Here is a 230686-nt window from a genome sequence, read left to right on the forward strand (position 1 = left end):
CGACAAATATGTTTTCAAAGTGAAATACGATGGTACGACATATGAGTCAGATGAATTCGAAATTACGAAAAACGGCTCCAGCTCAAGCAGTGCTTCCGACAGCTTCACGGTTAATCTGTCCGATCCAGGTGCAGGAGCTCGCACTAGCTACACGTTTGATGCTGACTTCGGCAGCAAAGAGTTGAAAGAAGATGGAGAACTGATTCTTGAGTTCCCGTCCTCTGATATGGTACCGGGCATTTTGACAGCATCAGACTTTTTACTCAATGGGAAAGCAGCGAAGAAAGCTAGTGCACTCGGAAACAAAGTTGCCTTGGTTGCACCAACCGGCTTCAAAGCGACTAGCAAAGTGAAGGTTGAAGTTACTTTCGGAGCGTGGATTTCGAATCCAAAAACGGCTGGCAACTACACGTTGAAGGCTACTGTATCCGGAAGAACTCTGGAATCCAAAGCCTTTAGCATCGGTGGCTCTTCGGTGAACCCGACGCCAACTAACCCAACCAACCCGACCAATCCAGTTCCTGTACCAAATACAAATACGAACAACAGCACTGCAACTATCGCATTGACACAAAATGCACTTGGCAAGCAGACGGGTGTGAACGTGGCAATTAAAGGATTGGGTGTTGGTCTGCAAAAGCAACGCGATTTCATCGAGATCGTATTCCCGGTAGGCTACAAGGTACCGGCTTACATCGCGCCAGCTAACATCTCTGTGAATGGTGTAGGTGCGAATTTCGTTGCAGTTCGTGGACAAAACGTTCTGATTTATCCGTCTCAGGATATTCCTGCGGCAACAAATGCTAATGTCGTGATCAATCCAGCGGCGAACATCGTAAATCCTGCTGTGAAAAACACATATAGCATCAGCGTATTTACTTCCGAAGAAAGAGGTTTGCTGTTTGCTCGTGCTGTTGGTGTAGGGATGCCTTCCCCGGCTCAACCAAAGCCTGCAACGCCAACACCGCAACAACCGTCGACAGCAATTCCAGCAAACGCGGCTTCCTTTAAAGTAAATACAGCAAGCTTCACCCTGCAAGGCAAAACGTATCCTCTCTCTGTAGCTCCTTACATTGAAGCAAATACGACCATGGTTCCAGCCCAATTCTTTAAAGAAGCAATGGCACTGACTACGCAATGGAACAATACAAGTGTTGCTGTTATCAGTGGAACCAAAGTCGTGAAGTTTACAGTTGGGTCGAAAAAAGCAAAAGTAGGCAATACGGAAATTCAACTGCCAACACCTGTTGTTCTCAAAAACGGTATGCCAATGATTCCAATCCGTACCGTTACGGATAATCTTGGTTACAAAGTCGGCTGGGCTGCTCCAAGCGTATACGTATACAAATAAAAACAAGCTGGGACAAACGAAAAACCCCTTTCCGCTTTTCGGTCGGAAAGGGGTTTTTACTTGTTTATCATCCCTCGTTTATTGAAAGTAAAAAAACGTGGGAACGATGAGTGAGAGTATTAGAATACCGATCAGGATTTTGGCAAAGAGCGATTGATGTCTCATTCTAATCAAACCTCCTTTCAAGGTAAAGAGGAAATTATCAGGTGATTCTGTAAGTGGCTGTGCTAGAATGAAGAAAAGGATATCATTGGCTTTCTTTTTTCGTCCATGCTGAAATTGTACCGAATTGTAGCCAATGAGACAACCACTTACAAAAGGATGATGATTCATGAGCGCACCGAAAAAAATTGCCCATATTGGCATTGCGGTAAAAAGCTTGGAAAAGACGCTTCCCTTTTATACCGAGCAATTGGGATTGGAGTTGGTTGGAACCGAAATCGTGGAGAGCGAACAAGTACAAGTGGCATTTTTAAAGGTCGGGGAAAGTCATATTGAATTACTAGAGCCGTTGAGTGATGAGAGTCCGATAGCAAAGTTTATGGAAAAACGAGGAGAAGGCATCCACCACATTGCTTTTGATGTAGACGACGTTACTGGTCGTTTAGCCACATTAAAAGAGCAAGGTGTACCTCTTATTCACGAGATCCCCAAAGCGGGTGCGCACGATGCGTTGATTGGATTTTTGCATCCGAAAGCAGCGAATGGCGTTTTGTATGAGCTGTGCCAATATCCGAAAGAATCATAGGCGTTTACGTAGTAGAAAAAATTTTTTTGCGGTATACTGGAACTTGTGAATATGTACCAAAATCGGGCAGTACGATCAGGAGGTAACGAGTGTGAGTACGATCAACCAAGAGCGTTTGTTAAATGAATTTTTAGAGCTCGTCCAGATTGACAGTGAAACGAAGAACGAAGCAGAGATCAACAAGGTGCTCAAAGAAAAACTGATTGCGATGGGCTTTACCGTAGAAGAGGATGACGCAGCAGCGAAAACCGGACATGGTGCCAACAATCTGATTGCAACCTTGGAGGGAACTGGAAAAGGTCCAACCATCCTGTTTAGCAGCCATATGGATACGGTTGTACCAGGAAACGGAATCAAGCCTCAAATTCGCGATGGCTACATTTATTCTGACGGAACGACGATCCTTGGTGCCGATGACAAAGCAGGAATCGCGGCGATCTTTGAAGGGATCCGCAGCATGAAAGAGCAAAACTTGCCTCATCCAACGATCCAAGTCGTATTGACTGTAGGAGAAGAGTCCGGACTTGTAGGCTCCCGTGCAATGGATTCCAGCCTGCTGAAAGCAGAAATGGGCTTCATTCTCGATTCGGAAGGTCCGGTTGGAAAAATTACAGTAGCTGGTGCTGGTCAATACCGCATCGTAACTAAAATCCACGGCAAAGCAGCGCATGCAGGTGTGAATCCTGAGGATGGCATCAGTGCTATAACGGTTGCTAGTAAAGCAATTTCCCGTATGCCACTGGGCCGTATTGATGCAGACACAACTGCAAACATCGGTCGCTTTGAAGGTGGTAAAGCGTACAATATCGTAACCGATTATGTAGAAATTTGGTCCGAGGCTCGCAGCTTGGTTATGGACAAGCTGGAAGCTCAAGTGAAGAAAATGACGACAGCATTTGAAGAAGTGGCAGCCGAGATGGGGGCGACTTGTGAAAATGAGGTTATTTTTATGTACCACGGCTACAAATTCAATGAAGAAACGCCTGTTGTACAAAAAGCGATTGCAGCGGTTAAACGTGTAGACCGCAATCCGGAGCTGGTTGCAAGCGGCGGCGGAAGCGACGGTAACGTATTTAACGGCTACAACGTGCCAAGCGTAAACTTTGCCATCGGCTATGAAGAAATCCATACAAAAAACGAGCGCATGCCAATCGCAGAACTGAACAAAGCGGCTGAGTTGGTGCTTGCTGTTATTGCAGAAGTGCAAGAGTAACCAAAAGACAGGTCGGAATCTCTGAGAGGGGGTTCCGGCCTTTTTGTTTGTTCGCTTACTTGTTTGCATGATTGAGACAACCACTGTTCATCATAGACTGAATAGAAAGCTCGAGGACGAGGCAGGAAAGAAAGGGGGAAGCTGAGTGCTCCGTTTGGCGGTGGGGACGGTCCAAAAAGTTCTGGAAAAGCAAACAGGGATACAGATACTCGAAGTCCGGACAGAATCGGTTGCTGGATACAAAGTGGAGAGAGTGCTGTCTTTTTTACAGGAGGATTACAACAGTGGCGATTTGCTTTTGATGAATACAACAGCTGTTCATCTTGAATTGGGGACAGGCGGGTATCACTTTGTCGTAGGGAAGGTTTCCCAACCGGAAGAAACTGATGTCCTTCCGAATGAGTGGGGGCATGTCATGAAAATGCGCTATTCGCCATGGCAGCTCGCGGTTGATTCGGTAGAAGAACAGGCCAGCCCATATCACCCCTTGTTTGTACAAGAAGATTTATCCCTGGAAGGTACTCCTGTTTTGATCAGCGAGCTACACAGTCTTCTACCTGTTGCTGTCCTTGCTTTGCATAAAGAAAATCCTAATGCTCGTATCGTATATGTCATGCCGGACGGCGCATCCTTGCCGATTGCCTTGAGTCAGCACGTCCATCAATTAAAAGCAGTCGGGAGCTTGGCTGCGACAGTGACAACAGGTCATGCGTGGGGCGGAGATCGCGAGTCGTTGACGATTCATAGTGGCTTGTTGGCAGCGCGGCATGTAGAGCATGCCGATATCATTATTTGTATGTTGGGACCTGGGGTAGCAGGTACGGGTACATCTTATGGCTTCTCGGGAATTCAGTTAGCTGAGGTCATTCATGCCGTATCTACTCTTGGAGGAACACCCTTTTTTATTCCTAGAATCAGCTTTGGGGACACACGTACCAGGCATTACGGTGTCAGTCACCATACCATTTCGATATTAAACAGATTTGCTCTTTGTCCTGTTTTAGTTACAATCCCGATTTTCGGGGATGAAAGAGATGAACTACTTTCACGGCAAATGAAAACAATAGAAGTGGCGGGGAAGCATATTTTGGTAAAGGGAAAAGTCCCAGACCTGTCAGAACTGGCTTCGCTGGAAAAGAGGTATGGCTTGTCCTTTTCTACAATGGGGAGAAATTGGCAAGAGGACCCTGCACCTTTTCAAACGGCATGCATGGCGGCCGATTTTGTAGGAAAAAGTGTGGGCTACATCATCCAAAGCGTTAACGACGCCCCGCATTCGCCCGCTTCATTAAGTACTCTTGAAGAGTTAGGTCTTTATTTGACCAGGAACGAAGTGAAGCCTTGATCTCCCAAGCTTTCCCGACCATACGCAATTGCTTTTCGCTAACATATGTTTTCATTCATGATCTCCTCCGATACAATAAGGTGGACAAGCTCTATGCTCCCAACTTATGGAGGGAATTGATGATTTAGAACGACTTTATGGAAAAAGGATGATGACGACAATGAGTAAATATGATCACTTATATGAAAAAACCATTTCCAGTCAACCGATTTACGACGGAAGAATTATTAAGGTGAAGGTAGATGAGGTGCTTCTGCCCAATGGCAACACAGCCAAGCGAGAAATCGTGAATCATCAAGGAGCGGTTGCCGTGTTGCCGATTACCGATGATAACAAAATGGTTGTGGTTCGACAGTTCCGCAAGCCATTGGAGCGTACGATCGTGGAAATCCCAGCAGGAAAACTGGAGCCAGGGGAAGAGCCACTTGCATGTGCAATGCGCGAGTTGGAGGAAGAGACGGGCTACGTTGCAAGTCAGTACACACCGCTCAGCTCTTTTTATACATCGCCAGGCTTCGCGGATGAAATTTTACATGTCTTTGTCGCCACTGGTTTGAAAAAAGGAGAAAGCAAGCCAGACGAGGATGAGTTCGTTGATGTGCTGGAAGTAACACTCGAAGAAGCACATGCCCTGCACCAAAGTGGAGAAATACGGGATGCCAAGACAGTCGTGGCATTGTTTGCGTGGGAAAACAAAATGCTGCGCGAACGTGGATAGAACCATGCTCCCTTCCTATTTTTGCGACATGCATATTCACATCGGTGGTACGTGGACAGGTAAACCTGTGAAAATAACGGCTTCTCGCCAAATGACTCTCACCAAAATTTTGGAGGAGGCCTCAGATAAAAAAGGGATGGATGTTATCGGGATTATCGATGCACATTCGCCGGAGGTTCAGGATGAGCTGGTAGATCTGTTGGAAAAGGGATTAGCGACTGAACAGGAGGATGGGGGAATTTCCTACAAAGATACGTTGCTAATCTTGGGGTGCGAAGTAGAAATCAAAGAGCCAGGGCGTGGTGCAGCCCATTTTCTCGTTTATTTGCCGAAGCTGCAAGAAATGAAGCAATTTACCGCATGGCTGTCTGAACGCTGCAAAAATGTGCAATTAAGCTCTCAGCGTATCTACACATCACTGAAGGAATTGCAAGCCTGTGTCCATCAGTTGAAGGGTCTTTTGATCCCGGCACATATTTTTACGCCGCATAAAGGGTTGTACGGGAGCTGTACGGATTCGATGGCCGAAGTGCTTGATCCTTCGCTCATCTATGCGGTTGAGCTGGGATTGAGTGCGAATACCATTATGGCGGACCGTATATCCGAGCTACATGACAAAACCTTTCTCACAAACTCAGATGCCCATTCTCTGGCGAAGATAGGCCGGGAATATCAAGCGGTGTATATGCAAGAGCGCTCCTTTGAAGAGTGGGTAAAAGCCATTAAGCGCATCGGTGGAAGAGGGGTTCATGTAAATTACGGTCTACACCCTGAGCTTGGCAAGTATCATCAGACGGCATGCCAAGGTTGCCAGTCTTTGCTCGCGGCGGATGCTTCAGGAAAATGTCCGGAATGCGGCTTCCAACGAATTGTGCGAGGGGTTGCAGCGCGCATTGATCAGCTGGCGGATGTAGAGGCTGGCCAGCATCCGGTATTCCGTCCTCCTTATATCGAGCAAATCCCGTTGGAATTCATCCCGGGAATTGGTCCAAAATTGTTGGACAAGCTGTATCGGTCGTTTGGTACACAGATGAACGTATTGCATCGCGTGAACGAAGAAGAGCTCACCCATGTTGTCGGAGAGAAAATCGCTTCGCTCATCGTACAAGCACGCGAGGGAAAGCTCTCTGTCCAAAAGGGCGGCGCCGGTACTTACGGAAAGATCATCCCGATGTAGGTTGTCATAGGGGAGAACTCGTCCGCATAAGCTGTACAGTAATCAGCCAAGCGGGAGGCGACGAAGCGTGCGTTCACGAGTCGGACAAACTATCCAATCCTATGCGAGAGAGCATCAGTCACTCTACTGGTTCACGATCGTCCTGTTTACGATGGGCATTATTTTCGGAGCCGTCCTCGTCAATTCACTGCCATTGTCACAGAAGCAGGAGCTGTACGGTTTTCTGCAATATTTTTTTAACAGTCTTGGCAGTGATGGAATCCCTGAGACCAGTGCCCATTTTCAGCAGGCGTTTGGTCATTATGCCAAAACCATTGCGATCATGTGGGTGCTGGGATTGTCCATTATTGGGTTGCCGATGATTTTGTTGATGCTCTTCCTAAAAGGAGTCGTGGTCGGTTTCACCGTCGGTTTTTTGGTGAGTCAGCTCCAATGGCAAGGTGTAACATTTGCCATGGTGGGTGTTCTCCCGCAAAATTTATTAGTCGTCCCTGCCCTTTTTATTGTAGGCGTCAGCGGAATTTCGTTTTCTCTTCGACTCATACGAACGAGAGTGCTGAGCAAAAGAGATGTTATCATGCCACACTTTATGGGCTATACCGTCCTTGTTCTTAGCATGCTGGCGGTATTGACGATTGCAGCCTTGTTTGAAACCTTCATTTCCCCTAGGCTGATGCAGCTTGTGCTTAATTAAGAATAATTCTCAGGTAAGAACTTATGCATTTGACTTATTCGATGCCCCTCTACTATAATAGGAACAGGTTTCATGCGAGCGGGGAGGGGCATTAATGTTGGAAGAAAAATTAGAGAAAATTAAGCAGCAGTTGCATTCACAGAACTACAAGCTGACACCACAGCGTGAAGCCACTGTTCGCGTGTTGTTGGAGAATGAAGAAGATCACTTGAGTGCGGAAGATGTTTACTTGTTGGTGAAGGATAAAGCACCGGAAATCGGGCTTGCTACCGTATACAGGACATTAGAGCTGTTGAGCGAACTGAAGATCCTTCATAAAATGAATTTTGGCGATGGCGTAGCTCGTTACGATCTTCGTGATGATAATGCTGCCTATCACCATCATCACCTCATTTGCCTCAATTGTGGTACGGTGGATGAAATTTTTGAAGATCTGCTTGTCACAGCAGAAGAAAAAGTCAAGAATGTTTACAACTTTTATATTACCGACCACCGATTGACCTTCTACGGGATCTGCAATCGTTGTGTAGATAAAGTGAACGTGGAGGACTTCAAATAAAGTCGACTTCTCTGGGAACGGAGAAGTTTTTCTTTTTTCATCGGGAGCTTTTGTAATGGCAGACCTAATCCTGTGGAATCCTAAGCGAGGATCGATCCGAATGGAGCGAGGGACAAGTGCATATAAATGAAAGAAAGTCTGTAAGGAGGCTCACCGATGAAGGTCTCTTATCGCCGCTTGATGGAGGGTCTTCGTTTCTTGCTTCTTTTCATTACCTGCACCTTGCTCTCCTACGGCATCATTACCTTGCTGGCGGACAAATTTCTCCCGGCAAACCCTTATCATGAACCACATGGGAATGCGGTGAAGGTAGTAAAAGTCATCAACACCTCTCAGGCGCAGGATTTTGACGGATATGTCGCACGTCTGCAGCTCTTTTATTTAACGGGAGAGTAATGCAAGTGTGAGTTTTTTACCTGGAGAAGCAGGAGTTTCTTTTTCTTTGTGGAAAGCAATACAAGATACTTATCAGCTGAAGGGGACAGCTTCATGGACAGTCTGATTGATCAGTTTATTCATTTCCTGACTGTGGAGAAAGGGTTATCGAGAAATACCCTGGAATCCTATCAACGGGATATGGTGGCCTTTACCTCGTACTTACAAGAGCAAGGTGTTGCTCGAATAGAGGATTCTACTCGGACGCACATCATTGGGTACTTGCTTGTTTTACGGGAAAAAGGACGTGCTACAGCAACACTTTCTCGCAATATGGCATCGATACGAGCGTTTTATCAGTTTCTCATTCGGGATAAATACATAGATAAGGATCCATCCATTCATCTGGAAACACCGAAGATTGAAAAACGCTTGCCGAAAGTGCTTTCTGTTGAGGAAGTGGAACGTCTTTTGGAAAGTCCTCCTGTCAATCATCCTGCCGGGCTGCGGGACAAGGCGATGCTTGAGCTTTTATATGCGACAGGCATTCGCGTCTCGGAGTTAGTCAATCTGGATAGTGCTGATGTGAATCTGGATATGGGCTTCGTCAAATGCTTGGGAAAAGGATCAAAAGAGCGAATCATTCCGTTAGGCTCGGTTGCCATTCAAATGGTTCGCCACTATTTGCAAGCAGGGCGCCCCAAGCTGGTAAAAGGAACTGGCGATACTGCATTATTTCTGAATCACTTGGGTAAACAAATTACACGGCAAGGTTTTTGGAAAATTATTAAACGCTATGCACAAAAATCGAACATCCGTGCTGAGATTACACCCCATACGCTTCGCCACTCTTTTGCCACTCACTTACTGGAAAATGGAGCCGATTTGCGCTCTGTTCAAGAGATGCTTGGGCATGCTGATATTTCAACCACCCAGATTTACACACATGTGACCAGAACGCGGATTAAGGACATCTATGCCAAGACGCATCCGCGAGCATGAGTATGAAAAAACGATCGACTCCGCCTGATTGTCGGGCGGAGAAAAATTTTCTGAATCAGGTCAGACGTCTGACGACTTGATTTTGGAATTCGAATGACTGGTAAACAGGAGGCGTTAAGATGCAGTATTCACGAGTTTTTTTGATCGTCATGGACAGCGTAGGGATTGGCGAACAACCTGATGCGCCTAAGTTCAATGATGCAGGAGCGAACACCTTAGGTCATATCGCGGAACGAGTTGCAGGATTTTCATTGCCTAACTTACAAAAATTAGGTTTGGGAAATATAGCGCCACTCCAAAATGTCGCGCCAGTTGCAACCCCTATGGCCCATTATGGAAAAATGCAGGAAATCTCTATGGGAAAAGATACGACGACGGGTCATTGGGAAATCATGGGTCTGCATGTATCTACTCCGTTTAACACGTATCCAGACGGATTTCCTCAAGAATTGATCTCAGAATTTGAGCAACGTATCGGTCGCAAGGTGCTCGGGAACAAAGTCGCTTCGGGGACAGACATTCTCGACGAGCTTGGCGAAGAGCATATGAATACAGGGGCAGTGATTGTCTATACATCTGCGGACAGTGTATTCCAGGTGGCAGCCCACGAAGAGGTTGTTCCACTGGAAGAGCTGTACCATATATGCGAGGTAGCTCGTGAGTTGACGCTTCGTGATGAATTCGCCGTTACTCGTGTCATTGCGCGTCCATTTGTTGGACAGCCGGGCAATTTTAGCCGTACGGCAAATCGTCACGATTATTCCGTGAAGCCATTTGCTCCGACAGTCATGAATCGTTTGCAAGATGCTGGCCTTGCTTCTATTGCCATTGGAAAAATCAGCGACATCTACGCAGAAGAGGGCGTTACCCAATCTATCCGCACCAAAGATAACATGGACGGAGTGGATCAGATTCTGGGCACGATGAAACAATCGTTTACGGGCCTTTCCTTTGTCAATCTCGTAGACTTCGATGCGAAGTTCGGTCATCGCCGTGATCCAGAAGGGTATGGTCAGGCATTGATGGAGTTCGATGCTCGCATTCCTGAGCTTTTGGAAGCGCTACAAGAAAATGATTTGCTGGTCATCACAGCAGACCATGGAAACGATCCTGTACATCATGGCAGCGACCATACCAGAGAATACGTTCCGTTGCTTGTCTATCACAAGGGTATTCAAGCTGGACAGCATTTGGGCATCCGTGAAACATTTGCGGACTTGGGTGCGACCATTGCGGACAATTTTGGAGTAACTGCTCCAGTGATTGGGAAGAGCTTCCTTAATCATTTATAAAGGTTAAGCAAAAATAAACATTTATATAATAGAAGAAACACAAAAAAGGAGAGAGTTAAATTGGCAAATTTCCATGACGCAGTAGCATATATCGAACCGAAATTGACAGAAAAACCAACCATTGGTCTCGTACTCGGATCAGGGCTGGGTGTCTTGGCAGATGAAATCGAAAATCCAGTGATCATTCCTTATCATGAAATCCCTGGCTTCACTGTGTCCACCGTTGTCGGCCACAAAGGACAACTCGTGATTGGTAAGCTGCAAGGCAAGCAAGTCGTTGCGATGCAAGGTCGTTTCCACTTTTATGAGGGACATGGACTGGATGCCGTTGTTTTCCCAATCCGTGTCATGAAGCTGCTCGGCGTAGAAACCATTATTGTGACCAATGCGGCTGGAGGAATTAACGAAGGCTACAATCCAGGCGACCTCATGCTGATTTCCGATCACATCAACATGACGTTCCGCAATCCTTTGATCGGTGCAAACGATGAACAATTGGGAGCACGTTTCCCGGATATGTCTGAGGCTTATTCCAAACAGCTCCGCAAGCTGGCTCATGAAGTTGCGTCCGAGCAAGGAATCCAGCTCCGTGAAGGTGTATATGCAGGTCTGCTAGGTCCTAGCTATGAAACTCCAGCAGAAATCCGTATGTTGCGTTTATTGGGTGGGGATGCTGTAGGGATGTCAACTGTACCAGAAGTAATCGTGGCACGACACATGGGTGTGAAGGTGCTTGGTATTTCTTGCATTAGCAACATGGCAGCAGGTATCTTGGAACAACCTCTGTCCCATGATGAAGTAATGGAAACAACAGAAAAGGTAAAATCGCAATTCCTGGCTCTGGTCAATGGCATCGTAGCCAAAATGTAAGTAACGGATTCGGAGGGATTAGCAATGCGTATGGTCGATATGATCGCCAAAAAACGTGATGGCGGAGAACTGACAACAGAAGAGATTCAATTTCTGGTGACAGGCTATACAGATGGAAGTATTCCTGACTACCAAATGTCCGCTTGGGCAATGGCAGTCTTTTTCCGTGGCATGACTGCGAGAGAGACAGGAGATCTAACCTTGGCAATGGCAGGGTCAGGCGAACAGCTTGACCTGTCTTCCCTGCAAGGAATTAAGGTAGACAAGCACAGTACAGGCGGAGTAGGGGACAAGACTACTCTTGTTGTTGCGCCATTGGTAGCGGCAGCAGGTATTCCTGTGGCAAAAATGTCCGGGAGAGGTCTTGGATACTCTGGAGGCACCATTGACAAGCTGGAGTCCTTCGCAGGTTTTGAAGTAGAACGCACACGCGAGCAATTTTTGCAGCAGGTGCGTGATATTGGCGTGTCCGTAATCGGGCAGTCTGGCAACCTGACACCTGCCGATAAGAAGCTGTATGCTCTGCGTGACGTGACAGCTACTGTAGAGGCTGTGCCGTTGATTGCAAGCTCCATTATGTCCAAGAAGATTGCCGCTGGAGCAGATGCCATCCTGCTTGACGTAAAAGTAGGCAAGGGCGCATTCATGAAAAGTATTGAAGAGGCAGAAACACTAGCAAATGCGATGGTTGCAATCGGCAGCCAAGTAGGGCGTAAAACGGTGGCAGTTATCAGCGATATGAACCAGCCGCTTGGTTTTGCTGTGGGCAATGCGCTGGAAGTGAAAGAAGCGGTGGAGACACTTGCAGGTAGAGGTCCTCGCGATTTGACCGAGCTGGTATTGGCTATTGGCGCCCGCATGCTTGTTATGGGTGGGCTTGTTACTGATGTGGAAGAAGGACGTAAGAAGCTCGAAGACCTGATGGCTTCCGGAAAAGCAGTGGATAAACTGGCGGAAATGGTAGAGGCTCAAGGCGGAAATAAGCAGGACGTCTATGATTTGTCTCGTCTGCCGCAAGCAAAGATCATTCATACCGTTACAGCCGAACAGGACGGCTTTGTAAGCGCGATTGATGCGGAAGCGATTGGCCATGCTTCTGTTGTCTTGGGTGCCGGCAGATTGACAAAAGAAATGCCGATTGACTTGGCAGTAGGTCTTGTTCTGCACAAAAAACGCGGGGATCAGGTGAAGGCTGGAGAGGTCTTGGTCACCATCCATGCCAACGAAGACCATCTTCTGCAAAATGCCTTGAAGGAAATGGAAGAAGCCTTCCAGATTTCGACGGCAATCGACGGAGAACAGCCGTTGATTTACAAAATTATCGAAGCATAGAATGTCCGGATATTAGTTGATCAATCAAATAAAACAAGGCGTGCACAGCACATGAGCACGCCTTGTTTTATGAGTAAAAATACAGTTTCTCGAAAAAATATTGTTGATTAAATCTAGTTTTTCATATTCAATAGTAAGATGTAAGTCGTTTTTTTATTATATAAAATATATTTTACTGTTCGGATTGACTTTATAAAGTTTTATTATTCTACTTGTCAAATTTCGTTGACACCGCTATCATTTCAGATTACTTTTATTGTATTAGACTGTTTGTAAAAGATTATTGCGAAATTCGTAAAAAAATGATGGAGGTTCCCAGAAAATCGTATTTATGAAAAAGCTGGACCATGTCGACAGACAGATTCTGCAAATCCTCCATGAAGATGGGCGCATCCCATATACAGAAATCGCCCATCAACTAGGCGTGAGCGAAGGAACAATTCGATCGCGCATCACTCGTCTTTTGCAAGACGGAGTCTTTCAATTTGTAATACAACCCGATCCAGAGAAATTAGGATTACATGTGCAGGCTATCATCGGGTTAACCACAAAGCTAGGTTTGCAGAAAGAAGTGGCAGAAAAATTAAGCAAATTCTCTGCAGTACGCTTTGTAGGCGCTTATAGCGGTAAGCACGACTTGATCATCCAAGCGTGTTTCCATAGTAATGATGAGCTGATCACCTTTGTCAACGAACGACTCTCTCAAATTGAAGGAATTGCAGCTGCGGACGTTTCACTGGAACTGAAGCAGTACAAAGACACCTTCTCTTTCGTTCAAGACGACGAGGTGACCCTGCAATGAAAGGGGTTGATGCCTTCCAGCCGAAGTCAAGCAGCTTCGTGTAGTTTTCATTTTTTTTCGTCCTTTATTTTCAGAAAAAAGACAAAAAAGAAAAACGTACTGGGGGTTATTGCGTTGAAAAAGAATGTGTTTGCACTTGTGAGCTCGATTGCTGTATTAGGAACCGCCTTGGCAGGGTGCGGTGGAGGTCAACCAGCTGCCGCTCCACCGGCAGGAGGAACAACTCCAGCACCTTCACAGCCTGCAACACCTGCTGCTGAGAAGAAGCCACAAGTTTTAAAGATGAACCTTCATTCCGAGCCACCTACAGCTGATCCAGGGCTCGCAGAGGACACGACTTCAGGCGCTATTATTTTGGCAACCTTTGACGGCTTGACCCGTATTGGTACCGACGATAAGCCACATGAAGCTGCCGCTGAGAGCTACACCGTCTCTGATGATAAGCTAACCTACACATTTAAAATCAGAGATGCGAAATGGAGCAATGGTGACCCAGTAACAGCACATGACTTTGAGTATGCTTGGAAGCGTGCTCTCGATCCAAAAACAGCTTCCAACTACGCATATCAGCTGTACTACGTGAAGAATGGTGAAAAAGCAAATAAGGGCGAAGCTAAGCTTGATGAAGTAGGTGTGAAGGCACTTGACGATAAGACTCTGGAAGTAAAGCTGGAGAATCCGACTCCATACTTCCTGGAATTGCTCGCATTCCGTACCTACTTCCCAGTTAATAAAAAAGTAATTGAAGCAAATCCGAAGTGGGCAGGCGAAGCAAGTTCGCACGTCGGGAACGGACCTTTCAAAATCGAATCTTGGGAGCACAAGAGCAAGATGGTGCTCGTGAAGAACGAAAATTACTGGGATAAAGACAATGTAAAGCTCGAAAAAATCGAATTCTCCATGGTGGAAGACGAAAATACAGAGCTCTCCATGTTCGAAAATGGCGAAATTGATTGGGCTGGCGCACCGATGAGTGCTTTGCCAACGGATGCGATTTCAGCTTTGAAAGAGCAAGGCAAGATTCAAACCAAACCAATCGCGGGAACGTACTGGTACAAGTTCAATACCGAAAAGCCGCCATTTAATAACATTAAAGTAAGAAAAGCATTTGCCTACTCGATCGATCGCCAAGCCTTGATCGACAACATTCTCCAAACGGGCCAAATCCCGGCAACAGGCGCTGTACCTCCATCCATGGTGCTGAATCCAAATGGCTATTTCAAAGACAAGGATCTAGAAAATGCGAAAAAGCTTTTGGAAGAGGGACTGAAAGAGGTTGGCATGAGCAAGTTGCCACCGATTACCTTGTCCTACAATACATCTGAGGCTCACAAGAAGATTGCAGAGGCTATCCAAGATCAATGGAAGAAAAATCTCGGTGTAGATGTGAAGCTCGAGAACAAGGAATGGAAAGTTTACCTTGAAGATATGCATGAGGGTAACTTCCAGATTGGACGGATGGGCTGGCTGGGTGACTTCAATGACCCAATCAACTTCCTGGAGCTCTTCAAGGATAAGATGGGTGGAAACAACGATACGCGTTGGGAAAATGCAAAATATAAAGATTTGTTGAACCAATCCGCCAAGGAATCAGACCTCGAGAAACGTAAGAAAATTTTGGCAGATGCGGAGCAAATCCTGATGGATGAAATGCCAATCATGCCAATTTACTGGTACACGCAATCTTGGGTACAGAAACCTGAGGTTAAAGGTGTTCACCAAACTGGCCTGGGTGACGTGGATTGGAAAGGCGCGTACATCGAGTAATTTTATAACGAAGGAAACGGGATTTGCAGCAGAGGGTATATGGTTGCACATATACCTTCTGCTATGCAAGCCCTTCCCATAAATTTCAGCTGGCATGATTGCCAGCAAAGAGAAAATAGAGAGAGAAGCTTTACTGCAAGAGATCTAAGGGTTATTTACACAGCCGATTTTTACACTGTGTCGGCAGCGTTCCGCAGTGTAAACATGGGACGTGAAAGCAATCAAAAATCTACCAAGGGGGTAAGTTAGTTGATCCGTTATCTCGGTAAGCGCATCATTTTTATGCTCATCTCGCTCTTCTTAATTGTAACGGCCACCTTCTTCATCATGAAAGCAGTACCAGGTGGTCCATTTACATCCGAGAAGCAGGTCCCGCCGGAAATTAAGGCAGCACTAGAGGCAAAGTACAAGCTGAACCTGCCGTTGCATGAACAATACTTTGAATATTTGAAAGGTGTAGTAACATGGGATCTCGGTCCGTCGTTTACGGAGAAATCTTCGACTGTTAACGACATGATTAGTCGTGGTTTCCCAGTTTCTGCTCACTTGGGAGCACAAGCTTTATTGCTCGCTATCTTTGGTGGAATTACGTTAGGGGTTATCGCAGCACTAAACCATAATAAATGGCAAGACTATTCTGCAATGGTCATCGCCGTTCTGGGATTATCGGTACCAAGCTTTATTTTGGCGTCCTTTTACCAATACATTTTCGCTATTCAATTGGGCTGGTTTCCAATCGCGAAATGGGAAGGATTTGAGTACACCATCCTTCCTTCATTGGCACTCGCCGCATCACCGATGGCATTTATCGCGCGTTTGACGCGTTCCAATATGATTGAAGTTATGGGTCAAGATTACATCAAAACAGCAAAAGCAAAAGGATTGCACACTGTTGCCATTACAGTTAAACACGCAATTCGTAATGCGCTCTTGCCAGTTGTTACTTACCTGGGTCCACTGATTGCCGGTATCTTGACAGGTGCATTCGTTATTGAACGTATTTTCGGTGTTCCTGGTCTTGGTCGCGAATTCGTATTGTCTATTACAAACCGCGACTATACGGTAATTATGGGTACGACCGTGTTCTACTCCATTATCCTGGTTGTGATGATTCTGATTGTTGACATCGCATACACCTTGGTAGACCCACGGATCAAACTTTCGGACGCAGGAAAGGAGTAATGACACGTGCAAAACTTGACTAAAGAACATTTTGAGCCAATTTCCGTCGACCTTCGTCAAGCAGAAGCAATCAAGCGCCCAAGTCTCTCTTTCTGGTCTGACGTTTGGCGCCGTATGAGAATGAATAAAGTTGCAATGGCTTCCATGATCTTCATTGTTGCGTTGATCGTATGTGCCATTGTGGTTCCATGGCTTACTCCACAAGATTATTTTACGACTGATTTGGCTGGCAAGAACAAGAAGCCATCTGCTGAACACTGGTTTGGTACAGATGACTTGGGTCGTGACGTATTTGAGCGTATCTGGTACGGTGCACGTATTTCTCTGCAAGTAGGTCTTGCCGCAGCGTTTATTGATCTGATCATTGGTGTGATCTGGGGCGGTCTCGCAGGTTTCTATGGTGGCAGAGTAGATGAAATCATGATGCGTATTGCGGACATCCTGTTTGCGATTCCTTACCTGCTGGTTGTTATTTTGTTGATGGTAGTGTTAGAGCCTGGTGTCGGAACGATTATTATTGCCTTAACGATAACGGGATGGATCGGTATGGCCCGGATTGTGCGTGGTCAGATCCTTCAATTGAAAAATCAAGAGTTTGTACTGGCAGCGCGCTCCCTTGGTGCTGACGCCAACCGTCTGATCTTCAAACACTTGATTCCTAATGCATTGGGCCCAATCATCGTAACATTGAGCTTGACTGTACCTTCCGCGATTTTCGCAGAATCCTTCTTGTCCTTTATCGGGTTAGGGGTTTCGGCACCGATTGCATCGTGGGGAACGATGTCCAATGAGGGCTTGCCGGCCATGAAGTACTATCCATGGCGTTTGACTTTCCCGGCAATCTTTATTTCCATGACCATCTTGGCATTTAACTTGTTCGGTGACGGTCTGCGCGATGCAGTAGACCCACGCCTGCGTAAATAGGAGGGAACGTCGTTATGGAACGCATTCTTGATGTAAAAGACCTGCATGTATCCTTCCATACGTATGCAGGTGAAGTAAAAGCAGTCCGCGGTGTGAATTTTCACGTCAACCGCGGAGAGGCTGTAGCAATTGTAGGGGAGTCCGGTTGCGGTAAATCCGTAACCGCTCAAACCCTCATGAAGCTGATTCCTATGCCTCCAGGTGAAATTAAAAAAGGGCAAATTCTCTTCAATGGCGATGATATCGTCAAGAAGTCGAAAAAAGAGATGGAATCGATCCGCGGTAAAGATATCGGGATGATTTTCCAAGATCCAATGACTTCCTTGAACCCAACAATGACCATCGGTAGCCAAATTACTGAGGGCTTGATCAAACACCAAAACATGTCGAAAGCAGCGGCACGTGATCGTGCCATTGAGCTCTTGACCATGGTTGGTATTCCGCAACCTGAGAGACGTGTGGAGCAATATCCACACGAGTTCTCTGGCGGTATGCGTCAGCGTGCGATGATCGCAATCGCTCTCGCCTGTTCGCCGAAGCTGTTGATTGCGGATGAACCGACGACAGCTTTGGACGTAACGATTCAGGCGCAAATTTTGGACCTGATGAAAGAATTGCAAAAGAAAACCGGTACTTCCATTATCTTGATCACGCATGACCTTGGTGTTGTTGCTGAAATGTGTGACCGCGTAATCGTTATGTACGCAGGAAAAGTGATTGAGACAGGAACAGTTGACGATATTTTCTACAATCCGCAACACCCTTACACCAAAGGCTTGCTTCGCTCGGTACCACGTCTTGACTTGAACCGTGACGAGCCACTGACACCGATTTTTGGTACGCCGCCAGACCTTCTGCGTCCGCCAGTTGGCTGTGGATTCACTGCGCGTTGCGAATCAGCGATGCGTGTGTGCCAAGAGATCGATCCTGAGCTGAACGACATCAGCACGACTCAGCGAGCAGCTTGTTGGCTTCAGCATCCGCTTGCTCAGAACCGTGCGTAGAAGGAGGGATATCAGTGGATAAACGTGATAATTTGATTGAAGTACGCAATCTAAAAAAGTTCTTTTCAATTGGAGATAACACTCTGAAAGCTGTAAATGATATCTCGTTTGAGATCAAACGTGGAGAAACATTGGGCGTAGTAGGAGAGTCAGGCTGTGGAAAGTCCACTGCCGGTCGTACCATCTTGAGACTGTATGATGCGACTGAAGGGGACGTCCTATTTGAAGGCAAGAGCATCATGAATTTGAACCAGCAGGAAATGAAGGCAATGCGCCGCAACATGCAAATGATTTTCCAAGACCCTTACGCATCCTTGAATCCGCGTATGACGGTCGGGGATATCATTGGCGAGGCGCTGGATATTCATGGTCTGGCGACTGGTCAGAAGCGCAAAGAGCGCATCCAGGAGCTCCTTTCCTTGGTGAGCTTGAATCCTGAGCATATGAACCGCTTCCCACATGAGTTTTCAGGCGGTCAGCGCCAACGTATCGGAATTGCCCGTGCATTGGCAGTAGAGCCAAAATTCATCGTGTGTGACGAGCCGATCTCTGCTTTGGACGTTTCCGTACAAGCACAGGTTGTAAACTTGCTGGAACAACTGCAAGAAAAAATGGGCTTGACCTACATGTTCATTGCCCATGACTTGTCCATGGTAAAATACATTTCCGACCGTGTAGCGGTTATGTACCTGGGGAAAATGGTTGAGCTGGCAGAGAGTGATGCTTTGTATGAAAAGCCGCTCCATCCGTATACGCAAGCGCTGTTGTCTGCGATTCCGATTCCAGACCCAGAAGTTGAGCGTAACCGTGAGCGCATTGTATTGCAAGGCGATGTACCTAGCCCAATGAACCCACCAAGCGGTTGCCATTTCCGTACTCGTTGCCCGAAAGCAATGCCGGAATGTGCTGCATCCGTGCCTGTATGGAAAGAAGTAGAGCCAGGACATTTCGCAGCTTGTCATTTGTATAACTAAATCAATTACAAATAGCGAGTTCCGAGGCTACTCGTGCAGCCCGGAACTCGTTTCCCTTCATAAGGGAGGTTTTACCTCTGAAAAAAATGGGTATTGTACCCAGAGGCAGTTTTTTCAGGGGTATTTTTTCGGAGTTCTTGCACTGGAAAATTGTAGCAGTGATAAAGGGGGCAAGCAGCATGAGTAAATTTTTGTCGCCACGGTGGAAAAAGAAGGAGGGAATTTCGAATCTCTTAAAAAAAGTAAACCTGACTAGCCAAGTAGCAACGGAAAAGCTAAAAGGCTCTCTTGCTACAAAAATGATTGTGTTTGGTCTAATTCTTGTACTTATTATTATCGGTTCTTTACAATACATAGCCCTTTCCTTCTCGAAATCAACATTGTTTAGCATTACCTCTAACCAGGCGAAAATGCTGGCTGACCAGCATGCGAACAGCATGGAAGATGACATTAAAGCGATTGTGAACTCCACCAAATCGGCTGCAACCAAGCGTGTGATGATGACAGAGTTGCAACCTCTTATCATGGAGCAGTTTACTTTATTGCGCCAGACGCATAAAGAAGTATCCAGAATCTATTTGATCGACACGACTACCGGGAAGTCCTTGTATTCCTTGACCGGGACAAATGAGATTGACTTCAAGCAAAAGCAGTACTTCCAAAGAGCACTAACGACGAAATCCTTGGTTATTTCTGATGAAGAAATCGTTGAAGGCAGCAACAAGAGTTTTCTTTATATTGCGACACCCGTTGGGGAAAAGGCCGACGATACGAGCCGATTGTTTGTTGTTGGTTTTACGATTGATCAAATGATTCAAAAGATTCCTGAGATCTCTTTCATGGAAAATGGCTACGCATTTGTTGTTCGACAAGATGGTTTGGTTGTCGCCCATCAAAATCCGAACAACAACAACAAGCTTGTGCTGGCTGGCGACAAAGATTATGAAGAGATGCTTGCCCTGATGAAGCATGAGACAAGTAACAGCTTATTGTACTCGGATCATGGTATTGATTCATTTGCAGCTTTTGCACCGATTCCGATGTTGAAATGGAATGTGGTTTTGTCCACGGGAACCGACGAGGTGTATGGTGAAGTGGACGGAATGTGGCTGTACTTCGTACTCTTCAGCTTGCCGATCATCGGCCTCTCGGTTTGGGCGATTTGGTGGTTTGCGAAACGGATTCGGCTTTCCTTGTTTGCGATAGCCCGGGATATGGATCAAATCGGCGCCGGACATTTTAATATCAACGTAAAGGTAAACGGCAATGACGAGCTGGCTATGGTTGGCCGCAAAATGAATGACATGGCTGCTGAACTTCGCAAGCTGATTGCCCTAGTACAGGGACAAGCGACACAACTGAACGTAGCGACAGATGAGCTGACACTTTTTGCGCAAGAGAACAAAGGTGCCATTAACGTCATTACGGATAATATTTCAACGATTGCCCAACGCGTTTCTACGCAGACGAATGAAGTGCAAGCAACGGCCAATACCGTCTCGGAAATATCGGAAGGCGTTGAACAGGTGGCAGTGGCTGCCGAATCTACATCGGTTGCCACGACCCGTACGTTTGAGAGAGCGCAAAACGGAATGGAGTTAGTGGAGAACGTAATCAATACGGTAAGACGTGCCACTGGTGAGGTAGAACGTACTGCTGGGCAAATGCACAGTCTTCGTGAGAGGGCTCGTGAAATTACGAGCATCGTCGAAATGATTACAAGTATTGCATCGCAGACAAATTTGCTGGCGCTGAATGCAGCTATTGAGGCTGCTCGTGCTGGAGATGCTGGACGAGGCTTCTCGGTTGTAGCCAGCGAGGTTCGCAAGCTCGCAGAGGACAGCAGCTCCTTCTCTGAGCGTATCGCTGCCATTGCCCATTCGATCAATGATGAGGCAATGGATATGAGCAAGCATATGGACGAGATCGTTACCATGGTGAGCGGAGGCTTGCAGTCAGTAGAGTCTGTGGGTACTGCTTTCCAAAATATCGTGGCAGAGATTCAATCGGCTGCAGAGCAGAGCGAATCAATGACGGCGACCTCGGAAGAAATGGCAGCAGGTAATCAGGTTGTGACGAACTCCATGCAGCGTCTTGCCACTATGTCGGATGAAATTAGTGAATCCATCTCAGGTGTGGTAGAGACAGTGGATGAACAATTGAATTCGATCGCACGCATTAATGAAAACGTAGAGCAATTGAAAAAAATGGCGGACGAGCTAACGCAAAATGTGAGCCGCTTCGTCATTTAGGAAAGTGTCCCTTCTGTTAGTAGCAGAAGGGATTTTTTTGTCTAACCAGATGTGCTTTCGAGAAGAGAATCTAGCCGTTTTTGTGTGAATATTTTCCTTTCATGATGGTGAGAATAAAACCATGAATGGAGGGAAGAGACTGCTATGAAACGGAATGGATACCTCGCTCTATGCTTCGTTATGTGCCTTACCATCTTTTCTCCGATGGCTATTGCCAAAGAAAAGGCTGGACAGCAAAAGGGTGACAATCATTTTGCCCCACAAGCTTCATCCGCAGTGATGATTGAAGCGGATACGGGAACAGTCTTGTATGAAAAGAACGCCGATGAAAAAATGCCACCCGCCAGTATCACCAAAGTAATGACCATGCTTTTGATCATGGAAGCGGTGGAGCGGGGAGAGCTTAAGCTTACCGATAAGGTTCGAACAAGTGAAAGAGCAGCATCGATGGGCGGGTCGCAAATTTTTCTACAGCCCGGTGAAGAAATGACGGTTGAGGACATGATGAAAGGCATTGCGATTGCATCAGGGAATGATGCCTCTGTTGCGATGGCTGAGCACTTGGCTGGGACAGAAGAGAGTTTTGTCGAGCGGATGAATGAACGTGCACAGCAGCTCGGCATGAAAAATACGCATTTTGTCAACTCAAATGGACTTCCTGCCGCGAATCACTACTCTTCGGCAGCAGATATTGCGATCATGTCACGTGAGCTCTTAAAGCACGATGGCATCACGAAGTTCACCGGTACTTACCAAGACTACTTGCGAAAAGATACAGAAAGCCCCTTCTGGCTTGTGAATACGAATAAGCTAGTGCGTTTCTATGAAGGGGTGGACGGTTTGAAAACAGGGTACACAGGCGAAGCGAAATACTGTTTAACAGCGACTGCCAAACGTAACAACATGCGTGTCATTGCAGTCGTCATGGGTGAGCCTGATGTAAAAACGCGCAATAATGAAGTATCGACCATGTTCAATTACGCATTCACACACTTTCAGGTGATGCCGATGTACAAAAAGGGAGAACCTGTGCGTGCACTCGTAGTGGATAAAGGTCAGAAACCACAAATCAATGCGGTGACACCACATGCAGTTAGTTTGTTGATGAAAAAAGGAGAATCGGCCGATACCTACCAGAGGGAAATTGTCATCAATGAGGCGATTCAAGCTCCGATAGCAAAGAACCAAGTAATCGGCCACATTTTCATCCGCACGAAAGATGGCAAAGAAGTAAATCGAATTGATCTGTACCCAGAAGATCAGGTTGATAAAGCCAACATGTGGGAGATTCTCAAGCGAACCACCAAGAGCATTTTGATTAGCTACTGACAGACAGCATGAGCGCGAAAAGAATCGAGTTGCCCCGAATGGAAAGGCGCGGCTGCTCGATTTTTTTGTTCTTTTGTCGGCTGGCAGGAATTGGTTTCACTGAGGAAGAAAGAGAGTTTCTATCAAGGGAGAAGGAGTGTGGCAGCTATGAGTTTACGAGTTGCGATGGAGACACGGCAGGATGTGCTAGTGATCCGTTTGCAAGGTGAGCTTGACCATCATACGGCAGAGGAGCTGCGCAAGAAGGCAGATGATCTTTTGCGTACCTCTACTATTCGTCATATCGTGCTGAGTCTGGCTGATTTGACGTTTATGGACAGCTCTGGTATCGGGGTTATTTTGGGAAGATACAAGCAGATTTCTGCCCGATCTGGAGAAATGTACGTCTGCTCGATCAATCCTACGATCTATCGAATATTTGAGATGTCCGGGTTATTCAAGGTGATCAAGTTTCGCGAAAACGAAGCGGATGCTTTGCATGTTCTGGGGGTGGCGTAATGATGGTACAGCGTAACTTTATGTCAGTGTCGTTTGCAGCGTTGAGCCAAAATGAGGCATTCGCACGTGTAGCAGTTGCAGCCTTCATTTCGCAACTCGATATTACGATGGACGAGCTCGAAGAAATTAAAACCGTTATATCCGAGGCTGTTACGAATGCCATTATTCATGGTTATGACGAAAATCCAGAGGGTGTGGTACAGATCTCTGTACGAATTCAAGAGGACAGCATTGATCTGATTGTGGAAGACAATGGACGTGGAATTGAGGACGTGGAGCAGGCGATGCAGCCACTGTATACGACGAAACCGGAGCTGGAGCGCTCTGGAATGGGCTTTACGATTATGGAGAATTTCATGGATTCTTTGGAAGTGGCAACGGTTGTGGGTAAAGGAACAACTGTGCGCCTCACCAAACGCCTGGCGTTTGCCAAAGCCTTGCAAAATTAGGGGTAGTGCCTATGGGTGCCGATATCAAAAACGCGAGTCAACCATTTCTGACCAATGACCAAGTAAAAGAGCTAATCGCCAAAAGCCAAGCTGGAGACACGGAGGCACGGGAGCTTCTCGTCAATAGCAATATTCGGCTGGTCTGGTCCGTCGTCCAGCGCTTTATCAACCGTGGATATGAAGCGGATGATTTGTTTCAGATCGGTTGTATTGGCCTTTTGAAAGCCGTAGACAAGTTTGATCTCTCCTATGATGTTCGATTCTCAACCTATGCTGTGCCGATGATTATTGGGGAAATTCAACGCTTCTTACGCGATGACGGTACAGTCAAGGTAAGTCGATCACTCAAAGAAACAGCGAATAAGGTACGACGAACAAAGGATGAGCTGTACAAGCAATTCGGTCGCGCACCCACGATTGCGGAGGTTGCGGACGCGGTGGGGATTACGCCAGAAGAAGTCGTGTTTGCGCAAGAAGCAAATCGAGCCCCTTCTTCCATCCATGAAACGGTTTTTGAAAATGACGGGGACCCCATTACGTTGATCGATCAGATTGCGGATGAAGGGGTCAACAAATGGTTTGAAAAGATTGCGCTCAAGGATGCGATCAGTCGGTTGAGCGAGAGGGAACAACTCATTGTCTACCTGCGTTACTACAAGGATCAGACGCAATCGGAAGTAGCGGAGAGGCTAGGAATCTCGCAAGTACAGGTATCGCGCCTCGAGAAGCGCATTTTGCAAACGATCAAAGATCAAATTGAGCATTAACAGATGCGAACACTCCGGTCACTACGTGGCAGGGGTGTTTTGTTTTGTAATTACGACTCGACGTTTTTCGTGAAACAGAATGTGGCCGCTTGCGTCCGCAAATAAATGATCATTTCCGCTTATTTGCATGGCTTTTGTGGCTCGGCACATACTAGCGAATAATCAGGTATGTGATGGAAGGGGAAGGTACCATGAAAGACGCGTTGTTTCTGCGCCTGAGAAAGCGATTGGCCGTACAGCCACAAGCCATGATTACGCTTGGGGACATTTGCCAGCTTTACTGGGATGGAGAGCGCGAGGAAGCGTTAAAGCGGATGCCCATTTACCAGACAAAGCCAACGGATGGCAACTTGATCATTATCGATATTATGCAGGTGATTAAAAGGCTGCGTTCTGTCTATCCCGACGTGGAACTGGACGTACAGGGTTCTCCCCAAATCATTGTTGAGGTGCTCAATCCACGAAAGAAATCGAACCCGATCTTGGTGGCGATGGTGTGGCTTCTACTGTTCATTGGCTCAGGATTGGCGATCATGAATTTCCATACCGATGTCAGCATGATGCAGGTTCACGAACGAATCTACTATCTGATTACAGGTGAAAAAAGCCATCAGCCCTTGTGGATGCAGATTCCTTACTCCATCGGAATTGGTTTGGGGATGATTCTGTTTTTCAATCATATCTTCGAGAAAAAAATCAACGAAGAACCTAGTCCGCTAGAAGTGGAATTGTTTATGTATCAGCAAAGCCTGGATCAATACTACATACAAAATGAAAACAAGGAAAACCAACGGACGAAGAAATGAGTGTCATCAAGTGCTTATTGCTTATTTTGATCGGGCTGGGTGGAGGGCTTGCAGTAGGGAGCGGGCTGGTTGCGTTTATTACCGTTCTGGACATCATTCCAAGGTTGACACAATTAACAAATGCTCATCGATATATCCGCTCGCTGGAATGGGCCTTGGTGGCAGGAGCGCTTTTTTTTACGTTTATTGATTTTTTTCACTGGGGTGCTCGTTTGCCTGTTATCGTTTCTTCGATTTACGGGATATTCGCAGGGATATTTGTGGGGACACTTGCCGCAGGCCTAACAGAGGTACTGAATGTCTTCCCGATATTAGCGAAGCGGATCCACATGGATGGCAGTCTTCTCTTTCTGTTGATGGCAGTGGTTTTGGGAAAAGTGACGGGTTCCTTACTGCAATGGCTGCTCCATCTGTGAAATGGTAAATACCACTATTCATAGGCATCTTTAGAAAAAGGAAGGATATAGGAAGAAAGCTTACAAAGGGAGTGAAAGGGCATGGCAACCAAAACAAAATCCAAAAACCCCGGATCGATGCAGATGACCAAACAGCTGTATCAACAGCAGGCTTCCAAGTTCCAGCCCAAACGAAATGTTCTGCTTAACTCGTTTCGCGCTTTCTGGGTGGGAGGGACCATATGCTTGTTGGGTCAGGCCATTCAAAATATGTATATCACCTTCTTCGGATTTACGGAGAAAACGGCAAGCAATCCGACCGTTGCGACGCTCATCTTTCTATCCGTTTTGCTCACAGGATTAGGTGTGTATGACAATATCGGGCAGTATGCCGGAGCAGGATCAGCCGTTCCTGTTACAGGCTTTGCCAACTCGATCGCTTCTGCTGCCATCGAACATCGGAGCGAAGGGTATGTGCTTGGCGTTGGGGGAAATATGTTTAAGCTCGCTGGTTCGGTCATTGTATTTGGGGTTGTTGCCGCTTTCATTGCGGGAATAATAAAGAGCCTGATCAACATGTTTTTCTAAGGGAGGGCTGTCGGTGTCAAACAATCAACCAGTGAAACGAGTCAATCGGCAAACCTGGCACTTCGATCAAAATGTTCGTCTGCAAAGCTCGGCAGTTGCTGTGGGACCAAAAGAAGGCGAAGGACCGCTGGCGCACTTGTTTGATAAAATCCACGACGATATGTATGCAGGCCAACAGACATGGGAAGACGCCGAACGCCAGCTGATGGAGGATGCAGTGAATACCTTGCTGCAAAAGGCGGGGATCACGGGCAAGGATGTAGATATCATTCTCGCCGGCGACCTGTTGAATCAGAACATCACGACCAACTTTACGGCAGAAAAGCTGGCGATGCCCCTGCTTGGCATGTACGGAGCGTGCTCAACCTCGATGCTCACACTGGCAAATGCGGCAGCTCTGGTAAACGCAGGCTATGCAAACAGGGCGATCGCTGCTTGCAGTAGCCACAATGCCACTGCGGAGAGGCAGTATCGTTATCCCACGGAATACGGAGGACAGAAGCCCCCAAGTGCCCAGTGGACAGTGACAGGAGCCGGCGCGGGATTGGTTGGGATAGGGGGAAATGGTCCGCGCATTACATATGCGACGATGGGAAAAGTAGTCGACATGGGGATTAAAGACCCGTTTGACATGGGGACGGCGATGGCGCCAGCAGCTGCTTCAACGATCCAGACGCATTTTCAAGATACGGGGCGCTCCCCAGAAACCTATGATTTGATCGTGACTGGCGACTTGGCTGCTGTCGGGTACCCGATTCTAAAGGAACTCATGTTGGCAGAAGGATACGACATGGATCAAGTCTACAATGATTGTGGGTTGATGATTTACTCCCCTGATCAGGATGTATTTGCAGGTGGGAGCGGTTGTGCAAGCAGTGCCGTGGTCACGTATAGCTACATTATTGATCAACTCAACCGTGGGTTACTGAAAAACGTGTTGGTTTGCGCCACGGGAGCACTCTTAAGTCCGGTAAGCACTCAGCAGGGAAATTCGATACCGTGCATCGCACACGCGGTTGCGCTTGAAGGAGGCAGCTAATGGAATACCTGATTGCTTTTGTCGTAGGGGGATTGGTTTGTGTAGTAGGTCAGCTCCTTCTGGATGTTGGCAAGCTAACGCCTGCTCATGTCATGAGTACGCTGGTCGTGGCAGGAGTCTTTCTCGATTTTATCGGGGTGTATGACAAGTTTATTGATTTTGCAGGCGCAGGTGCGACTGTACCGATCACGAGCTTTGGTCACTCTTTGTATCATGGAGCCATCAGCGAGGCCGAACAACATGGGTTCATCGGTGTGGCAACGGGGATTTTTGAGGTTACGAGTGCGGGTATATCGGCTGCGATTGCATTCGGATTTTTTGCCTCACTCATTTTTAAACCCAAAGGGTAAGTCCAGGCAGTAAAAGGCGGTGACCCAGCATGGACACAGTGCGCCGGAAAGTCATAGTCGTGACAGACGGAGATCATATTGCCCAAAAAGTAATCGAGAATGTCGCTAAGCAATTTGGTGGTCGATGTATATCGCTGTCTGCGGGGAATCCGACCCCACTGCGTGGGAATCAGATAGTCGAACTGATTAAAATGACGCCATACGATCCTGTTATCGTCATGTTCGATGACAATGGTGATTACGGCAAGGGTAGAGGGGAGCGAGCACTCGAATACGTGGTGAAGCATCCTGATATCGAAGTTATCGGTGCGATTGCAGTAGCCTCGAATACACACTGGGTCAAGGGTGCGACTGTCGCTTATTCCGTAAACAACCAAGGACAAATTGTAGACGAAGCGGTGGACAAAGACGGATATGCAGACGAACAACTTCAGCATCAGATTTATGGAGATACCGTAGACATCTTGAATTCTTTGCATGTACCGAATGTCATTGGCATTGGAGATATAGGCAAAATGGAAGGCAGGGATAGTTTGCAAAACGGTTGTCCCATCACAACGAGAGCGGTGCAATGGATAATGGAAAGGAGCGGCGCTCATGGCACAGGTCACGGAAAAACGGCATCCCATCTCGACTTATCTTGAAGAGAATCAGAGGTATTTGAACGACAGACTCGGTGTTGGTAAGAGCTTTGATATTGGGGTCCATGATTTTTATGTGGGTCATACACGAATGTTGCTGTATTACATAAATGGCTTCGCAGAAAGCTTGCTCATTTCGCAAATTATGCGTGAGTTGAATGATGTGCGCGACCGTGAGCTGGCAGACGACGCTTTCGACCAGCTGTTCCACAAATTCATCCCTTTCTTTCAGCTCAGCAAGGTGGAAACAACAGACGAATTCATGGACAAATTGCTCGTCGGTCAAGTAGGGCTTATCATCGACCGATCGCGTCACGCGATCATTCTCGATGCAAAAATACTGCCAAATCGTTCACCACAGGAACCAGATACGGAGCGAATCGTTCGGGGAGCGCATGACGGATTTACAGAAGTGCTCATAACCAATACAAGTCTAACCCGGCGAAGAATTCGTGACCAACGGCTCCGTTTTGAAATCATGCAAATTGGAGAACGTACCAAAACAGACGTAGCTGTGGCTTACTTGCAGGATGTAGCGAATGAAGAGTTGGTCAACACCTTGAAGGAACGTCTGCAAAACATCCAGATAGACGGGATACCAATGGCGGAAAAAACGGTCGAAGAATTTATCATTGGACAGACGTTGAATCCGTTCCCGCTCGTCCGCTATACGGAGCGTCCTGACGTGGCAGCGGTGCACCTGTTGGAAGGGCATGTATTGATCTATGTAGACACATCCCCGAGCGTCATGATCACACCCGCGACCTATTTTCATCACGTACAGCATGCGGAGGAGTATCGCCAAACACCGGTGATCGGTGCTTATCTGCGCTGGGTTCGTTTTTTGGGGATCTTTGCTTCGGTTTTTGTTTTGCCTGTCTGGTTGCTTTTAGTCATGCACCCTTCCATGATACCGGAGCCACTTCATTTCTTAGGGATCAAAAAGATGGGTAGCATTCCTATTTTGGCACAATTCTTGATCGCTGAGGTTGGTCTGGACTTGATGCGGATGGCTGCCATCCATACGCCTGCGCCACTCTCGATTGCCGTAGGTTTATTGGCTGCGATTCTGGTTGGGGACGTGGCGATCAAGGTAGGACTCCTTGCACCCGAGGTTATCTTGTATTTGGCAGTGGCGGCAATCGGGATGTATGCGACTCCTAGTTATGAGTTGAGCTTGGCCAATCGACTTATTCGCTTGTTTCTGCTTCTCTTGGTGGGCTTTTTCTCTACACCGGGACTGATGATCGGACTTACGCTCATCCTGATTTTCTTGGCTTCCACCCGTTCGCTCAATACGCCTTACTTATGGCCGTTCATTCCATTCAACTACAAAGGGATGAAGGATATTGTGGTACGGCTGGCTGTGCCAAGCAAAAACAACAGGCCGAGTATCGTTCGCTCGCAAAATTCCTCCCGGCAATAATATTCTGAAAACGGATGACATCACCCATTGTCAAACGCACAACCTTGTAGTAAATTGTAGGGAAGCCTTACGAACAAAAGTTTCTGTATGGCAACTGACGCTCCATGTTGGTTGCCTTTCTCTATAAAAAATTGTCTATTTACATCATCGGTGCGAATGAATTGGGGAGGAAAAGGAACATGTACTTACACGGGACAAGTCGAGTGAATGAACAAGGAAACTTGGAAATCGGAGGCTGCGATACGACACAGCTAGCTGCTACTTACGGAACACCTTTATATGTGTATGACGAACAACAAATTCGCACCAAATGCCGGGAATTTGTCAAGGCGTTTCACAATACGGGTTTTTCGTTCCAGGTTGCTTACGCGAGCAAAGCTTTTTGCACGATGGCGATGTGCAAGCTGGTTGAAGAGGAAGGCTTGTCACTCGATGTAGTATCTGGCGGCGAATTATACACGGCTCTGCAAGCTGGATTCCCCGTAGAGCGCATCCATTTTCATGGCAACAACAAATCTCGTGATGAGTTAATCATGGCGCTTGATGCCAAAATTGGCTGTTTCGTTGTGGACAACTTTTATGAGTTGCATATCTTGGCACAATTGGCCGAAGAGCGGAATGAAAAAGTCGCCGTTCTCTTACGTGTCACACCGGGCGTAGAAGCTCATACACATGAATACATTTCTACGGGGCAGATCGACTCCAAGTTTGGTTTTGATGTGCAAAACGGCCAGGCTCTTGAGGCGATTCAATTCTCTCACGAAAGCAATCATCTCCATTTATTGGGAGTTCACAGCCATATTGGATCACAAATATTTGAAACAGAAGGCTTCCTCGTCGCTGTCAAACGATTGACAGAACTGTTGGGCGAAGCAAAAGAAAAACTTGGATTCCTGCCGGAAGTACTGAATGTAGGAGGCGGCTTCGGTATTCGGTATGTAGAAGGCGATACACCACAGCCAGCGGAAACGTATATCAAAGCCATTACAGATATCGTTCGCCAAGAGCTGACGGCGCTTGCGATTCCTCTACCTGAGATTTGGATCGAACCAGGCCGGAGTATTGTAGGGGATGCTGGGACAACCTTGTATCGAATTGGATCGCATAAGGACATTCCAAATGTCCGGAAATATATTGCGGTCGATGGTGGTATGACAGACAATCTGCGACCAGCTTTGTACGATGCAGAATACGAAGCAGCGATTGCGAACAAAATGAATGCACCTGCCACTGAAGTTGTATCCATTGCAGGCAAGTGCTGTGAGTCAGGTGATATGCTCATCTGGGATGTGAAGCTGCCAGAAGCGCAAGCGGGCGATATTCTCGCAGTCCCAAGTACAGGTGCATACGGTTATTCGATGGCGAACAACTACAACCGAATCGCTCGTCCCGCAGTTGTATTTGTCAAGGACGGAGAAGCAGAAGTGGTCGTAAGACGCGAAACGTACGCAGAAGTAGTCGGTCATGATGTTTTGCCAAAACGTGCGCAGCTTATGCGCTAAACTTCATAAAAAATGCACAAACCTTCCCGAGCGATTGGGAAGGTTTTGTATATCCTTCATCTCCCATTCATGATGGCTTAATGTTTTCTCGGCATAATAAGAGGGTGAGGGGGAGCGATTCATCATGTTGTCGACTCTTATGAAGCGGTTTCGACGAATACCCTATATTTCATTGGACAAACGCCAATGGATGAAGGCGATGATTCGGCAAGAAGTGGAGAGAGAGAAGAAAGTCGTCATGTTTTATATAGATATCGTCAAGCTGACAGAGGTAGAGCATCGTTATGGTGATACGAGTGCCAAGAGAGTTCTTCATATTTTTGAAAGCATTTTGCCAGCAGTAGCTCGTCAAGCCTTTGAAATCAAAGGGAGAATCATCGCGATTCAAAAGCTGTGGGGAGACGATTTTGCGATCTACACTTCCTTTTCGAAAATGATGAGTGAAGAAGACTGTCAAATGCTATCGATTCATTTTCAGGAGTTGGCTGAACGACAGTTAAATCGACAAGTGAGCTTCGTCAATCGCGAGGAGCTTCGTGTCCATATCGGCTATGCGGAAATAATCGGAGACGATATCGTGAAAGAGCTGTATACCTCTGTCAAGCATGCTGTACACATGGCCAAGTATGGGATTACCTCCGAAAAATATTCCCACATCAGACAATTTCATAAGCTACTTGAAGAAGAAAACGTTCAGATGCACTTCATGCCGATCATTCATTTGCCAAATGGCGAGGCTTTGGGATGGGAGGCACTGGCGCGAGGCCCGGTCAACAGTCTCTTTGCAACTCCCGCCGCCTTGTTCAATTATGCACAAGAGACGGATACTGTGTTTCGATTGGAGCATATATGTCGCAAGCGGGCATTGGAGCATATACGCTACCTGAAGCCTCATGAAAAACTATTCATCAATTTGGACCCACGAGCGATTGACGATCCGTTTCTATTGCGCGGCAAAGTGCAGATGCTTTTGGCAGAGTATGAGCTGACGCCACAAAATATTGTTTTTGAAATTACAGAGCGCCACGCGATTACGAATTACGCTGCCTTTCGAAAAATTATCGAAGAATACCGCAAGCAAGGCTATATGATTGCCGTAGATGATGCGGGAGCAGGGTACTCCAGCTTGGAATCGATTACAGAAATCTACCCAGACTTTATTAAGCTCGACATGTCATTGATCCGCAATATCGATATCGATCCGATTAAGCAGGCGTTGTTGGAGACGTTTGTATCCTTTGCTGACAAAGTGAACTGCAAAATCATAGCAGAAGGGATCGAGACAGAGCGTGAGCTGGAAACGCTCATGGACGTCGGTGTCATCTATGGACAGGGTTACTATTTAGGCAAGCCGGATAAAGGGATGGCGCAGCTATGTGGAAAGGCGATGAATTTTCTAAGATTTACGATGGAAAAGCGGATTGAGCAAGAAGCAGCGCCAATACTGCCTACTCCGGCTATGACGGAAATCTTGGCGAAGACAATCAGTGTTGAAAAGCATGTGAAAGTAAGACGCATCCATGAGATTTTCGAACAAAATCAGCGGATTGAAAGCGTGGTTGTGCTGGAGAACGGCATACCGGTTGGACTTGTCATGCGGTTTTCTCTGTATCAAATTCTCGGTGGTCAATATGGGATCGCGCTCTATTATGAAAGGCCCGTTTCTCAAATCATGAATACCAACCCGCTCAAAGCTACCAAAGACGACAAGTTAGATGAGGTAGCGAAGCGCGCAATGGCCAGGGATGCTTATCATTTGTATGATGTCGTCATTATTATTGATGAGAATGGCGAGTACATCGGTATCGTTACCGTGCAGAAGCTGTTGGACAAAATGGCTTCCATCAAACTTGAGATGGCTAGCTCTGCCAATCCGCTGACAGGATTGCCGGGGAATGTGCAGATTGAAAGAGAATTGAATCAACGGCTGAAACGGATTGACCATCAGGTGGTCATCTACTGTGATCTCGATCGTTTCAAATGGTTTAACGACCGCTACGGTTTTGAAGTAGGTGATCAGATCATTGTTCGAACCGCGAACTTGTTGCGCGAAGCCTCAAAATGGTACGGAAGCGGGTCTGACTTCATCGGTCATATTGGCGGAGATGATTTTATCCTGATTACGACGGCGCAGTGCGCGAATGATGTTGTATTGTTTATCATGGATGCGTTTACGCCGTATTTTTCGGACATTTATGAAAAGCGGAGAATGGGTGACGGTCAGGAGCTCTCGATGTCGATGGCAGGTGTCGTCTTATATGCAGGGAAGTACACCAGTGCGGAACAAGTTGCAGAAAAGGCTGCGTACGTGAAAATGGTGGCAAAGGCGAAGGCCGGGACGGTTTTTATTACCGACTGTGAGTTGCCTGGCGAAGAGCAGATCCGCATCGAGGGATAATTGGACGTCAATCGTTCTCCATGGTAGAATGGGTACGTTAACTTTACAAGGTATGGAGGTCAACATATGAAAAAGGCGCTCATCACCATGGAAAATGGTAATCAAATCGAGCTGGAGCTGTTCGATCAAGAAGCTCCGGGCACAGTTGCAAACTTTGAGAAATTGGCTAATGAAGGCTTTTACAACGGTCTGTCCTTCCACCGCGTTATCCCTGGCTTCGTAGCACAAGGCGGTTGCCCTTACGGAACAGGTACAGGCGGCCCTGGTTACACCATCAAATGTGAAACAAAAGGAAACCCACACAAGCATCTGCGCGGTTATCTGTCCATGGCACACGCAGGAAAAGACACAGGCGGAAGCCAATTTTTCATCTTGTATGATGCTTTCCCTCACCTCGATGGCGTACATACAGTATTTGGTCGCGTTACTTCCGGTATGGAACACGTGGATGCAATCAAACAAGGCGATAAAATGGGTACAGTAAAAGTAGGATAATAGAAGTTGACTGAACACCGATGAGGGAATCCTTGTCGGTGTTTTTACGTCAGGATGCATGCTGGGTCAAGCTGGAATGGGGTTGTAAGCCTATCTATCTGCTGGTATGCTAGAAGATAGACGATTTTTATCAGGGGTTGTTCAAAAAGATGACTTTTTGAACGCGCATGATTGGAGGAAGCAATGGATCTTTTTCATTTTGATTGGAAAACGGTACCGTTTCGCTTAATTGCGTTCGTTATCGCTTTCACTTTGCATGAATGGGCGCATGCCTTTGTCGCTTGGAAGCTGGGTGACAATACGGCGAAATCAGAGGGGCGATTAACATTAAATCCAATCCCGCATATTGATCCGTTTGGTTTGATTCTCATTCTGTTTGGTCCATTTGGTTGGGCGAAACCGGTGCCGATCAATCCTCTTCATTTTCGCGGGAACAAGCGTTTAGGTATCGTTTACGTTTCGGTGGCAGGGCCGATTATCAACCTGATACTATCGATCTTATTCTGCATCGTGTACATTCTTGTACGCTATTCCGGAATGATGGTAGGAATGAATGAAAAAGCAGCCTTTGCCATTGAGGTAACGCTTGAATTTAGTATCATTATCAATGCTGCACTCTTCGTCTTTAACCTTTTGCCAATCCCACCATTGGATGGATACAAAATATTACGCTTCTTGTCTCCGCGCAGTTGGGATTCGAAGTACTATAATTATGAGGTATACGGACCGTGGATCTTGCTCTTGCTGATTTTCATTCCAGGTGTCAGCTCTACTATTTTTGGGATTCCGCTTGCTATTGTTAGCACCTGGATTCAACAGATTGCAGTGAACATCTTAAGCGTGTTCATCTAACGGAAACGAGGGACGACTTTTGGCTTACAGCATCAAACTTGATTCCTTTGAGGGACCACTCGATCTGTTGCTCCATCTGATCGACAAGGCTGAGGTGGACATCTACGACATACCGATAGCGGAAATTACGGAGCAATACCTCGCGACGATTGACAAGATGCAAGAGCTCCAACTGGATGTGGCCAGTGAGTTCGTAGTCATGGCGGCTACGCTCCTCTCTATTAAAAGCAAGATGCTGTTACCGAAGAAGGAGGAGCATGTCTTTCAGCAGTTCCTCGATATGGATGTAGACGAGATAGACCCGCGTGAAGAACTGGTTGCTCGTCTGTTGGAGTACAAGCGCTATAAGATGCTTGCCGAGAACCTGCGAGAAATGGAGATCGGTCGTAATCAAGTCTTTACGCGTCCCGCAGAGAATTTGTCTCCTTATGTGCGTGAAGAGGATCATACCGTAACGAATGTGACCCTATACGATTTGATCAACGCGCTGGAAAAGCTGGTAAAGAAAACGAAAGAAAAAGAACCGATGACCAAGGTATCGCGCGACGAAATCTCCATCAAGGATCGGATGACGGAGATACGCCAAGCGGTACGCAGCGGTGGGATGGTTCGCTTTTCTGAGTTGTTTACGCAAGGGGCGACGCGTACAGAGATTGTGACGACCTTTCTCGCCTTGCTTGAGCTCATGAAGGCTAAGCACATTACGTGTGTACAAAATCAATTGTTTCAAGACATCATCATATGTGAAAACGGAACGGAAGGAGCCCATACCGATGGACTATGACAAGCTGAAAGGCGTAATCGAGGGCTTGCTGTTCATCTCGGGTGATGAAGGAATCGATGCCAAAGAAATCAGTGAAATCACTGAGGTGTCGGAAGAAGAAGTCATCGATTTGATCGAAGACATGAAAGCTGACTTCCGCCGGGCAGGACGCGGTATTCAAATCGTGGAAGTGGCAAAAGCGTATCAGCTGACCACTCTGCCCGAGCATGTGCCCTATTTTGAACGGCTTGCAACATCTCCAGGTCAGTCAACGCTATCTCAAGCAGCACTGGAGACTCTCGCTATTGTTGCGTACAAGCAGCCCCTGACCCGTTCGGAGATTGAAGAAATCCGTGGCGTTAAATGCGAAAAAGCACTGAACACCCTCTTATCCAAACAACTCATTCGTGAAGCGGGGAGAGCAGAGGGGATTGGACGCCCGATTTTGTACGCGACGACCAAAGAATTTTTGGAGCATTTTGGTTTACGGGAACTGGGGGATTTGCCAGAACCGCCTGTCAATCTTGATATTGAAGAAGCGCGTCTAGAAGCATCAGCGCTATTCGGAAAAGCAGAAGAAGCGACAAACGACTAGTTACAGCTCGGACAGTTTTTCGTACTATCATACGACTCGTCCCCATATACTATGGTACAAACCTGTGTATCGTGGGATAACGACGGCTTTTCTCTTGCCTTATAGGCAAGGTTGAGCCCAAGTTTTCAAATGGGGAGGACGTTTATGAACATACGAAAATATCTGTCCGGCGTACTCGTCGTTTTTCTTTTTATACAGATGGCTCTTACGCCGGCAGCGGTGGTAAAAGCTGCTGCAGCTCCACCCAGCTTGTCAGCTGAAGGTGCAGCATTAATCGATGTCGAGAGTGGACGGATTCTTTATTCCAAAAACGGTACGAAAAAAATGAGGATTGCGAGTCTGACCAAAACGATGACAGCAATCGTAGCGATCGAGATGGGCAAATTGGATGCGCAGGTAACGGTACCGCCACAAGCGGTAGGTGTGGAAGGCTCATCGATCTACTTGAAAAATGGAGAGAAGCTCACGCTGGAGGAACTGCTGTACGGTTTGATGCTGCGATCTGGCAATGACGCAGCCGTCACGATTGCAACGCACATCGGAGGGTCAGTGCCCGGATTCACTTACCTGATGAATGAAAAGGCTGCAATGATTGGAATGGAGCATACGAATTTCACCAATCCGCATGGTTTAGATGACAGTAACCAGCATTACTCCACGCCGGAAGATATGGCAAAGCTGTCCGCCTACGCCTTACATAATCCGGTGTTTCGTCAAATCGTCTCAACGAAAGTCAAGGATATCTCATGGGAAGGCGAGCAGTGGGACCGGCGCCTACTGAACAAAAACAAGATGCTTCATCTTTATAACGGCGCTGATGGTGTGAAAACGGGATACACCAAACTCGCCAAGCGCTGCCTGGCTTCTTCCGCCACACGGGACGGAAGGCAGTTGGCGACGATTACACTGAATGCTTCTGATGACTGGAACGACTCCGCCAAGCTGATGGACTGGGGCTTTGCAAATTATCCGCTGCAAGAGCTGGTCAAGAAAGGGCAGGAGGTAAAGCCTGACACGCCAGTCACCCTTGAAGCAGGAACTCATCTTGTCACAACAAACGATTTTCAGTATCCACTGCAAACGACAGAGACAGAGGCGATTCACAAGCGTGTCGTTATGGGAGAATCAACCGTTACATCGAAAATGAATGGTCAGCTGGCAGGGTTTCTTCAACTCTATTTAAAGGAAAAAATGATAGGGCAGGTACCGTTGCTAGTTAGTGTGGATGCGCCGACTTTAGCGGCTCCGCAAGCTTCACGATCAATGTGGCAGCAGTTTTGGGGAATAGTGTCAGGGGGGCTGTGGAGTGCTTAATGTCATCTGGCTCGGGCTCATTGTCATAAGCATTGTGGTTGCGGCCGTGACGGGGCGGATGGAAGCGATCAACGCAGCTGCGTTTGAGGGAGCCAAGACGGGAGTAACGGTTTGTCTCGGACTTCTCAGTGTTCTCGCCTTTTGGATGGGAATGATGCGGATTGCAGAAAAGTCAGGACTCCTTGAGCTATTGGCGCGGGCATTGTCCCCGATCATTCAAGTCCTTTTTCCTGATGTACCAAAAGGGCATCCTGCTATGGGCTATATCCTTTCAAATATGAGCGCAAACCTGCTCGGGCTTGGTAATGCTGCAACCCCAATGGGGCTAAAAGCCATGGAAGAACTCCAAAAGTTAAATCCAGACAAGCAAAACGCTTCGGCTGCCATGTGTACGCTGCTGGCGATCAATACGGCGAGTATTACGATTATTCCTACAACGATGATCGCGATCCGCATGCAGTACGGCTCCGTGAATCCTGTAGAAATCGTAGGTACTACGCTGCTATCTTCCTTTGCTGCCACCATTGTTGCCCTGTTGATTGATCGCATGTATCGCTATCGGCATATACGACGAAAACACAGATAGGGGGAGTCCTTATGTACCAATGGGTATCCCTGCTCTCTCTTTGGGCCATCCCCGTGACGATTGCCTTTGTCTTGTTGTATGGGTGGCGGAAACAAGTCCCTGTCTACGAGACATTCGTAGATGGAGCAAAAGGCGGCTTAACCACAACGATTCGCATACTCCCACACCTGATCGCCATGATGGTCGCGGTAAGTATGTTTCGGGAGTCAGGAGCATTGGATCTATTGCTCCGTGCGCTCAAACCGCTTCTAGATCTGCTGCATTTTCCAGAAGAACTGGTCCCGTTGGCGTTGCTTCGTCCATTGACCGGAACAGGTTCGCTTGCGATTGCAACAGATCTGATCGCACAGTACGGTCCCGATTCTTTTTTGGGCAGACTGGCCGCAACTATGCAAGGGAGTACAGATACGACACTGTATGTCCTCACCGTTTATTTTGGCGCAGTTGGGATTCGCAATTCCGCGTATGCGCTAAAGGTAGGCTTGTGGTCGGACCTGGCAGGTGTCATATTCTCGCTCCTCATTGTCTCCTACATTTTCGCTTAAAAGAGCTCAAATAGAGTAGGCATTGAAAACTTCCTTATGGATATGGGGAAGTTTTTCCCTTTTTCTTGTCCACACTACTAAGAATGGGTATGATGTTGTAGAGGTGAACCAACGATGGAACGTTTACAGAAAGTATTGGCGCATGCTGGAGTCGCCTCTCGTCGCCATTGTGAAGAATTGATTGCGCAAGGCAAGGTGCAGGTAAATGGCCAAGTCGTACGAGAGCAGGGAATAAAAGTCGATCCGCTTAAGGACAAAATTGTGGTGAATGGACAACAGGTTAAGCTGGAGCAACATGTCTATCTCTTGCTGTACAAGCCTACTGGTGTCATTACGAGCGTCACAGACCCGCGCGGCAGACGGGTAGTGATCGATCTGTTGAAGGGAATAAAAGAACGGGTATATCCAGTAGGTCGCTTGGATTACGATACTTCCGGCTTGCTGCTCTTGACGAACGACGGGGAGCTCGCCAACAGGCTGGTACATCCAAGCTATGAAATCGATAAAGTGTATCGGGCATGGGTAAAGGGTATCCCCAGTCAGGAAAAAGTGCGCAAGCTAGCAACCGGCATTCGTTTGGAAGACGGCATGACTTCGCCAGGTCAGTCCAAATTATTGAAGACAGAGTCTAGCAGCCAAAGGGCATTGGTAGAACTGACCATCCATGAAGGACGAAACCGCCAAGTGCGCAGAATGTGTGAGGCGATCGGCCATCCGGTGTTGACATTAGAGCGAATCCGTTTAGGGTTTCTCACATTAGATGGACTGAAGCCGGGCGAATTTCGCAAGCTCACTCATGAGGAAGTGGAGAGCCTGAAGCGGGGCTTGGTTCAAAAGAAAAGGAGCCCGCGGTCGAAACATTGATTCGTTCAAAATCTGTTCATAAGTTGCACGCTGTCGGAAAAACTAGGAACGCTATAATAGAATGGGAAAAGGATGCAATTTATTAGCAGTAGATGGGAGTAAGGCCTCATGAACAAAAGCAATCGTACATATGTCAGGATCGCGGTATTGGGTGTTTTGCTTGTAGCGCTGGTCTTTGCACTCTACTCCAGCTTTGTGAAGGACCCCGGTGCTGTGAAAGTAGGAAGCGATGCTCCGAATTTTAGTTTGGAACAATTGAATGGACCAGAGCTGACTCTGGAAAGTTTGAAAGGAAAAGGTGTTATTCTCAATTTCTGGGGCACATGGTGTGAACCCTGTAAGAAAGAAATGCCGGCATTGCAAAAGCAATATACGAAGTTTAAAGACAAGGGATTGGTTGTAATTGGCGTCAATATAGGAGAATCGCCAGTTGCCGTAGAACCATTCGTAAAGCAGTTCGGGATTGACTTCCCTATTTTGCTCGATCGCCAATCGGAAATTACAAAGCTGTATCGAATCGGTCCGATTCCGACGACCTTTTTCATCGACCCAGATGGAGAAGTGCAGGAAGTTTTTATCGGGCAGTTGGATGAAGCCATGATTGAGTCAAAAATAACAAAAATCTTGCCGTAAGTGAGGAGCAATGATGGATCAGCGAAAATGCGAATGCGGTCATACCAACCCGGTTGGGACGCTGCTCTGTGAGTCTTGCGGGAAGCCTTTGAATGTGGAAGTCCACGAGCAGACATCGTTTCCTGACATGCGTTATGAAGGAATGGCAAGACGTTCTCAAACGAATAAGACGAAGGTAATCGATCGAGTCTGGAACTTTTTTTCTTCGGTCAAAATTGCAATCGGTATCATTATTGTCATTTTGGTGGCGTCCGCAGTCGGAACCATCTTTCCGCAGCAAATGTACATACCAGTACCCGTACCGACTGAAGCTGATGTTGCCCGTTTTTATACGGAATCATATGGAACGCTGGGAACGATTTTTTACGGCCTTGGATTTCACAATATGTACTCGTCTTGGTGGTTTGTGACGCTCCTAGTTATGCTCGGTACATCTTTGGTTATCTGTAGTCTGGACCGCGTAGTACCGCTGTATAAAGCGTTAAAGAAGCCGAGATTGAACCAGCACAAGTCCTTTTTGAAAGGGCAAAAGCTGTTTGCAGAGGGTGAGCTTGCTCCAGAAGCCGATCAGGAAGCGATACTGGACGCCTCCGCTCTGGCATTGAAAGAAAAAGGATACCGCATTTTCCGCACGGAACGAGCGATTATGGCTGAAAAAGGCCGTTTTAGCCGTTGGGGTCCTTACATTAATCACATTGGATTGATATTATTTTTGGTCGGTACCCTAATGCGAAGCCTGCCTGGCTTTTACTTAGACGAGTACGTCTGGGTGCGTGAGGGCCAAACAATGGCGATTCCGAATACCCCTTACTACATAAAAAACGAGAACTACACGACAGAGTATTGGTCGGAAGATGAAATGCCGGAGCAACTGGAGCTTAAGGGCGGAGCCATCGTAAAGAGCTACCAGACAGATGCCATTTTATATGAAAATAAAAGCGCTGGCGTTCCAGGGAAAAAGCCGGATTTGGTAGAAGTGCAGAAGGGGCCGATCGTCGTGAATCACCCGATGGTGCAGGACAGCGTCTACATTTATCAGAGCGGCGTGCAAGAGATGCAGCTTGGAGCCCTCAATTTTACAGTGGTCGATTTGAAAAACAATAAAAAAGAGATCGGCCTTATCAAAATTGATCTGTACAATCCGCAGCCCGAGCAAACCATTGCGGATGGGTTCACGGTACGAATTTTGGATTACTTCCCCGATTTTATAATGGGAAAAGACGGGAAGCCTGCGACGAAAACCAATTTGCCAAAAAATCCGATGGTTGCATTGGAACTCATTGGAGAGAATGGCAACTACAACGAAAAATTGGTTTATCTAGAAGGAACCATTCTTACACAGAAAAAGGATCCTCGTTACGGACTCGACATCAAAATGCCTGATTTAATCGATATTGCAGGGCTGAATGTACGGGTGGACAAAGCGTTGCCACTGATTTATTTCGGTTCATTCATTTTCCTTGCGGGCGTTGCAATCGGTGTGTTCTGGCAACATCGTCGGGTTTGGGTACAGACGCAAGAGGGAAGTATCTTGGTAGCGGCTCATACGAATAAAAACTGGTTCGGTCTTCGCAGAGAAGTAGATGGGCTGGTTAAACAAGCTGAGCTCCCTGTCACGATAGAAGATAAAACGAAGGCCAAGGCCTAAAGCTTCAAAGGGGGTACTAACAACGTGCAGCTCATTCAACTGAGTGACTGGTTATTGGATATCGCTTTTCTGCTCTACGTGATCTCGTCTATCGTGTTCGCTGTAGCCGTGACGGGTAAAAACTGGGCTGGGCGTGATCCCAAACAACATGAAGGGCGCTATGGACGGATTGCGTATTGGTTAGCCGTTATCGGTTTTGTGGCGCAAACAGGGTACGTAGTTGCTCGCTGGATTGCCGGCGGCCATAGCCCGACGAGTAACATGTTTGAGTTTATGGCATTCTTGGATTACTGCATTATCCTGGCCTACTTAATTATTTACCGGATCTACAAGCTGACCTCTATTGGAGCGTTTGTCCTTCCGCTTGGGGTTATCATGCTCGCGTATTCGTACGTGTTCCCGAAGGAAATCACCCCACTGATTCCGTCTTTGCAGAGCTACTGGCTGCACATTCACGTGACAACAGCTGCCCTGGGTGAAGGTATTTTGGCGGTTGGTTTTGCAGCGGGTCTCATGTATTTGATCCGTACCGTTCCACAGCATATTTCCACGAAAAGCACGAAATGGCTGGAGATCGTGCTGGCTGTGGTCCTGATGCTCGTTGGATTCATTTTGATGGATTCTACCTTTGCTCGTATGGATCAAAAGACGGTATTTGAAATGAAGAAAGAAGAAATGAATGCAGTGGGACAAAAGGTAAAACCGAAAGTGGAGTACATCCTGCCTGCAATTGTTGCACCTGCTGATTCAACCATCATCAAGGAAGGGCCAATGTCTCCACTCTTTGAGGCACCTACCTGGATGGAAGGAAAAGACGCTGCACGCAAATTGAACACGATGCTGTGGTCAGTCCTTACAGGGGCAATTCTGTATGGCGGAATGCGTTTGATTTTCCGAAAACGATTAGGGGCTGCTATCAAGCCTTCGGTTGAGAGCGTCGATCCTGATCTTCTGGACGAGATCAGTTACCGAGCAATCAGTATCGGATATCCGGTGTTTACTCTCGGGGCCCTTATCTTTGCGATGATTTGGGCAGAAGAGGCATGGGGACGATTCTGGGGATGGGACCCGAAGGAAGTATGGGCATTAGTTGTCTGGCTCTTCTACAGTGCCTACTTGCACTTGCGTCTATCCAGAGGATGGATCGGTGCAAAATCAGCTTGGATGTCCGTCATCGGGTTTGTCATTATTTTGATTACACTGGTCGTGGTCAATTTGGTCATTGCTGGTTTGCACTCTTACGCTGGGGTGTAGAAATTCCTCGAAAAGCTGGTTTTACCACCAGCTTTTTGGACTATCTTCTAACGGCTTTACGATATTATGAGAGCAAGAGGTGTTCCAGATGGAAAAAATGGCACGTATTCTCGTAGTGGATGATGAAGAGCGCATTCGCAGACTACTGAAAATGTACTTGGAAAGAGAAAACTTCCTGATTGATGAAGCAGATAATGGAGAGCAAGCAGTCGAAATGGCTGTGGGAAGTGACTATGATATCATTTTGCTCGACTTGATGCTGCCAGGAATGGACGGCATCGAGGTATGCCAGCGTGTTCGAGAATTCAAGGCAACCCCTATTATTATGCTGACGGCAAAAGGGGAAGAAACGAACCGCGTTCACGGGTTTGAGGCTGGGGTAGACGATTATGTTGTGAAACCGTTCAGCCCGCGTGAAGTCATGTACCGGGTAAAAGCGATTCTTCGTCGATCTTCCGCAACAGCTTATTTGAAGACTGAGACATTCAACAGCCATTCTGTCCTTGTTTTCCCGGAACTGACCATTGACCACGATGCACACAAAGTCATCGCAAGCGGCCAAGAGGTGAGCCTGACTCCAAAAGAGTATGAGCTTTTGCACTACTTGGCGTTGTCGCCGGATAAAGTGTTTACGCGTGAAGAGCTGTTGAAAGATGTGTGGCACTACGAGTTCTTTGGCGATTTGCGTACGGTGGACACGCATATCAAGCGTCTTCGCGAAAAATTGAACCGTGTTTCTCCACAAGCAGCCAATATGATCGCTACGGTTTGGGGCGTCGGATACAAGCTAGAGGTGCCTAAGTAAAGTGGACGTTATTTTTCGCAGTGTAGTCGGAAAGCTATGGATGACCATTATTGCCCTATTTGCTCTCGTCTTGACGATCTTCAGTTTGTTGCTCGTTCAATCCTTTGACAGCTTTTATAGCAATCGGCAGTCCAAGAATTTGCACGATCTGGCAGACGGTATCGCAGTCGGTTTGGCGCAGAGTCCAGATATGACAGCCGCTATGGAGATGGCTTCCAGGTTTGGTTTGGTCCATCATACGGGCATGGTCATTCTCGACGAAAAAGGCAAGCAAGTTGGTATGAGCGAGGGGGCTGGGCTCCCTCGTATTCCAGTAGAGCAATTGCTCCAAAATCCTGCATTGAGTTTGCCTGATGCGCTGGCAGGCAAGCATCCTGCACCCAAAACGATATATATTGATGTGAATAATTCCGCCGATCATACAAATAACAAGCATGAGCTTCTCGCGGTCGCTGTTCCTTTAGAAATGGCAGCAGGGAAAACGGGAGCAGTGGTCATGTATCAGGCGATTGAAGATTTTGATGATACGGTTAGTGAAGTCAGATTTTTAATCTTTGTGGTTGGCGTCATCGGATTTGTCTCTACCACTGTATTCGCCTTTTTCCTCTCATCGCGTCTTACGATTCCATTGCGTCAGATGAAAGAAACGGCGCATCGCATTGCGGAAGGGGACTTTCATGCTGAAATCCCGATCAGGACCCAAGACGAGACTGGTGAACTGGCGGCTTCGTTTAACACGATGGCAAGCAAGCTCAATCAGTTAGTCGATGCACTGTCCAAAGAGAAGGAGCAGCTGGCTAGCGTTCTTCGAAGCATGGTAGATGGTGTTGTGATGATAGATGCGAACGGCAAGCTGGCCGTGACGAATCCGCCAGCAGAACGTTTCTTGCGGGATTGGGATTTCGAGCATTCGGATGAGCCTGTGCCGCTGTTCTCGTTCTATCAGGAGGTTTTGCAAACCGGACAGGAAGTGACAGAGGATATCCCTGTTCAAGGGCGGATATGGTCCGTTGTCATGGTACCTTTGAACGATCGGGATCAAATCCGAGGTGCTGTCGCAGTTCTTCGGGACATCACGCAGGAGCGTAAGCTGGATAAGATGCGCAATGATTTCGTGGCGAACGTATCCCATGAGCTGCGAACACCTTTATCCATGTTGCAAGGGTACAGTGAAGCGATTGTGGATGATATTGTGGCTACACCGGAAGAGCATAAAGAATTGGCGCAGATCATCTATGACGAGTCAGCGCGTATGACCAAGCTGGTGAATGAATTGCTCAATCTGGCGCGGATGGAAGCGGGGCATGTGGAATTGTTCCAGGAAACGCTGGAACTGCGTCCGTATTTGGAGCGCATTCAACGCAAATTCACGAATTTGGCTAGGGAACGTGAAATCCATCTCTTCCTTGAAATATCGACGACGCATACCCACGTGCTCATTGATCCTGATCGCATGGAACAAGTGCTAACGAACTTGATCGATAATGCGCTGCGACATACGCCAAGTGGGGGAAGCGTCACCATTCGGGCTCGCGGGGATAAAACGTTGCTGGTTGAGATAAGCGATACAGGCAGTGGCATTCCGCAAGAAGATTTGCCGTTTGTTTTTGAGCGATTCTATAAAGCTGACAAGGCTCGCACACGTGGACGACTAGGCGGAACTGGTCTTGGACTAGCCATCGCGAAAAACCTTGTCGAGGCACACGGGGGCACCATCAGTGTGCAAAGTAAACTGGGTGAGGGAACAACTTTTACAATCGCCTTGATGCTGCATAAAAACAAGTAGGAGTGTAGAGAGAAAATGATCAAAACGATCTTATTTGATGTTGACGGGGTTATGTTGAGTGAAGAGCGTTACTTTGATGCTTCTGCATTGACAGTGTGGGAATTTTTGTACAGTCCGCAGTATGTAGGGCTTGCAGGCGAGGAATTCACACATTCTCCAGAAGAAGAACAAATCAGACGAGTGCGCGAACAAGTTTTCGCTCATGATGAAGTGCTAAACTTTATCAAGTCACGTGGAATCAACTCCAACTGGGACATGGTTTTCCTCGCGTTTTCCTATCAGTTGATTCGTTTGATTGAAGCGGTTAAAACGCAAGTTCCAGAAGCAACAAGCCTTCTTGTCGAACAAATTGATCGACCGCAACTGGCAAAAGTGAAAGAGTGGGCTGCCACTTATGCTCCTGATTTCCAAGTAGACTACGCAGCGTTCACCGCTGATTTTGCCAAAGGTTCTGCACAAAAAGCAGAAATGCTTCTCTACTTGAATCAGATTGCAAAAGAACGTTGCGGTATTTCAACAGAAATGTTCTCTCGCAATAGTGATCTATGGCAGTTGATTCAAAAGACGTTTCAAGAATGGTATCTCGGTGATGAGCGCGTGGCGGCATCGATTGGCCGTGAAACCATGCAGCCAGGCAAGAAGGGCTTCTTGTCAGACGAGATTCCAATTGTACCACCTGCGGAAATGGTCGAGTTGTTCCGCACGTTAAAAGAAAAAGGATACACACTGGGGATTGGAACAGGGCGCCCTACGATCGAGACGCATGTTCCCCTCAGTGAGATGAATATACTGGAATGGTTCGACCCGAACCGTGTCGTAACTGCCTCTCACGTACTCGATGCGGAAGAAGCATTTCCTAGCTTTGCGCCGATGTCCAAACCACACCCTTACTCCTATGTAAAAGGGTTGCTCGGACTCGATGCGCCGATTAGCGATGCAGTCCATTTTTCATTGCCAATCGAAAATGGAGAAGAGGTGCTGATCGTCGGCGATTCACTCGCAGACTTTCTGGCGGCTCGCTCAATCGGTTGCAAGTTTGCAGCGACATTGACTGGACTGTCTGGTCAAGACGCACGCAGCAAGTTTGAAGAGGAAAAAGCAGATTTTATTCTCGATGATGTTCGCGATATCCTTTCCATTCTATAGACAAAAAAACTCCGCCGTTCCTACGCACGGCGGAGTTTTTTTATTCCCAACAAATCGATTTCAAGCATTTGAAGCGAAAGGCGTGAATCAAAAAGGATTCAATCATATTGTGCCGGACGATTACTTCGAAAGACCCATCCTCTCGTGAAAAAAACAGGACATCCGTATAGTCTTTGTTCCCTTCAAAATAACGACGAACTTCTTTGACACGAGCTCGCATGGATTCAGATTTTACGACGATGTGGTAGGTAGCATCTTGCTGTGAAATATGTTCGTTGATCTCAATTTCCTCTTGATTATAGGTGTAATGAAACAAGAGCGATTCCTCCTCACCAAATAAAATAGCGTAGATAAACGTAGACATGAGCAATCAAGATAGACAGGATCATCAACGGGAAGGCGATTTTCATAAAGCTGAAAAAGCCGATATGATATCCTTCCTTTGAGGCCAAGCCAGCAACAATCACGTTGGCACTCGCTCCAATCAAGGTACCGTTTCCTCCTAAACACGCCCCGAGTGCAAGGCTCCACCAAAGCGGCTCCAAATTGGTGATCCCGAGTGCTCCCATTTCCTTGATCATGGGAATCATGGTGGCAACGAACGGGATATTGTCAACAAAGGCAGAGGCGATTGCGCTCAACCAGAGGATCAACAGGGAGGTCTTCAATGAATCTCCACCGGTCAGATTAATCGCTTCCGTTGCGAGCTGTTTGATCACGCCAGTTTCCACTAAACCAGAGACGAGAACAAACAGGCCGATGAAGAAGAAAATCGTATTCCACTCGACTTTGCTGATCGCGTCTTCTAAATAATGCTCTCCAGTAAGGAGGAGCAAAAGAAAAGCTCCAGTTAAAGCGATTGTTGCCGATTCCAAATGAAGGGCCCCATGGAGCATGAAACCAATGATGGTCAACCCCATCACCGTCAATGACTTTTTCAATAAACGGCTGTCGGTAATTTCATCGCGCTCATTTAACTGCATGATTTTTGCACTCAGCTCAGGTGATGTTACTAACTGCTTACGGTATATCAGGACCAGGCAAACGACAGTAACAGCCAGAATCACGACGATAATTGGGCTCAAATTCACGAGAAACTTCATAAAATCGAGCTCCGGTACAGAACTGCCAATCATGATATTCGGTGGGTCACCGATCAACGTAGCGGTTCCTCCAGCATTGGAGGCGATAATTTCACTGATTAAAAAAGGAATCGGATTAAGCTGGAGCTGGCGGGCGATGCTAAACGTCACAGGTACGATGAGAAGTACAGTAGTAACGTTGTCCAAAAAGGCGGAGGCAATGGCCGTGATCAAGCTCAGGTAGACAAGGATACGAATCGGTTTGCCCTGTGCGACCTTTGCAGCACGGATGGCCACATACTTGAATACACCGGTTTGCGCCGTAATGGCAACCAAGATCATCATCCCAATAAGTAGGCCGAGCGTGTTAAAGTCGATATGGTGAATCGCTTGTTCCTGTGTAACGATCCCGAACAAGACCATGAGAATTCCGCCAGACATGGCGACGATGGTACGATGTAACTTTTCGCTAATAATAAATGCATAGGTAACTAAAAAGATACCAATAGCGAATAATGCTTGGTTCGTCATAAGAAGCTCCTTCCTTGGTGTGCAGAATTATCTTGTCCCATTATAGCTCTAACCAAAATCAGGGTAAAGAAAAAGACCTGGCATTTGGCCAGGTCTGTTCTTGTGTAGAAGGGAGAACCTACAGCTCGATTTGTGTAACGCTTTTCACTTCCGCCAGCTCGCCCATCGTATCGAGAAGCTCTGGCGTCAATGGCTTGTCGACAGAGAGCATCATGATCGCGTCCCCACCGATATCACGGCGTCCTACCTGCATCGTTGCGATGTTCACGCTGTTTTCACCCAAGATGGAACCCACACGTCCGATCACACCTGGACGGTCATTATGGTGAATGTAGAGCAGGTAGCCCTCTGGCGCTACGTCAATCGCAAAGTCGTCAATTTTCACAATACGCGCACCGTAACCATTGAGTCGCGTTCCAGCCACTGTGCGTGTCTCTTGCGTCGTTTTTAAGCTAACGGTCAGCAAGTTCGTAAAGCCTTTGTTTTGTGCTGCCTTTTGCTCCGTTACGGTGATGTCGCGCACTTTTGCGAGAATCGGGGCGTTCACATAGTTGACTTCCTCGCCTAGACGGAAGGACAGTACACCCTTGAGGACTGTGCGAGTCAGCGGAGACGTGTCTACATCCGTCAATTCACCGCTATATTTAATCGAAATCTCCGAAATGGAACCTACGGTCACTTGGGCAAGGAAATGGCCCAGCTTTTCACCCAACGTGAAGTACGGTTGGACTTTTTCCATCACGTGCGCAGGGATCGAAGGCAAATTCACGGCGTTTTTGAATGGCTCGTCACGAAGAACCTTCAGGATTTCTTCCGATACGTCTACGGCCACGTTTTCCTGTGCTTCAATGGTCGAAGCTCCCAGATGTGGAGTCGTTACCACTTGTGGCAGACCGACGAGAGGGTTGTCTACAGGTGGTTCTTCTTCGAAAACGTCCAGAGCTGCCCCTGCGACTTTTCCTGCGGTAATCGCCTCGTAGAGAGCCTTCTCGTCAATGATTCCTCCACGAGCGCAGTTGATCAAGCGAACGCCATCTTTCATTTTCGCGAATTCACGCGTGCTGATGATATGTCGGGTTTCTTTTGTCAGCGGAGTATGGACGGTAATGAAATCTGCTTTGCGGCAAATTTCATCCACAGTTGCGTTGGTAACACCCATCTTTTGCGCACGTTCCTCAGTCATGAATGGATCGAAGCCCATGACGGTCATGCCAAATGCTTTCGCACGCTTCGCAACCTCTGAACCGATGCGTCCCATACCGATGACTCCCAGTACTTTGTTGTTCAGCTCAACCCCTTGGAAGCTTTTGCGATCCCATGTACCGTCAACCAGCTTCTTGTGAGCTTGAGGGATGTTCCGAGCGACAGCCATCAGCATGGCAAACGAATGCTCCGCAGTAGAGATAGTGTTGCCGTCTGGAGCGTTGATGACTGGAATACCTGCTTGAGTGGCAGCGTTGATATCAATGTTATCTACCCCAACACCTGCGCGACCTACTGCCTTTAGCTTTTTGCCGGCAGCGAGTACCTCTGCTGTTACTTGGGTTTGGCTGCGCACGAGCAGTGCATCGTAGTCGCCAATCACATCGATCAATTCGGCAGGGGAGAGGTTTGTTTGACGAACAACTTCTACATCAGAAGCGTCCAAAAGTTGTTGGATTCCAAATTCGCTAAGTGGATCGGTAATGAGTACTTTATACATGTGCGATGAGCACCTCCTGAGCAGCTTTTACACCAGCACCCAGCTCAACTGGAGCACCGATTTGGTGAAGCGATAATTCGATGGCAGAAATGACTTGCAGGACATCCAATGGCTCACAATAGCCCATGTGCCCGATTCGGAAGATCTTGCCTTTCAAGTGCTGCTGACCGCCAGCGATCGTTATGTTGAATTGCTGAGTCAACATTTTGCGGAGAGCTTCTGCATGAAAGACACCCTCAGGGTCGCAAGAAGTTACGGTCGTCGATGCGTATTGATCTTCCGCCATCAGTTTTATGTTTAAAGCTTTCATCGCTGCGCGAGTCATGTCTCTCATCAGTTCATGGCGCTTTACGATAGCTGGCAAGCCTTCTTCCTCCAACATATCCAATACTTCGGCGAGACCGAAAACGAGGGATACAGCAGGCGTATACGGAGTTGTTTGCTCTGCCAAGCTCTTGCGGTATGCTTTCAGGTCCAAATAGAAGGCGAGCGATTTGTTTTGCTCAATCACTTGCCATGCGCGTTCACTCGCAGCGAGGAAGGCAAGGCCTGTTGGCAGCATGAAAGCCTTTTGCGAGCCGGTTACCACGATATCGACACCCCAAGCGTCCATTTCGCATGGTACGGCACCAAGATTGCTTACTGCATCCACAATAAAGAGGGCGTCCGAATGTGTGCGGATTGTTTTCGCCAAGTCAGCAATCGGATTTTCTACCCCAGTGGATGTTTCACAGTAAGTGGCGAATACGGCTTTTACTTGCGGTTTTTTTTGTAGGAATGTTTCAACCAGCTCAGGTGTTACCGCTTTTCCCCAAGGTACTTCTAACCGATGGGCGATAATACCGTAACGCTCGCAAATTTTTGCGAAACGCTCACCAAATGCACCGCTGACAAGGATTGCAGCTTCATCGCCTGGTTGAAGCGTATTTACAACGCTCATCTCCAGCGCGCTTGTTCCGCTACCTGCCAAGATGTATACGTCCTGCTGGGTGCCAAAGTAAGGCTTCAGTCTTTCAGCAGTACGGGCGAAAAGGGCGGAAAATTTGCCGCTGCGGTGTCCAATCATCGGTTGGCTCATCGCTGTTTGAACACGTGGTGGAATTGGGGTAGGGCCAGGGATTCTCAAGATCATTTTGTCTGCAAACATGGTTTTCTCCTCCTCTATATGTGCATATCAAAAAAACCTCCCGTTCTCACACTGCTCCTATTACAGAACAGTGAGGGACGAGAGGCTTTGCTTCGCGGTGCCACCCTCATTCGCTCCTTTTTTCTCAAAAAAGAGCCTTGGTAGGTACATGACCTAAAAGAGATAACGGATCTACCGTTTGCGTCTACTGGGATGGGTGAACCCTCTTTTCAACGCAGCAGCTCAGAAGTGCTTAACCGTGGGAGAAACCGCCGATTCGCAGCAACCATCGGCTCTCTGGGGATTTCTCGATCACAGCGTTTCTTCGTCAACGCCGTTGTTTTATAAGGTGTTTCGTAAGATTTGTACTTACGATATCACGTCAAAATATCATCGTCAAGAAGAAAAACGAGAAAAAATGAACATTATTTATTTTATATCAATTATCGTTCGTGAATAATACTCAGTTTTATGTTAGAAACACATCGAAAACGACCAAAACACGAACATTAAGATATTGACATCACAAAAAATGGAAAAAACACATTTTAATGTTCGGTTTTTGCTGTTGCTATTATCTTAGCGAAAAATCACAAAAAAAAAGAACGGGAAGTTGTCGATCATCCGTTTAAGGGAGGGGAGAGGTGAGGGCATAATGAAAAACCTCTTACATACCGGAGTACGTAAGAGGTCTCTTCCATTAGTAGATGGAATACTATTCCACTTTAATAGAGTCGGTCGGGCATCCTTCAGCAGCATCACGAACATCGTCATGCAGGATATCCGGGATTTCAACACTGTTAGAGTTGTCATCCAACTTGTTGAACGCAAGGCCCTCATCGTCGTAATCAAAGACGTCAGGAGCCGTGGCGCCACAAGCACCGCAAGCAATACAAGTATCTTTATCTACCCATGTAGTCATCGTGGTTTCACCTCCCATACCGAAGTGGTACGTCCACTATCATAGACCATTGTATGCTCTTGGTGACAAGATTTCAAGATTGAATCAGTCTAAAAATGTACGACTACTTATAAAGAGGGATTTCAGGTGCCTTCAGCACGGAGTAGAGCTGTGTATTCAAGCGTTTAAAATCTCCCGCAGATACTGCATCTGTCGCGTTCAAAATCTTCACGGCAGCGGCTAAATCCTTGATTCCTAGTGCTTGAACTTCGTTAGATGCGATGAGCAAATCAAGTCTTGCAGTCAGGTCCTCAGGATTATAGCTGCTCCATTGATTGCTTGCTGACATGGCAACAGCTGCGAGATAGGTGCGGTAATGGAACGGATACTGCTTCCATTGCGCGGTGCTAACGGCTCCAGGTACTTGCTTCGGCATGGCTTGTTTCACCACATAAGCCGATTCCCAAGACGCGATGGAGTGATACACCATTTCTTGTGCCGTTAGCCAGTTATTTTGGAAAAGCGTCAGGTTAGCTCCAATGGAAGCAGGCGTAGCATTATTTTGATCGGAACGAATCTGCTCCATACTATCCAAATACGCCCGTACACTGTTCGTAAAAGTGGTGTGAGCTTGTCTCAGCATGGGGGACGTCGGCAGGGGAACGTTTTTCTCCAGCTCTTTCCTTGTCTGGTCAGCTAATTTGCTGAGCTGCTTCAAGCCTTCGGTCCGTTCACTTTCGCTCATTTGATTCCATTTACCCATCGTATCAAAATGTGCTTGCTTCAGATCAAGAAGCGGTGCATAAACGGCATAGTAAAATCGGATAAAGTCCTGTTCGTTGTACAGCTTTTGCTCACGCAGCAGCTTTTCTTTTTCGGCTTCCTTTTTCTCAGCTTCGAGTACGGCGGCTTGTTCCGACTCCAATTGTGTCTTCATATAGTGGGCCCCGAAAAAAAATCCACCAACTGTGCATGCAAGTGTTATGATGATCATGTACGCCATCATAAATTCAGTTCTTTTCAATCGCTTTGTCATACTAGCCTCCAAATACAATGATGCAGTTTACTTCGCTTCTTTAGAGCTTTGAAAAATATAGAATGATGTAAGGAGTACCAATGAACAGTCGGAACAGTGCGGCAGAGGAGCAGGACCTTTTATGTGCGGTCGCCTTGAATGCCATGTTACCTCTGGCCAATGAACGAACGCTGCAATCAGCCTACTACATACTGCGTGGCAGAAAAGCCAATCAGACACTGCAAGATGTGCATTTGTATACCCTTTATCCGTATTATCGGATGTTTTCTCGTTTTCCAAGAGAGGATTGGGAGAAAATAGTTTCAACTTTATTTCAGGCGGGCTGGATTTTACCTGTTGATGCAGTTGGAACGAACGCGAAGCCGACATTTACCTTTTCTGATACAGGATTGCAGCATGCCAAACACACGTACCAAAAATATCGGTTTGATGTATGGTTCGCACCTTTTACCCAGTCTGATTTGGCGGAGCGAATCGAACCCTTTTGGAACAGACTTCATCTTATGGTGCAGACGATCTCGCAAATGCTTCATGGTGATCTCGGTTTCATTCCGGTGGTATCGGACAAGCCAGCACAGCGTTGGGTAAAAAACCAATTGGCTGATGGGGCAATGCGAAATGCTTGGAAACAGCAATTGTCTGACGAACTATATCGATTATGGGAGCCTCTGGCTGAAGATGTGCAGGAGCTTTTATTTTGTCAACTCTCAGGAGTAGGACAAGTCGGCAAGACCATGGGACAAGTAGCAGAGATTCGCCAGTCAAGTCGTAGTTATCTCACGCTGCAATTTCGATACGGGCTAGCCGCGTCGATTCAGACGCTGCTTGCAGAGAGCACTCATTATCCTCTTTTATCAAAACTTGTTACAGAATCCCACAAGCTTGATCCACGTCTAACGGAAAGTGCTGCTCGAACGTATGCACTGCTTCAGACTGGCTGTGATAAAAAAGAAATCGCGAAGAGACGACGAATGAAAGAAAGTACAATAGAAGATCATTTGGTAGAGATTGCCCTGCGCTGTCCGGAATGGGATATGACAACGTATTTGCCAAATGGGTTGGCTAAAGAGATCGTGGAGACGAGTGAGCGACTTGATACAAGCAGACTCCGGCTCATCAAGGATCAGTTGGAAGCAACAGTAACGTATTTGCAAATCCGATTGGCACTGGCACGAGCGACAAGGGGGGCAAAATGAATAAACAGCTCATGTACGACAGATTAAAGCTGCATTTTGGATACGACTCATTCCGTCCCGGTCAGGAGTCCATTATTGAACGTGTATTGGATGGACGAAGTGTTCTCGGGCTATTAGCAACAGGTGGCGGGAAATCAGTCACGTATCAGCTGCCAGCAATGCTTTTGCCGGGTCTGACCGTCGTGGTTTCCCCATTGATCTCCTTGATGGTCGATCAGGTGCAGCAGCTCCGAGCGCGAAAAAAAATTCCAGCTACCTATTTGAACAGTATGCAGGATCCGACAGAGTCCCGCGAAATCTTAAAAGGTCTCTCGGAAGGTGCGTACAAGCTGTTGTATATTTCTCCGGAAAAGCTTCAACAGGCCTATGTTCAACAGGTATTAAAGAGGGCAAGGGTGTCCCTGATCGCTATTGATGAAGCGCATTGCATCTCGCAATGGGGGCATGACTTTCGCACAGATTACTTGCGATTGCCTGAAGTCGTGAAACAATTGGGAGCACCTCCTGTTCTCGCTGTGACGGCAACTGCGACGGCGACTGTTCGCGAAGAAATTTGCAACTTGTTTTCCATTGAAAAGGAAGATGTTGTGTTGCAGTCTCTTAATCGGGCGAATATCGCCTATGATCTGGTTGAAGTTGCGGAGGAAACAGACAGGCGCTCCTATGTATTTGATCAGATCGATCGTTTGCAGGGACCTGGGATCGTTTACTGCAGCACGCGACAAGCAGTAGATGTGTTGGCAGCCTCTTATCAACTCGATGGGAAAAAACGCGTTCACGGTTACCACGGGGGGATGAACAGCATGGAGCGAATGCTGATCCAATCCCAGTTTCTCGCGGGCGAGCTGGATGTTATTATTGCAACCAATGCATTTGGCATGGGGATCGACAAGCCAGATATTCGCTACGTCATCCATTACCAAATGCCAGCCAGTTTGGAGGCATACGCTCAAGAAATCGGGCGGATCGGCCGTGACGGCAAGCCTGGGTATGCGCTGCTCTTATTTTCGTGGGACGATTGGCAGATTCATCAGCACATGCTGGAAAAGGAGTACCCGACACAAGCGCAAGTTCAAAAATACGAGCAGTTGTGCAATACCGGAGTGCCCCTGACGAACGAGGCCTTGGCGATGATGGACATATCCGAAGAAATGGGTGCACTTCTTGCCTTTTATACAGAAAGAGTGCTGGCCTCACACGAAGCTGCCGCTGCGGGAGAGTCGTATCCAAAGGCTCAAATCATTTGGCAGGAAACAGAAAAGAGAAAAAGCTTTAAGCAAAAAAAGCTGGCAGAAATGGTATCGTACGTAAGAGGAGAAAACTGTTTGCGCGCGAGCATCAATTCGTATTTTAAAGAAAATGATCATCAATTTGATCTGTACTGCTGTAAGAAATGCGGTCTAAATACGGAAGCGTATTTCCAAACGAATGACCATGCAATCGTAAAGAATGAACAAATCAAATGGAATTTGCGGCAGGCGTTAGACACTCTTTTGCCGAACAAATAGAAGGAGAGAAACATCAAGTGAGGGAAGATCGGCTAGAGGTGGATGAAGCCACTCTTCGGCTGAATCTATGGTTGACACAAGGAATCGTGATGGGAGTGGCTGCAGCCGGTAGCTTCTTAGTGCTGGGCTGGGAGGCTACTCTGTCCTTGTTTATTTTGCCAGACTGGGATGCCGTCCTGTGGGCCGTGTTTGTAGCCGCAGGTATTATCATCGCGAGTATTGCGATGGATCGTTACTTGCCTAAACGGTGGCAGGATGATGGCAGTATCAATGAAAAAGTTTTTGGTACCATGTTACCATCCACCACGATTCTCGTCTGTATGGTAGTAGGGGTGGGGGAGGAATGGCTATTCCGTGGAGTCATTCAATCGCTTACCGGGAATTTTTGGAGCAGTCTTATTTTTACACTGATCCACATACGTTATTTAAAAAAACCGCTCATGATCATAAGTGTATTTGGTACAAGCTTGATCTTGGGACTCTTGTTTTCCCACTATCAGTCCCTTTGGCCCTCGATTGTGGCTCATATCCTTATTGACGTCATGTTAGCATTTTATTTACAAAAAACGATCAAGAAAAGGGGGAGGAAGAGTGAATCTTGAGCATAATCCATTACCACCCCGACGCTCCCGTCATACTCGCCCTAAAGCGTCGTTCTCGTTTAAAAAGTGGATTCAACCGGGATTGTACTTGTTTGGATTCGTTTTTTTCGGGTTGATTGGTCTTGAGTTGTACAGGGCCAATGTCGCACACGAGTCAGCAGCTTCTGGTAATGTTGAAGTGAAAGATGTTAGCAAAGCGAATACCACTTCGCAAGGAAGCGAGGCAGGAGAAAAGGAGCCTGTATCCGTCGTTCTTCCTTCTAAGCCTGATCCCAATGCAAGCGTGATCCCCCCACCACCCAAGGCGAAAACGACCGATTCAAAACCGGTTGAGCCTGCAGTGAAGGCGACCACAAGCATACAGACATCTGCTGTGAGCCCCGTCCAAACCCAAGCTTCGACTGGTACACCAGTAAACAAGGCAAAACAGATTGCGAGTCCTTCTACTAGTAAAGCTGCTACACTGGGAAAAACAGCTACAACACCGACTGCAACGAAATCGAAGGTCGTCAAGCATGTGGTGAAGAAGGGGGAAACGTTGTTTATGCTGTCACGAAAGTACTACGGAAATAATTCGAACGTAAGGCGAATCGCAAAATACAACGGGCTCCATTCTGAAGCAGGGCTCGTCGAAGGGAAAATTGTTTTGGTTCCACTCGTACAGTAATGAGATCGTGCTCCACTGGCAATGCTATCGGGAAAAGGATAAGCAGGTGGATGCAAGTGGAGTATGATACGGTCATTGTCGGCGGCGGGATTGCAGGACTTCAAACTGCCATTCAACTTGCAAGATGCCTCCGGCGCGTTGCAGTCATTGACATGCCAGGTGGTCGATCAACAATCGCCAAAGCCTACCGAAACATTCTCGGATTTTCGGAGGGGGTTAGTGGCGATTTTTTGCGTCAAGCGGGCAAGGAGCAAGCTCAAAAATACGGTGCAATTTTCATAACAGATGAGGTAACAAAGCTTGCAACTGACTCAAGCGGCTTATTTACAATAGGTACGAAAAATGGCATACATACGCTCACTTCACGAACGCTGGTTTTGGCAACCGGCATTCGTGATCCGTTCCCAACGATCCCTGGCTTCTCTGATTGTGTAGGAATATCTATTTTCTTGTGTCCGGACTGTGACGGCTATGAAACAGTTGAGAAAGACACGGCAATCATTGGAGCGGGCCAGCACGCTGTTTCGATGGCAGACGAACTTATTTATTATACTAGCAGGTTAACAGTCATCAACCATGCAGAAGTGCAGGTGGATACGCAGGCTGTCTCTGGGCTGAGCCAGCGAGGGATTTTGTATCGGGAGGACAAAGTATGTGCCCTTCATCATACGGCAGGGCAATTGCAAGAGATCGAGCTCTCTTCAGGTGAACGGTTGTCTGTAGAAAGAGCATTTCTCGCTTTTCCTGGTGCTCATGCATTGACAGAGCTTTTGCGTGGTTTTTCCGTGCAAATTCATGAAAAGGGCCACATCCATACGAATCCGCGAACAAAAGAAACTGATCATCCCAACATCTGGGCTGTTGGAGATATCAATGAGCATTCTCAACAAGTGTCGATTGCCATGGGAGATGGAACACAGGCGGCCATTTGGATTCAAAAGCGGCTGCGTGAATATGAGATGTAGAAAAACGCCTGATTCTGGGCGTTTTTTCATGTACAAACCTTTATGAACGAGAAGGAACCCGAACTAGCAGAGCTAAATATAAATACAGAATGAGGAACAATGAGGGGGAACTTTTCCTGGGAAAGCGCAGGAAATGACAGGCAACAACAAAGTTTCTTTTTTCGTGAGTTGATTCGACATCGATAGGCGAATGCTGCGTAGGTGTCATGGTAGCTTTGTTCCAGTAACTAAATGTGATATGATAGGACTACCCCGTATTTTCCAGTCCATTAAAAAATGGATGAATACTGACGGGTATTCGCCGGAGAATGTGGAGAACTCTTACAGGCTTACCATCATATTTTGTAGTACGACTGGATGGCGAGGAGGGACAGTCATGCGTGTTGAACGCCTTGGTCAAGATAAAATACGAATCTTTTTAACTTTTGACGACCTCTCAGAGCGCGGGATAGAAAAAGAAGACATGTGGCGTGACATTCCTAAAGTTCATGAACTGTTCAACGACATGATGGAACAGGCTTATCACGAATTAGGGTTTGAGGTATCAGGGCCTGTTGCAGTTGAAGTGTTCGCCTTGCCAGCTCAGGGAATGGTCGTAATCGTAACACGTGGCAAGACGGGCTCAAAGGACGGAAAAGAGGAAGAATTCGAAGACGAGGATGTATACGAGCTAGAGGTTACATTGGAAGAAAGCGATTTGATCATGTATGCCTTCCGGGACTTTGAGCATATGGTTGAAGCCGCCCATCGAATTAACGCCCTTTTGACCAATGGTGGAGCTGCCTACTTCTACCAGGGGAAATATCATCTGGTGTTGGAGGAAGTCGACTTGGATCAGGAGCGTTATCACAAGCTAATTGCGATCCTCTCTGAGTACGGAGAAGCGACGCCGATAACGATTTATGTGTTGGAAGAATACGGGAAAGTGATCGTTGCCGACGATGCTGTAAAAGAAATATGCAGGCATTTCACGTAATCGAAAAAGAAATGTCTGGGAATATAAAACAGCACCTAGTCAACCAACTAGGTGCTGTTGCTGTCTGTACAGATTATGCTAGGCCATCAAAAAAATCAGCCTCTTTACCTTGAATGGTATAGTTCGGAAGGCTGTGCCAAGCCAAGATGTAATGATTGTTTGGCGGAACAGAATAGTGCTCGCCTTTTGTTACACCTGGAAACACGCGTTCAACTGATAAGTGCTGCGTTCTGTGTGCCCTCAAGGCATCTGCTACTTTCGGCATATATTCAGGTGCGTGAATGATCGTCGTAATGCTCTCGATTGGATCCGAAAAAGGAGGCTTCATCGTACCAAACCCTTCCTCGGATGAGCGAGTCGCATAATAAAGCTTTCGCACACTCGTATCTGGGCCTAAAGAAAGGACAGCCTGGGTGGTAGCATGACTAATCGCCAAGTGGTCAGGATGTCCGGAGATGCCATGCGGTGCAAACGTAACGACGATTTCCGGTTGGATCTGGTGAATAGCCTGGTGGATACGTGTAACGAGCTCATCGACGGGCACTGTGTTTAGGAACTTATCCTGATATTCCCAGACGTCTACTTGATCGAACCCGAGTATGGCACAAGCGTCGCGAAGCTCTTGCTCACGAAATCGGGGTAGTTCTTCTGGTGTGCATAACGGTGGTTCACCAGCTTTTCCTGCTTGCCCTTTTGTTGCACACAATAGATGAGTGCTGGCCATTTTGGTCTCACTATATTTGGAAATGGAAATCCCACAAGCAAACGTTTCGTCATCGGGATGGGCAAAAATGAACAAAATAGACTTCTTTTTCATAAAAACACCTCCATGAATAAACTTCCACATTACTTTTTCCATTATGGCATAAATTCACTAATCCTGTAATGAAAGAAACAAGTTTGGGGACAATACAATCATGGCTGGACGTGCATTTGAAGCTATTTGTATAAAACGCAGTCTGTAAAAGCGGTTTCAAAATGGAAGGTAAATAATTGAATGATTATGCAAAACAAGGCACGAAAACGTTTTCGAAATGGAAAAAAAACATTTTTAAGCTTCTCATAAATGATACAAGCGTGTATACTAAAGGCGGCATTGACCGAAAACATTTTTGAGGTGGTAAGTAATGGGTAATCAAGACGTGGTAACCGAAAGCACCGAAGGGAAAGAAAAGCAAGAATCATTGAACTTGCTCCATTCAACTCAAACGGTGATCAAGGAAGCACTGGAGAAACTAGGTTACCAAGAATCGATGTTTGAACTCTTGAAGGAACCGCTACGCGTTTTGACTGTACGTATTCCGGTTCGCATGGATAATGGCGAAGTAAAGGTATTTACGGGCTATCGTGCACAGCACAACGATGCAGTAGGTCCGACCAAGGGGGGCATTCGTTTCCACCCGGAAGTTACTGAGGATGAAGTTAAAGCACTTTCTATCTGGATGAGCCTCAAAGCAGGTATCGTCGATCTGCCATATGGCGGTGGTAAAGGCGGTATCATTTGCGACCCGCGTGAAATGTCCTTCCGCGAACTGGAAAGACTGAGCCGCGGTTACGTTCGCGCAATCAGCCAGCTTGTGGGTCCTACTAAAGATATTCCGGCTCCGGACGTCTTTACGAACTCACAGATCATGGCGTGGATGATGGACGAATATAGCCGTATCCGTGAATTTGACTCGCCTGGTTTCATTACGGGTAAACCAATTGCGCTGGGTGGTTCCCATGGCCGTGAAACAGCTACTGCAAAAGGTGTAACCATTTGCATCCGTGAAGCAGCGAAGCGTCGCAACATCGACGTAAAAGGTGCTCGCGTAGTTGTACAAGGCTTTGGTAACGCTGGTAGTTACTTGGCAAAATTCATGCATGATGCAGGCGCTAAAGTTGTAGGTATCTCTGATGCATACGGTGCGCTGCATGATCCAAACGGTTTGGATATCGACTACTTGCTGGATCGTCGTGATTCCTTTGGTACAGTTACAAAACTGTTCAACAACACGATTACCAACAAAGAGCTTCTTGAACTGGAATGCGACATTTTGGTTCCGGCAGCGATCGAAAACCAAATCACAGCTGCAAACGCTCACAACATCAAGGCGCAAATCGTAGTAGAAGCGGCTAACGGCCCAACTACACTGGAAGCGACTAAAATTTTGACTGAGCGTGGAATTCTTCTGGTTCCAGACGTACTGGCAAGTGCCGGCGGTGTAACTGTTTCCTACTTTGAGTGGGTACAAAACAACCAAGGCTACTACTGGTCTGAGGAAGAAGTAGAAGAGAAGTTGGAAAAAGTAATGGTTCGTTCGTTTGAAAATGTATACTCCATGTCTCAAACTCGTCGCATTGACATGCGTCTGTCTGCGTACATGGTTGGTGCCCGCAAGATGGCTGAGGCTTCTCGCTTCCGCGGTTGGGTATAAGTTTTCAAACAACCCTCCATATATTGAAAAACATGGCTCCGCCGTTATGGCGGGGCCTTTTTTATTGGCGGCGTGTGATGTGGCTGTGGTGGAGAGAAGAATATTTCCATGCTAGGCTCCAGGCTTCGTCCTGCTGGGGGCTGAGACTGTCCGCTCCNNGGTAGCCGCTTCGTAGCGCGGGCACGTTGCGTTTCTTTTGCCCGCGAATCCCTTCGGAGCTCGGTAGGACTCCACAAGTCGCTACGTCTGGAAATATTCTTCTCTGTAGTAACTGATTACATTCTTCAATCTTTTAAGGCATTTAAAACTCGGTTAAACACGGAAAGCTCGTAGAGGAAACAGGAGAAATAAGCGAAGATCTTAGGGACACCGACCGAGACGCAATGCAAAAAGCGAAACAGGCTCTTAAGCGGCCACCTCTGAAACACATCCTGAAGGGGCAACTTTGGCCGCGGTTTCGTTTTTTGCATGGAGTCGTGCAGTCAATCCCACAGGGGGTGGCCCTAGAATCTGAGCGTTTTCTCCTGTTTCCTTCCCACCACAACAGCATCGTACAAAATGTTTCCAAAGAGAAAAAAACCTCCTGAAGAACCAGGAGGTTGTAGTCCTATTATTTAATGGTCGAACAACTGCTGCAGCTCTTTGAAAGTCCTTGTTTTTTGCAGCGTTACAATTAACTTGAGACGAGCTTTTTGCCCATTCAAGCCATTGGAGAAGATGATGCCCATCTCTTTTAGTTTGCGGCCTCCACCTTCATAGTCATAGATATCCTGCACCTGTCCATTGTAGCAGCGGGAGACGAGCACGATTGGCACGCCTTTGTCGAGTAATTGCTGCAGGGTAGGGATGATGGCGGGAGGAAGATTTCCTAATCCAAACGCCTCTACAACGAGTCCATCAATCTTCTGCTCCAATAAAAACTGTAGCCAAGCAGGGTCCATGCCAGCAACTGCTTTGATCAACGGCACATTCGCATCAGCATGGGTAATGGCATAATGCTCTCGATCCAATGGAGCGTGGTGGTATTGCACGCTTTTTTTCGCTATGGTTCCAATCGGTCCGTATTGTGGCGACTGGAAGGTAGCGACATTGCTCGTGTGTGTTTTGGTTACATGACGTGCCGCGTGAATTTCGTCATTAAAAACAACGATAACGCCTTTGTTCAAACTGTCTGAGTCTGCGGCTACACGAACGGAAGAAATGAGATTGACGGGACCGTCAGCACCGAGCTCATTACTGCTGCGCATGGCTCCAGTCACGACAATCGGGACGTTGACCGACAAAGTCAGATCCAGGAAGTATGCAGTCTCCTCCAACGTATCAGTCCCATGAGTAATGACAATGCCATCATAGTGATCATGTTGAAAGGCTTCCTCAATATCGAGTCGCAGCTGATTCATGATCGCAGGAGTCATATGAGGGCTAGGTAGGTTGAGTAGATTTTTCATGGTGACATCCGCGTGCTTTTCTAAAAAAGGAAGGATTTTGTTGACTGCTTGATCATCCAATGGCTTTACGCCTTCTGAGTCATCGACAGACATGGCAATCGTACCGCCTGTGTTCACTACCAAAATTTTTTTTGACATGATCTCTCTCCTGTAGCGGGTTTTCATCAACCAGTATTCATGGTACGATGAACAGTAGTCTTGTGTAAAGGAGTAATAAAAGATGATTGCTTTGATCGGCGCGGCAGTTGCCCCCGGTATCGCCATCTTAAGTTACTTTTACCTGCGTGACAGTCTCGAACCGGAGCCAATTTCGATGGTAATCCGGTCGTTTATCTTTGGTATGCTGCTGGTCGTACCGATTATGGTACTTCAGTACATCATGCAGAATGAATGGAACTGGCGGGATGGCATTGTCGCGGAAGTTTTCCAATCCGCTGTAGTGGAAGAATTTTTTAAATGGATGGTCATCTATTTTACGGTTTATAAACATTTGGAATTTGATGAGCCATACGATGGAATTGTTTATGCGGTTGCGGTGTCACTTGGTTTTGCTACGTTGGAGAATTTGTTCTACCTCATTATCAATGGAACGAATATCGCCATCTGGCGTGCCTTTTTGCCAGTATCCAGCCATGCGTTGTTTGCGGTGTGGATGGGCTATTATCTGGGACGGGCCAAGTTTTCCAAGGACGCCAAGCATGAGCGGCTTTTTTTATGGATGTCGATTACCTTGCCGATAGGCTTGCATGCTCTGTACAACTTGATTTTTTTGGCAGTGCAAAACTGGCTGGTAGTGATTGTTCCATTCATGCTTATTTTGTGGTGGCAGGGCTTAAAAAAGGTACAAAGAGCACACGATTTCGGTTCTAAAAATCTCTCTTCACGTCCACAATAGACGGTAAGGAGGAGACATACGTGCTAAAAACCGAACGAGCAAAAGTGACAATTCAATGCAATGTATGTGGAGAAAAGTTTACACTACGTGGTCAACGAGAACCTGGCGGGCAAATAGAAACAGGGTTCAAGCAGTGCCTGTGTGACAACGACAAGCATTTTCGGATTGACGAGTCCTGATCTTTTCCATTCCCAGTTGAAAAAGCGTGACGAATCTACGTGGGCCGATGCAAATAGCATCGGTCTTTTTCTATATCCACATTCACATGCATAATCCATTCTTCCTCCACCAACACTATGCAAAGATTTCAATACATGCCAAGGAGGATTCAGCCGTGCGTACAATCTGGATCGCAGGTGTGTTGGTGGTGTTGGTAGCAGTGGGCTTAAGTGGATACAAGGTTGTCTGGAAGGAAAAGAATGTAGCTGCCGTACAAGAAGAGCAGATGGCTGCACCTGCTACAAAGAATCAGACGGCCAAAACCAAAGCCAGCTTTCATCCTTCACGAGTCTCTGACAATGATTTGAAAATCATGGCGAATGCTGTTTACGGGGAGTCAAGAGGAGAGCCGTTTGAAGGGCAAGTAGCTGTCGCCGCCGTTATTTTGAACCGCGTCAAGAGCCCTTCGTTTCCTGATACGCCTTCGGCTGTGATATTCGAACCACGCGCTTTTACAGCAGTTGCTGATGGTCAAATATGGCTTACACCGAATGAAAGTGCGACGAAAGCAGTGAAGAACGCACTAAACGGCTGGGACCCGACGGGAGGCTGCACGTACTATTTTAATCCGGATACAGCAACATCCGGTTGGATTTGGACCAGGCCGCAGGTTAAAAAGATCGGGAAACACATCTTTTGCAGATAATCGATGCGTAATCAAAGGAGGAGTGGCAAGGGATGGTATATGGAGCAACAGCACGCGTGCTATTTCCCGTTGCCCTAGTTGCCTTAATAGGCGCTGGCGTGTGGGGATATCAGGAGCACAATGAGAAGAACTCGGTCTTGATCAAAGCGGAAAACTCATACCAACGGGCTTTCCACGATCTTACTTATCATGTGGATAAGCTGCACGATGAGCTTGGCAAATCGCTGGTGGTCAACTCGCGCAGACAAATGACCCCAATTTTGACGAATGTCTGGCGCCTTTCCTATGCGGCACAAGCGGATGTCGGACAACTGCCATTGACCTTGATGGCATTTAACAAAACAGAAGAAATGCTGTCGAAGGTGGCGGATTTTTCCTACCGTGTCGCCGTGCGTGATTTGGACAAGGTGCCATTGAGTCAGAGTGAATATAAGACATTGAAGAGTCTTCACACCCAAGCAAAGGATATCCAGGATGAGCTGCGCAAGGTACAAGCCGTTGCGATGGACAAGCAATTGAGATGGATGGATGTGGAGACGGCATTGGCCTCTAATAAAAACAAAGAGGACAATACCATCATCGACGGGTTCCAAACCATTGAGAAAAAAGTGCAAGAATACCCTGATTTGGACTGGGGCGTCGGGATACAGAGTCTCGATAAGAAAAAGCAGCAGCGAATCAAAGGGATCGATGGCAAACCAGCCACCAAAGAGGAAGCAGAGAAGAATGCATTGGCGTTTCTCGGGTTGAAGCCAGGAGATGCGAAAGTAGAAGTTAACGATAACGGCAAGGGGCAGGAATACACGGCGTATAGTGTGCGTGTCACGCCAAACGGGCACAAGACAGCCATTAATCTCGATGTCACCAAACGCGGTGGAAAAGTCGTTTGGATGATGAACGAGCGTGGAGTTGGCGAGGAAAAGCTGGATATGAAGCAGGCGGAAGAAAAAGGTCGAGTGTTCTTGAGCAACCATGGATTTGACAATATGGAGGTCTCCGAGATTGACAGCTACGACCGCAACGCACTCTTTACGTTTGTGCCGGTTCAGGATGGCGTCAGAATTTATCCGGACGGGGTGGTCGTCGAGATTGCGTTGGACAACGGAGAGGTTACTGCCTATAATTCGACGGAGTATCTGTTTAATCACAAAAAGAGAATTCTCTCCAAGCCCCGTCTCTCAAAAGAAGAAGCAAGGAAAAAAGTCAATCCGAGTGTAAAAGTGACGGATCAGCGACTTGCCCTTATCGAAGGGAAAAACGATGGAAAAGAAGTGCTGACGTGGGAAATGACAGGCAGCTTTGAAGGAAATTCGTACATGGTCTACATTAATGCCATGAATGGAGAAGAAGAAGAAGTTGTGAAAATGGAAACGGGATCAGGACAGAACGAAGGACAATAGTGCTAAAAAAATAGGGGGAAAGCTAGTTTCTAAGCGGCTTTCCCTATTTGCTGATTCCAAACAAAAGGGTATATAATGGAAAGGGTGATAGGGAAGGAGAGGAACAGTTACTTTATGATGCTTCCACGAATAGGACAAACAATAAGACTAAACTTCACGAGTTCCTCAGAAGAAATGGAGCTGCAAACTTTCAAAAGCCGTGTGGCTGATTTGAAGGATGATGTAGCTTCCATCGAGTTGCCAACCAGCGAAAACACTGGACGGACTGGCTTATTTCAACCAGGGACAGAATGCTTGGTTTGGTATGTTGGCGAGGATGGCTCACGCTATGAATTCCGCTCTGCGATTGTCGGCAGGCAAAACAATCATATTCCTGTACTGCTTCTGCAACTGCCGGCTAAAGAGGAGATTGTGCGCACGCAGCGACGAAACTACTTGAGAATTGACACCACGCTAGACATCGCAGTCAAACTGGATGATCCGATTCGACGTTATCATTTTCTAGCACGAACATTAGATATCAGTGGTGGTGGGCTGTCTTTTAGTTGTGAGGAAACCTATCACTTGAAGGAAAAAGACAACTTGCACGTCTGGATTTCCCTTCCAAGCAAAAATGGACAGGTTCAACATGCTTTTGTTGTGATGGAAATTGTCAGACAAAAACCAGCAGAAGAAAAAGGTTTGCACCAGTGGATTTCGGGTAAGTTCACCCAAATCAGCGAGCAAGATCGGGCAAAAGTGGTTAGAGCGTGTTACGAGAGACAGCTAGAGCTTCGCAAAAAAGGCGTTGTGGATTGACGCTTCATCAGAGGAAGTGACCCTATTGACCAGTCAGTACAACGATCGTTTTCGCAGCTTTTCCAAACGGATAGAAAAAGTCATCATGATTGGAGTTGTCGTATGTGCGATTGTACTGACCATAGGCGAAATCCTCATTCAGTACGTACCCGCAAGACTAGTATTAATCGAAACAGAGCGCTTGGAAGGCGTGTCCAGAGAGCCCTAAAGGTTTGCGCATGCTTCCATACTATGGTACTATTATAGATAACATAGAAAACGGTCATGGATCGTTTTTTGTAGCCAAATTCGAAAAACGCAATAACGTTTTTCATCACACAAAGAATGGGAAAGGGCTTCGACAGAAGCTTTTCTTGTTTTATTCCCATCCGAACTAACGTACATAGCAGGTGAGAAGTAATGAACATTGCCATTGATGGACCAGCGGGAGCAGGCAAAAGTACTGTCGCCCAAAAAGTAGCGGGACAACTGGAATACGTGTACATTGACACGGGTGCCATGTATCGTGCCCTCGCTTGGGCAGCCCACCATCATCAGCTCTCTATCAGCGATGAGTCTTCAGTTTCCGAACTTTTGCAAAAAAGCAAGATTCAACTGGTTCGGGAAAACGGACAACAACATGTATACTGGAATGAAATCGATGTCACGAGCTGGATACGTTCCACAGAAGTGAGCCAGTACGCCTCTATTGTAGCGAGCTATGGTTCCGTACGTGAACAAATGCTTGTACTCCAGCGACGATTGGCGACTCAAGGCAATGTCGTCATGGACGGCAGAGATATCGGTACTCATGTTTTGCCTGATGCCGATGTGAAGATATTTCTGACGGCCTCCATCCAAGAGCGTGCAGAACGCCGTTGGAAGGAACTACTCGCAAAAGGTACCCAGGCAGACTTGGCTGATCTGGAAAAAGAAATCGAAGAGCGAGATCGACGGGACATGCAGAGAGAAGTCGCACCGTTGCGCCAGGCGGAAGATGCCGTTTTGGTAGACACAACAGGAATGACCATTGATCAGGTGGTCGATCGCATCTTGCAAATCTGCGAGCGAACGGGAGAGTCAACCCATTGAGTTACTATCGTTTATTCAGAGGTTTTTTTCGCATCATTTTTTCGCTTGTCTACCGTTGGCAAGTGATCGGGCGTGAACATATACCTAAGGAAGGCCCAGTGATCCTTTGTGCCAACCACATTTCTTTATGGGACCCACCTCTACTCGGGAGTGGCATCGAGCGTCAGGTTCATTTCATGGCCAAAGAAGAGCTGTTCAAAATTCCGGTCTTATCCTTTCTCATTACGAAATTCGGTGCATTTCCGGTCAAACGGGGTGCAGGAGATCGTGCGGCCATTCGCACGACTCTCAAATTGCTGGAAGATGGAAAAATCTTTGGAATCTTTCCTGAGGGAACCCGCAGCAAAACAGGGGAACCAGGGGAAGCGATGCCGGGTGTGGCGATGTTCGCTCTCAAATCAGAAGCTGCGGTCATTCCGGTAGCCATTATCGGGCCATATCGACCGTTTCGTTCCATTAAGATCGTTTACGGTAAACCGATCGATCTGACTCAATTGCGCGAGGCCAAATCAAGCGCAGATACATTGAAGGAAACGAGCGATCTGATTATGGAGCACATCAAGCAATTACGGAACCAGCATCTCTCTTAGCAAACGGTATAGAATTGCTAAAGGGACGAATACTAAATCTGCTGGAACTTACTGGCTTCATCAGTACTAACTGCCAGCCATCAGGCGACAGTTAAAAATATACATGCTCCCGCTTCGTGTAGTGAGGTTGTACACAACCTGTACATAGACGTTTGGGACTGGATGGTATTAAGGAGGTCTTTTGAATGATGGAAGAAACGAACGTAAGCTTGACGGATGCAACAACCATTTCCGTAGGAGATGTCGTAAAAGCAACCGTAACAAAAGTTGAGGACAAACAAGCGCTTGTAGATTTAGGCTACAAGTACGATGGTCTGATTCCTATCAGCGAATTGTCTCCACTGCATGTTGAAAAGGTATCTGATGTAGTAGCGGTTGGTGATACTTTCGAAGTGAAAGTCATCAAGCTAAACGATGAGAAAGAAGAGCTCGTTGTTTCCAAGAAAGCCGTAGCGATGGAATCCTCTTGGTCTGAACTTGAGCAAAAAATGCAAGCGGGTGAAATCATCGAAGCGACGGTGAAAGAAGTAGTGAAGGGCGGCCTTGTTGTTGATGTAGGCGTTCGCGGCTTCATTCCAGCTTCCATGGTAGAGCGTCATTTCGTGGAAGATTTCTCCGACTACAAAGGCAAAACATTGACTTTGAAAGTCGTAGAAATGGATAAGGAAAAGAATAAAGTCATCCTGTCCCACAAAGCGGTTTTGGAAGACGAAGCAAAAGTGCAAAAGCAATCCATTATGGATAAAATCCAAGTGGGTCAAGTATTGGAAGGAACAGTTCAACGCATGACCGATTTTGGCGTATTCGTGGATATCGGTGGTGTTGATGGATTGGTTCACGTATCTGAGCTTGCTTGGAACCGTGTAGATAAGCCGTCCGATGTCGTGAAGGAAGGCGACAAGGTACATGTGAAGGTCCTCAAAATTGACCGTGAAAACGAGCGTATTGGCCTTAGCATCAAGGAAACGCAAGCAGGTCCATGGGCGAACGTTGCAGAAGATTTCAAAGCGGGCTCTATTCTGAATGGAACGGTAAAACGTTTGGTGTCCTTCGGTGCATTTATTGAGCTGGCTCCTGGAATTGAAGGCCTCGTACACATCTCCCAGATTGCAAATCGCCGGGTGAATACACCGAGTGAGGTGTTGAAAGAGGGCCAAGAAGTACAGGTGAAGGTTTTGGATGTTGTTCCACAAGAACAGCGCATTAGCCTCAGTATCCGTGCAGTAGAAGAAGACCGTGTAGAGCAGGCAGAACGCGCGAGCAAGCGTGAACAGCAACAATTCACGCAAGAAAACAATCAACCAATGGGCGTGACATTGGGCGAGTTGTTCGGTGATCTGAAAGACAAGTTCAAGTAAGAAAAAAGGAAGATTCATGGGGGATACGCTCTGGCGTATCCCTTTTTTCTGAGAGCGAAAGTCTAGGAGGAGTACAATGGATCGTCGTTCGATTAGAAAACTGGACCATATTCGAAATGCTCTTATCACCGGGGAAAATGCTGCGAATAGCTTTGATGATGTTAGCTTTGTTCCGAACAGCTTGCCGAATGCAGCGTTTGTAGAAACCTCACTGGATACCGAGATCGCATCCTTGCGACTCTCCTCACCGATTATGATTAATGCGATGACAGGGGGAGCTGGTGGGACTACGCAGATCAATCAAAAACTGGCGATCATTGCTAGGGAACGAAAACTGGCTATGGCTGTTGGGTCACAAATGGCCGCTCTGCGTGATCCAGATGTTACGGATAGCTATCGGATTGTTAGAAGGGAACATCCACAGGGGATCTTGTTTGCAAATGTCGGGGCAGAGGCGACAGTAGAGCAGGCAAAAGCAGCAGTGGAGATGATAGAAGCGAACGGATTGCAAATCCATCTGAATGTCATGCAAGAGCTGTTGATGCCTGAGGGAGATCGGGATTTTCGCGGCTATCTCGAGCGGATTCAAGCGATCAAGGAGAGTTTGGATGTGCCGGTTATTGTCAAAGAAGTCGGTTTTGGAATGGCAAAGGAATCAATCGAGAAGCTCATAGAAATTGGGATCAGAACAATCGATGTGGGTGGAAGAGGCGGAACAAATTTTGCTCAAGTCGAAAATATGCGAAGTGATCATCCTCACGCTATGTTCGAGGATTGGGGATTCACGACGGTAGAGAGCTTGCTGGAAGCGAATGCTGTCGGTCATTTAGGAGTGTCGTACATAGCGACAGGCGGTGTTCGTCATGGACTCGATGTAGTCAAGGCCGCTTCTTTAGGTGCGTCCGCTGTCGGGATGGCAGGGGCAATGCTGCGTCTGGTTCAACGCGAATCTCTGGTAGAATGCTTGTCTACCGTCGACAAATGGCATCATCAAATTCGTGTGGCGATGACGGCACTGGGAATAAAAGGTCTGGCTGACGCTGTTTGTACGCCTGTTATGATCACAGGTAAAACAGCAGAGAGAGCTAGGCTTCGTCACATGCAATTGGAGAGACTGGCGCAACGTTAGGTAGTGGACGAGCATTCGATTCATGAAATTTCCTTGGTTGAGGCATACTTTTGGGGGAGACAACCAACATTTTGAGGAGATGAACATGAACGAGGGAACCGTTGCGATCCTTATCCAGTGGTGTTTGCTGTGTCTTGTCTGGATGGGTAGCTTTGACTTGCAGCTGCAAAACATGAAGATGGAACGCAGACGAGTGCTCGCAGTGATCAGCGCATTTTTAATGTGTACGTTTGTTAGCTGGGAAATCTATTTTGCCCCCATTCAAGTTAGTCTAAGTGGAACGATATTGCCACTGATCGCAAGCGTTGTCCTTTACACCAAGCTCATGTCCAAAATACGCAGATTGTATTTGCTGAGTGCGCTGGCAACGGCTCTTTTGCTATTTTGGCTACGCTGGCTGTTTTTTACCGATCCGATCTTGCTGTTTTGGGATGAGCGGATCATCGTACCCGCTGTTGGAGTCAGTACGATTTTTTTGATGAGCAGAACAAATCTGGGACAGCTGTTTCAGCTCATGCTCTCCCTGCCTCTCGCAGATGCGATACATTCGCTATATTTTTGGAAATTGTCGGGTTCCTGTCAGTGGGGATCGGAATATGCACAAGATCTGCTGTGGAGTAGCCTATCACTATGGGCACTCGTCAGCGTAGTCTGGTCTGCGATTCGTCGTATCCTTGGCAGAGCTGAAACAGAGTCTTCCCATTCCGATACGGGTAGGTGACGCTAGGGTGTTGAAGGGATTGCTAGCTTATGATTATGTTTTTCCGTTAGTTCTGGGTTTCCTATTCGGCATTATGTGCCGGATTCATCTTTTGCGAACAGATTATCGACAATATCCAACCTATCCCCACGGAAAAATTATTCACGTTTCACTTGGGGTGATCGCATCCGCGCTCGGAGCGTTAGCGATTCCAGCGCTGCTCAAGGAGAATTACACGGCAGTCACATTTTTGACGTTGGCTGCTCAACAATTTCGCGATGTCAGGAACATGGAACGCACTACGCTCAATGAGATCGATACGCAGGAGCTGGTACCCCGTGGCGGCCCCTATATCGAAGGAATCGCAATGGTGTTTGAAGGACGCAATTACATGGTCATGTTTACCTCTTTGGTGACAACGACGGCTACTATTCTCTTTCATTGGTGGGGGGGTATCATTGCAGGTGTCATCGCCTTGTTGATTTCTCGCAAGCTGCGCTCTGGAAAAACTCTATCGCTGATTGCAGAGATTGAGCCGGGGGAAGTGAGAATGGAAGGAAAAGACTTGTATGTAAACGACATTTACATCATGAACGTCGGGTTGGCAGATGCCCAAGAGATCATACGCAAGCAAGGTGTGGGCTTTATTTTGACGCCGAAGGATGCCAATGCCAAGGTCACAATTGCCCACCCGGGACAGCGGCAGGCGATTTTGCACGATGTCGCGACGCAGCTTGGCGTATATACAGATACGGGAGAGCCATCGCTAACACCGCTGGTAAAACGTGATATACAGTCAGGAAGACTGGGTGTATTTTTATTGCCGCAAGAAAAAGATGTAGAACGTGCAACGTCCGTAATTCGTGCAGTCCCGATTCTCGAGAGCGTCTTCCGAATGCCAACGAAGACTAGAATCGTGAAAAAGGAGCTGTAGGCCATGACAGGAGTAATCTTGGCGGTGATTACGACGAACAAAGACAGGATAGCAGGTGGTGTGCCGATTTTTATCGAGTCTACCAAGGAGAAGATGCAGCAAACAGCCTTCACGCTGGAAAAGATACTAGACGGGATGGTGCATGAAGTGAGCACCGATACCCTTATCATTGTTCGGCATAAGTAGTGTATGGTATGATTAGCTAGTCAAAACGTAAAATGAGAGAGAGTGTTGTTGATTATGGGATTACCAGTGGTAGCCATTGTGGGGAGACCCAACGTGGGGAAGTCCACGATTTTTAACAGATTGATTGGCGAACGAGTCGCGATCGTGGAGGATATGCCGGGAGTAACCCGTGACCGCCTGTACGGGAAAGGTGAATGGTTAACGCATACTTTCCATGTGATTGATACCGGTGGAATTGAGTTTGGCGAGACCGACGAGATTCTTACACAGATGCGTTACCAGGCAGAGCTTGCGATTGACGAAGCAGATGTCATCATTATGATTGCAGATAGCCGTACAGGAGTGACAGATGCGGACGTTGAACTGTCACGGATGCTGAACCGGACAGGAAAACCTGTCGTTCTCGCGGTGAACAAAGCGGATAATCCGGAAATGCGTGCGGATATTTACGATTTTTATTCCTTGGGTCTGGGCGAGCCATTCCCTGTCTCGGGTAGCCATGGTCTTGGCTTGGGCGATATGCTGGAAGAAGTGGTTCAGCATTTCCCAGCAGAGGATGACGAAGAGAAAAGAGACGATGTTATTCGTGTTTCCATCATCGGTCGTCCAAACGTCGGAAAGTCTTCCTTGACGAATGCGATTCTCGGTGAAGAGCGAGTTATTGTCAGTGATGTTGCCGGAACGACCCGTGATGCAATCGACACGCCGTTTGAGCGTGATGGCCAAAGCTACGTTCTCGTAGATACGGCAGGTATGCGCAAGCGTGGGAAAGTGTATGAAACAACGGAAAAATACAGTGTGATGCGTGCGATGCGTTCCATTGAAGATTCCGATGTCGTTCTTGTTGTCATTAACGGGGAAGAGGGCATTATCGAGCAGGACAAGAAGATCGCGGGTTATGCACATGAGGCTGGCCGTGGTGTCATTATTATCGTGAACAAATGGGATGCTATTGAAAAAGACGACAAAACGATGCAACGCTTCACAGAATTGATCCGCGAAGAATTTAAATATCTAGATTACGCTCCGATTATGTATGTGTCTGCAAAATCGAAGCAACGTGTCCATACGATTCTACCGAAGGTCAATGAAGTAGCTCAAGCACATGCGATGCGGATTCCTACCGCGGTTCTCAATGATTTGGTAACAGATGCGACGATCCGTACACCTCCGCCATCTGATCGCGGTAAACGCTTGAAGATCAACTATGCGACACAAGCAACAGTGAAACCACCGACGTTCATTCTGTTTGTGAACGATCCGGAACTTATGCACTTCTCCTATGAACGTTACATAGAGAACAAAATCCGTGAAGCATTTGTGTTTGAAGGCACACCAGTTAGAATCTGGACACGGAAAAAAACGTAGGGAGAGAAAAACGCCATGGTGTTATTATCCTGGGTGCTTAGCTATTTAATCGGTTCTATTAGCTTTAGCTATCTTATCGCCAAAAAAGTCGCAGGAATTGACATTCGTTCTCATGGCAGCGGAAATGCCGGTGCAACCAATACCCTCAGGGTGTTAGGAAAAGGCCCCGGCATTGCCGTTCTCCTTCTTGATGCACTAAAAGGAATAGCTGCGATGGGACTGACTCACCTGATGACAGGGGACCCGGCAGCGTACGCAGTGGCAGGTCTATTTGTTATCGCGGGTCATAATTGGCCGATCTTTTTTGGATTCCGCGGAGGGAAAGGCATTGCGACCACGCTAGGCGTCGTGTTAGGGTTTTCTCCCTTGGCATTTTTGATCGCTGCCGTGTTGGCAGTTTTAGTTATTGCGATTACTCGCTTTGTTTCATTAGGATCATTGGTTATCGTAACGGTCATTCCATTTACCCTTTACTTGTTGGACAAACCTACTTCCTTTATCTGGGCGAGCTTGGCGATCGCAATCTTTGCTTACATTCGTCATTATAACAATATCCGCAATCTTCTTGCAGGTAACGAACGGAAACTAGGAGACAAGTCCAACCGGAAGCTGGGATAATGTACGAACGGACATGAGAAAAGTGGAGGGGGACGTATTGATTCAAAATGTTACGGTGATTGGGGCCGGAAGCTGGGGAACGGCACTTGCTACAGTCTTGGCGGACAACGGTCATCAGGTTACGCTTTGGGTACGGGATACCAAGCTGGCAGAAGAAATAAACAGCAAGCATGTGAATGAGAAGTACCTGCCGGGAGAAACGCTTTCGACCAACATTGTTGCCACCACCAATATTCAAGAAGCTGTCGTTGGCAAGCGCATTGTCCTTCTCGTTGTTCCTTCCCATGCCATGCGCCAAATCTGTCGGCAAGTGGCTCCGCACCTGGAACCGGATGTACTGTTAATTCATGCGACAAAAGGCTTTGAATTGGAAAGCCTGAAGCGGATGTCAGAAGTCATTGCGGAAGAGGTGCCGAAAGAGATTGCGTCCAGATTGGCTGTGTTGTCAGGACCGAGCCATGCCGAGGAAGTAGTCAAACGGCAGCCAACGACAGTGGTCATGGCGTCTGAATCGGAAGAAAGCATGCTGCGCTCTCAAGATTTGCTGATGAATACAAATTTTCGAGTGTATACCAACCCGGACCTGATTGGCGCTGAGATCGCCGGAGCGTTGAAGAACATCATTGCACTTGGTGCAGGGATGTCTGATGGTTTAGGGTATGGGGACAACGCTAAGGCAGCCCTGTTGACCCGTGGTTTGGCGGAAATTAGCCGACTGGGCATCAAGCTCGGTGCTAAGCCACTTACGTTTTCTGGCCTGGCTGGTGTCGGTGATTTGATTGCCACATGTACGAGTAAACACAGCCGAAACTGGCGTGCAGGCTATATGCTCGGACAAGGAAAAAAACTCGATGACGTACTGGCACAGATGGGCATGGTCGTCGAAGGCGTTCGCACGACAAATGCAGCCTTTTCCTTATCGCAACGCGAGCAGGTTGAAATGCCAATCACCTCTGTTCTGTATGGGATGCTGTTTGAAGGAAAAGAAGCTCGTCAAGGCGTGGAAGAACTGATGGGACGCGGAAAAACCTTTGAAATGGCGTACCTGAATCCCGATGCGGAATAAGTCATGAGTGAAGTATCACCGATTTAGGCTTCTGCACATACGATAGGGTGAAAGCCCATGTGCAGGAGGAGATTTCACGTGAATAATATGTCGAAACGACTTTTTGAGCGCTTGCAAGGAAAAGCAACGGAAAATGTCGATGAAGAAAAGCTTCGCTCACTAGCTGGTCAGGTCAAGCGCAGTGATTTTGAAGACGAGACCAAGCTGCGTCAAATCATTCGCACGCTCGCTACCCTTAGCGGCAAGCAATTAACTCCTGAAAAGGAAGATAGGGTCATTGAAATGTTTCGCAATCAGGAAATTAATCTTAATGACATGTCCACCTTGACCAAGCTGCTCAAATAAGAGAAATGGGCGATTATGCCCGTTACCTGCAACCAAAACCGTCATACAGTAAGACTAGGAACAATCATGGCTCTACAGGGACATGGCTGACCTACAGATTGCAAGAAAAAAAGAGGGATCTTATCCCTCTTTTTTTCTTTCTTTGGAGTTGCTGCTTACCTGTGTAATCAGGTTCTGGACCAAAGGGGATTGCAGGAGACCCAGTAATTGCCCGATATCTATATTGGCCAAAAGGTTGCCTAAGCCAGACTCCGGCTGTGTTGTTGTTTCGGCAGCCTTTTGTGGCTCTGGAGCTGCTTTCCGTTTGCCAGCAGGCTTTTCGGCAACGACCTCAGGCTCAGGCGTGCGTTTTCCGAGGTTCTCAATCATCTCCATCGCCCCGTACAACGAATCCATTGTGTCTTCTACCTGCCGAATCGTGCTGCCGATCCCTTTGATGTTATGGCGCATTTTCGTAACAGAGGTCCGCAAATCAACCGCGGGCAGGATTTTTTTCGGTGAAATGGAAAGGGAGACATTTTCGACTTGGTCGCTTAATTTTTTGCTGGGTATAGGCGCGTATGGATTCCGCCATTTTCGATTATTTACTTTATTACTCAACGTTTCATCCCTCCAATGGGCGAATTCATCACGATAGTCTATGCGAATGTCTAGTATTAGGTTCGCAAGCGTCAGACGAAGAGGAGGAAGTATGGTATAATAAAGCAAAAAATGCAAAGGATGCTGCAGTCCCGATGTATATTGATCCTATGACAAAGATGAACATTTCCTTAATCGCCATTGGGCTCATGTTCGTCTGCAATTTAGTTATGATCTTTGCCAGAAAAATAAGCAATGGGTTTTTGCGGTTCCTTGTGAAGACCTTCGCATTCTTGCTATTACTCGTCGTGCTTGTCATGATTTTGATTGTGATTTTTGTCTAGGGAGGATTATCAATGTCGGCGATCACACTACTAACTCGTGCTGGCAGTCATGAAGTCTCGATCGAGTTGAATCAATCGATTGTTGCTCTTGCCAAAAAGAACAACATCGTGTGGGGGCATGCGTGCCAAAGAGGGGTATGTGCACAATGCCGTACACATGTTTTGGAAGGGGCAGAGCACTTAAACGAAGTGACACCAGAAGAAAAACTACGATTGCGTAAGGCTGAACGCGCAGAAGGCTACAGATTAGGCTGCCAGACGAAGATTGTTTCATCAGGAACAATCAAGGTAGCTCATCGGCCGTATTAGTAAAGGAAGTGACGGAATGGGGAAAGTAACCTTTCTCCCGAGCAAGAAGAGTGTGAAGGCGCGGACAGGGCAAACCTTGGTCGGCGTTGCTTCGTCAGCTCGCGTTGTAATCCCGCAGAGATGCGGTGGACACGCATCTTGTCTGATGTGCCGCGTGGTCGTTGAAAACGGCCTGCTGTGCCCGCCAACAGCTCTGGAAAAGCGCAAGCTGCCTGAAAAGGATCTCGCGAATGGGATTCGTTTGGCCTGTCAGGCAAAAACGACGGAAAAGGATTGTACGGTCAGGATTCCAGAAAGTAAGCTGAAATCAGTAGTAGCGGCTGCACTCGAGCGACAACGCAAAGAAAATGAAGATGGAATGTAAGAGGTGTGTACATAAGATGTGGCAATCGTGGCGAAAATCGTTCAAGCTTCTGATCAGTTTGACGATTCTGTCCTCCCTTTTATCTGGATGCTTGTATCCGGATGAGCGCAGAGCAGAGAATCAAATTCCTAGTACCTTTTTTGTAGAGGCAACACAAAAAGCGATTGAGCAATTCCAAAAAGACACAGCAGTGTTGCCAATCGTAACGAAATCCCTCGATACTCCTATTTTTGAAAAATACGAGATTGATTTTCGCAAGATGATCCCGAAATACATGCCGGATGTACCTGGCAACGCATTCGAAAAAGGCGGCGTTTATAAGTACGTACTGATTGATGTGGAAACAAAGCCAACAGTGAAGCTCATTCATTTGACCGCTGTCAGCACAGTAGCGGATGTACAGAGCGAAGTAGACCGTTACAAGGGTCATTTCGAAAAGCTGCCTGTACTCGCTGACTTGGGGAATGGATACTATTCCATCGATCATGACCGGCTCGGGTTAAAAGCGTGGCAGGTGCCGTCTACGATGGGGACTTACTTATTGCCACTGGTCATGAATGCTGAAGGAATAGTCGGGATTGATTATGCTGCGGATATCGCGCAATTGCTTCGGGAGACAAAAGTAACCGTGCCGGAAAAAACAGACCCGAGGTACGTGCTGGCGCGCAATTCCATGTTTGTGCCTGCGAAATCGTTTCCATATGAAATGGTCGATGGTGAACCGAAGCTTCTTAAACTAAATTAACTTCGTGAAAAACGACTCTGGTCAGGGTCGTTTTTTTTGTTCTAGTTAACGCAAAAATACATATATTTGTACTGTCCACAAAACTAGTACGAGATTCCCTACGAAAATACTGGCGGTCAGGGATAATTCGGAAAATCGGTCATAGTGTAAAAATAGACAAATAGAAGGAGGTCATCGATGGTGGAACGAGTCGACATCTTTAAAGACATTGCCGAGCGGACGGGCGGAGACATCTACCTCGGAGTGGTAGGCCCTGTTCGTACGGGAAAGTCGACCTTTATCAAGCGGTTTATGGAGCAAGTTGTAATCCCGAATATCAACTCTGAAGCGGAGCGGATACGAGCGACAGACGAGTTGCCGCAGAGCGCTTCAGGACGAACAATCATGACAACCGAACCCAAATTTGTTCCGAATCAGGCCGTTAATGTACATGTGACAGAAGGACTCAGCATCAATGTCCGCCTCGTTGACTGCGTTGGCTATACGGTGCAAGGGGCAAAAGGCTTCGAAGACGACAACGGTCCAAGAATGGTAAATACACCGTGGTATGAAGAGCCTGTACCATTTGAGGAAGCGGCGGAAGTCGGAACACGCAAGGTGATCCAGGAACACTCAACCATCGGGATTGTTGTGACAACGGATGGCAGCATCGCGGAAATACCGCGTGTAGGATACATCGATGCAGAGGAGCGGGTTGTAAACGAGCTGAAGGAAGTCGGAAAACCGTTCGTGATCGTTGTGAACTCGACGCGTCCGCGCTCCGACGAAGCACAAAACCTTCGTGTACAGCTCCAGGAAAAATACGATGTACCAGTCGTGGCCTTGTCGGTTGATCATATGACAGAGCAGGAAATCTTGCTCCTCATGAGAGAAGTCCTGTTTGAATTCCCAGTTCATGAAGTAAATGTTAATCTGCCGAGCTGGGTAATGGTGCTGGAAAACGGGCACTGGCTGCGTCAGAACTACGAGGAAGCTGTACGTGAGACCGTGCAGGACATCCGCCGGTTACGCGATGTGGACCGTGTCGTCGGCTTCTTCAATGACTATGACTTCGTAGAGAGAGCCTCTCTTGCTGGTATGCACATGGGGCAAGGGATTGCAGAGATTGACCTCTACGCGCCAGATGAACTGTATGACCGCATCTTGATGGAGATTGTTGGTGTAGAGATAAATGGCAAAGATCACTTGCTGAAAATCATGCAGGAGTTCGCACATGCCAAGCGCGAGTTTGATCAGGTAGCAGAAGCATTGCACATGGTCCGAAGTACGGGCTACGGTATAGCAGCCCCGTCGTTGCATGAAATGACCTTGGACGAACCTGAACTAATCCGCCAGGGACCGCGCTTTGGAGTCAGACTCAAAGCAACAGCACCGTCTATTCACATGATTCGGGTGGATGTCGAGTCTGAATTCGCTCCGATTATCGGAACAGAGAAGCAGAGTGAGGAGCTTGTCCGCTATCTAATGCAAGATTTTGACAAAGACCCGCTTTCCATCTGGAACTCCGATATTTTTGGACGCTCGCTCCATTCCATCGTAAGAGAGGGTATTCAGGCAAAAATTACCATGATGCCAGACAACGCCAGATACAAATTACAGGAGACTTTGGGTCGAATCATCAACGAGGGATCGGGTGGCCTGATAGCGATCATACTCTAATAATAGTTCTGAAGTCCTATAAACAACAAATAGAGGGAAGGCATCTGACATGACGAGATGCCTTTTTTTCTTGTATTTCGTTCAATTTCGACAGGAGGGGCTTGAATTTAAGAAATCGGTGTATTACTATAAGCTTGTCAGATCGGTAAAAACAACCATTCGTGTATAAAACGCTTCGTTTCGGTTAAGAAAAATAATAGCTAGGACTTGGTGTTCTTTGAGGGGAGGTGAATAAAATGAACAAAACAGAACTGATTGCAAAAGTGGCTGAAACCACAGAACTCACCAAGAAAGATGCAACGAAAGCAGTTGATGCAGTTCTTGACGCAATTGCAGATGCATTGAAAACTGGTGATAAAGTCCAACTGATCGGCTTTGGTAACTTCGAAGTTCGTGAACGTGCGGCTCGTAAAGGTCGTAACCCACAAACTGGTGAAGAGATCGAAATCGCTTCCAGCAAAGTACCTGCGTTTAAACCAGGTAAACAACTCAAAGACTCCATCAAGTAGTTGTTTCTTTTGAGAACGAAGCACTTACATAAAAAAATCCACATTGATATAATGTGGATTTTTTTCTATGTACATACAGTTTGCCTATGAAAATTCTGGGATATCTTTTTGTTTTTTTTTTAACGATATGGTAAGATTGGCTTTGATCGCGAGCAGGCACTAAGTCTGGTGCTGATTTGGAGCAGGCAGACCGTAGTGATGAGAAACAAGGCGTATGCCGTTACGTAGGAGGTACAATGATGAACGTCGACTTAGATAAAATACAGCAAGCTGTTCGCATGATCCTTGAGGCAGTGGGGGATGATCCTGATCGTGAAGGAGTGCTGGATACCCCTAAGCGAGTTGCGAAAATGTACGCCGAAGTATTTGAGGGCATGCATATAGACGAAGAGCAGTATTTCGAGACTGTCTTTAGCGAAGATCATGAGGAAATGGTGTTGGTAAAGGACATTCCGTTTTACTCCATGTGTGAGCATCACTTGGTTCCCTTCTTCGGAAAAGCGCATGTCGCTTATGTACCGCGTGGAGGCCGCGTAGTAGGGCTGAGCAAGCTCGCGCGTGCGGTCGATACCGTGGCGAAACGTCCGCAGTTGCAGGAACGAATTACCGCGACAGTAGCTGACGCGATTATGCGCAAGCTCGATCCGCACGGCGTGGTTGTGGTAGTAGAAGCTGAGCATATGTGCATGACGATGCGTGGCGTGAAAAAGCCAGGCTCGAAAACGATCACCTCTGCAGTTCGCGGTATGTTTGAGAAAGATGCGGCTGCACGTGCAGAAGTCATTAGTTTGATGCGCTAATCAGAATGCAAAAATAAGGAAATTATATTGACTTATATAGGTAAAATATTGTATAGTACGGATGTACAGTCGGGATGTGGCGCAGCCCGGTAGCGCGCACCCTTGGGGTGGGTGAGGTCCAGGGTTCGAATCCCTGCATTCCGACCATCTGCATATAACGATCAGAAGCCTTGAGCAGAGGCTTCTTTTTTTATGTGAAATGGCTATTCTCCCAAGTAGTACCATTTTGCTATTGGCTTCCTGACCTTTCTTTTTTATAATGATAGGTAGACAAGCTAGGGAAGGGTTGTTCAATGCTATGAAGGTGCCTGTATCACTTCAACCATATTTGCAAACATTGCCGCAAAACTATGATGCCTCTTCGCTTTCGTATGGAGGCGAGGGGCTCTTCTCGGACATCTTGCAGTCCCAGTTAGCAACAACCGGCCAGCGGGTAATCAGTTCACAGGAGATTTTGGCCAAACTAGATGGTTCCAGGAGCTGGAAGATTCCTACCCATATTCAAAATGAGCAGTCCTTGTCTTTTGCAAAAGGGTCATCTGTACCTACCCAGGAAATCTTGGACAAGATTGATCAGACAGCGAAAGCGATCGGAGTGAACGTTGATCTGGTGAGAGAGGTCGTCAGAGCCGAATCCAATTTCAATCCGAATGTAGAATCTCACGCAGGGGCGAAGGGCTTGATGCAGCTGATGGACAATACGGCAAAAGCCATGCAAGTCCGCAATGTATACGATCCTGATGAAAACCTTAAAGGTGGAACAAAATATTTGAAATCGCTTTTGGATCGTTATGATGGAGATGTGAAAGTGGCACTTGCTGCTTACAATGCTGGTCCTGGTCGGATGAGTCGTCTGGGAATCAGCAGTGATGACGAGCTAGAAGCGAAGTTTGACCAATTGCCGCAAGAGACACAGCGCTATGTAGACAAGATCATGAGCCGACTGGAGTCAGAAGGGGCATCATTCTAGACGTACGCGCATACCGTATTGGTCAGGAGGAAACACATTGGCACAACCATCGGGATTTAATCAAGATTATTTTGTAGTGAAAGCAAAGGAAAATGGCGTTCATGTGATCGGGTTAACAAGAGGCTCGGATACGCGTTTTCATCATACAGAGAAGCTCGATAAAGGCGAAGTGATGATTTTTCAATTTACGGAGCACACCTCTGCGATCAAGGTGCGAGGGAAAGCAGTGATTTATTCGCAGCATGGTGTCGTGGATACGACCGAATAAAGAGCAAGCGTTTTGCTAAGAAGCAGGCATAGCCTGCTTTTTTTGTTTGTACAATGGAGGAGAGGAGGGATGTCTATGCCGCGCCAATTGTTGATGGCGATTGCTGTTTCCACTTTCTTGGCTCTGATGCTGTCGCTCGTTCCCACAAATCAGTGGATGCAAGCGGATATACCGACATTTCAGTCAGCACATGCCATTCACTTAAGCGAGCAAAATGCCCTTGATTTGTTTACAAGGATGTCGACACATTATAATATTAAGCGTATAAAATGGGAAAACCCATCGATCTATGTCGATTTTGCGGTGAAACCTGCCGAAAAAGTAGACTTAAACACCGTCTATCAAGATTTTTACCGTTTGACATACGACTTGCGTACCTATGCAGACAATGTCGGGCCCGTGTACTATCGCTTGTTGGAGGAGACGGATCCACCAAAAGAATCGAGATTATTGATTGCCATACAATCGACAACTGGAAATCTCACAGGATATGACAAACCTTTGACCGACCCATCGGATATCCAGACCTTTGTAAGCAGTACATTTCCTATTCGAATCGAGCCGTATTTTTATGAGCGAATTAGTCCCTGATGGAAGAAGTATGGTATGATAGTAGAGACGGCCTTTTGACCGGACGGCAGAGGAAGACCGAAGAGTAAGGACAGTACGGAACAGGCAGACATCTTTAGGTTGTGCAGCTTGTGGAGGAGGACGCATGAGCAAAGAACTTTCCCCGAATGTAGAAGAGGTTCGGTCCATTATCGAACAAATCTACAAGAGAATCACCCATTCCTATGTAGAACATTATGTTGACGTTCCTTCCATGGCGGAAAATCGTCTTGAGCTGTTGTACCTTTTTTTGCTGGAACAAGGCATGCCGAAGGAAAAGGCTTCGGTGTTATGTACAGCAACTGGACTTGTCCAATTGGGACTGGACACGCATGAGCTGGTGAAAAATGAGTACGACTCCTCACAGAACGCGGAGCGAAACCGACAGCTGACCGTACTTGCGGGTGACTATTACAGCAGTCGCTATTATCACCTCCTGGCATCAGCGGGTGAAATCCAAGCCATTCAAGTGTTATCGGCAGCCATTCAGCGAGTGAACGAAGCGAAAATGAGACTCTACATCGCTGGGCGAGATAGCAAGATTTTATCAGATGAAGAGTACTGGGAACTGCGAAATACGATTGATACGGGCTTATACGTGGCATTTGTAGAGGAGTATGCCGATTCAATTGATCGCCGTCGCTTCTGGAGCGATCTAATGAAGGAAACAGCCAAGGTAGAGAGTGTGATCGGAGAGTGGGAACAGCTCAAATGGCAAGAACAAGTCCCTTTGGGTTTTGCCCGTTTTTTGCTGCAAAAACCCGGAGCTACACTCGCGCAAGTTTTGTCTGGCGTTGAGGGGAAAGCCCTCGAATTAATCGGTTTATGTGAGCAAATGGTGCGTACGCTGCATCCGGCAGAGACGCGGAACATGCTTGCATCCATTACGGCACGGTACTCCCATCGGATCAGTCGCTTGAAGAAGGTAATTGAGGAGATGTAGCCAAGTGAACCAGACACAGATGAATGAGAAAGCAGAGTACGTTCACTCCGTTTTCGAGAGCATTGCAAACGATTACGACAAAATGAATAATGTAATCAGCTTTGGCAGTCATATTGCTTGGCGTAATTACACGATGAAGCAGATGAATATCCAGCCAGGGCATACAGCGTTGGATGTTGCTTGTGGTACAGCAGACTGGACGATTGCATTGGCTAAGGCTGTTGGAAAAGAAGGCAGTGTTGTTGGCCTTGATTTCAGCCAGAATATGCTGGATGTAGGGGCATATAAAGTAGCGAACGCAGGTGTTGGCAACAACGTAAAGCTAGTGAACGCAGATGCAATGAATCTGCCCTACGAGGATCATACATTTGACTTCGTGACAATCGGGTTTGCCCTGCGCAATGTACCGGATGTTCAGCAGGTCTTGAATGAAATGGCGCGTGTTGTGAAGCCGGGCGGTAAAGTCGTTTCTTTGGAAGTGTCCAAGCCACCATTCATTCCGTACCGGAAGCTATTTTACTTATATTTCTACAAAATTTTGCCATTTATCGCGAAGCTGACAGTCAACAAATACGAAGAGTATGCGTGGCTGCCACAATCCCTGACCAATTTCCCGGACAGTCGCGAGCTGGCAAGCATGTTTCAGAAAGCAGGCTTGGACCCGGTTCAGGTCAAATTGTTTATGGGCGGCGTATCAGCCTTGCATATTGGCACAAAGCCATAATATGGGGAGTAAACCGGTATTTCTTCACTAGATAGGAAGTGTCATAGATGGGTCTACGTAAATTAAAAATCATCTTGGAAATGATTAAATTCGAGCACTCCCTTTTTGCCTTGCCTTTTGCTTTTATGGGAGCTGTTTTGGGAAGCATTGTAGTAGAGAATGCCTGGCCTACCTGGTCGGAAATTTTTTGGGTGACGGTAGCGATGGTGGGCGCTCGCAGTGCAGCGATGTCCTTAAACCGTGTCATCGACCGGGTAATTGATGCAAAAAATCCTCGGACAGTCACACGAGCGATTCCTGCTGGTCTCATTTCGATTGTGGAAGTCATTTTGTTTATCGTGGTGTCCTTTGCGGTGTTGTTCATAGCTGCATTCCAGTTAAATGATTTGGCTGTGAAACTGTTGCCGCTCGCTGTGTTTGTTCTTGTACTGTATTCCTATACGAAACGCTTTACTTGGCTTTGTCACTTTGTTCTCGGGGTTGCCATCGGTTTTGGTCCGCTAGGGGGCTGGGTAGCGACAACGGGTCAAGTAGATGGCATCGGCCTTCTATTGTTTGCATCCGTTATGTTCTGGACAGCAGGCTTTGATATCATTTATGCCTGTCAGGACGCCGATTTTGACCGGAAAGAAGGACTTTATTCCATGCCTAGCCGCTTCGGAATTGCCAACGCACTTCTGATTGCCCGCGTATGCCACGTCCTTACTTTCGTTGGTCTGATGTCGTTGTATGTAGTTGCAGACTTGTCGATTTGGTTCCTGTTAGGTGTACTCATTTCGGGTGCGATTTTGATTTATGAACACACGCTGGTGAAACCAACAGACCTGTCCAAGCTGGATATGGCATTCTTCAATATGAACGGCATCTTGAGTGTCGTGATGTTTACCTTTACGATGATTGACTTGGTGATTGCATGAACAAGCAAAAGTGGGCTGTCGGGATAACGGGTGCAAGTGGTGCTATCTATGGTGTTCGAGTCGTCCAGGAGCTTTTGCGTGCTGGACATATCGTTCACTTGATGATTACAGAAGCAGGCTGGCAAGTATTTCGTGATGAACTGGATTGGCACACGGATGACAGAGAAGCTCTGTTGCAGGAGAAGCTGCAACAAGACTTTTCGGGTGAGCTACATTATTGGGGACTGCGAGATTTCAATTGTCCCGCAGCCAGTGGTTCCTATCGCTGTGACGGTATGATCGTAGTACCGTGCTCGATGGGGACTGTTTCTGGCATCGCACATGGCGCATCAGGTAATTTGCTGGAGCGCGTTGCTGATGTCATGATCAAGGAAGGGCGGCGATTGGTCATCGTTCCGAGAGAGACGCCTCTCAATGCGATTCAGCTCGAGAACATGCTCAAATTAAGCCGTCTGGGAGTCAAGATTCTGCCTGCCATGCCAGGCTACTACCAGAAACCGCAAACCATGGATGATCTGATCAATTTTGTGGTAGGGAAAACTTTGGATGCAATTGATGTACCACATTCGCTATTCCGGCGTTGGGGGGAATAAACGCATGCAAAAGTCTTTGCGTGTTGGACAAATTTTGTATACCAATGTATTGCCGGTTTACTTCTATTTTGATCAGGCAAAATTCGAAGACCGAATCGAATTCATCCGCCAAGTTCCTGCCCAGTTAAACACAGCAATGGCGAATGGCGAGATTGACTTGGGACCGATTTCTTCGTTTAGCTATGCAGAGCATGCCTCCGAATACGTGGCATTGGCAGATCTGTCTGTCAGTGCCAAGGGGAGAGTAGGCTCCCTTTTCTTATTCAGCAAAAAGCCGATTGAACAAGTAAACGGTGCCAAAATAGCCTTGACCAACACATCGGCTACCACCGTGAATCTCTTAAAAATCATTCTCCATAAGTTTTACGAATATGAGATTTCCTACGTTACACAGGAACCTATTTTGCATGAAATGCTGGAGGATGCTGATGCAGCGCTCTTGATCGGGGATGACGCCATTTCCGCTGAGCGAACGGCCAAAGACCTTTATGTCTACGACTTAGGAGAGCTGTGGCATCAATTTACGGGCTATTCGATGACCTTTGCTATTTGGGCCCTTCGTCGAGCGGTTATTGCCGATCATCATGACTTGATCGCGGACGTCCATGCCTCTTTTTTAGAGAGCAAAAGGAAGACAAGGGCAAATTCAGCCCCATTGATTGACTACGTTCACACACATTTCGGTGGAGAGAAAGAGCAATGGATCCACTATTTCCAAGGATTACAGCACGATTTCGGTGACGTTCAGCGGATTGGACTGGAGTACTATTACCGATGCGCAGCGGAGCTGGGACTTCTATCGGCACCTGCAACCGTCGATCTGTGGCAAGCTGGCGGCCGACAGACCAATACTACGTTGACGAGATAGGTGGAACGGATGAATCTAGTCGATATTTACTTCAAGATGAAAAAAGATGTCCAATACATAGAAGATGAACTGGAGAAAGCAATTGATACGCCGGTTCGAGAGCTGTATCTATCCTCGACTCACTTGCTCAAGGCCGGAGGAAAGCGGATTCGTCCTGTTTTTGTTTTGCTTGGCGGTAAGTGGGGCAATTACGACATCAAAAAGCTAAAGCATGTGGCCGTTCCTCTCGAACTGATCCACATGGCTTCCTTGGTGCATGATGATGTGATTGATGATGCGGATAAGCGTCGCGGGAAAGATACCGTGCGGATGAAGTGGGATAACAAAGTAGCCATGTACGCCGGCGACTATATTTTTGCACGTGCATTGGCCATTGCCTCCCAGCTCCCGATCCCGCAATTGCACCAAATTCTCTCGAATGCAATCGTCGAGGTTTGCAAGGGAGAGATCCAGCAAGTAAAGGATTTGAATAACTGGGACCAAAACTTCCGTACCTATTTGCGCAGAATCAAACGAAAAACGGCGCTTTTAATTGCGATTAGCTGTCAATTAGGAGCAGTGGCAAGCGGTGCGTCAGATGATATGATTCGCAAAATGTACTGGTATGGCTACAATGTGGGAATGGCTTTTCAAATTACGGACGACATTTTGGACTTTACAGGGACTGAGAAGCAGTTAGGGAAGCCTGCTGGAAGCGACTTGGTGCATGGAAACATTACGTTGCCTGCACTTTATTCAGCCCATCATGGAAAAGCACGTGCGCAATTCCAGGATTGGATTGCGAAAAATACGTTTTGGGATCATACGGATGAAGCTGTTCGTATGGTGCGAGAAGATGAGGGCATTGCCTTTTCGCAGCGCCTCGCTGAACGCTATATCGCCCGTGCGCATGCCATTCTCGCTGATTTGCCTAACAACCAGGCTAAGACATCCTTGACAGGTATCGCCAATTATATTATTGATCGTAAATTTTAATGATATTTTAACGGTCTGCCTGTTGCTTGACCACTCTAGTTTTGATAAAATTTTCGTTGGTGTCCTATGCACCAATACATAGCTCTAATGGAGGCATACTTACAATGGAAAAAACATTCCTTATGGTAAAACCAGATGGCGTACAACGCAACCTGATCGGGGAAATCGTATCCCGTTTTGAGAAAAAAGGCTACCAACTCGTAGGTGCTAAGCTGATGACAGTAAGCCGCGAACTGGCTGAAGAACATTATGCAGAGCACAAAGAGCGCCCATTCTTCGGTGAACTGGTAGACTTCATCACTTCCGGACCAGTATTCGCTATGGTATGGCAAGGCAACAATGTAATCACAACTGCTCGTGCTATGATGGGCAAAACAAACCCAGTAGACGCTGCTTCCGGTACGATCCGTGGCGATTTCGCTACTTCCGTTGGCATGAACATCATCCACGGTTCTGACTCTCCTGAGAGCGCTGAGCGTGAAATCGGCCTGTGGTTCTCCGCTGAAGAAGTTCTTTCCTTCGAGAAAACCATCCAACGCTGGATCTAAGACTGATCGAGAAAGCCCCATTCATTGGGGTTTTCTTTTTTTTGTCAAAATCTTTGTCAAAACAGATAGGATAATGACGAAATATAGCGAATGAAGATAGGGAGTTTGCAAAGGGGGTACGATTCAGCATGGAAGATAAGGACTTTCTCCAATTTATAGCTAGTGTGAAGAAAATGACTGGAATTGATCTTGCCCTCTACAAGGAAGCACAGATGAAGCGCCGTCTAACCTCGTTGAGACAAAAGCGGGGGTACAACACATTTGCCCAGTATTTCGATGCCATCGCTAAAGACAAGGAGCTTTTCTATGAGTTTCTCGATAGGATGACCATCAACGTATCGGAATTTTTCCGCAATCCAGGCCGGTGGGAAGTTCTCGAGAATAAAATTTTGCCACGCTTGGCAAAACAATCGCCGCGGGTGAAATGCTGGAGTGCGGCATGCTCCACAGGGGAGGAGCCGTACACACTCTCCCTGATTTTGTTGCGCCAGAAGATGGATGCGACCGTGCTCGCTTCCGATATTGATGAGGGCGCACTGGCAAAAGCAAAGCAAGGGGTATACACGGACCGCTCCCTGCAAGATTGTCCGAAAGACCTCGTAGCGAAGTATTTTGAAAAAGACACACTCAGCTATCGTATAACGGACGAAGTGAAGAGAAAAGTAACGTTCAAAAAACATAATTTATTGGCGGACTCATTTGATTCCCAATTTGATTTGATCATTTGCCGGAACGTGATGATTTACTTTACCGAGGAAGCAAAGCATGAGCTGTATCATAAGTTTAGCCGGGCACTGAAACCTGGCGGGGTACTCTTTGTCGGCAGCACGGAGCAAATTTTTCAGCCGCAACAATACCAACTGGAGACAGAGGATACGTTCTTCTATCGAAAAATGGGTTGATTCATGGTGGCCTTGGTATATCTCTGCTGTTTTTTCCCAAGACTAGGAATACCTACTTTGCAAGAGGAGGCAGCAGATGGATAAACACAAGGTCATCGAGGCATACCGTCGAGGGCTGATCACGCTGCAGGAATGTGGTCAGATTTTAGGGGCGGAGAGGACACAACTAGATGATTTGATACGCGTGGATCACACTCGCAAACCGCTGAGCCCCAATCCTTTTTTCAATGTGTAGGTATGTCAATCCTGATTCATTCGCGATAGCGTAAAGAGAGCGCTTCTCCTAATACGGAGGGGCGTTTTCCTGTAAGAAGAAAAGGTTTTTCGCAAACGTTTCCCACTTTTGTATTTCCACGGCGTACTAGGTATGATATTATAGCGCTTAAAAGTGATAAAGGACAGCACCCCGAAAAGAGAACCTTAAGGGGATACAGGCTGCCTGGAGGATGGAGGAAGGATAGAGATGCGTTACTTGACAGCAGGGGAATCCCACGGGCCGCAATTAACAGCTATCATCGAGGGCGTACCGAGCAACCTGCCGATTTCCATTGAGGAAATTAATGAGCAGTTGGCACGTCGTCAGAAAGGCCATGGACGCGGCAGAAGAATGCAGATTGAAAAGGATCAGGTGAAAATTCTTTCTGGTGTCCGCCATGGATATACAACCGGAGCTCCTATCACACTGGTCGTTGAAAATAAGGATTGGACGCATTGGCAAGGAATCATGAGTGCTGAGCCTGTAGAGGAAGGCGCTGAAGAAAAGCGTCGTGTTTCCCGTCCACGCCCTGGACATGCTGATTTAAACGGGGCGATTAAGTATCATCAACGAGATATGCGCAATATTCTGGAACGTTCCAGCGCTCGTGAGACCACTGTCCGCGTAGCTGTTGGCGCAGTAGCCCGCCAATTGCTGGCTCAATTTGGTATCCGTATTGGAGGCCAGGTACTCCAGATCAACGAGATCGTGGCGAAGCGACAAGAAGTCAGTCTGGATGAGCTGATTGCGCGCACCGAAGAATCGCCAGTACGCTGCTTGGATAAAGAAGCAGAACCACTGATGATGGCAGCGATTGACAAAGCAAAAGAAGACGGGGATTCCCTTGGGGGTACCGTAGAAGTTATCGTTGAAGGCGTGCCGATTGGTTTGGGTAGCCACGTGCAATGGGACCGCAAGTTGGATGGACGTCTTGCGCAAGCGATTATGAGCATTCAGGCTTTCAAAGGTGTCGAAATCGGTATCGGATTCGAGGCAGCCGGTCTGAAAGGCTCGCAAGTTCATGACGAGATTATTTGGAACGAAGAAACAGGCTACAGCCGTAAAACAAATCGTGCAGGTGGACTCGAAGGCGGAATGACGACAGGAATGCCTGTAGTTGTTCGTGGAGTCATGAAGCCGATCCCTACCTTGTACAAGCCGTTGATGAGTGTCGATATTGATTCGAGAGAGCCATTCTCAGCGAGCATTGAGCGTTCCGACAGTTGTGCTGTTCCAGCGGCAAGTGTGGTCGCGGAGGCAGTGGTAGCATGGGAGATCGCGAGTGCCATGTGCGAAAAATTCCCTTCCGATTCTCTTGACGACATGGAAGAAAACGTACGTCAATACCGTGCGTACACGGAGAAATTCTAATGAGCGTGGAGAAGCTGACTGTTGAGCTGGGGGAGCGTTCCTACCAGATTGTGATAGGCGAAGGTCTTTTGCAGGATGCAGCAGCGTTGCTAGTAGAGGCAGGAATTGCTTCTACTAGCAAGCTGATGATTGTCACAGATGAGAATGTAGCCATTCATTACTTAGAGCCTTTGCTTGATGTATTGCGCCAGCATGGGTATCAGGCCCACTCCGCTGTTATCGCTGCTGGAGAACAATCGAAGAGCTTGGCTGTCTACGAACGATTGATGACAGAGGCAATTCATGCAGGACTGGACAGGAAGTCTGCTGTATTGGCTCTCGGTGGTGGAGTCGTCGGTGACTTGGCTGGATTTGTGGCTGCTACGTACATGCGCGGCATTGATTTCGTTCAAATGCCGACTACCTTGCTCGCACATGATAGCTCGGTTGGTGGAAAAGTAGCCATCAATCATCCACTCGGCAAAAATCTCATTGGTGCTTTCCATCAGCCCAAAGTTGTCATTTACGACACGAAAGCCTTGCATAGCTTACCGAAGCGGGAAGTCGCAGCAGGTTTTGCAGAAGTTGTGAAGCATGGACTGATCGCCGACGCTGTCTTTGTCGATTGGCTGGAAGACAACGCTGATAGGCTATGGCAGCTCGATTCAGAATTATTAGGGAAAGCCATTGAAAAAGGTTGCGCAGTCAAAGCGGCTATTGTTTCCCAAGACGAGACAGAACAAGGGCAACGTGCATTGCTTAACTTGGGCCATACGTTTGGTCATGCGTTTGAAGCGCTATCTGCTTACTCCACCCTGAATCATGGGGAAGCCATCTCAATTGGGATGTGTTTGGCAGCGAAGGTAGCGGAACGGATTGGTTTTGCCGAGACGGGTGTATACAATCGCACGAAACGGATGATGGAATTGTTCCACCTGCCAACAGCGTGGCCGGGTAATCTCTCGCCAGAAGCTGTGCTGGAAGCCATGAAACGAGACAAAAAGACGGTAGGCGGAAAGCTGGCATTGGTGTTGCCAAGGGCAATTGGGCAGGTTGAAGTCGTCAAAAATATAGAAGAAGAACTCATACTGGGAGTCATGAGAGAAGAAGTGGAGGGATAAGGATGGGAATGAGAGGAATCAGAGGCGCGGTTACGGTGGAAGCCGATACGCGTGAAGAGATTGTCTCCTCTACAAAATGGTTGTTGGAAGAAATGGTAAGCCGCAATGAAGTAAACCCGGAAGACATTGGCAGCATTATTATCACGACGACAGAGGACCTCTGTGCGACCTTCCCCGCTCAAGCGGCCCGCCTGCTTGAAGGAGAGGCTTGGCAATATGTACCGCTCATGTGCGCAAGAGAAATCCCGGTACCGGGTGGCTTGCCGCTTTGTATTCGTGTCATGATGCATGTGAATACAGACAAGACAGCAAAAGACATTCATCACGTCTTTTTGCGTGAAGCAGTCAAGCTACGCCCAGATTTGACAAATCGCGGTTGACAAATTAGGGTGCTCTCTTTTACCATAAGTGAAACGAGAGCGCCTCGTTTTTCCGGTAATAAGCAAAAGCCGGCTGAGAGCAGAGAATGAGTTGAGCAGAGTTGAGATGAGTTAGGTTGAGGAGAGAAGAGAAGGCTGGGTACATATTGACACCCAATCCAGGTCTCTTTGTCTGGATTTTTTTGTATACAAAAATTTCTCCCCCTACCTCTCGCTCTAGAAGCGGGTGTAGAAAAGGTGGATGTCTCATTCCCTTTTCTCTCCCACGAATTGAGGAGATGAGAGTCCATGTATTTCCCTTCCCTTGCCGAGGTCAAGACACTCTCGGCGTCGTATTCCCTTATCCCTGTAAGCTTGAAACTGTTGGCGGATCAAGAGACACCGATTCGTCTGTATCAGAAGATTCGCACGAGTGATTCCTTTTTGCTGGAGAGTGTAGAAGGTGGTGCGCGTTGGGCGCGTTTTTCGTTCATTGGCATGAATCCTTTTCAAATCGTAGAAGCAAAAGGAGAAGAAATCACGATTTCCTATCGTACTGGCGAAAAGCTTGTCCAGACAGGAAATCCCGTCTCCTTTTTGCGTGAAGAAACCGATCGCTACAAAAGCCCGAAGCTGCCCGGGCTGCCTCGTCTAAGTGGTGGTGCGGTAGGTTTTTTTGGCTACAACACGCTGCGTTACTTCGAAAATTTACCAGCACATCGCAAGGAAGCTGTACGAGTGCCGGATATGCGCTTTTTGTTCGTCGATGAGATGATCGCATTTGATCATTTGAAGCAGGAAATACAATTAATTGTGAACCTCCATGTAGAACCAGGAGACACTGCGGATACTATTGGCGAAAAATACAAACAAGTCTGCGAACGAATCGAGGAGCTGGCTACCAAGGTTTCGGCTCCGCTTGAAATGGATCAACGCATTCAAGTAGCGGCTGATACACCAGCGCCATTGACCGTACAGCCAAATATGACGCGTGAGCAATACGAGCAACTAGTCGTGCAGGCGAAAGAATACATTGCGGCCGGTGATATTTTTCAAGTCGTGTTGTCCCAACGTTTTTCTGTAAAGACAGATGTCGATCCTTTTGCGGTGTATCGATTGCTGCGTACATTGAATCCCTCCCCATACATGTACTATCTCGAATACGAGGGTGAGACAGTCGTCGGGACTTCACCAGAACTGCTCGTGCGTGTAGAGGATGAAAAAGTAGAGATGCGACCGATTGCAGGAACGCGAAAAAGAGGGGCGACTCCACAAGAAGATGCTGCATTGGCGGCTGATCTTTTGGCTGATAAAAAAGAGCGAGCCGAGCACTACATGCTGCTGGATCTGGGGCGCAACGATGTTGGAAAGGTCTCTGCTTACGGAAGCGTGAAAGTGGAGGAAGCATTGGTTATTGAAAACTACTCCCATGTGATGCATATGGTTTCGCATGTGACTGGCAAGCTTCGGGAGGGACTGCACGCTTTCGATGCATTGCTGAGTGCTTTTCCGGCTGGGACAGTATCTGGTTCTCCCAAACTGCGGGCGATGGAAATTATTGCAGAGCTCGAGCCTGACGCACGCCATCTGTATGCGGGAGCAATCGGCTACATTTCGTTTGATGGTTCGATCGATAGCTGCATCACGATTCGTACGTTGTTCTTTCAGGATGGTTACGCACATGTACAGGCAGGTGCAGGCATCGTAGCAGACTCGGTCCCTGCGAGTGAATACCAAGAGACGGTGAACAAAGCAGCAGCAATGCTCTCTGCGTTAGAAAAAGCGGAACAGATGTTTGTCAGAAAGGTGGAGCTGTCATGCTAACGTACGCGCTGGAACAAATTCTGCTTGGGAAGCACTTAACAAGAACGGTTGCAGAAGAGGCTATGGGCGAGATTATGGACGGAAAGGCAACTCCAGCTCAGATTGGTGCATTTTTAGCGAGTCTTCGTTTGAAAGGCGAGCAGGTGGAAGAGATTATCGGTTTTGCCAAAGCCATGAGAGCGCGGGCGATAAGTTTTCCCATCGATCTGCCAGGTCTGGTAGACACTTGCGGAACAGGTGGAGACGGAAGTCATACTTTTAACATTTCGACGGCGAGTGCTGTTGTCGCAGCAGCTGACGGTGTACGCATCGCCAAGCACGGGAATCGTGCGGTTTCCAGCAAAAGCGGCAGTGCTGATGTGTTGGAAGCGTTGGGAGTGCCCGTCAATTTATCTCCAAAGGACGCCGCAGATTGCCTGCGCGCGACCAATCTCTGCTTCTTGTTCGCTCCCCTTTATCACCAAGCGATGAAGCATGCGGCTGGTCCGCGAAAAGAGTTGGCGATTCGCACAGTGTTTAATTTGCTGGGACCATTGACGAATCCAGCAGGTGCCAGCCACCAGTTGATGGGCGTCTATGATGCTAAACTGCTTCCGAATGTAGCCGCAGTCTTACACGAGCTCGATGTGAAAAGAGCGCTCGTTGTAGCAGGCTCGGATGGTTTGGATGAATTGACCGTCACGGGAACGAGCCATATTGCCGAGTTGCGGGATGGGCGTATTCAAACATATGAAATCGAACCAGAGCAGTTCGGTCTGCGCAGACATGAGAAGGATGCTTTGCGCGGCGGTGATGCCAGTGAGAATGCCAAGATCATTCACGACGTGTTTTCCGGAGCGCGTGGGGCAGCGCGCGACATCGTTTTGCTGAATGCGGGAGCGATCCTTTACCTCGCAGATCGGGCTAGTTCGATTGAAACTGGGGTTATACGTGCAGCAGAACTGATCGACGGCGGACTGGTCATGCGCAAGCTGGAGCACGTTCGTCACATCGCAGGAGGTATGATTCATGCTTCGTAAAATCGTAGAAAAGAAACGTGAAGAGATCGCACGTCTTTATGCAGATACAACAGTTTCAGCATTGCTTTATGCAACGAAGGAAGTCCAACGTCCACGCGGATTTCGTCGGGCATTGGAGACGAGTGTACGGCCTGTTAGCGTGATTGCCGAAGTGAAAAAAGCATCCCCGTCAAAAGGGTTAATCCGCCCTGATTTCCAAGCAGTGACTATCGCAAAGTCTTATCAGGCCGCTCGCGCAGAATGTTTGTCTGTTTTGACAGATGAATCCTTTTTTCAAGGGAGTTTGAGCTATCTACGGCAAATTCATGAGGCAGTTGAACGTCCGTTACTCAGAAAAGACTTTCTGCTGGATGAAATTCAAGTCGTGGAAGCAAGAGCAGCAGGCGCTGATTGTGTGTTGCTCATTGGTGCCATCCTCGATCGGGAAACGCTTCGCCACCTAAACCAAACTGCCGAGGAGCTGGGCATGGATGTACTGGTCGAGGTGCATGACAAACGCGAATGCGAGCTTGTTTTTCAAGCAATGGAACCGAAATTGCTCGGGATCAACAATCGAAACTTAAATACGTTTCAAACTGACCTTGCCGTTACGCATGACTTGATTGCGGAACTGCCTGCGTCATTGACGATCGTGAGCGAAAGTGGGATTTCGACACCAGCGGATATTGAGAATGTACGAGGTGCAGGTGCCCGGGCTGTACTGGTCGGAGAGCATTTCATGCGCCAAACAGATGTAGAGCGCGCAGTTATTGATCTCGTGGGAGATGTGGCACCGGGGGTGAGTGTATGACTCGTTTGAAAATATGTGGGATCAAGCGAGCGGAAACACTTGCCCTGTTAAAAGCACCGGAAGTCGATTATGTGGGTCTTGTTTTTGCCCCAAGTAAGCGACAAGTCGATGCCAAGACTGCTGGACAATTGCTTGCCGCCGTTCCGGGCCATCCTCCTGCTGTTGGTGTATTCGTTAATCCGACGATGGAAGAGCTGGAGGAGGTGCTAAGTGAAGCGCCGTTATCTGTAATCCAATTACATGGACAGGAGACGCCACAATTTTGCCAGCAAGTTCGGGAGCGGTTCGCTATTCCGGTGTGGAAGGCGTTGGCCGTGGGCGGAAAAGCCGATGCTGTGCAAGCAATTCAATCTTATCGAGGCATTGTCAGTGGCTTTTTATTTGATACGTATGACCCTAGTCAAGCAGGTGGCACAGGGAAAAAGTTTTCGTGGGAGCAAATTCCTGCATTGCAAGCAGCATGCGAGGAAGCAGACTGCATCATCGCTGGCGGGATTCATGCGGAGAATGTCGGAGAATTAATCGGACAGTATCAAGCAGAGATTGTCGATGTGTCCAGTGGCGTAGAGACGGATGGCGAAAAAGACGCTGAGAAAATAAAAACATTGGTGGAGAGGGTGAAGGCGCATGGACAACATTCAAACAACTACGCGAATCGTGCCTGACGAAAACGGGCGATTTGGTGCCTTCGGAGGCAAATTTATTCCAGAAACCTTGATGAATGCGGTGACGGAGCTCGAGATCGCTTTTGAAGAAGCACGGCGTGACCCGGCATTTGTTCAGGAGTTGAATGGACTGCTCAGCGAGTATGCTGGACGCCCAACCCCGCTCACCTATGCAGAGCGCTTGACGAATGCGGTCGGCGGTGCCCAAATCTATTTGAAACGAGAGGATCTCAACCATACGGGCGCACATAAATTAAACAATGCTTTGGGCCAAGCATTGCTTGCCAAACGGATGGGCAAAAAATCAATTATTGCCGAAACGGGCGCTGGTCAGCACGGAGTAGCAAGTGCAACCGTGGCGGCAAAGCTCGGACTCTCTTGCAAGGTGTTCATGGGGGAAGAAGATATTCGTCGCCAGTCGTTGAATGTTTTTCGGATGAAGCTGCTTGGTGCCGAAGTCATTCCTGCGGTATCCGGCTCTCGTACACTTAAGGATGCGACAAACGAAGCGATTCGCCATTGGGTTTCCCATGTCGATGAAACGTTTTATGTCATTGGATCTGTGGTTGGCCCACATCCATACCCGTACATGGTTCGCGAATTCCAAAAAATTATCGGAGAAGAGACGCGCAGTCAAGTGCTGCAAATGCTCAGAAGGCTGCCAGACGAAGTCGTTGCTTGCGTCGGTGGAGGCAGTAATGCGATTGGCATGTTCTATCCGTTCATTCAGGATGAGTCTGTCGCGCTCAGAGGAGTAGAAGCGGCAGGAAAAGGAATCGATACCGAAAAGCATGCGGCAACACTTACACTTGGACGCCCGGGAGTTATCCACGGTTCCTTAACCTACTTGTTGCAGGATGAAGGCGGACAAGTACAAGAAGCGCATTCGATTTCGGCTGGCTTAGATTATCCAGGAGTAGGACCTGAGCACGCCTATCTCAAAGACAGCGGAAGAGTGACCTATACATCGGTAACAGATGCGGAAGCACTCGAGGCAGTGCAAGTGCTTTGCCAAACGGAAGGCATCATTCCAGCGTTGGAGAGCGCACATGCGATAGCTGAAGCGATCAAACGTGCGAAAGAGATGTCTTCAGACAAAATATTGGTAATCTGTTTGTCCGGTCGAGGCGACAAGGACGTACTTACTATTCAAGAAGCGCTGACAGCAGAAGGGGGAGAGTAATCATGGCGACAGCCCTTAACAGAATCGATCAATTATTCGCGGATCGTGATCGCAAACGATTCATCCCGTTTCTAACGGTAGGCGATCCGTCGATAGAAGCGACCTTTCATCTCGTAAAAGCGATGGTTGAAGCAGGAGCAGATCTCATCGAGCTCGGCGTCCCTTACTCTGATCCTTTGGCAGATGGCCCAACGATACAACGGGCTTCAGAGCGCGCACTGAAAAATGGCGTGACGATCAGGGATGCTTTGCAATTGGTCAAAAGGCTCCGCGAATCAGGTATGGAGGCTTCCATCGTCCTGTTCACCTACTTCAATCCGGTTTTGCAATATGGTATCGAGCGCTTTTTTGCCGATCTTGCTGCCTATGGTGCGGACGGAGTTGTCATTCCAGATTTGCCGATTGAGGAAAACGGCCCAGCAGTAACTTCAGCAAAACAGCATGGCATTCATGTCATTTCGCTCGTAGCACCAACTTCCAGTTCCAGAATCAATACGATCGGCGCGCAAGCAACCGGATTCCTTTATTGTGTATCGTCGCTCGGTGTGACGGGTGCCCGTGCTGACCTGCGCGAGGATTTGGCAGATTTTCTCGAACGAGTAAAGGCCAGCACATCGGTACCTACTGCGGTAGGCTTCGGAATATCCACGCCGGATCAGGTACGAGCAGTAGCACCCCATACGGATGGTATCATCGTGGGGAGTGCCATTGTACAGCAAATCGAGAAGCATGCTGAGCAGTTGAAAGACCCCAAACAGATGCCAGAAGCTGTAGAAAAAATAAAAACCTTTGTACATCAGTTAGCCAGTGCGCTACAATAGTGGGAAAAATGTGACTGGAGTGAACGTGGATGCAACCGAAACAACGCATACTCAATGCCCCGGTATATCAACCTGGCAAGCCCATTGATGACGTGAAACGCGAATATGGTTTGACCGAAGTCATCAAGCTGGCGTCCAACGAAAATCCTTTTGGTTCCTCACCGAAGGCGAAAGCTGCCATTTCGGAACAGTTGGACAATTTGGCCCTGTATCCAGACGGTGCAAGCCTTAATCTGCGCTGGGATCTTGCTGACTTCCTCGGAGTCAAACCAGGCCAATTGTTTTTTGGCAACGGGTCTGATGAAATTCTGTTGATGATCTCTCGTGCTTTTTTGAGCGAAGGAACAAACGCAGTCATGGCGACGCAAACGTTCTCGCAATATCGCTCAAATGGGATTATTGAAGGAGCAGACTTGATTGAGGTGCCGTTGAAAGATGGCGTTCACGATCTCGAAGCGATGGCGGCTGCCATCAACGAACAAACGAAGGTCGTATGGGTATGTAACCCGAACAATCCGTCAGGGACGATTGTAACAGCATCCGAGTTGGAAGCTTTTCTGAAAAAGACTCCAAAAGATGTACTGGTCGTTTTGGATGAGGCTTACTACGAGTATGTAGTGGATCCAGAATATCCGCAAACAGTCCCGATGCTCGCTGAGTATCCGAACCTGATTATTTTGCGTACGTTCTCCAAAATCTACGGTCTGGCTGCTCTTCGTATCGGCTACGGGATCGCGTCAGAAGAGCTCATTTCCTCTCTGGAGCATGTGCGTGAGCCGTTCAATACAGGCACACTTGGCCAAGTAGCAGCACGTGCGGCGTTACAAGATCAGGAATTTGTGAAAGCATGCCGCGATCGTAACCGTGAAGGCATGAAGCAATTTACCGATTCCTTTGACGAGTGGGGACTTTCCTACTATCCATCCCAGACCAACTTTATCTTGGTTGATTTGAAAAAGGATTCTGATGAAGTATTCAAAAAGCTGCTCTCTCAAGGCATCATCGTTCGCTCTGGAAATGCGCTAGGCTTCCCGGGTTTTCAACGTATTACCATCGGGACCAAAGAGCAAAATGATAAGATTCTTTCTGTCTTAAAAGAAATCGTCACTGGAGCATTGAAATAAAAGGACGAAGATGCCGGGCATGCCTCGGCATCTTTGTCTAAGAGAGATATAGGAAGGATAGAGAGTGGAGATGAAAAAAACCACTATTACTGTAATCGGCGTCGGGTTGATCGGCGGCTCAATCGCGCTGTCGATGCGACGCGATCCCAATATTCGGGTAGTCGGTTACGATTTACGTCAAGATTGTTTGGATAAAGCACTGACTCTTGGTGTTATTCATGCTGGCACAACTGATTTGCAGACCGCAGTTCGAGAAGCAAATGTCATTTTCCTCGCATCGCCTGTAGAGCAAATCGTTGCAACCATTCGCTCGTTAGTGGAAATGGAGCTGCAACCAGGTGTGATCATTACAGATGTTGGCAGTACAAAAGCAGGTATTGTGAGACAAGCGGGTGATGTCATTCCCGATCATGTTACGTTTATCGGTGGACATCCGATGGCCGGCTCGCATAAATCCGGCGTGGAAGCTGCTTCTGATCGTCTGATGGAAAACGCCTATTATGTTTTGACACCAGCGCCGGGAACACCTGTAGAAAAAGTAAAGCAATTGTCTGAACTACTTGCACTGACTCGGGCAAAAATCGTACAAATGGACGCGGATTCGCATGATCAGGTCGTGGGTGCGGTTAGTCATTTCCCGCACATTCTCGCTTCTGCTCTGGTCAATCTGGTAGCAGGGTATGATGAGGAAAATGCTTGGCATGCAACGCTTGCTGCTGGTGGCTTCCGTGACATTACGCGCATTGCATCGAGTAACCCTCAGATGTGGCGTGATATTTTGCTGCAAAACCGTGATCCGATCCTCAAAATCGCAAAAGATTGGGCAAACGCATTGGAAGATGTCGTTCACCTTGTAGAACAGGGAGATCCAGAAGGAATCGAGCATTTCTTCAAAACAGCGCGAGAGTTCCGTGACAGCTTGCCTGAGCGCAAAACGGGTGCATTGCCTCCTTTGAACGATTTGTATATCGATATCCCGGACCACCCGGGTGAAATCGGACGAATTACGACATTATTGGGAGCAAGACAAATCAACATCACGAATCTCCAAATCAGAGAGACACGGGAAGACATTTATGGGGTGCTACGCATTACGTTCCATTCGCAACAAGAATTGGAAAAGGGAGAGGAAGTTCTTCGCTTTTTCGATTACAATGTATACAAGCGCACATAAGTTTTTTATGCAAACACACTTTACAACGAAGACGCTTCACAGTGCGACTGGTGATCTGGGAGAGCGTGAGAGAGAAAAGGAGTGGAAGTAATGCTTCGCGTACAACAAGCCAAACAAATCAAAGGTACCGTTCGCGTGCCAGGAGATAAGTCCATTTCCCATCGTGCAGTCATGTTTGGTGCTCTAGCAGAAGGCACCACAACCATTGAAGGCTTTTTGCCGGGTGCCGATTGCTTGAGCACGATTAGCTGCTTTCGTCGGATGGGGATCGAGATTGAACAACAAGGAGATGCCGTAACCGTACAAGGAAAAGGCTGGTATGGCTTGCAGGAACCATCTCAGCATCTGGATGTAGGGAACTCCGGTACGACCATTCGCTTAATGGCAGGGATCATGTCAACACAGCCTTTCCATGTGGTGATGGAAGGCGATGAGTCCATCGCAAAAAGACCAATGCGTCGTGTGATCGGACCACTCCGTCAAATGGGCGCCAAAATCGATGGAAGAAAAGACGGTGAATACACACCGTTATCTATTCGAGGCGGAGAGCTTCAAGGGATCGCTTATCAATCCCCAGTTGCAAGTGCACAAGTGAAGTCAGCGATTTTGCTGGCAGGATTGCAGGCAAAAGGCGTGACGAGTGTAACAGAACCGCACTTATCCCGCGATCATACGGAGCGTATGCTGCAAGCATTTGGTGTACAAGTCGTGCGTGATGGCTTGACTGTTTCAGTCGAAGGCGGACAAAAACTGAAGGGCCGTGCTATTTCTGTTCCGGGTGACATTTCTTCCGCTGCTTTTTTGATTGCGGCTGTAATGGTCGTACCAGGCAGCTCTCTTCTCATTGAAAATGTCGGAATCAACCCAAGCCGTACGGGCATTATCGATGTTGTCAAGGCGATGGGGGGAAGCCTGGAGCTTTTGAATGAACGAATCGTAAATGAAGAGCCGGTTGCAGACCTCCTCGTGACGCATTCGGAGCTGCACGGTATTGAAATTGCCGGAGATATCATTCCACGCTTGATTGACGAAATTCCGGTGATTGCGGTCATGGCAACGCAGGCCAAAGGACAAACCGTAATCCGTGATGCCGAAGAGCTAAAAGTAAAAGAGACGGACCGTATTGCCACGGTGGTGAGTCAACTGTCCAAATTCGGCGCTAGGCTGACACCTACTGATGACGGAATGATCATCGAAGGGAAGACGGGATTGACAGGGGCTGTCATCGATAGCATGGGGGATCACCGAATTGGCATGGCGATGGCGATCGCAGGTCTCGTTGCCAAGGGGGAGACGACAATCGAAAATGATGATGCGATTGATGTATCGTTCCCTGGCTTCCATGACTTGCTTGTGAAAATCAGCCAATAATAAAAGAATGGAAGGAAGTCTGTTCCTATATAGGGTAGCAGGCTTCTTTTTTTGTGGGAGGACAAAGCGTTCCGAATTTTAGCAAAAATGATTTGACAAGCGCTTACATTCCGTTTATTATAAAACTACAGTATGGTTTCTCTCCACTCCTATCCAATATAAGAAAGCACGTGTGTGCTACCGTCGTTTGAATGCGCTTACATCAACGGCGGTCTTTTTTTGTTTAAAAGCGGTTTGGATCAAATGAGTACTTTTTCCCCTTTTTGTGCATATGCTCGTACAAGGGTAGTGTGTGCAAGAGAAGTGGGAGGGGGACGAGCTATGCTGGAGCAAGGGATGGTCATACGCGGGGGAACGATTGTCACAGCACGGGGAATGAAAGAGGCAGATATTTGGATCCGTCATGGGAAAATTGTTCGAATTGCTAAAGATACCCTGACGAAAAACCCCTTCAACGATTCATATGAAGAAATAGATGCTAGCGGAATGTATCTTTTGCCCGGTTTTGTCGCACTCCTGACACATTCGTTGTATAAAATCAAAGATGTAGATGTTTATATAGATGCCATGCGAAATCTCATCAGCTCCGGATGTACAAGCCTGGTGGACGTCTTCCGGCCAGAGCGTTGGATGAGCAGACCGCAAATTCAATATCAACAAACCCAGCATTTCAACAGTTTGTTGGATTATGTTTGGCATGTAGAAATCGATGTCGCCGATCTTCACGGTGACCGCTTAGCGGATTGGATGAACCATGGCTATTCTTCGTTTCATGTCACGATTCGAAATCCAGAAGAAATTTCCACAATAAAATGGGAAACGCTTTTGCAACTTCATACGTCTAAACATACGATCCTGCACATGCAGGTGCAAGACGAACCGTTTTTAAAAAAAGAACAACGGGAACTCATTCGACAGATTTGGATGCAAGCTACTCGTTATTGGCGATTTCGTACTGTCATTACAGATTCTCAAGCGGCCTTTCATTTTGAAGAAAATGACCCATACCTGCATATCTTTCGTTTGCCGGCTGAAGTGACGGATCAAGGTCTTCGTCAATTGCATCGTCAATGGTTTGGGAGCTGGCAGGTAGCGTCTCCGATTCACGATGTGCGGATTGATACACGAAAGAGCTGGTGTACGCCTGAAGAATTGCTTTGCTTGGTAGTCAGGCTCGCTTCGACAAATGTTGCAAAAGCAATTGGACTGTATCCGCGAAAAGGAAGCTTGACAACTGGCGCAGACGCTGATATCGTTTTCCTGAAAAAGGAAAACTGGTTGACAAAGAATGATCTTTCCACTATTCTCAATTTTAGTGAAATGCATCTTCCAACATCTGTTATGTCGAACGGTAAATGGATATATCGAAATATGCGATTTATCCCTTTGGTTGGTATGGGTAAGTGCTTATTCGACACGAAGCCCTACGCTTATGTCATATAACCCCGGTTTGGGGGTTTTTTCGTGAATGGTTTCCAGTAGACAGACGAGAAAAAGAATCGTAAGGTCGCGCAACTTTTTACATCCCCAGCAGTCTAATTATGCAAAAGGCCGCTGAGGGATCGGAATCGCAAGGAGGTAATCTCTGATCATGACCGATTCCCAGCTTATCCGAGAGATTAAAGAAGGTAATCTGGAATGCTATGCTGAACTGATTCGTCGATATGAAAAAAAGATCCTCTCATTTGTCACTCATCTTTTGCGTCAGGCACATTTAGAGCATATAGCGGAGGATATATGTCAGGAGACGTTTTACAAGGCGTATAAGAGCATTCATTCTTTCCGAGATGTAGAAGCTACATTCTCCACCTGGCTCTATACGATTGCACGCAACTCCGTACTTAGTGAATTGCGCAAGAGCCGCAATTCTGACGTGTATCTGGATGATACGTTGCAAGTGCCTATGGCATCTCCCAAGACATTGCCTGAGCAAGTTTTGCTCCGGAATGAACGGGAGAGCATGGTAAGACTGGCAATCAACAGCTTGCCAGAGAAGCAACGCTCAGCACTGATATTACGCGAGTACGAACAAATGGATTACACAGAAATCGCTACAATTCTGGATTTAACAGTGAGCTCTGTGAAGTCTCTACTGTTTCGAGCGCGGCAAAGTATTCGTGGACAGTTGGAAAACTACATCCTGGACCCTCATTTGGATGAAGCTGAAGGGATGAATCGATGATGAGATGTGAAGAAGTCCAGGAAATTCTGCCTGAATACGCCGAAAATCTGTTGCCTGAGGTGACCCAACGCCGGGTTGATCACCATATGGCTGCATGCTATGCCTGTCGTTCCGACTATGAGATTTGGTCGGACAGTGGTGAGTGGATGGAAATGGATAAAGAAGAATACCATTCTGTAACTCCATCTCGTTCCATTGTAGACGCGGTGATGGCCCGTATTTTATCGGAAGAGCAGTGGGCGATCCCAATTGGCAGAAAGATTTTCAGTGTGACAGCGAGAATGCGACGTATGGCTGCGAGTGTTGCTGTTTTGTTGCTGATGGTCTTTTCGTTCACTTTATATGTGAATACAAGTACCACGGAGCATGCGAATTCGCTTGTGATTAACGGAGAAGTTATGGAGATTAACACGCCTAAAGCGCAAGTTATTTCTTCTTCCATGCAAACAGACGACGGTACATATGTGGTAGAGGCTCAGGCATATACGTCGCAAGAAGATTCGCTGGAACATGCTACTGCTTCGATCGTACCGCTCGATGGGAAGCCGACTTCTACTGATTTAGCCAAACCGAATTACAGCATTGTACTTAGTATTTTTGGAATCCTTATTACTGTTCTTACAATGAGCTGGCTAACGCGAGCATAATGGTATATGATCAAGAGTAAAAGAAAAGACCGTCTTCGGACGGTCTTTTGTGGCTATTTTATTAGAGTGGTTGTTCAACAAACGCGTAGAGCAACAAGGCCACGCAAAATACATATGAGGTGAAAGATATGCCGAAAAAGTGGCTGTATGTCATAGACGAAGCGATCAAGCGGATCGAAAACGATGAAGTGGAGTTGGGCTTGACCGCTCTGCAAAAGGTTCAGGAGCATGGAAAAGATTTGCCGGATGTCATGATGTATTTGGCAGAGGTCTGGTATCGACTCGGTCATTTGGAAGAGGCGAGTCAATTGCTGACAGATGTCATGGCCAAAAATCCGCAAATGGATTCCTCTTTGCGAAGAGAATGCCAGCTGCTGCTAGCGGAGATTGCATTGGATTCCAGCGATTTTGAGACGGCGCAACATCTTCTCTATGAATGTAAAGAATCTGGCTTTGAAAGCATCCAGCTTGACTTGTTGCTAGCGGATCTGTATTCACTCCAAGATTTAGATGAAGTAGCGGTCAAGTATTTGGAGCAGGCAAGACTGAAGGAGCCAGACAACCAAGATATTATGGCAGCACTGGGTAACTTGTATTTCCGCATTGGAGAAGACGAGAAAGCAATGAAGCTCCTCGAACAAGCCGGGGATGAAAGTCTGTCCATGCTTTTGACAAAGGGGCGCTCGTACGCACAAAGCGGTCAATTCGAACAGGCTTACCAGGTATTCCGTCAGGCGTTGGTCATGGATCGTTCGCCAGAAGTACTCTACGGATGTGCACTGATGGCATTCCATGTAGGACGACTGGATGAAGCAGCAGAATTGGTCAGCAGTCTGCAAGCGGTTGACGAGGAGTATGTGGCAGCTTACCCATTAGCTGCAGATGTGAATCTTTCGATGGGGAAAACAGAAGCAGCTATTGAGGCGCTAAAGCAATATGTATCGTTGTCCGGTTTTGATTTGGATCAGATCCGCAGGCTGATTGCCCTTTTGACGCAAGCCGGGCGCTATGAGGAAGCGAAGGAATACCAACAGCTTCACGACCAGTGGGACCATGAATCCGACGAGGAGTAATAAAAAATCGACAAACAGGAAGTCACTTCGGTGGCTTCCTGTTTATTTTTCCGCATTTTGGCAAGAATGAGAGACAAGTAAGCCATCGTAAAGAAGGGATGCACAGATGAACTTGGCTGAGATCTTGGTGTACACCGATATCCGGCAGCTCCATCAGATTGCCAACCATTACGGATGCGAATGCAACCCTCATTCCAAAAACGAATTGATTACGTCACTGTTGTCTAGCTTGAGGCACAGGTTGACAATCTCCCAAGAAGTTGAGCAACTGAGCAGTGCAGAAACCCATTTTTTGCTCCAATTGTTCCTAGACAAGCGTACGGTCATGTCGCTTGAGGATTTGTTGGCAAAGGCTGGAGTGGCACTGGCGTGTGAAAAGGAAAAAAAGCAGGAGGAAGGGCGGAAGTTTGTCGCGGCTGCAATGAAGCGAGGATGGATTTTTCCTGCGAAAAGCAAGACAGTAGGGCAGTACCAAATTCCGCTGGACATCCGTGAGCCGTATTTGCAAGCATGGTTGACAAAGTGGCGTGAGTCAAACGCATTCTTTCATCCCGGTCCGCAAGCATACAGGGATGAAGGCACAGCACTATGCGATGATATCATGCAATTTTTACAATTTCTCCAGCAGGAGCCAGTACCGCTAACCGCAGAAGGTGGCATGTACAAGCGTCATCAGCAGCAGCTTTTTCAATTTTTGTACGTAAAAGAAGAGCCGCTATTGCCGCAAAAATGGCGTTTTGGGTACGGGTTGCATTTTGATTTATACCCTGACCGCTTTTCCTTGCTCTACGATTTCTGTTACTATCACCGTTGGATCGTAGAAGCGGACGGCAAGGTAGCATTATCGGAAGCAGGGAGGGAGCGACTGGAGCAACCGTATAACGATCAAATGTACCATGATGTCATTCGCTTCTGGATGAGGCTGTACAAGCGGGCTGTCCCAAACTTGCCGATGCTGGTTCAGCTCATCCCGTTGATCGCGTCAGCTGGATGGGTAAGTCAGCAATCTCTGATGGACACGCTGCTCCATTGGATGAAAGAGTTTTACTACGATTCACCTACAGATATCTTGGTGAATCGGGTATGCAAAATGATGGTGCATCTTGGATTGTTGCGCGTCGGGCAAGACGAACAGGAGCAGTGGTTATACACCGCAACGTATGCGAGCCAGACTTGGCTTCGAAAATACAATGGTTTTACCGAAACGACTATTTTATTGAAGTGAGGGATGGGTATGGAGTGGCCGAATTTCTATTCCAACGCGTACGGAACGAATAATCAAATGGTGTCCGGTTTGCTATCTGAAATGGTGATTGACGAGCAGATGCGTCAATATCGCAAGCGCACGCTAATCCAGGAAATTGATGAGGCACTTGCATCGAAAAACAAAGAGCTGTTTTTGCGCTTAACAGACGAATTAAAAGAAATCATGGCTTACGAGCAAGCCTAAATACATAAACGTATGCGTTATTGCGAGTTTCCAACCATTCATGGTACGCTTGTTTCCAGAAATGAACAAGGAAATGAGGAGACAGCTCTATGCAATGGAACTTGAACGATTTTGAAAACTGGGAGGAGTTGCGATCCTTTGTGGATACCGCGCTGCTCCCTCTTTATTTGTACAGTTCGGACAGAAAAGTAGAAGACCATGTTGTACGCATGAACTACTTATTAAATGTAGCTGCTGGGATTGAGCAGCGGCTGAAGGGACGCGTGCTTCTGTTTCCGTTAAGCTATCAAATAGGAGAACAACAGCTGGAACAACGAACACCGGCGGAATTCCCCTATAAAGTACTGCTTCATTTTCGTGGAGAACAGATTCAAGTAAAGGAGAGGACAGAAGAAGGCGTGTTGACGTTATTAGTTGGGGATGAAGACTTGGAATCTTCTTTGCGATTTGAAGTAACCGTGGATGTGCTGTACAAAGAGGTCATCAAGTTGTGGCAAACTGGGCTGAGATAATCGATTTGACCTAAATAAGAGACGCAATAGAGAAAGCGTTTTCCGGTAATACTACAGAAAAATGGGTGGGGCAAGGTCTTAAATTTGACAATCTGGCAACAATATCATGTCACGCATCGTTTGGGCAAAGACATGTCCACTGGACATTCTTGACATCTTTATAGGGGTTAGCTATGATTGGGATTGACCTAGTGTATATGTATAAAAATGCCATCGTAGCGCTATTTTACAGGATAAGGAGGGAAAAAGATATGGGAGACAAACGCGAAATTTCCAGGCGTACATTTTTGAACTACGCCCTGATGGGAACTGGCGGATTCCTAGCTGCGGGAATGATCACCCCAATGATTCGCTTTGCGGTAGACCCCCTTCTGCAAGGACATGCAGGTGGAGATAAAGTAGCTGTCGGCAGTCCGGATGAATTTAGTGCCGTGCCAAAACGCGTTGAATTCAAGGTCCATACCAAGGACGGTTGGTATGAATCAGAATCAACACTTACTGCATGGGTTACCAAGAACGAAAAGGGTGAGATTCTTGCTCTGTCCCCGATCTGTAAGCACTTAGGGTGTACGGTTAGCTGGGGAACTGGCCCAGGTCAACCGAATGAGTACTTCTGTCCTTGCCACATGGGTCGTTATACGATCAATGGCGAGCACATTTTGGGAACGCCACCGACGGCCTCTCTTGATGAGTATGAGACAGAAGTCAAAGATGGAAAATTGTATTTAGGTAAAGTAAAAGCAAATCCTCGTCCGGGGGTGACCGGCTAAAATGATGCAAAAAATGTATGATTGGGTCGACGAGCGCTTAAACATCACTCCGATGTGGCGTGACTTGGCTGACCACGAAGTACCTGAGCACGTGAACCCGGCACATCATTTTTCAGCTTTTGTTTACTGCTTTGGTGGACTTACGTTCTTTATTACCGTTATTCAAATCTTGTCTGGTATGTTCTTGACGATGTACTATGTACCAGACGTTATCAATGCTTACGAATCTGTTAAGTACCTCCAGAACGAAGTAGCGTTCGGGGTAATCGTACGCGGTATGCATCACTGGGGTGCCAGCTTGGTAATCGTGATGATGTTCCTACATACTCTCCGTGTATTCTTTACAGGTGCATACAAAAAGCCTCGTGAATTGAACTGGGTAGTCGGCGTACTGATTTTCTTCGTTATGCTGGGTCTCGGTTTCACAGGTTACCTCTTGCCTTGGGATAACACCGCATACTTTGCGACCAAAGTAGGTGTGCAGATCGCTGACTCTGTACCTTTCATCGGTCCATACGTAAAAACATTGCTCACAGGCGGAGACATTCTAGGGGCACAAACCCTTACCCGTTTCTTCGCGATTCACGTGTTCTTCCTCCCAGGCGCGCTGCTTGGTCTGCTAGGAGCTCACTTTGTTATGATCCGTTCGCAAGGTATCTCGGGTCCACTATAATCGGTCTTCGAAAAAAGGAGGAAATAGCATGGCAAAACAAGATAAAGATGCTACCTTCGTCGGAGATTCCCGAGTATCGGCGAAGCGTATTCCAAACATTTCTCCATCCTACTCCGACTTTCCAGGTAAAAACGAGCCGTTTTGGCCAAACTTCCTGTTGAAAGAGTGGATGGTGGCAGCCGTTTGCTTGGTTGGTTTCTTAGTGTTAACGGTTTCACATCCGTCGCCGTTAACTGACAAAGCAAACCCGAATGATACTTCTTTCATTCCGTTGCCAGACTGGTACTTCTTGTTCCTGTATCAAATGCTGAAATATCCTTGGGCTGCAGGGGATTGGGTCGTACTCGGTACCGTTGTCGTTCCAGGTATCGCATTTGGTGCACTGATGTTGGCGCCTTGGCTGGATACCAGCAAAGAGCGTCGTCCTAGCAAGCGTCCAGTTGCTACAGGCTTGATGCTGACTGCACTCGTTGGTATTTTCTACCTGACTTGGGCAGCAAACCATGAGTATCATCTGGCTCACCCAGATAAAGGGAAAGGAACTGGTGGCAAAGAGGGATCGAGTGCAACTGCACCTGCTCCTGCTGACACCAGCTTTAAAGCAGATGCGCTTTGGAAAGCGCAAACAAGCTGTATGGGGTGCCATGGTAAAAACATGGAGGGTGGCATGGGTCCAAACCTCCAAAAAATCGGCGCAACTTTGGATGCAGCCAAGATTTCTGATGTCATCAAGAACGGTAAAGGCGCAATGCCAGGCGGTATGATCAAAGATGAAGCAGAAATCGCAAAGCTAGCAGAATACATGGCTGGCTTGAAATAAGCTAATAGGGGAAAAGCTGGCTGATAATGCGGTCAGCTTTTTCGTTAGCGGCGTACACAGCGGGAGACGATTATAAATGATCTGGATATGGGAGTGGTTTCGGCAATCTTTGGGCAAAAGGTGGTTTCTTTGGACGCTGTTCGTCGTCAACTTTTTAGGAACCATATATGGTTTCATCTGGTATGGTAACCAATTAGCTGAGACACCAGCATATTTGATTCCTTTTGTCCCGGACAGCCCGACAGGTAGCGGACTTTTTTCGCTTGTACTCCTTACCTATTTGTTGGGTCGCCACATTCCTGTACTGGAAGCTTTGGCTGGCATCACCAATTTTAAGTACGGTGTCTGGGCCGTCTGCATTATCGTGGCTGGTTGGATGATGGGCAATGAAGTGCGTTGGACAGATGTGATGTTGATCATTTCCCACACCGGCATGGCTGTGGAATCTGTTTTGTATGCGCGTTTTTACAAGCTAAGTCTTCTGCCGGTGGGAATCGCTGCGCTGTGGACACTGAATAATGATTTTCTCGATTACGTCATGGACATCCATCCGTGGCTGCCGAGTGTGCTGGATCCGTATGAGGGCTTTGTTGGTTTGTTTACGGTTCTTCTCAGTCTGATCTCGATCTCGGTGATCTGGTGGGTAAATATGAAGTATACGACAAATAAGGTCTAATCTTGTCCTCCTTTCCATAGGCTGTACTAGGGAAGGAGGTTATTTGCGTTGAAGAAAAACATCCGGTTTTTATTATTCTTTCTCATGATCGGGTTGTTCTTGTCGTGGCCCATTCATAATTTGTACACGAAGCTAAATCAACCGATAGAGCAAAAGCAGTTGGCAGCATTGGATCAAATTGCGCATGAGTTTCTGACGTATGTAAAAAAGGGAGACCTTGAAGGGGCAGAGCAGCGCATCGTCCAGCTAGCAGAAAGATTTCCGAACCAGCATTTGCCCAATCCGATACGTATTGAGAGTCTGAATGCAGTGACCCAGTCGATACTGGCAGCCAAGCAAAGTTTTGCTTCAGCAAATGCAAGTGAGCAGCAATTGCTATGGCATGCCACGAGGGTGCGTATCGCCATAGACGCACTTACCCATGACCACCAGCCGATGTGGCGTAGCTACTATCCTTCTCTCGTCACACAGGTCCAAAACCTGCAGCTATCGGCTGTTGAGCGGAATTTCAGTCAATTTCGCGAACAGTTCGATGAGAACTACCGATTATTTTTGGCCATTAAGCCGGGGATGAGCATTCAGCTTCCAGAGGGGCAAATGTCCTCGATTACGGTTGCGTACGATATCATATCCAAAGAGATGCGAAACACCCAAGTAGATTGGCAGCTGGTTCGTGAGGCGTTGCGAGAATTGAACAGCTCCTTTCAAGTGGCTTTTGTAGGAGAAGAAAAGAGTACGTTTGCTCGTTTGATGATGCGGCCAGATTCTCCTATTGTTATTCTCGCCTCTATCTCGATAGCTTTGATCATGGCCTTGTCTTATGTGGCGTGGAAGAAATATGACGGAGAAATCCGTTCGACCTAAAAGGTACAAAAACCCTTGCCTGTACAAAAAGGCAAGGGTTTTTCTGCGTTGCTTCATGCTAGTCGTGAAGCGGTTTCTTGTTTTCATCTAGGGTGAAGCCTTCTCCGAGAACTTCATGTACGTCGTTTACGATGACAAAAGCATGCGGATCAATTTCTTGCACAAGGGTTTTAAAACGCATGACTTCGTTCCGGCTGACAACGACATAGATGACTTTCTTTTCCTCGCCAGAGTAGGCGCCTTTACCTGCTAAGAGTGTCACACCACGACCTACATCGAGAATGTGCTTGGCAATGCTATCTGCTTCGTTGGAGATGATCGTCAACGCTTTTCCTGCATAAGCGCCATCTTGGAAAAAGTCGATGACACGTGCTGCGATAAAGACGACGACAAGGGTATACATGGCGCTTTCTAGATTCAAATAGACGAGGGACGCCCCGATGACCAAAATGTCACCGAAAAACAACGTCCTTCCCATACTGATACCCATGTATTTCTGAAGCAGTCTGGCAATGATGTCCACACCGCCGGTCGTTCCGCCGTAACGGAAAATAATCCCTAAACCGACACCAACAGCTACCCCGGCATACAGAGAAGCAAGCAAGCGATCTTTCATTGGCAACGGAAGCACACCATCAAATAAGGATAAAAAGACGGAAAGAGAAACCGTTCCCAAAATCGTGTAGAAAAAAGAAGTTCGTCCAAGAATTTTCCAGCCCAAGAAAAATAACGGTACGTTCAGGACAAAGAAGACGATTCCCTGATCCACAACAGGAACTAACAGCTTGATCAAAATACTGATACCAGTGATGCCGCCCTCAGCTAGATGATTGGGAATGTTGAACGCGTTAATACCAAATCCCATAATGGCAGAACCGATGATAATGGCAATGATACTGTCAAGACGAATTTTCATATTTCCTCCTGTTCGCCGGACCAGGAAAAGGTTTCCCCCCGGACATGATGTGCAGGTAATTCTTGTGTTACCTGAGGGCTATCCGAAAGCCATTATAAATGAACGCTCGTTTGATTGTCCATATGCTGGAAAGACGAAGTATTGTGATTTGGCAAACGAAGCCTTTTTTAGTACGATAGGTGAAAGAGAGAAGAATGTGAAAAAAGGAGTGGGCGGATGGTACGGCAAAAGACTATGCAAGAGATGCAGCAAGAAGTTGATCAATACATATCGCAATTTAAAGAAGGATATTTTTCTCCGCTTTCCATGCTGGCTAGAATGACAGAAGAAGTAGGCGAATTAGCCAGAGAGATTAACCATTTTTATGGCGAAAAACCGAAGAAAAAGGACGAAGGCGAAAAAACAGTAGAAGAAGAACTGGGTGACGTACTCTTCATCGTGATTTGTTTCGCAAACTCACTCGGAATCGATTTGCAGGAAGCGTTTGATCGTATTATGCACAAGTTTAATACTCGCGATAAAGATCGCTGGACGAGAATAGAGGAGAACGAGCAGCATGACTAAACAAATTCGTGTAGCAGTTGCTGGCGCAAATGGTCGGATGGGGCAAGAAGTAGTGAAAATGCTGGCGCAGGATACCGCGCTTGTGTTTACAGGCAATCTGGATACGCGTGTGAGCGAAGAGGAAATCAATCAACAATTGGACGAAATGAAGCCGGATGTTTTGGTAGACTTTACGACACCGCATACGGTGTATCGTCATATGGAGCTCTGTCTAGCTCGTGGTGTAAGACCGGTAGTTGGAACAACGGGGCTGACAACAGAGCAGCTGCAAGAGATGAGTGAGCGCTATAAAGAAGCGGGACTGGGTGCCATCATTGCCCCGAATTTTGCAATCGGAGCGATTCTATGTATGAAGTTTTCCGCAATGGCAGCAAAATATATGCCGCATGTAGAAATTATCGAGCTGCATCATGACAGAAAGCTGGATGCGCCAAGTGGAACTGCTTTGAAAACCGCAGAGATGATTGCAGCCGTTCGGGAAGAGCTAAAGCAAGGGCATCCTGAAGAGGTAGAAACAATTTCAGGCGCTCGCGGAGCAGATTACGAAGGCTTCCGGATTCACAGTGTCCGCCTGCCAGGCATGGTTGCCCATCAGGAGGTTTTGTTTGGAGCAACAGGCCAAACGCTGTCCATACGTCACGATTCGATTAACCGGGAATCTTTCATGCCAGGGGTAAATATGGCTATTAAAGCCGTAATGAATATGAACGGATTGATTTATGGATTGGAACATCTGTTTGATTAAACGTTTGATTAACATACACACGATACCCAGCCATAAAGGGAGAGGTTTTCTTGAAAATTGCATTGATTGCCCATGATCGAATGAAAGAACAGATTGTGCAACTAGCGATGGCCTATGAATCTATTTTGGCAAAGCATGACCTCTATGCCACAGGAACAACTGGGTCGCGAATCATGGAAGCTACGTCGCTTTCCCTAACCCGATTTCTGTCAGGGCCATTAGGAGGCGATCAACAAATCGGTGCGATGATCGCTCGCAATGAGATGGATTTGATTATCTTTTTGCGCGATCCGCTTACCTCTCAACCACATGAACCTGATATTATCGCACTGCTTCGACTGTGTGATGTGCACAAGATACCTTTTGCCACCAATCTCGGTTCGGCAGAAATCATGCTGAAGGCCTTGGAACTGGGACAACTGGATTGGCGCGAAGTGGTACATAAGGAGAATGAAGCATGAGTTCACTCGATATTTTGGCAATCGGCGCTCATCCTGACGATGTCGAGATCGGCGCGGCAGGCAGTCTGATTTTGGCTGCCAAAGAGGGAAAGCGCGTGGGGATTCTCGACTTGACTTACGCGGAATTGTCTTCGAATGGAACGGTGGAGAGAAGGCAACAGGAAGCGGCTGCAGCTGACCACGTGATGGGAGTGGCTGCTCGCTATAATTTTGGCCTGCCTGATCGAGGCTTGGAAGCAGTTAGGGAAAATGCGATTGAGCGTGTAGTAAAGCTCATTCGGGAAACACGCCCAGTGATTGTGCTTGCGCCTTATTTCGCGGATCGTCATCCAGATCATGAAAGCGTGAGTCGAATCGTTCGCGAGGCGGTGTTTAATGCGGGCATCCGCAAGTATTTGCAGGAGCCTTCTTTGCCTGCCTATCGACCATCGCAATTCCTTTACTATTTTATCAATTCCACTGTCACGCCGCAGGTTGTCGTGGATATCACCGCTGTTTATCCGCAAAAAATGGAGGCGCTGCGCTGCTACCGCAGTCAGTTTGAGCTAGAAGAAGACAGTGTTCAAACGCCGCTTACCAATGGGTATCTGGAGTCTGTCGAGTATCGAGAGCGACTGTTTGGTCAGCAGGCTGGTGTAGCCTATGCAGAAGGATTTGTCAGTGCAGCTCCGTATGTATTAAAGAGCTTGTGAGAAGGAGTGACACTGTATGAAGATCGGGATTACTTGCTATCCGTCGTTGGGCGGATCGGGCGTAGTAGCTACGGAGCTTGGCAAGCTATTGGCTGAGAGAGGTCATCAAGTCCATTTCATTACAGGTGGAATGCCATTTCGCTTAGGCGCGTTTCACCCGAACATTTTTTATCATGAAGTAGAAGTGAACAACTATGATGTTTTTAAATACCCACCCTATGATTTGACCTTGGCGAACCGAATGGCACAAGTGGCGAAAAATGAAAACCTGGACTTATTACATGTGCATTATGCTGTGCCACATGCGTTGTGTGCGTTCCTAGCCAAGCAAATGGTTGGGGATCATTTGAAAATTGTGACTACCCTCCACGGGACGGATATTACTGTTTTGGGTTATGACTCGAACTTGAGTGATATGATCCGATTCGGCATTGAGCGAAGCGATTTGGTCACCGCAGTGTCCAATGATTTGATCAGGCAGACGAAAGAGCTGCTGCATACGGAAAAAGAAATTATCCCAGTGTACAACTTCGTAGACAAGCGGCGTTACTACCCGAAAGAGGTTGCGAAGCTGAAAAAGGTATTTGCACCAAATGGCGAAAAAATTCTTATGCACATTTCAAATTTCCGTCCGGTCAAACGAGTACCGGATGTGATTGAAATTTTTTCGCGCGTACGTGAAGAAGTGCCTTCCAGACTGATCCTCATTGGTGAAGGTCCCGAAATGGGTCTGGTCCGCAAGATGATCGCTGAGCTCGGTCTGAATGACGATGTTTGCTTCCTCGGTAAGCAGGAGGACGTCGCAGAGGTATTGTCGATGGCAGACATCATGCTGCTACCATCCGAAAAGGAAAGCTTTGGACTTGTCGCGCTCGAAGCAATGGCTTGCGGTGTGCCTGTCGTCGCAACAGTGGCGGGAGGTTTGCCCGAAGTCGTTCTGGATGGTGTGAACGGCTTCTTGCGCCCAATTGGGGACGTGGAAGGCATGGCGAAAGAAACAATACGTCTCTTGCAAAACGAAGAGCTATACCGCGAATTCTCCGCGAATAGCATTGAGCGATCCTGCAAAACGTTTTGTCACGAAACGATTGCCTCGCAGTATGAAGCACTTTACGCCAACTTGCTGGAAAGCAAATCCGAAGAAAAACTAAGCTTTTGAACGTAAGATAGAGCTTTTGGCTAGCTGATGCACCTTGGATAAGAAAATGAACAATCCATACAAAACTCTCATGAAAAACGCCTCCTTGTGTAGATCAGGCGGAGCAAACCACGAAGGGGGGATTGGATTGGCGATAGAATTGGCAAAGCGTGTTCTCGACAGATTGGAGGAACACGGCTTCGAAGCTTACTACGTGGGTGGATGCGTCCGCGATTGGCTTTTACAACGACCTGTTCATGATATAGATATATGTACGAATGCCCATCCCGGCGACGTCATCCGATTGTTTCCCGATCATGTCCCGACTGGTCTGAAACACGGTACTGTATCTGTAAAAGTCGAGGGGCAGATGTTTGAAGTCACCACGTTTCGGACGGAAGGAAAATATGAAGATTACCGTCGACCCGCTGAGGTTCAGTTCGTTTCAGAACTTCGACTCGATCTGGAGCGACGAGATTTTACGATGAACGCGATGGCGATGGATCGTCATCAAGTATTGCACGACCCGTTCGGTGGACGAGAGGATATGGAGCATAGGTTGGTTCGGGCTGTAGGTATCCCTCTAGAGCGATTTCAGGAGGATGCCCTTCGGCTTTTGAGAGGAGTCCGGTTTGCTTCCCAGTTAGGTTTTGCTATAGAAGACCAGACGATGCTTGCTATGAAACAGACTGCACCTTTGTTAGCTCATATTGCAGTGGAGCGCATACGGGAAGAGCTGAATAAAACGCTCGACAGCAATGCCCCAGAGGTTGGTTGTCAGTTGTTAAATGAAACGAGGCTCATGGCTTATGCCCCTGAGGTAGAAAAACTGTTCATCCTCTCAAAAGAGCATGTTTGGCGGCTCCGTCATTTGCAAACCTTGACGCAAAAATGGTCGTTGCTACTGTTTGCGGCGAAGTATTCACCTGCGCAATCGCGTGAAGTATGCCAATTCCTCAAAATGTCCAAACGTGAAACAGAAGCAATTAATGGGTTGGTTGAACTTCTGACGCGGTTGCAGCCGCAATGGGATATCCCTCAAGCGATCGAGTGGGGACCACTTCTGCTTGAAGTCGGCTGGGACACTTGTAACGAGTTCTACCTTTTATTGCAAGCGTGTTGGTGGAAGGAGAGGCAATCGTTTTCGTTGCAAGATCTCCTCGATCAATACGAAAATATGCCTGTCAAAACCATCAAGGATCTGGCAATCACAGGGCTTGACCTGCAAGTAGCCATTCAGAAAAAGCCAGGAGAGTGGATTGTCCGCGTCTTGGAATCGTTGCTTAGACAAACAGCTCTGCACGGTTTACCAAATACACCTGAAGCACTCGTCGAAGTTGCAAAGAAAGAGGTTGCACAAGATGAACATTAAGCAAGTCATCCTTCAAGCATTCCGTGACCAGCCGGGTAATTTCATCTCTGGTGAAGAATTAAGCCAAACATGTGGTTGCTCGAGGACGGCGGTTTGGAAACATATCGAAGAGCTGCGCCGGGATGGTTACGAGGTAGAGGCGGTACGCAAATCGGGGTATCGCCTGCTGGTTGCCCCTGACCGCTTGTCAGCAGCAGAAATCATGGCTGGACTGGATGCGAAACGGATCGGTCAAAATGTCATCGCTTATGATGAGGTGATATCTACACAACCCCTCGCACATGAGGCTGCGGCAAAAGGGGCAGTAGAAGGTACGATCGTGCTGGCAGAGCTGCAAACGGGCGGGAAAGGCAGACTCGGCCGACCATGGCATTCTCCCAAAGGAACGGGGATTTGGATGAGCTTGATCATCCGTCCTGCGATTCCGTTACCGAAGACACCTCAGATGACGCTGCTAACGGCAGTTGCTGTAGCGAAAACAATCCGGGAAGAGACTGGGCTGCCTGTCAAAATCAAATGGCCGAACGATATTTTTATCGGAGATAAAAAAGTATGCGGGATTTTGACAGAACTCAATGCTGAATCGGATCGGGTCAATTATTTAGTAATCGGAATAGGGCTCAATGCCAACAGTGTCGAAAGCGATTTTCCTTCAGACTTGGCACAGATTGCGACTTCACTTCGAATTGAATCTGGCGAGCCACTCAAGCGCGTTTCGTTTATCCAACGGCTCTGCCGAATTTTTGAAGAAGAGTACGACCACTATTTGCAGGCAGGCTTCGAGCGTGTAAAACAAGAGTGGGAGAATCATTCGTACACCATTGGCAAATGGGTGACCCTCCAGACGATTTCACAACAGCTGGAAGGCCGTGCTGTTGGCTTGGATGAAGAAGGCGTACTCATGGTCAAGGATCAGGCGGGACAGATTCACAAAGTTTATTCGGCTGATGTCAATTATCGTGCAAATGATTAAATCATTTGCTATACTCCAATTTGGAGGCTGTATCACCTCGTGAACGGTACTCCCGGAGTATTTTTGTATCTATCGTGTAATCTTAAATCAATACGTGTAAGGACAAAAATCTGCTCAGAGCCTGTGTGGACCGAGACAGAAGGAATCCGCTAACGCAAAATGTCTTTTTGACATGGACAACCTTCTCCCGATTGACGCGAGAAGGTTTTTTTATTCCTCACACGATCCACGGGCTTGATGCGAAAGAGGAGCAATGAAAAATGGCACAAAACGACAGACCTGTTACGACTTCGAGTATCCGCAAGAAAAAAGAAATGCGAACCCCGATTACCATGGTGACCGCCTATGACTATCCGTCAGCGAAATTAGTGGATGAAGCTGGCGTTGATATGATTTTGGTCGGTGATTCATTGGGAATGGTCGTACTCGGTTATGACTCCACCATCCCTGTTACGATGGAGGACATGCTGCACCATACGAAAGCAGTAACGAGAGGAGCCAAGCGTGCATTTGTCGTGGCGGACCTGCCTTTTCTCAGCTATCACGGAACAGTTGAAGAAGCGGTGAAAAACGCGGGCAGACTAATGCAAGAAGGGCTGGCCAAGGCGGTCAAAATGGAAGGAGGCCGTGAACTGGCCCCAATCATTACACGCTGTGTACAAGCAGGTATCCCTGTCGTTGGACATATTGGACTTACTCCGCAATCCGTACACCAATTAGGCGGTTACAAAGTACAAGGAAGAGATCTGGAGGCAGCCAAAAAATTGTTGGACGAAGCCCTTGCGATTCAAGAAGCGGGCGCATTTGCCATTGTGCTGGAATGTGTTCCGGAAGAGGTTGCAGGCATGATTGCAAACAAGCTGGATATCGCTGTGATTGGAATCGGAGCGGGTGCGACTTGTGATGGGCAAGTGCTGGTGTTCCATGATATGGTCGGCTACGCATCGGATATCACGCCGAAATTCGTGAAGCGCTACGCAAACATTGGTGAAACTATTCGTGAAGCAGTTGAGGCATATAACAAAGAAGTTGAAGCAAGAAGCTTCCCAGGGCAAGAGCATGTCTTCCATGCATCTGAAGAAACCATCAAGGAGTTGTACGGGGAAGGAGGAAAGCAGTCATGATGAAAACGATGATGCAACAAGTCTCCACAATCGCAGAGATGCGCGTTCATATAAAAGAAGCACGTCGGCAAGGCAAAACGATCGGGATGGTACCGACTATGGGCTTTCTGCATGAAGGACATCTCAGCTTGGTGAAAGCTGCCCGTGAAGTATGCGATTTGGTTGTGATGAGTATTTTCGTAAACCCACTGCAATTCGGACCGAATGAAGACTTTGAACGCTATCCACGTGATATCGAACGGGATAGTAAAATGGCAGAAGAAGCGGGAGTGAACCTCCTGTTTACTCCGGAAGTGAGTGAAATGTATCCGACGCCGATGCTGACCAATATTTCAGTGACAAATGTGACGACTCCTTTGTGTGGAGCTTCTCGTCCGGGTCATTTTGATGGCGTATCGACCGTCGTCAATAAACTGTTTCAAATTGTTCAGCCTGATTATGCCTTTTTTGGACAAAAGGATGCCCAGCAAGTAGCCGTTGTTACGCAAATGGTTCACGACTTATCGATGCCAGTACAAATCGTTCCTTGCCCGATTGTCCGCGAAGCGGATGGACTGGCGATGAGCTCACGGAATGTCTATTTGTCAGCGGATGAGCGAGCACAAGCACTCGTGCTATCACAGAGCCTAAGGCAAGCAGAAGAATGGCTGAGTGAGGGCGTGGCTCTTTCTACAATCAAGGATCGTATCACGCAAATGATTTCTGAGAAGCCGCTGGCAGATATTGATTATGTGGAAATTTTGAGCTATCCAACGCTTACACCAATTGAGCAAGAAACGGCAGGTCAGACGATGATCATCGCGCTAGCTGTTCGTTTTGGCAAAACACGTCTGATCGACAATACGATTACATCAATCAAGTAGTGATAAGGGAGGAATTCTTAGTGTTCCGCACCATGATGAAAGCAAAAATCCATCGCGCAACGGTAACTGAAGCAAACTTGAACTATGTTGGCAGCATTACCATCGACAAAAATTTGTTGGATGCACTGGATATTTTGCCAAATGAAAAAGTACAAATCGTCAATAACAACAACGGAGCGCGTCTGGAAACATACGTCATCGAAGGTGCTCCAGGCAGTGGCGTCATTTGCTTGAACGGAGCAGCTGCACGTCTCGTACAAGAGGGCGATATCGTTATTATTATTGCCTATGCGATGATGACGGATGAAGAGGCGAGAACCTACAAGCCACGTGTTGCCATCATGGATGAAAAAAATCAGATCAAAGAATTGATTGCTGAAGAAGTACACGCGACGATTCTGTAAGCGATCTGTCTGTTCCTGCATAGAGCCACCTGCCTTGTGAGACAATGAAAGTACTCATGCCTCATAGGGGGTGGCTTTTCTTGTGAAAATCGAGGACTGGTTTCATACGCTTCGTAACAAAGCGCAGACGATTGAAGAGAAGTGGCAGGGGGCTTCCGAACAAGAACGTCTTCAGCTCGCGGAACAATTGTTTCAATTGCGCCAAGTAAGTGATACAGTCGTTGACCTGTGGCTGCAATTCGAAGAAAAATTATCGAATGCGATTCGTAGCATCAAGGAAATGGAAGGACAGCTTCCAGCGGAAGAGAAAAAGACGGATCAGTCGAAGGTGAATACAGAATCACCAAAGGCTGTTGAAACGAACCAATACGAGCCGATTTTTCGCCGTGGGGAAGGCTTTTATCATTTGCGCATGTTTCAAGACGCGAAAAAGTGTTTTGCAGAATTAGTTCAAAAATCGCCAGACTGGGAAAGTGGACGCCTGTATTACGCCTACAGTCTCCTTTTGTGTGAGGAGCAAGAATTAGCCTTTCGGGAATTCCGTCTTCTCGGCAGGACAGCAAGCTCACCTACCATTGTGGCCATCAGCTTTAATGCCATCGGTTGCATACTGGCAGAAGAGGAGCAATGGCTAGAGGCGGCGCAAGCTTTTAAGACGTCTCTCGAGATCAAGCCAGAACAGGAAGAAGCCAAGTACAACCTCGCGCTCTGCTATTTAAGAGATGGCGATGCACAGGAAGCTTTGGACGAATTGGAACCGTATTTAGAAAAAAACGAGCACGATTGGGAAGCGCAGATGCTATGGCTGCGAGCTGCCAAATTACTGCATAGGATGGACCAAACGGTGGAATGGAGCCCGCCGAAAGGCTTGCAACTTCCGACACGCGACTTGGACAGCGATACTCTTCAAGAAATGGCCTCTTTATACGAAACAGTGGGCAATTATCACCGGGCACAAATTTGCTATCACTTTTTGACGGAGCGTTCCCCAAAAGATGGGTGGACGTGGCATGGATTGGCCTGGAATACGTGGCTCATTGCAGGTACGAAGCGGGCATTGACGCTCGTCAAAAAAGCCATCAGTCTTGCACCCGAAAATGACGACTTTCTTTTTAGTTATGGATGGATGCTGTTGTTTGACGGAAGGGTAGAGGAAGCAATCAAAGCGTTTCGGATCATGCTGGAGAAAAACCGAGACAATCGCCTCGGACAATCCGGGATGATTTCCGCATACGAGAAGCTGGGGGATACACAAGAAGCAAAACGGTTGGCAAAGTATTTCCTGGAAGACGCTGAGCCATATGTACGTTCGTTAGGGTATTTTCATCTGGGAAGAATCGCAGTTGTGGAAGAAAATTGGCGCCTAGCTGAACAATATTTTCAACGGGCATTGCCATTCGCAGAACAGTTATGGGAAATCCCCATCTATCTGCAATTATGCGCAAGCAAGCTCGGTCAAGCAGAAATGCAAACCGAGCTCGTACAGCCTTAAATGTACAGGAGAGCAGGAATATTTCCCATCGTTGCCGAATGTGAATGGGTGCGGATTGAATGTTTCCGCCCAGGTTACGAGGTGACAACGTTTGAATCGATTACTAGTTGTAGATTTTGAGACGACGGGAAGCCATCCACGCCAAGGTGACAGCATCATTCAGATTGGTGCTGTCGCAATCGATGACGGGCAGATTACCGAGAGTTTTTCCACCCTGATTCATCCGGGCCAGGATATTCCGCCGTTTATTACCCAATTAACAGGGATTACCAATGAGATGGTTGCAGATGCTCCTTCCTTGGAAGAAGTGTTTCCAGATTTCTTGCGTTTATTGGACGGACGAGCTTTTGTTGCACATAATGCGAGCTTTGATCTCCAATTTTTACAAGAAGCCCTGCTGAGCCAGGGCTATTATGCGTTTGACGGCTACGTGCTTGATACCGTGGAGCTATCTCGCGTTCTTTTGCCGATGCAAAATAGCTATAGACTCGGAGAACTGGCATCTGAGCTGGAAATCGAGCACGATAATCCCCATCAAGCAGACAGCGATGCACTTGCCACGGCGCAGCTGTTTCTTCACTTGCTGGATATTTTAAAGAAACTGCCGCTCGTGACGATCCAGCGCCTGCAGATGCTCGTTTCTTCGTTTCGCTCTGATATCGAGGTTCTTCTACGCACGATCGAGATGGAAAAGCTCATAGAGCTGCCAGAGTTGGATGGAACGCCAACCGAAACGGATTCCTCAGACATGTGGGATGTTTATCGCCAGCTGGCCCTTCGGAAGCGAGAAGAAAAAGCAACAGCGTCTCTGAAGCGTCCTCATTTCGATGCGACAATGACCAAAGCGTTTGCCGACCAGCTTGAGGATGTTTTGGGCGAAAATGGGCATATGCAGGCGAAAATGTCGGGGTATCAACGTCGGGATGCTCAGGAAGCGATGATGCATGCCGTCTATGAGGCAATGGAGGATGGCGCCCATTTATTGGTAGAGGCAGGGACAGGTACGGGAAAATCATTAGCCTATCTATTGCCGGGGATCATTTGGGCTCATCACAATCAGCAGCAGCTGGTGGTCAGTACGAATACCATTCAATTGCAGGAGCAGTTATTCCATAAGGAAATCGCTACCTTGCAGGAGTCGTTGCCATTTTCCTTTACAGCTTCGACGCTAAAAGGCAGAGGAAACTACTTATGCTTGCGTAAATTTGAACAAGCCGTGGACGAGCCTGTGGAAGGAAGCAGCCAAGAAATGCGCTTGGTCAAAGGCCAGATGCTGACCTGGCTTACGCAAACCGTTACCGGGGACGTGGAAGAGCTGAGCATGCCTCCAAGTGGCCAGTTGCTATGGCAACAGGTAAAAAGTGATACGAGCTCTTGTTTGAATCGGGCTTGTCCGTGGTTTAGTCGTTGCTACTATTTTCAGGCGAAGGAACGGGCTCGCGATGTCGATGTGCTCATCGTCAATCACGCCCTTTTCATCAGCGACTTGCAAGCGGAAAACAGAATCCTCCCTCCGTATGAAGTTGCCATCGTCGATGAGGCCCATCATTTGGAGGATGCAGCGACACAACATTTAGGCAAGCAGTTTTCAACCACGCAGCTTCTTTTCTTGCTAGATCGTGCATCGGTTGAAGAGAGTGGGGCAATTGCCCGCTTCGCAGAAGAGCTGCAAAGCTGGATGCCTGCGGTAAAAGAAGATGTCGCCGCAAAGCTTTTGGAGCTAAGAAAACAGTCCGCTGCCTTGCGAGAGAAAGCGCAGCAATGGACACAGCTCTTGTATGCATGGGCATCAGATCGTGCGGAGGAGACGACGGACGCCGGACGTGAAACGGTACGTTATCGGATTGAATCGTTTGTAGGCAAGCACGAGAAAATACGCAAAGTAACCAAAAAGCTGATTGAAGGGATGACCGCATACGCATCGAGCATCGAGCAGCTTTTGCGAACGACTCCGCAAGAGGAAAAGCCTCCTTTTGCCGTACGCAGTCTACTGACAGATTTATTTGGTCTCATCAAAGACTGGCAGACCGCCGTGGAGCTGCTTCACTTCTTTTTACTTGAGCAGGATGCCGAGTATGTGTATTGGATGGAGGTAGAGTCCCGTACAGCTCGCAAGCAGGTTCATTTGTCAGCAGCACTCTTGAAGGTTGCCGAATCACTGGCAGAACCGCTTTTCGCGCAAAAGCGGAGTCTGATCTTGACATCAGCTACTCTGACGGTCAAAAACAGCTTCTCCTACATCAAAAGCCAGTTTGGTCTCGACCAACTGCCCGAAGAACGAGTGCGTACCTTGTCACTGCCATCGCCGTTTCATTATGAGGAGCAGGGGCTGCTGTTGATTCCATCTGACTTCCCCGCCCCAGGCAAAGAGAGTGACCACACGTATTTGGAAGCGGTCATTCAAGGGTGCGTGGATGTCGTACTGGCTTCGAAAGGAAGGACGCTGATCCTGTTTACCTCCCACTCGATGCTCCGACTTGTTTACCAGGCGATGAAGGAACGACTGGCGGAGGCTCCAGAACCGTATACGTTATTCGGTCATGGGATTGATAGCAACAATCGGAGCAAGCTGGTGCGACTGTTCCGAAGTATGGAGAGAAGTGTTCTGCTTGGAACGAGCAGCTTCTGGGAAGGTGTCGATATCCAGGGGGAATGGCTGAGCAGTTTGGTCATTGTTCGCCTTCCGTTTGCTCCACCGAACCATCCTGTCTATCAAGGACGGGCAGAGCTTTTGAAGGCAGAAGGAAAAAATGCTTTTATGTCGTTGTCTCTTCCGCAAGCCGTTCTGCAATTTAAGCAAGGGGTGGGACGATTAATTCGCCATCATTTGGATCGAGGGGTCGTGATCGTTCTTGACACGCGTGTGGTTGAGTCGAGATATGGACGCTCATTCCTTCAATCTTTGCCGCCATTTCAAATCGAAAGCGGTCCATGGCCAACACTGCGAGAGCGCATAGAGCCATTCCTTAGTATGCAATCCCTGTCAGATTCATAAAATGAAGCAATAGTCTCATAGGGATTAAGGTGATAAAATAAATGTTATGGAAAAAAGCGTGGCGTTGGTGGATTGTAGTTCTTAGTGCGATTTTCCTTTGCGCATGCTCGATTGATAGCCATTTGTATTTGCAAGAAGCAGCAGTGAAGATAGATGACCCGTTTGAAACAGAGACAGAACAGGAATTTTCGGGTCTCATTATCACCTACTTGGCACTTCCACAAGGTGAAAGTACGCTTCTGAGAATGCCAGGTGGCAAAACGATGCTGATTGATACGGGTACGGCAGAAGATTGGCCCGTTCTTTCAGCGCGCTTGGCAGAGCTAAAGATTACAAGGCTCGATTATGTGGTGTTGACGAACGACCAGCCGGAACATATGGGAGGCTACGCTTCATTGAGCCAGCAAGTGCTCGTAGATGCCGTCATTTTGCCTAAGCTGATCGCACCATCCATTCGCCATGTCGTGCTGCTTCGCTCCAATCAAAAGCAGATGGAAGCAGAGCAAGGACAAGTTCTCACTCTTGACCAAGAAATCTCCATGGAAGTTTTGCTCCCGGATGAACCGTTGTTTTTATCGCCCCAGAATAATTCTCTCGTTTTTCGATTGACGCACGGCCAACTGCGCTTTTTATTTATGAGTGCCGTGAATGAGAAAGCAGAAGAACGACTGTTGGAAAGGCAAAATGACAAACTGAAGGCGGAAGTGCTAAAGGTAGCCGGTCAGGGGAGCAATCAAGGCTCTTCGCAGCCATTTCTGACGCAAGTCGATCCCCAAGTCGCCATTATTCAGACAGGCCGATCGCGGGATCAAATGAAAGACGGTCAGACGGAAGTCATGGAGCGCCTGGGTGAGTCATGGGCCGAGACATACGTTACCAGCCACGACGGTTCCATTACCATTTTATCGAATGGAAAAGAATATCGGATTTTGAAGCAAAAGAATTAGGGGGGAAGACCGAACGTGGCAAAACACGAAAAGATTTCGGAAGCGGTCGTCCGCCGTTTGCCGATTTATCTGCGTTACCTCAGTTATTTGCAGCAAGTTGAGGTGACCACCGTTTCCTCCCAACAGATGGGCAAGAATCTTGATGTGAATCCTGCCCAAATCAGAAAAGATCTTGCAGCTTTTGGTGACTTTGGAAAAAAGGGAATCGGCTATGATGTCGATTATCTGGTGGAAAAAATCCGTGAAATCCTGAAGCTAACGGATGAAATCCGTGTCGCTTTGGTCGGAGCGGGGCATTTGGGCCATGCCATTAGTAACTACAACGCTTATTTGAAAGATAACATGCGGATTGCGGCCATCTTTGACAATAATCCAGAGAAGCAGGGCAAAAAAGTCGCGGGTATACCGATCCAGCCTTTATCAGAGCTGGAGGAAACGATCGTAAACAAGCAAATCAAGCTAGCGATTATTACGGTACCGGCACCTGCAGCGCAATCCGTATGTGATCAGTTGACTCAAGCGGGTATCAGGGGGATCTTGAATTTTGCCCCTACGACGATTCGCGCAGGAAAAGATGTTCGCATTCACTATGCGGATGTGACATCCAACCTGCAAAGCTTGGCCTACTACTTGACGTAAGAATGGAGTGTATACTATGAAAAAGACGATCCTCATTCACGCAACAGTTATTACCGTTAACGATACGAATGAAGTCATTTACGATGGTGCCGTAGCATTCGAAGGCAACAAGATTACGTATGTGGGCCCAACTCCTGAGGACCTGACGGAAGCGGGATATGATGAAGTTATCGATCAAAAAGGAGACTACATACTGCCTGGATTAATTAACACGCATGGACATGCTGGTATGTCCCTCCTGCGCGGTTATGCAGATGATTTGCCGCTGCAACAATGGCTGGAAGACAAAATGTGGCCATTGGAGGCGCAATTCACGGGTGACACAGTAAAATGGGGTACCCAACTGTCGCTTATTGAAATGATTCGTACCGGAACCACCACGTTTGTGGATATGTATGATCATATGGATGTTGTGGCGAAGGAAGTCGATGCAGCTGGAATGCGTGCCCGCCTTTGCCGAGGGATGATCGGTCTGTGCTCCGAAGAAGAACGTCAAACAAAGCTGAAAGACGCGACTCTTTTTGCAAAAGAATGGCATAATCAGGCAGATGGGCGTATTACCGTCATGATGGCACCGCACGCGCCGTACACCTGCTCGCCAGAATTTATTACCCAAATTATCGAAAAAGCCGATGAGCTGTCCTTGCCGCTTCATATCCATATGTCTGAAACCGCTTGGGAAGTCGGTCAAAACGAGAAAGACTACGGACTGCGTCCAGTTGCTCATTTGGAAAAGCTGGGAATGTTCAACCGTCCAACACTCGTCGCGCACGCTGTTCACCTAACGGATGAAGAAATCGACATTTTGGCAAAATACAACGTGAGAGTTTCTCATAATGTAGTGAGCAACCTGAAGCTGGCAAGTGGTGTTGCACCTGTTCCGAAAATGTTGGCAAAAGGCGTAAGCGTTTCGCTGGGTACCGACAGCTCAGCAAGCAACAACAATTTGAATTTGTTTGAGGAATTGAAGCTCGCTGCGATTCTGCACAAAGGTGTGAACAACGATCCAGTAGCGGTTCCAGCAGAGGAAGCACTACGCATGGCTACTCGTTATGGTGCAGAAGGGGTGTTCCAAGAGGAAACGCTCGGAAGCATTGAAGTAGGCAAGCAAGCTGACTTGATCGTGCTGGATAGCCACCAAGCGCATTTCCACCCGGCACACCAACCGATTTCACACGTAGTGTACGCTGCAAATGGACGAGATGTGAAAGATACGATTGTAGCAGGTAAATTCTTAATGCGTAATCATAAGCTGTTGACCATCGATGAGGAGCGCGCGATTTACGAAGCGAATCGTGTATTCCAAACGTTAAAACGGTAAAAGGCTCCTGTCAGGTGGGGACAGGAGTAAGGCAGTGCAGGTGTAGGTAGGGGAATTTGATACTACGACGTTCCGTTGTTCATTTTTGCCACAGCTTTTGTCAGGAGATGATGGCGAAAATGAAGAGTGGGTGTGTGCGACCATTGACGCAAGGGAGACGACAATCCTGCCCAGGAGACGCGGTATTCCTGTAACAGAAACCCAAGTATGTCAGGAGATGTGGTTTGTTGCGAAGATGTCACGCGCTCACCTCCTCGGGGTGTATGTGTAGTATGACCGCCCGACCTTAAGCTATGATTAGCAACTTTTCCGTGTCGTTCTAAAACCTTCCCGTATAGCATAGGCTAAAGACAAAAATGGGACAGGGGGGACGACATGTACATCCGGCCCAAAATGCTGTGGTGGCTCATTCCAATCCTACTCGGTCTATTTCTCCTCGGGGTTGTATTGGGGACAGTAAGTAGATCAGCCAATACAGGCAGCACAAATACTGCGTCTGCGGTCAGACAAACAACGGGGACGGAGCAGACGACGGTAGCGGAGCTTTTGAAGCAGATCACGAGGGACGAAGAACGCTCATTTCTGGTTTACATGCAGGATCAGACCTTGCATGGGCGATATCAAAATGAACAATTTCAGCTCGCAGGAGAAATCGGTGGCCACCAGCTCGAAATAGCCAGAAGAGATGGGCAGGCAGTATCGGTGCGAATTGATGGCCAGATACAGGATCATGCTGCACTGCCGTATGCGATGTTCACCCCATATGAGCACGCAGTATTGCTCAAGGGAGTTTTGCAATCGGTCAGTCCTGAACGTCTTGAGGATACTGCGGGGCAAGGATGGAGTGGATATCGGATAGCGGTCCCATCTGAGAAAGTCTCTTCGCTATTATCGATGTGGCTAGGCCCATCCTTCCCTATTCATGATTTGACTTCGAATGTCACGAACGGAATGAAAGTCAATTACCAACTATGGTACGAGTCAACTACGGGGCAGCTTCGTCAACTGGAGCTGGATTTGCAAATACAAACGGCAGTTGGAGTGAAGAGAGACCAGCTTCGATTCCGATTGTAATGTCAGCCACGTAAAGGAGTTACTTTGCTGTGTTAGTACGAATTATCCTATCAATCGTAGCCGTCATTTTACTTACGGGAGCTGGGTTCGCCTATCACCTGACGGCTTCTGTAGCAGGAGCGCGCAATCAATTTGAGGAGACCGTTCGTCAGTGGGTCAGCGATCGCACGACGATCACGGAGATTGAATCCATTGATGAATACCGAGGCAAGGAGAGCTACGCTGTCGTCATTGGGAAAAATAAAGCGGGGACACAAGTAGTAGCTTGGATGACCGATCAGAAAGTTAGCTTTGATCGCATGGATCTTGCTGTTCCAAAAAAGAATGTAGAAGAGGCGGTTTACAAGTCCTTCCCGCAATCGGAGATCACTCATTTGGTTCCTGGTCTCGAAAACGATAAGAAATTTTGGGAAGTCACTGTCAAAGACAAAGACGGTCGTTTTCACTACATTCACTATGATCTTTTCACTGGCGCTTTGTTAACCTCATACGTGCTCGCGCCAACCTAAGACGCTTGCAAAACGACAGGCCTTTTCCTTATGGGAGAAGGCCTGTTTGGCATTCCATCCAACATATGTATAAGAAAATGATATACTCATATGATATACTGTGAATGTTGCATAGAGAGAAAACGAGAACGATAATTATGGGGGGAGTAGCCGTGCAGTTGAAAAAGAGCGCAATTGGATTATCTTTGGTGGCAACATTGGCACTCCTGTTCGGCGGATGGTTCTTGTATCAAAAGATGGAGATTGAGGAGCCAATCCGTGCAGAAATAGGACAGATGCAGTCCGCAACATTGGGCAATTTGGAGATCAGCAAAGATAAAATTCAAATAGATGTAACTGTTACAAAACCAGACGCTTTTCCAGCAGAATATCGTAATCTGCTAGCGGAAACACAAAAGATCGCAGGGGAAAAAGAAGTGGTCATTGACATCGACAACGAGTCGACAACGATGAACGATATCTGGCAAAGCGGTCAATTTGTGTTTACAGAAGCGGTGGAGTTGCATGAATATAGCCGCATTCCAGCCCTCGTGGAACAATGGAAACAGGGGAATCAGCTCGACGAAGCATCTGCATTGATGGATGACGAGAATATTTATGTTTACTTGAAAAAAGGAACGGAGGATTTCTACACCATCATCCCCCGTTCGATTGAAAAAGAGGTGACGGCACGTGCGTAAAGAAATACTGATCGGCGTCGTACCTGCACTGTTGATTTTTCTTGTTTTTCTAGGTGTAAACATTACGCCATTCTTGGTGTTCGGAGCCGTACTGGGTGCGATTTATTTTCTGGTCATCCGCCAGCAAAATGGACAAGGCGGGAATGTTGCCCTCGGAGGGAAAAGAAAAGTAAACAAGCATGAGCTGCCGAAATCGGACGTGCAATTTGCCGATATCGGTGGACAGGAACGCGCCAAAAAAGAACTGAAAGAATCGCTTGATTTTCTCGTGTATAAGGACAAAATAGAGCAGTACGGGATTCGCCCTATCAAAGGTGTTCTTTTGACAGGACCTCCTGGTACGGGTAAGACCCTGATGGCAAAAGCGGCAGCGAACTATACAAATTCTGCTTTTGTTGCGGCATCAGGTTCCCAGTTTGTAGAGATGTACGTCGGTGTCGGTGCACAACGCGTCCGTGAACTGTTTCAAGAAGCGAAGGCATTAGCAGAGAAAAATGGGCAAGACAGCGCGATTATTTTTATCGATGAAATCGATGTCGTCGGTGGAAAAAGGGACGGTCAACAGCAGCGTGAATACGATCAAACCTTGAATCAACTGTTGACGGAGATGGATGGTGTAGCTACGACTGACAAGCCGCGGGTTTTAGTCATGGCAGCTACGAACCGGAAGGACATGCTCGACGCAGCGCTGTTGCGGCCTGGTCGTTTTGATCGTCATATTAGCGTTGATCTTCCAGACAAGCCAGCGCGCGAGCAGATTTTGACCATTCATACGGCCAATAAACCGCTAGGCGAGGACGTCACACTGGAAAAAGTGGCTCAGGAGACATTCGGATTTTCTGGCGCACAGCTGGAAAGTGTAGCGAATGAAGCAGCCATTTACGCCATGCGTGACCGTCAGGAAAAGATCACTGCGAAGCATTTTGCTTATGCCGTAGACAAGGTCATGCTCGGTGAGAAGGTAGATCGTCAAGCATCAGAGGAAGAGAAGAAGCGCGTTGCTCTCCATGAACTGGGACATGCCATTGTCAGCGAGAGCGTGCGACCAGGCTCTGTCTCGCAGGTCACGCTGAGTCCACGTGGCAAAGCACTAGGATATGTCCGACAAAATCCAATGGAAGACCGCTATCTGTATACCAAGGAAGCGATGGAGAAGCAAATCATGGTTAGCCTTGGGGGAGCCGTAGCGGAGGAAATCTACTACGGTGGGCGCAGTACTGGTTCGAAGAATGACTTTGAGCAAGCACTGGGAATGGCACAGGAAATTGTACAAAGCGGTATGTCCGAGCTGGGGATTGTACATTTGCAATACGTGGATAAGAATCGGATTCATGACGAGGTTGAGCGTCTGCTGGAAGGATTGCTCGAAGAAACTCGCAATCTTTTGAGACAGTATGACTCCGTATTCCAAATGGGCTTGCATACATTGTTGGAAGCGGAAGTTTTGCAAGGTGATGAGTTCAGGGCGCTATTGTCACAAACTAAGGAAGAAGTAGCTGTATAAAGTGAAGATAAAGAACCTGCTAGCCAATGGAAGATAGGCGAAGCAGGTTTTTTTGTGTTTGCTGGCAACTTAGGCAAATCAGGATGAAACAATTTTGTAGACACGGTGCCAAATAGGTAAATGGATGAATATCCTACAAAAGTGATACGGGAATGAAATCAGGAGGCAAGGAGACCCTATGGCCAATGTGAACCGGCGAAAAGCTAACAAAAGTCTGAGCAAAACCTTTAGGCAGACCATGCACGAGTTACCGCTCTCATATACATCATCACCTGATCGGGAGTGGATGGAAGACCTCGAATTAAATCTGCTTGAAAGTAATTTGGAGAGCACTCACAGAATACCTCCCCTCTCTGCAGCCACACCGAAAGAGCAACAAAAACCGATTCCCAAAGTACCCAAGCAGGACCTATCCTCCAAACAGGACTCGTTTTCCAGACAGGATTTAACTTCCAGACAGGATTCAACTTCCAAACAGGATTCAACCTCGAGGCAGGATACAACTTCCAAACAGGATACATCTTCTAAACAAAACGCATCTTCCAAACAAAACGTATCCTCCAAACAAAGTTCAACTGCCAATCCGAACTTTTATTCAAAGGTCATCAAAGACCGAAATGATGATCGTGTCCAATCATTTGTCTATACAGACGACTTGACAGATCAATCGGTGACAACAGAAAAAATTGCGAACCGTGCCATTGATGCGTCCAAGATTAAGCAAGGCGCCGTGGATAATTCGATTTTGAAGGATTATGCGGTGGACAGCAGCAAACTCGCGGACAAGAGCGTAACCTCCACCAAACTCGCACCGCATGCGGTACAGAGGGATCATCTGGGGCAGGGAATCGTAAGTGGAGAGCACTTGCAGGATTACTCGATTTCCGCGCAAAAATTGATCAACCATAGCATTACGTCCGAAAAGTTAGCCGATAAAACCATTGACTCGATGAAATTTGCCGACCACTCGATCCAGAGCAAGCATATTCAGGAGCAAGCGATCACGAATGAGTTGATCCAGGATCAATCGATTACCTCGGAAAAAATAAAGATGGGGACTATTCAAACAGGTAATCTCGCCAACTATGTGATTAACACAGTGAAGCTTGAGGATGGAGCTGTCACAGGCGATAAATTACGCGATGGAGCAGTAACTTCCACGAAGATAGATGAAGATGCAATTGAGTCTCAGCATATTCGTGAAGGCTCCATTTACCACCATCATCTCACGGAAGAGCTAATAGATGGCAGCAACATTAGCGCTGGCAGCATCACGGATCATCACATCGCATTTCAAGCCATTTATAGCCAGCATCTACATCCAGAAGCGGTGACCAGTGATAAAGTGGGGCCATATGCGATATTGACTGAGCATTTGGACAACAACAGTGTCACGGCAGAAAAGCTCGCCAAAGAGTCAATCGGCAGCACACATTTACAAGCTGGCAGTGTCCTATCGAGTCACTTGCAAGACGGGATGCTGACGGCTAAAAAAATTGGGGATCAGCAAATTACCACAGCCAAGATAGCTGATAAGGCTATCACTACTGACAAATTGGCGAACAGGAGTGTAGGAGAGCAACACTTGCTCGATGAGAGTGTAAGCTCACGACATCTGATTGACGGGTCCATTCGCTCAGAAAAGCTGGCAAGAAGATCTGTAGAAGAACAGCATTTGACTGACAGACTCATTGGGGGCAATCATCTACGCGAGTACATCATCCAGACCCAGCACCTGCATGACCATTTGGTGACCACATCAAAATTGGCGCCGGAATCTGTTTCCACAGACAAAATTTCAGATCTAAGCATTACGACAAGCAAACTTGGAGATGCCGTAATCACAGCGCCCAAAATAGCCAAAGATGCGATCAAGACACGCCATCTGGGCAGATCAGCCGTCACGGGCGAAAAGATTGCGGAAAAAGCAATTTCATCTACACATCTCAACAGTCATATCATTCAAGCAGACCATCTTCAGGGTAACTCCATTTCCAAGGAAAAAATACAGGACGGCAGTATCACTCGAGAAAAAATAGCCGATCAGAGTATTGATGCGAGCAAGCTAGATAGCCATTCCGTTCATGGTGCGCATGTCATAAAAGGCAGCTTGGATGGAACTCATATTAAGGAAGGAACGCTTAAAGGAAGTCATCTAATTAGCAGGAGCATAACAGAACAGCATCTGCAAAACCGGATCATTACGCAGGAAAAACTGGCAGAGGACTCCGTGACCGGTTCTAAAATTGCGTCCAAAGCTGTCACTACGCATCACATTGCGGATCAGTCGATTGATGCTGAGAAATTATCCTTTCCGGTAATTGAGACGCATAATCATATAGGAATAACCTTGCAACAATACGGTTTCGTCCCCTTCAGGCTTTCTGCCGCAAGCAAGTCTACAGATGTGACCGTTCGATTGCCACAGCCTTATGCGGATACCCATTATTGTATGGTGGCAATGACAAATCAACCAGGAATTTATACGTCGCTTAAATACACGAAAAGGACCTCCGCGATCATCACCGTATTTCGCAATCAAGAGGGGCAGGAAGCGACTGGGGTGATTCACTGGATTGGGATTGGGGTAAAAGGAGTAGATGTCCCACACGAAATGTTGGAATGGTCAACAGAGAGGCGACAACTGGAGGCAGAAGAAGTCGAGGACGATCACGATCACGACTTTGAAGAGGAAGACATGGATAATGAAGATACGGATGATGAAGACATGGAAGATGAGGACGTGGAAGACGAAGATACAGATGATGAAGACGTGGAAGATGAGTACATGGAAGACGAAGATACAGATGATGAAGACGCGGAAGAGGAAGACATGGAAGACGAAGATTCGGATGATGAAGACATGGAAGATGAGTACACGGAAGAGGATGACATGGAGGATCACGACACGGATGAAAGTGATTTCGAACAAGATTATGAAAGTAGTGAAGAATACGATTTCGAGAACGATAAATAATTCGGTAGGAAACAACAATGGGGCGAGTGGATGATTCAGAAGCAGGGAGGCCGATGTTGAGATCAGGTCTCCCAAATGCAAAATTGTTTACATAACTATTTTATGGTTAACATTGTACAGGGAGACTTTCATTGAATTTGCAGGCCCCCAATAGTATAATTGTTTGGTATACTTAGTCTGTATTTGCGTGGCATGGTAAATGGAGGGAATCATTCAATGTTGACGACGATTGCCCGAATCGGGCGGCATGTTGGACAAGAAGTACGCCTAGGATGCTGGTTATACAACAAACGTAGCAGCGGCAAGATTCAATTTTTGCAGCTTCGCGACGGATCTGGCTTCATCCAAGGTGTAGTAGTAAAAGCGGAAGTAGCGGAAGAAGTGTGGGAGAATGCATCGCAGCTCACACAAGAAAGCTCACTTTACATAACCGGTGTAGTTCGTGCGGATGACCGCGCACCAAGCGGTTACGAACTGACAGTAACTGGTGTGGAAATTATTCAGATCGCCGAGGAATATCCGATTTCCTTGAAGGAACACGGTGTTGACTTCCTCATGGACCATCGCCACCTGTGGCTGCGTTCTCCACGTCAGCGTGCAGTCATGGCTGTGCGTTCCGAGGTGATTCGCGCCATGTATGAGTTCTTCCACGAGAACGGGTTCGTAAAAGTAGATCCACCAATTTTGACACCGACCTCTGCGGAAGGTACCACGAATCTGTTCCATACCAAATATTTTGATGAGGATGCGTATCTCTCGCAGTCCGGCCAGCTTTATATGGAAGCAGCCGCAATGGCGTTAGGTCGCGTTTACTCTTTCGGTCCAACTTTCCGCGCCGAGAAATCCAAGACACGTCGTCACTTGATCGAGTTCTGGATGATCGAGCCGGAGATGGCTTTCGTGGATCACGAAGAAAATCTGCGTATTCAAGAAGCGTTTGTTTCTCATGTGGTACAATCCGTATTGAAAAACTGTGAGCGCGAACTGAAAACGCTGGAGCGCGATACAACAAAAATGCAAAATGTAACGGGATCGTTCCCACGCATCTCTTATGATGATGCGATCAAACTCTTGCAGGAAAAAGGTAGCGAGATCAAATGGGGAGACGACTTCGGAGCACCGGATGAGACGATGATTGCGGATCACTTTGACAAGCCTGTTTTCATCACTCATTATCCTACCGAAATCAAGGCTTTTTACATGAAGCCACACCCTGAACGTCCAGAAGTGGTTCTGTGCGCGGATATGATCGCACCGGAAGGCTACGGTGAAATCATCGGGGGTAGCCAGCGGATTGATGATCCAGAACTCTTGAAGAAACGTTTTGCTGAGCATGAGCTTTCGGAAGAGGCTTATCGCTGGTATATGGATCTGCGCAAATATGGTACCGTTCCTCACTCCGGCTTTGGTTTGGGTCTGGAGCGTACGATTGCATGGATTTGCGGTCTGGATCATGTGCGTGAAACCATTCCATTCCCACGCATGCTGAATCGTCTCTATCCATAAGAGAGTTCCTTTATCGATGAACGATCTACACCCTGTTGCGAGAGGGCAGCAGGGTGTTCCTATTGTTTGACAGCGCGTTTTACGCACTCCCTTGTTATTCCAACCCAGAGGTGAATATGCGTTATGGACTCCCATATATTGCAATTGTTGCAAGAAGGAGCAACATCCGTCTCCAACCTTCTTTTGAAAATGTATAAGCGTATGTCATTGACTGATGACGAGATGATGCTACTGATTCATTTGCTGTCCTTTCAGCAGGAAGGGAATCGATTCCCGACCTTAACTGAGCTGGAGGAACGCATGTCCATGACCAGCAGGAGATTGATTCAATCTCTTCAAAAGCTATTAAAAGAAGATTGGATTACGATAGATGAGTTTATTGATCCACAAACTGGCATGCGTCATGAGCAATACAATTTGACCCCGTTGTACAAAAAGCTGTACCACACCTGGCGGGAGCAGCAAGCAGACCCGAGAAGCATAGACCCTTATATGGAAGTGGCCGTTTCTCTGGATGCCGAACCTGTTGCCATTTACGCTCGTTTTGAGCAGGCATTTGGCCGCCCGCTAGCGCCGTTTGAATTGGAGAATATCCATATGTGGACCGAACAGGACGGCTATCAGGAAGAATTGATTTTGACTGCTTTGCGTGAGGCTGCAACCGTCGGCAAGCTCCACATCCGCTATATCGACAGAATCTTGCTCGAATGGCAAAAGCAACAGATAACAACCGTAGAACAAGCGCGTCTTTACAGCTTAAACTTCCGCAGACAAGCAAATATGAAAGACCATGGGCAACCGCTTTGATTTCAACCAAATCAAGCGGTTTTTTCTATGTCACCGTACACGTACCCATTTTCCTTGTCTGTCATAACATATTACGTAGATGCAAGCTTCAGGAGGCGATGACTTGTGGAAAAACGCAAAAAATGGGATCTGTCTCATTGGGTGACACCAGGTGTGTTTTCAGGAAGTTATGTCGTAGATGAGGCAGTTCAACGTATTTCAATCGTAAAAGCCAATGAAAAGCAGGATGAGGAAGTAACGGAAAACGTCCAGGAGCTGGTCGTAAATACAACAGTAGAGCAGCCAAAGGAACTGGTCTTGGAACCTACCTTTGAAATTATTATGAGAGAGACAGATGAGGCAGTCGTGGAACAGGTTCACAAGCTTGAGCAAGAAGTGATGGAACTGAAAGAGGCGCTTGCTTTGTGGGAAGAAAGATGGGAGAAGCTTGAAGGAAACCATACAAAACAATTGCAGTACTTGTATCAAGTAGTTCTTTCACTGAAAAAGGAGTGGGAGCTCGAGCGAAATGAACATCGCAATTATTAGTCCGGGTCCCTTTTCTGTGCCACCGGTCAAAGGAAGCTCAGTCGAACATGATATTGATGAGGTCACAAAGATGATCGAGCCCATGCATAACGTTACGATCTACACTCGTCAATGTGCGACCTACCCAACCTCATCCGTGGAAGAAAACCGGCAGTTCATTCGTGTCCCGTATCAAGGGCCAAAGCCATATTTACGCCGGATTATTAACCATATCAAGAAGAATAAGCCCGATGTCATTCTTGTGGAAAATAGACCGATCTATGTTCTCACATTAAAACGCCATTTTCCCAAGATCCCGGTCTTTGTGAATATGCACTCTCACGTGTACGGGTCACAGCCGATTATCAGTAAGGAAAACATGCGGCGTGCCGTTCGACTGGCAACGGGTTTTATTACGAACAGTGAATTTTTACGTCAACATTTTATTCGGACGTGCAAGATTCCAGCGAATAAAATTCATGCGGTTCATCTCGGAGTCGATGTCACGCCTTATCAGGTTGCAAAGATAGCGGTCAAAAAAATGCGTCAAGAACTCGGATTGAAGCCAGATGATCGCGTCTTGTTTTATGCCGGCAGACTCATGCGCGGAAAAGGGGTACATGTGCTGATCAAAGCCTTTCGCCAGGTGAGCAAACAAGACCCGAAAGCCAGACTCGTCATTGTAGGCGGTACGGGATACGGCAGCAATCGCCTGAATCCATATGTTCGCGAGCTCAAGCGCCTTGCGAAGCCCTTAGGGGAAAAGGTGCGTTTCGTCAATTTCGTCCCATCCGCAAAAATGCCGCTTTACTATCAAATTGGGGATGTCGTAGCGACACCGTCTGTTTGGAAAGAAGCGTTTTGCCGTGTCAATTTAGAGGCAATGGCTTCCGGAAAGCCTGTCATTTCCACTCCGCGTGGCGGCATTCGTGAAGTCGTTGCCCACGAGAAAAGTGGCTTTATCATCCCGCCAAAAGATTGGGAAAAAGGATTGCCTGCTGTCTGGGAACTGTTGTGGAGTTCACCAGCTATCCGGAATGAAATGGGCAAACAGGCCCTACAACGAGCAAAGTTTTTTTCTTGGTATGCAACCGCGCAAGGTTATCTGAACGTATTTGAAACCGTAGTGCCAACACGAGTTGAAGAGAAACAACAGCTTTTAAAAACAGGTTGATTCGACTGAAAATGATGTAGGTGGTTGCCTTTTCTTTCGCCGATGTGGACGTCTGCCCTGTCCAGCTATCCAGATACGCATACCTTATAAGTATCGCAGAGCACAACTGGGGAGTGATACTTGTGAAAGGGTTAATCTTGTGTGCTGGACGTGGGTCGCGACTGCACCCCTTTTCCTATTCGCAACCGAAAACCCTCCTCCCTGTGGCCAATCACCCGGTCTTACACTATTGCATTCGCAAACTGCGTGAAGTGGGCATTCAGGACATTGGCATCGTGATACATCCTTCACAATCACAGATTCCTCCCATGGTGGGCGATGGTAGTCAATTCGGGGCTACCATTACGTTTATCCGGCAGGAGGTAAGACTGGGAATTGCCCATGCTGTCCAGCTAGCGCAACCGTTTTTGCAAGACGAACCGTTTATCTTGCTACTAGGTGATAATTTATTGATGGATTCACTTCACGGGCTTACCAAAGCGTTTACGAAGGGGAAATCTGACGGTGTCGTGATGCTGAGTCAAGTGGAGAGACCACAGGATTATGGGATTGCAGAAGTACAAAAAGGACGATTAATCTCTGTAGAGGAAAAGCCACGTCAGCCAAAGAGCAACCTGGCAGTGATTGGCGCATATCTGTTTACGCCACCTATTTTTGAGTCGATTGCTACCCTGCAGCCATCTCCCCGAGGCGAACTAGAAATAACGGATGCGATTCAATCGATGATTAATCGCGGATTCAAATTGGCCCATTCCGTCACCAACGGAAAGTATTCGGATGTGGGAACCATCGATCGCTGGCTGGAGGCCAACCAGTGGATGCTTACGAGGGAGCTAGGCAATCAACATCAAATTGGCAAAGGAACCATTGTGAAAAATTCGAAGATTACGGGTCCCGTACTAATTGGTGATGATTGTGTGATTGAAAATTGCCAAATCGGACCGTACGTCTCGATCCAAAATGGCGTAAGCTTGAAAAATTGCTCGTATCTCGAAAATAGTATCTTGCTGGAAAACTGCTCGTTGCATGATATTGCATGGAAAATAACAAACAGCGTTTTTGGCCGCTCATCGATGATGACGGGTCAATCTTCTAACAGTACGGGCGTTTTCATTGTAAGCGACAAATCGTCCATTTGCATTCCGGCTGTTAAGAGGGAGGACGTATGAATCCGACCTTTACTGTAGTCATTCCGACCTACAATCGCGCCAAGTTTATTCGCAAAGCCATTAAAAGTGTCTTGAATCAAACCTCAAAAGATTGGAAGCTGTTGATCATTGACGATGCGTCCACCGATCGAACCAGAAGTAAAATTGAAAAATATATGTACCACCCAAACATTATGTATCATCGAATGGAACAAAATTCTGGAATCGGCAAAGTCATGAATCAGGCATTGTCAATGGTAGATACCCCTTATCTTGTACAACTCGACTCCGATGACTGGTTACCGAAACGAACGCTGGCCGTACTCAAAAAGTACATTCACAAAAGCAAGAAGAGCACAGCTCTCTTCTATGGGAACATGAACATCTGGAAAGTTAAACGCGGAAAATATACCAAGACGATTAAAGTGAAGCACAAGACATTTCATAACAAATACCAGTTTCTGAAGTACAATCGCTGGATGGTTTCTCCGCGTTGCTATCGTGTAGAAGCCCTACATCAAGTGGGTGGTTGGGACACCTCGGATCGGTATGAGGGAAGGATTATGGAGGATCGGCGAATCATTTTGCGATTAATTGAAAAGTATCGGGTGAGGTACATCAACAAAACCCTTTACAACCGGACGAAGCATAAAGGTCAGCTCACGGATAGCAAGATGAAATTCCGCCGTAATTATTTGCGAAAAAAAACATTCAAATTTTATCTGAAAAGGTGGGGCAAGAAATACAAGGCCATCTATGGTTACAAGGACGGTTATTTAGTCATTAGAAGGCTCAAGAAAGTGAGGCGTCGGAGGCGATGAAGAAAGCTCTTGTCACCGGCTGTGCAGGTTTTATTGGGTCTCATTTGACGCAGCGATTGTTGAACGATGGCGTGACAGTCATCGGGATCGACGGATTCATCGATAACTACGATGTAGCTGCGAAACTGCGTAATCTGGCCGAAATAGGAAAGCACCCTGCCTTCACCTTCCACTCTACAACGCTTCAGACGGGGCGTTGGGACATTTGGCTCGAGAACGTCGATGTCGTTTTCCATCTCGCTGCCTTGCCGGGCGTGAGAAATAGCTGGGGAAAGTCCTTCGCTGATTATGTTAGCCATAATATTTTGGCCACACAAGAATTACTGGAGGCTTGCTTGCAAAGACCGAAGCCGCCTGTCATCGTGGTCTCGTCCTCCTCTTCGGTATACGGGACGATGCAAGGGACAGTAACCAATGAGAATGCGCCTCTTCGCCCAGTTTCCCCGTATGGGGTGACCAAGGAAGCGATGGAGCAAATCTGCTCGGTTTATGTGAAAGCTTATGGACTCCCGGTTACCATGCTGCGCTACTTTACGGTATACGGTCCCAGACAGCGTCCCGATATGGCTTTTCATCGCTTCTTTCGTCAAATGATGAAAGGCGAAGAGGTCATCGTCTATGGTGATGGCCAGCAATCACGAGACTTTACGTATGTGACAGACGCTGTAGAGGCGAATCTGCTCGCTGCACAGCACGCTGTTCCTGGTGACATTTTTAATGTAGGTGGAGAGCGGGAAATCAAGCTCATCGATGTGCTGTCCATCATGGGCACGTTAATGAATCTGACCCCTCGCATTACGTATCAAAATGGTCCGGCAGGTGACTCCCTACGAACCTGTGCGGATATCCAATTTGCCCAACAACGCTTGGGATACAAACCAAAAGTGGCACTGGAAGAGGGCCTTCGCCATCAATTAGCAGAGATTCGTTCGCAATCGAAGGGGTAACACCCGTCATAAAGGAGGCCAGTTGCATGCATCGGGTCCTCGTTTATCGCAGAAAGTTTCTTCCCAAGAGTGAGACATTTATTTACGAGCAATTGCTTGGACATCAAGTGGTCAAACCCGTGGTGTTGACCCGACAGCGAGCCTTTAACCGAAAACAATTTCCTTATTCGCCGGTCTATGTGCGCAAGCATATGGCCGGCCTCTCCACTTGGCTGCGACGAAAAAAAATTAAATGCCTGCATGCCCGTTTTGGTCCTGCTGGATTAGAATTGCTTCCTTATGCACAAAAAAGCAAGCTCCCCCTGATCACTTCCTTTCACGGCTTTGATGCGACCAAGCGCGTAAAAGAAAATCCAGTGTACAGACGGTCCCTTAAGCGTCTCTTTCGAAAGGGCCAGGCGTTTACAGTCGTCAGCAATCACATGAGAAAGCGATTGATTCATCTGGGCTGTCCCCCGTCCAAAATTACCCTTATCCGCTCAGGAATTGATTTGCGCAAATTTCCCATGCTGCCTCCACAGCCCGTGGAAAATGGGGAGTACCGATTGCTAAGCGTAGGGAGACTGACTGAAAAAAAGGGGATGGATACGCTAATCAAGGCGTTTACTCACGTGCATAAAAAACACCCCAAGGCGAAGCTAATCATCGTCGGTGATGGAGAAGAAAAAAAGAAGCTCAAACGACTGATCAAGAAAAACAATTTAGGGACACAAGTCGTGCTCAAAGGGGCTCTGCCACATCGTGAAGTCCAGCGTGAACTGGCCAAGTGCCATTTATTCATCATCGCATGCAAGACAGCGAGAAATGGCAATCAAGAGGGAATCCCCAATGTCATCATGGAAGCGATGGCCAGTGGACGCCCTGTCATTTCCACCTATCACGCGGGGATTCCGGAGCTGGTCGAAAACAAAGTGACGGGATATTTGGTCCCGGAGAAATCGCCGACTGCGCTCGGGAAAATGATAAACCGTGTACTAACAGATAGTCACGAGTGGGCACAAATCACGACGGAGGCTCGACTGAAGGTAGAAAAAAACCACGATATCCATAAGCAACGGATGAGGCTAGAAGAGCTTTATTTGCGTGTGTCGAAAAAATGATGAGGTGAAGGAATGAAAGTTGCCGTTATTGGGACCGGTTACGTAGGTTTGACGACTGCTGTTTCCCTAGCCATGAACGGTCATCAGGTGACTGGTATTGATCTCGTTGCATCCAAAGTAGAAAAACTGCGCCAAGGGATCTCGCCGATTTACGAGCCGGGCTTAGATGAGGCATTGAAAAAAGTATTGGATGATGGCGCGCTTACATTTTATACGGATCTGACGGAGGCGAAGGACGCAGAGATTTTTTTCATTTGTGTAGGGACACCTGAAGCAGCCGACGGCACAGCCGATTTAACCTATTTACTCGGGGCTGTTTCTGACATTGAAAAGGTCCATTCGCTCGCACCGCAAGAACGCATCGTGGTAATCAAGAGTACCGTACCAGTCGGAACTGGCGAAAAAGTAGCGGGGATGCTGGCTGGCTGCCAAGGGGTATCTGTTGCATCCAACCCGGAGTTTTTACGGGAAGGGAGTGCATTGTTGGACGCATTGGAGCCTTCTCGAATTGTCATTGGCGTAGATAATCCTCAGGCAGCGGCTGGCATGGAGGAACTGTACAACGGTGTAAAGGCACCGCGAGTTATCACCACCAGAGCAAACGCGGAGCTGATCAAATACGCTTCAAATGCATTTTTGGCTACCCGAATCTCCTTCATGAATGAACTGGCACGGTTAAGTACTGCTCTGGGGACGGATATTGTGACGATCTCGCGAGGAATGGGACTGGACAGCCGAATCGGTCCGCAATTTTTACGGGCAGGAGTAGGCTATGGCGGCTCTTGTTTTCCGAAGGATACGATTGCGCTATTGCGGCTCGCAGCTGAGCACAATATTCACTTGAGTATTTTGGATAAAGTGCGAGAGGTGAATAATACGCAGCCTGTCTGGTTTTTGGAGCAGCTGTGCTTGCAACTCCCTGATCTGAAAGGCAAACAAATTGCCGTTCTGGGGTTGACGTTTAAACCGGATACGGATGACATCCGCGAAGCGCCATCGCTCAAATTGATAGAAGCACTCCTGCAAAAAGGCGCTTCCGTGAAGGCGTATGATCCGATTGGAGCATCTGATGTCAGCAAACAGTTTCCACAGATCACGTATACGCAATCCGCGGAAGAAGCATGCGAGGGAGCACAAGCCGCATTATTAGTCACAGAATGGGAACAGTGTGTCCAACTGGATTGGAAACGGGTTCATCAAAGCATGGCGCAGCCTCTGTTGGTAGACGGACGAAATGCCTGGCCGAACCAGGAGGTAAAGGAAGCGGGATTTCACTATATTGGAGTAGGGAGAAGCTGACTTTTCCATTTCGGGAAAGCTCGGCTTTTTTTCTGTGGAAAGCGTGGAAGTGCCTGATTGATTTGAACCTGTAGGCATAATACGATAGGATACACATATGGATGATTTGACCATTTCATCTTACATGAATAACGAGGGAGTGATCACGGTGAATAAAAGCAAAACACTGCCGAAACGCAGTGACGTCCCCGCTGAATACAAATGGCGTCTTGAGGACATGTATCCCACGGATAATGATTGGGAAGCGGACGTACAAAAAGTAAAACAACTTACAGAAAAAATTGCAGCAATGAAAGGCTCTCTTGCTACTTCCGGTAAACAGTTGCTGGCCGTGTTGACTCTGCAAGACGAATTGTTGAAGACGCTTGACCAAGTGTACGTCTATGCACGTATGCGTCGAGACGAAGACAATGCGAATAGCAAGTATCAAGGGTTGACTGACAGAGCAACTAGTCTGAGCACGCAAGTATACGGTTCCATTTCGTATATACAGCCGGAGATTTTGGCGATTCCCACGGAAGACTTGCAGACGTGGATCAAAGAAGTAGAAGGTCTTGAGCACTACCGCATTTTGTTGGAAGAGATTACTCGCTTTAAGCCACATACGCTATCCGCCGAGGAAGAAGCATTACTGGCAAACATGAGCGAGCTTGCGTCCTCTCCATCCAAAATTTTTGGGATGCTCAACAACGCAGACATGAAATTTCCGATGATCACAGATGAAAACGGCGAAGAAGTCGAGCTGACCAAGGGACGCTATACGCAGTTCATGGAAAGCAAGGACCGACGTGTGCGCAAAGAAGCATTCGAAGCATTGTACAGTACATATGGTAAGTTCCGTAATACGATCGCGGCCTCGCTGACATCTGCCATCAAAGGGGATGTTTTCTACGCGCGGACGAGAAGATATCCGTCTGCCCTGTACGCAGCCTTGTTTGCTGACAATGTGGAGCTCCCTGTGTATGATAATTTGATTGCAACGATCCATGAGCATCTTCCGCTCATGCACCGATACATTGCCTTGCGCAAAAAATTATTGGGCGTTGATGAATTGCACATGTACGATTTGTACGTGCCGATCGTACCTGAAACGGACATGAAAATCCCTTATGACCAAGCTGTCTCTACGATCAAAGAAGCACTTCATCCGCTAGGTGAGGAGTACGGTCGCATTTTGGATGAGGGCTTTTCCAACGGTTGGATCGATGTGCATGAAAACGAAGGGAAGACAAGCGGAGCCTACTCATGGGGTGCTTATACATCCCATCCGTTTGTCCTCATGAACTACCAGGACAACATCAACAACATGTTTACGCTGGCACATGAGATGGGGCATGCCTTGCATAGCTACTATTCCAATCACGCACAGCCTTACACGTATGCCGATTACAAGATTTTCGTAGCAGAAGTAGCCTCCACACTGAACGAAGCATTGCTGATGAATCATTTGCTCGAGACGACGACAGATAAGAAACAGCGTATGTATTTGATTAATCATTATCTGGAGCAGTTCCGTGGCACCGTATTCCGTCAAACCATGTTTGCCGAGTTTGAGAAAATCGTGCACGCAAAAGAAGAGCAGGGAGAACCGCTGACAGCCGAATCTCTCAGTACGATATACCGTGAGCTCAATGTTGCCTATCACGGTCCAGATATGGTCGTAGACAGCGAAGTTGATTTGGAATGGGCGCGGATACCTCATTTCTATCGTGGCTTTTATGTGTATAAGTACGCGACTGGCTTCTCAGCCGCGACGTCTCTTTCCAAGCAGATTTTGGAGGAAGGTCAGCCAGCTGTGGATCGTTATTTACAGTTCCTCAAGGGCGGCAGCTCAGATTATCCGCTCAATCTGCTCAAGGGCGCAGGCGTAGACATGACGTCGCCAACACCGATTGCGGAAGCATTGAGTGTCTTCAAGGAATTGCTCGAAGAACTGGAACAGTTGGTCGAACAATAACATAGACCAAATTCAAAAGGCAGTTCAAGTCTAGGACTTGGCTGCTTTTTTTTGTAAATTTCTCTTCAAGATCGTCCAATAAAAGGTAACTTTCCCAGTCCTCTCGCGTATCTATTTATGCGCTGTAAGGTACTGTTCTCCGTCTCGGGGCGGATATGAATTTCCACCCGCTGACTGTTTTGCAGCAGAGGTAAAAACTGGCACAATTACGCCATGAGGAATGATTGTGAAAATTTGGAGGAATTCTTGTGAAAAAACGGGCATCGATTATTCTGGCTTCGGTAATGTTAGTCGCTGCTGGTTGTTCAGCACCAGCACCAGAGGCACCACAGCAGACAGAGGCAAAAGCGAAGGTAGTAGAGGTAGTGAAGGTACAAAAGGCAACAAAGCCAGTGATGCTCGCAGTTACAGGGATGGTGGAAGCCAAGAGGGACGCGGTGCTGTCGTTTGGTACAGGTGGAACAATCTCAGCGATCTCCGCCACCAAAGGAGCAAAAATCGCGCAAGGTCAGCTATTGGCCACATTGGATACGCGCTACACCCAAAAAGAGATTGCAGCAGCACAGGGGCAGGTGGAGGAAGCAGCAGCGCGTAAAATCAAGACGTTAAAGGGAGCGACAGCAGAAGCGATTGAGCAGAAGCGTTTGCAGGTAAAAAGCGCGCAAGACAGTCTGGATAAAGCAAAGCAGGATCTCGCAACAAGTGAGAAGCTGTTTGCTGGTGGAGCCATTTCGCAAAACGAAATAAATGCGAGTAAACGGGCCGTTACGCAAGCAGAGATTACACTGCGTGACGCTCAGCTGTCTCTGAATGAGCTGCAAAAAGGAGCAGAACCAGAAGATGTCATGGTTGCCAACGCATCGATTAAAGCTGCTGCAGGTGGTGTAGACCGTGCGAAGAAGAGCTTGGATGATGCGAAAATTCAGGCGCCATTTGCGGGAACAGTCGTCGACGTAAGGCTGCAAATCGGAGAGCAGGCTTCTCCAGGTCAAGAAATTATTCGTATTGTTGACTTGTCTGATGTAAAAGTAACCTTGGATGTCTCCAATGACTTGATCGGTCAATTCCGTGAAAAAACGAAAGTGCAGGCTTTGTCGGACGATGGTAAGAAAAGTGAAGGAACCATTGCATTTATATCTCCCGTAGTGAACAAGGATACAGGGAAGTACCGCGTCGAGATCACGATTCCGAATGCAGATGGTTACTGGCGTGGAGGAATGGCAGCTACGATTGAGGTACCGCGCCAAGTGAATGGCTTCCTCGTACCGCTGGAAAGTGTCGGCGTGAGTCAAACCGACCATTATGTGATGGCAGTAGAGAATGGCCTGACTGTAAGAAAACCAGTGAAGACCGGTCAAATGGTCGGAGACTCCATCGAAATCATATCTGGAGTGAAAGAAGGCGACCAGCTCCTGCGCAGTGGAATTACGTTCTACGTCGAAGGGCAAAAAGTAGAGGCGAAGGGAGAATAGTTGCATGAACAAGATGATTCTCTTTTTGCTTAAGAGACAACTGATTGTCTATTTGTTTACATTTTTGCTCATCCTTGCCGGACTGGGGTCCTTGTTCAGCTTTAATATTGAATTGGTACCGAAGACGAACTTCCCGGACATTTTTGTTCGAATCTCGGGTGGGTCACTCCCTCCTGAAGAGATGGAAGAGAAAATAACGAAGAAAGTAGAACAAGAGCTAAAATCGATTAATGATATTAAAAAATATTCTTCTTCAACGAGTGCTGGCTATGTTAGTATCAATATTTCTGCGAATGAAGGAAAAGGCGAAAAAGTCAAGCAAGACGTACAAAATGCCGTCAACCGCCTCCGCAACAGTTTTCCCAAAGCCATTGATTCCGTAGAAGTCAACCAGAGCAGCTTTGGTGGCGAACAGATGATTGACTATGCCCTCGTAGGCGCTGATCCGAAGACGATGCTGAGTTTGGCCAAAACATCGATCAAGGACCGCATTGAGGAAATCGAGGGTGTCAAGGAAGTATCGGTTTCTGACCGAAGCTTCGAAAATAAAATTGCCATTTCCCTGTTGCCTGATCGACTGAATGCATATCAAACCAATCCTGCGGCAGTCATCTCGCAACTGCAGGATACGAATTGGAAACAAGGGATTGGGACGCTGGAGAACACAGGTTTTGACACAGTAGTCATGATCGACAATTCGTACCAAAATGCGGAGGAAATGAGAGCACTGTCGATCGATACGCCGAAGGGAGCGGTTTCCCTCGATCAGCTCGCAGACATTGAGGACTTGCGCGGAAAAGTGAAAGATCAAGTAGCGCTTACGAACAGCTCCGTTTTTGTTAATTTGAGCGTTACACGATCGGATGGTTATGATTTGATCACCACGCAAGCAAAGGTAGAAGAGGTTGTTCGCGAATTAAATGCAGAAGCGAACGGCAAATATACCATCAAAGTAATGTTTGAAGGAGCTTCCTTCATTAAGCATGCGGTTTCCAACCTCAGTCGTGATGTGATGATCGGTGGAGCGCTTGCAATTATCATCCTGTTCGTATTCCTTCGCAACTGGAGGGTTACTCTCGTCATTGCAACGACGCTGCCACTCTCTGCTTTTATGACATTTATTGCGATGAAAATCGGCGGGTACAACATTGACATGATCAGCTTGTTGTCCTTGAGCTTATCCGTCGGATTGATCGTTGACGCCGCGATTGTGGTACTGGAGAGCATTTATCACTATCGAGAGAAAGGCGAGGAGCTCAAACAGGCGATTGTAAAAGGAACGAGAGAAGTATTGACGCCTGTGTTTACTTCGCAGCTTACGATTATTATCGTTTTCTTGCCGCTCGTCCTTGCAGATTTTGAAGACTGGCTCAAACCGATTTTGGGAACGATCGCGTTTACTGTATCTGCTGCCATTATCGCCTCAACAATCGCAGCATTCTTCTTTGTTCCCGTATTCTCCAATCGCTTCTTGCAAAAGGATAAGCATGTTTCGCTAGAAGGTGAAGGGAAAGAACACTTTATCATCCGTGCATTCAGCGGACTTTTGCAAATTGCGATTAGACATCGCGTCAAAACGATTATACTGGCGATTTTGATGCTAGTCGGATCAGTATTCCTTACGCCAATGATGAAAACTGGCCAAGGGATCAATCCAAATGAAAATATCATTTTTGCCAATATTGAAATGCCGATCGGGTCTACACTGGAAAAAACACAAAAAGCAGCTGTAGCCGGGGAAGATGCTCTGCGGAAAATCCCCGAAATTAAAGATGTATTCTTCTTTGCTTCCAAGGAAAGTGCAGAGTTATTCATTTCCTTGATTCCGAAAACAGAAAGAACAAGGGATAAGGAAGCTTTGAATGAAGATATCAACAATATTTTGAATGGGCTGCCAGGAATTGAATCGGTCTCTATGTCTTTCGGACAACAGGGTGGCAGCGCGCCGATCCAATTGGAAATCTTCGGCGATGACATGGAGCAGATGAGCAAGATCGCTACCGATCTGGAAGGGATGCTTTCTACCATCTCCGGTGTCGGCAACATTCGTAACGATTTTAAAGAAGGCAAGGAAAAGGTCACGTTATTGCCAAAAGAAGAAGCTCTCGCAAGGCTGAATGTAGATCATCGTTCGTTGTTACAACAATTGAGCGTGCTGATTGGCAGCCAACAAATTACTTCTATCACGCAGGACGGAATCGAAGTGAACGTAGTTGCTAAAATGCCTGATAACTGGCTGAAGCACCCGGATCAACTCAAAAACGTCATGGTGAGCGCGAAAAATGGTGCAGCAGTGCCTTTGGTTGACTTGGTAGAGATGACCTATAGCAAATCTCCAGTTACGATTCAGCACAAAAAAGGCGAGCGGATTATCACCGTTTCCGCTGAGCTTCAAGGTGGCGATTTGGCTGGAGTTGGTCGTGAGATCGGAGAGAAGCTCCCAGGTGTAGTGATTCCAGCGGGCTACAAAGTAGAGATCGCCGGAAAATTGAAAGAGCAAAGCACGAATATGACACAAGCGATCTTAGTATTCGTCGGTGTGCTTGCATTGATCTATGTCGTTATGGTTGCTCAGTTCGGACGTCTTTCCCAGCCGTTCATCATCATGCTGACTATTCCAATGGCACTGGTCGGTGTCGTGTTAGGATTCGTCCTTACACAACGGACATTCGGTGAAATGGCGATGATTGGGATTATTATGCTGGTCGGTATCGTCGTTTCCAATGCGATTCTCCTGATCGACCGGATCAACTTGCTCCGCAAGCGTGGAATGGATACAGCCGAAGCCATTATCCAAGGAACCAAAGAACGGATTCGTCCTGTTATCATGACGAAGCTGACGGCGATTCTCGGGATGCTGCCGATGGGACTTGCGATGGCGGAAGGCTCTGATTTGGAAGCACCGCTCGCAACTGCCGTAATCGCTGGTTTGATCTTCCACACCATTGTTACGCTGGTGCTCGTTCCTGTCCTGTACTCCCTGTTTGAGGGGGCGAAGGAAAAAAGACTGGCGCGCAAAGCGGCTCGTCAAGCGAAGCGCGAAGCAAAACGAGAGGCAAAACAAAACAAAGACAAAAACGTACCTCCGACAGAGGTATAGTAATTCGCAAGAGAAGGGGAGTATGTGCTGTACCCCTTCTCTTTTGCTTTTCCTTCGTCTGAAAGTTCTGTAGAATAAAGAGACCAAGATACAAACATGAGTGAACTATGAAAGGAGCATGCAAATGGATCTGTTTTTGCAAGGAAAAACGGCTCTGGTACTCGCCTCCTCAAAAGGATTGGGGAAGGCAACAGCGGAGTGCCTCGCCCAAGAAGGAGCCAATGTCACGATATGCGGTAGAGATGAAGCTGCTCTGGAAATCGTTCGTGCTAAGATTGAACAGGCTACTGGAAAATCACCCCTTGCCGTAACAGTGGATGTGACTAAGGAAGAAGATATCAAGCGTGTTGTCGAAGAAACGGTCAAGCATTTTGGCAGCGTCGATATATTAATTAACAATTCAGGTGGACCTGCAACAGGCAGATTCGATCAGCTCACCGACGAGCAATGGATGCAAGCCTTCCAGCTAAATTTGCTCAGCTATGTACGTGCGATTCGTGCTGTTTTGCCTCATATGCGAGCGAACCAATTTGGCAGAATCATCAACTTCGCTTCCTCGTCCTTTAAACAGCCGATTGAGAATTTGCTCCTCTCCAATACGTTTCGTACAGGGGTATTGGGCCTTTCCAAGACGCTTTCTTCAGAACTCGGACCAGATGGGATTCTGATTAACACCATTGGACCTGGCAGAATTGCGACGGATCGGGTGGCACAACTGGATGGGCTTACCGCAGAGGCGAAGAGCATCAGTGCTGATGAAGTTAGGGAAAATTGGGAGAAGCAAATCCCATTGGGCAGATACGGTCAGCCTGACGAGTTTGCTCGCATGGTGACGTTCTTGGCCTCGCCAGCAAACAGCTACGTGACAGGTCAATCCTTCCTCGTCGACGGTGGCTTGATCCGCGCGATCTAATAGTAGAGAGGAGAATTTCTTTGAGTAAAGAGAGCTCATTTGATATCGTGTCCAAAGTAGAATTGTCCGAAGTGAACAATGCGATTCAAACCGCATTAAAGGAAATAGAAAATCGCTTTGACTTCAAAGGCAGCAAGAGCAGCATCTCCTTGGAAAAGGAAGAGCTGGTACTCGTCTCTGATGACGACTTCAAGCTCAGTCAGGTAAAAGACATTTTGCTTGGCAAGCTCGTCAAACGCGATGTCCCGATCAAAAACCTCGACTACGGCAAAATTGAACCGGCAGCGGGCGGCACTGTCCGCCAGCGTGTCAAGCTGGTGCAGGGGATCGACAAAGACAATGCGAAAAAAATCAACAGCATCATCAAAGATACAGGACTCAAAGTGAAAACACAGATTCAAGACGATCAAATTCGCGTGACAGGAAAAAGCAAAGACGAATTGCAGCAAATCATCAACGCGATTCGCAAGGCTGATCTGCCATTGGAAGTGCAATTTATTAACTACCGCTAATTACTAGAGGTTGCTCAAAAAGTCGTCTTTTGATCACGAACGTAAAAAGCCAACTTTTTGAGCACTGACTACTAGAAAAGATTTTGCTTCTAACTCTCTTCACTCTCGCATATGCATGTACAAATAAGTGACAAGCACTTGCGAAAGGGAGAGTAGAGACATGAAGGTCTTTATTATCAGTATGCGCAATCTCATTTTGGGCGGAATTGTCTTTCTTGTAGCACTGGTAGCGGGAATCGTACTTTTGGTCAAAGACCCCCTGAGCGTCTCGGACTCTTATCGACCATCAGATCCAACTGCTTCTGTTACAACGACGGCTCCCGTGAATCAGCCAGCAGGGTCAGAAAAGCCGGCGCTGAACATGGAGGTCAAGGTGGATGGGACGACGGCAGAAGTATCCTTGCTGACTGAGAACTTCACGTTTGTCCAGGACAGTGGTGAATTGGCCGAAGCCCCAGTCTTCGGAGAGGGACACGCACATTTATACCTGAATGGCGAACCAAAAGGGATGATTTATCAACCAGAGTTTTTGCTGAAAAAGTTGCCCAAGGGAGAGCATGAAATTCGCGTAGAGCTCAACTACAGCAATCATCTGCCATACAAGGTAGAGACTACGAAAAAAATCGTTGTGAAGTAAAACAGATCGCGTTCCGCAAAAGGGACGCTTTTCTTTTTGGGGAGGAAGGGAGGGAAGGACGTTAACGGAAAAAGAAGGGATTGTGGCGGAAAAGAAGAATTCTACAGAATAGTCTGAATGTTTTGGGGGTGCTTGTATGATTCATATGACCACAATCGGCAACATGTTAGACGACACAGCCAGTAAGTATCAGGAAAAGGAAGCGCTGGTTTATCACGAACGAGGTCTTCGCTATACGTTTGGGGAATTTCAAGCGATATGCAATCAAGCAGCGCGAGGATTTATGTCCCTTGGCATTCAAAAAGGGGAAAATATCGCGATTTGGGCAACCAATGTGCCAGAATGGGTGATCTCGCAATTTGCCACAGCGAAAATGGGCGGTGTACTGGTAACAGTCAATACGAGCTACCGGGTACATGAACTGGAGTATTTGCTGCGTCAATCAGAGTCGACGACGCTTCTCTTAATAGATTCCTATCGCGATGCGAATTATCTCGCCATGATTCAAGAGATTTGCCCGGAGTTACAGACATGTGAACCTGGAGCGCTGCAATCCAAAAGGCTTCCGCATTTAAAAAATGTCATTTATCTAGGGAATGAGCGACAACCCGGAATGTTTTTGTGGAGTGATTTGCTCGAACGTGCCGCATTGGTCACGGAAGAAGAGCGGATCGCGCGTCAGGCGACGCTCCTACCTGATGATGTCATCAATATGCAGTACACATCTGGCACGACTGGCTTTCCTAAAGGAGTCATGCTGTCACATGTCAATATCGTCAACAATGCGATCAAGGTAGCGGAATGTCAGCGGCTCGGGTTAGAGGATAAGGTGTGTATTCCGGTTCCGTTTTTCCACTGCTTTGGCTGTGTGATGGGGACCTTGGCATGTGTGGCGACAGGTGCGACGATGGTTCCTGTCATCGCCTTTGATCCTGGCGTGGTACTTGCGGTTGTGGAGGCAGAACGCTGCACAGCACTATACGGTGTACCCACGATGTTTATTGCCGAATTGAACCACCCGACGTTTGCCGAACGTGACCTCAGCTCGCTTCGTACAGGCATTATGGCTGGGTCTTTATGTCCGATTGAGGTCATGAAAAAGGTCGTCGATCAAATGGGGATCCGAGACATTACAATTGCGTACGGACAAACCGAAGCATCTCCCGTCATCACACAGACTGTACCAGAGGACTCCCTCGAGCGAAAAGTATCCACTGTCGGTCGTCTGCATGCGGAGGTAGAAGCAAAAATTATCGATCCGGCGACAGGTGACATTTTGCCGCCAGGGGTGCAAGGCGAGCTGTGCACGCGAGGATATTTGGTCATGAAAGGCTATTACAACATGCCGGAGGAGACAGTGAAAGCGATTGATCACGAAGGCTGGCTACATACCGGAGATTTGGCAACCGTCGATGAAGAAGGCTACTATCGGATTACGGGCAGGCTTAAAGACATGATCATTCGCGGAGGGGAAAATATATATCCACGTGAAGTGGAAGAATTCCTCTATACGCATCCAAAAGTGTTGGACGTACAGATTGTAGGTGTACCTGATGCCAAATACGGCGAGCAGGTATTAGCGTGCATTCGGGTAAAGCCTAACGAGACGTTGTCCGAGGATGAGGTGCGGGATTATTGCGAAGGGAAGATTGCTCATTACAAAATCCCACGCTACATACAGTTTGTAGACGAATATCCGATGACGGCTTCCGGTAAAATACAAAAGTTCAAGCTACGGGAGCAAGCGTTGCAGTTATTTGGACAAAGCAATCCAAACCAAACGGGAACTGCATAGGATGAGTTCAAAGCGCTAGGGAGATGCTCCTGGCGCTTTTTTTAGATAGTTCTTTACTTTCGAGCAACTCTTGACTAAGATAAGTGGAAATTAAAAATAGGAGAGGTGCAGCCTAGCATGGAAGTTAGATTTTTGGGACCAGACGATGCAGAAGAGTTGGTAAAGATTAGACTGGAAGGGCTGCAAACAGACCCAGACGCATTCGGCTCTACCTATGAAGAGGCAATGCAGGTATCGATGGAAGAGTGGCGGCAAAGACTTTCTCAAGGGGAGTCAGGTGATAGCGGCTATTTTGGAGCATTTGTAGAAGGAGAGCTGGCTGGCATCATCGGTTTTTTCCGCCACAGAGGGCAGAAAGCGAGACACAAAGCTTCTATCGTCTCCATGTACGTTCGTGAAGTGTATCGCGGGACAGGTGTCGCACAAGCGCTCATGCAGGCAGAGCTAGCCTACTTAAAGGAGCGGGGAGATATCGACACGGTACAGCTTGCTGTCGTGACGACCAATCCGGCTGCCATTCGTCTCTATGAGAAAATGGGTTTTCTTCCATATGGTTTAGAAAAGCGTGCACTGAAAAATGGCGATCAATACTTTGATGAGAGCCACATGTATATTCTTCTATAGGAAAACATGAAAAAAGCGAAGGCTCACATTAGTGGATGCCTTCGCTTTTTCTATGCGCTACGCTATGGATGAAAACCTAACGACTTGCCTCGTATGCAGCGATCTTATCCTCATACTGCAACGTAATTCCAATATCGTCGAGACCATTCAGTAGGCAGTAACGACGATACGAGTCAACCTCGAACGGGTAGGAGAGACCATCATTGTCACGAACGACTTGTTCTTGCAAATCGATGGTCAGTTGGTAGTTCGGCTTGTTTTGAGCACGATTGAACAGCTCATCGACTTGTTCTTCGCTCAACTTGATCGGCAGGATGCCGTTTTTGAAGCAGTTATTGTAAAAAATGTCCGCAAAGGATGGAGCAATCACACAGCGGAAGCCATAATCAAGGAGTGCCCATGGCGCATGCTCACGAGAGGAGCCGCAGCCAAAATTGTTGCGGGCAAGAAGGACAGTGGACTCCTTGTACGCAGGTGTATTCAGAATGAACGAATCGATTGGCTCACCATCGACAGTAAAGCGCCATTCGTAGAACAGAAATTGGCCAAAACCGCTGCGCTCAATGCGCTTCAAGAACTGCTTAGGGATAATAGCGTCCGTATCTACGTTTACACGATCGAGTGGGGCTACCACTCCGGTGTGGATGACAAATGGATTCATTGGAAGACCTCCTTGCTAGCGTTCTCGCTTTTCCATTCACGAACATCTACGAAGTGACCTGCGATAGCGGCTGCTGCTGCCATTTCCGGGCTGACCAGATGTGTCCGTCCCCCGCGTCCTTGACGTCCTTCGAAGTTCCGGTTTGAGGTAGAAGCACAACGCTCACCCTCGGACAGAATATCCGGGTTCATGGCCAGACACATGGAGCAACCAGATTCGCGCCAGTCAAAGCCAGCCTCTTGGAAAATGAGGTGCAAGCCTTCTTGCTCAGCAAGCTGCTTAACTGCTTGAGAGCCAGGAACGACCATCGCGTGTACGGAAGGGGAGACCTTGCGTCCTTTTGCCACTTCGGCTGCTTTGCGCAAGTCCTCGATCCGACCGTTTGTACAGGAGCCGATAAAGACGCGATCGATTTTGATTTCGCTCATAGGGGTGCCAGGCGCAAGGTCCATATACGCCAGAGCATCTTGTGCCGCTTTGCGCTGTGCGGCTGTCTCGAATGACTCAGGGCTTGGAACCGTGCTCGTAATGTTCGTCCCCATACCAGGGCTCGTTCCCCACGTCACTTGCGGTGCGATCTCGGCTGCATCGATTTCTACACAGGCATCAAACACAGCGCCTTTGTCCGTGCACAGCTCTTTCCAAGCCTCAACAGCTGCAAGGAAATCTTCTCCTTGCGGAACATAGCGCTTGCCTTTCAAGTAGTCAAACGTAGTCTGGTCAGGAGCGATTAAGCCGGCACGAGCGCCACCTTCAATCGTCATGTTGCACACAGTCATGCGTTCTTCCATGGTCAGGCTGCGGATCGCAGCGCCTGTGTATTCTACGACGTAGCCAGTTGCAAAGTCAGTTCCGTATTTTGCGATAATCGCCAAAATTAAATCTTTTGCACTTACACCAAATGGCAGGTCGCCGTTTACGCGTACTTCCATCGTTTTTGGTTTGGATTGCTGCAGGCATTGCGTTGCGAGTACATGCTCCACCTCGCTGGTACCAATACCGAAGGCGAGGGCACCGAACGCTCCGTGAGTGGAGGTGTGGCTGTCGCCGCAGACGATTGTTTTGCCTGGATGCGTGAGCCCGAGCTCAGGACCAATGACGTGGACGATCCCTTGATCCGGACTGTTCAGATCCGCGAGAGTAATCCCGAACTCCTCACAGTTCGCCGTCAAGGTTTCCATTTGTTGACGAGAAATCGGATCTTTGACATTAAAACGGTCAGCAGTCGGTACGTTGTGGTCCATGGTTGCGAAGGTAAGCTCTGGACGGCGTACTCTGCGACCGGCTAAACGGAGTCCTTCGAAGGCTTGCGGCGAAGTCACCTCGTGAACCAGGTGCAGGTCGATATACAAAAGGCTCGGCTTGCCTGCCTCTTCGTGAATAACGTGATTGTCCCAAATCTTTTCAAACATCGTACGGGCTGTCATTTTGTTTTCCTCCTTCGTTCAAAAACTCTTAACAAGGTTGTAACATGGCAAAGAGAATAGTTCAAAGATATAATAATTATAAGAAGGATAGTTTTTGCCTATCGGGAGGTCTTTATGGAGTTACGACAAATTCGTTATGTACTCGCTGTTGCGGAAGAACGCAGTTTTTCCCGGGCAGCCAATCGATTACATTTGGCCCAACCGTCGTTGAGCCAACAAATTGCCAAGCTGGAGAAAATACTCGGTGTCAGCTTGTTCCATCGCTTGCCGCAGCACGTAGAACTGACTGATGCGGGCCAGCGCTTCATACAAGTAGCGCAAACGCTCGTCGACATGTCAGAGGGGCTAGAGAGGGAAATGCGGGCTTATGCAGTAGGAGAAAGCGGCAAATTGCTAGTCGGAAGTCTCCCGATTACAGGGGCGTACGTGCTGCCAAGGGTGTTGCCTACGTTTACACAGCAATTTCCCGGTGTCGAGCTGCAATTGATGGAGGAAACATCTAGTCATTTGGAGCAGCTACTCGTGCGGGGGAAAATTGATGTCAGCCTGCTAACCATGCCCATCAGTGACCCGTCTCTGGAAATCATCCCAGCGATCAACGAAGAAATCTTCTTGGCGGTACCAGCCAATCATCCTCTCGCGAAACGAAAAGAAGTCGATCTCGCAGAGGTAGCCGATCAGCCTTTTATCCTGTTAAAAGAAGGACAAGGATTCCGCACGATTTCGCTTCGGCTCTGTGAGCAGGCAGGATTCCGACCGCGAATCGTGTTTGAGAGCTCGAACATCCAGACTGCTCAGTCACTTGTTGCAGCAGGCATGGGGTTGTCGTTTGCTCCGAAAATGATTACGCTCGCACCTGGCACGATCGAGCCGCCAACTTATGTGCGGATCAAAACAAAACCTTCTCGCACACTCGTCGTGGCGTATCGAAAAGACAAACCTTTGTCACGCCCGGCTGAAGCGTTTGTGCAATGTCTCATCGAGCAGGGTGGAAAAATATAGAGTGATTTCCCGCACCTGTGGTACACTATTTCCAAATCATTCTGGGAGGAAGATAACATGAGAGAAATTAAGACAGAAGCTGAATTCGAGCAAGTAATCGCCGCAACCAAGCCAGTCATCGTCAAATTCTTCACGGATTGGTGCCCAGATTGTCATCGCATTGATCCATTCATGCCTGCCGTGGAGGAAAAATACAAAGAACAGCTGGACATGGTAGAAGTCAATCGTGATACTCTCCCGGACCTGTCTGAAAAGTACGATGTCTTCGGCATTCCAAGCTTTATTGCGTTCCAAAACGGTAAAGAACTCGTTCGCTTCGTGAGCAAACTCGGAAAAAGTCGCGAGGAGATCGAGCATTTCTTAGACCGTGCCATTCAAGTGGGTAAAGGACTCGAGCAAGCGTAATCGCATGAACATAGAACAGGGAGATAGACAGAAATGTTAAACATGAAAAAAGAAGGGGAATGGCTCGTTGCTCATTTACGAGACAAAGACGATGCTATCCCGATTGGGAACCTGCTGCGCGAAGAGTGGAAGCTGCCTCGCAAGCAGGTCCATCTTTTATTCCAACACAAAGAAGTATTGCTGGACGGTGCACCTGTCGCTCAGCATGTTGTGGGAAAAGCAGGGCAGGAAATTCGCCTGCGGATGTGCAAGCCTGAGCCATTGGGGCTTGATCCGGCCAGTGAAGCACCGGAGATCTTGTATGAGGATGATCATTTGCTCATTGTAAATAAGCCAGTTGGCCTTCTGTTACATCCGACCGAACGCTATCATCATGTGACGTTAGATCATCTTGTGTCGGGGCACTTTTTCCGTACGGGTTTGGAAGCAAAAGTCCGCCATGTTCATCGGCTGGATCAGGATACGTCAGGCGTCGTTCTGTACGCGAAGCATGCGTGGGCCTCTGCGCTTTTAGATGAAATGCTGCGTGAGCGTACAATCAAGCGTACCTATGTCGCGTATGTTTCGGGACAAATGCCCAAAGAGCGCGGGAAAATCAATGAACCCATCGGAAAAGATCGGAATCACGGGACGCGCAGAAGGGTCACACCTAACGGCGATCCAGCGATTACCCACTACCAGGTAAAAGAACGTTTTCAAACAGCTACGAAAGTAGAATGTCAATTGGAGACGGGGAGAACGCATCAAATTCGCGTTCACTTCAGTTATATTGGGCACCCGCTTTTAGGAGATGAACTGTATGGTGGCAAGCTCGAACTCATTAAGCGACAAGCGCTGCACGCAGCAGTGCTCAAATTTGAGCATCCATTCGGGGGAGAAATCATCGAAGTCACGGCTCCGTTGCCACTCGATCTGTTTCACTTGGAAAAGAAGCTGAGATAATCGCCATTTGGCGACAGACTGAATAAACTGCCAAGGAGGAAACGAGAGAGGGTGGTCTTTTGAAACGACCCATAATCGGCATCTTGACTTGGCGGGAAGGCAAACGCTTTGCAGAGCCAACCTATTTTCGGCGACTGCTCAAGGCTGGACAAGAACTGGGCTGTACCGTTTTCTTGTTCTCCCCAAACGATGTGCTTGGGGGCGGCAAGCAGGTGAGAGGCTATGTCCCGGGGAAGAGTGGCGGCTGGCAAGCAAGGATATTTGACCGTCCAGACGCTGTTTTCGACCGATACCGTTATACACCGACACAGGCGTTTAAGAACTATGTGGCCTTTCGGCGGACGAGTAATTTTTTGTACGCAAACAATCGCTTGGCAAACAAATGGCGAGTACATGAGGTGCTTCATCGGGACTCCAGAATGCATCGGTGGCTTCCGGAGACCTACCTATACAACCGACAAAGCTTGGTCAACATGCTAGGCAAGCATTCATTGCTCTACGTAAAGCCACTCAATGGAACAGGGGGACGAAACATCTTGTCCATTGAAAAGCGTGGAGACGAACTACGACTACTCGGCCGGAACAAGCAAAGGGCGAAAGTAGCCACAGTAGTAAGAGACAAAGCCGCCGCCCAGAGATGGGTAGACCGTTGGACGAGACAGGAGAAATACATCGTTCAGCAAGGGCTTCGATTACAGCTGGTTCCTTCGCGTGCAGTAGACATGCGCCTCTTGATTCAAAAGAATGGGCAGGGGGAATGGAGCATTACAGGTCATGGGATTCGCGTGGGTCCAGAACGCAGTGCCACCTCTAATCTGCATGGCGGCGGAAAAGCTATCCCTGTATCGGTATTTCTCCGACCGAGGTTTGGGGAGGAACACACCGCGCAGATCGTGCATGATTGCGAGCAGCTCGCTTTTCAAACAGCGGAAACACTCGAGGATCATTTTGGACGGATGGTTGAATTTGGATTGGACATTGGCATCGATGTAGAGGGGCGCGCGTGGCTGATTGAAGTGAATCCCAAACCAGCACGGGAAATTTTCCGGGAGATGGGGGCAACGGAGCAGTACAAGAATGCCATTACCCGCCCGCTTGAATACGCCATTTACCTAGCAAAAACACAAGGACGCGAAGGTCGCGAGCCACTTTTGAAGAGAAAAGTCGCCAGAGGATAGCGTGAAAGAAGAACAGCGGTAGTCAGGGACAACATTTGAAGTCCTAGACTACCGCTGTATTTGTTAGGAGGAGATAGAAAGTGGTAATTGCAATTTGCTCGCGGTGTCAGGGGCGTAATCGGGTGTATGGATAACAGAAAAAGAGTATCCTTCCCGGACAAAGGTAAGTTCATGGGCATCCGAATGGAAGAGGACGTTGCTTTTTTCAAAGCGCCTCCGTACTTTTTGCAGGAACGTTTGGTCAGGTGTTCCAAAAGTGACGTGCATTTTCGGTGGCAACGCTTTCATGGCAATGGGAATCCAAGGCCTGTTTTTCCATGTGGCTACAATATGTGCCGTTCCCCCGATGACGAAGTTAAAAATATCGCCATCCTCGTATGTTTTCATGCCTATATTTGATTTTAGCCATTGCGTAAAAACAGGCACACTTTCTACGGGACAGCCCACTTCTCTTAAATACAGAATGTGCAGGGGAGTGGATGGCAGGACGACCTCTTCTGACACATACTCGTGGGCAATAATCTCAAGAAGATTCCCGTCTCCATCGCGGAAATACAGGTTCATCCGTCCCTTCTCTTGATCAATGTCATGCCCATCCTCCCATCGAACAATCAAAAGACCAGATTCTTTGATCTTTTTCGCTGATTCATGAAAGAGGGAATAAGGCACTTGAAAAGCAATATGGGCAGGGGAGATCGGTTCATACACTTCTTCAAAGGTTAAACGAAAATCGGGTGTGACTTGAAACGTAATCTGTTTGTCTGATTGAGATAAGATCGGAAAGCCGAGTCGGTCTGCATAAACCTGATGCACCCCTTGGATGGACACAGTTTGTAAGGTTAATTTAGAAAAATGCGTGATCACCTGGCATCACCTTTTCCTATAAAAAGATAAAATAATATAAATTATGTATACTCGTTCTTGCCACACTGTTTCTAGACAATCTTCTCAAATATCTTGAGAGAGGCGAACCATATCCACGACCTGAATCCCGTTTTCGTAAATCTCTTCCTCATAATGCCGCAAGAAAAAGTCCCGATCGATCCAATTCAGCCGGAATCCACACTTTTGATAAAGGGCGAGCTGACCTACACTAGAATTCCCTGTTCCGACCTCAATCGTCTTATAGCCGAGAGATTTGGCAACTTCAATGGAATGAAGAACGAGCTTTTTGCCAATGCCCTTGCCTTGATGGGCCTCATCGACGGCAACATTCACCAGTTCAATCGTATCCGGTCTGGTTGGTATCAAGACGTAGACACCTACGATGCTCTCCTCTAGAACAGCGACGTAGCAATGACCTCTTTGTAAATAATCTTTCACCAATCTGACAGAGGGGTCAGCCAATAAGAGTAAATCCATTGGCGGTTGTTCCAGTTCTGCAAGCTTGCGAATTTCCATTCGTGTTTCTCCTCCGATTCAAGTTGTTACCGGCTTTTGCAATGGAGCTGTTTCGTATTTGACAACCTGGTTATTTTCGTACGTAAAGAAGTGCTGACAAGGATCTACTTCTTCCAACATGTATGGTAAAAACATGGGAAGGTTTTCTGGGACGCCAGCATTGTCGGGGTCCAAGATCCACGCTAGCTCTTTCCAGTCAAGTATGCCTTCTTCCACTGCCTGTGGGGTTTGGTTGCGCTCGTAGTCTTCTGGAAGATGAGCGAGAAATGCATACATACCGCCCGTTTCCATTCCATCGACTAACCAAGAGACAATTCCTTTGTAGCAAGCGGTTTCTAGCAAAATGCCCGTCTCTTCCCGAACCTCGCGAAGGACACTGTCCAGTGGAGTCTCTCCGTGCTCTAGCTTACCGCCTACGCCATTCCATAGCCCCATCAACGGTGATTTATTGCGATTCAGCATGAGTATTCCATTTCTATGTTTGAGAAAGCATATGGTATAGCGATACATGTTATCACTTTCCTTTTTGTTACAGTCAACTTCTTTAACGACCATTGTATCAAATGAGTGGATTCAGCAGTTATTTTTATTTGGTTTTCTTTAAAGAAGTTTTGTAATATTCCGTTATAATAACAAAGAAGAGTGGAAGGAAGAATAGGGGGCTCGTTCAAGATGGGAAACAATGAGATGGTCGAAGGGCTAACAATAGAGGAGTGGAAAACGAAATATCCACTTCTCCATAAGATGATGGAGACGGATGAAGTTTTTTGGACGAACCCTTGCTATGAAGAGTTCGCAAAAACAACTCTCTCCGTTACGCCAGAGGAAGTCCAGGACGCAGAAGAACGCTTGCGGCGTTTTGGCTCGTTCATTCAACTGGCTTTTCCCGAGACGAGCGCTGCTGGTGGACTGATCGAGTCCCCACTCGTTCCGATAAAAGAGATGCAAAAGCACCTAGAATCTCGATTTGCATCGAATATACAAGGGGATCTCTGGTTAAAATGCGACAGCCATTTGCCTATTGCAGGCTCGATCAAAGCGCGTGGCGGCATCTACGAGGTGCTGGCACATGCAGAAGAATTGGCTCAAAAGCATCAGATGCTGCAACCGGACAATGATTATGCTATTTTGGCTTCGGAAGCGTTCCGGGAACTGTTTTCCCGTTATTCCATTGCAGTAGGCTCGACAGGGAACCTCGGTTTGAGCATCGGGATTATCAGTGCGAAGCTCGGTTTTCAAGTCACTGTTCATATGTCAGCGGACGCTAAAGCATGGAAAAAAGAATTGCTGCGGGCAAAAGGGGTCCAAGTAGTCGAATATGCATCGGATTATGGGAAAGCGGTGGAAGAGGGCAGAAAGCAGGCGGAGGCCGATCCGAATTGTTACTTCATCGATGATGAGAACTCCAAGCGTCTATTCCTCGGCTATGCAGTAGCAGCCGGACGATTGAAGAAACAGTTAGAGGAGCAGCAGATTACAGTAGATAGCGAACACCCGCTGTTTGTCTACCTGCCGTGTGGGGTGGGGGGAGGCCCTGGCGGTGTGGCGTACGGCTTGAAGCTTATTTACGGAGACAACGTTCATTGCTTTTTTGCGGAACCTACTCATTCTCCCTGCATGCTGCTAGGTTTAATGACAGGACAGCATGACAACGTTTCCGTTCAAGACTTTGGAATAGATAACAAGACAGAGGCGGATGGTCTGGCTGTTGGGCGTCCTTCGCGATTCGTAGGGAAAACGATGGAAAATCTGCTCAGTGGTGTGTATACAGTCGCTGACGAGGAGCTATACGCCTTGTTGCGTGCCTTGCGTGATTACGAATCGATTCGATTGGAGCCGTCTGCGTTGGCTGGCATGCCAGGACCTGCTCGATTGTTTCAGCAGGAGGCAGGGCGTCACTACTTAATGAAGCAAGGTCTAACGGAAAAAATGAAAAAGGCGACCCATATTGTATGGGCGACGGGTGGGAGTATGGTGCCAGAAAAAATCCAGGATGAGTATTATGCGAAAGGTCTGGAAACCAAAATCGAGTAAGGTACATAATGTTTGTTATGTAAACAAAGCCCGGATCATTCCTCCGGGCTTTTGCTCATTCATTTCAAAGTTTTCTGGGTCTTGAAAATAATAAAAGTCGGTCTTCTTACCTCTGAAATCTGATGCGGCTGCAAGAGGAGTCCTTCTGGCGTGCAGGTTGGCTCGATGATCTCTTGTAGGGTAAGCCCCGCTTGGATTAACGTATTGACAGCAGTGGACATGGAGCGATGGTAAAAAAGCACCTTTCTGCCGTTCATCATGTGCATTTCACGTTCTCCATCTTCCAGGTAGTTGTCCAAGGGCCAGAAATGCTTCTGTCCTTCTTCGTCGCGTACCCAGCCCTCGACCTTCTTGCGAGCGGTAATATGCGGATGGAGTGTGGAGTAAACGAAATGTCCCCCGTTGCGCAAGGCGCGGCTTACTTTGTTGATCACGTGCTCATAGTCCCGAACATAGTCCATAACGAGAGAGCTCGTAATGAGATCGTAGTCGTGATCAGCAAGCTCAATGTCCTCCAGAGAGCCATGCAGATATTGAATATTCTCATGGCTGTTATTCGTCCGGGCATACTCCAACATGTTGTGAGAGAGATCAACACCGATCACTTCACGTGCTCCTTGCTCCACACAGTACCTGGCAAACTGTCCGCCACCACATCCGAGGTCGAGTACACGCAAGCCTTTTAGGGAGGGCAGACAACCGCGAAAAGCAGGCTGTTCGATAATGTCATTCTCCGATTGACCGGACAGACGGAGCTTTTGATAGTCCTGATAAAAATCCAGTTGATCATACAGATTTTGTTTCATCCCATATCACCCGTTTCCATTTTTTCTCGGATTCCCATTATGTCTAAAAGATGAATAGGATGTCAATATTCGTTTAAAACGATTGAAAATGAGAGCAGGAGTTTGCATTTTTTACGAGAATTAATGAAAGACAACCCATTTTTGCAATTCCGTCCGCTTTCGCTGAGACGGTTTTTTTCTGTAAGAAGATTTGGTTTCGATATTTTTTGGCGAGACTGAAATCGAAGGAGGGATAAACGTGGACCAAATACTTCAACTGATCAAAGATTACTGGCCGATTGCGCTAGGTATCATAATCATCATCATGGCTGCCCAATGGGTGGTGCGGAGTATCATTCGAATTATTTCGCTTGCAGCTATTATTGGTGTTGTGCTCGTATTGTTTTTCCAATTCAGTCCTGAAGAAGTGATCCAAATGGGACGTCAAGCAGCAGTCGCGACGCAGGAAGTCGTCGATAAGACGATTACACCAGTCTTGGACAAAGAGCTCAAGGATGCCGATATTTCCTTCAAGGAGGATGGCACCTATGAAGTGAAGACATCGAGTATTCGTATCGTAGGCAAAAAAGGCGAATCCAAAGCGACGGTTTATTACAAGGATGAGGAATGGGAAGTAAATATCGGTCAATTGAGCAAGCTGTTCCAAGACCGACTTGGTAAAGCGGAGCAAGAAAGCAAGACGATGTAGAAAGAGAAAAACGCATGGGGCCAAAAAGGTCTCATGCGTTTTTTGCTGGATAGGTGAGTACGTCCTTTACCCACGTATCTAGGAGATGCTGATATTCTTCGCTCGTTTTGATTCCAGGGGCTGAGGCAAATTGCTTTTCAAGAGGGAGCGTGCGCAGTTTTTTAGCGAATTTCCCTTCGATATCATCTTCATCTTCCAATAGCAGATATACGACATCTTCCAAGGAGCGATAGCTCGTAACACTATACTCGATTCCATTCATAATCGTTTGAAAATGACCGTGACGATACTGGCAAAGGATGAAAGTGAAATCTAGATTGTTTATGATTTCTAAAAATCTATTCAAATACGCAGGTTCCACCATGATACACTCTAGCATAGTGTGTGGATAATCAGAGTGACGGATGTGGAATTCTGGAATAATTTCGATAAAGTCCTGCTGTCGTTCGGGACTGGCTTTGCCATAGTAAGCATAGTTGAATTTGCGAATGATTTTCTTCAGGTGCTTGAAAGGGATTGCTGTGCCAATAAAAAGTCCGTAATATCGGTTCATTCTGTGCTTCCTTTACGCAGTAGTCATACTCGGAGCTACACGCAGTCGAGTTGCTTGCTCATAGGCGTAGGCCAGACGAAGTAGAGTAGGTTCCTGGAATGCCAATCCAGTGAGCATGATGCCAAATGGCTTGCCTGCGGAAGTATAGCCAGCCGGAACCGTAATGGATGGGTAACCAGCTTTGGCCGGGATAGCATAACCCGTGCTACCGGGGTACAAGAGGGCGTCGAGCTCGTGCTCCTTCATCACAGCATCAAGGCCTTGTTTCTGTGTCATTTCCAAATCGAACAGGCGATTCGCCAGATATTCCGGCTCTGTCAACGTACCACTTGTTTGCTCGGATTCTTCCAGCAGCTCTTGCCCGTAAAGCAGGGCTTGTTCCTCATGGGCCCGATTAAAGGCAATGACATCCTGTAAGGATCTGATCGGGTAGGAGGCTGGTAGGGTTTTTAAGTACGCATTGACGCCTACCTTGAATTCATGCACCAGAACTTGTCTATCCCACTTGGCATTTTCTGTAGGAATGGTGACCGCATCTATGACAGTTGCGCCAGCCTCTTTGAGCTTTTCAATAGCTGCTTCATACAAGGCGATTTCTTCGTCATTACACTCAGCTAAAAACCTGGAGCGTACAACGCCGATGCGCGCACCCCGCAAACCGTCTGCATCGAGGAAGGGGAGGTAATCGGTATGACCCAAGCCTTCGCTTTTTCCAGTCACCGGATCATTTTCATCAATACCAGTAAGCGCGCCAAGCAAAATAGCTGCATCAGTCACGGTTCTCGCCATCGGTCCGGCTGTGTCTTGGCTATGGGAAATCGGAATGATACCCGAACGGCTGATTAAGCCAACAGTAGGTTTGATTCCCACGAGTGAATTATGCTCCGCTGGATGGAGAATGGACCCGCAAGTCTCCGTACCGACTGCCACAACGGCAAATCCTGCGGCAATTGCAGCAGCTGAACCTGAGCTAGACCCGCCGACCTCTAGTACACCAGGACCGTATGGGTTCAACACTTGTCCACCGCGTGAGCTGTAGCCATCTGGCATGTCATTGGAGATATAGTTAGCCCATTCCGTGAGATTTGTTTTCCCTAAAAGGACAGCGCCCGCCTCTCGGAGCTTGGTTACGACAAATGCATCCGCAGAGGCAAACGAATCAGCTAAAGCTAGGGCTCCAGCTGTCGTGTGCATCTTGTCATAGGTCGCAATATTATCCTTGATCAGTACTGGGATTCCGTGAAGCGGCCCGCGACTGCCTGACACCGCTCTTTCCCGATCCAATGACTCTGCGATCGCCAGTGCGTCTGGGTTTAGTTCACAAATGGCATTGATTCGGATGCCTTGTTTGTTGTAGGTGGCAATCCGCTGCATAAAGGCGAGGGTAAGTTCCCGGGAAGTCGTGGTTCCAGCTGTCATCGCAGCTTGCCATTCGAGAATGCTCGTTTCTTGAATCAATAACATAATGTATCCCCTTTTACGAATGATTTGATTTTTATTATAGTACCAAATTCAGGGAAAAGGAAGGCGAGGGGAGTGTGAGCCTTTTTCGTATAAAAAACAAGCTGACTCTCTACGCGAGAATCAGCTTGTTTGTGTTTGTATCAAATTATGCGTTTGATCCAGCAGCTTGCAGCTTCGCTTTTTCTTCCGCTTCTACATAACGGTTGCGAGGGTGCTCGCGGCATTCATCGGAGCAAGAACGCTTAAATTTTGTCTCACATTCTGTGCAGCAGAAGTGCTGTTTGTTGCAGAATGGGTTAGCGCAGTTTACATAGCGGTCTTCCACAGTCCCGCAGTAATGGCAACGGCCAATAACGACGTCTTCTTCTGTATGGTTGATCGGTACGGAGATGCGCTCGTCAAACACGTAGCATTTTCCATCCCACAGGCGCCCTTGGACTTCTGGATCTTTTCCATACGTGACAATACCGCCCTCAAGATGGTAAACATTTTCAAAACCTTGTTGCAGCAATATACCTGTCAGCTTTTCGCAACGAATACCGCCTGTGCAGTAGGTGAGGACTTTTTTATCCTTGAACTGGCTCATGTTTTCACGAATCCATTCAGGGAACTCACGGGATGAATCTACTTCAGGGCGAATCGCACCACGGAAATGTCCCAAATCGTATTCGTAGTAGTTGCGACCGTCGAGGATCACGACGTCCTCTTCCTGCATCATTTCGTACCATTCTTTTGGTTTCAGATAGGTGCCGACTAATTTATTCGGATCAACATCCTCTTCCAAACGCCAGGTTACAAGCTCTTTTTTCGGGCGCACAAACATTTTTTTGAACGCATGCCCTTCAGACTCATCTATTTTAAACCACATATCACTAAAACGTGGATCTTTTCGCACATAGTCCATGTAGGCGTCGGTCTGTTCAATCGTTCCGGATACGGTTCCATTAATGCCTTCCGGAGCTACGATAATCCGCCCTTTCAGCCCGTTATCCTTGCAAAATTGCAAGTGCTCGGCTGCGTACTCCTCATAATTTTCAATAGGAGTATACTTGTAATACAACAAAATGCGATATGGTTTTTGTACTTGCAAGGTACAATTCCACCTTTCTTTTTCAATTGTGATTTTAGATGCAACGGTGATTATACCACATTCCATTGTTAAACGCGCTGAAAAAGAAAGGGATTTGTGAGGTTTTTATGAAATCGGTGCTTCTTGCTGGATGTGATCGCATCCTGTACACTATGAATGGTATTCAGCTGACAGGCTATAGAGGAGAGACATTACATGACCATGACAAATGAGCGCCTGGTTACACAGGTGAAAATTAAAAAGCTCCACCAAGACGCCGTAATCCCAGCCTACGCGAGAGCAATGGACGCGGGCTTTGATTTGGTGGCGGTAGAGGATACATTGATTGCCCCAGGACAATCTGCAAAAGTTCCAACAGGATTGGCGTTCGCGCTTCCAGAAGGATTTGAATTGCAAGTGCGCCCTCGCTCCGGCATCAGTGCAAAAACAAAGCTGCGTTTGTCCAATGCACCAGGGACAGTTGATGCAGGCTATCGCGGTGAAGTATGCGTTCTGATGGATAACATTCGGATCGCATCCGGAAAGAGCGGCAAGGTATGTCTGGGCGCTGGCGAAAACGAAGTAACCGTTGAACAAGAAGTCGATGCACATAGCTACTTGATCAAAAAAGGGGATCGGATTGCACAAGGCGTGATTGCAATCGTCCCAGTCGCGCAGTTCGAAGTAGTCGATGAGCTGGATGAGACTGAAAGAGGAGCGGGCGGCTTCGGCAGCAGCGGTATCAAGAGTTAGTTCTATCGAGTAAAAAAACATGACCCCTGATCATCAGCCGTGTAAATGGACTTGGGCTGATACGTCAGGGGTCATTGTTTTGATCAAATCCTCATCCTTTAGCGGATAAAAACTGGTCAATTCTTGAAAGGTCGTCAGCCGTCAGCGAACGTCCATTTGCTTTGACGAATACGCATGGTCCATAGACCCAGTCTAAAAAACCGTCAGACGTGATGGGGAAATTGTTTGCTTCTACTCCGCGAGCATCCTCATTCACAATGAGGGAGATACCCTCCAGATGGTCATCTTCCACTACCTCATAATCACCACCCACCAGCTCCTGCAGTTCGTCCGTCCCTGCGATTTCTCGAACAACTGCATTTTCATGCGGAAGCTTTACGTATACGGTAATCAAGCGCAATCACTCCTTCTGACACCCATCATAACGTATAAGCAATGAATTGGGCGATAGGGAAGCGGATGCCTGTTGGCGTGTTGGTTATCCTATGGTTGAGAATTGAAGTAACGTCTGTATTGATACTTTCAGCTTGAGGGGACATGCTGATGATATTCGTGACCGGAAAACTGTATTGGCCAGAAACCTTGCCAGCGCCCTCCCTATATCCCGCGCTGACCGAGGACGTAAAGTGTGATGTCCTGATCATTGGTGGCGGTGAGGCAGGAGCACTCGTTTCTTATTATTTAAAACAGCATGATGTGGATGTCATCCTCGTGGATAAACGGCGGGTGAGTGGGGGCAGCAGCAGCGCTAACACCGGTTTGCTGCAAATATGCAATGATAAAACGTTGACGGCCTGCATGCATTCTTTCGGTGAACAAAAAGGAGTTCGTTTTTACGAGCTGACGCGGCAGGCTGTTGATGAATTGGAAAAAATCTCCGGACAACTAGACCGATCTCCAGATTACATAAGGCGTGAATGCTTGTACTATGCCAGCGAACCAGCCGATGCGGAGAGCTTGCGAACAGAGTACCAGTTATTGAAGAAGTACGGCTTTCCAGTCATGTATTTTGAGCGAGCAGATATAGAAAAGCGATTTTCTTTTTCCAAGGAAGGTGCTATTTATTCCAAGGGAGATGCGGAGTTTAATCCGTATAAATTTACCAATGGTGTGATCGCCCACTCTGTGAAAAAAGGGATGCGCGTATATGAAAACACAGAAGTCGTGCATCAAAAAGTGCAGGACGGAGGGCTTTTGGTCTATACCAACAGTGGGCGCACAATCGCGTGCAGGCGTGCAGTGTTTGCCACTGGCTACGAAGCACAATCCATGAAGCGCAATGCCAATGCCGTGATTTCCAGCTCGTATTCCATCGTGACCAATCAAGTTGAAGCGTTTACGGGCTGGCCGCATGGATGTTTAATCTGGGAAACAGCGCGTCCTTACTTGTATATCCGAACATGTCCGGAAGGGAGAGTGATTGTCGGAGGACTTGATGAACCGTTGCAAAAGCAGGATGCTTCTAGCCTTAATAAGCGGGATCAATTGCTCGCAAAGATACAAGAGCTATTTCCGCAGATTCCAATGCGAGCCGAATATTATTGGGGTGCGACTTTTGTTGGAACGCATGACGGACTCCCGCTGTTTGGGGAGCAGGAAGGCTATCCGCATTGCTTGTTCACGCTAGGCTACGGAGGGAACGGAACCGTCTATTCCACGATCGGCGCCCAAATCATCAGTGATCTGATTACAAAAGGAAGTCATGCGGACGCCGATCTTTTTGCTTTTGACCGGAGGAAATATGCTAGTGCCACAGTATGATCGAAACAAGCTTTCCCATTTGAGCGGGAAGGCTTGTTTTTTTGAAAAAAATAGAACGGGCGGGCCCAAATTTGCTGGATAGGCGAATAACATTTGAACGTGGCCTACCTGCCTAGCATAGGGTAGATGGAAATATCGTTGACAGGAACAGAAAGGCAGGTATAATCTTCAATAACAAAGTATTCCGAGTTAAATACTGTAGATTAAAAGAGGAGTGAAGGTGATCTGTATGAAAACCACGAAAGGCAAGGTCCACACGATCCTGCAACGCGTAGGAATCGTTGTTATGGCGGCTGCTATGGCTGGCTGCTCGGCTGCTGCACCAGCAGAAACTGGTAATGGAGCGGGGGGCAGCAACTCTACGGTAGAGCTGCTCAATGTTTCCTACGATCCGACGCGAGAGTTTTACCAAGATATCAACAAGGAGTTTGCCTCAGAGTGGCAACAAAAAACAGGTCAAACAGTGACGATCAAGCAATCACATGGCGGTTCAGGCAAGCAATCCCGCTCCGTCATCGATGGTTTAGAAGCAGACGTAGTCACCCTTGCCCTCGCCTATGACATTGACGCGATTGCCGAACGCGGTCTGATTCCTGCCGATTGGCAAAAGAAGCTATCAGACAACAGCTCGCCTTACACCTCCACAATTGTGTTCCTCGTGCGCAAAGGCAATCCGAAGCAAATCAAAGATTGGGATGATTTGATCAAGCCTGGTATCTCCGTGATCACTCCGAACCCGAAAACATCTGGGGGAGCCAGATGGAATTACTTGGCTGCCTGGGGTTATGCCTTGAAGACAAATGGGGGAGACGAATCGAAGGCACAAGAATTCGTGGCACAATTGTTTAATAATGTACCCGTCCTCGATTCTGGGGCACGTGGTTCGACCACTACATTTGTCGAGCGTGGCATTGGGGATGTGCTGATTGCATGGGAAAACGAAGCGTATCTCGCTGTCAATGAACTAGGGAAAGACAAGTTTGAGATTGTGAATCCGTCCTTGAGCATTTTGGCTGAACCGCCAGTCACCATCGTTGACAAATACGCTGACAAGCACAAGACAAAAGAAGTAGCAGAAGCATACCTCCAGTTCCTGTATACCAAAAAAGGCCAAGAGCTCGCAGCCAAGCACTACTACCGTCCACGTTCACAAGAAGTACTCAAAGCACATAAACCAGCATTTCCTGACATCCAACTGTTTACCATCGATGAGTTGTTTGGCGGTTGGAAGAAAGCACAAAAGACTCATTTTTCGGATCAAGGCGTCTTTGATCAACTTTATAAACCATAGACCTACACTTTCCTCAGAGGAGATACCTTCATGAGAAAATCACTCAGCAACAGAGGGTTTCTGCCAGGATTTGGCATGACCATGGGCTATACCATCATCTACTTGAGTCTTCTGGTGCTGATCCCTCTGTCTGTCTTATTTTTAAAAGCTTCGACGATGAGTTGGGAGCAATTCATTGGGACAATTATGGATACGCGCGTCCTTGCCTCTATTCGCGTGAGTATTATGACTTCTTTTTTTGCGGCTTGTCTCAATGCAGTGTTCGGTGTCTTGGTGGCATGGGTGTTGGTTCGCTATCAGTTTGCGGGGAAGCGGATCATTGACGGTATTGTTGATCTCCCATTTGCTTTACCTACCGCTGTAGGCGGGATTGCCCTGACTTCTATTTACGCCGAAAATGGTTGGATCGGGCAGTATCTGGCGGAGTGGGGGATTAAGGTAGCGTACACCCCCATTGGTATATGGGTTGCCCTAACATTCATCGGTCTTCCTTTCGTCGTCAGAACCGTCCAGCCTGTTTTGCAGGATTGGGATTTGCAAATGGAGGAAGCGGCGGCTACGTTGGGTGCTACCCGATGGAATACATTTTGGCGGGTGGTCTTGCCGCATCTGTTACCGGCAATCATTACGGGTTTTGCGCTAGCCTTCGCCAGGGCATTAGGGGAGTATGGCTCCGTCGTTTTCATCTCTGGGAACATGCCGTTGAAAACAGAGATAGTGCCCCTCTTGATTATGACCAAGCTGGAGCAGTTTGATTATGCAGGCGCTACGGCAATTGCAACAGTCATGCTTGTGATTTCCTTTGTCATGCTTTTGATCATCAACTACTTGCAATGGAAAATCAATAAATTCGATGCCGCCCGTTAGGAGGTATTACGTATGAAACATTTGACGGAGCCGGCCTATATCCGCTGGACACTGATTATCGTGGCCTTGCTCTTTCTCGGCTTGTTTTTGATCCTGCCGCTAGTAGCAGTTTTTACAGAAGCGTTTCGGCAAGGGGCGGAGGTGTTCGTGGCATCCATTACAGAGGAGGAAACGTTATCTGCTGTCAAGCTCACCTTGCTAGTCGCAGCCATTAGTGTACCGCTGAATGTGACGTTCGGGATCGCTGCTGCATGGGCAATCGCCAAGTTTTCGTTCCCGGGAAAAAATGTGTTGCTTACGTTGATAGACTTGCCATTTGCCGTATCTCCAGTCATTGCGGGTCTAATCTTTGTCCTCTTGTTTGGGAGTCAAGGTGTGGCGGCGCCCTTACTTGCGGAATGGGATTTCAAAATCATTTTCGCGGTTCCAGGCATTGTGCTCGCGACAACCTTTGTTACCTTCCCGTTCGTCGCTCGTGAACTGATTCCGGTCATGGAAGCACAGGGGAGAGACGAGGAGGAAGCAGCAGTCTCGCTCGGAGCAAGCGGCTGGAAAACATTTTTACGTGTCACGCTGCCAAACGTAAAATGGGGGCTCCTGTACGGGGTCATTTTGTGCAATGCCCGCGCCATGGGTGAATTCGGGGCAGTATCCGTCGTTTCAGGTCATATCCGCGGCATGACCAATACGCTCCCGTTGCATGTGGAGATTCTCTACAACGAATATCAATTCGCTGCTGCCTTTGCGGTAGCCACCTTGCTTGCTGCCTTAGCCTTAGTAACGCTTATTCTGAAAAGCTTGATCGAGTGGAAAACCGAGCGGCAGGCAAAGCTGGATGAGGAACAACACTACGACGTGACAGGAGAGAGAGCCGGATGAGTATCGAGGTAGTGAACATTACGAAGTCATATAAAAGCTTTACGGCCCTGAAAAATGTAAATCTGCACATCCCGGAAGGCGAACTTGTAGCGCTTCTCGGGCCTTCCGGATCGGGAAAGACGACGCTTTTGCGTCTCATCGCTGGACTGGAGCAACCACAAGAGGGGAGCATCCTCTTCAACGGAGAGGATAATACGAACCGCGACGTGCGCGAGAGGCAGGTTGGGTTTGTTTTTCAGCATTACGCCTTGTTTCGGCATATGAACATTTTTGACAATATTGCGTTTGGATTGTCCGTTCGTTCCCGCAAAACACGACCGAGCAAGGAGGAAATCAGTGAAAAGGTTCATTCGCTGTTAAAACTCGTGCAGCTAGAAGGTCTCGCTCATCGCTATCCCTCACAGCTATCCGGCGGCCAGCGCCAACGTGTCGCATTGGCGAGGGCGTTGGCAGTGGAACCAAAATTTTTGCTGCTGGATGAACCGTTTGGCGCTTTGGATACGAAAGTGAGACAGGAGCTGCGTCGCTGGCTCCGTCATTTGCACGGGAAGCTCGGGCTGACGATTCTTTTCGTGACACACGATCAGGAGGAAGCGATGGAATTGGCGGATCAGGTAGTTGTGATGAATGAAGGGAGAGTGGAGCAGGTAGGATCGCCCGAGGAAATTTATCATCATCCGGCGAATCCGTTCGTGTACAGCTTTCTTGGGCGGGTCAATCTGTTTCACGGACGAATCCAAAATGGCAAAATCAAGCTCGGTGAAGCGGAGTTCGAGACGGATTGGAAGGATAAAGCGGTGGAGGCTCCCGCTGTCGGATACATGCGGCCACATGATGTAGAGATTTCGTTGCGTCCGCCTGAGGGGAAGTCTGCCCGATCTGTTCAGGCTGAGATTAACCATATTTCGCTTTTGGGGCCAATTGTTCGCCTAGATCTGAAGCGATTGGACACGGAGGAAGTATTTGAGGCAGAGATGAGCAGGCAGCGCTTTATGGAGTTGAACGTAGAGGAGGGGAGCATTGTGTACGTAACGTTGCACAATGTATCGATCTATGTGGATTCACAGCCTGTACAGACACATCGTACTGCCCTCGTTCCGTTGCAGGCAAGTGTTTAAGTCGATACATTGCAAATAAACCGGTCTGCATATGCGCAGGCCGGTTTTTGATGGAGGCAATCGCTACTCGCCGCGTTGCTTGGAACGTGTCTGTTCCTTGCTAAGTGTGTTGGAAGACCGTGTTTGCGAAGGGTTTTCTTTCTTTCCCATCTCATTTTTTACACCATTTTGCTTGGACATATCGTAAGCCTCCTTCCCACTGGATTGCCATGGTAGTTTTCCCTGCCAAAGTCCATTTCATGAATCAAGTATTTTTTGCTGTGCGCCAAATCGTTTATCTTTTGCAAAATGAGGTCATCTCTGGTAAGATAAGTGTTTGAACGATTCAAAAAAGGCAGGTATTGCGACGATGATAAGCACTCAGAACGTGACGCTGCGCTACGGCAAGCGCGCACTGTTTGAAGATGTATCCATTAAGTTTACCCCAGGTAACTGTTACGGCCTCATCGGTGCGAACGGTGCAGGGAAGTCTACCTTCGTGAAGATCCTCTCCGGAGAGATCGAGCCGACGAGCGGTCACGTTTCGGTGACACCGGGCGAGCGTATCGCTGTATTAAAGCAGAACCACTTTGAATTCGACGAGTACGAAGTGTTAAAAACGGTAATTATGGGCCACAAGCGCCTGTTCGAGATCATGGAAGAGAAGACCGCTCTTTACATGAAAGAAGATTTCTCTGAGGAAGACGGCAATCGCGCGTCCCAGCTCGAGGGAGAATTCGAAGAGTTGAACGGCTGGATGGCCGAAGCAGATGCAGCTAGCTTGCTGATTGGCCTCGGTATCCCGACAGACCTGCACGACAAGCAGATGAAGGACCTCTCTGGTACGGAGAAGGTACGCGTTCTGTTGGCGCAAGCGCTGTTCGGTAATCCACACATCCTGCTCTTGGATGAGCCGACGAACCACTTGGACATCGAATCGATTCGTTGGTTGGAAAACTTCCTGGCGGATTATGAAAACACCGTCATCGTTGTATCCCATGACCGTCACTTCCTGAACAAGGTATGTACGCATATTGCGGATATTGACTTTGGCAAAATCCAAATGTACGTAGGTAACTACGACTTCTGGTACGAATCCAGCCAATTGGCGCTGAAAATGGTTCGTGATCAGAATAAGAAGAAAGAAGAAAAAATGAAGGAACTGCAAGAGTTTATTGCGCGTTTCTCTGCGAATGCTTCCAAGTCCAAGCAGGCGACTTCGCGTAAAAAGCTGTTGGAGAAAATTACGTTGGAGGACATTCGTCCTTCCAGCCGTAAATATCCTTTCATCAACTTCAAGCCAGAGCGTGAAGCGGGTAAAAACCTCGTAGCCATCGAAGGCTTGAGCAAGACAATTGAAGGCGAAAAACTGTTTGAAAACCTTCACCTCACCATCAACAAAGGGGACAAAGTTGCGTTTGTCGGACCAAATGAGCTGGCGAAAACAACCTTCTTCCAAATTTTGATGGGCGAAGTTCAGCCTGATAGCGGTTCTTTCGAATGGGGCGTTACGACTTCCCAAGCGTACTTCCCAAAAGACAATGCCGAGTACTTTAACTCTGATTTGAGCCTGGTTGACTGGCTGCGCCAATACTCCAAAGATCAAGACGAGACATTCATTCGTGGATTCCTCGGTCGTATGCTGTTCTCTGGAGATGAAGCGCTGAAAAAGGCAAACGTATTGTCCGGGGGAGAAAAAGTTCGTTGCATGCTATCCAAGATGATGCTGGCGAGTGCCAACGTATTGATCATGGACGAACCGACGAACCACTTGGATTTGGAATCCATTACTGCATTGAACAACGGCTTGATTGAGTTCGACGGTACACTTCTGTTCGTATCTCATGACCACCAGTTCGTCCAAACGATTGCGAACCGGATCATTGAGTTCACGCCGAAGGGTGTCATTGATAAAATGATGACGTATGACGAATACCTGGAGAGCGATGAAATCAAACGCCTGCGTGACGAGCATTACGCGTAAGCTGCCTACGACATATAAAAAGCCCTTGGCTTCGCACAAATCGTGCTGAAGTCAGGGGCTTTTTCTCATGTTGCGGGGTCTTCCACGAACTCGATTTTGTTAAGGAACGCTTCCTTGCTCGAGAAAATAACACGCTCTTTTCGCGGGGAAGTAAAGAACACCACGATATACTGGTCATCGATATATTCTACTGTGCCTCGTTTCTTTGGTCTCTGTATCGTCTTCACGGGTTTATTCAACCACTCGTTCATCTGTTGTTCCTCCTACCTAGCTTTCCCATTCATTATACCAAGATTAAAGACGATGCCCAATGACATGTGCAGTTATGGCGATGCGCAGCAGCATTTGATCGTGCCCGTTTTCCGCATTCAATCCGGTCCACTCTCGGATGAGCTGGATACGGTATTTGATTGTATTTTTATGGACATACAAACGACGCGCGGCTTCGGCGTAATTACCATCCGCTTGCAAAAACACTTGCAAGGTTTGTAAGAGCTGTCCGTTCTTTTCTCGATCATAGCTTTGGATTTTGCCCAGGCATTCTTCTGCAAACGCTTGGGCTTCTGTCGCAGGATCGACTGCGTACATGATTCGCTCGAGTCCCAAGTCGTGGTAGCTTTTGACGCGAAAAGAAGCGGCGTTGGCTGGGCTTGCCGAATGTAATGCGGTTTGCAAGCTGACTAGCGCTTCCCGATAGCTGCGAACGATGCCTTCCCGTTCAGGATGATATCGCCCAATTCCTGCAAAGACAGGCTGATCCAATTGCTTGGTGAACGTCTTTAAGCACTGTTCTTGCAGCCATTGCGAGAGCGATTCAGTGGACGCAAGAATAGACTTCGGCACGAGCAAGAGGACACGATTTTCCTGATCCAATCCATACAGAATCGTTCCATTGGAAGAAAAAAAGCTGTGCAACGCGTTCAGAAAATGATGGTTTTCTTGCCAAAGTTCCATGCCGGTCTTGTCATGGGGGGAGGTGCTTAGGAGCATCGCGATATAGTGATCGGACAACTCCCAGCCGACTTCATCCGCCTTTCGCATGAGCATTTCATGTGAGAAGATCTGGCCGCTGACGAGTTGTTGCAAAAAATCATTGCGAAAACGTTGGAATGTTTCTTGGATGGCTCGTTGTCGTTGCATTTCAAGGGACAAGAGGGCAGCACTTTGCTCGATGGCGACTTTTTCCCACGCGTATAGATCACGCTCCCGCTGTCCAATGATAATGGTTCCCTGCACGATTTGGTTGTGGATAAGCCACCGGACATGGATTCCCTCTTTTTGTCTGCTAAGCGGCTCTTGTATTAATCGGATCGGGGCGCGTTGACCGTATCGCTTGTCCAATGAATCATCGCGTGGGAACGAACCAAACGAGGAATCCCATTTCCATTTATGCTGGGGGACATGGATCGAGACAGGAGCAGCAAGGATATCGGACAGTAAATCTGTCAATGTAGAAATCGGAGCTCCACCCGTCAAAAAGTGATGAAACCGTTCATAAATGGCATGGGTTCTGTCCAGCTCGATGCGTTGTTTGTCATTGATGTACTGAACGACTGGCACGATGACATCTGACCAAGCTTTATCCATCGGAAAGGACAGGATGGGAAATGCCTTTTTCGTAGCGTGGGAGAGAACGGCTTCAGGAAGATCCTCGATGTATCGACCTAATTTGATGGCAAGCCCAGGTGTGCCGATGGCGACTAGCTCATCGATGAGTGTTATCAGTTGTTTTGTACATGTTTTTTGCTGAGAGAGGAATGGAAAGCCTGTCGTCAGAACGAATTCACCAGATCGCAACCACCTATGGCCATCGGGAGAATCAAAGGAAGTAACATTCAGCAGCTCATTTTCTAAAGAGTCCGCGCCTGCAAGCACTGACGATTCATCAAAGCCACCAACTTGTATGAGCTCTCGGACAGTAATCATTACGCTCACCATGCCTTCTTCATCTTTTAGCTACTCGCACAAAACCCCGTTCCATTTTCTAGCCATGTGAACAAAGGAGATATTTGAATTTTTCGATAATAATAATGTACATGTCCAGGATGTGTACAGGCAATGGGACAAATCGAGCAAACTGGGGGGAGTCGTATGAAAGCGAGAGATTGGCTAGGGGTACTGCCATTCATTGGGATGCTGGGAGGAATTCCGTTTGTGAATCGGGTTGAGCCTTACGTATTAGGCATGCCGTTTGTCCTGTTTTGGATCGTTCTCTGGGTTGTCTTAACGTCCGCCATCATGGCATTCCTCAACAAAATCGACCCTGCTACGAAGGAGGATGGCCAATGAATATCGCTTTGATCATTATTTTTGCCTTTTTATTGCTGTCCTTCTATTCCGGTATCCGTGCGCAACAAGGGAAAGACATGAATATGGAACAATGGACCGTTGGCGGCAGAGGATTCGGTTCGATCTTTATTTTCTTGCTGGTAGCAGGCGAAATTTATACGACATTCACCTTTTTGGGGGGCAGTGGTTGGGCGTACTCCAAAGGAGCACCTTCTTACTACGTTCTCTCTTATATTTCACTCGCCTATGTCATTTCCTACTGGCTCTTGCCGCCAATTTGGCAGTATGCCAAAGAGCACAAGCTCGTCTCCCAATCCGACTTTTTTGTAAGCAAATACAATAGTCCGATACTCGGCATTTTGGTTGCAGCAGTCGGAGTCATTGCGATTATTCCGTATCTCGTCCTCCAATTCAAAGGCCTTGGGATCATCGTATCGGAAGCATCCTATGGCTCGATCTCACCTGCTGCTGCGATATGGATCGGGGTCATTGTTGTGACGATTTACGTCATGATCTCAGGCATTCACGGTTCGGCTTGGACGGCTGCGATCAAGGACATCATGATTTTCTTTGTGGTCGTTTTCCTCGGGCTTTACCTTCCGTTTCATTACTACGGGGGCATCCAGCCAATGTTTGAAGCCGTACAAGCCTCCAATCCTGGTTTCTTGACGTTCCCCGAGGAGGGTTTAAGCATTTCCTGGTACATTTCTACGGTGCTGGTCACGGTGTTTGGCTTTTACATGTGGCCCCATACGTTCGGCTCTGTGTTTTCAGCGAAAAATGCAAATGTGTTCCGCAAAAATACGATCATGCTGCCGCTCTATACCTTGATGCTTTTGTTTGTGTTTTTTGTCGGCTTTACAGCGATTCTGCAAGTGCCTGGTTTAAAAGGGGCGGACGGTGATTTGTCCTTGCTCCGTCTGGCGTTGCAAACATTCGATCCGTGGGTAGTCGGGATCATTGGAGCGGCAGGCTTGCTGACGGCGCTCGTACCAGGCTCGATGCTATTGATGACAGGGGCGACGCTCTTGGCGAAAAATGTGTTCAAAGTCATGGTTCCGCACACATCTGACGTACAAATCGCCCGGATTGCCAAATGGTTGGTGCCTGTCATTTCGTTGATCTCGCTGTATTTTGCACTGAGTGGGGGAGATACGCTCGTTACGCTGTTATTAATGGGCTACAGCTTGGTCACACAGTTATTCCCGGCCTTGCTTTTTAGTCTTCCTGCGAAGCCGTGGGTGAATAAATACGGTGCGTTTGCCGGGATTTTATGTGGGGTATCAACCGTTGCATATGTGACCATTTTCCAAGTGACGATTGCGACCATGTTCCCAAATTGGCCAGCCGTTGTCAAAGACTTGAACATTGGTGTCGTGGCATTGCTAGTCAATCTCGTCGTGATGTTTGCTGTGACGTTTGTGACGAAGAATCTTTTTGCACTGAATCGTCATGCCGCAAACACAGAAGGGACACCTACTCTTTAATACTCATTTCCTAAAAGGAGGCAGTTTTATATGGCAGATACTGTATTTCTCAACGGACAGGTGATCACGGTAGATCAAGAGAATCGGGTGGCAGAGGCGGTGGCAGTCAGAGGGAATCGCATTCTTGCTGTCGGATCTAGTGAAGATGTGAAACAGTTGATTCAATCACATACAAAAGTCATTGATTTGCAAGGGAAGAGTCTATTGCCCGGCTTCATCGATGCCCACCTGCATATTACGATTTACGGTACGAACAAGCTGGGGGTCGATTGCAAAGCGAGAGGGATCAGGTCGATTGATGATCTGCTCACTGCACTGAAAGAACAAGCGGAAAAAACACCCGGAGGGGAATGGGTAAGGGCATGTGGTTTCGATGAAAATCTCATGGTCGAGCAACGCTATCCGACGCTTGCCGAGCTGGATGAAGTGACGACAGCGCATCCTGTTTTTGTCATGAGAACGTGCGCTCATCATTCTGTCGTAAACAGCAGAGCGCTTGCCATCGCGGGGTACGACAGAGACACAGCGGATCCCCAAGGTGGGCGTATTGATCGTGATGCAGATGGTGAGCTAACGGGATTCCTCATCGAAACGGCACATATGAACATGTTTGAAAAAGCTGCTTTTACAGAAGCAGAGTACATCGAAGGGCTGCGATTGGCTTCGAAAGACTTTGTTGCTGCGGGCATTACGAGCGTCCATGATGCGGGAGGATACGGTACAGAGAACTATCGGGCGATGCAAAAAGCCGTACAAAAAGGTGACGTGAAAGTTCGCATCTACGCAATGGTTTGTGCGCTGAATCAATCCGATGATTTTGTCCGAAAGATGATCGATGCCGGAATGGTAACGGGTACGGGGAATGCTCGCTTCCGTATCGGACCCGCGAAGGTTTTTACCGATGGGGCAAGCATTGCTCCCACGATGGCCATGCGTGAACCGTTCACCAGCCGACCAGATGATTACGGAATTCTCTACTATGAACAGGACGAGTTGAATACCATTTTGGGAGAGGCACATGCAAAAGGTTTTCAAATTACCGCTCATGCCCAGGGAGATCGGGCGATTGACATGCTGCTGACATGCTTTGAAACGGCACTAGAAGCCCATCCACGCGAGAATCACCGACATCGGATTGAGCATGCGGGTGTATCTGCGCCTGATCTGTTAGCGAGAATGGCTCGGCTAGGTGTCGTACCCATTCCGAATCCTGCTTTTATCTACGATTACGGCGATTCGTATGTGAAAAACATCGGAGAGCGTGTCGGGCATATGTTTCCGGCGAGGGATCAGTTCGACGCGGGGATCATTGCGGCAGGAGCTTCGGATAGTCCCGTGACTGATTTCAACCCGCTGATTGGGATTCATGCTGCTGTTAATCGTTTGAGTAAAACAGGCCAGGATGTGGGGATCAATCAAAGGGTCAGCATCATGGAGGCGATTCGCATGTTTACTTGGAACGGAGCGTACGCCAGTTTTGAGGAGGGGATCAAAGGGAGCATTGAGGTCGGGAAGCTGGCTGATCTCGTTATGCTGGACGGCAATATTTTGGCAACGCGGGCAGATCGTATCAAAGAGCTGCGCGTAGACAAAACAATGATAGATGGGGAGTTCGTCTATCAACGCCAAGATGAGGAGGTTCTGCAAGCATGAACGTAAAAGCGAGAAAGCTTACGATCAATGAAGAACGACTGCAAAAACGAATCGAGCAATTGGCGCAAATCGGGAAAATAGGTGAAACGGGGGTATGTCGACTCGCTTTGTCCGCTGAAGACCGGGCAGGCGTAGAGCTGGTGCGTAGCTGGATGGAAGAAGCAGGCCTTCAGACGCGGGTCGATGACTTCGGCAATCTGATTGGCCGGATGGCGGGGAAGGATGAGCAAGCTCCGATCTTGATGATAGGTTCGCATATCGATTCGCAGCCATACGGTGGTCAGTACGATGGTGTGATTGGCGTATTGGGGGGACTGGAGGTCGTCCAGACGTTGAAAGAACAGGGATTCATGCCTGCACAGCCGATTGAAGTCGTTGCGTTTTGTGATGAGGAAGGATGCCGGTTTCAAAAAGGACTGTTTGGTTCCAAAGGCATTCTCGGCATGCTGGACCCGACAGACTTGGAGCGGACGGACAAAAACGGGGTCACACGCAGGCAGGCATTGATTGATTTTGGCTGCGACCCTGATCGCCTGGAAGCGTCTATTTATCCAAAGGGCAGCATCTGTGCTTATCTGGAGCTGCATATTGAGCAGGGGCCGATTCTCGATGCTGCAAAAGAAGCGATTGGAATCGTGTCGGCGATATCGGGGCCTTTGTGGTGGACGGTCGAGCTGACTGGCTTTGCCGGACACGCTGGTTCCGTACCGATGCCGATGAGAAAGGATGCACTAGTCGGGGCGGCAAAAGTCATTTTGGCAGTGAACGAGCTGGCAAAGCTCGATCCACAAGCGCCAACAGTCGGTACAGTCGGTCACCTGGAGGTCTTCCCGGATTCGCGCAACATCATTCCCGAGCGGGTGCGTTTTTCGATTGATTTGCGGGACATCGATTTGAAACGTCGCGATGAGCGCGAACAAGCGTTGCGTGAGGCGATTGAACTAGCCGCCGTAGAAGGTGGATTGTACTATACCATCACGGAAGATACGAATAGTGACCCGCGTTACTGTGCCGACTGGATAAAGGCAATCATGCATGAGGAGAGCAGCAAGCTCGGTGCCTCTGTGCGCGAGCTGATGAGCGGTCCTTTCCATGACGCCTTGGCGCTCTCCTACGTTTGTGATTACGGGATGATTTTTGTCCGCTGCAAGGACGGGATCAGTCATAATCCGCAAGAATATGCAGCCTATGAAGACATTGCACTGGGCACAGAGCTGCTCTACAAAACCGTGTTGCGGATGAGCACCAACCAATAATAGCGAGAGTCGCCCGTCTAAGCGGATTGGCGACTTTTTTCATACAGCCCATGACGAGACTTTCCAGACTGTTTTTGATATATTTTATTCTGAGAGGTTCTTATCACGTCTGAGGAAGGAAGAATGGCATGAAAATGCGTGTTTCCGCTGTGCAGTACCATCTGCATACCATACATAGCTTTGAAGACTTCGCCAATCAAGTTGAGCACTACGTGAAAAACGCACAAGAGTACGACACAGAATTTCTCCTTTTCCCGGAGCTGTTTACGACTCAACTCATGTCAATTGGAGACGAGCAGGGCAATGCGCTGCCGATTACGGCATTGCCATCATTCACGGACCGATATGTCGAGCTGTTTCGTTCCCTCGCTGCCAAATATGAGATGTATTTGATTGGCGGGACGCACATTATCGAAGAAAACGGCAAGCTTTACAATACGGCTTTTCTGTTTTACCCGGATGGACGTGTAGGCCAGCAGAAAAAAATCCATATCACGCCATGGGAAGTAAAAGGCTGGAATATGGGGGCTGGCGACTCTCTGCAAATCTTTGAGACCGACAAAGGGAAGGTCGCGATGATTATTTGCTACGACATTGAGTTCCCTGAGTGGGTGCGCATCGCCAAAGCACGGGGCGCAGACGTCATTTTCTGCCCATCCTGCACGGATGATCGCCATGCATTCCATCGCGTACGTTATACAAGTCATGCACGGACAATTGAAAACCAAGTGTATGTCGTGCTGACTGGTACTGTAGGTTCGCTGCCGACAGTTGATTTCATGCGAGCGAACTTTGGACAAGCGGCGATCTTGACGCCAAACGATGTTCCGTTCCCTCCGCGAGGCATTCTTGCTGAAGGGGAAATCAACCACGACATGATGGTAACCGCTGATCTGGATATTCAATTGCTATACGACGTGCGGGAAAAAGGCTCTGTCACAACCTGGCGCGACCGCCGCACCGATTTGTATACAGACTGGAAGTAAGCATTCCATCGTGACTCTGGACAGCAGGAGGATGCATATGTACAGAAAAGAGCTGTATGTATTTGAAGGGAACAAGCCACGCAAAGCTGTTATTCGCAACTACAATCACGCTGACTTCTTCGAATTGATCCAAATACAGGCGGAGAGTTTTCCACCGCCATTCCCGTCTGAGCTATGGTGGAACCAGGAGCAGCTGACGAACCATATTACGCTGTTCCCGGAAGGTGCCATTTGTGTAGAAGTGGACGGCGTTTTGGCAGGTTCGATGACAGGGCTGCTCGTGAAATTTGATCCGGCTCACCCCGAGCATAAGTGGGAGGATGTCACGGATAGCGGTTATATCCGTAACCATGATCCGCAAGGGGACACGCTGTACATCGTAGATATTTGCATCCGCCCGAGCTTCCGCAAGCTGGGATTGGGTCAACAGATGATGCAAGCGATGTATGAGCTGGTGGTACAAAAAGGACTGTGCAGATTGCTGGGTGGAGGTCGCATGCCGGGATATGGACGTTTTGCAGACCAATGGACACCTGAGCAGTATTTGGAGCGAGTACTGACAGGGGAAGTAAGAGACCCGGTGATTACATTTCTCATGCGCTGCGGTCGCACGCCTGTTCAGGTCGTGGCGAATTATTTGGAAGATGAGGAATCTCGCAACTACGCGACACTCATGGAATGGAAAAATCCATTTCAGCAGCATCTGTAGAACGTAATCCGACATAATCGATTGAGAGGGGATTTGACTGATGGAATTCGTACGTATTCAACATATTGACAATCCGCTGTTTGCGAAGATGCACCGTTTGATGCAAGAGGTTTTCCCGCCTGAGGAAGTATTGGCGTACGATCTGTGGAAAGAGCCACTCGAGGATCCAGGCATTCGCGTATTTGTAGCTGTACACGAAGGAGAAGTTGTGGGCGCTACCGAATACCGTTATTACACGGACATGAACATAGCCATGACAGACTTCACGATCATTGGTCGAGAAGGACTCGGAGTGGGACGATTCCTCGCCAGAGAGCGTCAAAAGGATCTGCTCGCTCTTGCTGCTGAAAACGGCAAGGAGCTGTACGGAATGTTTGCTGAAATCTACGACCCGTACCGCGTGGAAGAACACAGCTTTGGCGGAATCAAGCCAATGGACCCATTTGTACGCCGTGAAGTGCTCTCTCATCTGGGCTACAAACGTACGAACTTTTCGTATGTGCATCCGTCCTGGCAAAATGACGGGGAAGCGGTATCCGGACTCGATCTGGGCTTCATGCCGACAAACGAAGAGCAAACGACACTCGAAGCGGATCTGATCGTCACGTTCTTGAAGCGCTATTACGCTGTGCTTCCACAAAAGCCGCAAGCATGGCTCGACATGGTGAAAGACTTGGAAAGCAAAGAATTTGTAGAGCTGCTTCCTATCTAATCGAAAGACAACAAGACCAACTCTCCTGTGGAGCTATGTTCACGGCTCCATGGGAGTTTTTCGTAGAGTGTAAGTCAGATTATTGCGAAAAATACGAGGTGTATGAAGAGGGATTCAAAATGAAAATGATCACACTGTGCGGGTCTACCAAATTCAAAAAGGAATTTGAGCAGGCAGATCTACTCTCAGACATTCACATGCAAAAACAGAGGTGAACCAGGTGAAAGCTCAAAACCTAGCATCAATCTTCCTTTACATAGCCGTCATCTTTCACTTGCTGGGCATGAGTGGCTGGACTTCTGCAAAGCTGGCACAACCGATCGAGCTTGCCATCCTCGCGCTGATGCTTCTGTCCATTTTCATTTTACGGAAAAAGAAACGAAAAAAGCGCCGGGCAAGAAGGCCAGCACCAGAAGTAGCAGTCATGCTTGAGCATGCCGAGGAAGGAGAGCCAGACAAATGATTCATGACATCCACATGCAGGCGATTCTTGACGCTTCTCACGACGGCATCATCGCGGTCGATCGGGATTCCATGATTATCGGGGTCAATAAAAACGCGATGGAAATACTCGGTCTGCCAGGCAATATCGTTGGACAAAAAATTACCCGTTATATCCCCAATTCAGATATGTTGAGAATCTTGGCAACGGGAAAAAAGGAGATTGGGGACATTGCGACGATCCTTAATCGACAAATTATCATCAACCGTTTGCCGATTGTCGTGGAGGGTGAAATCGTGGGTGCGGTTTCCACTTTTAAAGAGATCACCGACATTCAAAAAATGGAGATGCGCATTCGCAAGCAGAGCATGGAGAGCGGCTTGGAAGCCAAATTCCGCCTGGAGGATATCGTGGGAGAGTCTTCTGCGATCCGGGAAGCGAAGGAATGGGCGGAAACATTTGCAAGGACAGATGCGACAGTTCTCATACAGGGGGAGACTGGGACTGGCAAGGAGTTGTTTGCCCAAGGGATTCATTTGAGCAGCCAGCGTGCAACCGGTCCGTTCATCCCGGTTAACTGTGCGGCTCTCCCTGGCAATTTATTGGAGAGCGAGTTATTTGGATACGAGGAGGGCGCTTTTACAGGCGCGCGAAAAGGTGGAAAGCCCGGGCTGTTTGAATTGGCCCATGGAGGCACTCTGTTTCTCGATGAAATCGGAGAGATGTCGATCCCGATCCAAGCGTTGCTTTTGCGTATCTTGCAGGAGAAAAAAGTGCGCAGAATCAGCGGAGAACGCATCGTCCCTGTCGATGTGAGAATCATCGCGGCGACGAATCGGGATTTGGAACGACTGGTGGAGGAAAAGCAGTTTCGTTCAGACCTGTACTTCCGATTGAATGTGTTGACGCTAGAGTTGCCTGCTTTGCGAGAGCGAATTGAAGATATTCCGCTATTGGTGACATCGATCATTGAAGAAATCAAGGAACGGGAAAATAAAAGGCATCTGAAAGTAGAAGAGGCCGTTTTCCACGTTCTCAAACAATACGACTGGCCAGGCAATGTACGAGAGTTGCGCAACGTGGTGGAAAGAATGGTCTTGCTTTGCAAGAATGACGCGCTTGGCAAAGAGGACACCGCTTTTTTTGCCAAGAAGCTGTATCAGCGTCAATCTTCTCGAGATCAAGAAGAGGGAGAAGCAGAAGTCATCCGAAAGGTTTTGGCGGAGACAAAGGGAAACAAGGGGGAGGCGGCGAAAATTTTGGGAATGGATCGGTCCACCCTATGGAGAAAGATGAAGCGCTACGAAAGGTAGTAGAAATTGATGCAATTGCAACATCAGCGATGCATATTTGCAACAGAGTGGAACCGTTACGTGTGTAATTTACAGAAAATTAAAAACATATTTATTTGGCACGGTAGTTGCTTATTTATATGGTGGACACAACACATACGACTTTTACGAAGAGGCGAGGGGAGAGCATGACACCACAACCGATTATTCGTGTAGAAAATGTCTCGTTTGCCTATCAGGTTAACCAAGATCAACAAATTCCTGTCCTGCAAAATGTCTCCCTAGAAGTGTTTCCAGGAGAGTATGTCGCCATCATCGGTCATAATGGCTCCGGTAAGTCAACGCTGTCTAAGCATCTCAATGGAATTTTGACTCCAAAGGAAGGCGACGTCATCGTTAACGGGATCAACACGCGTGAAAAACAACGAATCCATGAAGTGAGGAGCCGTGTCGGGATAGTTTTTCAGCATCCGGATAATCAGATTGTCGCGACGATTGTAGAGGACGATGTGGCTTTCGGATTGGAGAACATCGGGACATCGGCGGAAGAGATGAAAACACGTGTGGATTTTGCACTAGAGGCAGTAGGAATGAGTGCATTTCGCCATCGGCCTCCCCATCATTTGTCTGGCGGCCAAAAGCAGCGGATCGCCATTGCGGGGATATTGGCCATGAAGCCGCAAGTCCTTGTCATGGACGAAGCGACGAGTATGCTGGACAGCTACGGTAGACAGGATATTTTGGCAGTCGTTCGCAAGCTGCATCGCGAAGGAATGACGATCGTCACAGTGACCCATCACATGTCAGAAGTAGCGGAAGCAGATCGCGTCATCGTGATGGAGGGCGGCAGGATCGTATTGGAGGGCACTCCGCGAGAGGTATTTTCCCATCAGGAAAGACTTCGCGAGCTACATCTGGATGTTCCAGACGCGAGCCGAATTGCTCAGCTCGTCCACTCCGAATATAGCGAATTTACACCTGATCTTATCCACAATGAGGAAGTTGTTGCGGAGGTTAATCGTCTATACGTCAGACAAGCGGAGGCGAGTGGTTCATGATGCAACCGATCGTAAACGTAGAAAATCTATCTCATATCTATATGCAAGGAACGCCCCTCGAACATCGGGCTCTCGACCAGGTAAGCATCCAGGTGGCAGAGGGCGAATGCTTGGCGATTATCGGTCATACCGGATCGGGAAAGTCGACGTTAATCCAGCATTTTAACGGCCTGATTCGCCCGCAGTCCGGTACGGTTATCATCAATGGAATGGATGTATCTTCACCGAAGATCGATATTCGTACGTTGCGCAGACAAGTAGGGCTCGTTTTTCAAAACCCGGAGGATCAACTGTTCGAAAAACTGGTCGGTGATGATGTAGCCTATGGCCCTTTTCGGATGGGGCTGCCTTTAGAGGAAGTGCGGCGACGGGTTCAGTGGGCGATGGACTTGGTCGGCCTCTCGTTTCAGGAGATGAAAGACCGTCCGACTTTCGCCTTAAGTGGCGGACAGAAGCGCAAGGTGGCATTGGCTGGCGTCCTTTCCCTGCAACCCAAGGTTCTCGTGCTTGACGAGCCAACAGCAGGGCTGGACCCGCGCTCTCGTCTTGAGCTATTGGATCGCATCCGCCGTCTCAATCGTGAAGAAAAGCTAACGGTCATTTTCGTCTCGCATAATATGGAAGAGGTCGCCAAGCTTGCTGATCGTGTCTACGTCATGGCAAACGGCCAATCAGTCTGCGAAGGGACACCTCGACAAATTTTTGGCAACCAGGAATTGCTGCGGCAACATCATATCGGCACACCGGAATCGGTTGATATTTTATACAGGCTCCATGAGCAGGGCTACAGCATCGATCCTAGCGCTTTTTTACCCGAAGAAACAGCGATGGAAATTTTGAAACTGTTGAACCGCTAAGGAGGGGGTCCACATGTCAGCAGAATTTGAATTGACGCGCAATATTACCATCGGGCAATATTTACCCACTGCTTCGGTTGTTCATCGTCTCGATCCTCGATTCAAGCTTGGTGCTTTCGTCATCCTCATTCTAGCGATTGCCATCTGCGATACATACGTAGGCAACCTGTTTGCTTTAGCCATTTGTATCTGGATGTTTCAAATCTCGAAAATTCCCCTGCATTACGGCATATCCGGGATTAAGCCCGCTATCCCCTTTATCATCATTTTGGCGATCATGCAGTTGCTTTTTTACGGCGAGGTTGTCAATGGCGGAACCGTTTATTTGAAATACGGCTTCATCACGATCACGAGTGAGAGTGTACGCCTCGTCATTGTGTCTGCCATGCGCTTTGTAGAAGTGATCTTCTTATCGAGTGTCCTCACGCTCAGTACTTCTACAACGGAACTTACGCACGGAATGGAGCGACTGCTGGGGCCTCTGGAAAAAGTAAAGTTTCCGGTTCATGCGTTTGCATTGATCATCACGATTGCTGTGCGCTTTGTACCTACCTTCGCGATGGAAATGGAAAAAATGATGAAAGCACAAGCGTCCCGTGGTGCAGATTTCGGGACAGGAGAATGGTGGCGGATCATCCAGAGAACAAAAGACATGTTTCCCATCATCATTCCGCTGTTTAATGTGGCGCTCTCCAGAGCAGAAGATTTGATTTTGGCAATGGAAGCCAGATGCTACACACCCGGTGCTTCACGAACCAGATACACCCAGTACAAGGCGGTAGGCAAAGATTACGTCGCGCTGATCGCAAGCATAGTCATTTCTGCGGTCATGCTCGCCATACCTTGGTAGGGGAGACTAGCGGGAACTCGCCCGAGTAGGGCATTCCACATAAAACTCGTAAAAGGAGGAGTATGCATGGAGAAAGGCTTGACCGTGCGCAAGATTGTCATTGCAGGCGTTTTGGGTGCGATCGCGATTTTGCTCGGGGTGACTCGTCTCGGCTACATTCCGGTTCCGACAGCAGCGGGCAACGCCACTATTATGCACATCCCGGCTGTCATCGGGGGCATAATGGAGGGCTGGGGCGTTGGTATGATCATTGGCCTTATATTTGGAGTCTCTTCTTTCTTAAATGCCACCGTTCCGCTTTTTAAAGACCCGCTGGTAGCCATCCTGCCACGTTTGTTTATCGGTGTGACTGCTTACTTGACCTATGTCGGCTTGAAAAACATCAATCAGTACTTGGCGATTGGTGCCGCTGGTTTTATCGGGGCGATGACAAACACGATCCTGGTACTGGGCATGGCCGTCATTCGAGGATATATGACTCTCGGTGTAGCGACCACAGTCGCAATCACGAGCGGCTTGCCAGAAGCAATTGTTTCTGTCATTGTTACATTGGCTGTCGTGGCGGCCTGGAAGAAATTAGGCTCAGCAGGCAGGCAAAAATCGAAAATTTCAGGAGACTTATAATGACCGGAACGATAGTTGACGTACCCGGCGTTCTCGTCGGGCATGCACATAACGAAGAAACATTAACGGGATGCAGTGTGATTATGCTGGAAAAGCCGTCTGTCTGCGGCGTGGATGTCCGGGGTTCAGCCCCGGGCACCCGCGAGACGGACCTCTTGGACCCTGTAAATCTGGTGAGTGTCGTCCATGCGATTTGCCTTTCGGGTGGCAGTGCATACGGTTTGGATGCTGCTACCGGTGTCATGCAGTATTTGGAGGAACGAGGCATCGGACTGGATGTTGGCTATGGCGTCGTTCCTATCGTTCCTGCGGCAGTCTTGTTCGACCTGGCTGTAGGCGACTATCGTGTTCGGCCTGATCGTCAAATGGGCTATGAGGCAGCACAGGCAGCAAGCCGTGAGACAGTGGCACAAGGAAATGTCGGTGCTGGTACAGGTGCGTCAGTAGGCAAGCTGAATGGATTTGGGAATGCAATGAAGAGCGGATTGGGCACAGCTTCCGTGATTTTACCCAATGGACTCGTGGTAGGCGCCATCGTCGCTGTGAATGCGGTCGGTCATGTGGTAGATCCTCAGTCAGGGACGATCTTAGCCGGGCCGAGAGATGAACAGGGAACCATTCGGGATAGCTTGGAGATGATGCGAAAGCATGCTTTTGCCCCGATCCCTCCAGGCACGAACACGACGATTGCCGTAGTCGCGAGCAATGCCCGCTTGTCCAAAGCAGAAGCAAACAAAGTAGCGCAAATGGCACACGACGGGCTTGCCCGTGCGATCCGTCCGATTCACACCATGTACGATGGCGATACGGTCTTTGCTGTAGCAACAGACGAAATTGAGGCGAGTGTAGACTTGGTGGGCGCTTTGTCCACAGATGTGCTGGCAGAAGCCGTCATTCAAGCAGTTAAGCACGCAGAGGAAGCGGGGGGACTGCCATCTTATCGCAGTTACTTCCAGGCATAGGTATAACATAATTGGATGCAGAGGAGAGGATTGGCGGATGAATCAGGTGATATCCTTTGTTGACGAGCAAGAGGTTGTGCGCCTAACGCAGGAGCTCGTTAGAATTCCGAGTGTGTTTCGCCCTGATCAGGCAGGGGCGAATGAAGAGCGGGTCGCGTTATTTGTCGCCGATTATCTTCGCAATATGGGTTTGCAGGTCTTCTATGAGGAGGTTGTGCCAGGCAGACCGAATGTCATCGCTTTTTACGATTCGGGCAGACCTGGTAAAACGCTTTTGTTCGAAGCCCATACAGATGTCGTAACAGAAGGGGATCGGGATGCTTGGAGCTACGACCCTTTTGGCGGGACAATATCTGGTGGGCGTATCTACGGGCGTGGCTCCTGTGACACAAAAGGAAATCTGGCTGCCGCGATATGTGCCGTCAAAGCTATCCAACGATCCAAACAGTCTTTTACAGGCAAAATCCTCCTGTGCATCCCTTGCGATGAGGAGAGCATGATGATCGGGATCAAAGATTTCATCCGTCGCGGCTGGGCTAACAACGTTGATGCTGCTATCATCTGCGAACCGGAAGAAAATCAGCTCTGCATCACGCAAAAAGGAGCCATGCGAGCGATCCTTCGTACGTTTGGCAAGATGGCGCATGGTGCCATGCCACTGACGGGAATAAATCCGAACACAAGGATGGCACGCGCCATAGTGGCGTTAGAGGAGCTGGAGCGCAAGGAAATGGCTCGTCTGGGCGAGCACCCGATGTTGGGGTGGCCGAGTATCACTCCGACGATTTTGCAGGCCCCGGTCAAAGGAGACGCCCAAATCAACGTCGTACCCGATCAATGCATGACGACACTTGATATTCGCACGGTACCCGGGCAGGACCACCAAGAGCTGTTCAAAGAAATTAGTGCCATATTAGAAGAATTAAGCAAAGAAGATGACAAGTTCAAAGCCACTCTGGAAGTCATCGAAGAGCGTCCTTGGACGCTGACTGGCATGAAGGAAGAAGTCGTGACCGCTGTCGCGAGTGCCTATCGGGAAATCACGAAAAAAGAACCCGTATATAATGGCGTTCCAGGTGCGACAGATGGAACCTTCCTGCACAAGGCCGGCATTCCGATTTTGACGACAGGGGCAGGCGATCGCCATATTCCTCATCATGCAGATGAGTATGTAGCCATTGACCAATTGGTGGAATCCACCCAACTTTTTGCTTTGTCGGCATTGACGTTTTTGACGCAGCCAGTGCGAGCGTGATCGCCTGCAAAAGAAGTTTTCTTAGTAAAAACTTGCAGAATCCATCTAATTTTTTTTACAATAGGCTTGTTACATAAGCGAAAAGGAGGCGCGTGCCCATGAATATGCGTTGGAATTTGGGAGTCTTGTATTCCTCGTTTGATGCACCGGAATGGAAACAAGATTGGGAGAAGCTAGTACGTGAAACAGAAGAGATCAAAAGCTGGGCAGCGCAAAACTTGCAATCTTCAGAAGATGCAGTAGCGAAGATGGAGAAATACATCACGATGATGACCTCCGTCCTGCAAACGCAATTCCGCTTGTACGCCTACGGAGAGCTGACTGCCAGCGTCGATGCCAAGAATGAAGCAGCACTGCTCGCGATTGAAAAAGTACAGAATCAGGCTGTTGAATTGGTAGAACCAGGCGTACAATTCCAAAAATGGTTAGGATCGTTGAGCAACCTGAACGAGTTGATTAGCCAATCGGAGCTGTTAGAGACACATCGCTTTATGTTGACAGAAATGTCAGACAAGAGCAAATACATGCTGAGCGAAAAAGAAGAAATCGTCTTGGCAAAAATGAAAAATACAGGGTCAAATGCATGGACAAAGCTCCATGAAATGCTGACTTCCACACTGCTTGTAGATATTACAATCGATGGGGAGCACAAACAGCTTCCATTGCCAGTGGTGCGGAACATGGCCAACGAAAAAGATCCGCAGCTTCGCAAAACGGCATACGAGGCGGAGCTTGCGGCTTACAAAAAAATCGATGAAGCTGCTGCTGCCAGCTTGAATGGAATTAAGGGCGAGGTTATTACTGTAGCGAAGCTCAGAGGTTATGAATCACCGCTGGATAAAACGTTGCAAGACTCCCGCATGGACCGCGAGACACTCGAAGCGATGCTTCAGGCAATGCGTGAGAGCCTGCCATCCTTCCATCAATACTTCCGTACAAAGGCGAAGCTGCTCGGTCATAAGAGCGCTCAGTTGCCGTTTTATGATTTGTTTGCACCAGTGGGCGAGGCAGACATGCGGTTCTCATACGAGGAATCCCGCGACTTCATCGTGAAGCACTTTGGTAGCTTTAGCGAAAAGCTCGCAAACTATGCAGCAAGGGCTTATGACAATCAGTGGATTGATGCAGAGATTCGTGAAGGCAAGCGTGGAGGGGCATTTTGCTACAACCTGCACATCGTAGGGGAGAGCAGAATTATGTCCAACTACACAGGGAGCTACAGTGATGTGAGCACAATGGCACATGAATTGGGACATGGCTATCACGGAGAATGTCTCGTAAACGAAGCATTCTTGAATAGTGAATACCCAATGCCAATCGCCGAAACAGCATCCATTTTGTGCGAAACGATCATTGCCAATGCTGCACTAGAACAAGCGACCTCCGAGGAAGCATTCGCGATTTTGGAAAATGATATCAGCGGGGCAAGCCAGGTGATCGTCGATATTTATAGCCGTTACTTGTTCGAGACTGCTGTATTTGAGCGCAGAACAGAAGGTGCCTTGTCAGTTTCCACTCTGAACGAACTGATGCTGCAAGCGCAAAAGGACGCTTACGGAGATGGTTTGGATCCTGCAGCTCTACACCCGTACATGTGGGTGTGCAAACCGCACTATTATAGCGCGGATTACAATTTCTACAACTTCCCGTATGCTTTTGGGCTTCTGTTCGCGAAAGGCTTGTACGCAGAGTATCTCAAGCGCGGGGAAGCTTTTGTTGAGCAATACGACAAGCTCTTGTCCGTAACAGGCAAAATGAGTGTTGCGGATGTAGCAGCCATCATGGATGTTGATGTACGCTCAGTCGATTTCTGGCGGAACTCTCTCTCTTTGGTTGCAAAAGATATCGACAAATTCGTTGAGCTCGCGTCTGCTCGCTTGAACTAAATAGGAAGAACGTCCGCTATGTCATGAGCGGACGTTTTTTATTCATGCTGCAAAGCGTTTTTATGCGCATAGGGAACAGAGGGGAAGGAGAAAGTAAGAAAAAACAGATGAGGTGATTACGTGGTAAACGGATTGCAGTTACTCGACCTATTACGGGAAACGGAGAACAAGATGCTGCATCTACATAGAGCCATCGACAGAGTAAGCAGCGAGCCGGATTTCAAGGAGTCTGTCAGTGTTCTTACCGTAGTCGTTCGTGATTATCAACTTCAGCTCGACAAAATGAAGCAAGCGTTGGGCAAAATCGAAATCGGAGGGCAACAGCAGCAGCAGGCCCATAATACCGAAATACATTAGGCAAAGAAAGACAAACAGCCCTCGAACTGCTGCAAAGGCAGATAGGGCTGTTTGTTTTCTTATTTGTGTAGGAAAGCTTACTGGAAATTAGCGTAACGCTTCACACCGTAAAACGGATAGAGCTTATGCATGTATTCGACTTTGCCATAGCGAACATCTTCGCCGTTCGCATGCACGATTGCCCCATTACCCAGATAGATCGCTACGTGGGACACTCGTCCTTTTCCAAGAGAATCGTAGAACAAGAGGTCACCAGGCTGAGCTTGATCAAGTGACACTTCTTGACCGCCACGGAATTGATCTTCAGAAGTGCGAGGAAGTGTAACCCCAAGCTGCTCAAAAACGTATGAAGTAAAGCCACTACAATCAAAGCCATTCGGGGTGGTTCCGCCTAAGACGTATGGTGTATTGAGCAATGGCTCAAAAATTTCCTTCATTCGACCCAGATCTTCTGCATTTACCTCGGCAGGCAGCGAAACGCTAGAAGTGAGGTTTGGACTGAGGAACTCTGTAGCAACGTAAGCTTCACGATCTTCGAATTCGATTTTCGTCCATTCACTACCCGTTTCTACGACTTCTACAATAGAACCGAATCGTAGCTTGCCTAACACCTTTGCGTCAGTCGAAGGCTTTTTACGCACATTCAGCACATCACCAGTGACGCGGGCTTTTTCACCAGCTGTTAGTTCTTTAGACTCAGTGGTAGCGTTATCATTCTGATCGACGGCTACATCGGAAGGAATGTCAGTCGCAATGGAGTCAGAAGTGCTTGCACCATGAATTGACAAAGTTTGTCCAATTGACAATCTATCATCATTCAGTTGGTTCCATTGAATGATTTGATCCACCGTGACCTGATGTTCGCGAGCGATCTTGCTCAACGTATCACCTGCTGATACCACATATGCCGATGAGGAAGCATGGGCAGCAGTAGGCAGCAGAGTGAAGAGGGCGAGGAAGGTTAGTAGCCTCGAAGTCTTTTTCATGTCATCGTCTCCACCAATCTACTAAAATCTGCATATCTAGCTAAAATTCTATCGGATTTTGCTTGGTAAATCTATGAAAAAAATAATCTTTATTTTATTTTTTAAAAACTATTGCATTACGAGATAGGCTCGTGCTATATTACAGAAGTCGCCGCAAGATGGGGGACAAAAACCACATGGAGCTGTGGTGAAGTTGGAGTTCACGCCGGTCTGTCACACCGGAGGTCGCGGGTTCGAGTCCCGTCAGCTCCGCCATTCTTTCACTAGAATGTGCGAATTAAATAGTTTCTCGTAATGTGCCGGTATAGCTCAATTGGTAGAGCACCTGACTTGTAATCAGGGGGTTGTGGGTTCAAGTCCTATTGCCGGCACCATTTTTATGCGGTCGTGGCGGAATTGGCAGACGCGCTAGATTCAGGTTCTAGTGGTGGCAACACCGTGGAGGTTCAAGTCCTCTCGACCGCACCATATGGCAAACAACAGGTTCGTAAATTAGCTGATGAAGCTAATAACGAGCCTTTTTTATTTTTTCTTCAATGTTGAATCCTCCTCCATTTTCCATTACAATCACATTGTGATAATGAATCTCATTTTCATCAAGACTTGATGATTCATAAACAAACAAGAAAGACAGTGGAGGGGTAGTTGTGGGAGAACAGTTGGAGCTATTTGATGTAACCATTATTGGCGGTGGCCCTGCGGGGATGTACGCTGCCTTTTATAGCGGAATGCGCGATATGAAGACGAAACTCATTGAAGCGAAAGAAGACCTCGGTGGACGAATGTTGATCTATCCAGAAAAAATGATCTGGGATGTAGGCGGTGTACCACCACAACTATGTGAAAAGCTGATTGCCAACCTGGTGCAACAAGCGAAGACATTTGATCCCACCATCGTCCTAGGTGAGGCGATCATTGGACTAGAACCTCAAGAAGACGGCACATACATCCTCGTTGCAAAATCAGGGAGACGGCATTGGACTCGCACGATCATACTGGCTTTGGGTCGAGGTATTTTGAAAATGGCAAAGCTGGAGATCGAAGGAGCAGAGCGCTACGAGGTGACAAATCTTCATTATACGGTGCAGGAACTGGAGCCATTCCGTGGCAAGCACGTCCTCATCTCAGGGGGCGGTGACTCCGCGGTCGATTGGGCAAATGAACTGGTGCAGATCGCAGCGTCTGTAACGGTTGTGCATCGTCGTGATGTATTTGGTGGACATGAGCGGAATGTGAAGCGCATGAAAGAGTCCTCTGCGATTATTCGCACGCCATATGCGGTCACGCAATTGCAAAGCTCAGACAAAGAAACGATCGATAAAGTGACGATACGTCATCTGGAGACAGACGAGACGGAGCAAATCGATGTAGACGCCATTATCGTCAATCACGGATTGAAGGCAGATTTCACCGGGATTAAAGAGTGGGGCTTGGACATGGATGAATGGAACGTATTTGTCAGCCCTCGTCTGGCAACGAATCTACCAGGGATTTTTGCGGCGGGAGATTTTGCGAGCTTTGACAGCAAGATTACGTTGATCGCGGGAGCTTTCACCGATGCGGCTGTAGCCGTAAACAGTGCCAAATTGCACATTGACCCGGTAGCAGATCGGATGGCGTACGTTTCTTCTCATAACCAGCGCTTTAAAGAAAAGAACAAAGCCCTTGGGGTTATCGATGAGGACGACGAGTAGAACTGCTGTAGGACAAAAAGCCCAACATTTGCAGGTTGATTGTCGCTTTTCCCATACGTAACATTGTAAGAGGCAAGGCATAAAAACAATGATAGACGATATCAATCGGGAGCTTCGCGTCAGCAAATCGATCAACAAATGTGGGAGAGGAAGTAGAAATGAAGAAAGTTCGGCATTGGCTGATCACTTTGGCTACAGTGGCCCTTGTATTCTCGCTCGGTATGAACTCCGCGCCTGAGCATGCAATGGCGTTGCAATTAGACTCGTTAACTCCTGCTATCGAGTTGCAGGAAAAGTTACAGGAAAAGTATGTGGAGAAAATGGACCTCAAGAAAAAGGAGGTTCTCGGCTTTTATTACTCATCGATGAAAAACAGCACAGATGCGCGCAAACATAACATCAAGCAAGCATTGAGCAAGATTCATAATGAAAAAATCAAGCCGCAACAGGTGTTTTCTTTCAATGAAATAGTGGGAAATTCGAATTTGCCAGAGGATGGTTGGCAACAGGCCGGGGTTATTCAGAACGGCCAGCTCGTCGATGACTATGGAGGCGGGATTTGTCAGGTTTCCAGCACACTCTACAATGCAGCTGCGGAAGCAGGGATGACCATGGTAGAACGGCATAACCACAGCAAATCAGTGGGATACGTGCCAGCGGGTCAAGATGCTACAGTAGCGTATGGCTATAAGGACTTTAAATTTACCAACTTGTATGATTTCCCTGTGAAAATCAAAGCAAAATCATACGATGACGAACATATTGTGATTGCGATCATACGTGCGTAGCTTAGAAGGAATAAAGGGGGCATCCTATGGATGAACCCTGTTTTTTTCGGCATTTCTCCAGGAAAAAAATGGATGCTGTTTTGGTTTTGAGTCATGCATTCCTGACCATACTGTTTTAGAGGGAGGTGCCGTGATGTTTGTTCAGGTGACAGGTGATTCACACAATCAAGAGGTTCTCGTCATGGGAGAACGGTTAGACCGCCAGCAGGATGGGTGTTATCTTTTGCCTGGGAGACTTGTCCACGCATTGAAGCCACATGATTTGCCTGTAGGAATCCCGTTTAAGCTCTCGGGTGCGCTGCCCTCTGGCTACGGGTTTTATCGGGAGGACTCTGTTATTTTCCGGCGGACGAATGATACTCCCTCCCTATGGATTGATGTTACTTCTATATATATGGTTGCGGAATGGGATGGTTTGTTCTCGGTAGAAGCGACAGTTGAAGCTAGAAAGCATGTCGTGGAACAACAACAGCGGTTTGCCTTTGTCCTCTCCGAAGCGACAGAGCAGCAAGTGATTTTTCATTACGAATTTTCCTGGAGCTCTGAGCAAGAGATGGATCTGGAGAGTGCGTTGGAATCTATTTGTGATACCGTGATTGAGGTAGAAGCACGAGGAAATGCCCGTCTTTGGCCTGGCTATGAAAACTGCATGGATGAGGACGAACAAGACAAGCTGTAATACGCCATGCAGCCATGATATAGTGAAAAAAGAGACAGCCACCAAAGGAGAGGACAAAATGGAGTCAGTCAAAAATATTTACTGTATCGGTCGCAACTATCGATTGCATGCTGCGGAGTTGGGGAACGATGTGCCGACCAAGCCAATGATCTTTGATAAGCCAACACATGCGCTTGCACTGGCAAATGGAAAGACCATTGACCTTCCTGCATCTCGTGGAGAGCTCCATTATGAGGCGGAGCTTGTGATTCACATCGCGAGACCTTATGAGGCTGGCGTTACACTTGACGAGATGATTGACAAAATAGCACTCGGAATTGACTTTACTTTGCGGGATGTTCAGAGCGAGCTGAAGAAAGCGGGGCATCCATGGTTGTTGGCAAAAGGGTTTAAAAATTCAGCTATTTTGACATCATTTCATTCTTTCCCTGGTATCCATGAGCTGCACCAAACTGATTTTTCCTTGCTGAAAAATGGAGAACAAGTACAACGCGGCAATCTGCGTGATGTGATTTTTGATTTGGAAACGATTATTGCCTATATTTCCGAACATCTTGGACTGGATCAAGGAGATATCATTTACACGGGTACGCCAGCGGGGGTAGGACCGGTTTCGGATGGCGATGTCCTCACTCTCAAGTGGGGAGAAGAGACGTGGGGGCAGTTTACAGCGAAAATGAAATAGGGAGAATCGAGGACCATCTTCTGACAGAAACAAGCAGAAGATGGTTTTAGTTTGGGGCTCATGCCAGCAAAATAGCCGTTTTTCGCGAAGAAAACCATCCTTGAAACCGTTTTGTAACCTTTATGGTTCCATGGAACTAAGAAGTAGCAACCGCCTACGTTACACCTTGTTTTCAGACTAGTCCCATGCTACCAATTCCATCATTGGAAAATTTTACGGTCTTATCCTCCTGTTTCCTCTTGCGCTATTCTGTCCATGTACCCAAGACGGGTGCCACAACATGACAAGGAGGAAAAGAAAGTGACGAAACGAGATTGGGTAATGAAGTCAACAGTAGCAGTCATGCTGAGTACGTCCCTGTTAATGGGTGGTCAAGTTGGAGTAGTGGCCGCTAAGACACAAGATTCAAAACAATCAGAGGTTGCGAATATTGCTACTTCTCTGATTGGGAAGGATTACCAGTACAAAGCAAAGGGACCGAAGCAATTCGGATCAGCGGAGCTGGCTACGTATACGTACAAACAAGTAGGGATTTCCATCGGGAGCACAATCTCTAGCCTGTACAAGACTGGGACGAAAGTATCCGAAAAAAGCGTGGAGCCAGGGGATTTGGTATTCTTCGCCTCCAGCGGAAGCGGCAGCCCAACTTTTATGGGAATATACATAGGCGGTGACCAATTCGTCTATTCTTCGCAAGGGGAAGACGAGGTAGTTTTAAAAACATATTCGGAGTACAGTGACAAATTTGTAGGAGCTCGTCGTATTCTTGAGGAAACAGACTCTTCTGAGACTCCTAGCAAGCCAGAACCGCCAGTCAGCAATATTGCTGATCAAGTGATCAAAAATGGCGAAAAATATTTGGGCACAAAGTACAAATACGGTTCCAGCAGCAGCACAACCAAAACGTTCGACTGCTCTTCCTTTACACAACGCGTGTTTAAAGAAGCGGGCATTACACTGCCGCGCGATTCCCGCCAGCAATCTACTGTAGGGAAAACCGTTTCCAAAAATGATCTGCAAAAAGGCGATCTGGTTTTCATGAAGGCATCTGTCAACAGCTCTTCTGACCGCATCACACACGTTGCGATTTACGCGGGTAACGGGAAAATTTTGCACACGTATGGCAGTCCGGGTGTGACTTACTCCAAGTATGATGGGACAAACTGGGAGAAGCGTGTGGTAAAAGCCAAGCGCGTTCTTTAATCAGACAAGCCCTATATGGTTACTTAGCTCTCGTGCGTTCGCATGGGAGCTTTTTGTATGATGCTTCTGTATAAATAGAGACGCTTGTTCGTTCAAATCGTTTCGCGTCAATTATTGGAAATGATCCTTTCGCAGAAAAATAGAGAATGAAATATGTTGTAATATTTAGAATTATACATATAATAAAACTGAGAGGTGATTCAGGTGTCAGAAAATAGTCAGACTACCCCTGTTTTGACCAAGAAAGGACAGGAAACCCGCAAAAAAATACTGGATGCCGCTGAGCATGTGTTTGGCGAGCTGGGTTATTATGATGCATCTATCGTCTTGATCACACAGCATGCACAGGTGTCCCAAGGAACGTTTTACAATTATTTCGAGTCGAAGAAAGCGATCTATGATGAATTGATTAGGCAGTTGAGCAGAGAGCTTCGTTCGACGATCAAAGAAGCGATCATGGGAGCAACCACGCAAGAAGAGAATTTGCGCCTAGGATTTCTCGCCTTTTTTCGTTGGATCAAACATCATCGCAACATGTACAGCATTATTCAACAGGCTGCGCTCGTCGACCAGGAGCTGTATCGCTGGTATTACGCCAAATTGGCAGCGGGGTACGTACGAAGTTTGAAGAACGCCATGAACGAAGGTGCGTTTCGAGAGATGGATCATGAGACGCTGGCTTATTCTCTCATGTCGATTGGACAATTCATCGGGATGCGTTGGGTTTACTGGGAAAATGAAGACGTACCGGAAGAGGTGTTAGAAACAGCCATGTCAATGATTATGAAAGGGATTGCTGCCAAGCCGTAACCGATCCATTTTATAGGCAAAGGAGTAGAGTTCATGCACGGAATTGCTTATTGGATTGAAAAGCGAGCCCGAATCACTCCGACGCGGATCGCAGTGATTGCCAACGATCAATCACTTACGTATCAAGAAATGAATGAACAGATCCAACATCTTGCCAATTATTTACGCTATGAGCTACAGGTCAAAAAAGGGGACCGGATCGGCATTTTGTCCCAAAACAGTTTGGAGTATGTGCTTCTGCTGTTTGCCATCGCCAAACTCGGTGCGATTGCTGTCCCCTTTAATATCCGCTTGACCCCTGCAGAATTAGACTATCAGTTTGAGGATAGTGGTATTCGCGTGTTATGTGCCCAGCCCCAGTTCGCTCCCACCATTGAGTTGATTAAGGCGAAGGCCAATGTCGCGCACATGATATGGCTGGAACCGGGAGAACTTCCTTGGAGCCAGGATGGCCCGAGTGAGTCATCCCAGCACACTAGGACCGATGCAGATGATGGCAGTGGAGATGATCCATACATCATTTGCTATACATCAGGAACGACAGGTAAGCCTAAAGGAGCAGTGCTCACCCAAGAAAATATGTTTTGGAACTCCGTTCACAATGTAGCCGCGCTTGATCTCACCTCAGAAGACTGCTCGATTGTCTTATTGCCACTCTTTCATATCGGGGGAATCGGACTGTTTGCCTTCCCTACATGGCTTGCTGGTGGACGCGTCGTTGTCGCCGGGAAGTTCGACCCTGATAAAGCGATTCAACTAATCGAAACGCACCGAGTCACCATCGTGATGGGTGTGCCCGCCATCCATGAAGCCATTCGTCAAAGCCCTTTATTTGCGACCACATCATTCGATTCCGTCCGTTGGTTTTACAACGGCGGCGCTCCATGCCCCAAGGAACTCATCCAGCATTTTCAGGAGCGAGGCCTCCCTTTTGGACAAGGATACGGCCTAACAGAAACATCCCCCACTGTGTTTATGATTGCGAAGGAAGATGCGAGAAGAAAAGCCGGCTCAATCGGCAAGCCCGTCATGTTTTGCGAAGTTCGCCTGATCTCGGATGACGGAAAAGACGTGGGTCAGGGCGAAATCGGAGAATTGCTTGTCAAAGGTCCAAATGTGATGAAGGAATACTGGAACAGACCAGAAGAAACAGCCAAGACCATCCGCGATGGGTGGCTGTACACAGGGGATTTGGCACGTTTTGATGAAGAAGGGTTCACCTATATCGTAGGAAGGCGCAAAGACATGATTATCTCAGGCGGGGAGAACATTTATCCGCTGGAGCTGGAACAGGTCATCGGCGAGCTGGATGGTGTTCAGGAAGCCGCAGTCGTTGGTGTACCCGATGAAAAATGGGGAGAGGTCGCGAAGGCGTTTATCGTGCCCAAATCAGGTGCAGTCATCACGGAAGCACACATCAAAGCGCACTGTGAGCAAAGACTGGCGAAGTATAAAATCCCGAAGTCATTTGTGTTTTTAACTGAGCTGCCACGCAATGCAACAGGGAAAATTATCAAGCAAGCATTGACCAGGTTGAAGACAGATTCCATTACACAATGAGGTGATTCACATGGCGAGATTTGCAATAGGGGAGCAAGCATCTTTTAGCAGAACGATTACGGAAACAGATATCGTTCTATTTGCAGGAATGAGTGGGGATTACAATCCGGTGCATATCGACCAACAGTACGCAAAAGACACGCGATTCGGCCAGCGTATCTCACATGGACTGTTGACGGCGAGCATGTTGTCCAGATTGCTCGGGATGCAGCTGCCTGGCATCGGTTCCATTTACAAAGACCAGACCATTCAGTTTACAGCTCCGGTATTGATCGGAGACACGATCACCGCGACCGCCACTGTGCTGGAGTATCAAGAAGAGCGTGGCATCATCCGATTGCTTACGGAATGTACGAATCAGCGTGGAAAAGTAGTTCTGACTGGAACAGCGACGATGCTCGTACCGAAGGAAGGAGCGAAAGTATGAATCATCTTGAAGCGAATACGATCCACGACCAGACCATCGGAGTGGAAGCGACGTCCGTATTTTTTCCTGAGGGAGTAGAAACAGCTGAATGTTTGGCTGAAAAAACAGGAATCCCCGCACGAATTATTATCGAAAAATTCGGTCTATATCAAAAGCATGTCGCAGATGACACCCTTCATGCATCAGACCTCGCTGTGCTCGCTGCCCAACAGCTGACCGGCTCGGTGATCGATCCATCTGAGATAGACGTGATTATTTACTTTGGCAGCCCGCACAAAGATTACTATGTATGGTCCAGCGCACCAAAGATTACATACGAACTAAAAGCGACAAACGCATACGGTTTCGAGATGATGAACGTCAGCTCGTGCTTTCCAATCGCCTTGAAGGTTGCCAAAGATATGCTAACGGCAGATGCATCCATTGAAAACATCTTGTTGGTTGCTGGCTGTAAAGAATCACAAATCGTCGATTACGACAATCCTCGCTCACGCTTCATGTTTAATTTTGCAGATGGGGGGACAGCGGCTCTCGTAAAGCGCGGTGCTACTAAGAGCAGAATTCTCCATAGCTGTGTCATCACGGATGGTTCTTTTCACGATGATGTAAGGGTACCTGCAGGCGGTTCGAGGCACAAACCTAGTCATGAAACGGTGGAAAACAGACTCCATTACATCGATGTGCCGAATCCGAGCGATATGAAAGAACGACTTGATCCCATCTCGATACCAAACTTTGTCCATGTCGTAGAGAAGGCATTGGCAAAAAGCAATCGATCCCTGCATGATTTGAAGCTGCTGCTTCCCTTGCACACAAAGCGTTCGATGTTCTTGGAGCTGTTGGAACGTCTGCAGCTGAGCGAGGAGCAGGCCGTTTATCTCGATCATTACGGGCATTTGTCTGCACTAGATCCCTGTATTGGACTGCATGTCGCACAGCAAGAGGGACGTCTTGCCCCAGGAGATATTGTCGTAGCTGTCAGTGCTGGAACTGGATATACGTGGGCTGCAACTGTACTGGAATGGCTAGCCGAATCGCAATGAACATTTTGACTTTCGAGGAGGGACTGGCGTGAAAAAAAGAGGATGGAAAATGTTGCTCCCGCTAGCGATGTCTGTCGTGCTTGCTGTTGGCTGCAGCCAAAATGAAAGCGCTTCATCTGGCGGCGGCAATACGATCAAGGTGGGCGTACTCGCATCACTCACGGGACCATTGGAGAGCTACGGCAAGCAGACGGCAAGAGGTTTTGAGCTCGGACTCGATTATGCAACGGAAGGCAAGCGAGAGATCGCTGGCAAAAAGATCGAGTTTGTCGTGGAGGATACGGAGACGAAGCCTGATGTCGCCGTCCAAAAAGCGACGAAGCTCCTAGAAACTGACAAGGTAGATTTTCTTGTAGGCTCTTCCAGTTCAGGCGATACACTAGCTGTCCTTCCTCTGGCAGAGGAGTACAAAAAAATCATGGTCGTAGAGCCGGCTGTAGCAGATAGTATCACCGGGAAAAACTGGAACAAATACATTTTTCGCACAGGTCGAAATTCTTCACAGGACGCAGTAGCAGGCGCTGCGGCAATCGCTTCCAAAGGAACAAAGATTGCGACGATGGCTCAAGACAGCGCCTACGGTCGAGAAGGGATCGAAGCCTTTAAGACCGCTGCTGAAAAATTAGGGGCAGTCATCATCGAAGAGCAATACGTGGATACGAACACGACTGATTTTACAGCCAACATCCAAAAAATCATTAGCGCCAAACCCGACTATGTGTTCATCACGTGGGCAGGCTCGAACTCCCCGTGGAAACAGCTGCAAGACATGCAGGTTCAGCAAAAAGGCATCAAGGTATCTACGGGAGCACCTGATATCGCCGCTTTGAAAACAATGGAGGCAATGATCGGGATGGAAGGCTTCTCGGTGTATTACCATTCGCTCCCGAAAACGAAAATGAACGACTGGCTCATCGATGAGCACAAGAAGCGTTTTCAAGGCGAGATTCCAGATTTATTTACGGCAGGCGGGATGACGGCAGCCGTAGCGATTGTGGAAGCATTGAAAAAGACGAACGCCGATACAGATTCGGAGAAGCTGATTGCTGCGATGGAAGGGATGACCTTTGATACGCCGAAGGGCCAGATGCAGTTCCGGGTGGAGGACCATCAGGCACTGCAAACATTATACGCGATCAAGCTCGAGAAAAAAGACGGAGTCGATCATCCGGTACCTGTGCTCGTTCGAGAGATGACGATGGAAGAGACAGCACCACCTGTCAGGAACCAGAAGTAGAGGAGGTGTGTGATGAATTACTTGTTGGAAACGGTTGACCTCAGCGTAGCATTCGGGGAGCAAACAGTCTTAAACAAGGTATCGCTACGCATACCGAAGCAACGATTTACCTCGATCATCGGACCGAATGGAGCTGGAAAGACGACGTTGTTTAACTTGTTAAGCGGACAGCTTACTCCCTCGCAAGGAAAAATCAAATACAAGGGGCAAGATATTACACACTTGCCCCCAGCAGCACGAACGAGATTGGGTATTGGCCGATCGTTTCAATTGACGAACTTATTTCCCAAGCTAACGGTACGGGAAAATATTCGATTAGCAGTGCAAGCCGCACAGGGAGTTCGGTTTCGTCTATGGATTTCCCAGGCAGATCAGATGCGACAGGCTGAGGAAGTTGAGCGATTGCTGCATCTCGTATTGCTGGAGAAAAAAGCGGATGTGCTGGCAAGCCTACTGGCGCACGGGGAGAAACGAAAGCTGGAGCTGGCCATGCTCCTTGGACTGCGTCCGGATGTTCTTTTGCTCGACGAACCGACTGCGGGGATTTCGTTGGAGGAAGTCCCAGCTGTATTGAGGGTGATCGAATCAATAAAGGACAGCAATTCGTGCACGATCATCCTAATCGAACACAAGATGGACATGGTCAAATCACTCTCCGATCACATGGTTGTTCTGTTTCATGGAGAGCTATTGGCAGAGGGGACACCGACTGACATGATGCGAAATGAACAGGTGCAGTCTGCCTACTTGGGAGGGTTGTATAAGCATGATGCTGCAACTTGATCAGATTGAAACATACCTCGACCAGTTTCACATCTTGCAGGGTGTCTCACTATCCGTGCAAGCCGGCAGTATTACCGTGCTGTTTGGACGAAACGGCGCTGGCAAAACAACGACGCTTCGTTCCATCATGGGGCTGGCCCCGATCCGTCATGGCCAAATTCGCTATCGAGGAGAAGAAATCGGACATTTGCCGACCTACTCCATCGCGCGTAAGGGGATTGGCTATGTACCGGAGAATCAAGGGATTTTTCATGATTTTACGGTAGAAGAGACGTTTCGGCTCGCCATGCAAAAAAATGACGACGAACAAAAAGAAAAGCTCGCGTGGATGCTGGATCTATTCCCTGACCTGCGTCACTACTGGAAAAAGAAAAGTGGGCACTTAAGCGGTGGTCAAAAGCAAATGCTGGCGATTGCACGAGCTTATGTGAACAGCAACGGACTCTTGTTAATTGACGAGCCGAGCAAGGGACTGGCGCCCATCATGGTTGAAAAGCTCATGTTCCACATCGAATCGATGAAGCAAAAAACGACCGTGCTTTTAGTTGAGCAAAATTTTATGATGGCGAGCATGATCGGCGAGCAGTACTACTTGATGGATGAAGGGAAAATTGTCCGCGGTGGCGCGATGCAGGAGTTGAAGGATGATGCAGATACGCGACAAAAATATTTGGGCATTGCCTGAGCGAATAACGGGGAGGGGGAGAATGAAATGGATGTCGCGATTAATCTGCTTGTAAATGGACTGGCGACAGGCATACTCATTTTCTTGCTCGCTTCCGGGCTCACGTTGATCTTTGGCTTAATGAGTGTGTTGAATTTTGCCCACGGTGGATTATTTGCCTGGGGAGCCTTTGCTGGTGTATGGCTTTTCGGATTGACGGATAGCTTTCTTCTGGCCATCGCAGGTGCTGTCGTCATTGGGATGCTGCTCGGTTTCGTGTTAGAGCGCGTGCTGATCCGTCCCGTGTATGGTGATCATATTCAGCAACTGCTCGTGACACTGGGCGGGATGCTCGTGATCAGTGAATTGCTCAAGGTGTTTTGGAGCCCCAATCCCATTCGGGCAGTTTTACCAGATTATTTGCAAGGTAGCATTGAGCTTGGTGACATCATACTGATCACTTATCGCTTGTTTGTCATCGCAGTGGGAGTAGTTGTGTACGCCGGGTTGCACCTGTTATTGACAAGAACCAGAGTAGGCTTGATCGTCCGAGCGGGCGTGATCGATAAGGAAATGGTGCAGGCACTCGGCATCAATATTAAACAAGTGTTTACCTTTGTCTTTTTGCTGGGGGCAGGTATGGCTGCGCTAGGAGGAAGTCTCTTGGCACCGTATTCTGGGGTTATTTTTGCGGAAATGGGTATGCAATATGCGATTCTGGCATTCATCGTCGTTATTGTCGGTGGGATGGGAAGCGTTCAAGGCTCTATGATTGCGGCGCTTTTAGTAGGGGTGCTTGGCTCGTTTATGGCTTACTTCGTTCCAGAGCTTTCACTGGCAGTGAATATGCTGCTGATGTTGGCAGTTCTGCTTATCAAACCATCCGGCCTGTTTGGAGCGAAGGGGTGATCATGCGTTGACTACATCCGGATTGTTGAGCCATCGTTTTATTCTGTTTGTGTTTTTGTCTTTGGCGGTCTTGCCGTTTCTTTCAGACTCCAGGAGCATGTACATCTTGTTCACCCAAATCTTTATCTTTGCGATTTTTGCGATGAGCTTTGATTTGTTGCTCGGCTATACGGGGATCGTCTCATTCGGACACTGTATGTTTTTCGGAATAGGTGCGTACTCCGTGTCTTTATTCCTGAAAAACTTTGACGCGTCGATCGGCTATTTCTTGCTTGGCGTACTCGTTGCCATCGTGCTATCTGGGATTCTCAGCTATGTAATCGGGATGCTGTCCTTGCGATTGAAAAGTCATTTTTATGCGATGCTGACCTTGGCGATTTCCCAGCTGCTATTCGTATTGGCAGAAAAATGGCGCTCGCTGACGATGGGTGGGGATGGCTTCACCTTCCCGGTGCCCGAGCTGTTTCGGGATCGTTTGTCCTTTTACTATGTATGCCTAATCCTAATGGTCATGCTGTTCGTCATCTTGCGGGCGTTTACGCACTCTCCACTCGGCAAGGTACTGAAAGCCATCGGTCAAAATGAACAACGTGCGGAAGCGTTAGGCTATCAAATTCTTCATTATAAGGTAATCGTCAGTATTGTCGCTGGAGTGGTTGCTGCGATTAGTGGAGGCTTGTACGCAGTCATGCTGCGATTCGTAAACACCCAAGTGTTTTCGATTGAAACGACGCTGGATGCACTCTTGATGAGCATGATCGGTGGGCTGGGTACGCTATTTGGCTCTATTTTGGGGTCGGGGATCGTAGAGCTGGCCCATCACGGACTGACTGAGTTGGCGAAGCTTCACCCGATATTCGAGAGATGGGTCATTTTCCTTGGCTTGCTTTATATTTTGGTCGTTCTCTGCTTTCCGAGTGGAATTGTCGGCAGCTTTCAAGAGTGGAGGGAAAAAAGAAAACAGCGTTCCGTGCAGGCTGCGACGTTCACGGAGAATGTAGAGCGATTGGAATGAAAGAAAGGGAGGTCAACCCATGCAAAAGGTTGGCCTTTTTTTGTCCCATTTTTGTCGAAAGAAAAAGGTGAGAATTATAGTGATGTCGAATTATTATTTATCAATCTTAGAAAAGGTGGGGATGTACCTATGAAATTGAACTTTCCAGAAAATTATAACTTCGCTGCCCAGGTGGACGAATGGGCGAAAAAACACCCGGAGAGACGAGCCGTTTGGGAGTTAGATGAACAAGGTCAGGAACATATCCTTACGTACGAAGATTTGCGCCAATATTCAAATAAGATTGCAAATGGCCTTGGTTCCATTGGAATCGAGCATGGGGATCGGGTACTCGTCCTGGTTTCTAGAGGAACATTGGCTTATGGTCTCTATTTGGCACTGCTGAAGCTGGGGGCAGTGATTTTGCCAGGGTCTGAAATGCTGCGTTACAAAGATATCGAGTACCGGATCAATCATGCAAAAGTAAAGGCTGTGATCAGCTTCGCGGGAGCAATGAGTGAGGTTGATCTAACGAGAGGCAACTGTTCTACGCTGCAACACTACATCACGACGGGCGAAGAGAAAGAAGGCTGGATTTCGCTTGAGGGGTTGCTCCAGGGGCAGGACACAGAATTTGAGGTAGTAAACACGAAGTCGGATGAGTTGGCCTTCCTGTCTTATACATCAGGTACGACTGGAGGACCAAAAGGGGTTATGCACGTTCACGGTTGGCCGTTTGCGCATTTGGCTGTAGCCGCTACGCAGTGGCTGGACGTTCGTGAAGGTGATGTGGTTTGGGCAACCGCTGGACCTGGTTGGGCCAAGTGGATCTGGAGCCCATTTGTCTCTACGTTGGGGCTGGGAGCGACCGCATTTGTCTATAAAGGAAAGTTTTCTGCGGAGAATTATTTGACGATTCTGCAAAAATATCCGGTTTCTGTCTTGTGTGCGACGCCGACCGAGTACAGAATCATGGCAAAAGTAACGGATTTAGAACAATACAAGCTGTCCGCTTTGCGCTCCGCATGCTCCGCTGGTGAACCGCTCAATCGGGAAGTAATCGACACATTCCGCCGCGTCTTCCAATTGACCGTGAGAGATGGATACGGACAGACAGAGAACACTTTGTTAGTGGGTACCTTTGTCGGCATGGAGCCAAGGCCAGGTTCAATGGGCAAGCCCTCACCAGTTGTGAGGATCGCCATTATTGACGAAGAAGGAGCGGAGCTGCCAGTAGGCAAGGTAGGCGATATTGCTATTGATCGCCATATGGTAGCGCTGTTCAAAGGCTATCTGGATGATCCCGAGCGCACTGCCAGAGCGTTTCGCGGCGACTGGTACGTGACGGGTGATCAAGGTCGCATGGACGAAGATGGCTACATCTGGTTCGAAGGACGTTCAGACGACATTATCATCTCAGGCGGATATACAATTGGTCCGTTTGAGGTCGAGGATGCGTTGGTGAAGCACGCGGCAGTAGCGGAATGTGCGGCGGTTGCCAGTCCTGATCCAGAGCGCGGGCATGTGGTAAAAGCCTATGTCGTCTTGAAAAAAGGAAATGAGCCATCCGAAGAGTTGATCGTCGAATTGCAAAATCATGTTAAGCAATTAACTGCTCCATATAAATACCCACGCAGAATCGAATTTGTACAGGAGCTGCCAAAGACGACCTCCGGTAAAATCAGGCGGATCGAGCTGCGGCAGCAGGAGGCACAGCAAAATCAGCATTCGTAGTGAAGAGTTTGTCTTACGAAATTGTAAGATTGCTGTAAGTGGATTCGATGGGACGAAATGCGCGCATCCCCTACAATATGAGTAGAAGCAAGGCAAGGGGGAATGCAGCATGAACCACCTTCCAATCCCATTAGGAAGAAACACCGACTTGTATGAAGCGGCGAGCATGCCCAAGAGCATGAAGAAATTCGGTGTTCGTTGGAAAAAACGACTGCGTATCAGTTTTCTCGTGATCATGATGGCCGCTATCCTGGCGCCGATCGTGCTTACGTGGACAGGGAATATATGGATAGATGAAAAAAAGCTGGCTGCTGTTCAGCAATCCAACAGCTATGTAAAGCTGGACGAAATGCCTGATCATGTGTGGAAGGCGTTCGTTGCGATAGAGGATCATCGGTTTATGCAGCATCCAGGAGTGGACCCGATTGGATTGAGCCGCGCGATCTGGGTGGATATAAAGGAAGGTGCATACGTGCAGGGCGGAAGTACAATCACCATGCAGTTGGCGCGGAACCTATTTCTGACAAATGACAAAACGATGACCAGAAAAGTAAAGGAAGTCGCGATCGCTTTGCAATTGGAACAGCGATACAGCAAAAAAGAACTGCTCGAAATGTATCTCAACGTCATTTATTTCGGGCACGGAAAATACGGGATCGGCGAGGCTGTTCCCTTTTACTTCGGAAAAAAAGCAACAGAAACAGGAGATCGAGCGGTAACCCTGGGCGAAGCGGCAATGCTGGCTTCTTTGCCGAAAGGACCAGAGCGTTACTCACCGGTAAAGAACTGGGACCGAGCCAAAGAGCGGCAGGCGGTTGTGCTGAATCGGATGAACGAATTGGCAGTGATCGATCAAGGAGAGAGTGCATTGGCTAAGAACGAGTCGATATCGGTTGTTCCTACTGCCAAACGCGCAGTGAAGTAAAAAATGTATGGAATCCCCTGTCTGGATGGCAGGGGATTTTTGCTATGGAACAGATCGAGCATGTAACTGACACGATCCGCTGTCAAGACACTATAAACCGCTGAACGCTTGTAAAGGTCAGCGGGGGATGTAGATGGAAGTGTAAAAAGCAAGTGAACAAGTGACCAGTCCGCAATGGTATGCAGATTGGTCACTTGTTCTTGTTGAGGGACTTTTACGTCGTTCGGTTCACAGCCTTGCCCAGCGCATCTTCTAATACATGCGCATATTGCATGGTTGTTTCAATTTTGGAGTGCCCCAGCTGTGCTTGAAGCTGATGGGGGTCAGGGTTCAAGCGAAGAAACTGTGTAGCAAAGCTGTGCCGAAGCTTATGAACAGACAAATCAGGGATGCCGAATGCTTTGGCGTACTTTTTGACCAGCTTTTGGACAGACCGTACTTCGATGCGATGCCCATTCGGATTGGTAGGGGAAACAGCGAGAAAAACAGCATCCTCTTGGGGTTCGGGATTGTATTTGTCACGCAGCTGTAAGTATTTGGCTAAGTACTCCTTGCCCCAGTCACTGAAAAAAGGAGCGTCCTCTTTCTTTCCTTTACGAATCAACTTCAACTGGTTTTTCTCCATTATAATGTCGGATAGATCGAGACTGACAATCTCTGACACACGGAAGCCACCGGAGAGAATCATCGCGATCAAGGCAGTATCCCGGTCGCGGTTTTGCATGTGATACTGCTTCTTTTTTTCCGTATCACAATGAGCTAAATATCCGTTGTAGACAAAATCGACGAACTGATAGATTTCGTCGTCAATCAGGATTTTTGCCCGAATGGCGTGGGCGCGTGCGAGGGGAGTCAGCTCCGTGATCTCCAGCTCGATTTTGGCGAGTACATTTCGCGTCAAATACGATTCCCCATTCTCATCCTCAGCGAGGGCAGACAAGTAATGAAAAAGCGATTTCAGGCTTGATATTTTTCTGCTGATGGTGCGGTCACTGTACTCTTTCTTCGCGCTTTTGGTAGGGTTCGAGAGCAAAGCTGAACGCTCATATAAATGCGACTCCTGCAAGTATAATATGTAGCTTTCTACCGTTTCCTTCTTTAAGTCATTCAAATCGCTCAATGGAATGTCCTTCATATCCGTCGCGGTACTCAATCCTTCTGTCATCATCCAGCGAAAGAAAAAAGAGAAATCGCGAAGGTATCCAAGCAAGGTGGAGGGTGAGTTCTTTTTGGATTTTTTATGCTCAATAAATTTTTCGACATACCACGGGTATGAGCCCACTGTTTGCAAAAGCTGCAAGGCATCGCGCTGTTTGGTTACGGACATGCTTTCACCACCAAGATCTTTTTATGAATCGTATACGAACATATATTCTATCAAAAACCAAACGTTCTGGGAATTGCAAATTGAACAAGAAACCGTCATGATGAGGAGTGTAGTTGGATGTTGGACAAGAACGGAGTGGATTAGTAGTGGCAACATGGGATTTATCTCAGACGAGACATCATGTACTGATTTGTAACGGTGGAAGCTGTATGCGCAAGGGTGGCGAAGAGGTTACGGTAGCGATACGCGAAGCGATTACCAACGCAGGTTTGGATGACTATGTACATACAACCCGCACGCGTTGCAACGGACGCTGTGAGGACGCATGCGTGATGATCGTGTACCCCGAGGGGATCTGGTATGAAAACGTGACGCCAGAAGATGCACAGCTGTTGGTGGAAGAGCATTTTAAAAATGGCAGACCAGTAGAGTCCTTGATGACGCATCGCTTCGAAACGAACGGTTTTGTGCGTACGATAGACACCAAGCCTGGTATCTTAAAATCACAAAAGGCAAAAAAATGAGGAAAAGGCCACGATCTGCTCATGGAAGCAAGAGAGTGGTTTTTTCATTTTCAGGAGTCTACGAATTGCGACAAAAGGAGAAAGTAGGAGAGATGGCATTATCGAAAGAAAAATGATTGAAAGCGTTAACAATATGTCTTTGTGATGTGGACGTTTTAAGTAAATGGTGGTAAACTGTCTGTAGATTAAGTTGATTTTATGCGAATTTTATCAAAATGATATGTCCATACAGCGTGAACAATTGTTTATATGGAACTTACTAATCGATGGCTGAATAATGGAGGGATTCTCGTTGGCGAGCAAAACACTTGAACATTTTTTACATGAAAATCTGGCAGATTTGAAGAGCAAGGGACTGTACAACGTCATTGATCCATTGCAAAGCGCAAATGGTCCTGTCATTACGATTGCAGGAAAAGAACTGATCAACCTCTCCTCCAATAACTATCTGGGCTTGGCTACTGATCAACGCCTTGTGGACGCTGCAATTGCAGCAGCAAGCAAATACGGCGTAGGGGCAGGGGCTGTGCGCACAATTAACGGAACCTTGGACTTGCATGTGAAGCTGGAAGAAAAGCTCGCTGCCTTCAAGCATACGGAAGCTGCAATCGCTTACCAATCTGGCTTTAACTGCAACATGGCTGCGATTTCTGCTGTCATGGACAAGGATGATGCGATTCTTTCTGACGAGTTGAACCACGCTTCCATTATTGATGGATGCCGCCTGTCTCGTGCACAGATTATCCGTGTGAACCACTCCGATATCGATGACTTGCGTGCGAAAGCGAAGGAAGCGAAAGAATCGGGCAAATATAAAAAGCTGATGGTCATTACTGACGGCGTATTTTCGATGGATGGCGATGTTGCCAAGCTGCCGGAAATCGTAGAGGTAGCCGAGGAATATGACTTGATTACGTATGTAGACGATGCTCACGGCTCTGGTGTTCTCGGCAAAGGAGCAGGAACAGTTAAGCATTTTGGCCTGTCTGATAAAATCGACTTCCAAATCGGCACGCTTTCCAAAGCAATTGGGGTAGTCGGCGGTTATGTAGCGGGACGCCAAGAGCTGATCGACTGGCTCAAAGTACGCAGCAGACCTTTCCTGTTCTCGACTGCGCTGACGCCAGCGGATGTGGCTGCTTCCATTGCAGCTATCGATATTTTGATGAACAGCACCGAGCTGCACGACAAGCTGTGGGATAACGGACACTACCTCAAAAAAGGCTTGAAAGAACTCGGCTTCAATATCGGAGAGAGCGAAACGCCTATCACTCCTTGCATTATCGGAGACGAACAGCAGACCCAAGAATTCAGCAAGCGACTGTATGAAGAGGGCGTGTACGCGAAAGCGATCGTGTTCCCGACTGTACCAAAAGGAACCGGCCGTGTACGGAATATGCCAACAGCGGCGCATAGCAAGGAAATGCTGGATCGTGCCCTTAGCATCTACGAAAAAGTTGGGAAAGAAATGGGGATCCTGAAATGAAAAAAATTCTGGTAACCGGGGCGTTAGGACAAATTGGTTCCGAGCTCATCATGAAATTACGCGATATTTACGGAGCGGATCAAGTCATCGCTACAGATATCCGGAAAAACGAAGAAGATCCCGTGGTGCAATCGGGTCCATTCGAAGTTCTTGATGTCACAGACGGGAACCGGATGTTTGAGCTGGCGAAGAAACATGGCGTGGATACGATCATGCATTTGGCTGCCCTGTTGTCTGCCACAGCAGAAGCCAAGCCGCTCTTGGCATGGAACCTGAACATGGGTGGGCTGGTAAACGCTCTGGAAGCAGCACGTGAGTTGAACTGCCAGTTCTTTACTCCGAGTTCAATTGGTGCATTTGGTCCGTCTACACCGAAGGACAACACGCCGCAGGACACGATTCAACGCCCTACGACCATGTATGGTGTAAATAAAGTATCCGGTGAGTTGCTCTGCGATTACTATTATCAAAAATTTGGGGTAGATACGCGCGGCGTACGCTTCCCAGGTCTGATTTCGTATGTAGCGCCTCCAGGTGGTGGTACGACCGACTATGCAGTAGACATTTACTACAAGGCGATCCAGCATGGAGCGTATACGTCCTACATCGGCAAAGGTACGTACATGGATATGATGTATATGCCTGATGCCCTGAATGCGATTGTTGCCCTAATGGAAGCAGATGCCTCCAAGCTCATTCACCGCAACGCGTTCAACGTGACTGCGATGAGCATTGAGCCAGAAGATGTAGCAGCTGCGATCCGTAAACATATTCCTGAGTTTACGCTCTCCTATGAGGTCGACCCTGTGCGTCAGGCGATTGCCGACAGCTGGCCGAACTCCATTGATGCTACGGCTGCCATGCAAGAGTGGGGCTTCAAAGCGGAATACGATCTGGACAAAATGACCGAGGACATGCTCGCAAAACTGCGGGGAAAGTTGCTCCAGCAAGTCGGATAAACGAATAGGGAAAAAGAAAACTGCCACTTCTTCTTGTGCGTGATGCGAGAGAGGTGGCAGTTTTTTGAATGCCTTTCCTGTTTTAAGGGCACATTAACAAAACATGCTTAAAGGAAAGGATGAACGAGATCGATGAGCAAAAAGGATTACATCCTTACGATTATTGAAAAATTCGAGAAACACAATGATATGATGCCAGAACGGTTGCAGGCTGTGATTAAAGAGGTGAAGCAGGATATTGAAAATGTCCCGGCAGAGACCTTCTATTTGCAAACGAATGGGGTAGTGACACAATCTGCAACGAGTGGTGGTTCTGAGCGTAACGATCCTCTCTTTCGATTATCAGAAGTGTATTTCGATCTGAAAAAGCTGGCTGTGACAAACAGAGATACCCATCCAGATTTGATTTCAGCGATTACCCAGTATGAGGGCTTGCTGAACGAATCCGAAGGGTATTCTCCAGAGTAGCTAGCCCAAGCCAACCGAAAAAGAGAGGGGTAGAGCCATGGACATGCCAAAAAACCTGAAGGACAACCATTCGAAGCAAGACGAAGAAGGACAGGTCATCCAAAGTCTACAAGACACTACGGGCAGTGGTGATGAGGAACAAGCAATAGAAAGCTGGGGCTGGTCTAATAATACCGAGACCGTTCGAGATAGCTGACACATCGTAACATAAAAACCTTCCGGAAGCGGGAAGGTTTTTCTTATTCCAAGATGCCATGCCCTAGCATAAGATGAAAACCGTCCAAACAAGGACGGTTTTTTGGCTTACAGGAGCACTTGTTGTTGAGGCTGGTAGGCGTTAATCATCGTGTTCATCGTGTGATCAGCTAGCTGCGGAGCTTGGTAGTAGCCTTTGGCATTCATGTATTGCCAGGTTTCATAAGCCATCTGCTGGCAAGCATTTGCGCCATTTACATGGTATTGGCGGATACCTGGATCTACGCACTCAGCTGCCCAGAGCATGCCAATTGCCGAACCCGCTTTATGCCAGTTCAGCATCAGAGTAGCAATTGTCATATCTGACAAGCGTGTCGGGTGTGGGTTGGGAGCAGCCATCTGCGGGTTATTAAGACCAACTGCTGTAGGTTGTGCTACACGCAATTGAATAGGAGCTGGTGCAATGTTGAAGCCTTTTCCCTGCAAGAGGCTAATCCCTTGTTGGTATGCGTTCATGATCAATTGCTGATGTCTGTTAATGATGCTTGTTAATTGAGGGTCTTGTGCCATCTCGGCAAGTACTCCGTGCATTTCAATCGCGGCGTGCTTGGAGCGGAGTGCTTCTTGTGTTTCCAAAAACTCATGAGCAGCAAATCGTTGCATAATAGCCTCCTGTAATCTTAATTGGGTTACTGTCAACCTTTGATAGTGTTTGTATAGAATCAATGGATATTCAGGAAAAAAGTGGAGAAGAAATTTAGCTTGAGATGGTCAACTGGACTTTAAAACATGTTTTCGTAGCCAGTGCGTGGTATCTCGATATTTTTTTGTCCAGCATTTTCATCGATTTTTCCGTCGTTTGTACCTTCCATGTAATTGTCGCTGACTTGTTCGTGTGTGATGGCGAGCCCTTGCTCTGTCAGCGATTCACTTTTGTAAAAGGACGGGTCGTACATTTTGTCGGCGACCTCCCCGGCTGCCTGAAGCAAATCTTCATCGTTGTTTTTCATCGTGTTCCCTCCTGAAGTTACAAGATAATCCAACGGACATTTTGCAAAGTGGTGCTAGCTCACGTATTCAGCTGAGTACGAATTGAAGCCTGCATGTACCGAAAGCAACGTATTTGCATAGCCCACCAAACGATTGACGGTCTCATCTACCACGGCGTAGACTAGCGGATGCAGAGTAGGGTCATGCAGTTTTGGGTCATCGAAAATCACGGTGGTGTTGATGAACACATCCCGATTTCCAATCAAGTCGTAATGAATGAATACTTTCCCACAAGCCCCTTCCGTCTGCGGATCTCGGTATCCCGGCAAAAACAGATACCATTCCTCGGCTGTTGCAGAACGGAAATTTTTCGTGAATGTGAGACCTTGGATAGCTTCTTCTGTTTTTCTTTTTAATTCAGGGCTCATCAAAATATCCGACAAGAACCTTTCCTCCTTTGTTCCCTTTCAGTATGAAGAAAGGAGGGCACTTCCATGCAGAAACCCAAGGATGAATAGAACTTCCCAGATCGGAAGACAGTAAAAAGAAAAAATGGGGTGCACGGATTTGAATAACCTTGAAGACCTGAAGCACACATTGTCTTATATTCATTCTGAGCTTTTACGTATCGAAACCATGGCAGGAACACTGTCAACCATCGAGCGAGACCACTATAACAGACTCACTAATTTCGACCAAAGGGAGTTAATAGACATTGCGGTAGAAGAACAAAATGCATCCAGACAGCTGGGCACCATGAAGCAAATGTGTTTGTCCATGGCTCAAAAAATTGAAGGGCTACAAACTGCGATCATGAGTAACGAACCTGGGGAGAGTGCCCGCCGTGTTGAGACTCATTGAAAATTTGATACGCTCTGCTTTGAATGAAACTGTAGATAAAGCGATTACAAGGGTGATAAAGGATCAGTACACGGAAAATTTATTTGAAATGGTGCCAGCTACAAATAAAGTGGGAATCACGAATTTAATGGAAATCGCTATGCGTGCCAATCAAGGAACTCCAATATCACGACCACTTGGCAGTCCGCTTCATTTTTCTCCTTGGGAGAAAATGCTTTTTAATCCTGTCCACCTTTTCCGCTTTCCTACTCCAGAGGAGGTAGGGATAAGCACGTCAGTCACGATAGGTCCTCGTGCCAGAAAGCCCTTAACAATCACTGTTCCAATCATGATTGCAGCCATGTCGTTTGGCGGTGCCTTAAGCAAAAATGCAAAAATAGCTTTGGCAAAAGCAGCGACAGCCATCGGGACAGCAACAAACACAGGGGAAGCGGGGCTGCTGGAGGAAGAACGCGATGCTGCTTCGCTCCTTATTGGGCAATATAACCGTGGGGGCTGGATGAATTCGCCGGATAAATACAAACGCCTGGATGCGATTGAAATCCAACTGGGTCAAGGTGCCCAAGGCTCCACCTCCCAACGAACCGCAGCAAAAAATATTGGTGAGGATTATCGAGAGGTTTTTGGTTTGAAACCAGGGGAAGACGCCTGGATTCATTCTCGGCTCCCCGACGTGAATTCGAAAGACGATTTTATAAAATTGGTCAGACGGCTGAAAAGCGAAACAGGGGTACCTGTAGGATTAAAAATAGCAGCAACGCATCACATTGAAAAAGAATTGCAGATGGCAATAGAAGCAGAAGTGGATTTCGTGACAGTCGATGGCGCAGAAGGGGGAACTCACGGAGGGGCACCTACCTTGCAGGACGATGTTGGACTTCCTACATTATTTGCAGTCTCAAGAGCAACAGAATTCCTTGCGCGAAAAAGAATAGTCGATGATATCAGCTTGCTTGCGACCGGAGGGTTGGTGACCCCCGGACAAATGCTAAAAGCGATTGCTTTGGGAGCAGATGCAGTTTATATTGGCACAGCAGCGATTATGGCGCTGGTAAGTGAGCAAATGGTAAAAGCAGTTCCGTTTGAGCCTCCGACAAGTTTAGTAGTGTATACAGGGAAAATGACAGACCAACTCGATATTGACCAAGGATCATTGAACTTGATCCGATACCTTAGCAGTTGTGTCAAGGAAATGGAACAAGTAGCAGTTACTCTCGGGAAAACTGCCCTTACAGACATCGGAAAATCAGACTTGTGTACGTTGGACCCGTTCCTTGCAAAGGCGACGGGAGTTGAGTTGGGGTACGTGGCTCCGACGAATCAGGAACGTTTTTTTGAGGAGACAAATGCATTTTTCGTTAACCCGGAAGACAAGGTAGATCCCGACCGAATTCCACTTCATTAATTTCAAGGCGTAAACGTATACAAAGACAGTATGTAGATGACAAGCCAACTGTGAGGGTTGGCTTGTTTGGCTGTCTCATGACAAGGCAGTTGCTGTTCATTTAACAAGGAAACAAGCATGCTATTTCAAGAAAAGCATCTTTCTCAAACAGGACTTTTCCGTACGTATCCAGGACTTCGGCTGTCGTATCCGCTTGTCTTGTCGCATATTCAGTAACGATGGAGACTGCGTTCTGATAATCCTCCGCCAAGAGAAAATCTGAAGCCTGAAGCTTGAGTATATAGTTATCACGGTATACATACAGCTTTCCGCTAGAACGCATACGCTCAGGCATTTTCGAAGCACAGAAAGCCAAATCTTCAAAGTCTCTGAAGTGTAAGAGCGAATATGCTGACTCAGGAAACACTATTTTGCTTCCTTCTGTTTTTTCTTCTTGGTTTTCCAGCAAGGTAATGGTGATATACATCCCTTGAGAGGGGACGAAAGCTACCTCCGTACGTGAAGGCATGTCCATTGCCGGAAAAGCTTGTGTAGATTCTGCAAACAAAAGCGCTTCGTCAATCAAATGGTTAATGATTGAAAGAGTGGCCTCGTGATTATTTTGATCATAGCCGCGCTCAGTCAGTTCACTCTCCGGCACAAAGATTGAAATGGTGCGGTTATCTGAAATTTCCATCTTCACAGCTGATTCCTCCTTCATTCATCGAAGTATATAAAATGAAAATCAGATATTGTCTTGGGCAGTAAATGCAGAATTGATTATTAGGGGGTAGCATTTCAATATACGGTACTTTTCATGTTGCAACAATAGGAGATTGTTGGGCAGAACGTATCGTCCCATAAGCGGCTAATAATCGCATAAACGAGACAAACTACTGGTAACATGCATCCTGGAGGGGATTACAATTGACTGAACAAAACAATCAGGAAGTGGAAAATAAAGAATTGAAAGTTCTGGGGACGCATGCAGCAGGAAGCACCGATTTGTTTGAAACTCGAAAAGCGTCGAAGGACGAAGTCGTCGAGGCGCCCAAACATCCTGGAGGCGCGGGCTCATCCGGGACTTACTGAGATTTGCCTAGCACAACAAAAAGAAGCGCCTCTGCCACGGCTGTAGCCGGACGAGGGCGCTTCTTTTCATGATTCTTACAGTTTTTCACGTGCATGTGTAAGGGTTATCGAATTGGCAATGGCTGTCCACATATCCGTTGATTCAGAGCCAACGTACCAGTACGCGAGTCCACCAATTTGCCATTGCAGACTAGCCTGAGCCTTGAGCCCAATCGAACGGCTTTCTTCCAGCCAAATCGTGTGCGTGATGCCTTGCTTTTGATACGTCGAACGGTATTGTCCAACTTTATCGTCCCACACTGTTTTTGCTCTGTATTGCGAGAGCAACTGGTAAGACTGAGGGATGCTGATATCTGTCGACTTCAATGTCCCATTCGATTGATACCAGTCGCGTGTGTAAAGAGGCATACCGACGATCAGCTTTTGGGTTGGAACCTCGTCAAGCAGGTCGGTAATGACTTTCGTAAACCAAGGCAGGGATGCCACGGAGCCTGCTTTTGACCCACCTACCCAATGCTCTTCATAGGCCATTACTACCAAATAATCCGCATGCTTTGCTAATTTAGCAAAATCGAAAGGGTCGCTCCAGTCTGAATCACCATCAGGCGGAATATCTACAGATAGGACAGCGCCTTTTGTGTGAAGAGCTGTCGCGAGCTCCTGGATAAACAAGGTGAAGTTGTTGCGATCCGCAGGAGAGAAGCCTTCAAAATCGATGTTAATCCCATCTAGCTGGTACTTATCAATGAATGAAGAAAGCTTTTGGACGGCTGCTTTTCGTTTATTGGGATCGGACAGCATGGCGCGAGTGGCATCGGGATCAAATTTATTTCCGAATAGCGGCCACACCTGCTTGCCATTTGCCCGTGCCCAATGGACGAGTGAAGCATCCGAAAAGTCGCTAATCGTACCGTCTTTTTGCAGGAAGTACCAACGCGGCGACAGCGTGTTGACTCCGCTTTTCTTGACTTGTGCAATGAACTCCTCTGTCGTGGATTGGTATTGCCATCCGAGAGAGACAAGTGGCTTTGCTGTAACGTTTTGCTTCTTCAGTTTCTCCTGAATTCGATACAAAATAACAGCGGTTTCTTCTCTCGATAGTGCATGGGTCGGGCGGAAGTAGCCATTATAGCCAACCAACCATTTTTTCTGCATGGCGTGGCTGACTGAGGCGCGTGCCCAGCTGGAAATCGCATTGGCATCCTTCACGGGCAGCTGGTAAGAAGGCGAAATGCTCTGTTCCAGTGCACGTACGAGAAACGCAGCGGCCTCTTCGCGTGAGATCGTCCGCTTCGGAGCAAAAGTAGTAGGACCGATGCCATTCGCGATGTTAAGACCAGCAGCAGCTTGTACGTACCCGTATGCCCAAGAGTTTTTCGGGACATCCGAGTAGGCTGCTACGTTGCTGACCACGGGTTTCATACCGAGCGTTCGTGTGAGCATCGCGACAAACTCAGCACGCGTCACAGGGCGAGTCGGGTGAAAATACCCGTTTTCATCCCCAGCGATGACACCTGCCGCCTGAAGCGAACGGATTTGCTCTTTCGCATAGCTGTTTGCGATATCTTTTAAATTTTTCGTCGATGCTGTGGATGCAGGGACTCCTATGGCAAAAGAGAGTCCGTACACCAGAAAAGCAAAGGAGACTAACCAGATATGTATGTTTTGTTTTTTCATCATACATCCAGTATAAGGAGAGAGAACCATTCTTTCATTGGTCAGATTTTGGTAGAAACCTTGCAGGAGTGCCGGGGAACTCTTTTGTTGTAAACGCGATATGATATGATGGAGGAAGAAGAATAGAGAGAATGAAGCGAGGCGGAGAGAAATGGAAGACGTACTGATTGTAGGCGGTGGTCCTTGTGGACTGGCAGCGGCAATTGCCTGCAAGCGAGCTGGACTTGATCCCATCATTATTGAAAAAGGGTCGCTGGTCCATTCGATTTATCGCTACCCGACCTATATGATTTTTCATAGTACACCTGATTTACTGGAAATTGGGGGCGTTCCTTTTGCTACGGCGAATGACAAGCCAACCAGACAGGAGGCGCTCAATTACTATCGGCTGGTAGCAGCGCGAGAAAAATTGCGCGTGAATGTATATGAAACGGTGACAGGAGCGAAGAAGACACCAGCTGGCTTTCAAGTCACGACCACAGACCGATTCGCCAAAACACATACGTACGAAGCGAAAAACTTGGTGATCGCCACAGGTTACTTTGACAATCCGAATCGACTGGGTGTACCAGGCGAGGAGTTGCCAAAGGTTTCGTCCTTCTACAAGGAAGCACATCCGTATACAGGGCTTGCAGTAGCGGTAGTAGGGGGAAACAACTCTGCCGTTGACGCGGCGATGGAGCTGGAGCGGGCGGGAGCAGAAGTAACGGTGATTTGCCGCCGAACGGAGCTATCTGACAAGGTCAAGGCATGGACAAGACCTGTTTTTGAGAGTCTGATCAAAAAAGGACGCATCCACATGCTGTTCGGTGCAACAGTCGAGAGCATTGAGGAGCGTTCCATTAAGGTGAGAACAGGGGAGGAAGTCATTACGCTTGCCAATGACCATGTGTTTTCTCTGATTGGATACCGTCCGGATCGTACCTTCCTTCATTCGTTAGGGGTTATGATTGACGAGGAAACGGGAATACCAGTGCATCATCCCGAGACGATGGAGACGAACATTCCAGGTCTCTATATAGCGGGAGTCATTGCGGCGGGCCACCACGCGAACGCCATTTTTATCGAAAATGGAAGGTTTCATGGTGAAGGTATCGCCCGCCACATTGCCTCTCATAAGGAGTAGTAGCTGCTATTGATTAGAACTGCCACTCCAATTGTCTGCCACCAATGAGGTGGTAGTGCAAATGGAAGACGGTTTGTTGTCCGTGCTTGCCAATGTTGGTTACAATACGGAAGCCATCCTCTTTCACGCCCATTGTTTCTGCTACTTTTTGCAGAGACAGATGGAGGTGACCGATCAGCTCCTTGTCCTCAGGCTCGATAGCCAGAACGGATTGAATATGCTTTTTCGGAATCATCAGGACGTGAACAGGGGCAACAGGATTAATGTCGTGAAAAGCCAATACATGCTCGTCCTCATACACTTTTTTAGACGGAATGTCTCCGTTTACAATTTTGCAAAATAAGCAGTCCATAGGGCTATACATCCTTTCTAAAATGATAGATCGTAAAGCCTACTTCGTCATGCGAGTAGGCTTTCCCTGTTTTTTACTCTGGAAAAGTCCGTTCCAAAAACTGAAGAACCTCATGCCAAGAGTGCTCGGATGCGTAGGCGTTGTTTTTGGGCGTACCACCATTGAGCTGCGTGCGGGTCGTCGGTATGTAAGGAAAGCGGATCCCATGTCCTGTATCCGCGTAACGCAAATGCACCACCGAATGAGCAAACTGATGGTCCTCTAACCGCTTGACCATTTGTTCACAATGCTGTGCTGCTGGCCACCAGTGATCGTCATCCGAGGAGAGGAAGAGGATCGGACCATTGATTTTTTCTACCGGAATTTCGGCATCCTCTAACCACTCACAAGCAGCCCATGCTTCAGTATGGATGTGATCGATACGTTGACCTGCTTCGAGCCGCTCCTGCGAGACTTTTGTCTGCTCCTCTGTCCATGGCACGAATGGAAGAGGTTCTCCTTGAAACGACCAAGAGGATTGCGGGGAGAACGTATCTGATCCAGCGAATGCCTTATCTGTACCAATCGTAACGGTAGAGCTGGGACTCGAAGCAATAACAGCATGTACGTGTTGATCGATCGATGCTGTGACTAATGCCAATTCTGCTCCTTTGGAGCGTCCGAATAACGAGATCTTCTCGGGGTGAACGGAGGGCTGCTGCTGCAGCCAATGAATGGCGCGTTGAACATATTCGATCGGGATCTGGCGGATATCGTCAGGAAGATCATTGCATTGGAAGTAAGCAAGTGCTAGCGCCGGGTAGCCGTGAGAGGCGAACAAAGCTGCGAATTGTGAGCAGGAACCAATTCCACCTTCGCTTCCACCAAGTACGACAATGGCGGGTCTTTGCTCAGTGTGAGGTTTTGAAAAATACAGACCGACTAACCCATGGTCTGTCACTTTTTGTATCGACACGTCGCGAGAGACAAAAATACGTTTCACAACGGCTTTCGCTACGGGTTTATCGTAGACTTCTGCCGTCAGTTCGATTTCAGTGGAGCGAGGGGTGAACTGAAAATCGTCCAGGGAATAGGCATGATAAAAACGCATGGTCTGGACATTCATCGACCAGAAAAGCCCCATCGGATCAATTCCCTCATAGGTACCAAATAAGGGAGCTTGGGAAACTAAATCAACAGAGCCATTTTCGTCTGCTTGGAATATAGCATGTGATGATGCTGTCAAATCTCCTCCAGGCAACCCATTTTTTAGAGTGGCATGAAGAGTGATTAATTGATTGGGGATAAAACCGCTTAGCGAGATATGGACAGGAACATCTATTAAGGCTGTAGCAGGTGTAACTTCAATTTGTGGAAGTATCAATTTTGTCAACACTCCTTCCAGATTACGGGAACACTTGACACAGTCATTATAGTAGAATGAATAAAAGTTCGACGGGATGAAATGTGACGGTATGGTTAACTTGACTTCTCGTCTGTGGTGTAACTATAATCATTACAACGAAAGGGTGACAACGTATGAAAATCAGCAGCCGTTTCTCCATTGCGGTTCACATTTTATCACTGCTTTCCATTGATTCTAATTCGCATTGCACTTCCGAATGGATCGCAGGTAGTGTGAATACGAATCCGGTCGTGATCCGACGTGTGCTGGGGCTGTTGAAGAAGGCTGGGCTCGTAAACGTACGTGCCGGAGCCGGCGGAGCTTCTCTCGCCAAGGAACTGGATCAAATCACGCTTCTAGAGATTTACCGTGCAGTCGATGTCGTGGAAGAAGGGCAACTTTTTCACATCCATGAGCAACCGAATCCCGATTGTCCAGTGGGAGCGAATATACAGTTTGTGCTGGAGTTGATCTTGACCCGTGCGCAGCATGCCATGGAGGATATTTTGGGCGGAGTTAAAATGTCCGAGCTCGTAGATAACCTGCGCCAGAAAATAACGGAAAAAGCACAATAAGAAAAAAATGCCCTTGCGTAAGCGAGGGCATTTTTACGAGAAAGGAGTGCCCGCATCCATTTTCCAAATATTTCACGAATCCGAGTCAAATGGGGAGGGATGTTTCTTTTTCATGATGAAGCAGCCAGCGTTTGCATGAAAGTCCTCCTCCGTAACCTCCTAATTCACCATTGGAGTTGATGACCCGGTGACAAGGAATGACAATCGCTAACTGGTTCGCACCATTTGCTTGCGCGACAGCACGAAAGGCACTTGGGTTCCCAATAGCTGCTGCAACCTCGGAATAGGATGAAGTTTGACCTGGAGGAATCGTTTGCAAATGCTCCCAGACCATTCTTTGAAAAGGGGATCCGCACAAAAACAAAGGCGTTGCAAATTGTGTTAGCTTTCCGTCAAAATACTTTTCTAACTCACGTTCAATCGAACGGATTGGCGCTGTGGAACCAGGGATAATCGCTGACCTCGTTCTTTGTCTAAGACGTTCAACTTCTCGTTCCAAGCCGCGGCGGTCAATGAATTCAAGTAGATATAGCGCTTCTTCATCTGCGATAGCTATCATGGGACCGAGTCGCGTATCCAGCCACGATGCCTTTAAGATATGATGGTCTCCAAGAAGAGTAGGTGCTGCCCCCATAATTCGTGAAAATGCGTCTCGAAAACCACTGCTGGACTCGTAACCGGTGGATAGTTGGGCATCGATGATGGCTTTTCCTTCTCTGATTTCTTTTAGTGCAATCCCCATACGCCGCGCCCTTGCATATTCGACGAACGTCATGCCAAAACGCTTTTTGAATTGGCGTCTCGCTGTTGCAGCATCCACGGATAATCTTTGAAAGTCTTTTTCCGTCCAGCGCTGCTCGGGGTTTTCTTCTATCGCGTTTACTAGCAGACGCACGAGCTCTGAGACATGATTGGGATGTGAAAGTGGACGGCAGCGTTGGCAGGGCCGGAATGAAGCCAGGAGTGCTTGTTTGGCATGATCAAAAAACTCACAATTCATAAACTTAGGTTTTCTTGCTGGACATGTCGGGCGACAGAATACGCCAGTTGTCTTGACTCCAACGAAAAAGACACCTTCGTATTCTGAATTTTTATCCAGTAACGCCTGATAATACTCGGACTTCATCTCGGCCGTTATCATTTGTTTCCCCCTCCGTTTTTATGTTTTCATTTTATCGCTCACCAAAAATGGCTGCAGCCGAAAATCGTACATTGATTTTTTCTCGTTCCTTCACTATGAAGTAACGAGGGCGAAGGGTGGACAGGATTTAAGCTGGAATTAGCCTGAAAATATAGATATAATAAACGTATTCAAAAATAGGCAAGAAACCGACAACGGCGTCGGTTGGCGTATTGAATGATGAGTAGTTGGCACGTCCGTTCACTGGTGATCGGGAGGTGGAGTTTTGCGTCAGCATTATCGAGTTATCATCATAGACGACGACCCCATAACGCGTATGGACCTGGTCGAGATGTTGCAAGAGCAGGGATATAACGTCGTAGCTGAAGGAAAAAACGGCAAAGAGGCCGTTCGATTGACGCAAGAGTGGAACCCGCATCTCATTATTATGGATGTGAAAATGCCAATTATGGACGGTTTGACAGCGACTGGGATTATCCGAAAGCATTCGGAC

241 protein-coding genes, 4 tRNA genes, 1 pseudogene and 1 other annotated feature (2 of these 247 cut by a window edge) are annotated in these 230686 nt (G+C 47.7%); of the genes and pseudogenes, 212 read left to right on the forward strand and 34 right to left on the reverse strand.

Annotation, left to right across the window (positions count from 1 at the left end; all coding sequences use genetic code 11):
- The 4 genes from C7R91_RS13960 to C7R91_RS13975 form a co-directional block, all read left to right on the forward strand.
- On the forward strand, positions 1 to 1351 hold the 3' portion of the coding sequence (locus C7R91_RS13960; RefSeq protein WP_047068886.1) for a copper amine oxidase N-terminal domain-containing protein. It extends 785 nt beyond the left edge of the window; the window shows 1351 of its 2136 coding nt (coding positions 786-2136); its start codon lies beyond the left edge, outside the window; it ends in the stop codon at positions 1349 to 1351.
- Positions 1352 to 1682: 331 nt separating this feature from the next.
- Positions 1683 to 2099 (forward strand): methylmalonyl-CoA epimerase, encoded by a 417-nt coding sequence (gene mce / locus C7R91_RS13965; RefSeq protein WP_047068887.1) that lies wholly within the window; start codon positions 1683 to 1685, stop codon positions 2097 to 2099.
- A gap of 91 nt (positions 2100 to 2190) precedes the next feature.
- Complete coding sequence (locus C7R91_RS13970) at positions 2191 to 3312, forward strand: M20/M25/M40 family metallo-hydrolase (protein ID WP_047068888.1); 1122 nt, start codon at positions 2191 to 2193, stop codon at positions 3310 to 3312.
- A 145-nt stretch (positions 3313 to 3457) separates the two neighbouring features.
- Complete coding sequence (locus C7R91_RS13975; RefSeq protein ID WP_047068889.1) at positions 3458 to 4657, forward strand: DUF3866 family protein; 1200 nt, start codon at positions 3458 to 3460, stop codon at positions 4655 to 4657.
- 1 nt (position 4658) lies between these two features.
- Here C7R91_RS13975 and mciZ read toward each other — a convergent pair.
- A pseudogene (gene mciZ, locus C7R91_RS29965) lies at positions 4659 to 4712 on the reverse strand (Z-ring formation inhibitor MciZ); the annotation flags it as partial.
- A gap of 105 nt (positions 4713 to 4817) precedes the next feature.
- On the opposite strand from mciZ, the gene C7R91_RS13985 reads away from it, so the two are divergent.
- From C7R91_RS13985 to C7R91_RS14195, 43 genes are all read left to right on the forward strand, one after another.
- Positions 4818 to 5375: an NUDIX domain-containing protein gene (locus C7R91_RS13985; RefSeq protein WP_047069480.1), complete on the forward strand. Its 558-nt coding sequence runs from the start codon at positions 4818 to 4820 to the stop codon at positions 5373 to 5375.
- A 4-nt stretch (positions 5376 to 5379) separates the two neighbouring features.
- Positions 5380 to 6552: an endonuclease Q family protein gene (locus tag C7R91_RS13990; RefSeq protein WP_047068891.1), complete on the forward strand. Its 1173-nt coding sequence runs from the start codon at positions 5380 to 5382 to the stop codon at positions 6550 to 6552.
- A 67-nt stretch (positions 6553 to 6619) separates the two neighbouring features.
- Entirely contained in the window at positions 6620 to 7246 is a 627-nt protein-coding gene (gene spoIIM / locus C7R91_RS13995; RefSeq protein ID WP_016739960.1) for a stage II sporulation protein M, read from the forward strand.
- 94 nt (positions 7247 to 7340) lie between these two features.
- On the forward strand, positions 7341 to 7805 hold the full coding sequence (gene fur / locus C7R91_RS14000; RefSeq protein WP_007720739.1) for a ferric iron uptake transcriptional regulator: 465 nt from the start codon (positions 7341 to 7343) through the stop codon (positions 7803 to 7805).
- 156 nt (positions 7806 to 7961) lie between these two features.
- On the forward strand, positions 7962 to 8201 hold the full coding sequence (locus tag C7R91_RS14005; RefSeq protein ID WP_047068892.1) for a YqzK family protein: 240 nt from the start codon (positions 7962 to 7964) through the stop codon (positions 8199 to 8201).
- A 93-nt stretch (positions 8202 to 8294) separates the two neighbouring features.
- On the forward strand, positions 8295 to 9182 hold the full coding sequence (gene xerD, locus C7R91_RS14010; protein ID WP_047068893.1) for a site-specific tyrosine recombinase XerD: 888 nt from the start codon (positions 8295 to 8297) through the stop codon (positions 9180 to 9182).
- Between the two features lie 119 nt (positions 9183 to 9301).
- The gene (gene deoB / locus C7R91_RS14015) at positions 9302 to 10474 is read left to right on the forward strand and encodes a phosphopentomutase (RefSeq protein ID WP_047068894.1); all 1173 of its coding nucleotides are present in this window, start codon (positions 9302 to 9304) and stop codon (positions 10472 to 10474) included.
- A 60-nt stretch (positions 10475 to 10534) separates the two neighbouring features.
- Positions 10535 to 11344 (forward strand): purine-nucleoside phosphorylase, encoded by an 810-nt coding sequence (locus C7R91_RS14020; RefSeq protein WP_047068895.1) that lies wholly within the window; start codon positions 10535 to 10537, stop codon positions 11342 to 11344.
- 24 nt (positions 11345 to 11368) lie between these two features.
- Positions 11369 to 12676 (forward strand): pyrimidine-nucleoside phosphorylase, encoded by a 1308-nt coding sequence (locus tag C7R91_RS14025; protein ID WP_047068896.1) that lies wholly within the window; start codon positions 11369 to 11371, stop codon positions 12674 to 12676.
- Positions 12677 to 13007: 331 nt separating this feature from the next.
- Entirely contained in the window at positions 13008 to 13478 is a 471-nt protein-coding gene (locus C7R91_RS14030; RefSeq protein WP_012686077.1) for an Lrp/AsnC family transcriptional regulator, read from the forward strand.
- 114 nt (positions 13479 to 13592) lie between these two features.
- A complete protein-coding gene (locus tag C7R91_RS14035; protein WP_047069481.1) occupies positions 13593 to 15245 on the forward strand; it encodes a peptide ABC transporter substrate-binding protein in 1653 nt (550 codons plus the stop codon).
- A gap of 249 nt (positions 15246 to 15494) precedes the next feature.
- The gene (locus tag C7R91_RS14040) at positions 15495 to 16427 is read left to right on the forward strand and encodes an ABC transporter permease (protein ID WP_047068897.1); all 933 of its coding nucleotides are present in this window, start codon (positions 15495 to 15497) and stop codon (positions 16425 to 16427) included.
- A 6-nt stretch (positions 16428 to 16433) separates the two neighbouring features.
- Positions 16434 to 17351: an ABC transporter permease gene (locus C7R91_RS14045; protein WP_047068899.1), complete on the forward strand. Its 918-nt coding sequence runs from the start codon at positions 16434 to 16436 to the stop codon at positions 17349 to 17351.
- A 14-nt stretch (positions 17352 to 17365) separates the two neighbouring features.
- A complete protein-coding gene (locus tag C7R91_RS14050; protein WP_047068900.1) occupies positions 17366 to 18355 on the forward strand; it encodes an ABC transporter ATP-binding protein in 990 nt (329 codons plus the stop codon).
- A 14-nt stretch (positions 18356 to 18369) separates the two neighbouring features.
- Complete coding sequence (locus C7R91_RS14055; protein ID WP_047068901.1) at positions 18370 to 19329, forward strand: ABC transporter ATP-binding protein; 960 nt, start codon at positions 18370 to 18372, stop codon at positions 19327 to 19329.
- Positions 19330 to 19508: 179 nt separating this feature from the next.
- Positions 19509 to 21581 carry a methyl-accepting chemotaxis protein gene (locus C7R91_RS14060; protein WP_047068902.1) on the forward strand — a complete coding sequence of 691 codons (2073 nt, stop codon included), beginning with the start codon at positions 19509 to 19511 and terminating at the stop codon, positions 21579 to 21581.
- A gap of 144 nt (positions 21582 to 21725) precedes the next feature.
- Entirely contained in the window at positions 21726 to 22910 is a 1185-nt protein-coding gene (locus C7R91_RS14065; RefSeq protein WP_047068903.1) for a D-alanyl-D-alanine carboxypeptidase family protein, read from the forward strand.
- A gap of 147 nt (positions 22911 to 23057) precedes the next feature.
- A complete protein-coding gene (gene spoIIAA / locus C7R91_RS14070; RefSeq protein ID WP_007724108.1) occupies positions 23058 to 23408 on the forward strand; it encodes an anti-sigma F factor antagonist in 351 nt (116 codons plus the stop codon).
- Positions 23408 to 23857: an anti-sigma F factor gene (gene spoIIAB / locus C7R91_RS14075; protein WP_007724107.1), complete on the forward strand. Its 450-nt coding sequence runs from the start codon at positions 23408 to 23410 to the stop codon at positions 23855 to 23857. Before spoIIAA ends, spoIIAB begins: the two co-directional genes overlap by 1 nt.
- An 11-nt stretch (positions 23858 to 23868) precedes the next feature.
- Positions 23869 to 24624: an RNA polymerase sporulation sigma factor SigF gene (gene sigF, locus C7R91_RS14080; RefSeq protein WP_005827375.1), complete on the forward strand. Its 756-nt coding sequence runs from the start codon at positions 23869 to 23871 to the stop codon at positions 24622 to 24624.
- Positions 24625 to 24815: 191 nt separating this feature from the next.
- Positions 24816 to 25430, forward strand: coding sequence for a stage V sporulation protein AA (locus C7R91_RS14085; protein ID WP_047068904.1), 615 nt, complete (start codon positions 24816 to 24818; stop codon positions 25428 to 25430).
- Positions 25427 to 25846: a stage V sporulation protein AB gene (locus C7R91_RS14090; protein ID WP_047068905.1), complete on the forward strand. Its 420-nt coding sequence runs from the start codon at positions 25427 to 25429 to the stop codon at positions 25844 to 25846. Before C7R91_RS14085 ends, C7R91_RS14090 begins: the two co-directional genes overlap by 4 nt.
- A gap of 81 nt (positions 25847 to 25927) precedes the next feature.
- Positions 25928 to 26413 (forward strand): stage V sporulation protein AC, encoded by a 486-nt coding sequence (spoVAC, locus tag C7R91_RS14095; RefSeq protein WP_047068907.1) that lies wholly within the window; start codon positions 25928 to 25930, stop codon positions 26411 to 26413.
- A 13-nt stretch (positions 26414 to 26426) separates the two neighbouring features.
- The gene (gene spoVAD / locus C7R91_RS14100) at positions 26427 to 27452 is read left to right on the forward strand and encodes a stage V sporulation protein AD (protein WP_047068909.1); all 1026 of its coding nucleotides are present in this window, start codon (positions 26427 to 26429) and stop codon (positions 27450 to 27452) included.
- Positions 27452 to 27802 carry a stage V sporulation protein AE gene (gene spoVAE / locus C7R91_RS14105; RefSeq protein WP_047068910.1) on the forward strand — a complete coding sequence of 117 codons (351 nt, stop codon included), beginning with the start codon at positions 27452 to 27454 and terminating at the stop codon, positions 27800 to 27802. The genes spoVAD and spoVAE overlap by 1 nt, the downstream gene beginning before the upstream one ends.
- Before the next feature lie 29 nt (positions 27803 to 27831).
- The gene (gene spoVAEA / locus C7R91_RS14110) at positions 27832 to 28446 is read left to right on the forward strand and encodes a stage V sporulation protein SpoVABEA (RefSeq protein ID WP_047068911.1); all 615 of its coding nucleotides are present in this window, start codon (positions 27832 to 27834) and stop codon (positions 28444 to 28446) included.
- Positions 28400 to 29869, forward strand: coding sequence for a spore germination protein (locus tag C7R91_RS14115; protein WP_047068912.1), 1470 nt, complete (start codon positions 28400 to 28402; stop codon positions 29867 to 29869). The genes spoVAEA and C7R91_RS14115 overlap by 47 nt, the downstream gene beginning before the upstream one ends.
- A 179-nt stretch (positions 29870 to 30048) precedes the next feature.
- Entirely contained in the window at positions 30049 to 31371 is a 1323-nt protein-coding gene (gene lysA / locus C7R91_RS14120; protein ID WP_047068913.1) for a diaminopimelate decarboxylase, read from the forward strand.
- 124 nt (positions 31372 to 31495) lie between these two features.
- On the forward strand, positions 31496 to 33769 hold the full coding sequence (locus C7R91_RS14125; protein WP_047068914.1) for a GGDEF domain-containing protein: 2274 nt from the start codon (positions 31496 to 31498) through the stop codon (positions 33767 to 33769).
- Positions 33770 to 33835: 66 nt separating this feature from the next.
- Complete coding sequence (locus C7R91_RS14130) at positions 33836 to 34264, forward strand: peptidylprolyl isomerase (protein WP_047068916.1); 429 nt, start codon at positions 33836 to 33838, stop codon at positions 34262 to 34264.
- Positions 34265 to 34447: 183 nt separating this feature from the next.
- A complete protein-coding gene (locus C7R91_RS14135) occupies positions 34448 to 35116 on the forward strand; it encodes a site-2 protease family protein (RefSeq protein ID WP_047068917.1) in 669 nt (222 codons plus the stop codon).
- Positions 35117 to 35135: 19 nt separating this feature from the next.
- Complete coding sequence (locus C7R91_RS14140; RefSeq protein WP_047068918.1) at positions 35136 to 35900, forward strand: segregation/condensation protein A; 765 nt, start codon at positions 35136 to 35138, stop codon at positions 35898 to 35900.
- A complete protein-coding gene (gene scpB / locus C7R91_RS14145; protein ID WP_016739982.1) occupies positions 35890 to 36474 on the forward strand; it encodes an SMC-Scp complex subunit ScpB in 585 nt (194 codons plus the stop codon). Before C7R91_RS14140 ends, scpB begins: the two co-directional genes overlap by 11 nt.
- Before the next feature lie 144 nt (positions 36475 to 36618).
- Complete coding sequence (locus C7R91_RS14150) at positions 36619 to 37788, forward strand: D-alanyl-D-alanine carboxypeptidase family protein (RefSeq protein WP_047068919.1); 1170 nt, start codon at positions 36619 to 36621, stop codon at positions 37786 to 37788.
- Complete coding sequence (locus tag C7R91_RS14155) at positions 37781 to 38374, forward strand: nucleoside recognition domain-containing protein (protein WP_047068921.1); 594 nt, start codon at positions 37781 to 37783, stop codon at positions 38372 to 38374. The genes C7R91_RS14150 and C7R91_RS14155 overlap by 8 nt, the downstream gene beginning before the upstream one ends.
- 11 nt (positions 38375 to 38385) lie before the next feature.
- Entirely contained in the window at positions 38386 to 38919 is a 534-nt protein-coding gene (locus C7R91_RS14160) for a spore maturation protein (RefSeq protein WP_007724050.1), read from the forward strand.
- 114 nt (positions 38920 to 39033) lie between these two features.
- Positions 39034 to 39783: a pseudouridine synthase gene (locus tag C7R91_RS14165; protein ID WP_047068922.1), complete on the forward strand. Its 750-nt coding sequence runs from the start codon at positions 39034 to 39036 to the stop codon at positions 39781 to 39783.
- A gap of 108 nt (positions 39784 to 39891) precedes the next feature.
- Positions 39892 to 40416: a thiol-disulfide oxidoreductase ResA gene (gene resA, locus C7R91_RS14170; protein ID WP_047068923.1), complete on the forward strand. Its 525-nt coding sequence runs from the start codon at positions 39892 to 39894 to the stop codon at positions 40414 to 40416.
- 13 nt (positions 40417 to 40429) lie between these two features.
- Entirely contained in the window at positions 40430 to 42064 is a 1635-nt protein-coding gene (gene resB, locus C7R91_RS14175) for a cytochrome c biogenesis protein ResB (RefSeq protein WP_047068924.1), read from the forward strand.
- A 24-nt stretch (positions 42065 to 42088) separates the two neighbouring features.
- Positions 42089 to 43318 carry a c-type cytochrome biogenesis protein CcsB gene (gene ccsB / locus C7R91_RS14180; RefSeq protein ID WP_047068925.1) on the forward strand — a complete coding sequence of 410 codons (1230 nt, stop codon included), beginning with the start codon at positions 42089 to 42091 and terminating at the stop codon, positions 43316 to 43318.
- An 88-nt stretch (positions 43319 to 43406) separates the two neighbouring features.
- Positions 43407 to 44123, forward strand: coding sequence for a response regulator transcription factor (locus tag C7R91_RS14185; protein ID WP_012686105.1), 717 nt, complete (start codon positions 43407 to 43409; stop codon positions 44121 to 44123).
- Between the two features lies 1 nt (position 44124).
- Positions 44125 to 45909, forward strand: a complete 1785-nt coding sequence (locus C7R91_RS14190) for an ATP-binding protein (protein WP_047068928.1) — start codon at positions 44125 to 44127, stop codon at positions 45907 to 45909.
- Between the two features lie 15 nt (positions 45910 to 45924).
- Entirely contained in the window at positions 45925 to 47055 is a 1131-nt protein-coding gene (locus C7R91_RS14195) for an HAD family hydrolase (protein WP_047068930.1), read from the forward strand.
- Positions 47056 to 47095: 40 nt separating this feature from the next.
- Here the strand turns inward: C7R91_RS14195 and C7R91_RS14200 are convergent, their stop codons facing one another.
- The 6 genes from C7R91_RS14200 to C7R91_RS14225 form a co-directional block, all read right to left on the reverse strand.
- Positions 47096 to 47371 carry a hypothetical protein gene (locus C7R91_RS14200; RefSeq protein ID WP_236697827.1) on the reverse strand — a complete coding sequence of 92 codons (276 nt, stop codon included), beginning with the start codon at positions 47369 to 47371 and terminating at the stop codon, positions 47096 to 47098.
- 13 nt (positions 47372 to 47384) lie between these two features.
- On the reverse strand, positions 47385 to 48668 hold the full coding sequence (locus C7R91_RS14205; protein WP_047068934.1) for an ArsB/NhaD family transporter: 1284 nt from the start codon (positions 48666 to 48668) through the stop codon (positions 47385 to 47387).
- Positions 48669 to 48786: 118 nt separating this feature from the next.
- Positions 48787 to 50370, reverse strand: coding sequence for a phosphoglycerate dehydrogenase (gene serA / locus C7R91_RS14210; RefSeq protein WP_047068936.1), 1584 nt, complete (start codon positions 50368 to 50370; stop codon positions 48787 to 48789).
- Positions 50363 to 51517: a pyridoxal-phosphate-dependent aminotransferase family protein gene (locus tag C7R91_RS14215; RefSeq protein WP_047068937.1), complete on the reverse strand. Its 1155-nt coding sequence runs from the start codon at positions 51515 to 51517 to the stop codon at positions 50363 to 50365. Before C7R91_RS14215 ends, serA begins: the two co-directional genes overlap by 8 nt.
- A gap of 70 nt (positions 51518 to 51587) precedes the next feature.
- Positions 51588 to 51837 (reverse strand) — a binding site (T-box leader).
- Between the two features lie 374 nt (positions 51838 to 52211).
- Entirely contained in the window at positions 52212 to 52418 is a 207-nt protein-coding gene (locus C7R91_RS14220; RefSeq protein ID WP_047068940.1) for a ferredoxin, read from the reverse strand.
- Positions 52419 to 52521: 103 nt separating this feature from the next.
- Positions 52522 to 53433, reverse strand: coding sequence for a hypothetical protein (locus C7R91_RS14225; protein ID WP_047068941.1), 912 nt, complete (start codon positions 53431 to 53433; stop codon positions 52522 to 52524).
- An 80-nt stretch (positions 53434 to 53513) separates the two neighbouring features.
- Here C7R91_RS14225 and C7R91_RS14230 point away from each other — a divergent pair, with 80 nt between their 5' ends.
- The 6 genes from C7R91_RS14230 (at position 53514) to C7R91_RS14255 (ending at position 59347) form a co-directional block, all read left to right on the forward strand.
- Positions 53514 to 54629 (forward strand): YpbB family protein, encoded by a 1116-nt coding sequence (locus C7R91_RS14230; protein ID WP_047068942.1) that lies wholly within the window; start codon positions 53514 to 53516, stop codon positions 54627 to 54629.
- Entirely contained in the window at positions 54626 to 56137 is a 1512-nt protein-coding gene (locus tag C7R91_RS14235) for a RecQ family ATP-dependent DNA helicase (protein WP_047068944.1), read from the forward strand. Before C7R91_RS14230 ends, C7R91_RS14235 begins: the two co-directional genes overlap by 4 nt.
- A gap of 17 nt (positions 56138 to 56154) precedes the next feature.
- Positions 56155 to 56739, forward strand: coding sequence for a CPBP family intramembrane glutamic endopeptidase (locus tag C7R91_RS14240; protein WP_047068946.1), 585 nt, complete (start codon positions 56155 to 56157; stop codon positions 56737 to 56739).
- On the forward strand, positions 56729 to 57406 hold the full coding sequence (locus tag C7R91_RS14245) for a LysM peptidoglycan-binding domain-containing protein (RefSeq protein WP_047068947.1): 678 nt from the start codon (positions 56729 to 56731) through the stop codon (positions 57404 to 57406). Before C7R91_RS14240 ends, C7R91_RS14245 begins: the two co-directional genes overlap by 11 nt.
- Before the next feature lie 50 nt (positions 57407 to 57456).
- Positions 57457 to 58371 carry an NAD(P)/FAD-dependent oxidoreductase gene (locus tag C7R91_RS14250; protein ID WP_083995033.1) on the forward strand — a complete coding sequence of 305 codons (915 nt, stop codon included), beginning with the start codon at positions 57457 to 57459 and terminating at the stop codon, positions 58369 to 58371.
- Between the two features lie 376 nt (positions 58372 to 58747).
- Positions 58748 to 59347 (forward strand): genetic competence negative regulator, encoded by a 600-nt coding sequence (locus C7R91_RS14255; protein WP_007723994.1) that lies wholly within the window; start codon positions 58748 to 58750, stop codon positions 59345 to 59347.
- 73 nt (positions 59348 to 59420) lie between these two features.
- On the opposite strand, the gene C7R91_RS14260 is transcribed toward C7R91_RS14255, so the two are convergent.
- Entirely contained in the window at positions 59421 to 60164 is a 744-nt protein-coding gene (locus tag C7R91_RS14260; protein WP_047068948.1) for a PIG-L deacetylase family protein, read from the reverse strand.
- A 310-nt stretch (positions 60165 to 60474) separates the two neighbouring features.
- Between C7R91_RS14260 and C7R91_RS14265 the strand changes: the two genes are divergently transcribed.
- A complete protein-coding gene (locus tag C7R91_RS14265) occupies positions 60475 to 61764 on the forward strand; it encodes a Glu/Leu/Phe/Val family dehydrogenase (RefSeq protein WP_047068950.1) in 1290 nt (429 codons plus the stop codon).
- Positions 61765 to 62378: 614 nt separating this feature from the next.
- Here C7R91_RS14265 and C7R91_RS14275 read toward each other — a convergent pair.
- Complete coding sequence (locus C7R91_RS14275; protein WP_047068951.1) at positions 62379 to 63350, reverse strand: asparaginase; 972 nt, start codon at positions 63348 to 63350, stop codon at positions 62379 to 62381.
- Between the two features lie 82 nt (positions 63351 to 63432).
- Here C7R91_RS14275 and prsW point away from each other — a divergent pair, with 82 nt between their 5' ends.
- From prsW to C7R91_RS14355, 17 genes are all read left to right on the forward strand, one after another.
- Positions 63433 to 64107 (forward strand): glutamic-type intramembrane protease PrsW, encoded by a 675-nt coding sequence (gene prsW / locus C7R91_RS14280; RefSeq protein WP_047068952.1) that lies wholly within the window; start codon positions 63433 to 63435, stop codon positions 64105 to 64107.
- Between the two features lie 20 nt (positions 64108 to 64127).
- A complete protein-coding gene (locus C7R91_RS29365) occupies positions 64128 to 64286 on the forward strand; it encodes a hypothetical protein (RefSeq protein ID WP_162837745.1) in 159 nt (52 codons plus the stop codon).
- Positions 64287 to 64312: 26 nt separating this feature from the next.
- Entirely contained in the window at positions 64313 to 64972 is a 660-nt protein-coding gene (locus C7R91_RS14285; RefSeq protein WP_047068953.1) for a cell wall hydrolase, read from the forward strand.
- A 32-nt stretch (positions 64973 to 65004) separates the two neighbouring features.
- Positions 65005 to 66372, forward strand: coding sequence for a germination protein YpeB (gene ypeB, locus C7R91_RS14290; RefSeq protein WP_047068954.1), 1368 nt, complete (start codon positions 65005 to 65007; stop codon positions 66370 to 66372).
- 117 nt (positions 66373 to 66489) lie between these two features.
- The gene (locus C7R91_RS14295; protein WP_255322381.1) at positions 66490 to 67170 is read left to right on the forward strand and encodes a flagellar brake protein; all 681 of its coding nucleotides are present in this window, start codon (positions 66490 to 66492) and stop codon (positions 67168 to 67170) included.
- A gap of 16 nt (positions 67171 to 67186) precedes the next feature.
- Positions 67187 to 67378, forward strand: coding sequence for a hypothetical protein (locus C7R91_RS14300; RefSeq protein ID WP_236697829.1), 192 nt, complete (start codon positions 67187 to 67189; stop codon positions 67376 to 67378).
- A gap of 191 nt (positions 67379 to 67569) precedes the next feature.
- Positions 67570 to 68241, forward strand: a complete 672-nt coding sequence (cmk, locus tag C7R91_RS14305; protein WP_047068959.1) for a (d)CMP kinase — start codon at positions 67570 to 67572, stop codon at positions 68239 to 68241.
- The gene (locus C7R91_RS14310) at positions 68238 to 68831 is read left to right on the forward strand and encodes a lysophospholipid acyltransferase family protein (protein WP_047068960.1); all 594 of its coding nucleotides are present in this window, start codon (positions 68238 to 68240) and stop codon (positions 68829 to 68831) included. The genes cmk and C7R91_RS14310 overlap by 4 nt, the downstream gene beginning before the upstream one ends.
- A gap of 185 nt (positions 68832 to 69016) precedes the next feature.
- Complete coding sequence (rpsA, locus tag C7R91_RS14315) at positions 69017 to 70189, forward strand: 30S ribosomal protein S1 (RefSeq protein ID WP_047068961.1); 1173 nt, start codon at positions 69017 to 69019, stop codon at positions 70187 to 70189.
- Positions 70190 to 70265: 76 nt separating this feature from the next.
- Positions 70266 to 71318, forward strand: coding sequence for a type 2 isopentenyl-diphosphate Delta-isomerase (gene fni, locus C7R91_RS14320; RefSeq protein WP_047068962.1), 1053 nt, complete (start codon positions 70266 to 70268; stop codon positions 71316 to 71318).
- Positions 71319 to 71403: 85 nt separating this feature from the next.
- Entirely contained in the window at positions 71404 to 72039 is a 636-nt protein-coding gene (locus C7R91_RS14325) for a YphA family membrane protein (RefSeq protein ID WP_047068963.1), read from the forward strand.
- A 7-nt stretch (positions 72040 to 72046) separates the two neighbouring features.
- The gene (locus C7R91_RS14330; RefSeq protein ID WP_047068964.1) at positions 72047 to 72952 is read left to right on the forward strand and encodes a YIEGIA family protein; all 906 of its coding nucleotides are present in this window, start codon (positions 72047 to 72049) and stop codon (positions 72950 to 72952) included.
- Between the two features lie 3 nt (positions 72953 to 72955).
- On the forward strand, positions 72956 to 73138 hold the full coding sequence (locus tag C7R91_RS14335; RefSeq protein ID WP_047068966.1) for a capping complex subunit for YIEGIA: 183 nt from the start codon (positions 72956 to 72958) through the stop codon (positions 73136 to 73138).
- Between the two features lie 54 nt (positions 73139 to 73192).
- On the forward strand, positions 73193 to 74506 hold the full coding sequence (gene der, locus C7R91_RS14340; protein WP_047069483.1) for a ribosome biogenesis GTPase Der: 1314 nt from the start codon (positions 73193 to 73195) through the stop codon (positions 74504 to 74506).
- A 15-nt stretch (positions 74507 to 74521) separates the two neighbouring features.
- Entirely contained in the window at positions 74522 to 75124 is a 603-nt protein-coding gene (gene plsY / locus C7R91_RS14345) for a glycerol-3-phosphate 1-O-acyltransferase PlsY (protein ID WP_047068967.1), read from the forward strand.
- A 13-nt stretch (positions 75125 to 75137) separates the two neighbouring features.
- Entirely contained in the window at positions 75138 to 76190 is a 1053-nt protein-coding gene (locus C7R91_RS14350) for an NAD(P)H-dependent glycerol-3-phosphate dehydrogenase (RefSeq protein ID WP_047068968.1), read from the forward strand.
- 87 nt (positions 76191 to 76277) lie between these two features.
- Complete coding sequence (locus C7R91_RS14355) at positions 76278 to 76535, forward strand: stage VI sporulation protein F (RefSeq protein WP_233220692.1); 258 nt, start codon at positions 76278 to 76280, stop codon at positions 76533 to 76535.
- Between the two features lie 120 nt (positions 76536 to 76655).
- Here the strand turns inward: C7R91_RS14355 and C7R91_RS14360 are convergent, their stop codons facing one another.
- Positions 76656 to 77135 carry a hypothetical protein gene (locus C7R91_RS14360; protein ID WP_047068970.1) on the reverse strand — a complete coding sequence of 160 codons (480 nt, stop codon included), beginning with the start codon at positions 77133 to 77135 and terminating at the stop codon, positions 76656 to 76658.
- A gap of 134 nt (positions 77136 to 77269) precedes the next feature.
- On the opposite strand from C7R91_RS14360, the gene C7R91_RS14365 reads away from it, so the two are divergent.
- From C7R91_RS14365 to C7R91_RS14580, 44 genes are all read left to right on the forward strand, one after another.
- Positions 77270 to 77458: a DUF2768 family protein gene (locus tag C7R91_RS14365; protein ID WP_047068971.1), complete on the forward strand. Its 189-nt coding sequence runs from the start codon at positions 77270 to 77272 to the stop codon at positions 77456 to 77458.
- Positions 77459 to 77470: 12 nt separating this feature from the next.
- The gene (locus tag C7R91_RS14370; RefSeq protein ID WP_047068972.1) at positions 77471 to 77767 is read left to right on the forward strand and encodes a 2Fe-2S iron-sulfur cluster-binding protein; all 297 of its coding nucleotides are present in this window, start codon (positions 77471 to 77473) and stop codon (positions 77765 to 77767) included.
- 16 nt (positions 77768 to 77783) lie between these two features.
- Positions 77784 to 78131: a 2Fe-2S iron-sulfur cluster-binding protein gene (locus C7R91_RS14375; RefSeq protein ID WP_012686141.1), complete on the forward strand. Its 348-nt coding sequence runs from the start codon at positions 77784 to 77786 to the stop codon at positions 78129 to 78131.
- Positions 78132 to 78147: 16 nt separating this feature from the next.
- Complete coding sequence (locus tag C7R91_RS14380; RefSeq protein WP_047068974.1) at positions 78148 to 78876, forward strand: YphF family lipoprotein; 729 nt, start codon at positions 78148 to 78150, stop codon at positions 78874 to 78876.
- A gap of 180 nt (positions 78877 to 79056) precedes the next feature.
- Complete coding sequence (gene spoIVA, locus C7R91_RS14385) at positions 79057 to 80535, forward strand: stage IV sporulation protein A (RefSeq protein ID WP_047069484.1); 1479 nt, start codon at positions 79057 to 79059, stop codon at positions 80533 to 80535.
- A gap of 236 nt (positions 80536 to 80771) precedes the next feature.
- Entirely contained in the window at positions 80772 to 81044 is a 273-nt protein-coding gene (gene hbs, locus C7R91_RS14390) for a non-specific DNA-binding protein Hbs (protein ID WP_005831316.1), read from the forward strand.
- Between the two features lie 236 nt (positions 81045 to 81280).
- Positions 81281 to 81844 carry a GTP cyclohydrolase I FolE gene (folE, locus tag C7R91_RS14395; protein ID WP_173609515.1) on the forward strand — a complete coding sequence of 188 codons (564 nt, stop codon included), beginning with the start codon at positions 81281 to 81283 and terminating at the stop codon, positions 81842 to 81844.
- Between the two features lie 70 nt (positions 81845 to 81914).
- A tRNA-Pro gene (locus C7R91_RS14400) sits at positions 81915 to 81991 on the forward strand.
- Positions 81992 to 82103: 112 nt separating this feature from the next.
- Positions 82104 to 82814, forward strand: coding sequence for a lytic transglycosylase domain-containing protein (locus C7R91_RS14405; protein ID WP_047068977.1), 711 nt, complete (start codon positions 82104 to 82106; stop codon positions 82812 to 82814).
- Positions 82815 to 82851: 37 nt separating this feature from the next.
- Positions 82852 to 83082 carry a trp RNA-binding attenuation protein MtrB gene (gene mtrB / locus C7R91_RS14410; protein ID WP_047068979.1) on the forward strand — a complete coding sequence of 77 codons (231 nt, stop codon included), beginning with the start codon at positions 82852 to 82854 and terminating at the stop codon, positions 83080 to 83082.
- Between the two features lie 75 nt (positions 83083 to 83157).
- Positions 83158 to 83673 (forward strand): hypothetical protein, encoded by a 516-nt coding sequence (locus C7R91_RS14415; protein ID WP_047068981.1) that lies wholly within the window; start codon positions 83158 to 83160, stop codon positions 83671 to 83673.
- A 124-nt stretch (positions 83674 to 83797) separates the two neighbouring features.
- Complete coding sequence (locus tag C7R91_RS14420) at positions 83798 to 84634, forward strand: heptaprenyl diphosphate synthase component 1 (RefSeq protein WP_047068982.1); 837 nt, start codon at positions 83798 to 83800, stop codon at positions 84632 to 84634.
- 4 nt (positions 84635 to 84638) lie between these two features.
- Positions 84639 to 85358 (forward strand): demethylmenaquinone methyltransferase, encoded by a 720-nt coding sequence (locus C7R91_RS14425; protein WP_017248113.1) that lies wholly within the window; start codon positions 84639 to 84641, stop codon positions 85356 to 85358.
- Between the two features lie 47 nt (positions 85359 to 85405).
- Entirely contained in the window at positions 85406 to 86275 is an 870-nt protein-coding gene (locus C7R91_RS14430) for a UbiA-like polyprenyltransferase (RefSeq protein WP_047068983.1), read from the forward strand.
- Positions 86272 to 86868 (forward strand): UbiX family flavin prenyltransferase, encoded by a 597-nt coding sequence (locus C7R91_RS14435; protein ID WP_017248115.1) that lies wholly within the window; start codon positions 86272 to 86274, stop codon positions 86866 to 86868. Before C7R91_RS14430 ends, C7R91_RS14435 begins: the two co-directional genes overlap by 4 nt.
- 4 nt (positions 86869 to 86872) lie before the next feature.
- Positions 86873 to 87736 carry a menaquinone biosynthesis protein gene (locus C7R91_RS14440; RefSeq protein WP_047068985.1) on the forward strand — a complete coding sequence of 288 codons (864 nt, stop codon included), beginning with the start codon at positions 86873 to 86875 and terminating at the stop codon, positions 87734 to 87736.
- Positions 87737 to 87745: 9 nt separating this feature from the next.
- Positions 87746 to 88711 (forward strand): polyprenyl synthetase family protein, encoded by a 966-nt coding sequence (locus tag C7R91_RS14445; protein ID WP_047068986.1) that lies wholly within the window; start codon positions 87746 to 87748, stop codon positions 88709 to 88711.
- A gap of 104 nt (positions 88712 to 88815) precedes the next feature.
- Positions 88816 to 89259 (forward strand): nucleoside-diphosphate kinase, encoded by a 444-nt coding sequence (ndk, locus tag C7R91_RS14450; RefSeq protein WP_007716560.1) that lies wholly within the window; start codon positions 88816 to 88818, stop codon positions 89257 to 89259.
- A gap of 128 nt (positions 89260 to 89387) precedes the next feature.
- Entirely contained in the window at positions 89388 to 90161 is a 774-nt protein-coding gene (locus C7R91_RS14455; protein WP_047068987.1) for a CheR family methyltransferase, read from the forward strand.
- Positions 90162 to 90237: 76 nt separating this feature from the next.
- Entirely contained in the window at positions 90238 to 90396 is a 159-nt protein-coding gene (locus C7R91_RS29370) for a hypothetical protein (RefSeq protein WP_007716564.1), read from the forward strand.
- A 228-nt stretch (positions 90397 to 90624) separates the two neighbouring features.
- Positions 90625 to 91788 (forward strand): chorismate synthase, encoded by a 1164-nt coding sequence (gene aroC, locus C7R91_RS14460; protein WP_047068988.1) that lies wholly within the window; start codon positions 90625 to 90627, stop codon positions 91786 to 91788.
- Positions 91788 to 92888, forward strand: coding sequence for a 3-dehydroquinate synthase (gene aroB / locus C7R91_RS14465; protein WP_047068989.1), 1101 nt, complete (start codon positions 91788 to 91790; stop codon positions 92886 to 92888). The genes aroC and aroB overlap by 1 nt, the downstream gene beginning before the upstream one ends.
- Before the next feature lie 2 nt (positions 92889 to 92890).
- Complete coding sequence (gene aroH / locus C7R91_RS14470) at positions 92891 to 93268, forward strand: chorismate mutase (protein WP_047068990.1); 378 nt, start codon at positions 92891 to 92893, stop codon at positions 93266 to 93268.
- 288 nt (positions 93269 to 93556) lie between these two features.
- Positions 93557 to 95071, forward strand: a complete 1515-nt coding sequence (trpE, locus tag C7R91_RS14480) for an anthranilate synthase component I (protein ID WP_047068992.1) — start codon at positions 93557 to 93559, stop codon at positions 95069 to 95071.
- Entirely contained in the window at positions 95065 to 96090 is a 1026-nt protein-coding gene (gene trpD / locus C7R91_RS14485; protein ID WP_047068993.1) for an anthranilate phosphoribosyltransferase, read from the forward strand. The genes trpE and trpD overlap by 7 nt, the downstream gene beginning before the upstream one ends.
- Positions 96080 to 96880 (forward strand): indole-3-glycerol phosphate synthase TrpC, encoded by an 801-nt coding sequence (gene trpC, locus C7R91_RS14490; RefSeq protein ID WP_047068994.1) that lies wholly within the window; start codon positions 96080 to 96082, stop codon positions 96878 to 96880. Before trpD ends, trpC begins: the two co-directional genes overlap by 11 nt.
- Positions 96877 to 97545, forward strand: a complete 669-nt coding sequence (locus C7R91_RS14495) for a phosphoribosylanthranilate isomerase (protein WP_047068995.1) — start codon at positions 96877 to 96879, stop codon at positions 97543 to 97545. The genes trpC and C7R91_RS14495 overlap by 4 nt, the downstream gene beginning before the upstream one ends.
- Complete coding sequence (gene trpB / locus C7R91_RS14500; protein ID WP_047068996.1) at positions 97508 to 98728, forward strand: tryptophan synthase subunit beta; 1221 nt, start codon at positions 97508 to 97510, stop codon at positions 98726 to 98728. The genes C7R91_RS14495 and trpB overlap by 38 nt, the downstream gene beginning before the upstream one ends.
- A gap of 2 nt (positions 98729 to 98730) precedes the next feature.
- Positions 98731 to 99549: a tryptophan synthase subunit alpha gene (gene trpA, locus C7R91_RS14505; RefSeq protein WP_047068997.1), complete on the forward strand. Its 819-nt coding sequence runs from the start codon at positions 98731 to 98733 to the stop codon at positions 99547 to 99549.
- Positions 99550 to 99578: 29 nt separating this feature from the next.
- Positions 99579 to 100673: a histidinol-phosphate transaminase gene (gene hisC / locus C7R91_RS14510; RefSeq protein WP_047068998.1), complete on the forward strand. Its 1095-nt coding sequence runs from the start codon at positions 99579 to 99581 to the stop codon at positions 100671 to 100673.
- 70 nt (positions 100674 to 100743) lie between these two features.
- On the forward strand, positions 100744 to 101847 hold the full coding sequence (locus C7R91_RS14515) for a prephenate dehydrogenase (RefSeq protein ID WP_047069485.1): 1104 nt from the start codon (positions 100744 to 100746) through the stop codon (positions 101845 to 101847).
- A 90-nt stretch (positions 101848 to 101937) separates the two neighbouring features.
- Complete coding sequence (gene aroA, locus C7R91_RS14520; protein WP_047069000.1) at positions 101938 to 103218, forward strand: 3-phosphoshikimate 1-carboxyvinyltransferase; 1281 nt, start codon at positions 101938 to 101940, stop codon at positions 103216 to 103218.
- Between the two features lie 321 nt (positions 103219 to 103539).
- The gene (locus tag C7R91_RS14525) at positions 103540 to 104661 is read left to right on the forward strand and encodes an amidohydrolase family protein (protein WP_047069001.1); all 1122 of its coding nucleotides are present in this window, start codon (positions 103540 to 103542) and stop codon (positions 104659 to 104661) included.
- Positions 104662 to 104809: 148 nt separating this feature from the next.
- Positions 104810 to 105400, forward strand: a complete 591-nt coding sequence (locus C7R91_RS14530; protein WP_007716581.1) for an RNA polymerase sigma factor — start codon at positions 104810 to 104812, stop codon at positions 105398 to 105400.
- Positions 105397 to 106047 carry a zf-HC2 domain-containing protein gene (locus C7R91_RS14535; protein ID WP_047069003.1) on the forward strand — a complete coding sequence of 217 codons (651 nt, stop codon included), beginning with the start codon at positions 105397 to 105399 and terminating at the stop codon, positions 106045 to 106047. The genes C7R91_RS14530 and C7R91_RS14535 overlap by 4 nt, the downstream gene beginning before the upstream one ends.
- A gap of 128 nt (positions 106048 to 106175) precedes the next feature.
- Positions 106176 to 107120 carry a tetratricopeptide repeat protein gene (locus C7R91_RS14540; protein WP_047069004.1) on the forward strand — a complete coding sequence of 315 codons (945 nt, stop codon included), beginning with the start codon at positions 106176 to 106178 and terminating at the stop codon, positions 107118 to 107120.
- Between the two features lie 106 nt (positions 107121 to 107226).
- Entirely contained in the window at positions 107227 to 108345 is a 1119-nt protein-coding gene (locus C7R91_RS14545) for a hypothetical protein (RefSeq protein ID WP_047069006.1), read from the forward strand.
- Positions 108346 to 108354: 9 nt separating this feature from the next.
- A complete protein-coding gene (locus C7R91_RS14550; RefSeq protein ID WP_007716588.1) occupies positions 108355 to 108570 on the forward strand; it encodes an IDEAL domain-containing protein in 216 nt (71 codons plus the stop codon).
- An 89-nt stretch (positions 108571 to 108659) separates the two neighbouring features.
- The gene (locus tag C7R91_RS14555) at positions 108660 to 109082 is read left to right on the forward strand and encodes a DUF2487 family protein (protein ID WP_047069007.1); all 423 of its coding nucleotides are present in this window, start codon (positions 108660 to 108662) and stop codon (positions 109080 to 109082) included.
- A 251-nt stretch (positions 109083 to 109333) separates the two neighbouring features.
- The gene (locus tag C7R91_RS14560; protein WP_047069008.1) at positions 109334 to 109852 is read left to right on the forward strand and encodes a Rieske (2Fe-2S) protein; all 519 of its coding nucleotides are present in this window, start codon (positions 109334 to 109336) and stop codon (positions 109850 to 109852) included.
- Between the two features lies 1 nt (position 109853).
- Positions 109854 to 110525, forward strand: coding sequence for a menaquinol-cytochrome c reductase cytochrome b subunit (gene qcrB, locus C7R91_RS14565; RefSeq protein WP_012686173.1), 672 nt, complete (start codon positions 109854 to 109856; stop codon positions 110523 to 110525).
- A 28-nt stretch (positions 110526 to 110553) separates the two neighbouring features.
- Positions 110554 to 111345: a menaquinol-cytochrome c reductase cytochrome b/c subunit gene (locus C7R91_RS14570; RefSeq protein ID WP_047069009.1), complete on the forward strand. Its 792-nt coding sequence runs from the start codon at positions 110554 to 110556 to the stop codon at positions 111343 to 111345.
- Between the two features lie 76 nt (positions 111346 to 111421).
- Positions 111422 to 112021: a DUF1405 domain-containing protein gene (locus C7R91_RS14575; protein ID WP_017248137.1), complete on the forward strand. Its 600-nt coding sequence runs from the start codon at positions 111422 to 111424 to the stop codon at positions 112019 to 112021.
- A gap of 48 nt (positions 112022 to 112069) precedes the next feature.
- Positions 112070 to 112885: a sporulation protein YpjB gene (locus tag C7R91_RS14580; RefSeq protein ID WP_047069010.1), complete on the forward strand. Its 816-nt coding sequence runs from the start codon at positions 112070 to 112072 to the stop codon at positions 112883 to 112885.
- Positions 112886 to 112943: 58 nt separating this feature from the next.
- On the opposite strand, the gene C7R91_RS14585 is transcribed toward C7R91_RS14580, so the two are convergent.
- A complete protein-coding gene (locus C7R91_RS14585; RefSeq protein WP_047069011.1) occupies positions 112944 to 113801 on the reverse strand; it encodes a YitT family protein in 858 nt (285 codons plus the stop codon).
- Between the two features lie 216 nt (positions 113802 to 114017).
- Here C7R91_RS14585 and C7R91_RS14590 point away from each other — a divergent pair, with 216 nt between their 5' ends.
- From C7R91_RS14590 to C7R91_RS14660, 15 genes are all read left to right on the forward strand, one after another.
- Positions 114018 to 114365, forward strand: coding sequence for a nucleotide pyrophosphohydrolase (locus C7R91_RS14590; protein ID WP_047069012.1), 348 nt, complete (start codon positions 114018 to 114020; stop codon positions 114363 to 114365).
- Positions 114358 to 115110, forward strand: a complete 753-nt coding sequence (gene dapB, locus C7R91_RS14595) for a 4-hydroxy-tetrahydrodipicolinate reductase (RefSeq protein ID WP_047069013.1) — start codon at positions 114358 to 114360, stop codon at positions 115108 to 115110. Before C7R91_RS14590 ends, dapB begins: the two co-directional genes overlap by 8 nt.
- A 50-nt stretch (positions 115111 to 115160) precedes the next feature.
- The gene (locus C7R91_RS14600; RefSeq protein WP_047069014.1) at positions 115161 to 115571 is read left to right on the forward strand and encodes a methylglyoxal synthase; all 411 of its coding nucleotides are present in this window, start codon (positions 115161 to 115163) and stop codon (positions 115569 to 115571) included.
- Positions 115568 to 116263 (forward strand): bacillithiol biosynthesis deacetylase BshB1, encoded by a 696-nt coding sequence (bshB1, locus tag C7R91_RS14605; RefSeq protein WP_047069015.1) that lies wholly within the window; start codon positions 115568 to 115570, stop codon positions 116261 to 116263. The genes C7R91_RS14600 and bshB1 overlap by 4 nt, the downstream gene beginning before the upstream one ends.
- A 16-nt stretch (positions 116264 to 116279) precedes the next feature.
- On the forward strand, positions 116280 to 117422 hold the full coding sequence (gene bshA, locus C7R91_RS14610; protein WP_047069016.1) for an N-acetyl-alpha-D-glucosaminyl L-malate synthase BshA: 1143 nt from the start codon (positions 116280 to 116282) through the stop codon (positions 117420 to 117422).
- Positions 117423 to 117549: 127 nt separating this feature from the next.
- On the forward strand, positions 117550 to 118773 hold the full coding sequence (locus C7R91_RS14615) for a CCA tRNA nucleotidyltransferase (RefSeq protein ID WP_047069018.1): 1224 nt from the start codon (positions 117550 to 117552) through the stop codon (positions 118771 to 118773).
- Complete coding sequence (locus tag C7R91_RS14620; RefSeq protein WP_047069019.1) at positions 118763 to 119746, forward strand: biotin--[acetyl-CoA-carboxylase] ligase; 984 nt, start codon at positions 118763 to 118765, stop codon at positions 119744 to 119746. The genes C7R91_RS14615 and C7R91_RS14620 overlap by 11 nt, the downstream gene beginning before the upstream one ends.
- 260 nt (positions 119747 to 120006) lie before the next feature.
- On the forward strand, positions 120007 to 120870 hold the full coding sequence (gene panB, locus C7R91_RS14625; RefSeq protein WP_047069020.1) for a 3-methyl-2-oxobutanoate hydroxymethyltransferase: 864 nt from the start codon (positions 120007 to 120009) through the stop codon (positions 120868 to 120870).
- Positions 120867 to 121733, forward strand: coding sequence for a pantoate--beta-alanine ligase (gene panC / locus C7R91_RS14630; RefSeq protein ID WP_083995035.1), 867 nt, complete (start codon positions 120867 to 120869; stop codon positions 121731 to 121733). Before panB ends, panC begins: the two co-directional genes overlap by 4 nt.
- A gap of 20 nt (positions 121734 to 121753) precedes the next feature.
- Positions 121754 to 122137 (forward strand): aspartate 1-decarboxylase, encoded by a 384-nt coding sequence (panD, locus tag C7R91_RS14635; RefSeq protein WP_007723146.1) that lies wholly within the window; start codon positions 121754 to 121756, stop codon positions 122135 to 122137.
- 82 nt (positions 122138 to 122219) lie between these two features.
- A complete protein-coding gene (locus C7R91_RS14640) occupies positions 122220 to 123629 on the forward strand; it encodes a tetratricopeptide repeat protein (RefSeq protein WP_047069021.1) in 1410 nt (469 codons plus the stop codon).
- A 91-nt stretch (positions 123630 to 123720) separates the two neighbouring features.
- On the forward strand, positions 123721 to 126624 hold the full coding sequence (dinG, locus tag C7R91_RS14645) for an ATP-dependent DNA helicase DinG (protein ID WP_047069022.1): 2904 nt from the start codon (positions 123721 to 123723) through the stop codon (positions 126622 to 126624).
- Between the two features lie 41 nt (positions 126625 to 126665).
- Complete coding sequence (locus C7R91_RS14650) at positions 126666 to 127571, forward strand: ComEC/Rec2 family competence protein (protein ID WP_047069023.1); 906 nt, start codon at positions 126666 to 126668, stop codon at positions 127569 to 127571.
- Between the two features lie 15 nt (positions 127572 to 127586).
- Positions 127587 to 128210, forward strand: coding sequence for a redox-sensing transcriptional repressor Rex (locus C7R91_RS14655; protein WP_047069024.1), 624 nt, complete (start codon positions 127587 to 127589; stop codon positions 128208 to 128210).
- A gap of 16 nt (positions 128211 to 128226) precedes the next feature.
- A complete protein-coding gene (locus C7R91_RS14660; protein ID WP_047069025.1) occupies positions 128227 to 129531 on the forward strand; it encodes an amidohydrolase in 1305 nt (434 codons plus the stop codon).
- A gap of 62 nt (positions 129532 to 129593) precedes the next feature.
- On the opposite strand, the gene C7R91_RS29145 is transcribed toward C7R91_RS14660, so the two are convergent.
- Positions 129594 to 129773 (reverse strand): hypothetical protein, encoded by a 180-nt coding sequence (locus C7R91_RS29145; protein WP_133257456.1) that lies wholly within the window; start codon positions 129771 to 129773, stop codon positions 129594 to 129596.
- A 133-nt stretch (positions 129774 to 129906) separates the two neighbouring features.
- Here C7R91_RS29145 and C7R91_RS14665 point away from each other — a divergent pair, with 133 nt between their 5' ends.
- The 22 genes from C7R91_RS14665 to C7R91_RS14770 all read left to right on the forward strand — a co-directional run bounded on the left by C7R91_RS14665 (position 129907) and on the right by C7R91_RS14770 (position 156594).
- Complete coding sequence (locus C7R91_RS14665) at positions 129907 to 130605, forward strand: hypothetical protein (protein WP_047069026.1); 699 nt, start codon at positions 129907 to 129909, stop codon at positions 130603 to 130605.
- A gap of 29 nt (positions 130606 to 130634) precedes the next feature.
- Positions 130635 to 131114, forward strand: coding sequence for a cell wall elongation regulator TseB-like domain-containing protein (locus tag C7R91_RS14670; protein ID WP_047069027.1), 480 nt, complete (start codon positions 130635 to 130637; stop codon positions 131112 to 131114).
- A gap of 152 nt (positions 131115 to 131266) precedes the next feature.
- Positions 131267 to 131794 (forward strand): hypothetical protein, encoded by a 528-nt coding sequence (locus tag C7R91_RS14675; RefSeq protein ID WP_047069028.1) that lies wholly within the window; start codon positions 131267 to 131269, stop codon positions 131792 to 131794.
- Positions 131787 to 133298 carry an AAA family ATPase gene (locus C7R91_RS14680; protein WP_047069029.1) on the forward strand — a complete coding sequence of 504 codons (1512 nt, stop codon included), beginning with the start codon at positions 131787 to 131789 and terminating at the stop codon, positions 133296 to 133298. Before C7R91_RS14675 ends, C7R91_RS14680 begins: the two co-directional genes overlap by 8 nt.
- A gap of 178 nt (positions 133299 to 133476) precedes the next feature.
- Positions 133477 to 136275: a WIAG-tail domain gene (locus C7R91_RS14685; RefSeq protein ID WP_047069030.1), complete on the forward strand. Its 2799-nt coding sequence runs from the start codon at positions 133477 to 133479 to the stop codon at positions 136273 to 136275.
- Between the two features lie 216 nt (positions 136276 to 136491).
- Positions 136492 to 137781 (forward strand): asparagine--tRNA ligase, encoded by a 1290-nt coding sequence (gene asnS / locus C7R91_RS14690; protein ID WP_047069031.1) that lies wholly within the window; start codon positions 136492 to 136494, stop codon positions 137779 to 137781.
- Positions 137782 to 137904: 123 nt separating this feature from the next.
- The gene (locus tag C7R91_RS14695) at positions 137905 to 138588 is read left to right on the forward strand and encodes a DnaD domain-containing protein (protein WP_047069032.1); all 684 of its coding nucleotides are present in this window, start codon (positions 137905 to 137907) and stop codon (positions 138586 to 138588) included.
- Between the two features lie 105 nt (positions 138589 to 138693).
- Positions 138694 to 139116 (forward strand): hypothetical protein, encoded by a 423-nt coding sequence (locus tag C7R91_RS14700; protein ID WP_047069033.1) that lies wholly within the window; start codon positions 138694 to 138696, stop codon positions 139114 to 139116.
- Entirely contained in the window at positions 139097 to 140269 is a 1173-nt protein-coding gene (locus C7R91_RS14705) for a glycosyltransferase family 4 protein (protein WP_047069034.1), read from the forward strand. The genes C7R91_RS14700 and C7R91_RS14705 overlap by 20 nt, the downstream gene beginning before the upstream one ends.
- Before the next feature lie 122 nt (positions 140270 to 140391).
- Positions 140392 to 141438 (forward strand): glucose-1-phosphate thymidylyltransferase, encoded by a 1047-nt coding sequence (locus C7R91_RS14710; RefSeq protein ID WP_047069035.1) that lies wholly within the window; start codon positions 140392 to 140394, stop codon positions 141436 to 141438.
- Complete coding sequence (locus tag C7R91_RS14715) at positions 141435 to 142238, forward strand: glycosyltransferase family 2 protein (RefSeq protein ID WP_047069036.1); 804 nt, start codon at positions 141435 to 141437, stop codon at positions 142236 to 142238. The genes C7R91_RS14710 and C7R91_RS14715 overlap by 4 nt, the downstream gene beginning before the upstream one ends.
- Entirely contained in the window at positions 142235 to 143185 is a 951-nt protein-coding gene (locus C7R91_RS14720; RefSeq protein ID WP_047069037.1) for an NAD-dependent epimerase/dehydratase family protein, read from the forward strand. The genes C7R91_RS14715 and C7R91_RS14720 overlap by 4 nt, the downstream gene beginning before the upstream one ends.
- Positions 143186 to 143211: 26 nt before the next feature.
- On the forward strand, positions 143212 to 144285 hold the full coding sequence (locus C7R91_RS14725; protein WP_047069038.1) for a glycosyltransferase: 1074 nt from the start codon (positions 143212 to 143214) through the stop codon (positions 144283 to 144285).
- 12 nt (positions 144286 to 144297) lie between these two features.
- Positions 144298 to 145584: a UDP-glucose dehydrogenase family protein gene (locus tag C7R91_RS14730; RefSeq protein ID WP_047069039.1), complete on the forward strand. Its 1287-nt coding sequence runs from the start codon at positions 144298 to 144300 to the stop codon at positions 145582 to 145584.
- Positions 145585 to 145681: 97 nt separating this feature from the next.
- Positions 145682 to 147541: an oligoendopeptidase F gene (gene pepF, locus C7R91_RS14735; RefSeq protein ID WP_047069040.1), complete on the forward strand. Its 1860-nt coding sequence runs from the start codon at positions 145682 to 145684 to the stop codon at positions 147539 to 147541.
- A 248-nt stretch (positions 147542 to 147789) separates the two neighbouring features.
- Positions 147790 to 149013: an efflux RND transporter periplasmic adaptor subunit gene (locus C7R91_RS14740; RefSeq protein WP_047069041.1), complete on the forward strand. Its 1224-nt coding sequence runs from the start codon at positions 147790 to 147792 to the stop codon at positions 149011 to 149013.
- A 4-nt stretch (positions 149014 to 149017) separates the two neighbouring features.
- Positions 149018 to 152113 carry an efflux RND transporter permease subunit gene (locus C7R91_RS14745; RefSeq protein ID WP_047069042.1) on the forward strand — a complete coding sequence of 1032 codons (3096 nt, stop codon included), beginning with the start codon at positions 149018 to 149020 and terminating at the stop codon, positions 152111 to 152113.
- A gap of 124 nt (positions 152114 to 152237) precedes the next feature.
- Positions 152238 to 153026, forward strand: coding sequence for an SDR family oxidoreductase (locus C7R91_RS14750; RefSeq protein WP_047069043.1), 789 nt, complete (start codon positions 152238 to 152240; stop codon positions 153024 to 153026).
- Positions 153027 to 153046: 20 nt separating this feature from the next.
- Positions 153047 to 153538, forward strand: a complete 492-nt coding sequence (locus tag C7R91_RS14755) for a YajQ family cyclic di-GMP-binding protein (protein WP_047069044.1) — start codon at positions 153047 to 153049, stop codon at positions 153536 to 153538.
- 160 nt (positions 153539 to 153698) lie between these two features.
- Positions 153699 to 154175, forward strand: a complete 477-nt coding sequence (locus tag C7R91_RS14760) for a hypothetical protein (RefSeq protein ID WP_047069045.1) — start codon at positions 153699 to 153701, stop codon at positions 154173 to 154175.
- Between the two features lie 136 nt (positions 154176 to 154311).
- Positions 154312 to 155970 (forward strand): AMP-binding protein, encoded by a 1659-nt coding sequence (locus C7R91_RS14765; RefSeq protein WP_047069046.1) that lies wholly within the window; start codon positions 154312 to 154314, stop codon positions 155968 to 155970.
- Positions 155971 to 156087: 117 nt separating this feature from the next.
- Entirely contained in the window at positions 156088 to 156594 is a 507-nt protein-coding gene (locus C7R91_RS14770; protein ID WP_047069047.1) for a GNAT family N-acetyltransferase, read from the forward strand.
- A 76-nt stretch (positions 156595 to 156670) separates the two neighbouring features.
- Here C7R91_RS14770 and leuD read toward each other — a convergent pair whose 3' ends face one another.
- Entirely contained in the window at positions 156671 to 157255 is a 585-nt protein-coding gene (gene leuD, locus C7R91_RS14775; RefSeq protein ID WP_047069048.1) for a 3-isopropylmalate dehydratase small subunit, read from the reverse strand.
- Complete coding sequence (gene leuC, locus C7R91_RS14780; protein ID WP_047069049.1) at positions 157252 to 158682, reverse strand: 3-isopropylmalate dehydratase large subunit; 1431 nt, start codon at positions 158680 to 158682, stop codon at positions 157252 to 157254. The genes leuD and leuC overlap by 4 nt, the downstream gene beginning before the upstream one ends.
- Before the next feature lie 114 nt (positions 158683 to 158796).
- On the opposite strand from leuC, the gene C7R91_RS14785 reads away from it, so the two are divergent.
- The 4 genes from C7R91_RS14785 to C7R91_RS14800 are packed head-to-tail and all read left to right on the forward strand — an operon-like array spanning position 158797 to position 162209.
- A complete protein-coding gene (locus tag C7R91_RS14785; RefSeq protein WP_047069050.1) occupies positions 158797 to 159684 on the forward strand; it encodes a LysR family transcriptional regulator in 888 nt (295 codons plus the stop codon).
- Positions 159685 to 159741: 57 nt separating this feature from the next.
- Entirely contained in the window at positions 159742 to 160089 is a 348-nt protein-coding gene (locus C7R91_RS14790; protein WP_047069051.1) for a thioredoxin family protein, read from the forward strand.
- A 33-nt stretch (positions 160090 to 160122) separates the two neighbouring features.
- Positions 160123 to 161031, forward strand: coding sequence for an RluA family pseudouridine synthase (locus C7R91_RS14795; RefSeq protein WP_047069052.1), 909 nt, complete (start codon positions 160123 to 160125; stop codon positions 161029 to 161031).
- Between the two features lie 59 nt (positions 161032 to 161090).
- Complete coding sequence (locus tag C7R91_RS14800) at positions 161091 to 162209, forward strand: YheC/YheD family endospore coat-associated protein (protein WP_047069053.1); 1119 nt, start codon at positions 161091 to 161093, stop codon at positions 162207 to 162209.
- 63 nt (positions 162210 to 162272) lie between these two features.
- Here C7R91_RS14800 and C7R91_RS14805 read toward each other — a convergent pair whose 3' ends face one another.
- The 3 genes from C7R91_RS14805 to C7R91_RS14815 all read right to left on the reverse strand — a co-directional run bounded on the left by C7R91_RS14805 (position 162273) and on the right by C7R91_RS14815 (position 164120).
- The gene (locus C7R91_RS14805) at positions 162273 to 163073 is read right to left on the reverse strand and encodes a VOC family protein (RefSeq protein WP_047069054.1); all 801 of its coding nucleotides are present in this window, start codon (positions 163071 to 163073) and stop codon (positions 162273 to 162275) included.
- 84 nt (positions 163074 to 163157) lie between these two features.
- Positions 163158 to 163610, reverse strand: coding sequence for a GNAT family N-acetyltransferase (locus tag C7R91_RS14810; RefSeq protein ID WP_047069055.1), 453 nt, complete (start codon positions 163608 to 163610; stop codon positions 163158 to 163160).
- Between the two features lie 18 nt (positions 163611 to 163628).
- On the reverse strand, positions 163629 to 164120 hold the full coding sequence (locus C7R91_RS14815; protein ID WP_047069056.1) for an NUDIX hydrolase: 492 nt from the start codon (positions 164118 to 164120) through the stop codon (positions 163629 to 163631).
- 162 nt (positions 164121 to 164282) lie between these two features.
- Between C7R91_RS14815 and dsdA the strand changes: the two genes are divergently transcribed.
- A complete protein-coding gene (gene dsdA, locus C7R91_RS14820; RefSeq protein ID WP_083995036.1) occupies positions 164283 to 165644 on the forward strand; it encodes a D-serine ammonia-lyase in 1362 nt (453 codons plus the stop codon).
- A 59-nt stretch (positions 165645 to 165703) separates the two neighbouring features.
- On the opposite strand, the gene C7R91_RS14825 is transcribed toward dsdA, so the two are convergent.
- Entirely contained in the window at positions 165704 to 166450 is a 747-nt protein-coding gene (locus C7R91_RS14825) for a class I SAM-dependent methyltransferase (RefSeq protein ID WP_047069057.1), read from the reverse strand.
- Positions 166451 to 166688: 238 nt separating this feature from the next.
- On the opposite strand from C7R91_RS14825, the gene C7R91_RS14830 reads away from it, so the two are divergent.
- Positions 166689 to 167138, forward strand: a complete 450-nt coding sequence (locus C7R91_RS14830; RefSeq protein ID WP_047069058.1) for a hypothetical protein — start codon at positions 166689 to 166691, stop codon at positions 167136 to 167138.
- A gap of 31 nt (positions 167139 to 167169) precedes the next feature.
- Here C7R91_RS14830 and C7R91_RS14835 read toward each other — a convergent pair whose 3' ends face one another.
- From C7R91_RS14835 to trhO, 3 genes are all read right to left on the reverse strand, one after another.
- A complete protein-coding gene (locus C7R91_RS14835; protein WP_047069059.1) occupies positions 167170 to 167691 on the reverse strand; it encodes a hypothetical protein in 522 nt (173 codons plus the stop codon).
- A 12-nt stretch (positions 167692 to 167703) separates the two neighbouring features.
- Positions 167704 to 169155: an amidase family protein gene (locus C7R91_RS14840; RefSeq protein ID WP_047069060.1), complete on the reverse strand. Its 1452-nt coding sequence runs from the start codon at positions 169153 to 169155 to the stop codon at positions 167704 to 167706.
- Positions 169156 to 169300: 145 nt separating this feature from the next.
- The gene (gene trhO, locus C7R91_RS14845) at positions 169301 to 170245 is read right to left on the reverse strand and encodes an oxygen-dependent tRNA uridine(34) hydroxylase TrhO (protein WP_047069061.1); all 945 of its coding nucleotides are present in this window, start codon (positions 170243 to 170245) and stop codon (positions 169301 to 169303) included.
- Positions 170246 to 170440: 195 nt separating this feature from the next.
- Between trhO and dut the strand changes: the two genes are divergently transcribed.
- Positions 170441 to 170977 carry a dUTP diphosphatase gene (gene dut / locus C7R91_RS14850; RefSeq protein ID WP_047069062.1) on the forward strand — a complete coding sequence of 179 codons (537 nt, stop codon included), beginning with the start codon at positions 170441 to 170443 and terminating at the stop codon, positions 170975 to 170977.
- A gap of 91 nt (positions 170978 to 171068) precedes the next feature.
- Here the strand turns inward: dut and C7R91_RS14855 are convergent, their stop codons facing one another.
- A complete protein-coding gene (locus tag C7R91_RS14855) occupies positions 171069 to 171371 on the reverse strand; it encodes a DUF3846 domain-containing protein (protein WP_047069063.1) in 303 nt (100 codons plus the stop codon).
- Between the two features lie 149 nt (positions 171372 to 171520).
- Here C7R91_RS14855 and C7R91_RS14860 point away from each other — a divergent pair, with 149 nt between their 5' ends.
- The 6 genes from C7R91_RS14860 to C7R91_RS14885 all read left to right on the forward strand — a co-directional run bounded on the left by C7R91_RS14860 (position 171521) and on the right by C7R91_RS14885 (position 178856).
- Complete coding sequence (locus tag C7R91_RS14860) at positions 171521 to 172738, forward strand: NAD(P)/FAD-dependent oxidoreductase (protein WP_047069064.1); 1218 nt, start codon at positions 171521 to 171523, stop codon at positions 172736 to 172738.
- Positions 172739 to 173024: 286 nt separating this feature from the next.
- Positions 173025 to 174029 (forward strand): sulfate ABC transporter substrate-binding protein, encoded by a 1005-nt coding sequence (locus tag C7R91_RS14865; RefSeq protein WP_371863594.1) that lies wholly within the window; start codon positions 173025 to 173027, stop codon positions 174027 to 174029.
- Between the two features lie 30 nt (positions 174030 to 174059).
- Positions 174060 to 174896, forward strand: coding sequence for a sulfate ABC transporter permease subunit CysT (gene cysT, locus C7R91_RS14870; protein WP_047069066.1), 837 nt, complete (start codon positions 174060 to 174062; stop codon positions 174894 to 174896).
- A 12-nt stretch (positions 174897 to 174908) separates the two neighbouring features.
- On the forward strand, positions 174909 to 175775 hold the full coding sequence (gene cysW, locus C7R91_RS14875) for a sulfate ABC transporter permease subunit CysW (protein WP_047069067.1): 867 nt from the start codon (positions 174909 to 174911) through the stop codon (positions 175773 to 175775).
- Complete coding sequence (locus tag C7R91_RS14880; protein ID WP_047069068.1) at positions 175772 to 176893, forward strand: sulfate/molybdate ABC transporter ATP-binding protein; 1122 nt, start codon at positions 175772 to 175774, stop codon at positions 176891 to 176893. The genes cysW and C7R91_RS14880 overlap by 4 nt, the downstream gene beginning before the upstream one ends.
- Positions 176894 to 177242: 349 nt before the next feature.
- Positions 177243 to 178856 (forward strand): ABC-F family ATP-binding cassette domain-containing protein, encoded by a 1614-nt coding sequence (locus tag C7R91_RS14885; protein WP_047069488.1) that lies wholly within the window; start codon positions 177243 to 177245, stop codon positions 178854 to 178856.
- 65 nt (positions 178857 to 178921) lie between these two features.
- On the opposite strand, the gene C7R91_RS14890 is transcribed toward C7R91_RS14885, so the two are convergent.
- Together C7R91_RS14890 and C7R91_RS14895 are read right to left on the reverse strand one after the other, a co-directional pair.
- Positions 178922 to 179107, reverse strand: coding sequence for a hypothetical protein (locus C7R91_RS14890; protein ID WP_047069069.1), 186 nt, complete (start codon positions 179105 to 179107; stop codon positions 178922 to 178924).
- 43 nt (positions 179108 to 179150) lie between these two features.
- Complete coding sequence (locus C7R91_RS14895) at positions 179151 to 180794, reverse strand: PucR family transcriptional regulator (protein WP_106786200.1); 1644 nt, start codon at positions 180792 to 180794, stop codon at positions 179151 to 179153.
- A gap of 153 nt (positions 180795 to 180947) precedes the next feature.
- Between C7R91_RS14895 and C7R91_RS14900 the strand changes: the two genes are divergently transcribed.
- The 17 genes from C7R91_RS14900 (at position 180948) to C7R91_RS14985 (ending at position 197531) form a co-directional block, all read left to right on the forward strand.
- Positions 180948 to 181145, forward strand: a complete 198-nt coding sequence (locus tag C7R91_RS14900) for a DUF3311 domain-containing protein (protein WP_047069490.1) — start codon at positions 180948 to 180950, stop codon at positions 181143 to 181145.
- The gene (locus C7R91_RS14905; protein ID WP_047069070.1) at positions 181142 to 182632 is read left to right on the forward strand and encodes a sodium:solute symporter family protein; all 1491 of its coding nucleotides are present in this window, start codon (positions 181142 to 181144) and stop codon (positions 182630 to 182632) included. The genes C7R91_RS14900 and C7R91_RS14905 overlap by 4 nt, the downstream gene beginning before the upstream one ends.
- Before the next feature lie 30 nt (positions 182633 to 182662).
- Positions 182663 to 184285 (forward strand): amidohydrolase, encoded by a 1623-nt coding sequence (locus tag C7R91_RS14910; RefSeq protein WP_047069071.1) that lies wholly within the window; start codon positions 182663 to 182665, stop codon positions 184283 to 184285.
- Positions 184282 to 185541 carry a M20 family metallo-hydrolase gene (locus tag C7R91_RS14915; protein ID WP_047069072.1) on the forward strand — a complete coding sequence of 420 codons (1260 nt, stop codon included), beginning with the start codon at positions 184282 to 184284 and terminating at the stop codon, positions 185539 to 185541. The genes C7R91_RS14910 and C7R91_RS14915 overlap by 4 nt, the downstream gene beginning before the upstream one ends.
- A 128-nt stretch (positions 185542 to 185669) precedes the next feature.
- Positions 185670 to 186527 (forward strand): carbon-nitrogen hydrolase family protein, encoded by an 858-nt coding sequence (locus tag C7R91_RS14920; RefSeq protein WP_017248204.1) that lies wholly within the window; start codon positions 185670 to 185672, stop codon positions 186525 to 186527.
- A 37-nt stretch (positions 186528 to 186564) separates the two neighbouring features.
- Positions 186565 to 187236: a GNAT family N-acetyltransferase gene (locus C7R91_RS14925; RefSeq protein WP_047069073.1), complete on the forward strand. Its 672-nt coding sequence runs from the start codon at positions 186565 to 186567 to the stop codon at positions 187234 to 187236.
- Positions 187237 to 187276: 40 nt separating this feature from the next.
- On the forward strand, positions 187277 to 187948 hold the full coding sequence (locus C7R91_RS14930; protein ID WP_047069074.1) for a hypothetical protein: 672 nt from the start codon (positions 187277 to 187279) through the stop codon (positions 187946 to 187948).
- Positions 187949 to 188168: 220 nt separating this feature from the next.
- Entirely contained in the window at positions 188169 to 188411 is a 243-nt protein-coding gene (locus tag C7R91_RS14940; protein ID WP_047069075.1) for a hypothetical protein, read from the forward strand.
- A complete protein-coding gene (locus C7R91_RS14945) occupies positions 188408 to 189703 on the forward strand; it encodes a sigma-54 interaction domain-containing protein (RefSeq protein WP_047069076.1) in 1296 nt (431 codons plus the stop codon). Before C7R91_RS14940 ends, C7R91_RS14945 begins: the two co-directional genes overlap by 4 nt.
- A 167-nt stretch (positions 189704 to 189870) precedes the next feature.
- On the forward strand, positions 189871 to 190740 hold the full coding sequence (locus C7R91_RS14950) for an energy-coupling factor transporter ATPase (RefSeq protein WP_047069077.1): 870 nt from the start codon (positions 189871 to 189873) through the stop codon (positions 190738 to 190740).
- Positions 190737 to 191597, forward strand: coding sequence for an energy-coupling factor transporter ATPase (locus tag C7R91_RS14955; protein WP_047069078.1), 861 nt, complete (start codon positions 190737 to 190739; stop codon positions 191595 to 191597). Before C7R91_RS14950 ends, C7R91_RS14955 begins: the two co-directional genes overlap by 4 nt.
- A gap of 13 nt (positions 191598 to 191610) precedes the next feature.
- Positions 191611 to 192447, forward strand: coding sequence for an energy-coupling factor transporter transmembrane component T family protein (locus tag C7R91_RS14960; RefSeq protein WP_047069079.1), 837 nt, complete (start codon positions 191611 to 191613; stop codon positions 192445 to 192447).
- A 66-nt stretch (positions 192448 to 192513) separates the two neighbouring features.
- Positions 192514 to 193071 (forward strand): ECF transporter S component, encoded by a 558-nt coding sequence (locus tag C7R91_RS14965; RefSeq protein WP_047069080.1) that lies wholly within the window; start codon positions 192514 to 192516, stop codon positions 193069 to 193071.
- Positions 193071 to 194033, forward strand: a complete 963-nt coding sequence (locus C7R91_RS14970) for a P1 family peptidase (protein WP_047069082.1) — start codon at positions 193071 to 193073, stop codon at positions 194031 to 194033. The genes C7R91_RS14965 and C7R91_RS14970 overlap by 1 nt, the downstream gene beginning before the upstream one ends.
- A 37-nt stretch (positions 194034 to 194070) precedes the next feature.
- Entirely contained in the window at positions 194071 to 195288 is a 1218-nt protein-coding gene (locus C7R91_RS14975; RefSeq protein ID WP_047069083.1) for a M20 family metallopeptidase, read from the forward strand.
- Positions 195289 to 195386: 98 nt separating this feature from the next.
- The gene (locus C7R91_RS14980) at positions 195387 to 197174 is read left to right on the forward strand and encodes a M3 family oligoendopeptidase (protein WP_047069084.1); all 1788 of its coding nucleotides are present in this window, start codon (positions 195387 to 195389) and stop codon (positions 197172 to 197174) included.
- Between the two features lie 120 nt (positions 197175 to 197294).
- The gene (locus tag C7R91_RS14985; protein WP_047069085.1) at positions 197295 to 197531 is read left to right on the forward strand and encodes a hypothetical protein; all 237 of its coding nucleotides are present in this window, start codon (positions 197295 to 197297) and stop codon (positions 197529 to 197531) included.
- A 77-nt stretch (positions 197532 to 197608) separates the two neighbouring features.
- Here the strand turns inward: C7R91_RS14985 and C7R91_RS14990 are convergent, their stop codons facing one another.
- Positions 197609 to 198517, reverse strand: coding sequence for a C40 family peptidase (locus C7R91_RS14990; RefSeq protein ID WP_047069086.1), 909 nt, complete (start codon positions 198515 to 198517; stop codon positions 197609 to 197611).
- A 178-nt stretch (positions 198518 to 198695) separates the two neighbouring features.
- Between C7R91_RS14990 and C7R91_RS14995 the strand changes: the two genes are divergently transcribed.
- The 19 genes from C7R91_RS14995 to C7R91_RS15085 all read left to right on the forward strand — a co-directional run bounded on the left by C7R91_RS14995 (position 198696) and on the right by C7R91_RS15085 (position 214652).
- Positions 198696 to 198772, forward strand: a tRNA-Asp gene (locus C7R91_RS14995).
- 43 nt (positions 198773 to 198815) lie between these two features.
- Positions 198816 to 198891: transfer RNA gene (locus C7R91_RS15000), tRNA-Thr, on the forward strand.
- Positions 198892 to 198898: 7 nt separating this feature from the next.
- A tRNA-Leu gene (locus C7R91_RS15005) sits at positions 198899 to 198985 on the forward strand.
- 179 nt (positions 198986 to 199164) lie between these two features.
- Entirely contained in the window at positions 199165 to 200211 is a 1047-nt protein-coding gene (locus C7R91_RS15010) for an NAD(P)/FAD-dependent oxidoreductase (RefSeq protein WP_047069087.1), read from the forward strand.
- Positions 200212 to 200369: 158 nt separating this feature from the next.
- Entirely contained in the window at positions 200370 to 200999 is a 630-nt protein-coding gene (locus tag C7R91_RS15015; RefSeq protein WP_047069088.1) for a VanW family protein, read from the forward strand.
- A gap of 133 nt (positions 201000 to 201132) precedes the next feature.
- Positions 201133 to 201678: a hypothetical protein gene (locus C7R91_RS15020; protein WP_047069090.1), complete on the forward strand. Its 546-nt coding sequence runs from the start codon at positions 201133 to 201135 to the stop codon at positions 201676 to 201678.
- 58 nt (positions 201679 to 201736) lie between these two features.
- Entirely contained in the window at positions 201737 to 202363 is a 627-nt protein-coding gene (locus C7R91_RS15025) for a fumarylacetoacetate hydrolase family protein (protein WP_047069091.1), read from the forward strand.
- A 300-nt stretch (positions 202364 to 202663) separates the two neighbouring features.
- Positions 202664 to 203566 (forward strand): C40 family peptidase, encoded by a 903-nt coding sequence (locus C7R91_RS15030; protein WP_047069092.1) that lies wholly within the window; start codon positions 202664 to 202666, stop codon positions 203564 to 203566.
- Between the two features lie 204 nt (positions 203567 to 203770).
- Complete coding sequence (locus C7R91_RS15035) at positions 203771 to 204376, forward strand: TetR/AcrR family transcriptional regulator (protein WP_047069093.1); 606 nt, start codon at positions 203771 to 203773, stop codon at positions 204374 to 204376.
- 33 nt (positions 204377 to 204409) lie between these two features.
- Positions 204410 to 205936: an o-succinylbenzoate--CoA ligase gene (locus C7R91_RS15040; protein ID WP_047069094.1), complete on the forward strand. Its 1527-nt coding sequence runs from the start codon at positions 204410 to 204412 to the stop codon at positions 205934 to 205936.
- Between the two features lie 10 nt (positions 205937 to 205946).
- On the forward strand, positions 205947 to 206363 hold the full coding sequence (locus C7R91_RS15045) for a MaoC family dehydratase (protein WP_047069095.1): 417 nt from the start codon (positions 205947 to 205949) through the stop codon (positions 206361 to 206363).
- A complete protein-coding gene (locus tag C7R91_RS15050) occupies positions 206360 to 207406 on the forward strand; it encodes a 3-oxoacyl-ACP synthase (protein WP_047069096.1) in 1047 nt (348 codons plus the stop codon). Before C7R91_RS15045 ends, C7R91_RS15050 begins: the two co-directional genes overlap by 4 nt.
- A gap of 67 nt (positions 207407 to 207473) precedes the next feature.
- On the forward strand, positions 207474 to 208643 hold the full coding sequence (locus C7R91_RS15055) for a substrate-binding domain-containing protein (protein ID WP_371863597.1): 1170 nt from the start codon (positions 207474 to 207476) through the stop codon (positions 208641 to 208643).
- 12 nt (positions 208644 to 208655) lie between these two features.
- Positions 208656 to 209426: an ABC transporter ATP-binding protein gene (locus C7R91_RS15060; RefSeq protein ID WP_047069097.1), complete on the forward strand. Its 771-nt coding sequence runs from the start codon at positions 208656 to 208658 to the stop codon at positions 209424 to 209426.
- On the forward strand, positions 209410 to 210111 hold the full coding sequence (locus C7R91_RS15065) for an ABC transporter ATP-binding protein (RefSeq protein ID WP_047069098.1): 702 nt from the start codon (positions 209410 to 209412) through the stop codon (positions 210109 to 210111). The genes C7R91_RS15060 and C7R91_RS15065 overlap by 17 nt, the downstream gene beginning before the upstream one ends.
- 27 nt (positions 210112 to 210138) lie before the next feature.
- Positions 210139 to 210999 (forward strand): branched-chain amino acid ABC transporter permease, encoded by an 861-nt coding sequence (locus C7R91_RS15070; protein WP_047069099.1) that lies wholly within the window; start codon positions 210139 to 210141, stop codon positions 210997 to 210999.
- 7 nt (positions 211000 to 211006) lie between these two features.
- Positions 211007 to 212014 carry a branched-chain amino acid ABC transporter permease gene (locus C7R91_RS15075; RefSeq protein ID WP_083995037.1) on the forward strand — a complete coding sequence of 336 codons (1008 nt, stop codon included), beginning with the start codon at positions 211007 to 211009 and terminating at the stop codon, positions 212012 to 212014.
- Between the two features lie 129 nt (positions 212015 to 212143).
- The gene (locus tag C7R91_RS15080) at positions 212144 to 213727 is read left to right on the forward strand and encodes an acetate--CoA ligase (RefSeq protein ID WP_047069100.1); all 1584 of its coding nucleotides are present in this window, start codon (positions 212144 to 212146) and stop codon (positions 213725 to 213727) included.
- A gap of 109 nt (positions 213728 to 213836) precedes the next feature.
- On the forward strand, positions 213837 to 214652 hold the full coding sequence (locus tag C7R91_RS15085) for a transglycosylase domain-containing protein (RefSeq protein ID WP_047069101.1): 816 nt from the start codon (positions 213837 to 213839) through the stop codon (positions 214650 to 214652).
- A gap of 214 nt (positions 214653 to 214866) precedes the next feature.
- Here the strand turns inward: C7R91_RS15085 and xerS are convergent, their stop codons facing one another.
- Positions 214867 to 215979 (reverse strand): tyrosine recombinase XerS, encoded by a 1113-nt coding sequence (gene xerS, locus C7R91_RS15090; RefSeq protein ID WP_047069102.1) that lies wholly within the window; start codon positions 215977 to 215979, stop codon positions 214867 to 214869.
- A 146-nt stretch (positions 215980 to 216125) separates the two neighbouring features.
- Between xerS and C7R91_RS15095 the strand changes: the two genes are divergently transcribed.
- The 5 genes from C7R91_RS15095 to C7R91_RS29375 all read left to right on the forward strand — a co-directional run bounded on the left by C7R91_RS15095 (position 216126) and on the right by C7R91_RS29375 (position 219612).
- A complete protein-coding gene (locus C7R91_RS15095) occupies positions 216126 to 216503 on the forward strand; it encodes a (2Fe-2S) ferredoxin domain-containing protein (protein ID WP_047069493.1) in 378 nt (125 codons plus the stop codon).
- A 292-nt stretch (positions 216504 to 216795) separates the two neighbouring features.
- Positions 216796 to 217989: a glycine C-acetyltransferase gene (locus tag C7R91_RS15100; protein ID WP_047069103.1), complete on the forward strand. Its 1194-nt coding sequence runs from the start codon at positions 216796 to 216798 to the stop codon at positions 217987 to 217989.
- Entirely contained in the window at positions 217986 to 218948 is a 963-nt protein-coding gene (locus C7R91_RS15105; RefSeq protein WP_047069105.1) for an L-threonine 3-dehydrogenase, read from the forward strand. Before C7R91_RS15100 ends, C7R91_RS15105 begins: the two co-directional genes overlap by 4 nt.
- Before the next feature lie 132 nt (positions 218949 to 219080).
- Entirely contained in the window at positions 219081 to 219416 is a 336-nt protein-coding gene (locus C7R91_RS15110) for a hypothetical protein (protein ID WP_047069107.1), read from the forward strand.
- Positions 219417 to 219453: 37 nt separating this feature from the next.
- Positions 219454 to 219612: a hypothetical protein gene (locus C7R91_RS29375; protein ID WP_162837746.1), complete on the forward strand. Its 159-nt coding sequence runs from the start codon at positions 219454 to 219456 to the stop codon at positions 219610 to 219612.
- A gap of 107 nt (positions 219613 to 219719) precedes the next feature.
- Here the strand turns inward: C7R91_RS29375 and C7R91_RS15115 are convergent, their stop codons facing one another.
- The 3 genes from C7R91_RS15115 to C7R91_RS15125 all read right to left on the reverse strand — a co-directional run bounded on the left by C7R91_RS15115 (position 219720) and on the right by C7R91_RS15125 (position 221044).
- Complete coding sequence (locus C7R91_RS15115) at positions 219720 to 220274, reverse strand: spore coat protein (RefSeq protein WP_047069108.1); 555 nt, start codon at positions 220272 to 220274, stop codon at positions 219720 to 219722.
- 119 nt (positions 220275 to 220393) lie between these two features.
- Positions 220394 to 220621, reverse strand: coding sequence for a YozQ family protein (locus tag C7R91_RS15120; protein WP_047069109.1), 228 nt, complete (start codon positions 220619 to 220621; stop codon positions 220394 to 220396).
- Between the two features lie 54 nt (positions 220622 to 220675).
- The gene (locus C7R91_RS15125; RefSeq protein WP_047069110.1) at positions 220676 to 221044 is read right to left on the reverse strand and encodes a hypothetical protein; all 369 of its coding nucleotides are present in this window, start codon (positions 221042 to 221044) and stop codon (positions 220676 to 220678) included.
- 124 nt (positions 221045 to 221168) lie between these two features.
- Here C7R91_RS15125 and C7R91_RS15130 point away from each other — a divergent pair, with 124 nt between their 5' ends.
- On the forward strand, positions 221169 to 221462 hold the full coding sequence (locus C7R91_RS15130) for a hypothetical protein (RefSeq protein ID WP_083995038.1): 294 nt from the start codon (positions 221169 to 221171) through the stop codon (positions 221460 to 221462).
- The gene (locus C7R91_RS15135; protein ID WP_047069112.1) at positions 221446 to 222867 is read left to right on the forward strand and encodes an FMN-binding glutamate synthase family protein; all 1422 of its coding nucleotides are present in this window, start codon (positions 221446 to 221448) and stop codon (positions 222865 to 222867) included. The genes C7R91_RS15130 and C7R91_RS15135 overlap by 17 nt, the downstream gene beginning before the upstream one ends.
- Before the next feature lie 100 nt (positions 222868 to 222967).
- On the opposite strand, the gene C7R91_RS15140 is transcribed toward C7R91_RS15135, so the two are convergent.
- Positions 222968 to 223543, reverse strand: coding sequence for an adaptor protein MecA (locus C7R91_RS15140; protein WP_236697848.1), 576 nt, complete (start codon positions 223541 to 223543; stop codon positions 222968 to 222970).
- A gap of 230 nt (positions 223544 to 223773) precedes the next feature.
- Between C7R91_RS15140 and C7R91_RS29380 the strand changes: the two genes are divergently transcribed.
- On the forward strand, positions 223774 to 223938 hold the full coding sequence (locus C7R91_RS29380; protein WP_012686282.1) for a hypothetical protein: 165 nt from the start codon (positions 223774 to 223776) through the stop codon (positions 223936 to 223938).
- 75 nt (positions 223939 to 224013) lie between these two features.
- Here C7R91_RS29380 and C7R91_RS15145 read toward each other — a convergent pair whose 3' ends face one another.
- Positions 224014 to 225618: a glycosyl hydrolase family 18 protein gene (locus C7R91_RS15145; protein WP_236697831.1), complete on the reverse strand. Its 1605-nt coding sequence runs from the start codon at positions 225616 to 225618 to the stop codon at positions 224014 to 224016.
- Positions 225619 to 225766: 148 nt separating this feature from the next.
- Here C7R91_RS15145 and C7R91_RS15150 point away from each other — a divergent pair, with 148 nt between their 5' ends.
- Complete coding sequence (locus tag C7R91_RS15150) at positions 225767 to 226741, forward strand: YpdA family putative bacillithiol disulfide reductase (protein ID WP_047069115.1); 975 nt, start codon at positions 225767 to 225769, stop codon at positions 226739 to 226741.
- Between the two features lie 13 nt (positions 226742 to 226754).
- Here C7R91_RS15150 and C7R91_RS15155 read toward each other — a convergent pair whose 3' ends face one another.
- Complete coding sequence (locus C7R91_RS15155; RefSeq protein WP_047069116.1) at positions 226755 to 227093, reverse strand: histidine triad nucleotide-binding protein; 339 nt, start codon at positions 227091 to 227093, stop codon at positions 226755 to 226757.
- Between the two features lie 73 nt (positions 227094 to 227166).
- Positions 227167 to 228456: an acyl-CoA thioesterase/bile acid-CoA:amino acid N-acyltransferase family protein gene (locus C7R91_RS15160; protein ID WP_047069117.1), complete on the reverse strand. Its 1290-nt coding sequence runs from the start codon at positions 228454 to 228456 to the stop codon at positions 227167 to 227169.
- Between the two features lie 155 nt (positions 228457 to 228611).
- Between C7R91_RS15160 and C7R91_RS15165 the strand changes: the two genes are divergently transcribed.
- Positions 228612 to 229052 (forward strand): Rrf2 family transcriptional regulator, encoded by a 441-nt coding sequence (locus C7R91_RS15165; protein ID WP_047069118.1) that lies wholly within the window; start codon positions 228612 to 228614, stop codon positions 229050 to 229052.
- A gap of 85 nt (positions 229053 to 229137) precedes the next feature.
- Here the strand turns inward: C7R91_RS15165 and C7R91_RS15170 are convergent, their stop codons facing one another.
- Positions 229138 to 230193: a bifunctional transcriptional activator/DNA repair enzyme AdaA gene (locus C7R91_RS15170; RefSeq protein WP_047069119.1), complete on the reverse strand. Its 1056-nt coding sequence runs from the start codon at positions 230191 to 230193 to the stop codon at positions 229138 to 229140.
- Positions 230194 to 230458: 265 nt separating this feature from the next.
- Here C7R91_RS15170 and C7R91_RS15175 point away from each other — a divergent pair, with 265 nt between their 5' ends.
- Positions 230459 to 230686 carry the 5' portion of a response regulator gene (locus tag C7R91_RS15175; RefSeq protein WP_047069120.1) on the forward strand. It continues 147 nt past the right edge of the window, so the window shows 228 of its 375 coding nt (coding positions 1-228); its start codon is at positions 230459 to 230461; the stop codon falls past the right edge of the window.

Source organism: Brevibacillus formosus (assembly GCF_003013405.1).
Taxonomy (GTDB): Bacteria; Bacillota; Bacilli; order Brevibacillales; family Brevibacillaceae; genus Brevibacillus; species Brevibacillus formosus.

Excerpts from the sequence above, each read along its gene's own strand:
- C7R91_RS15065 (WP_047069098.1), top strand. The coding sequence starts at position 209,410 with ATGATGCTGCAACTTGATCAGATTGAAACATACCTCGACCAGTTTCAC.
- C7R91_RS14705 (WP_047069034.1), top strand. The coding sequence starts at position 139,097 with ATGAACATCGCAATTATTAGTCCGGGTCCCTTTTCTGTGCCACCGGTC.
- C7R91_RS14980 (WP_047069084.1), top strand. The coding sequence starts at position 195,387 with ATGAATATGCGTTGGAATTTGGGAGTCTTGTATTCCTCGTTTGATGCA.
- asnS (WP_047069031.1), top strand. The coding sequence starts at position 136,492 with ATGTTGACGACGATTGCCCGAATCGGGCGGCATGTTGGACAAGAAGTA.
- C7R91_RS14060 (WP_047068902.1), top strand. The coding sequence starts at position 19,509 with ATGAGTAAATTTTTGTCGCCACGGTGGAAAAAGAAGGAGGGAATTTCG.
- C7R91_RS29375 (WP_162837746.1), top strand. The coding sequence starts at position 219,454 with ATGGACATGCCAAAAAACCTGAAGGACAACCATTCGAAGCAAGACGAA.
- C7R91_RS14535 (WP_047069003.1), top strand. The coding sequence starts at position 105,397 with ATGATGAGATGTGAAGAAGTCCAGGAAATTCTGCCTGAATACGCCGAA.
- C7R91_RS14220 (WP_047068940.1), bottom strand. The coding sequence starts at position 52,418 with ATGACTACATGGGTAGATAAAGATACTTGTATTGCTTGCGGTGCTTGT.
- C7R91_RS14895 (WP_106786200.1), bottom strand. The coding sequence starts at position 180,794 with ATGGTGAGCGTAATGATTACTGTCCGAGAGCTCATACAAGTTGGTGGC.
- C7R91_RS14730 (WP_047069039.1), top strand. The coding sequence starts at position 144,298 with ATGAAAGTTGCCGTTATTGGGACCGGTTACGTAGGTTTGACGACTGCT.
- C7R91_RS14790 (WP_047069051.1), top strand. The coding sequence starts at position 159,742 with ATGAGAGAAATTAAGACAGAAGCTGAATTCGAGCAAGTAATCGCCGCA.
- C7R91_RS14445 (WP_047068986.1), top strand. The coding sequence starts at position 87,746 with ATGAATCTAGTCGATATTTACTTCAAGATGAAAAAAGATGTCCAATAC.
- C7R91_RS14420 (WP_047068982.1), top strand. The coding sequence starts at position 83,798 with ATGAGCAAAGAACTTTCCCCGAATGTAGAAGAGGTTCGGTCCATTATC.
- C7R91_RS14150 (WP_047068919.1), top strand. The coding sequence starts at position 36,619 with ATGAACATACGAAAATATCTGTCCGGCGTACTCGTCGTTTTTCTTTTT.
- dapB (WP_047069013.1), top strand. The coding sequence starts at position 114,358 with ATGACTAAACAAATTCGTGTAGCAGTTGCTGGCGCAAATGGTCGGATG.
- leuC (WP_047069049.1), bottom strand. The coding sequence starts at position 158,682 with ATGACAGCCCGTACGATGTTTGAAAAGATTTGGGACAATCACGTTATT.
- C7R91_RS14555 (WP_047069007.1), top strand. The coding sequence starts at position 108,660 with ATGCAATGGAACTTGAACGATTTTGAAAACTGGGAGGAGTTGCGATCC.
- hisC (WP_047068998.1), top strand. The coding sequence starts at position 99,579 with ATGCAACCGAAACAACGCATACTCAATGCCCCGGTATATCAACCTGGC.
- C7R91_RS13985 (WP_047069480.1), top strand. The coding sequence starts at position 4,818 with ATGAGTAAATATGATCACTTATATGAAAAAACCATTTCCAGTCAACCG.
- C7R91_RS14765 (WP_047069046.1), top strand. The coding sequence starts at position 154,312 with ATGATTCATATGACCACAATCGGCAACATGTTAGACGACACAGCCAGT.
- fur (WP_007720739.1), top strand. The coding sequence starts at position 7,341 with ATGTTGGAAGAAAAATTAGAGAAAATTAAGCAGCAGTTGCATTCACAG.
- xerS (WP_047069102.1), bottom strand. The coding sequence starts at position 215,979 with ATGTCCGTAACCAAACAGCGCGATGCCTTGCAGCTTTTGCAAACAGTG.
- C7R91_RS14890 (WP_047069069.1), bottom strand. The coding sequence starts at position 179,107 with ATGAACGAGTGGTTGAATAAACCCGTGAAGACGATACAGAGACCAAAG.
- C7R91_RS14250 (WP_083995033.1), top strand. The coding sequence starts at position 57,457 with ATGCAAGTGGAGTATGATACGGTCATTGTCGGCGGCGGGATTGCAGGA.
- C7R91_RS14880 (WP_047069068.1), top strand. The coding sequence starts at position 175,772 with ATGAGTATCGAGGTAGTGAACATTACGAAGTCATATAAAAGCTTTACG.
- C7R91_RS14415 (WP_047068981.1), top strand. The coding sequence starts at position 83,158 with ATGCCGCGCCAATTGTTGATGGCGATTGCTGTTTCCACTTTCTTGGCT.
- C7R91_RS14910 (WP_047069071.1), top strand. The coding sequence starts at position 182,663 with ATGGCAGATACTGTATTTCTCAACGGACAGGTGATCACGGTAGATCAA.
- prsW (WP_047068952.1), top strand. The coding sequence starts at position 63,433 with ATGATTGCTTTGATCGGCGCGGCAGTTGCCCCCGGTATCGCCATCTTA.
- spoIIAB (WP_007724107.1), top strand. The coding sequence starts at position 23,408 with ATGATGGTACAGCGTAACTTTATGTCAGTGTCGTTTGCAGCGTTGAGC.
- rpsA (WP_047068961.1), top strand. The coding sequence starts at position 69,017 with ATGATGGAAGAAACGAACGTAAGCTTGACGGATGCAACAACCATTTCC.
- spoVAEA (WP_047068911.1), top strand. The coding sequence starts at position 27,832 with ATGGACACAGTGCGCCGGAAAGTCATAGTCGTGACAGACGGAGATCAT.
- C7R91_RS14135 (WP_047068917.1), top strand. The coding sequence starts at position 34,448 with ATGGATCTTTTTCATTTTGATTGGAAAACGGTACCGTTTCGCTTAATT.
- C7R91_RS14745 (WP_047069042.1), top strand. The coding sequence starts at position 149,018 with ATGAACAAGATGATTCTCTTTTTGCTTAAGAGACAACTGATTGTCTAT.
- plsY (WP_047068967.1), top strand. The coding sequence starts at position 74,522 with ATGGTGTTATTATCCTGGGTGCTTAGCTATTTAATCGGTTCTATTAGC.
- C7R91_RS14920 (WP_017248204.1), top strand. The coding sequence starts at position 185,670 with ATGAAAATGCGTGTTTCCGCTGTGCAGTACCATCTGCATACCATACAT.
- C7R91_RS14435 (WP_017248115.1), top strand. The coding sequence starts at position 86,272 with ATGAACAAGCAAAAGTGGGCTGTCGGGATAACGGGTGCAAGTGGTGCT.
- C7R91_RS14540 (WP_047069004.1), top strand. The coding sequence starts at position 106,176 with ATGCCGAAAAAGTGGCTGTATGTCATAGACGAAGCGATCAAGCGGATC.
- C7R91_RS14650 (WP_047069023.1), top strand. The coding sequence starts at position 126,666 with ATGTTATGGAAAAAAGCGTGGCGTTGGTGGATTGTAGTTCTTAGTGCG.
- C7R91_RS15145 (WP_236697831.1), bottom strand. The coding sequence starts at position 225,618 with ATGATGAAAAAACAAAACATACATATCTGGTTAGTCTCCTTTGCTTTT.
- leuD (WP_047069048.1), bottom strand. The coding sequence starts at position 157,255 with ATGAATCCATTTGTCATCCACACCGGAGTGGTAGCCCCACTCGATCGT.
- C7R91_RS14620 (WP_047069019.1), top strand. The coding sequence starts at position 118,763 with ATGAACATTAAGCAAGTCATCCTTCAAGCATTCCGTGACCAGCCGGGT.
- C7R91_RS14720 (WP_047069037.1), top strand. The coding sequence starts at position 142,235 with ATGAAGAAAGCTCTTGTCACCGGCTGTGCAGGTTTTATTGGGTCTCAT.
- C7R91_RS14660 (WP_047069025.1), top strand. The coding sequence starts at position 128,227 with ATGAAAAAGACGATCCTCATTCACGCAACAGTTATTACCGTTAACGAT.
- aroB (WP_047068989.1), top strand. The coding sequence starts at position 91,788 with ATGAGCGTGGAGAAGCTGACTGTTGAGCTGGGGGAGCGTTCCTACCAG.
- C7R91_RS14115 (WP_047068912.1), top strand. The coding sequence starts at position 28,400 with ATGGCACAGGTCACGGAAAAACGGCATCCCATCTCGACTTATCTTGAA.
- sigF (WP_005827375.1), top strand. The coding sequence starts at position 23,869 with ATGGGTGCCGATATCAAAAACGCGAGTCAACCATTTCTGACCAATGAC.
- C7R91_RS15165 (WP_047069118.1), top strand. The coding sequence starts at position 228,612 with ATGAAAATCAGCAGCCGTTTCTCCATTGCGGTTCACATTTTATCACTG.
- C7R91_RS14130 (WP_047068916.1), top strand. The coding sequence starts at position 33,836 with ATGAAAAAGGCGCTCATCACCATGGAAAATGGTAATCAAATCGAGCTG.
- C7R91_RS14950 (WP_047069077.1), top strand. The coding sequence starts at position 189,871 with ATGACACCACAACCGATTATTCGTGTAGAAAATGTCTCGTTTGCCTAT.
- panC (WP_083995035.1), top strand. The coding sequence starts at position 120,867 with ATGATGAAAACGATGATGCAACAAGTCTCCACAATCGCAGAGATGCGC.
- C7R91_RS14370 (WP_047068972.1), top strand. The coding sequence starts at position 77,471 with ATGTCGGCGATCACACTACTAACTCGTGCTGGCAGTCATGAAGTCTCG.
- C7R91_RS14975 (WP_047069083.1), top strand. The coding sequence starts at position 194,071 with ATGAATCAGGTGATATCCTTTGTTGACGAGCAAGAGGTTGTGCGCCTA.
- C7R91_RS14335 (WP_047068966.1), top strand. The coding sequence starts at position 72,956 with ATGACAGGAGTAATCTTGGCGGTGATTACGACGAACAAAGACAGGATA.
- pepF (WP_047069040.1), top strand. The coding sequence starts at position 145,682 with ATGGATGATTTGACCATTTCATCTTACATGAATAACGAGGGAGTGATC.
- C7R91_RS14005 (WP_047068892.1), top strand. The coding sequence starts at position 7,962 with ATGAAGGTCTCTTATCGCCGCTTGATGGAGGGTCTTCGTTTCTTGCTT.
- trpD (WP_047068993.1), top strand. The coding sequence starts at position 95,065 with ATGCTAACGTACGCGCTGGAACAAATTCTGCTTGGGAAGCACTTAACA.
- C7R91_RS14960 (WP_047069079.1), top strand. The coding sequence starts at position 191,611 with ATGTCAGCAGAATTTGAATTGACGCGCAATATTACCATCGGGCAATAT.
- mce (WP_047068887.1), top strand. The coding sequence starts at position 1,683 with ATGAGCGCACCGAAAAAAATTGCCCATATTGGCATTGCGGTAAAAAGC.
- C7R91_RS14715 (WP_047069036.1), top strand. The coding sequence starts at position 141,435 with ATGAATCCGACCTTTACTGTAGTCATTCCGACCTACAATCGCGCCAAG.
- C7R91_RS14760 (WP_047069045.1), top strand. The coding sequence starts at position 153,699 with ATGAAGGTCTTTATTATCAGTATGCGCAATCTCATTTTGGGCGGAATT.
- C7R91_RS14205 (WP_047068934.1), bottom strand. The coding sequence starts at position 48,668 with ATGACGAACCAAGCATTATTCGCTATTGGTATCTTTTTAGTTACCTAT.
- trpC (WP_047068994.1), top strand. The coding sequence starts at position 96,080 with ATGCTTCGTAAAATCGTAGAAAAGAAACGTGAAGAGATCGCACGTCTT.
- dsdA (WP_083995036.1), top strand. The coding sequence starts at position 164,283 with ATGGGAAACAATGAGATGGTCGAAGGGCTAACAATAGAGGAGTGGAAA.
- C7R91_RS14560 (WP_047069008.1), top strand. The coding sequence starts at position 109,334 with ATGGGAGACAAACGCGAAATTTCCAGGCGTACATTTTTGAACTACGCC.
- C7R91_RS13990 (WP_047068891.1), top strand. The coding sequence starts at position 5,380 with ATGCTCCCTTCCTATTTTTGCGACATGCATATTCACATCGGTGGTACG.
- C7R91_RS15020 (WP_047069090.1), top strand. The coding sequence starts at position 201,133 with ATGTTTGTTCAGGTGACAGGTGATTCACACAATCAAGAGGTTCTCGTC.
- C7R91_RS15015 (WP_047069088.1), top strand. The coding sequence starts at position 200,370 with ATGAAGAAAGTTCGGCATTGGCTGATCACTTTGGCTACAGTGGCCCTT.
- C7R91_RS15115 (WP_047069108.1), bottom strand. The coding sequence starts at position 220,274 with ATGCAACGATTTGCTGCTCATGAGTTTTTGGAAACACAAGAAGCACTC.
- C7R91_RS14365 (WP_047068971.1), top strand. The coding sequence starts at position 77,270 with ATGTATATTGATCCTATGACAAAGATGAACATTTCCTTAATCGCCATT.
- C7R91_RS14990 (WP_047069086.1), bottom strand. The coding sequence starts at position 198,517 with ATGAAAAAGACTTCGAGGCTACTAACCTTCCTCGCCCTCTTCACTCTG.
- C7R91_RS15045 (WP_047069095.1), top strand. The coding sequence starts at position 205,947 with ATGGCGAGATTTGCAATAGGGGAGCAAGCATCTTTTAGCAGAACGATT.
- C7R91_RS15110 (WP_047069107.1), top strand. The coding sequence starts at position 219,081 with ATGAGCAAAAAGGATTACATCCTTACGATTATTGAAAAATTCGAGAAA.
- C7R91_RS15080 (WP_047069100.1), top strand. The coding sequence starts at position 212,144 with ATGAAATTGAACTTTCCAGAAAATTATAACTTCGCTGCCCAGGTGGAC.
- C7R91_RS14215 (WP_047068937.1), bottom strand. The coding sequence starts at position 51,517 with ATGTTTGCAGACAAAATGATCTTGAGAATCCCTGGCCCTACCCCAATT.
- C7R91_RS14455 (WP_047068987.1), top strand. The coding sequence starts at position 89,388 with ATGGAAGATAAGGACTTTCTCCAATTTATAGCTAGTGTGAAGAAAATG.
- trpB (WP_047068996.1), top strand. The coding sequence starts at position 97,508 with ATGGACAACATTCAAACAACTACGCGAATCGTGCCTGACGAAAACGGG.
- C7R91_RS15060 (WP_047069097.1), top strand. The coding sequence starts at position 208,656 with ATGAATTACTTGTTGGAAACGGTTGACCTCAGCGTAGCATTCGGGGAG.
- C7R91_RS15055 (WP_371863597.1), top strand. The coding sequence starts at position 207,474 with ATGTCTGTCGTGCTTGCTGTTGGCTGCAGCCAAAATGAAAGCGCTTCA.
- C7R91_RS14525 (WP_047069001.1), top strand. The coding sequence starts at position 103,540 with ATGCTGGAGCAAGGGATGGTCATACGCGGGGGAACGATTGTCACAGCA.
- C7R91_RS14235 (WP_047068944.1), top strand. The coding sequence starts at position 54,626 with ATGAATAAACAGCTCATGTACGACAGATTAAAGCTGCATTTTGGATAC.
- serA (WP_047068936.1), bottom strand. The coding sequence starts at position 50,370 with ATGTATAAAGTACTCATTACCGATCCACTTAGCGAATTTGGAATCCAA.
- aroA (WP_047069000.1), top strand. The coding sequence starts at position 101,938 with ATGCTTCGCGTACAACAAGCCAAACAAATCAAAGGTACCGTTCGCGTG.
- spoIIAA (WP_007724108.1), top strand. The coding sequence starts at position 23,058 with ATGAGTTTACGAGTTGCGATGGAGACACGGCAGGATGTGCTAGTGATC.
- C7R91_RS14860 (WP_047069064.1), top strand. The coding sequence starts at position 171,521 with ATGATATTCGTGACCGGAAAACTGTATTGGCCAGAAACCTTGCCAGCG.
- C7R91_RS14570 (WP_047069009.1), top strand. The coding sequence starts at position 110,554 with ATGGCAAAACAAGATAAAGATGCTACCTTCGTCGGAGATTCCCGAGTA.
- spoVAC (WP_047068907.1), top strand. The coding sequence starts at position 25,928 with ATGGCAACCAAAACAAAATCCAAAAACCCCGGATCGATGCAGATGACC.
- C7R91_RS15070 (WP_047069099.1), top strand. The coding sequence starts at position 210,139 with ATGGATGTCGCGATTAATCTGCTTGTAAATGGACTGGCGACAGGCATA.
- C7R91_RS14165 (WP_047068922.1), top strand. The coding sequence starts at position 39,034 with ATGGAACGTTTACAGAAAGTATTGGCGCATGCTGGAGTCGCCTCTCGT.
- trpA (WP_047068997.1), top strand. The coding sequence starts at position 98,731 with ATGGCGACAGCCCTTAACAGAATCGATCAATTATTCGCGGATCGTGAT.
- bshB1 (WP_047069015.1), top strand. The coding sequence starts at position 115,568 with ATGAGTTCACTCGATATTTTGGCAATCGGCGCTCATCCTGACGATGTC.
- C7R91_RS14770 (WP_047069047.1), top strand. The coding sequence starts at position 156,088 with ATGGAAGTTAGATTTTTGGGACCAGACGATGCAGAAGAGTTGGTAAAG.
- C7R91_RS14375 (WP_012686141.1), top strand. The coding sequence starts at position 77,784 with ATGGGGAAAGTAACCTTTCTCCCGAGCAAGAAGAGTGTGAAGGCGCGG.
- C7R91_RS15140 (WP_236697848.1), bottom strand. The coding sequence starts at position 223,543 with ATGGAAATTTCAGATAACCGCACCATTTCAATCTTTGTGCCGGAGAGT.
- C7R91_RS15105 (WP_047069105.1), top strand. The coding sequence starts at position 217,986 with ATGAAAAAAATTCTGGTAACCGGGGCGTTAGGACAAATTGGTTCCGAG.
- qcrB (WP_012686173.1), top strand. The coding sequence starts at position 109,854 with ATGATGCAAAAAATGTATGATTGGGTCGACGAGCGCTTAAACATCACT.
- C7R91_RS14665 (WP_047069026.1), top strand. The coding sequence starts at position 129,907 with ATGTACATCCGGCCCAAAATGCTGTGGTGGCTCATTCCAATCCTACTC.
- ypeB (WP_047068954.1), top strand. The coding sequence starts at position 65,005 with ATGGTATATGGAGCAACAGCACGCGTGCTATTTCCCGTTGCCCTAGTT.
- C7R91_RS14905 (WP_047069070.1), top strand. The coding sequence starts at position 181,142 with ATGAATATCGCTTTGATCATTATTTTTGCCTTTTTATTGCTGTCCTTC.
- C7R91_RS14125 (WP_047068914.1), top strand. The coding sequence starts at position 31,496 with ATGTTGTCGACTCTTATGAAGCGGTTTCGACGAATACCCTATATTTCA.
- C7R91_RS14515 (WP_047069485.1), top strand. The coding sequence starts at position 100,744 with ATGAAAAAAACCACTATTACTGTAATCGGCGTCGGGTTGATCGGCGGC.
- C7R91_RS15155 (WP_047069116.1), bottom strand. The coding sequence starts at position 227,093 with ATGGACTGCTTATTTTGCAAAATTGTAAACGGAGACATTCCGTCTAAA.
- C7R91_RS15170 (WP_047069119.1), bottom strand. The coding sequence starts at position 230,193 with ATGATAACGGCCGAGATGAAGTCCGAGTATTATCAGGCGTTACTGGAT.
- C7R91_RS14355 (WP_233220692.1), top strand. The coding sequence starts at position 76,278 with ATGTCGAAACGACTTTTTGAGCGCTTGCAAGGAAAAGCAACGGAAAAT.
- C7R91_RS14440 (WP_047068985.1), top strand. The coding sequence starts at position 86,873 with ATGCAAAAGTCTTTGCGTGTTGGACAAATTTTGTATACCAATGTATTG.
- lysA (WP_047068913.1), top strand. The coding sequence starts at position 30,049 with ATGTACTTACACGGGACAAGTCGAGTGAATGAACAAGGAAACTTGGAA.
- C7R91_RS14030 (WP_012686077.1), top strand. The coding sequence starts at position 13,008 with ATGAAAAAGCTGGACCATGTCGACAGACAGATTCTGCAAATCCTCCAT.
- C7R91_RS14260 (WP_047068948.1), bottom strand. The coding sequence starts at position 60,164 with ATGAAAAAGAAGTCTATTTTGTTCATTTTTGCCCATCCCGATGACGAA.
- resA (WP_047068923.1), top strand. The coding sequence starts at position 39,892 with ATGAACAAAAGCAATCGTACATATGTCAGGATCGCGGTATTGGGTGTT.
- C7R91_RS14085 (WP_047068904.1), top strand. The coding sequence starts at position 24,816 with ATGAAAGACGCGTTGTTTCTGCGCCTGAGAAAGCGATTGGCCGTACAG.
- C7R91_RS15040 (WP_047069094.1), top strand. The coding sequence starts at position 204,410 with ATGCACGGAATTGCTTATTGGATTGAAAAGCGAGCCCGAATCACTCCG.
- C7R91_RS14965 (WP_047069080.1), top strand. The coding sequence starts at position 192,514 with ATGGAGAAAGGCTTGACCGTGCGCAAGATTGTCATTGCAGGCGTTTTG.
- C7R91_RS14835 (WP_047069059.1), bottom strand. The coding sequence starts at position 167,691 with ATGAACCGATATTACGGACTTTTTATTGGCACAGCAATCCCTTTCAAG.
- trpE (WP_047068992.1), top strand. The coding sequence starts at position 93,557 with ATGTATTTCCCTTCCCTTGCCGAGGTCAAGACACTCTCGGCGTCGTAT.
- C7R91_RS14970 (WP_047069082.1), top strand. The coding sequence starts at position 193,071 with ATGACCGGAACGATAGTTGACGTACCCGGCGTTCTCGTCGGGCATGCA.
- C7R91_RS14925 (WP_047069073.1), top strand. The coding sequence starts at position 186,565 with ATGTACAGAAAAGAGCTGTATGTATTTGAAGGGAACAAGCCACGCAAA.
- C7R91_RS14325 (WP_047068963.1), top strand. The coding sequence starts at position 71,404 with ATGAACGAGGGAACCGTTGCGATCCTTATCCAGTGGTGTTTGCTGTGT.
- folE (WP_173609515.1), top strand. The coding sequence starts at position 81,281 with ATGATGAACGTCGACTTAGATAAAATACAGCAAGCTGTTCGCATGATC.
- scpB (WP_016739982.1), top strand. The coding sequence starts at position 35,890 with ATGGACTATGACAAGCTGAAAGGCGTAATCGAGGGCTTGCTGTTCATC.
- C7R91_RS14065 (WP_047068903.1), top strand. The coding sequence starts at position 21,726 with ATGAAACGGAATGGATACCTCGCTCTATGCTTCGTTATGTGCCTTACC.
- C7R91_RS14090 (WP_047068905.1), top strand. The coding sequence starts at position 25,427 with ATGAGTGTCATCAAGTGCTTATTGCTTATTTTGATCGGGCTGGGTGGA.
- cmk (WP_047068959.1), top strand. The coding sequence starts at position 67,570 with ATGAACATTGCCATTGATGGACCAGCGGGAGCAGGCAAAAGTACTGTC.
- C7R91_RS14915 (WP_047069072.1), top strand. The coding sequence starts at position 184,282 with ATGAACGTAAAAGCGAGAAAGCTTACGATCAATGAAGAACGACTGCAA.
- C7R91_RS14685 (WP_047069030.1), top strand. The coding sequence starts at position 133,477 with ATGGCCAATGTGAACCGGCGAAAAGCTAACAAAAGTCTGAGCAAAACC.
- C7R91_RS14405 (WP_047068977.1), top strand. The coding sequence starts at position 82,104 with ATGATAGGTAGACAAGCTAGGGAAGGGTTGTTCAATGCTATGAAGGTG.
- C7R91_RS14380 (WP_047068974.1), top strand. The coding sequence starts at position 78,148 with ATGTGGCAATCGTGGCGAAAATCGTTCAAGCTTCTGATCAGTTTGACG.
- C7R91_RS14575 (WP_017248137.1), top strand. The coding sequence starts at position 111,422 with ATGATCTGGATATGGGAGTGGTTTCGGCAATCTTTGGGCAAAAGGTGG.
- C7R91_RS14195 (WP_047068930.1), top strand. The coding sequence starts at position 45,925 with ATGATCAAAACGATCTTATTTGATGTTGACGGGGTTATGTTGAGTGAA.
- C7R91_RS15050 (WP_047069096.1), top strand. The coding sequence starts at position 206,360 with ATGAATCATCTTGAAGCGAATACGATCCACGACCAGACCATCGGAGTG.
- spoVAE (WP_047068910.1), top strand. The coding sequence starts at position 27,452 with ATGGAATACCTGATTGCTTTTGTCGTAGGGGGATTGGTTTGTGTAGTA.
- dut (WP_047069062.1), top strand. The coding sequence starts at position 170,441 with ATGACCATGACAAATGAGCGCCTGGTTACACAGGTGAAAATTAAAAAG.
- C7R91_RS29370 (WP_007716564.1), top strand. The coding sequence starts at position 90,238 with ATGGATAAACACAAGGTCATCGAGGCATACCGTCGAGGGCTGATCACG.
- fni (WP_047068962.1), top strand. The coding sequence starts at position 70,266 with ATGGATCGTCGTTCGATTAGAAAACTGGACCATATTCGAAATGCTCTT.
- hbs (WP_005831316.1), top strand. The coding sequence starts at position 80,772 with ATGAACAAAACAGAACTGATTGCAAAAGTGGCTGAAACCACAGAACTC.
- resB (WP_047068924.1), top strand. The coding sequence starts at position 40,430 with ATGGATCAGCGAAAATGCGAATGCGGTCATACCAACCCGGTTGGGACG.
- C7R91_RS14585 (WP_047069011.1), bottom strand. The coding sequence starts at position 113,801 with ATGAAAATTCGTCTTGACAGTATCATTGCCATTATCATCGGTTCTGCC.
- C7R91_RS15025 (WP_047069091.1), top strand. The coding sequence starts at position 201,737 with ATGGAGTCAGTCAAAAATATTTACTGTATCGGTCGCAACTATCGATTG.
- C7R91_RS14750 (WP_047069043.1), top strand. The coding sequence starts at position 152,238 with ATGGATCTGTTTTTGCAAGGAAAAACGGCTCTGGTACTCGCCTCCTCA.
- C7R91_RS15150 (WP_047069115.1), top strand. The coding sequence starts at position 225,767 with ATGGAAGACGTACTGATTGTAGGCGGTGGTCCTTGTGGACTGGCAGCG.
- C7R91_RS14695 (WP_047069032.1), top strand. The coding sequence starts at position 137,905 with ATGGACTCCCATATATTGCAATTGTTGCAAGAAGGAGCAACATCCGTC.
- C7R91_RS14815 (WP_047069056.1), bottom strand. The coding sequence starts at position 164,120 with ATGTATCGCTATACCATATGCTTTCTCAAACATAGAAATGGAATACTC.
- C7R91_RS14590 (WP_047069012.1), top strand. The coding sequence starts at position 114,018 with ATGGTACGGCAAAAGACTATGCAAGAGATGCAGCAAGAAGTTGATCAA.
- C7R91_RS14550 (WP_007716588.1), top strand. The coding sequence starts at position 108,355 with ATGGAGTGGCCGAATTTCTATTCCAACGCGTACGGAACGAATAATCAA.
- C7R91_RS14025 (WP_047068896.1), top strand. The coding sequence starts at position 11,369 with ATGCGTATGGTCGATATGATCGCCAAAAAACGTGATGGCGGAGAACTG.
- C7R91_RS14795 (WP_047069052.1), top strand. The coding sequence starts at position 160,123 with ATGTTAAACATGAAAAAAGAAGGGGAATGGCTCGTTGCTCATTTACGA.
- deoB (WP_047068894.1), top strand. The coding sequence starts at position 9,302 with ATGCAGTATTCACGAGTTTTTTTGATCGTCATGGACAGCGTAGGGATT.
- C7R91_RS14785 (WP_047069050.1), top strand. The coding sequence starts at position 158,797 with ATGGAGTTACGACAAATTCGTTATGTACTCGCTGTTGCGGAAGAACGC.
- C7R91_RS14430 (WP_047068983.1), top strand. The coding sequence starts at position 85,406 with ATGGGTCTACGTAAATTAAAAATCATCTTGGAAATGATTAAATTCGAG.
- aroH (WP_047068990.1), top strand. The coding sequence starts at position 92,891 with ATGGGAATGAGAGGAATCAGAGGCGCGGTTACGGTGGAAGCCGATACG.
- C7R91_RS14185 (WP_012686105.1), top strand. The coding sequence starts at position 43,407 with ATGGAAAAAATGGCACGTATTCTCGTAGTGGATGATGAAGAGCGCATT.
- C7R91_RS14495 (WP_047068995.1), top strand. The coding sequence starts at position 96,877 with ATGACTCGTTTGAAAATATGTGGGATCAAGCGAGCGGAAACACTTGCC.
- C7R91_RS14275 (WP_047068951.1), bottom strand. The coding sequence starts at position 63,350 with ATGTCAAAAAAAATTTTGGTAGTGAACACAGGCGGTACGATTGCCATG.
- C7R91_RS14255 (WP_007723994.1), top strand. The coding sequence starts at position 58,748 with ATGCGTGTTGAACGCCTTGGTCAAGATAAAATACGAATCTTTTTAACT.
- C7R91_RS14225 (WP_047068941.1), bottom strand. The coding sequence starts at position 53,433 with ATGACAAAGCGATTGAAAAGAACTGAATTTATGATGGCGTACATGATC.
- xerD (WP_047068893.1), top strand. The coding sequence starts at position 8,295 with ATGGACAGTCTGATTGATCAGTTTATTCATTTCCTGACTGTGGAGAAA.
- C7R91_RS15085 (WP_047069101.1), top strand. The coding sequence starts at position 213,837 with ATGAACCACCTTCCAATCCCATTAGGAAGAAACACCGACTTGTATGAA.
- cysT (WP_047069066.1), top strand. The coding sequence starts at position 174,060 with ATGAGAAAATCACTCAGCAACAGAGGGTTTCTGCCAGGATTTGGCATG.
- C7R91_RS14945 (WP_047069076.1), top strand. The coding sequence starts at position 188,408 with ATGATTCATGACATCCACATGCAGGCGATTCTTGACGCTTCTCACGAC.
- C7R91_RS14230 (WP_047068942.1), top strand. The coding sequence starts at position 53,514 with ATGAACAGTCGGAACAGTGCGGCAGAGGAGCAGGACCTTTTATGTGCG.
- C7R91_RS14160 (WP_007724050.1), top strand. The coding sequence starts at position 38,386 with ATGTACCAATGGGTATCCCTGCTCTCTCTTTGGGCCATCCCCGTGACG.
- bshA (WP_047069016.1), top strand. The coding sequence starts at position 116,280 with ATGAAGATCGGGATTACTTGCTATCCGTCGTTGGGCGGATCGGGCGTA.
- C7R91_RS14885 (WP_047069488.1), top strand. The coding sequence starts at position 177,243 with ATGATAAGCACTCAGAACGTGACGCTGCGCTACGGCAAGCGCGCACTG.
- C7R91_RS14545 (WP_047069006.1), top strand. The coding sequence starts at position 107,227 with ATGAACTTGGCTGAGATCTTGGTGTACACCGATATCCGGCAGCTCCAT.
- cysW (WP_047069067.1), top strand. The coding sequence starts at position 174,909 with ATGAAACATTTGACGGAGCCGGCCTATATCCGCTGGACACTGATTATC.
- C7R91_RS14050 (WP_047068900.1), top strand. The coding sequence starts at position 17,366 with ATGGAACGCATTCTTGATGTAAAAGACCTGCATGTATCCTTCCATACG.
- C7R91_RS14725 (WP_047069038.1), top strand. The coding sequence starts at position 143,212 with ATGCATCGGGTCCTCGTTTATCGCAGAAAGTTTCTTCCCAAGAGTGAG.
- C7R91_RS14840 (WP_047069060.1), bottom strand. The coding sequence starts at position 169,155 with ATGTTATTGATTCAAGAAACGAGCATTCTCGAATGGCAAGCTGCGATG.
- C7R91_RS14900 (WP_047069490.1), top strand. The coding sequence starts at position 180,948 with ATGAAAGCGAGAGATTGGCTAGGGGTACTGCCATTCATTGGGATGCTG.
- C7R91_RS14530 (WP_007716581.1), top strand. The coding sequence starts at position 104,810 with ATGACCGATTCCCAGCTTATCCGAGAGATTAAAGAAGGTAATCTGGAA.
- der (WP_047069483.1), top strand. The coding sequence starts at position 73,193 with ATGGGATTACCAGTGGTAGCCATTGTGGGGAGACCCAACGTGGGGAAG.
- C7R91_RS14865 (WP_371863594.1), top strand. The coding sequence starts at position 173,025 with ATGGCGGCTGCTATGGCTGGCTGCTCGGCTGCTGCACCAGCAGAAACT.
- C7R91_RS14825 (WP_047069057.1), bottom strand. The coding sequence starts at position 166,450 with ATGAAACAAAATCTGTATGATCAACTGGATTTTTATCAGGACTATCAA.
- panB (WP_047069020.1), top strand. The coding sequence starts at position 120,007 with ATGGCACAAAACGACAGACCTGTTACGACTTCGAGTATCCGCAAGAAA.
- C7R91_RS14295 (WP_255322381.1), top strand. The coding sequence starts at position 66,490 with ATGCTTCCACGAATAGGACAAACAATAAGACTAAACTTCACGAGTTCC.
- C7R91_RS14930 (WP_047069074.1), top strand. The coding sequence starts at position 187,277 with ATGGAATTCGTACGTATTCAACATATTGACAATCCGCTGTTTGCGAAG.
- aroC (WP_047068988.1), top strand. The coding sequence starts at position 90,625 with ATGCGTTACTTGACAGCAGGGGAATCCCACGGGCCGCAATTAACAGCT.
- C7R91_RS15120 (WP_047069109.1), bottom strand. The coding sequence starts at position 220,621 with ATGAAAAACAACGATGAAGATTTGCTTCAGGCAGCCGGGGAGGTCGCC.
- C7R91_RS14265 (WP_047068950.1), top strand. The coding sequence starts at position 60,475 with ATGGGTAATCAAGACGTGGTAACCGAAAGCACCGAAGGGAAAGAAAAG.
- C7R91_RS14810 (WP_047069055.1), bottom strand. The coding sequence starts at position 163,610 with ATGGAAATTCGCAAGCTTGCAGAACTGGAACAACCGCCAATGGATTTA.
- C7R91_RS14350 (WP_047068968.1), top strand. The coding sequence starts at position 75,138 with ATGAGAAAAGTGGAGGGGGACGTATTGATTCAAAATGTTACGGTGATT.
- ndk (WP_007716560.1), top strand. The coding sequence starts at position 88,816 with ATGGAAAAAACATTCCTTATGGTAAAACCAGATGGCGTACAACGCAAC.
- C7R91_RS14955 (WP_047069078.1), top strand. The coding sequence starts at position 190,737 with ATGATGCAACCGATCGTAAACGTAGAAAATCTATCTCATATCTATATG.